General features: G+C 65.3%; 212 protein-coding genes (1 of these 212 only partly in view). 102 read left to right on the top strand and 110 right to left on the bottom strand.

What is annotated here, in order from left to right:
• Positions 1 to 112 precede the first annotated feature (112 nt).
• From ACV7JP_RS15255 to gltB, 3 genes are all read right to left on the bottom strand, one after another.
• Positions 113 to 322 (bottom strand): hypothetical protein, encoded by a 210-nt coding sequence (locus ACV7JP_RS15255; RefSeq protein ID WP_457796510.1) that lies wholly within the window; start codon positions 320 to 322, stop codon positions 113 to 115.
• Positions 323 to 327: 5 nt separating this feature from the next.
• Positions 328 to 1,749, bottom strand: coding sequence for a glutamate synthase subunit beta (locus ACV7JP_RS15250; protein WP_457796509.1), 1,422 nt, complete (start codon positions 1,747 to 1,749; stop codon positions 328 to 330).
• Positions 1,750 to 2,090: 341 nt separating this feature from the next.
• A complete protein-coding gene (gltB, locus tag ACV7JP_RS15245; protein ID WP_457796508.1) occupies positions 2,091 to 6,794 on the bottom strand; it encodes a glutamate synthase large subunit in 4,704 nt (1,567 codons plus the stop codon).
• 767 nt (positions 6,795 to 7,561) lie between these two features.
• Between gltB and ACV7JP_RS15240 the strand changes: the two genes are divergently transcribed.
• A complete protein-coding gene (locus tag ACV7JP_RS15240; RefSeq protein WP_457796507.1) occupies positions 7,562 to 8,779 on the top strand; it encodes a hypothetical protein in 1,218 nt (405 codons plus the stop codon).
• 64 nt (positions 8,780 to 8,843) lie between these two features.
• On the opposite strand, the gene ACV7JP_RS15235 is transcribed toward ACV7JP_RS15240, so the two are convergent.
• Positions 8,844 to 9,308: an Hsp20 family protein gene (locus tag ACV7JP_RS15235; protein WP_457796506.1), complete on the bottom strand. Its 465-nt coding sequence runs from the start codon at positions 9,306 to 9,308 to the stop codon at positions 8,844 to 8,846.
• Positions 9,309 to 9,552: 244 nt separating this feature from the next.
• Here ACV7JP_RS15235 and ACV7JP_RS15230 point away from each other — a divergent pair, with 244 nt between their 5' ends.
• The 4 genes from ACV7JP_RS15230 to ACV7JP_RS15215 all read left to right on the top strand — a co-directional run bounded on the left by ACV7JP_RS15230 (position 9,553) and on the right by ACV7JP_RS15215 (position 14,126).
• Complete coding sequence (locus tag ACV7JP_RS15230; protein ID WP_457796505.1) at positions 9,553 to 9,960, top strand: hypothetical protein; 408 nt, start codon at positions 9,553 to 9,555, stop codon at positions 9,958 to 9,960.
• 66 nt (positions 9,961 to 10,026) lie between these two features.
• On the top strand, positions 10,027 to 12,429 hold the full coding sequence (locus ACV7JP_RS15225; protein ID WP_457796504.1) for a TonB-dependent receptor: 2,403 nt from the start codon (positions 10,027 to 10,029) through the stop codon (positions 12,427 to 12,429).
• 57 nt (positions 12,430 to 12,486) lie between these two features.
• Positions 12,487 to 13,053, top strand: coding sequence for a TlpA family protein disulfide reductase (locus ACV7JP_RS15220; RefSeq protein WP_457796503.1), 567 nt, complete (start codon positions 12,487 to 12,489; stop codon positions 13,051 to 13,053).
• Positions 13,054 to 13,181: 128 nt separating this feature from the next.
• The gene (locus ACV7JP_RS15215; RefSeq protein ID WP_457796502.1) at positions 13,182 to 14,126 is read left to right on the top strand and encodes an alpha/beta fold hydrolase; all 945 of its coding nucleotides are present in this window, start codon (positions 13,182 to 13,184) and stop codon (positions 14,124 to 14,126) included.
• A 224-nt stretch (positions 14,127 to 14,350) separates the two neighbouring features.
• Here the strand turns inward: ACV7JP_RS15215 and hisN are convergent, their stop codons facing one another.
• Entirely contained in the window at positions 14,351 to 15,172 is an 822-nt protein-coding gene (gene hisN, locus ACV7JP_RS15210; RefSeq protein ID WP_457796501.1) for a histidinol-phosphatase, read from the bottom strand.
• 82 nt (positions 15,173 to 15,254) lie between these two features.
• Positions 15,255 to 16,211 (bottom strand): N-formylglutamate amidohydrolase, encoded by a 957-nt coding sequence (locus ACV7JP_RS15205; RefSeq protein ID WP_457796500.1) that lies wholly within the window; start codon positions 16,209 to 16,211, stop codon positions 15,255 to 15,257.
• 194 nt (positions 16,212 to 16,405) lie between these two features.
• On the opposite strand from ACV7JP_RS15205, the gene cpdR reads away from it, so the two are divergent.
• Positions 16,406 to 16,768, top strand: a complete 363-nt coding sequence (gene cpdR, locus ACV7JP_RS15200) for a cell cycle two-component system response regulator CpdR (protein WP_341108785.1) — start codon at positions 16,406 to 16,408, stop codon at positions 16,766 to 16,768.
• A 35-nt stretch (positions 16,769 to 16,803) separates the two neighbouring features.
• Here cpdR and ACV7JP_RS15195 read toward each other — a convergent pair whose 3' ends face one another.
• Positions 16,804 to 17,853 (bottom strand): hypothetical protein, encoded by a 1,050-nt coding sequence (locus ACV7JP_RS15195; RefSeq protein ID WP_457796499.1) that lies wholly within the window; start codon positions 17,851 to 17,853, stop codon positions 16,804 to 16,806.
• Between the two features lie 262 nt (positions 17,854 to 18,115).
• Here ACV7JP_RS15195 and ACV7JP_RS15190 point away from each other — a divergent pair, with 262 nt between their 5' ends.
• Positions 18,116 to 19,186 (top strand): hypothetical protein, encoded by a 1,071-nt coding sequence (locus ACV7JP_RS15190; protein WP_457796498.1) that lies wholly within the window; start codon positions 18,116 to 18,118, stop codon positions 19,184 to 19,186.
• Positions 19,187 to 19,338: 152 nt separating this feature from the next.
• Positions 19,339 to 19,569: a 50S ribosomal protein L31 gene (gene rpmE, locus ACV7JP_RS15185; RefSeq protein WP_363348127.1), complete on the top strand. Its 231-nt coding sequence runs from the start codon at positions 19,339 to 19,341 to the stop codon at positions 19,567 to 19,569.
• Positions 19,570 to 19,947: 378 nt separating this feature from the next.
• On the opposite strand, the gene rcdA is transcribed toward rpmE, so the two are convergent.
• Positions 19,948 to 20,484: a protease adaptor protein RcdA gene (rcdA, locus tag ACV7JP_RS15180; RefSeq protein WP_457796497.1), complete on the bottom strand. Its 537-nt coding sequence runs from the start codon at positions 20,482 to 20,484 to the stop codon at positions 19,948 to 19,950.
• Between the two features lie 794 nt (positions 20,485 to 21,278).
• Between rcdA and ACV7JP_RS15175 the strand changes: the two genes are divergently transcribed.
• From ACV7JP_RS15175 to ACV7JP_RS15165, 3 genes are all read left to right on the top strand, one after another.
• Positions 21,279 to 22,070: an inositol monophosphatase family protein gene (locus ACV7JP_RS15175; protein ID WP_457796496.1), complete on the top strand. Its 792-nt coding sequence runs from the start codon at positions 21,279 to 21,281 to the stop codon at positions 22,068 to 22,070.
• A gap of 29 nt (positions 22,071 to 22,099) precedes the next feature.
• Complete coding sequence (locus tag ACV7JP_RS15170) at positions 22,100 to 22,567, top strand: GNAT family N-acetyltransferase (RefSeq protein WP_457796495.1); 468 nt, start codon at positions 22,100 to 22,102, stop codon at positions 22,565 to 22,567.
• A gap of 176 nt (positions 22,568 to 22,743) precedes the next feature.
• The gene (locus ACV7JP_RS15165) at positions 22,744 to 22,956 is read left to right on the top strand and encodes a cold-shock protein (protein ID WP_457796494.1); all 213 of its coding nucleotides are present in this window, start codon (positions 22,744 to 22,746) and stop codon (positions 22,954 to 22,956) included.
• A 33-nt stretch (positions 22,957 to 22,989) separates the two neighbouring features.
• Here the strand turns inward: ACV7JP_RS15165 and pyk are convergent, their stop codons facing one another.
• Entirely contained in the window at positions 22,990 to 24,438 is a 1,449-nt protein-coding gene (gene pyk, locus ACV7JP_RS15160; RefSeq protein ID WP_457796493.1) for a pyruvate kinase, read from the bottom strand.
• Positions 24,439 to 24,541: 103 nt separating this feature from the next.
• Complete coding sequence (locus ACV7JP_RS15155; protein WP_457796492.1) at positions 24,542 to 24,964, bottom strand: DUF1036 domain-containing protein; 423 nt, start codon at positions 24,962 to 24,964, stop codon at positions 24,542 to 24,544.
• A 222-nt stretch (positions 24,965 to 25,186) separates the two neighbouring features.
• Here ACV7JP_RS15155 and ACV7JP_RS15150 point away from each other — a divergent pair, with 222 nt between their 5' ends.
• The 3 genes from ACV7JP_RS15150 to ACV7JP_RS15140 all read left to right on the top strand — a co-directional run bounded on the left by ACV7JP_RS15150 (position 25,187) and on the right by ACV7JP_RS15140 (position 28,941).
• Positions 25,187 to 27,691: a hypothetical protein gene (locus ACV7JP_RS15150; RefSeq protein ID WP_457796491.1), complete on the top strand. Its 2,505-nt coding sequence runs from the start codon at positions 25,187 to 25,189 to the stop codon at positions 27,689 to 27,691.
• A 130-nt stretch (positions 27,692 to 27,821) separates the two neighbouring features.
• Entirely contained in the window at positions 27,822 to 28,406 is a 585-nt protein-coding gene (locus ACV7JP_RS15145; protein ID WP_457796490.1) for an NAD(P)H-dependent oxidoreductase, read from the top strand.
• 91 nt (positions 28,407 to 28,497) lie between these two features.
• Positions 28,498 to 28,941 carry a PA2169 family four-helix-bundle protein gene (locus ACV7JP_RS15140; RefSeq protein WP_457796489.1) on the top strand — a complete coding sequence of 148 codons (444 nt, stop codon included), beginning with the start codon at positions 28,498 to 28,500 and terminating at the stop codon, positions 28,939 to 28,941.
• A 43-nt stretch (positions 28,942 to 28,984) separates the two neighbouring features.
• Here ACV7JP_RS15140 and hemB read toward each other — a convergent pair whose 3' ends face one another.
• The 4 genes from hemB to gatB form a co-directional block, all read right to left on the bottom strand.
• Positions 28,985 to 30,001, bottom strand: coding sequence for a porphobilinogen synthase (hemB, locus tag ACV7JP_RS15135; RefSeq protein WP_457796488.1), 1,017 nt, complete (start codon positions 29,999 to 30,001; stop codon positions 28,985 to 28,987).
• A 68-nt stretch (positions 30,002 to 30,069) separates the two neighbouring features.
• A complete protein-coding gene (locus tag ACV7JP_RS15130) occupies positions 30,070 to 30,489 on the bottom strand; it encodes a hypothetical protein (protein WP_457796487.1) in 420 nt (139 codons plus the stop codon).
• 229 nt (positions 30,490 to 30,718) lie between these two features.
• Positions 30,719 to 31,042 carry a hypothetical protein gene (locus tag ACV7JP_RS15125; RefSeq protein WP_457796486.1) on the bottom strand — a complete coding sequence of 108 codons (324 nt, stop codon included), beginning with the start codon at positions 31,040 to 31,042 and terminating at the stop codon, positions 30,719 to 30,721.
• 635 nt (positions 31,043 to 31,677) lie between these two features.
• A complete protein-coding gene (gene gatB, locus ACV7JP_RS15120; RefSeq protein ID WP_457796485.1) occupies positions 31,678 to 33,147 on the bottom strand; it encodes an Asp-tRNA(Asn)/Glu-tRNA(Gln) amidotransferase subunit GatB in 1,470 nt (489 codons plus the stop codon).
• Positions 33,148 to 33,235: 88 nt separating this feature from the next.
• On the opposite strand from gatB, the gene ACV7JP_RS15115 reads away from it, so the two are divergent.
• Entirely contained in the window at positions 33,236 to 33,541 is a 306-nt protein-coding gene (locus ACV7JP_RS15115; protein ID WP_457796484.1) for a PGPGW domain-containing protein, read from the top strand.
• Positions 33,542 to 33,551: 10 nt separating this feature from the next.
• On the opposite strand, the gene ACV7JP_RS15110 is transcribed toward ACV7JP_RS15115, so the two are convergent.
• Genes ACV7JP_RS15110 through gatC form a run of 5 tightly spaced genes read right to left on the bottom strand, consistent with a single transcriptional unit; the run spans position 33,552 to position 36,558 of the window.
• Positions 33,552 to 33,971 (bottom strand): PIN domain-containing protein, encoded by a 420-nt coding sequence (locus ACV7JP_RS15110; protein ID WP_457796483.1) that lies wholly within the window; start codon positions 33,969 to 33,971, stop codon positions 33,552 to 33,554.
• Entirely contained in the window at positions 33,968 to 34,351 is a 384-nt protein-coding gene (locus ACV7JP_RS15105; RefSeq protein ID WP_457796482.1) for a FitA-like ribbon-helix-helix domain-containing protein, read from the bottom strand. The genes ACV7JP_RS15110 and ACV7JP_RS15105 overlap by 4 nt, the downstream gene beginning before the upstream one ends.
• Positions 34,352 to 34,407: 56 nt before the next feature.
• A complete protein-coding gene (locus ACV7JP_RS15100; protein ID WP_457796481.1) occupies positions 34,408 to 34,740 on the bottom strand; it encodes a chorismate mutase in 333 nt (110 codons plus the stop codon).
• Complete coding sequence (gatA, locus tag ACV7JP_RS15095) at positions 34,740 to 36,224, bottom strand: Asp-tRNA(Asn)/Glu-tRNA(Gln) amidotransferase subunit GatA (RefSeq protein ID WP_457796480.1); 1,485 nt, start codon at positions 36,222 to 36,224, stop codon at positions 34,740 to 34,742. The genes ACV7JP_RS15100 and gatA overlap by 1 nt, the downstream gene beginning before the upstream one ends.
• A gap of 46 nt (positions 36,225 to 36,270) precedes the next feature.
• Positions 36,271 to 36,558 carry an Asp-tRNA(Asn)/Glu-tRNA(Gln) amidotransferase subunit GatC gene (gene gatC / locus ACV7JP_RS15090; RefSeq protein ID WP_457796479.1) on the bottom strand — a complete coding sequence of 96 codons (288 nt, stop codon included), beginning with the start codon at positions 36,556 to 36,558 and terminating at the stop codon, positions 36,271 to 36,273.
• 475 nt (positions 36,559 to 37,033) lie between these two features.
• On the opposite strand from gatC, the gene ruvX reads away from it, so the two are divergent.
• Positions 37,034 to 37,507: a Holliday junction resolvase RuvX gene (gene ruvX / locus ACV7JP_RS15085; RefSeq protein WP_457796478.1), complete on the top strand. Its 474-nt coding sequence runs from the start codon at positions 37,034 to 37,036 to the stop codon at positions 37,505 to 37,507.
• A 289-nt stretch (positions 37,508 to 37,796) separates the two neighbouring features.
• Positions 37,797 to 37,952 carry a hypothetical protein gene (locus ACV7JP_RS15080; RefSeq protein WP_457796477.1) on the top strand — a complete coding sequence of 52 codons (156 nt, stop codon included), beginning with the start codon at positions 37,797 to 37,799 and terminating at the stop codon, positions 37,950 to 37,952.
• Positions 37,953 to 37,957: 5 nt separating this feature from the next.
• On the opposite strand, the gene dprA is transcribed toward ACV7JP_RS15080, so the two are convergent.
• Complete coding sequence (dprA, locus tag ACV7JP_RS15075; RefSeq protein ID WP_457799104.1) at positions 37,958 to 39,139, bottom strand: DNA-processing protein DprA; 1,182 nt, start codon at positions 39,137 to 39,139, stop codon at positions 37,958 to 37,960.
• A 154-nt stretch (positions 39,140 to 39,293) separates the two neighbouring features.
• Here dprA and ACV7JP_RS15070 point away from each other — a divergent pair, with 154 nt between their 5' ends.
• Both ACV7JP_RS15070 and ACV7JP_RS15065 read left to right on the top strand, forming a co-directional pair.
• Entirely contained in the window at positions 39,294 to 39,632 is a 339-nt protein-coding gene (locus tag ACV7JP_RS15070) for a hypothetical protein (protein ID WP_457796476.1), read from the top strand.
• Between the two features lie 256 nt (positions 39,633 to 39,888).
• Positions 39,889 to 40,062, top strand: coding sequence for a YegP family protein (locus tag ACV7JP_RS15065; RefSeq protein ID WP_457796475.1), 174 nt, complete (start codon positions 39,889 to 39,891; stop codon positions 40,060 to 40,062).
• Between the two features lie 119 nt (positions 40,063 to 40,181).
• Here the strand turns inward: ACV7JP_RS15065 and ACV7JP_RS15060 are convergent, their stop codons facing one another.
• Entirely contained in the window at positions 40,182 to 41,192 is a 1,011-nt protein-coding gene (locus ACV7JP_RS15060; protein WP_457796474.1) for an IS1595 family transposase, read from the bottom strand.
• Between the two features lie 71 nt (positions 41,193 to 41,263).
• Between ACV7JP_RS15060 and ACV7JP_RS15055 the strand changes: the two genes are divergently transcribed.
• Positions 41,264 to 41,509 (top strand): DUF6471 domain-containing protein, encoded by a 246-nt coding sequence (locus ACV7JP_RS15055; protein WP_457796473.1) that lies wholly within the window; start codon positions 41,264 to 41,266, stop codon positions 41,507 to 41,509.
• A gap of 537 nt (positions 41,510 to 42,046) precedes the next feature.
• Positions 42,047 to 42,559, top strand: a complete 513-nt coding sequence (locus ACV7JP_RS15050; RefSeq protein WP_457796472.1) for an ImmA/IrrE family metallo-endopeptidase — start codon at positions 42,047 to 42,049, stop codon at positions 42,557 to 42,559.
• Here ACV7JP_RS15050 and ACV7JP_RS15045 read toward each other — a convergent pair.
• Both ACV7JP_RS15045 and plsY read right to left on the bottom strand, forming a co-directional pair.
• Positions 42,541 to 42,675, bottom strand: coding sequence for a hypothetical protein (locus ACV7JP_RS15045; RefSeq protein WP_457796471.1), 135 nt, complete (start codon positions 42,673 to 42,675; stop codon positions 42,541 to 42,543). The two genes, ACV7JP_RS15050 and ACV7JP_RS15045, sit on opposite strands and share 19 nt — an antisense overlap.
• Complete coding sequence (gene plsY / locus ACV7JP_RS15040; RefSeq protein WP_457799103.1) at positions 42,672 to 43,262, bottom strand: glycerol-3-phosphate 1-O-acyltransferase PlsY; 591 nt, start codon at positions 43,260 to 43,262, stop codon at positions 42,672 to 42,674. The genes ACV7JP_RS15045 and plsY overlap by 4 nt, the downstream gene beginning before the upstream one ends.
• Before the next feature lie 434 nt (positions 43,263 to 43,696).
• On the opposite strand from plsY, the gene ACV7JP_RS15035 reads away from it, so the two are divergent.
• The 3 genes from ACV7JP_RS15035 to ACV7JP_RS15025 are packed head-to-tail and all read left to right on the top strand — an operon-like array spanning position 43,697 to position 46,506.
• The gene (locus tag ACV7JP_RS15035) at positions 43,697 to 44,746 is read left to right on the top strand and encodes a YcjF family protein (protein WP_457796470.1); all 1,050 of its coding nucleotides are present in this window, start codon (positions 43,697 to 43,699) and stop codon (positions 44,744 to 44,746) included.
• 1 nt (position 44,747) lies between these two features.
• Entirely contained in the window at positions 44,748 to 45,545 is a 798-nt protein-coding gene (xth, locus tag ACV7JP_RS15030; protein ID WP_457796469.1) for an exodeoxyribonuclease III, read from the top strand.
• Between the two features lie 22 nt (positions 45,546 to 45,567).
• Positions 45,568 to 46,506, top strand: a complete 939-nt coding sequence (locus tag ACV7JP_RS15025) for a CBS domain-containing protein (RefSeq protein ID WP_457796468.1) — start codon at positions 45,568 to 45,570, stop codon at positions 46,504 to 46,506.
• Here ACV7JP_RS15025 and ACV7JP_RS15020 read toward each other — a convergent pair.
• Positions 46,497 to 47,021, bottom strand: coding sequence for a hypothetical protein (locus tag ACV7JP_RS15020; protein ID WP_457796467.1), 525 nt, complete (start codon positions 47,019 to 47,021; stop codon positions 46,497 to 46,499). The two genes, ACV7JP_RS15025 and ACV7JP_RS15020, sit on opposite strands and share 10 nt — an antisense overlap.
• A 402-nt stretch (positions 47,022 to 47,423) precedes the next feature.
• On the opposite strand from ACV7JP_RS15020, the gene ACV7JP_RS15015 reads away from it, so the two are divergent.
• Both ACV7JP_RS15015 and ACV7JP_RS15010 read left to right on the top strand, forming a co-directional pair.
• Positions 47,424 to 48,041: a hypothetical protein gene (locus ACV7JP_RS15015; RefSeq protein WP_457796466.1), complete on the top strand. Its 618-nt coding sequence runs from the start codon at positions 47,424 to 47,426 to the stop codon at positions 48,039 to 48,041.
• 150 nt (positions 48,042 to 48,191) lie between these two features.
• Positions 48,192 to 48,788, top strand: coding sequence for a superoxide dismutase (locus ACV7JP_RS15010; RefSeq protein ID WP_457796465.1), 597 nt, complete (start codon positions 48,192 to 48,194; stop codon positions 48,786 to 48,788).
• Between the two features lie 64 nt (positions 48,789 to 48,852).
• Here the strand turns inward: ACV7JP_RS15010 and ACV7JP_RS15005 are convergent, their stop codons facing one another.
• The 3 genes from ACV7JP_RS15005 to ACV7JP_RS14995 form a co-directional block, all read right to left on the bottom strand.
• Positions 48,853 to 49,074 (bottom strand): hypothetical protein, encoded by a 222-nt coding sequence (locus tag ACV7JP_RS15005; protein WP_457796464.1) that lies wholly within the window; start codon positions 49,072 to 49,074, stop codon positions 48,853 to 48,855.
• Between the two features lie 212 nt (positions 49,075 to 49,286).
• The gene (locus tag ACV7JP_RS15000; RefSeq protein WP_457796463.1) at positions 49,287 to 49,826 is read right to left on the bottom strand and encodes an SRPBCC family protein; all 540 of its coding nucleotides are present in this window, start codon (positions 49,824 to 49,826) and stop codon (positions 49,287 to 49,289) included.
• Between the two features lie 195 nt (positions 49,827 to 50,021).
• Entirely contained in the window at positions 50,022 to 51,224 is a 1,203-nt protein-coding gene (locus ACV7JP_RS14995; protein ID WP_457796462.1) for a pyridoxal phosphate-dependent aminotransferase, read from the bottom strand.
• Positions 51,225 to 51,385: 161 nt separating this feature from the next.
• Between ACV7JP_RS14995 and ACV7JP_RS14990 the strand changes: the two genes are divergently transcribed.
• Positions 51,386 to 52,639: a glycosyltransferase family 87 protein gene (locus tag ACV7JP_RS14990; RefSeq protein WP_457796461.1), complete on the top strand. Its 1,254-nt coding sequence runs from the start codon at positions 51,386 to 51,388 to the stop codon at positions 52,637 to 52,639.
• A 207-nt stretch (positions 52,640 to 52,846) separates the two neighbouring features.
• Positions 52,847 to 53,077, top strand: coding sequence for a hypothetical protein (locus ACV7JP_RS14985; protein WP_457796460.1), 231 nt, complete (start codon positions 52,847 to 52,849; stop codon positions 53,075 to 53,077).
• 183 nt (positions 53,078 to 53,260) lie between these two features.
• Here ACV7JP_RS14985 and ACV7JP_RS14980 read toward each other — a convergent pair whose 3' ends face one another.
• From ACV7JP_RS14980 to ACV7JP_RS14945, 8 genes are all read right to left on the bottom strand, one after another.
• Positions 53,261 to 53,869 (bottom strand): copper chaperone PCu(A)C, encoded by a 609-nt coding sequence (locus ACV7JP_RS14980; protein WP_457796459.1) that lies wholly within the window; start codon positions 53,867 to 53,869, stop codon positions 53,261 to 53,263.
• Between the two features lie 72 nt (positions 53,870 to 53,941).
• Entirely contained in the window at positions 53,942 to 55,798 is a 1,857-nt protein-coding gene (locus ACV7JP_RS14975) for a CopD family protein (protein ID WP_457796458.1), read from the bottom strand.
• A gap of 200 nt (positions 55,799 to 55,998) precedes the next feature.
• A complete protein-coding gene (locus ACV7JP_RS14970) occupies positions 55,999 to 56,385 on the bottom strand; it encodes a copper resistance CopC family protein (RefSeq protein WP_457796457.1) in 387 nt (128 codons plus the stop codon).
• A gap of 78 nt (positions 56,386 to 56,463) precedes the next feature.
• Positions 56,464 to 57,081 (bottom strand): hypothetical protein, encoded by a 618-nt coding sequence (locus ACV7JP_RS14965; RefSeq protein ID WP_457796456.1) that lies wholly within the window; start codon positions 57,079 to 57,081, stop codon positions 56,464 to 56,466.
• A gap of 479 nt (positions 57,082 to 57,560) precedes the next feature.
• Positions 57,561 to 58,820: a bacterial ammonia monooxygenase, subunit AmoB gene (gene amoB, locus ACV7JP_RS14960; protein WP_457795483.1), complete on the bottom strand. Its 1,260-nt coding sequence runs from the start codon at positions 58,818 to 58,820 to the stop codon at positions 57,561 to 57,563.
• A 158-nt stretch (positions 58,821 to 58,978) separates the two neighbouring features.
• Positions 58,979 to 59,737 (bottom strand): bacterial ammonia monooxygenase, subunit AmoA, encoded by a 759-nt coding sequence (amoA, locus tag ACV7JP_RS14955; protein ID WP_457795482.1) that lies wholly within the window; start codon positions 59,735 to 59,737, stop codon positions 58,979 to 58,981.
• A gap of 322 nt (positions 59,738 to 60,059) precedes the next feature.
• A complete protein-coding gene (amoC, locus tag ACV7JP_RS14950; protein WP_457796455.1) occupies positions 60,060 to 60,830 on the bottom strand; it encodes a bacterial ammonia monooxygenase, subunit AmoC in 771 nt (256 codons plus the stop codon).
• A 706-nt stretch (positions 60,831 to 61,536) separates the two neighbouring features.
• Positions 61,537 to 62,574, bottom strand: coding sequence for a cytochrome-c peroxidase (locus ACV7JP_RS14945; protein WP_457796454.1), 1,038 nt, complete (start codon positions 62,572 to 62,574; stop codon positions 61,537 to 61,539).
• A gap of 325 nt (positions 62,575 to 62,899) precedes the next feature.
• On the opposite strand from ACV7JP_RS14945, the gene ACV7JP_RS14940 reads away from it, so the two are divergent.
• From ACV7JP_RS14940 to rplI, 5 genes are all read left to right on the top strand, one after another.
• Positions 62,900 to 64,033, top strand: a complete 1,134-nt coding sequence (locus ACV7JP_RS14940; protein ID WP_457796453.1) for a cytochrome-c peroxidase — start codon at positions 62,900 to 62,902, stop codon at positions 64,031 to 64,033.
• Positions 64,034 to 64,061: 28 nt separating this feature from the next.
• Positions 64,062 to 65,141, top strand: a complete 1,080-nt coding sequence (locus ACV7JP_RS14935) for a metallophosphoesterase family protein (RefSeq protein ID WP_457796452.1) — start codon at positions 64,062 to 64,064, stop codon at positions 65,139 to 65,141.
• A 36-nt stretch (positions 65,142 to 65,177) separates the two neighbouring features.
• Entirely contained in the window at positions 65,178 to 65,564 is a 387-nt protein-coding gene (locus tag ACV7JP_RS14930) for a c-type cytochrome (protein WP_457796451.1), read from the top strand.
• A 179-nt stretch (positions 65,565 to 65,743) separates the two neighbouring features.
• Positions 65,744 to 66,739, top strand: a complete 996-nt coding sequence (locus ACV7JP_RS14925) for a DUF2232 domain-containing protein (RefSeq protein ID WP_457796450.1) — start codon at positions 65,744 to 65,746, stop codon at positions 66,737 to 66,739.
• A 50-nt stretch (positions 66,740 to 66,789) separates the two neighbouring features.
• Entirely contained in the window at positions 66,790 to 67,353 is a 564-nt protein-coding gene (gene rplI, locus ACV7JP_RS14920; RefSeq protein ID WP_457796449.1) for a 50S ribosomal protein L9, read from the top strand.
• Positions 67,354 to 67,709: 356 nt separating this feature from the next.
• Here rplI and ACV7JP_RS14915 read toward each other — a convergent pair whose 3' ends face one another.
• Positions 67,710 to 68,567: a ChbG/HpnK family deacetylase gene (locus tag ACV7JP_RS14915; protein ID WP_457796448.1), complete on the bottom strand. Its 858-nt coding sequence runs from the start codon at positions 68,565 to 68,567 to the stop codon at positions 67,710 to 67,712.
• 56 nt (positions 68,568 to 68,623) lie between these two features.
• On the opposite strand from ACV7JP_RS14915, the gene ACV7JP_RS14910 reads away from it, so the two are divergent.
• Together ACV7JP_RS14910 and murJ are read left to right on the top strand one after the other, a co-directional pair.
• A complete protein-coding gene (locus tag ACV7JP_RS14910; protein ID WP_457796447.1) occupies positions 68,624 to 69,589 on the top strand; it encodes a glycosyltransferase family 2 protein in 966 nt (321 codons plus the stop codon).
• Between the two features lie 341 nt (positions 69,590 to 69,930).
• Positions 69,931 to 71,469, top strand: a complete 1,539-nt coding sequence (gene murJ, locus ACV7JP_RS14905) for a murein biosynthesis integral membrane protein MurJ (RefSeq protein WP_457796446.1) — start codon at positions 69,931 to 69,933, stop codon at positions 71,467 to 71,469.
• 276 nt (positions 71,470 to 71,745) lie between these two features.
• Here murJ and ACV7JP_RS14900 read toward each other — a convergent pair whose 3' ends face one another.
• The 3 genes from ACV7JP_RS14900 to ACV7JP_RS14890 all read right to left on the bottom strand — a co-directional run bounded on the left by ACV7JP_RS14900 (position 71,746) and on the right by ACV7JP_RS14890 (position 74,084).
• Entirely contained in the window at positions 71,746 to 72,129 is a 384-nt protein-coding gene (locus tag ACV7JP_RS14900; RefSeq protein ID WP_457796445.1) for a DUF2267 domain-containing protein, read from the bottom strand.
• Positions 72,130 to 72,308: 179 nt separating this feature from the next.
• Positions 72,309 to 72,761, bottom strand: a complete 453-nt coding sequence (locus ACV7JP_RS14895) for a hypothetical protein (RefSeq protein ID WP_457796444.1) — start codon at positions 72,759 to 72,761, stop codon at positions 72,309 to 72,311.
• A 90-nt stretch (positions 72,762 to 72,851) separates the two neighbouring features.
• A complete protein-coding gene (locus ACV7JP_RS14890) occupies positions 72,852 to 74,084 on the bottom strand; it encodes an aspartate kinase (protein WP_457796443.1) in 1,233 nt (410 codons plus the stop codon).
• 200 nt (positions 74,085 to 74,284) lie between these two features.
• Between ACV7JP_RS14890 and ubiG the strand changes: the two genes are divergently transcribed.
• The 5 genes from ubiG to ACV7JP_RS14865 all read left to right on the top strand — a co-directional run bounded on the left by ubiG (position 74,285) and on the right by ACV7JP_RS14865 (position 78,522).
• Positions 74,285 to 75,055, top strand: coding sequence for a bifunctional 2-polyprenyl-6-hydroxyphenol methylase/3-demethylubiquinol 3-O-methyltransferase UbiG (ubiG, locus tag ACV7JP_RS14885; protein WP_457796442.1), 771 nt, complete (start codon positions 74,285 to 74,287; stop codon positions 75,053 to 75,055).
• A 177-nt stretch (positions 75,056 to 75,232) separates the two neighbouring features.
• On the top strand, positions 75,233 to 75,916 hold the full coding sequence (locus tag ACV7JP_RS14880) for an invasion associated locus B family protein (RefSeq protein WP_457796441.1): 684 nt from the start codon (positions 75,233 to 75,235) through the stop codon (positions 75,914 to 75,916).
• Between the two features lie 44 nt (positions 75,917 to 75,960).
• Entirely contained in the window at positions 75,961 to 76,404 is a 444-nt protein-coding gene (locus ACV7JP_RS14875) for a DUF1772 domain-containing protein (protein ID WP_457796440.1), read from the top strand.
• Positions 76,405 to 76,545: 141 nt separating this feature from the next.
• A complete protein-coding gene (locus tag ACV7JP_RS14870; RefSeq protein ID WP_457796439.1) occupies positions 76,546 to 77,283 on the top strand; it encodes a DUF2076 domain-containing protein in 738 nt (245 codons plus the stop codon).
• Positions 77,284 to 77,574: 291 nt separating this feature from the next.
• The gene (locus ACV7JP_RS14865) at positions 77,575 to 78,522 is read left to right on the top strand and encodes a phosphatase PAP2 family protein (protein WP_457796438.1); all 948 of its coding nucleotides are present in this window, start codon (positions 77,575 to 77,577) and stop codon (positions 78,520 to 78,522) included.
• Positions 78,523 to 78,689: 167 nt separating this feature from the next.
• On the opposite strand, the gene ACV7JP_RS14860 is transcribed toward ACV7JP_RS14865, so the two are convergent.
• Positions 78,690 to 79,241, bottom strand: a complete 552-nt coding sequence (locus tag ACV7JP_RS14860) for a hypothetical protein (RefSeq protein ID WP_457796437.1) — start codon at positions 79,239 to 79,241, stop codon at positions 78,690 to 78,692.
• Between the two features lie 355 nt (positions 79,242 to 79,596).
• Between ACV7JP_RS14860 and ACV7JP_RS14855 the strand changes: the two genes are divergently transcribed.
• Complete coding sequence (locus ACV7JP_RS14855) at positions 79,597 to 79,788, top strand: hypothetical protein (protein WP_457796436.1); 192 nt, start codon at positions 79,597 to 79,599, stop codon at positions 79,786 to 79,788.
• Positions 79,789 to 79,995: 207 nt separating this feature from the next.
• Entirely contained in the window at positions 79,996 to 80,352 is a 357-nt protein-coding gene (locus ACV7JP_RS14850) for a hypothetical protein (protein ID WP_457796435.1), read from the top strand.
• A gap of 12 nt (positions 80,353 to 80,364) precedes the next feature.
• Here ACV7JP_RS14850 and ACV7JP_RS14845 read toward each other — a convergent pair whose 3' ends face one another.
• Entirely contained in the window at positions 80,365 to 81,816 is a 1,452-nt protein-coding gene (locus ACV7JP_RS14845; protein WP_457796434.1) for an NAD-dependent succinate-semialdehyde dehydrogenase, read from the bottom strand.
• A 206-nt stretch (positions 81,817 to 82,022) separates the two neighbouring features.
• Here ACV7JP_RS14845 and ACV7JP_RS14840 point away from each other — a divergent pair, with 206 nt between their 5' ends.
• Positions 82,023 to 83,138 (top strand): glycosyltransferase family 4 protein, encoded by a 1,116-nt coding sequence (locus ACV7JP_RS14840; RefSeq protein WP_457796433.1) that lies wholly within the window; start codon positions 82,023 to 82,025, stop codon positions 83,136 to 83,138.
• The gene (locus ACV7JP_RS14835; protein WP_457796432.1) at positions 83,135 to 84,661 is read left to right on the top strand and encodes a glucosamine inositolphosphorylceramide transferase family protein; all 1,527 of its coding nucleotides are present in this window, start codon (positions 83,135 to 83,137) and stop codon (positions 84,659 to 84,661) included. Before ACV7JP_RS14840 ends, ACV7JP_RS14835 begins: the two co-directional genes overlap by 4 nt.
• Positions 84,662 to 84,687: 26 nt before the next feature.
• Here the strand turns inward: ACV7JP_RS14835 and ACV7JP_RS14830 are convergent, their stop codons facing one another.
• Positions 84,688 to 86,151, bottom strand: a complete 1,464-nt coding sequence (locus tag ACV7JP_RS14830) for a lipopolysaccharide biosynthesis protein (RefSeq protein WP_457796431.1) — start codon at positions 86,149 to 86,151, stop codon at positions 84,688 to 84,690.
• Positions 86,148 to 87,116 carry a glycosyltransferase family 2 protein gene (locus ACV7JP_RS14825; protein WP_457796430.1) on the bottom strand — a complete coding sequence of 323 codons (969 nt, stop codon included), beginning with the start codon at positions 87,114 to 87,116 and terminating at the stop codon, positions 86,148 to 86,150. The genes ACV7JP_RS14830 and ACV7JP_RS14825 overlap by 4 nt, the downstream gene beginning before the upstream one ends.
• A 258-nt stretch (positions 87,117 to 87,374) precedes the next feature.
• Between ACV7JP_RS14825 and ACV7JP_RS14820 the strand changes: the two genes are divergently transcribed.
• Positions 87,375 to 88,994, top strand: a complete 1,620-nt coding sequence (locus ACV7JP_RS14820) for a hypothetical protein (protein ID WP_457796429.1) — start codon at positions 87,375 to 87,377, stop codon at positions 88,992 to 88,994.
• On the opposite strand, the gene ACV7JP_RS14815 is transcribed toward ACV7JP_RS14820, so the two are convergent.
• Positions 88,916 to 89,998, bottom strand: a complete 1,083-nt coding sequence (locus ACV7JP_RS14815; RefSeq protein WP_457796428.1) for a glycoside hydrolase family 5 protein — start codon at positions 89,996 to 89,998, stop codon at positions 88,916 to 88,918. The genes ACV7JP_RS14820 and ACV7JP_RS14815 overlap by 79 nt on opposite strands.
• A 125-nt stretch (positions 89,999 to 90,123) precedes the next feature.
• Between ACV7JP_RS14815 and ACV7JP_RS14810 the strand changes: the two genes are divergently transcribed.
• The 6 genes from ACV7JP_RS14810 to ACV7JP_RS14785 all read left to right on the top strand — a co-directional run bounded on the left by ACV7JP_RS14810 (position 90,124) and on the right by ACV7JP_RS14785 (position 99,581).
• On the top strand, positions 90,124 to 92,262 hold the full coding sequence (locus tag ACV7JP_RS14810; protein WP_457796427.1) for a GumC family protein: 2,139 nt from the start codon (positions 90,124 to 90,126) through the stop codon (positions 92,260 to 92,262).
• A 197-nt stretch (positions 92,263 to 92,459) separates the two neighbouring features.
• Positions 92,460 to 94,361: an extracellular solute-binding protein gene (locus ACV7JP_RS14805; protein ID WP_457796426.1), complete on the top strand. Its 1,902-nt coding sequence runs from the start codon at positions 92,460 to 92,462 to the stop codon at positions 94,359 to 94,361.
• A gap of 221 nt (positions 94,362 to 94,582) precedes the next feature.
• The gene (locus ACV7JP_RS14800; RefSeq protein ID WP_457796425.1) at positions 94,583 to 95,695 is read left to right on the top strand and encodes a microcin C ABC transporter permease YejB; all 1,113 of its coding nucleotides are present in this window, start codon (positions 94,583 to 94,585) and stop codon (positions 95,693 to 95,695) included.
• A gap of 1 nt (position 95,696) precedes the next feature.
• Positions 95,697 to 96,863 carry an ABC transporter permease gene (locus ACV7JP_RS14795; RefSeq protein WP_457796424.1) on the top strand — a complete coding sequence of 389 codons (1,167 nt, stop codon included), beginning with the start codon at positions 95,697 to 95,699 and terminating at the stop codon, positions 96,861 to 96,863.
• A 184-nt stretch (positions 96,864 to 97,047) separates the two neighbouring features.
• Complete coding sequence (locus ACV7JP_RS14790) at positions 97,048 to 98,688, top strand: ABC transporter ATP-binding protein (protein WP_457796423.1); 1,641 nt, start codon at positions 97,048 to 97,050, stop codon at positions 98,686 to 98,688.
• 83 nt (positions 98,689 to 98,771) lie between these two features.
• Positions 98,772 to 99,581 carry a purine-nucleoside phosphorylase gene (locus tag ACV7JP_RS14785; protein ID WP_457796422.1) on the top strand — a complete coding sequence of 270 codons (810 nt, stop codon included), beginning with the start codon at positions 98,772 to 98,774 and terminating at the stop codon, positions 99,579 to 99,581.
• Between the two features lie 6 nt (positions 99,582 to 99,587).
• On the opposite strand, the gene ACV7JP_RS14780 is transcribed toward ACV7JP_RS14785, so the two are convergent.
• From ACV7JP_RS14780 to ACV7JP_RS14770, 3 genes are all read right to left on the bottom strand, one after another.
• Entirely contained in the window at positions 99,588 to 100,061 is a 474-nt protein-coding gene (locus tag ACV7JP_RS14780; RefSeq protein WP_457796421.1) for a MaoC family dehydratase, read from the bottom strand.
• Positions 100,062 to 100,255: 194 nt separating this feature from the next.
• The gene (locus ACV7JP_RS14775) at positions 100,256 to 101,107 is read right to left on the bottom strand and encodes a C40 family peptidase (protein ID WP_457796420.1); all 852 of its coding nucleotides are present in this window, start codon (positions 101,105 to 101,107) and stop codon (positions 100,256 to 100,258) included.
• 3 nt (positions 101,108 to 101,110) lie between these two features.
• Positions 101,111 to 102,493, bottom strand: coding sequence for a leucyl aminopeptidase family protein (locus tag ACV7JP_RS14770; RefSeq protein WP_457799102.1), 1,383 nt, complete (start codon positions 102,491 to 102,493; stop codon positions 101,111 to 101,113).
• A 194-nt stretch (positions 102,494 to 102,687) separates the two neighbouring features.
• On the opposite strand from ACV7JP_RS14770, the gene ACV7JP_RS14765 reads away from it, so the two are divergent.
• The gene (locus ACV7JP_RS14765) at positions 102,688 to 103,419 is read left to right on the top strand and encodes a tetratricopeptide repeat protein (protein WP_457796419.1); all 732 of its coding nucleotides are present in this window, start codon (positions 102,688 to 102,690) and stop codon (positions 103,417 to 103,419) included.
• A 299-nt stretch (positions 103,420 to 103,718) separates the two neighbouring features.
• Here ACV7JP_RS14765 and ACV7JP_RS14760 read toward each other — a convergent pair whose 3' ends face one another.
• Entirely contained in the window at positions 103,719 to 106,358 is a 2,640-nt protein-coding gene (locus ACV7JP_RS14760; RefSeq protein ID WP_457796418.1) for a caspase family protein, read from the bottom strand.
• 287 nt (positions 106,359 to 106,645) lie between these two features.
• Between ACV7JP_RS14760 and ACV7JP_RS14755 the strand changes: the two genes are divergently transcribed.
• The 3 genes from ACV7JP_RS14755 to ACV7JP_RS14745 all read left to right on the top strand — a co-directional run bounded on the left by ACV7JP_RS14755 (position 106,646) and on the right by ACV7JP_RS14745 (position 109,092).
• Positions 106,646 to 106,984 (top strand): P-II family nitrogen regulator, encoded by a 339-nt coding sequence (locus ACV7JP_RS14755; RefSeq protein ID WP_457796417.1) that lies wholly within the window; start codon positions 106,646 to 106,648, stop codon positions 106,982 to 106,984.
• 145 nt (positions 106,985 to 107,129) lie between these two features.
• Positions 107,130 to 108,422 (top strand): ammonium transporter, encoded by a 1,293-nt coding sequence (locus ACV7JP_RS14750; protein ID WP_457799101.1) that lies wholly within the window; start codon positions 107,130 to 107,132, stop codon positions 108,420 to 108,422.
• Positions 108,423 to 108,564: 142 nt separating this feature from the next.
• Positions 108,565 to 109,092: a hypothetical protein gene (locus ACV7JP_RS14745; protein ID WP_457796416.1), complete on the top strand. Its 528-nt coding sequence runs from the start codon at positions 108,565 to 108,567 to the stop codon at positions 109,090 to 109,092.
• A 50-nt stretch (positions 109,093 to 109,142) separates the two neighbouring features.
• Here the strand turns inward: ACV7JP_RS14745 and ACV7JP_RS14740 are convergent, their stop codons facing one another.
• Both ACV7JP_RS14740 and ACV7JP_RS14735 read right to left on the bottom strand, forming a co-directional pair.
• A complete protein-coding gene (locus tag ACV7JP_RS14740) occupies positions 109,143 to 109,541 on the bottom strand; it encodes a type II toxin-antitoxin system VapC family toxin (RefSeq protein ID WP_457796415.1) in 399 nt (132 codons plus the stop codon).
• Complete coding sequence (locus ACV7JP_RS14735; RefSeq protein ID WP_457796414.1) at positions 109,528 to 109,803, bottom strand: AbrB/MazE/SpoVT family DNA-binding domain-containing protein; 276 nt, start codon at positions 109,801 to 109,803, stop codon at positions 109,528 to 109,530. The genes ACV7JP_RS14740 and ACV7JP_RS14735 overlap by 14 nt, the downstream gene beginning before the upstream one ends.
• Positions 109,804 to 110,134: 331 nt before the next feature.
• Here ACV7JP_RS14735 and rplM point away from each other — a divergent pair, with 331 nt between their 5' ends.
• The 3 genes from rplM (at position 110,135) to ACV7JP_RS14720 (ending at position 111,487) form a co-directional block, all read left to right on the top strand.
• Positions 110,135 to 110,605, top strand: coding sequence for a 50S ribosomal protein L13 (gene rplM / locus ACV7JP_RS14730; protein WP_457796413.1), 471 nt, complete (start codon positions 110,135 to 110,137; stop codon positions 110,603 to 110,605).
• A 2-nt stretch (positions 110,606 to 110,607) separates the two neighbouring features.
• Entirely contained in the window at positions 110,608 to 111,090 is a 483-nt protein-coding gene (gene rpsI, locus ACV7JP_RS14725; RefSeq protein ID WP_457796412.1) for a 30S ribosomal protein S9, read from the top strand.
• A 184-nt stretch (positions 111,091 to 111,274) separates the two neighbouring features.
• Entirely contained in the window at positions 111,275 to 111,487 is a 213-nt protein-coding gene (locus ACV7JP_RS14720) for a hypothetical protein (RefSeq protein ID WP_457796411.1), read from the top strand.
• Between the two features lie 3 nt (positions 111,488 to 111,490).
• On the opposite strand, the gene ACV7JP_RS14715 is transcribed toward ACV7JP_RS14720, so the two are convergent.
• Positions 111,491 to 112,774, bottom strand: a complete 1,284-nt coding sequence (locus ACV7JP_RS14715; RefSeq protein ID WP_457796410.1) for an MFS transporter — start codon at positions 112,772 to 112,774, stop codon at positions 111,491 to 111,493.
• A gap of 141 nt (positions 112,775 to 112,915) precedes the next feature.
• Here ACV7JP_RS14715 and ACV7JP_RS14710 point away from each other — a divergent pair, with 141 nt between their 5' ends.
• On the top strand, positions 112,916 to 113,368 hold the full coding sequence (locus ACV7JP_RS14710) for a cupin domain-containing protein (RefSeq protein WP_457796409.1): 453 nt from the start codon (positions 112,916 to 112,918) through the stop codon (positions 113,366 to 113,368).
• A gap of 378 nt (positions 113,369 to 113,746) precedes the next feature.
• The gene (locus ACV7JP_RS14705) at positions 113,747 to 114,154 is read left to right on the top strand and encodes a GFA family protein (protein WP_457799100.1); all 408 of its coding nucleotides are present in this window, start codon (positions 113,747 to 113,749) and stop codon (positions 114,152 to 114,154) included.
• Positions 114,155 to 114,179: 25 nt separating this feature from the next.
• On the opposite strand, the gene ACV7JP_RS14700 is transcribed toward ACV7JP_RS14705, so the two are convergent.
• From ACV7JP_RS14700 to ACV7JP_RS14690, 3 genes are all read right to left on the bottom strand, one after another.
• A complete protein-coding gene (locus tag ACV7JP_RS14700; RefSeq protein WP_457796408.1) occupies positions 114,180 to 115,532 on the bottom strand; it encodes a peptide MFS transporter in 1,353 nt (450 codons plus the stop codon).
• Between the two features lie 119 nt (positions 115,533 to 115,651).
• The gene (locus ACV7JP_RS14695) at positions 115,652 to 116,116 is read right to left on the bottom strand and encodes a flavodoxin family protein (RefSeq protein WP_457796407.1); all 465 of its coding nucleotides are present in this window, start codon (positions 116,114 to 116,116) and stop codon (positions 115,652 to 115,654) included.
• Positions 116,113 to 116,286 carry a hypothetical protein gene (locus ACV7JP_RS14690; RefSeq protein ID WP_457796406.1) on the bottom strand — a complete coding sequence of 58 codons (174 nt, stop codon included), beginning with the start codon at positions 116,284 to 116,286 and terminating at the stop codon, positions 116,113 to 116,115. Before ACV7JP_RS14690 ends, ACV7JP_RS14695 begins: the two co-directional genes overlap by 4 nt.
• A gap of 159 nt (positions 116,287 to 116,445) precedes the next feature.
• On the opposite strand from ACV7JP_RS14690, the gene ACV7JP_RS14685 reads away from it, so the two are divergent.
• Positions 116,446 to 118,257 (top strand): glycosyltransferase family 61 protein, encoded by a 1,812-nt coding sequence (locus ACV7JP_RS14685; protein WP_457796405.1) that lies wholly within the window; start codon positions 116,446 to 116,448, stop codon positions 118,255 to 118,257.
• An 80-nt stretch (positions 118,258 to 118,337) separates the two neighbouring features.
• Positions 118,338 to 119,252, top strand: coding sequence for an N-acetyl-gamma-glutamyl-phosphate reductase (gene argC / locus ACV7JP_RS14680; RefSeq protein WP_457796404.1), 915 nt, complete (start codon positions 118,338 to 118,340; stop codon positions 119,250 to 119,252).
• Positions 119,253 to 119,402: 150 nt separating this feature from the next.
• Here the strand turns inward: argC and ACV7JP_RS14675 are convergent, their stop codons facing one another.
• Together ACV7JP_RS14675 and ACV7JP_RS14670 are read right to left on the bottom strand one after the other, a co-directional pair.
• Positions 119,403 to 120,434 carry a transglycosylase SLT domain-containing protein gene (locus ACV7JP_RS14675; RefSeq protein ID WP_457796403.1) on the bottom strand — a complete coding sequence of 344 codons (1,032 nt, stop codon included), beginning with the start codon at positions 120,432 to 120,434 and terminating at the stop codon, positions 119,403 to 119,405.
• A gap of 218 nt (positions 120,435 to 120,652) precedes the next feature.
• A complete protein-coding gene (locus ACV7JP_RS14670; RefSeq protein WP_457796402.1) occupies positions 120,653 to 121,123 on the bottom strand; it encodes an outer membrane protein assembly factor BamE in 471 nt (156 codons plus the stop codon).
• Between the two features lie 209 nt (positions 121,124 to 121,332).
• Between ACV7JP_RS14670 and ACV7JP_RS14665 the strand changes: the two genes are divergently transcribed.
• The 10 genes from ACV7JP_RS14665 (at position 121,333) to ACV7JP_RS14620 (ending at position 130,214) form a co-directional block, all read left to right on the top strand.
• Positions 121,333 to 121,917, top strand: coding sequence for a YceD family protein (locus tag ACV7JP_RS14665; RefSeq protein WP_457796401.1), 585 nt, complete (start codon positions 121,333 to 121,335; stop codon positions 121,915 to 121,917).
• 239 nt (positions 121,918 to 122,156) lie between these two features.
• Entirely contained in the window at positions 122,157 to 123,230 is a 1,074-nt protein-coding gene (gene plsX / locus ACV7JP_RS14660) for a phosphate acyltransferase PlsX (RefSeq protein WP_457796400.1), read from the top strand.
• Between the two features lie 2 nt (positions 123,231 to 123,232).
• Entirely contained in the window at positions 123,233 to 124,216 is a 984-nt protein-coding gene (locus ACV7JP_RS14655) for a beta-ketoacyl-ACP synthase III (RefSeq protein ID WP_457799099.1), read from the top strand.
• A 272-nt stretch (positions 124,217 to 124,488) separates the two neighbouring features.
• Complete coding sequence (locus ACV7JP_RS14650) at positions 124,489 to 124,926, top strand: integration host factor subunit alpha (protein ID WP_457796399.1); 438 nt, start codon at positions 124,489 to 124,491, stop codon at positions 124,924 to 124,926.
• 69 nt (positions 124,927 to 124,995) lie between these two features.
• Positions 124,996 to 126,384, top strand: a complete 1,389-nt coding sequence (radA, locus tag ACV7JP_RS14645; RefSeq protein ID WP_457796398.1) for a DNA repair protein RadA — start codon at positions 124,996 to 124,998, stop codon at positions 126,382 to 126,384.
• A 222-nt stretch (positions 126,385 to 126,606) separates the two neighbouring features.
• On the top strand, positions 126,607 to 127,203 hold the full coding sequence (locus ACV7JP_RS14640; protein WP_457796397.1) for a CvpA family protein: 597 nt from the start codon (positions 126,607 to 126,609) through the stop codon (positions 127,201 to 127,203).
• Positions 127,204 to 127,398: 195 nt separating this feature from the next.
• Entirely contained in the window at positions 127,399 to 128,892 is a 1,494-nt protein-coding gene (gene purF / locus ACV7JP_RS14635; protein WP_457796396.1) for an amidophosphoribosyltransferase, read from the top strand.
• 26 nt (positions 128,893 to 128,918) lie between these two features.
• A complete protein-coding gene (locus ACV7JP_RS14630) occupies positions 128,919 to 129,158 on the top strand; it encodes a hypothetical protein (protein ID WP_457796395.1) in 240 nt (79 codons plus the stop codon).
• Between the two features lie 113 nt (positions 129,159 to 129,271).
• The gene (locus ACV7JP_RS14625; protein WP_457796394.1) at positions 129,272 to 129,469 is read left to right on the top strand and encodes a hypothetical protein; all 198 of its coding nucleotides are present in this window, start codon (positions 129,272 to 129,274) and stop codon (positions 129,467 to 129,469) included.
• A 10-nt stretch (positions 129,470 to 129,479) separates the two neighbouring features.
• The gene (locus tag ACV7JP_RS14620) at positions 129,480 to 130,214 is read left to right on the top strand and encodes an SDR family NAD(P)-dependent oxidoreductase (protein WP_457796393.1); all 735 of its coding nucleotides are present in this window, start codon (positions 129,480 to 129,482) and stop codon (positions 130,212 to 130,214) included.
• A gap of 33 nt (positions 130,215 to 130,247) precedes the next feature.
• On the opposite strand, the gene ACV7JP_RS14615 is transcribed toward ACV7JP_RS14620, so the two are convergent.
• Positions 130,248 to 130,784, bottom strand: a complete 537-nt coding sequence (locus tag ACV7JP_RS14615) for a DUF992 domain-containing protein (RefSeq protein ID WP_457796392.1) — start codon at positions 130,782 to 130,784, stop codon at positions 130,248 to 130,250.
• Positions 130,785 to 131,079: 295 nt separating this feature from the next.
• Between ACV7JP_RS14615 and ACV7JP_RS14610 the strand changes: the two genes are divergently transcribed.
• Positions 131,080 to 131,922, top strand: coding sequence for an EcsC family protein (locus tag ACV7JP_RS14610; protein ID WP_457796391.1), 843 nt, complete (start codon positions 131,080 to 131,082; stop codon positions 131,920 to 131,922).
• On the opposite strand, the gene ACV7JP_RS14605 is transcribed toward ACV7JP_RS14610, so the two are convergent.
• Together ACV7JP_RS14605 and ACV7JP_RS14600 are read right to left on the bottom strand one after the other, a co-directional pair.
• Positions 131,923 to 133,131 (bottom strand): alginate O-acetyltransferase AlgX-related protein, encoded by a 1,209-nt coding sequence (locus ACV7JP_RS14605; RefSeq protein WP_457796390.1) that lies wholly within the window; start codon positions 133,129 to 133,131, stop codon positions 131,923 to 131,925.
• A gap of 145 nt (positions 133,132 to 133,276) precedes the next feature.
• Complete coding sequence (locus ACV7JP_RS14600) at positions 133,277 to 134,782, bottom strand: MBOAT family O-acyltransferase (RefSeq protein ID WP_457796389.1); 1,506 nt, start codon at positions 134,780 to 134,782, stop codon at positions 133,277 to 133,279.
• Between the two features lie 439 nt (positions 134,783 to 135,221).
• Between ACV7JP_RS14600 and ACV7JP_RS14595 the strand changes: the two genes are divergently transcribed.
• Positions 135,222 to 136,220, top strand: a complete 999-nt coding sequence (locus ACV7JP_RS14595) for a phosphotransferase enzyme family protein (protein ID WP_457796388.1) — start codon at positions 135,222 to 135,224, stop codon at positions 136,218 to 136,220.
• Between the two features lie 410 nt (positions 136,221 to 136,630).
• On the opposite strand, the gene ACV7JP_RS14590 is transcribed toward ACV7JP_RS14595, so the two are convergent.
• A complete protein-coding gene (locus ACV7JP_RS14590) occupies positions 136,631 to 137,608 on the bottom strand; it encodes a GlxA family transcriptional regulator (RefSeq protein ID WP_457796387.1) in 978 nt (325 codons plus the stop codon).
• A 90-nt stretch (positions 137,609 to 137,698) separates the two neighbouring features.
• A complete protein-coding gene (locus tag ACV7JP_RS14585; protein WP_457796386.1) occupies positions 137,699 to 138,298 on the bottom strand; it encodes a putative quinol monooxygenase in 600 nt (199 codons plus the stop codon).
• A 386-nt stretch (positions 138,299 to 138,684) separates the two neighbouring features.
• Between ACV7JP_RS14585 and tyrS the strand changes: the two genes are divergently transcribed.
• Complete coding sequence (tyrS, locus tag ACV7JP_RS14580) at positions 138,685 to 139,953, top strand: tyrosine--tRNA ligase (protein ID WP_457796385.1); 1,269 nt, start codon at positions 138,685 to 138,687, stop codon at positions 139,951 to 139,953.
• Between the two features lie 94 nt (positions 139,954 to 140,047).
• Here the strand turns inward: tyrS and ACV7JP_RS14575 are convergent, their stop codons facing one another.
• Positions 140,048 to 143,527 carry an AsmA-like C-terminal region-containing protein gene (locus tag ACV7JP_RS14575; protein WP_457796384.1) on the bottom strand — a complete coding sequence of 1,160 codons (3,480 nt, stop codon included), beginning with the start codon at positions 143,525 to 143,527 and terminating at the stop codon, positions 140,048 to 140,050.
• 261 nt (positions 143,528 to 143,788) lie between these two features.
• Here ACV7JP_RS14575 and ACV7JP_RS14570 point away from each other — a divergent pair, with 261 nt between their 5' ends.
• Positions 143,789 to 144,274 (top strand): peroxiredoxin, encoded by a 486-nt coding sequence (locus ACV7JP_RS14570; RefSeq protein ID WP_457799098.1) that lies wholly within the window; start codon positions 143,789 to 143,791, stop codon positions 144,272 to 144,274.
• A gap of 132 nt (positions 144,275 to 144,406) precedes the next feature.
• Here the strand turns inward: ACV7JP_RS14570 and ACV7JP_RS14565 are convergent, their stop codons facing one another.
• A complete protein-coding gene (locus tag ACV7JP_RS14565; protein ID WP_457796383.1) occupies positions 144,407 to 145,327 on the bottom strand; it encodes a tetratricopeptide repeat protein in 921 nt (306 codons plus the stop codon).
• A 145-nt stretch (positions 145,328 to 145,472) separates the two neighbouring features.
• Here ACV7JP_RS14565 and ACV7JP_RS14560 point away from each other — a divergent pair, with 145 nt between their 5' ends.
• The 3 genes from ACV7JP_RS14560 (at position 145,473) to ACV7JP_RS14550 (ending at position 147,920) form a co-directional block, all read left to right on the top strand.
• Positions 145,473 to 145,793 carry a YbjQ family protein gene (locus tag ACV7JP_RS14560; RefSeq protein ID WP_457796382.1) on the top strand — a complete coding sequence of 107 codons (321 nt, stop codon included), beginning with the start codon at positions 145,473 to 145,475 and terminating at the stop codon, positions 145,791 to 145,793.
• 46 nt (positions 145,794 to 145,839) lie between these two features.
• The gene (gene rnd, locus ACV7JP_RS14555; RefSeq protein ID WP_457796381.1) at positions 145,840 to 147,084 is read left to right on the top strand and encodes a ribonuclease D; all 1,245 of its coding nucleotides are present in this window, start codon (positions 145,840 to 145,842) and stop codon (positions 147,082 to 147,084) included.
• A 464-nt stretch (positions 147,085 to 147,548) separates the two neighbouring features.
• Positions 147,549 to 147,920, top strand: coding sequence for a hypothetical protein (locus ACV7JP_RS14550; RefSeq protein ID WP_457796380.1), 372 nt, complete (start codon positions 147,549 to 147,551; stop codon positions 147,918 to 147,920).
• Positions 147,921 to 147,952: 32 nt separating this feature from the next.
• On the opposite strand, the gene ACV7JP_RS14545 is transcribed toward ACV7JP_RS14550, so the two are convergent.
• Positions 147,953 to 148,405 (bottom strand): RrF2 family transcriptional regulator, encoded by a 453-nt coding sequence (locus ACV7JP_RS14545; RefSeq protein ID WP_457796379.1) that lies wholly within the window; start codon positions 148,403 to 148,405, stop codon positions 147,953 to 147,955.
• 76 nt (positions 148,406 to 148,481) lie between these two features.
• Here ACV7JP_RS14545 and ACV7JP_RS14540 point away from each other — a divergent pair, with 76 nt between their 5' ends.
• The 3 genes from ACV7JP_RS14540 to ACV7JP_RS14530 all read left to right on the top strand — a co-directional run bounded on the left by ACV7JP_RS14540 (position 148,482) and on the right by ACV7JP_RS14530 (position 151,325).
• Positions 148,482 to 148,847, top strand: coding sequence for a group I truncated hemoglobin (locus ACV7JP_RS14540; RefSeq protein ID WP_457796378.1), 366 nt, complete (start codon positions 148,482 to 148,484; stop codon positions 148,845 to 148,847).
• Complete coding sequence (locus ACV7JP_RS14535) at positions 148,844 to 149,791, top strand: 2Fe-2S iron-sulfur cluster-binding protein (RefSeq protein ID WP_457796377.1); 948 nt, start codon at positions 148,844 to 148,846, stop codon at positions 149,789 to 149,791. Before ACV7JP_RS14540 ends, ACV7JP_RS14535 begins: the two co-directional genes overlap by 4 nt.
• A gap of 226 nt (positions 149,792 to 150,017) precedes the next feature.
• Positions 150,018 to 151,325 carry an IS4 family transposase gene (locus ACV7JP_RS14530; protein WP_457796376.1) on the top strand — a complete coding sequence of 436 codons (1,308 nt, stop codon included), beginning with the start codon at positions 150,018 to 150,020 and terminating at the stop codon, positions 151,323 to 151,325.
• 154 nt (positions 151,326 to 151,479) lie between these two features.
• Here ACV7JP_RS14530 and ACV7JP_RS14525 read toward each other — a convergent pair whose 3' ends face one another.
• Positions 151,480 to 153,366 carry an ABCB family ABC transporter ATP-binding protein/permease gene (locus ACV7JP_RS14525; protein WP_457796375.1) on the bottom strand — a complete coding sequence of 629 codons (1,887 nt, stop codon included), beginning with the start codon at positions 153,364 to 153,366 and terminating at the stop codon, positions 151,480 to 151,482.
• Between the two features lie 127 nt (positions 153,367 to 153,493).
• Between ACV7JP_RS14525 and ACV7JP_RS14520 the strand changes: the two genes are divergently transcribed.
• Positions 153,494 to 154,090 (top strand): LOG family protein, encoded by a 597-nt coding sequence (locus tag ACV7JP_RS14520; protein WP_457796374.1) that lies wholly within the window; start codon positions 153,494 to 153,496, stop codon positions 154,088 to 154,090.
• A gap of 130 nt (positions 154,091 to 154,220) precedes the next feature.
• Here the strand turns inward: ACV7JP_RS14520 and cimA are convergent, their stop codons facing one another.
• The 5 genes from cimA to cysS all read right to left on the bottom strand — a co-directional run bounded on the left by cimA (position 154,221) and on the right by cysS (position 158,659).
• Positions 154,221 to 155,813 (bottom strand): citramalate synthase, encoded by a 1,593-nt coding sequence (cimA, locus tag ACV7JP_RS14515; protein ID WP_457796373.1) that lies wholly within the window; start codon positions 155,811 to 155,813, stop codon positions 154,221 to 154,223.
• Complete coding sequence (locus tag ACV7JP_RS14510; protein ID WP_457796372.1) at positions 155,813 to 156,322, bottom strand: GNAT family N-acetyltransferase; 510 nt, start codon at positions 156,320 to 156,322, stop codon at positions 155,813 to 155,815. Before ACV7JP_RS14510 ends, cimA begins: the two co-directional genes overlap by 1 nt.
• Positions 156,322 to 156,456, bottom strand: coding sequence for a hypothetical protein (locus tag ACV7JP_RS14505; protein WP_457796371.1), 135 nt, complete (start codon positions 156,454 to 156,456; stop codon positions 156,322 to 156,324). The genes ACV7JP_RS14510 and ACV7JP_RS14505 overlap by 1 nt, the downstream gene beginning before the upstream one ends.
• A gap of 221 nt (positions 156,457 to 156,677) precedes the next feature.
• Positions 156,678 to 157,031 (bottom strand): endonuclease domain-containing protein, encoded by a 354-nt coding sequence (locus ACV7JP_RS14500; RefSeq protein ID WP_457796370.1) that lies wholly within the window; start codon positions 157,029 to 157,031, stop codon positions 156,678 to 156,680.
• 200 nt (positions 157,032 to 157,231) lie between these two features.
• The gene (gene cysS / locus ACV7JP_RS14495) at positions 157,232 to 158,659 is read right to left on the bottom strand and encodes a cysteine--tRNA ligase (RefSeq protein WP_457796369.1); all 1,428 of its coding nucleotides are present in this window, start codon (positions 158,657 to 158,659) and stop codon (positions 157,232 to 157,234) included.
• Between the two features lie 278 nt (positions 158,660 to 158,937).
• Between cysS and ACV7JP_RS14490 the strand changes: the two genes are divergently transcribed.
• Positions 158,938 to 159,279: a hypothetical protein gene (locus tag ACV7JP_RS14490; protein WP_457796368.1), complete on the top strand. Its 342-nt coding sequence runs from the start codon at positions 158,938 to 158,940 to the stop codon at positions 159,277 to 159,279.
• 3 nt (positions 159,280 to 159,282) lie between these two features.
• Here the strand turns inward: ACV7JP_RS14490 and ACV7JP_RS14485 are convergent, their stop codons facing one another.
• Entirely contained in the window at positions 159,283 to 159,816 is a 534-nt protein-coding gene (locus ACV7JP_RS14485; protein ID WP_457796367.1) for a CreA family protein, read from the bottom strand.
• Between the two features lie 585 nt (positions 159,817 to 160,401).
• On the opposite strand from ACV7JP_RS14485, the gene ACV7JP_RS14480 reads away from it, so the two are divergent.
• Positions 160,402 to 161,520, top strand: a complete 1,119-nt coding sequence (locus ACV7JP_RS14480; protein WP_457796366.1) for a DUF2865 domain-containing protein — start codon at positions 160,402 to 160,404, stop codon at positions 161,518 to 161,520.
• Between the two features lie 195 nt (positions 161,521 to 161,715).
• Here the strand turns inward: ACV7JP_RS14480 and cckA are convergent, their stop codons facing one another.
• Positions 161,716 to 164,238, bottom strand: a complete 2,523-nt coding sequence (gene cckA / locus ACV7JP_RS14475) for a cell cycle histidine kinase CckA (protein WP_457796365.1) — start codon at positions 164,236 to 164,238, stop codon at positions 161,716 to 161,718.
• Positions 164,239 to 164,587: 349 nt separating this feature from the next.
• On the opposite strand from cckA, the gene ACV7JP_RS14470 reads away from it, so the two are divergent.
• On the top strand, positions 164,588 to 165,472 hold the full coding sequence (locus ACV7JP_RS14470; protein WP_457796364.1) for a hypothetical protein: 885 nt from the start codon (positions 164,588 to 164,590) through the stop codon (positions 165,470 to 165,472).
• 75 nt (positions 165,473 to 165,547) lie between these two features.
• On the opposite strand, the gene dksA is transcribed toward ACV7JP_RS14470, so the two are convergent.
• Together dksA and ACV7JP_RS14460 are read right to left on the bottom strand one after the other, a co-directional pair.
• Entirely contained in the window at positions 165,548 to 165,964 is a 417-nt protein-coding gene (dksA, locus tag ACV7JP_RS14465) for an RNA polymerase-binding protein DksA (RefSeq protein ID WP_457796363.1), read from the bottom strand.
• Between the two features lie 330 nt (positions 165,965 to 166,294).
• The gene (locus ACV7JP_RS14460) at positions 166,295 to 167,515 is read right to left on the bottom strand and encodes an NADP-dependent isocitrate dehydrogenase (RefSeq protein ID WP_457796362.1); all 1,221 of its coding nucleotides are present in this window, start codon (positions 167,513 to 167,515) and stop codon (positions 166,295 to 166,297) included.
• Between the two features lie 621 nt (positions 167,516 to 168,136).
• On the opposite strand from ACV7JP_RS14460, the gene ACV7JP_RS14455 reads away from it, so the two are divergent.
• Together ACV7JP_RS14455 and ACV7JP_RS14450 are read left to right on the top strand one after the other, a co-directional pair.
• Entirely contained in the window at positions 168,137 to 168,652 is a 516-nt protein-coding gene (locus ACV7JP_RS14455; RefSeq protein WP_457796361.1) for a hypothetical protein, read from the top strand.
• Positions 168,653 to 168,819: 167 nt separating this feature from the next.
• Positions 168,820 to 169,653 carry an RNA methyltransferase gene (locus ACV7JP_RS14450; protein WP_457796360.1) on the top strand — a complete coding sequence of 278 codons (834 nt, stop codon included), beginning with the start codon at positions 168,820 to 168,822 and terminating at the stop codon, positions 169,651 to 169,653.
• A gap of 209 nt (positions 169,654 to 169,862) precedes the next feature.
• Here ACV7JP_RS14450 and ACV7JP_RS14445 read toward each other — a convergent pair whose 3' ends face one another.
• Positions 169,863 to 170,639, bottom strand: coding sequence for a DUF2155 domain-containing protein (locus ACV7JP_RS14445; protein WP_457796359.1), 777 nt, complete (start codon positions 170,637 to 170,639; stop codon positions 169,863 to 169,865).
• Between the two features lie 89 nt (positions 170,640 to 170,728).
• Positions 170,729 to 171,136 carry an NADH:ubiquinone oxidoreductase subunit NDUFA12 gene (locus tag ACV7JP_RS14440; RefSeq protein ID WP_457796358.1) on the bottom strand — a complete coding sequence of 136 codons (408 nt, stop codon included), beginning with the start codon at positions 171,134 to 171,136 and terminating at the stop codon, positions 170,729 to 170,731.
• Between the two features lie 134 nt (positions 171,137 to 171,270).
• On the opposite strand from ACV7JP_RS14440, the gene ACV7JP_RS14435 reads away from it, so the two are divergent.
• The gene (locus ACV7JP_RS14435) at positions 171,271 to 172,485 is read left to right on the top strand and encodes an FAD-dependent oxidoreductase (RefSeq protein WP_457796357.1); all 1,215 of its coding nucleotides are present in this window, start codon (positions 171,271 to 171,273) and stop codon (positions 172,483 to 172,485) included.
• A gap of 21 nt (positions 172,486 to 172,506) precedes the next feature.
• On the opposite strand, the gene ACV7JP_RS14430 is transcribed toward ACV7JP_RS14435, so the two are convergent.
• The 3 genes from ACV7JP_RS14430 to ACV7JP_RS14420 all read right to left on the bottom strand — a co-directional run bounded on the left by ACV7JP_RS14430 (position 172,507) and on the right by ACV7JP_RS14420 (position 174,983).
• Positions 172,507 to 173,409, bottom strand: coding sequence for a YVTN family beta-propeller repeat protein (locus tag ACV7JP_RS14430; RefSeq protein ID WP_457796356.1), 903 nt, complete (start codon positions 173,407 to 173,409; stop codon positions 172,507 to 172,509).
• Between the two features lie 396 nt (positions 173,410 to 173,805).
• Positions 173,806 to 174,396 (bottom strand): SRPBCC family protein, encoded by a 591-nt coding sequence (locus ACV7JP_RS14425; RefSeq protein WP_457796355.1) that lies wholly within the window; start codon positions 174,394 to 174,396, stop codon positions 173,806 to 173,808.
• A gap of 35 nt (positions 174,397 to 174,431) precedes the next feature.
• Positions 174,432 to 174,983 carry an SRPBCC family protein gene (locus tag ACV7JP_RS14420; protein WP_457796354.1) on the bottom strand — a complete coding sequence of 184 codons (552 nt, stop codon included), beginning with the start codon at positions 174,981 to 174,983 and terminating at the stop codon, positions 174,432 to 174,434.
• On the opposite strand from ACV7JP_RS14420, the gene ACV7JP_RS14415 reads away from it, so the two are divergent.
• Positions 174,982 to 175,881, top strand: coding sequence for a lysophospholipid acyltransferase family protein (locus tag ACV7JP_RS14415; protein WP_457796353.1), 900 nt, complete (start codon positions 174,982 to 174,984; stop codon positions 175,879 to 175,881). The two genes, ACV7JP_RS14420 and ACV7JP_RS14415, sit on opposite strands and share 2 nt — an antisense overlap.
• A 285-nt stretch (positions 175,882 to 176,166) precedes the next feature.
• Here ACV7JP_RS14415 and olsB read toward each other — a convergent pair whose 3' ends face one another.
• On the bottom strand, positions 176,167 to 177,057 hold the full coding sequence (olsB, locus tag ACV7JP_RS14410) for a l-ornithine N(alpha)-acyltransferase (RefSeq protein WP_457796352.1): 891 nt from the start codon (positions 177,055 to 177,057) through the stop codon (positions 176,167 to 176,169).
• A 127-nt stretch (positions 177,058 to 177,184) separates the two neighbouring features.
• Here olsB and ACV7JP_RS14405 point away from each other — a divergent pair, with 127 nt between their 5' ends.
• From ACV7JP_RS14405 to ACV7JP_RS14395, 3 genes are all read left to right on the top strand, one after another.
• A complete protein-coding gene (locus tag ACV7JP_RS14405) occupies positions 177,185 to 177,745 on the top strand; it encodes a hypothetical protein (RefSeq protein ID WP_457796351.1) in 561 nt (186 codons plus the stop codon).
• Positions 177,746 to 178,156: 411 nt separating this feature from the next.
• Positions 178,157 to 181,915, top strand: coding sequence for an adenosylcobalamin-dependent ribonucleoside-diphosphate reductase (locus ACV7JP_RS14400; RefSeq protein ID WP_457796350.1), 3,759 nt, complete (start codon positions 178,157 to 178,159; stop codon positions 181,913 to 181,915).
• A 19-nt stretch (positions 181,916 to 181,934) separates the two neighbouring features.
• Positions 181,935 to 182,597 (top strand): ImmA/IrrE family metallo-endopeptidase, encoded by a 663-nt coding sequence (locus tag ACV7JP_RS14395; protein ID WP_457796349.1) that lies wholly within the window; start codon positions 181,935 to 181,937, stop codon positions 182,595 to 182,597.
• Between the two features lie 462 nt (positions 182,598 to 183,059).
• Here the strand turns inward: ACV7JP_RS14395 and ACV7JP_RS14390 are convergent, their stop codons facing one another.
• Both ACV7JP_RS14390 and ACV7JP_RS14385 read right to left on the bottom strand, forming a co-directional pair.
• Positions 183,060 to 183,377 (bottom strand): GIY-YIG nuclease family protein, encoded by a 318-nt coding sequence (locus ACV7JP_RS14390; protein WP_457796348.1) that lies wholly within the window; start codon positions 183,375 to 183,377, stop codon positions 183,060 to 183,062.
• Between the two features lie 171 nt (positions 183,378 to 183,548).
• Positions 183,549 to 184,721 carry an AAA family ATPase gene (locus tag ACV7JP_RS14385; RefSeq protein WP_457796347.1) on the bottom strand — a complete coding sequence of 391 codons (1,173 nt, stop codon included), beginning with the start codon at positions 184,719 to 184,721 and terminating at the stop codon, positions 183,549 to 183,551.
• A gap of 230 nt (positions 184,722 to 184,951) precedes the next feature.
• Here ACV7JP_RS14385 and ACV7JP_RS14380 point away from each other — a divergent pair, with 230 nt between their 5' ends.
• The gene (locus ACV7JP_RS14380; protein WP_457796346.1) at positions 184,952 to 185,527 is read left to right on the top strand and encodes a hypothetical protein; all 576 of its coding nucleotides are present in this window, start codon (positions 184,952 to 184,954) and stop codon (positions 185,525 to 185,527) included.
• Between the two features lie 42 nt (positions 185,528 to 185,569).
• Here the strand turns inward: ACV7JP_RS14380 and ACV7JP_RS14375 are convergent, their stop codons facing one another.
• A complete protein-coding gene (locus ACV7JP_RS14375) occupies positions 185,570 to 186,361 on the bottom strand; it encodes a hypothetical protein (RefSeq protein WP_457796345.1) in 792 nt (263 codons plus the stop codon).
• Positions 186,362 to 186,803: 442 nt separating this feature from the next.
• Between ACV7JP_RS14375 and ACV7JP_RS14370 the strand changes: the two genes are divergently transcribed.
• Positions 186,804 to 187,160 carry a septal ring lytic transglycosylase RlpA family protein gene (locus ACV7JP_RS14370; RefSeq protein ID WP_457796344.1) on the top strand — a complete coding sequence of 119 codons (357 nt, stop codon included), beginning with the start codon at positions 186,804 to 186,806 and terminating at the stop codon, positions 187,158 to 187,160.
• On the opposite strand, the gene ACV7JP_RS14365 is transcribed toward ACV7JP_RS14370, so the two are convergent.
• The 3 genes from ACV7JP_RS14365 to ACV7JP_RS14355 form a co-directional block, all read right to left on the bottom strand.
• On the bottom strand, positions 187,154 to 188,002 hold the full coding sequence (locus ACV7JP_RS14365) for a hypothetical protein (RefSeq protein WP_457796343.1): 849 nt from the start codon (positions 188,000 to 188,002) through the stop codon (positions 187,154 to 187,156). The genes ACV7JP_RS14370 and ACV7JP_RS14365 overlap by 7 nt on opposite strands.
• A 131-nt stretch (positions 188,003 to 188,133) precedes the next feature.
• Complete coding sequence (locus ACV7JP_RS14360; RefSeq protein WP_457796342.1) at positions 188,134 to 188,370, bottom strand: hypothetical protein; 237 nt, start codon at positions 188,368 to 188,370, stop codon at positions 188,134 to 188,136.
• Between the two features lie 491 nt (positions 188,371 to 188,861).
• Entirely contained in the window at positions 188,862 to 194,324 is a 5,463-nt protein-coding gene (locus tag ACV7JP_RS14355; protein ID WP_457796341.1) for a GH36-type glycosyl hydrolase domain-containing protein, read from the bottom strand.
• 205 nt (positions 194,325 to 194,529) lie between these two features.
• On the opposite strand from ACV7JP_RS14355, the gene ACV7JP_RS14350 reads away from it, so the two are divergent.
• Positions 194,530 to 195,264, top strand: a complete 735-nt coding sequence (locus ACV7JP_RS14350; RefSeq protein WP_457799097.1) for a hypothetical protein — start codon at positions 194,530 to 194,532, stop codon at positions 195,262 to 195,264.
• On the opposite strand, the gene ACV7JP_RS14345 is transcribed toward ACV7JP_RS14350, so the two are convergent.
• Positions 195,249 to 196,145 carry a metallophosphoesterase family protein gene (locus ACV7JP_RS14345; RefSeq protein WP_457796340.1) on the bottom strand — a complete coding sequence of 299 codons (897 nt, stop codon included), beginning with the start codon at positions 196,143 to 196,145 and terminating at the stop codon, positions 195,249 to 195,251. The genes ACV7JP_RS14350 and ACV7JP_RS14345 overlap by 16 nt on opposite strands.
• Positions 196,146 to 196,343: 198 nt before the next feature.
• Between ACV7JP_RS14345 and ACV7JP_RS14340 the strand changes: the two genes are divergently transcribed.
• Together ACV7JP_RS14340 and ACV7JP_RS14335 are read left to right on the top strand one after the other, a co-directional pair.
• Complete coding sequence (locus ACV7JP_RS14340; protein WP_457796339.1) at positions 196,344 to 196,859, top strand: NUDIX domain-containing protein; 516 nt, start codon at positions 196,344 to 196,346, stop codon at positions 196,857 to 196,859.
• Positions 196,860 to 196,888: 29 nt separating this feature from the next.
• Positions 196,889 to 197,368, top strand: a complete 480-nt coding sequence (locus tag ACV7JP_RS14335) for a hypothetical protein (protein WP_457796338.1) — start codon at positions 196,889 to 196,891, stop codon at positions 197,366 to 197,368.
• On the opposite strand, the gene ACV7JP_RS14330 is transcribed toward ACV7JP_RS14335, so the two are convergent.
• The gene (locus ACV7JP_RS14330; protein ID WP_457796337.1) at positions 197,369 to 197,605 is read right to left on the bottom strand and encodes a hypothetical protein; all 237 of its coding nucleotides are present in this window, start codon (positions 197,603 to 197,605) and stop codon (positions 197,369 to 197,371) included. It lies immediately after the preceding gene.
• 73 nt (positions 197,606 to 197,678) lie between these two features.
• Complete coding sequence (locus ACV7JP_RS14325) at positions 197,679 to 198,227, bottom strand: N-acetyltransferase family protein (RefSeq protein WP_457796336.1); 549 nt, start codon at positions 198,225 to 198,227, stop codon at positions 197,679 to 197,681.
• 82 nt (positions 198,228 to 198,309) lie between these two features.
• Here ACV7JP_RS14325 and ACV7JP_RS14320 point away from each other — a divergent pair, with 82 nt between their 5' ends.
• Both ACV7JP_RS14320 and zapE read left to right on the top strand, forming a co-directional pair.
• Positions 198,310 to 198,807, top strand: coding sequence for a GNAT family N-acetyltransferase (locus ACV7JP_RS14320; RefSeq protein ID WP_457796335.1), 498 nt, complete (start codon positions 198,310 to 198,312; stop codon positions 198,805 to 198,807).
• Entirely contained in the window at positions 198,807 to 199,949 is a 1,143-nt protein-coding gene (gene zapE, locus ACV7JP_RS14315) for a cell division protein ZapE (RefSeq protein WP_457796334.1), read from the top strand. Before ACV7JP_RS14320 ends, zapE begins: the two co-directional genes overlap by 1 nt.
• Before the next feature lie 28 nt (positions 199,950 to 199,977).
• Here zapE and ACV7JP_RS14310 read toward each other — a convergent pair whose 3' ends face one another.
• The 15 genes from ACV7JP_RS14310 to ACV7JP_RS14240 form a co-directional block, all read right to left on the bottom strand.
• Entirely contained in the window at positions 199,978 to 200,289 is a 312-nt protein-coding gene (locus ACV7JP_RS14310) for a hypothetical protein (protein ID WP_457796333.1), read from the bottom strand.
• A 157-nt stretch (positions 200,290 to 200,446) separates the two neighbouring features.
• Positions 200,447 to 200,830, bottom strand: coding sequence for a hypothetical protein (locus ACV7JP_RS14305; protein WP_457796332.1), 384 nt, complete (start codon positions 200,828 to 200,830; stop codon positions 200,447 to 200,449).
• 119 nt (positions 200,831 to 200,949) lie between these two features.
• On the bottom strand, positions 200,950 to 203,142 hold the full coding sequence (locus ACV7JP_RS14300) for a sodium-translocating pyrophosphatase (RefSeq protein ID WP_457796331.1): 2,193 nt from the start codon (positions 203,140 to 203,142) through the stop codon (positions 200,950 to 200,952).
• Positions 203,143 to 203,467: 325 nt separating this feature from the next.
• Complete coding sequence (gene thiL / locus ACV7JP_RS14295) at positions 203,468 to 204,418, bottom strand: thiamine-phosphate kinase (RefSeq protein WP_457796330.1); 951 nt, start codon at positions 204,416 to 204,418, stop codon at positions 203,468 to 203,470.
• Between the two features lie 116 nt (positions 204,419 to 204,534).
• Positions 204,535 to 204,987, bottom strand: a complete 453-nt coding sequence (gene nusB / locus ACV7JP_RS14290; RefSeq protein WP_457796329.1) for a transcription antitermination factor NusB — start codon at positions 204,985 to 204,987, stop codon at positions 204,535 to 204,537.
• The gene (gene ribH, locus ACV7JP_RS14285; RefSeq protein ID WP_457796328.1) at positions 204,984 to 205,466 is read right to left on the bottom strand and encodes a 6,7-dimethyl-8-ribityllumazine synthase; all 483 of its coding nucleotides are present in this window, start codon (positions 205,464 to 205,466) and stop codon (positions 204,984 to 204,986) included. Before ribH ends, nusB begins: the two co-directional genes overlap by 4 nt.
• A gap of 382 nt (positions 205,467 to 205,848) precedes the next feature.
• Positions 205,849 to 206,451, bottom strand: coding sequence for a riboflavin synthase (locus ACV7JP_RS14280; protein ID WP_457796327.1), 603 nt, complete (start codon positions 206,449 to 206,451; stop codon positions 205,849 to 205,851).
• 154 nt (positions 206,452 to 206,605) lie between these two features.
• A complete protein-coding gene (gene ribD / locus ACV7JP_RS14275) occupies positions 206,606 to 207,736 on the bottom strand; it encodes a bifunctional diaminohydroxyphosphoribosylaminopyrimidine deaminase/5-amino-6-(5-phosphoribosylamino)uracil reductase RibD (RefSeq protein ID WP_457796326.1) in 1,131 nt (376 codons plus the stop codon).
• Positions 207,737 to 208,213, bottom strand: coding sequence for a transcriptional regulator NrdR (gene nrdR, locus ACV7JP_RS14270; RefSeq protein ID WP_457796325.1), 477 nt, complete (start codon positions 208,211 to 208,213; stop codon positions 207,737 to 207,739). It lies immediately after the preceding gene.
• Between the two features lie 81 nt (positions 208,214 to 208,294).
• Positions 208,295 to 209,572, bottom strand: a complete 1,278-nt coding sequence (glyA, locus tag ACV7JP_RS14265) for a serine hydroxymethyltransferase (RefSeq protein WP_457796324.1) — start codon at positions 209,570 to 209,572, stop codon at positions 208,295 to 208,297.
• 287 nt (positions 209,573 to 209,859) lie between these two features.
• Positions 209,860 to 211,446, bottom strand: a complete 1,587-nt coding sequence (locus ACV7JP_RS14260; RefSeq protein ID WP_457796323.1) for a peptide chain release factor 3 — start codon at positions 211,444 to 211,446, stop codon at positions 209,860 to 209,862.
• Positions 211,447 to 211,858: 412 nt separating this feature from the next.
• Positions 211,859 to 212,449, bottom strand: coding sequence for a DUF3501 family protein (locus tag ACV7JP_RS14255; RefSeq protein ID WP_457796322.1), 591 nt, complete (start codon positions 212,447 to 212,449; stop codon positions 211,859 to 211,861).
• A gap of 348 nt (positions 212,450 to 212,797) precedes the next feature.
• Positions 212,798 to 214,141, bottom strand: a complete 1,344-nt coding sequence (locus ACV7JP_RS14250; RefSeq protein WP_457796321.1) for a heterodisulfide reductase-related iron-sulfur binding cluster — start codon at positions 214,139 to 214,141, stop codon at positions 212,798 to 212,800.
• 207 nt (positions 214,142 to 214,348) lie between these two features.
• Positions 214,349 to 214,768 carry a rubrerythrin family protein gene (locus tag ACV7JP_RS14245; protein ID WP_457796320.1) on the bottom strand — a complete coding sequence of 140 codons (420 nt, stop codon included), beginning with the start codon at positions 214,766 to 214,768 and terminating at the stop codon, positions 214,349 to 214,351.
• 229 nt (positions 214,769 to 214,997) lie between these two features.
• Positions 214,998 to 216,008, bottom strand: coding sequence for a methyltransferase (locus ACV7JP_RS14240; RefSeq protein ID WP_457796319.1), 1,011 nt, complete (start codon positions 216,006 to 216,008; stop codon positions 214,998 to 215,000).
• A 349-nt stretch (positions 216,009 to 216,357) separates the two neighbouring features.
• Here ACV7JP_RS14240 and ACV7JP_RS14235 point away from each other — a divergent pair, with 349 nt between their 5' ends.
• Positions 216,358 to 216,996, top strand: coding sequence for a poly-gamma-glutamate hydrolase family protein (locus ACV7JP_RS14235; RefSeq protein ID WP_457796318.1), 639 nt, complete (start codon positions 216,358 to 216,360; stop codon positions 216,994 to 216,996).
• A 14-nt stretch (positions 216,997 to 217,010) separates the two neighbouring features.
• Here the strand turns inward: ACV7JP_RS14235 and ACV7JP_RS14230 are convergent, their stop codons facing one another.
• The 3 genes from ACV7JP_RS14230 to ACV7JP_RS14220 form a co-directional block, all read right to left on the bottom strand.
• The gene (locus ACV7JP_RS14230; protein ID WP_457799096.1) at positions 217,011 to 217,454 is read right to left on the bottom strand and encodes an SRPBCC family protein; all 444 of its coding nucleotides are present in this window, start codon (positions 217,452 to 217,454) and stop codon (positions 217,011 to 217,013) included.
• Between the two features lie 135 nt (positions 217,455 to 217,589).
• Positions 217,590 to 218,987: a ribosome biogenesis GTPase Der gene (gene der / locus ACV7JP_RS14225; RefSeq protein ID WP_457796317.1), complete on the bottom strand. Its 1,398-nt coding sequence runs from the start codon at positions 218,985 to 218,987 to the stop codon at positions 217,590 to 217,592.
• A 215-nt stretch (positions 218,988 to 219,202) separates the two neighbouring features.
• The gene (locus ACV7JP_RS14220) at positions 219,203 to 219,979 is read right to left on the bottom strand and encodes a tetratricopeptide repeat protein (RefSeq protein WP_457796316.1); all 777 of its coding nucleotides are present in this window, start codon (positions 219,977 to 219,979) and stop codon (positions 219,203 to 219,205) included.
• A gap of 249 nt (positions 219,980 to 220,228) precedes the next feature.
• Between ACV7JP_RS14220 and ACV7JP_RS14215 the strand changes: the two genes are divergently transcribed.
• Positions 220,229 to 220,579, top strand: a complete 351-nt coding sequence (locus ACV7JP_RS14215) for a DUF3147 family protein (protein ID WP_457796315.1) — start codon at positions 220,229 to 220,231, stop codon at positions 220,577 to 220,579.
• Here ACV7JP_RS14215 and ACV7JP_RS14210 read toward each other — a convergent pair.
• The 3 genes from ACV7JP_RS14210 to ACV7JP_RS14200 form a co-directional block, all read right to left on the bottom strand.
• Positions 220,569 to 221,630, bottom strand: a complete 1,062-nt coding sequence (locus ACV7JP_RS14210; protein ID WP_457796314.1) for a hypothetical protein — start codon at positions 221,628 to 221,630, stop codon at positions 220,569 to 220,571. The genes ACV7JP_RS14215 and ACV7JP_RS14210 overlap by 11 nt on opposite strands.
• 51 nt (positions 221,631 to 221,681) lie before the next feature.
• Entirely contained in the window at positions 221,682 to 222,140 is a 459-nt protein-coding gene (locus ACV7JP_RS14205) for a YbhB/YbcL family Raf kinase inhibitor-like protein (protein WP_457796313.1), read from the bottom strand.
• Positions 222,141 to 222,420: 280 nt separating this feature from the next.
• Positions 222,421 to 223,057, bottom strand: the 3' portion of a protein-coding gene (locus ACV7JP_RS14200) for a glutathionylspermidine synthase family protein (RefSeq protein ID WP_457796312.1). Its footprint extends 521 nt past the window's final position; the window shows 637 of its 1,158 coding nt (coding positions 522-1,158); its start codon lies beyond the right edge, outside the window; the stop codon is at positions 222,421 to 222,423.

The raw sequence follows: 223,057 nt of genomic DNA, 5'->3' as shown, positions 1-223,057 counted from the left end.
CCGCGGCCGTCATTGCGAGGAGGCGCAGCCGACGAAGCAATCCAGAGCGGCGATCGCGGCGCTGGATTGCTTCGCTTCGCTCGCAATGACGGGGAAGCGAGCCGGCGGATGTCTATTCGAGATTGCAGTTGAAGACGAAATTAGTCAGCGCCGAGAAGGTCACCTGAATGAAGACCCAGATCCCGATCAGCGTCCAGCCGAGTTTTTTCTGCTCGCGGCCATAGAGGAAGGCGCCGGCCAGCGGCAGCAGCAGAAAGAAGAACTGCCACGGCTGACTGACGAAAGTGTCGCAATACCACAGGTTCAATTTGTCGCTGACCATGTTCCTCACCTTGGCAGGTTTGTTTCGCCCATCAGGTGAAGGTCGACCGCATGGGCGCATTGGCGTCCCTCGCGAATGGCCCACACCACGAGCGATTGTCCGCGCCGCATGTCTCCGCACGCGAATACTTTTTCGCGCGACGACCTGTAGGCGCGCGTATCCGCCGCGACATTGCCGCGATTGTCGAGATCGACGCCCAATTGCTCGAGAAGCCCTTCCTTGACGGGCGAGACGAAGCCCATGGCGAGCAGAACGAGATCGGCCCTCAGAATGAAGCTGCTGTCCGGGATCTCCTGCATCTTGCCGTCGACCTTGACGCAGCGCAGGCCCGTCACGACGCCGTCCTTGCCGATGAACTCCTTCGTCAGCACGGAGAAATGGCGGGGCGCGCCCGCTTCGTCATGCGACGACGAGGTGCGCAGCTTCAGCGGCCAGTCCGGCCAGGTGAGCAGCTTGTTTTCCCTGACCGGCGGCTCCGGCATGATCTCGAGCTGCGTCACGGAGAGCGCGCCATGGCGCACCGAGGTGCCGATACAGTCCGAGCCCGTGTCGCCGCCCCCGATGACGACCACATGCTTGCCGGTCGCGAAGATCGGCTCATTGGTGTTGAGCGGCTCGCCGGAGACGCGGCGATTCTGCTGCGGCAGGAAATCCATGGCGAAATAGACGCCGCGCAGCTCGCGGCCGGGGATCGGCAGGTCGCGCGGCTGCTCGGCGCCGCCGGCGAGGATCACCGCGTCATGGCTCGCCACGAGATCGCGCACATTCATGTCGACCCCGACATTGACGTTGTAGTGGAAGACGACGCCCTCGGCCTCCATCTGCGCGACGCGGCGGTCGATCAGATGCTTCTCCATCTTGAAATCGGGGATGCCGTAACGCAGCAGGCCGCCGGCCTTGGCGTTCTTCTCGAAGAGATGCACGTCATGGCCCGCGCGGGCGAGCTGCTGCGCGGCGGCGAGACCCGCCGGGCCGGAGCCGACGACGGCGACGCGGCGGCCGGTCTTGCGCTTCGGCGGCTCGGGGACAACCCAGCCCTCGGCGAAGCCGCGATCGACGATCGCGCACTCGATCGTCTTGATGGTGACCGGCTGGTCCTGGAGATTCAACGTGCAGGAGGCCTCGCAGGGCGCGGGGCAGATGCGGCCGGTAAATTCCGGGAAGTTGTTGGTGGAATGGAGATTGGCGAGCGCGCGCCTCCACTCGCCATGATAGACGAGGTCGTTCCAGTCCGGGATCTGGTTATTGACCGGGCAGCCATTGTGGCAGAACGGGATGCCGCAATCCATGCAGCGCGACGCCTGACTTTTCGTCGCTTCCTCCGAGAGCGGGATCACGAACTCGTCGTAATGACGAATGCGATCCGCCGCCGGCTTGTATTTGCGGTCCTGACGGTCGATTTCGAGAAAGCCCGTGACCTTGCCCATATTGCTTCCCAACCTTTTCGCACCGGGCCCCCAGCCGGGAGCGAGCCCGCCGACAATGCCGCCTGCGCGACTTTGCAAAAGTTCTAAACGCTTTCGTCCGAGCCCCGTCAAGCGCGTCCCGCCCGGCGCAGGGCGATCGGGCGAACAACGATCTCGCGCGGTTAGCCGCCCAATACCTCCCCTTTACGGGGAGGTCGGCGGTCGAAGACCGCCGGGTGGGGTTCGCGCCGCCATAACGTTGGTGGGGCTTTACCCCACCCGGCCCTGCTTTGCAGGGCCACCCTCCCCGTAAAGGGGAGGGGTGTGCTCGCGCCCGGCATTCGCCCGATGACTCGCCGAGCTTACTCCCCCGCCGCCTTCAGCCGCCCGGGCTGCGCCTTCTTCTGCATTTCGGTCAGCGCGCGGCGATATTCGATCGGCATGACCTTGCGGAATCTGGCGCGATAGCCTTCCCAATCGTCGAGAATCTCTCGCGCGCGGGTCGAGCCCGTAAAGCGCAGATGCTTCTCGATGAGCTGGCGCAGGCGCTCGGCGTCGAAGCGCGTCATGTCCGACATGACGTCGACCTTGCCATGCGTCTCGAGATCGCCGGACTGGTGGTATTTCTCGGTCATCGCCGTTTCTTCGGCGCCGACCGGTTCGAGATCGACCATTGCGAGGTTGCAGCGCGTCGAGAACGTGTCGTCCTCATCCAGCACATAGGCGATGCCGCCCGACATACCGGCCGCGAAATTGCGGCCCGTCTGGCCAAGCACGACCACCACGCCGCCCGTCATATATTCGCAGCCATGGTCGCCGACGCCCTCGACCACCGCCACGGCGCCCGAATTGCGCACCGCGAAGCGCTCGCCCGCGACGCCGCGGAAATAGCACTCGCCCGCGATCGCGCCGTAAAGCACCGTATTGCCGATGATGATTGAATTGGACGGGTCGATCTTCTTCGCGTTGCGCGAAGGATAGACGATCAGCTTGCCGCCCGAGAGGCCCTTGCCGACATAGTCGTTCGCCTCGCCCTCGAGCTGAAGCGTGACGCCGCGCGCCAAGAACGCGCCGAAGCTCTGGCCCGCCGTGCCGACGGCGCGAATATTGATCGTATCCTCCGGCAGGCCCGCGTGACCATAGATTCGGGCGACTTCGCCCGAGAGCATCGCGCCCGTCGTGCGATCCACATTCTTGATCGGCGTCTCGATCGAGACCTTGGCGCCCCGGTCGAGCGCCGGCCGCGCCTCGGCGATGAGCTTGTTATCGAGCACCTTTTCGAGGCCGTGATCCTGCGACTTGCTGTGGCGGATCGCATCGCCCTCGCCCGCCGGCTTGTAGAAGAGCTTCGAGAAGTCGAGACCCTGCGCCTTCCAATGCGCGATGGCCTTGGTCTTGTCGAGCATCTGGATCTGGCCGACGAGCTCGTCGAAGCTGCGATAGCCCATCTGCGCCATCAGCTCGCGCACTTCCTCGGCGACGAAGAAGAAGAAGTTGATGACATGCTCGGGCTGGCCGCCGAAGCGCTTGCGCAGCACAGGGTCCTGCGTCGCGACGCCGACGGGGCAAGTGTTGAGATGGCACTTGCGCATCATGATGCAGCCCGCGGCGATGAGCGGCGCCGTGGAAAAGCCGAACTCGTCGGCGCCGAGCAGCGCGCCGACGACCACGTCGCGGCCGGTGCGCAGGCCGCCGTCGACCTGCACGGCGATGCGCGAGCGCAGGCCGTTCAACACCAAGGTCTGATGCGTCTCGGCGAGGCCGATTTCCCACGGCGAACCGGCGTGCTTGATGGAAGTCAGCGGCGACGCGCCCGTGCCGCCGTCATAGCCGGAGATGGTGACGTGATCGGCGCGGCCCTTCGAGACGCCGGCGGCGACCGTGCCGACGCCGACCTCGGAGACAAGCTTCACGGAGACGCCCGCCTTGGGATTCACGTTCTTCAGGTCGAAGATGAGCTGCGCGAGATCTTCAATCGAATAGATGTCATGATGCGGCGGCGGCGAGATGAGGCCGACGCCCGGCGTCGAGTGGCGCACCTTGGCGATCACCGCGTCGACCTTGTCGCCGGGCAACTGCCCGCCTTCGCCGGGCTTCGCGCCCTGCGCCATCTTGATCTGGATCATGTCGGCATTGACGAGATATTCCGTCGTCACGCCGAAGCGGCCGGACGCCACCTGCTTGATCGCGCTGCGCATCGTGTCGCCATTGGGCAGCGGCTTGAAGCGATCCGGCTCCTCGCCGCCCTCGCCCGTATTGGACTTGCCGCCGATGCGGTTCATCGCGATGGCGAGCGTGGTATGCGCCTCGCGCGAGATCGAGCCGAAGGACATGGCGCCGGTCGAGAAGCGCTTGACGATCTCGCTCGCCGGCTCGACCTCGTCGAGCGGAACCGGCTTGCGGCCGTCTTCCTCGGCGCCTTTGATGCGGAACAGGCCGCGCAGATTGAGCAGGCGTTCGTCCTGCTCGTTCAGCGTCCTCGCATAGGCGCGATACTGGTCGCGGGCGTTGCCGCGCACGGCGTGCTGAAGCAGCGAGACGGTCTGCGGCGTCCAGCTATGCGCCTCGCCGCGGATGCGGAAGGCGTAGTCGCCGCCGACATCGAGCGCGTCGCGATAGACCGGCGCGTCCCCGAAGGCGAGGCGATGGCGGCGCACCGTCTCCTTGGCGATCTCGTCGAGGCCGACGCCCTCGACGCGCGTCGTCGTGCCGGTGAAGAACTCGTCCACGAAGCCCTGCGCGAGGCCGACGGCGTCGAAGATCTGCGCGCCGCAATAGGACTGATAGGTCGAGATGCCCATCTTGGACATGACCTTCAGCAGGCCCTTGCCGACCGCCTTGATGTAACGCTTGACCGCCGTCTCGGCGTCGACGTCCTTCGGGAACTCCGAGACGGACGCTTCCAGCGTGTCGAAGGCGAGATAGGGATTGATCGCCTCGGCGCCGTAACCCGCGAGACAGGCGAAGTGATGCACTTCACGCGCTTCCGCCGTCTCGACGACGAGGCCGACCGACGTGCGCAAACCCTTGCGGATCAAATGGTGATGCACCGCCGCCGTCGCGAGCAGCGCCGGGATCGGGATGCGGTCCGGCCCCACCATGCGGTCGGAGAGGATGATGATGTTGTATCGGCCGTTGACCGCGTCCTCGGCGCGCTGGCACAGGCGCTCGATCGCGCCGCGCATGCCGGCGGCGCCCTTGCTTGAATCGTAGGAGATTTCGAGCGTCTTCGTGTCGAAGCTGTCCTCGACCATGCCGATCCAACGAATCTTTTCGAGGTCCTCATTGGTGAGGATCGGCTGGCGCACTTCAAGCCGCTTATTGTTGGCCGAACCCTCATGGTCGAGGATGTTCGGGCGCGGGCCGATGAAGGACACGAGGCTCATGACCAGCTCTTCGCGGATCGGGTCGATCGGCGGATTGGTCACCTGCGCGAAGTTCTGCTTGAAATAAGTATAGAGCAGCTTCTCCTTGTCGGAGAGCGGCGAGACGGGCGTGTCCGTGCCCATGGAGCCGACGGCCTCCTGGCCGGTGACGGCCATGGGGAACATCAGCGTATAAAGGTCTTCCTCGGTGTAGCCGAAGGCCTGCTGGCGATCGAGCAGCGTCACGTCGGCGCGCGCTGGGCGCGCCTCGACGGGCTTCAGCTCTTCGAGCTGAATCTGCGTGCGGGCCAGCCATTCCTTATAGGGATGGGAGAGCGCCAGCTCCTTTTTGATCTCGTCATCCGAGATGATGCCGCCCTGCTCCAGATCGACGAGCAGCATCTTGCCCGGCTGGAGACGCCACTTCTGGACGATCTTCTCTTCCGGAATGGGCAGCACGCCCATCTCTGACGCCATCACCACGAGCCCATCCTCGGTGACGAGATAGCGCGCCGGGCGCAGGCCGTTGCGGTCAAGCGTCGCGCCGATCTGGCGGCCGTCGGTGAAGGCCATGGCGGCGGGGCCGTCCCACGGCTCCATGAGCGCGGCGTGATGCTCGTAGAAGGCGCGGCGATCCTCGTCCATCAGCGGATTGCCGGCCCAGGCCTCGGGAATGAGCATCATTACGGCGTGCGCCAGCGAATAGCCGCCGCGCACCAGGAATTCGAGCGCATTGTCGAAGCAGGCCGTGTCCGACTGGCCCTCATAGGAGATCGGCCAGAGCTTGCTGATATTGTCGCCGAAGAGCGGCGAGGACACGGACGCCTGCCGCGCCGCCATCCAGTTGAGATTGCCGCGCAGCGTGTTGATCTCGCCATTATGCGCGACGAAGCGATAGGGATGCGCGAGGCGCCAGGACGGAAAAGTGTTGGTCGCGAATCGCTGATGCACCAGCGCGATCGCCGATACGAAGCGCTCGTCCTTGAGGTCGAGGAAATATTCGCCGAGCTGGGAGACGAGCACCATGCCCTTATAGACGATGGTGCGCGTCGAGACGGAGACCGCGTAGAATTCACGGCCGCCATTTCCGATCGCGTAAATTTCGTTCGAGGCGGACTTGCGCGCGAGATAGACGCGGCGCTCGAAATCGCTTTCGTCCTTCACGTCCGGGCCGCGGCCGACGAAAAGCTGCATGTGATGCGGCTCGACCGCCTTCACCGCTTCGCCGAGATCGCTCGAATCCACGGGCAAGTCGCGCCAGCCGAGAACGACGACGCCCTCGTCCTTCATCTGCGCTTCGAGAATCTCGCGCGCCTTGGCGCGGACTTCCGGGTCGCGCGGCATGAAGAACTGGCCGATGCCATATTCGCCCGGCGCCGGCAGATCGAAGCCGAGCTTCTTGCACTCCGCCTGGAAGAAGTCGCGCGGGATCTGGACGAGAATGCCGCAGCCGTCGCCGAGCTTGGGGTCCGCGCCCACCGCGCCGCGATGGTCGAGATTGAGAAGGATCCGCAGGCCCATCTCGACGATGGCGTGAGACTTCTCGTTATGCATGTTGGCGACGAAGCCGACGCCGCAGGAATCGTGCTCTTTCGACGGATCGTAAGACCCTTGCGCGGCCGGAAGGGCGGGATCGCGGCCGATGGCGATCTCCCGGCCCAAAGCCTCCTGCATGGCCTCGTTATCAACGACCTTCGTCATGGCGGCGTCTCCCCGACGTGGCGCGGCGCAGATTTCACGGCCGTCGTCCCGTCACATCCTCGATTTAAAAAACTGCATAGAGCAAGATCGACGCGGATAGAAGCGCGCTGCGCCTCGTCCCGCTCCGGCTTGCGATCGGCCGACGGATCGGCCATCCGTCCGCGCCCGTCCCGGGTCGGGCCGCCGCGCCGTGAGGCAAGAGGCGCGCCAGACCCGTTCAATCCTCACTCATTCGGCCCGAGACCCCGCATCGGACGGCGACACTTTGGAAAAAGGCGGCTTGCTCGGGCAAGCGGCGCCAAAAGGTCAGCAGCACTGACATATCGACGCCCATGATAGTTGCCAGATTTATGCTCCGGTGACAAGCAACCGCCCAAGAAGAAGGCGGTTCCATCGCGCTCGGGCCAATCGCGCAGGACGGCGCCCCATGCCGAGGAGGCCGCGCGGAGCCGCCGCAAGGCAGTGTTGGCGCCCCTCGCGCTTCGAGACGCCTGCTGCGCAGGCTCCTCAGCATGAGGGGCTTCTGCATCTGCGCCAAGCGGATAGGCCTCATCCTGAGGGGCGAGCGAAGCTCGCGTCTCGAAGGACGGGGCCGCCCTCGGAAATTGTCGACACGCCGAGGCTCCGCAGGAGCTCTCTCAAAGCGCGCGCCCCAGGATTGCGAGGAAGCTTCGTCCGATCGCCCCGCCATCGCTCCGTCCAACGCTCGCCGCAATCGGCATGAAGATGGTAAAGTGATTGGGGCCACGGCTTAAGGATAATCGATCATGTCTTCTGCATGGCGGAAATTGCGGACCCCGCTGGCGCTGGGACTGGCGCTCGCCTGCGTTGCGGGCGAGGCGGCGATGGCGCAATTCTACTTCCGGCCCTTCGCCTATAGCTATCGTTACGAGCCGCCGCCGGACGACGACGACGATTTCGACGGCCCCCGTTTCGCCTCGCGACGCGCCGTCGCGCGCATTCTGGCGCGGGAAGGGTTCCAGCTCGTCGGCCCGCTCGGACGCCGCGGCGACCAGATCGTCGCGACCGGCGTGAGCCGCCGCGACGGCGAGACGCGCTTCATCATCGATCCCTTCGAAGGGGTGATCCTCCACGCCGTTAGCCTCGGCGGGCCGCCGCCGGACGACCGGCCGGCGCGCCGCGACGACGGCTTCGTGCCGCAGCTCGGCGGCTCGCATCCCGTGGTGAAGGAGATCGGCCGCGACCGCGCGCCTCCCGAGGAAGCGCGCGACAATGACCGCATCCGCCGCCTCGCCCGGCCGGCCCCCGAGACGCCCGCCATCGATTCGCCGCGCCCGGTCCGCCGGGAGGCCGCCCGCCCGTCGCCGCGATCGGACGCGCCCGCGCCCGGCCCGCAATCGCCTTCAGCGCCGATCGCCGCGCCCGCCCCCAAGGCGGGGCCAAAGCCGGCCGGCGCGAAGCCGGTCGAGACGGCGAAGCCGGCCGAGCCGCCAAAGCCCATCGAATGGGCGAAGCCCGCCGAAATCTCGAAGCCCGTCGAGCCGCCGAGGCCGGCGGAGACGACGAAGCCGGCGGAACAGCCAAAGGCCGCGCAAGCGCCGAAGCCGGCCGAGGCGCCGAAGCCCGTCGTGGCCGCCAAGCCGCAAGAGCCGGCCAAATCGCAAGAGCCGGCCAAGCCTCTTGTCGCGAAGCCGGCCGAACCGGCTAAGCCGGTCGAGGCCGTAAAGGCGCCCGCGAAGCCGGCGGAGCCGAAAAGGCCCGTCGAAGCCAGGGTCGAGCCGCCCGCCAAGCCGGCCGCCGCGCCCGTCACGGAGATCGCCAAATCGCCCGCGCCGGCCGCCAAGGCCCCTGCCCCGCGCGCGACGGCCGCGCGCTCGACCAGCCCGTCGCATCGCGCCATCGTGCCGCCCAGGGCGGCGGAAGGCGTGACGGTCGTCACGCCCTCGACGCCCGCGACCGCGACGACGCATTCGACTCCAGGCGCGAGGACGCCGCAAAGCGTCGCCATGCCGAAAGAGCAATAAGCGTGAGGAACAAAAAGAGGCGCCCGAACGGGCGCCTCCTTCATTTTCAGACCTTGGAAAAGCCTTAGGCGGCCTTGGATTCCACGACCTTCGGGGTCGATGCGCCGCCGCCGATCTCGATGCGGCGGGGCTTCTGGGCCTCCGGGATCTCGCGGACGAGATCGACATGCAGCAGGCCGTTCACGAGGCTCGCGCCCGTCACGACGACATGGTCGGCGAGCTGGAAGCGGCGCTCGAAGGCGCGGGCGGCGATGCCTTGGTGCAGCATCTCGCGGCCTTCAGCCGGCTGGGCCTGCTCCTTGGAGCCCTTGATGGAAAGCGCGTTCTCCTTCGTCTCGATGGTCAGCTCCTCGCGCGAGAAGCCCGCGACGGCCAGCGTGACGCGATAGGCGTTCTCGCCCGTCCGCTCGATATTGTAGGGCGGATAGGTCGAGGCGCCGTCGACGCCGCTCGCCTGGTCGAGGAGGTTGAAGAGACGATCGAAGCCCACGGTCTGACGATAGAGGGGCGAAAGATCGAAGTGACGCATGACATATCCTCCGTATGAAGCGACATGCGGCGCGCTGCGTAACGCGCCGCGCCTTTCCGCGCGTCCAGCGTGGCCCGCGCTAATCCCGATTTGGGAAGCCGTTGGGAGGAGTTCAAGAGGGTCGCTTGCAGCAAAGCTTGCTTAAAGTCAATTCAAGTGGCTCAAAAGCCACACTCGCGCCAAATCATTGGTTTCGGAGACTTTGTCGCATGCTGAACGGCGCTCTCACCGGCTAGCTTGGCGCATGCGGATTCGAGGGGGCCATATTTTGCGCGCAAAGGCGCGCGTCGGACTCGCCGGCCTGGCGCGGAGCGCCCTTGCGCTGGCGATGGCCGTATTCTTCGTCGCGCAGAGCGCCGCTTTGCCCGCGCAAGGCGCGCGCGCCGGCCACGGCGCCTTCGGCCAGAAATGCGAAAGGTCGGGCGCCTCATCGTCCAGCGGCGACTCCCGCGCGCCGTCGACCCGTGCGACGCATGAATGCGAGGCTTGTCTCGCTTGCGTCTTCTCGTCTTTCGACGACACGCGCCTCGGCTTCCACGTCGTTCCGATCGTCGCGAGCCGGATCGCCGTTTCCTGCTCCCGAAGCTTTACCGCGCTTCTCGCCCGCTGGCGCGCGGCGCATCCGGCGCGCGCGCCGCCATCCCTCTCCTGATCGACTGAACGTTCCAACTCGTCACGATCTAACCGCCGTCTTTCGGCGGATGGGAGAATATTGTCCATGTCTCGTCATGTCTTGACGCGCGGCGCTTCCGCCGGCGCGATCGCCCTTGTTTTACTCGGCTATGCTCACGCGCAAACGCCCTTGCCGCAGATCAATATCGGCGCCGCGCGGCGCGGCGCCGCAACCCCGGCGGCGCGCCCTGCGGCCGCGCCGGTCGCCGCACAGCCTGCGCAGGCCGACGACGCGACGATCATCGATCAGCGCCAGATCGCCGACCAGCGGCCGGAGGCGGCCGACGCCGTCAAGCTCCTTCAAAACGCGCCCGGCGTGAGCTGGTACGAAAACGGCGGCGTGTCGCGCCTGCCCGCGATCCACGGCATGGCGGACGACCGGCTGAAGATCCTGGTCGGCGGCGTCGAGGCCACCTCGGCCTGCTCCAACCATATGAATCCGCCGCTCTCCTATATCGACCCGAACAATGTCCAGAATATCGAGGTCCTTTCCGGCGTCATGCCGGTGAGCAAGGGCGGCGACTCCATCGGCGGCTCCATCCTCGTCACGCCGCGCCAGCCGGCCTTCGCGCCGAAGGCCGGCGCGGCGCCCGCGGTCGCCGAGCCCGCAGGCCCCTTCCTGCTCGGCTCGCCCTATCCGCCCTTCCTGCCCTTCAACGGCTCCGGGATACGCTTCGGCGACAAGAACCAGGTCCTCGCCACGGGCGCGATCTCGGCCTTCTTCCGCACCAACAATAACGGGATCACGGTCTCCGGCACGGCCAATGTCGCGACCGAGCATTGGAGCGTGCTCTATAACGGCGCCTGGTCGCGCGCGACGGACTATCATGCGGGCGGCGGCCAGAAGGTGCTCTCGACCAATTTCATCTCGGAGCAGCACTCGCTCACCGCGGCGTACCAGAATGACGGCCACCTCTTCTCGATCCGCGGCGCGGTCGAGCATATCCCCTATCAGGCCTATCCCAATGTCCGCATGGATATGACGGGCAATCGCGGCTACACGATCGAGGGAAAATATCAGGGCGCGTATGACTGGGGCTCGGTCGACGCGCGCGCCTTCTGGCATCACGTCACCCATACGATGGGCTTCCTGCAGGACAAGCAGCCATCGAACATGCCGATGAACACGATCGGCCACGATTTCGGCTATTCGATCAAGACCGAAATCCCCTTCACGCAGCTTTCGGGCCATGACCTGCTGCGCCTGGGGAGCGAATATCACGGCTTCCGGCTGAAGGACTGGTGGGAGCCCATCTCCAACTCGATGATGATGGGACCGTTCACCTTCTGGAACATCAACAATGGCGACCGCAATCGCGTGGGCCATTACGCGGAGTGGGAAGGCGATTGGTCGCCGAAATGGTCCACGCTGCTCGGCGTGCGCAACGACGTCGTCTGGATGGATACGGGCGCCGTCACGCCTTACGATCCGCGCGTCCGCATTCCCATGGGCATGATGATGGGCATGCCCATGTTCATGAACAATCCGGACGCGCTTGCCGCCGCCATCTTCGACAATCGCAACCGCTCCCGCACCGACGTCAATTTCGACATGGTGGCGAAGGCCCGCTACCGGCATGACGAGGCGAGCGTCTACGAATTCGGCTATTCGCGCAAGACGCGGTCGCCCAACCTCTATGAGCGCTACGCCTGGGGCGTCGGCATGATGGCCAGCGCCATGAACAATTGGTTCGGCGACCTCAACGGATATATCGGCAATCTCGATCTGAAGCCCGAAGTCGCGCATACGGTCGGCTTCACCGCCGAGTGGAAGGACCCGCGCGGCAATTGGGAGGCGCGGGCCAATCCCTATTACACTTATATCGAAAACTTCATCAACGCCGAGCGTGTGAGCAACATTACCGGGCCCGCGGGCCTCGTCTTCCCGGTGCTGCAGTTCCGCAATCACAAGGCCCAGATTTACGGATTCGACGTCTCCGGCCGCGTGAAGCTCTGGGAAACGCCGCAATATGGCCAGTTCTTCGCGACGGGCAGCGCGAGCTACGTCTTCGGCCGCGACTTCGAGATGCCGGACTACGCGCCTTGCGGCCTCTCCGGCTTCAACTGCTATCTGCTCGCAAGAAACGCCAGAACGGGCGACGGCCTCTATCACATCATGCCGCTCACGGCGCGCGGGGCGATCGAGCATCGTTACGGAAGCTGGACAAGCGCCGTCGAGCTGCAACTGGTCGACAGCAAGACGCATGTCTCCGTGGCGCGCAACGAGCTGAAGACCGGCGGCTACGGGCTGCTCAATCTGCGCACCGCCTATGAATGGGGCAATGTCCGCTTCGACCTGGCGCTCGAAAACGTCTTCGACCAGAAATACTATCCGCCGCTCGGCGGACATTATTTCACGCTGGCCAAGGTCACGAACAACCCGCTCAATTACGGCCCCGTGCCGGGCATCGGCCGCAATTTCGTGGCCGGCGTGACGGTGAAGTTCTGATCGGATAGAGAAGGGCGGCGCGGATGCGTCGCCCTTCTCCTTTTAAGGAAGCCGCAAATGACTCGCCGTTTCGCTCTCTTTTTCCTGCTTTTCTTCTCCCCCGCTTTCGCCCACGCTGAAATTCTCGGCATGCAGGTCGAGCGCGCCGTGACCGAGCAGGAAATGAAGGATTCGCTGCGCGCGATCGATCTCGTCGACGAGAAAGGCGCCGCTTTCGACCTTCGCGCGACGCTCGCCAACGGCAAGCCGACGCTCGTGTCCATCTGGGCGCATTGGTGTCCCAATTGTCTTGCGGAAGCGCCTGGCTACAAGGCGCTCGCCAAGGCCTGTCCGCAGCGCTGGAACGTCGTCTTCGTCTCCGCCATGCCGAAGGATTTTCCAAAGGACCTCGCCAAGTTCAAGACCTTCGGCCTGCCCTGGAAATTCTACCGCATCGCCGACACGGCGAAGGCCGATGTCGCGAAAGCCAAGGCCGCGCGCGCCTTTTACGGCCTGACGAAGGAAGGCGGCGTGGTGACGCCCACCCACTATTTCCTCAACGCTTCCGGCGCGGTCGAGGCCATTGTCAGCGGCAGGATGAATTTCGCCGAGCCGGACCGGCTTGCGGCTTTCTGTGGAAGCTGACGCCCGGCTGAAGCCGGGCATGAGCGAACCCTCGCCTTTACGGGGAGGGCGTCTCGCTTTTCGACAGCGGCGCCAAAATGCACTATGTCGCCCGAGAGATTCGGCCGCGCTAGCGCCACGGAGAAGACATGCTCGAACTGGTCGCGACGCCAGACAATCCCATTCCCGACGGCGCCGTCGTCCATCAGTTGCGCAGCTATGACGGGAGGCGGCTGCGCGCCGCGTCCTTCCTGGCCGATGGAGCCGCGCGCGGGACGATCGCGCTGTTTCAGGGCCATAACGAATTCATCGAGAAATATTTCGAGACGATCGAGGATTTGCGCAGGCGCGGCTTCGACGTGGTCGCGCTCGACTGGCGCGGCCAGGCCGGCTCGGAGCGCGAATTGGACGATCCGCGCAAGGGCCATGTCGACGATTTCTCGCAGTATCAGCGCGATCTAGAGGTCTTCGTCGCGCAGGCGCTGAGCCCGCGCCCGCAGCCTTGGTTCGCGCTCGCGCATTCGATGGGCGGCGCCATCATGCTGGACATGGCGCATTCGGGCCGCCCGCCCTTCGAGCGCATGGTCCTCATCGCGCCGATGATCGACCTCGCAAATTTGGCGTTTCCGCGCGGCGCGCGCTGGCTCGCGGATTCGCTCGACATGCTCGGCCTCGGCGGCCAGTTCATCCCCTTCGGCGGCGGGCGCAATTATCTCGAATTGCCATTCGAGGGAAACAAGCTCACGACCGATCCCGTCCGCTTCGCCCGCAACGCCGGCATCGTCCGGGCGGCGCCGAGCCTCGTCATCGGCGACCCGACGATCGGCTGGGTCAACGCCGCCTTCCGGCAAATGAGCCGCTTCGAGGCGCCGGAATATGCGCGGCAGATCCGCACGCCGATCCTGGCTTTTTCGGCGGGCCTCGAAAATGTGGTGTCGAACCCGGCCATCGAGCGCTTCGTGCAAAACCTCAACAATGGCGCGCTCGTGCCGATCGCGGGCGCGAAGCACGAAATCCTGATGGAGCGCGACGAGCTGCGCGAGCAGTTCTGGCGGGCCTTCGACGCTTTTATTCCGGGGACGGGCGCCAGTTAATCTTCGTAAGGCGCCGCGGCGAAATAACCGAATCGATCGAGCGCGCGCGCCCTCTCCCCGCAAGCGGGGAGAGGGTTGGGGTGAAGGGCGAGGCAGCGGCGCCGATCTCTCGTGAACGCCAGGAATTTGCTGGCGCTATCGATAGGTTCGCGGCGATCCCCCGCCCCTCGCCCCGCCCTCTCCCCGCAAGCGGGGAGAGGGCAATGACGCCGCCATTGGCGCGCTTATTTCGCCGCGTCGCCTACCCCCCCCAGCAACCGCACCGCCGCCTCGTGCAAGGCCGGGTCCCCCGACGCGACGATGGCGCCGCCTCGCGACGGATCGCCGCCGTCCCAGGTCGTCACCACGCCGCCCGCCCCTTCGACGATCGGGATCAGGGCGACGATGTCATAGGCGTTGAGGCCCGCCTCGATGACGAGATCGACATGGCCGGCGGCCAGCGCGCAATAGGCGTAGCAGTCGCCGCCATAGCGCGACAGACGCACCTCCGCCTCGACGCGGTGGAAGCGCTCGCGCAGCGCGGGCTCGATCAGCAAGGGCGAGGTCGTCATCAGCGTCGCCTGCGCGAGCTTCGGGCACGGCCGCGCGACGAGCTTGCGCCGCTCCTCCGGCGCCCTGCCATGGCGCGAGGGGCCGCGCCAATAGGCGGCCTCGCCGTCGCCATGGAAGCGCTCGCGCGTGAAAGGCTGATGCATCAGCCCGTAGCAGGGCCGGCCGCGATGCTGGAGGCCGATCAGCGTGCCCCAGGTCGGAAAGCCGGAGATGAAGCTCTTGGTGCCGTCGATCGGATCGAGCACCCAGACATATTCGGCCTCGGCGGCCTTCTCCCCGAACTCCTCGCCGATGATCCCATGGCTCGGAAAGGTGCGCCCGATCAGCCGGCGCATGGCGAGCTCGGCGGCGCGGTCGGCCTCCGTCACCGGATCGAAGGCCCCGCCATGCGCCTTGTCGTCGGCGGCGATGGCGGTGCGGAAGAACGGCATGATCGCCTCGCCCGAAACGTCGGCGAGTTCCTCAACGAAGCGTTCGAAATCGACGACGGTCATTGCCTCTCCAGCGACGCGGGAATGTGGCGCCTTGTGCGCGCGCGGACGATGCGGGCGACGAGAAATCGCCGCAACAAGAGACTTATTCGGCGGCTATCCGGCGCGGGCCGCCAAGCGACTCGTCCTGCTCGACATCCTGCGCGAGGCCGGCGACCACGCCCGAGAGATCGGCGACGACCGACGCAAAGCGCGCATTCTTCTCCAGCGTCGCCTCGTCCATATAAAGGCCGCGCGAGACCTCGATCTGCAAGGCGTGCCATCCGGCCAGGGGACGGCCGAAATGCTCGGTGATGAAGCCGCCCGCATAGGGTCGGTTGCGTTGCACGAAATAGCCGCGCGCGCGCAGCCGCTCCTCGACGCCGTCGACGACGCCGGGCGACGCGCTCGCCCCATAGCGGTCGCCGATGACGAAATCGATCCGCTTCTTTTCGCCTTTGGCCGCCGGCGCCGGCTCGCGCGCGCTGGTCGAGGGCATGGAATGGCAATCGACCAGCACGGCGACGCCGAAGCGCCGTTGCGCGCGCGCCATCAGCTCGCGCAACGCGGCGTGATAGGGCTTGTAGAGGGCCTCGATCCGGCGCAGCGCCTCGCCCACCGCGATCCGGCCGGCATAGATTTCGCGGGCGTCGGCGACGACGCGGGGGATGGTGCCGAGGCCCGCCGCGACGCGCAGCGACCTCGTATTGGCGAAGGACGGCAGCGGGCCGTCTATGAGCTTCGGATCGAGCTCATAGGGCTCGCGATTGAGGTCGAGATAGGCGCGCGGAAAGAGCGCGCGCAGCATCGGCGCTCCCACGGCCCGCGACGCGGCGAAAAGCTCGTCGACATAGGCGTCCTCCGAGCGGCGAAGCGAGGCGGCGTCGAGCCGGGCGGATGCGAGGAAACGCGCCGGATAGATGCGCCCGGAATGCGGGGAGGAGAAAACCAGCGGCGACAGCAGCTCCTGCGGCTCGAGAATCTCGAAGGCCGGCGAGAACTCGGGCTCATACGGCCCCTCCGCCGCGCCCCCTTCGCCCTGTGCTGATTCCAAGTCCGTCATAAGATCGTCCCGCCTTGGCCTCGCGCCGCGGACGCCCATCATAACATTGGCGAGCGTCCCCCGGCTGGTCATGCTCCACGAAATTCAGATATGTAGCCGCCTAAGTTAACGTGACGCGGCCCGAGTTTCACCTGATATTTACGAAGCTGAGGCTGTATGGGAAAAAACGCGCGAGGACTGCGATGAATGAGAGGATGACGGCCAAGATCCTGCTTGCGGAAGATGACAACGACATGCGTCGCTTTCTGGTCAAAGCCTTGCAGCAGGCCGGTTTTTCCGTGACCTCCTTCGACAACGGCCTTTCCGCCTATGACCAGCTCCGCGTCGAGCCCTTCGAGCTTCTGCTGACCGACATCGTCATGCCGGAGATGGACGGAATCGAGCTGGCGCGCCGCGCCACCGAGCTCGATCCCGACATCAAGGTGATGTTCATCACCGGCTTCGCCGCCGTGGCCCTGAATCCCGACAACCAGGCCCCGCGCCAGGCCAAGATTCTCTCCAAGCCCTTTCATCTGCGCGACCTCGTGAGCGAGGTTCAGCGCATGCTCGCCGCCTGATTGCGGCAAAGCGCCGGCGGGCGGGGCCGCCGCCGTCAGCGAGCGGCGAAGCGCTCAATCGCCTTGTCGAGCCAGTTGCGCCGACGGTAGACCATGATCCCGGCGATCTCCAGAGTCTGGTCGCCGAAGGGGACATGCGGCGGCCCGTCCATCAGGGTCAGGTCGTAAGGCCGGGCCATCAGAGCTTCTTCGTTCCCGGTCATCTCGATCGATATGCGCGGCGCCGGCGGCAGTTCCGTCGTCACATAGTGAAGAGCCACGAGATTGGGGACATTCTCGCGCGCCAGGGACTGGGCGTTCTTGCGGATCGCCCGGCCGCCCGCCTTTATGACGTAGCTGCCGCTGCGTTCCGTCGAGCGCAGCAGCAAGGCCGTCATCCGGCCGTCGGCGTCGAAATCGCATCGCGCGCCGCGGCGGAGTTCGACATAGGGTCCCTCGAACACGCTCGACCTGATCGTGACGCGCGCGCCCTCGCCCAGGATGCGCCCCCGCCTCGCGTCGAGATAGTCGAAGCTCAGCGCGCGCCGGGCGCCGCCGGGGACCGGAATCGGCTCGCGCAGGCGCGCGGCCACGGCTTGCGCCACCGCCATCGAGGGCTCGGGGCCGATATGCGCCGAATCGACATACTGGCTCTGCGCGATCTTGCCGAGAATGTCGGCCTGCAGCAGGCAATCCGCCGCCCCTCGGGCGAGCGCCGCGTTCCGGTAGAGACGATCCATGATCTGCGACAGCTCGGCCTCGCCCTCCGCCTCCGGCGGCCGCAGGCAGAGGCACAGAAACAGGAGCCGGACGCCCTCGCGCGCGCAGAGCGTGAGGACGTCGTGCAGCGTGTCCTCGACGAGCTTCAGCGTGATGTTGCCGCCGAGCAGCCAGAGGGAATCGTTCAGCGCATATTCGAAGACGACGACGTCGGGCTTCTCGCCCTTCTCCTGGCGCAGCTTGAGAAGCCGCAGGAGGCCGAAGAGCGAGCCGACGGCGCCCAGGAACCGGTTGTCGATCCGGTGCTCCGGGGCGATCTCTTCCAGCATGGCCGCCCAGCCGTTTTTGGGGCCGGAATTCGAGCCGCCGAGAATCATGATGTGCAAGCGAGGTCTCTCCCGGCGGGGCGATCGGAGCGCGCTTTCGTTAGGGCCGTCGGCCTCATGCGCCCGATCGCCAGCCCTTGATCGGCGCGAATCGCTTTACCTCTCATCGCCGCGCGGCGCCAGCCTTGAGTCGCAAGGGCTTATCAGGTACTAAGGGCGCCATCCTCTGCGGATCTCGCGGCTGTCGCAACTCGTGTCCTCAGGCCAGCCTTGATCGAACTGCACGAAGAGAATCTCCTCTCCCGCAAGACCCCCGGCACGGATGCATTTCATCATCGATATTGACAGCGGCGACACGATTTCCGGCTGGCTCGCGCCTGACAATCCGTCGAGCGTGCCGCATTTCGTCGTGTCGATTCCCGGCCGCGACGAGATCGAGATCCGCGCCAATGTGCTGCGCGAGGGCATTCGGGATCTCGGGCTTCACGCCACCGGCGAATGCGGCTTCGTCATTTCGACGGAGATCGTTCCCGACCTGCCCCAGATCATGGACATCGAGATCATGGAGGCGGAGACGCGCCTTCCGATCTATCGCCGCTTCCAGGCGAATCTCGACGTTCCGCGCAAGATCTTCCTGTTCGACTGCTCGATCATCCCACAGCGGCGCATTCTCAGCGAAATCAAGAACCGCTTCTCCCTCAACTACTTCAACTCGGAGCGCAATGGGCTCGAGACCACCATCGCCATCATCGCCAATCCAATGAACCAGTCGATCTTCATCTCCGGCCGCTCGGTGCTGATGCGTTATAACGACCTTCTCAAAGAGAAGGGCTATCTGCGCGTCGCCCTGCTGCGCGAGCCGCATGAGGAGCTGGCCGAGCGGCTGTATTTCTTCAACTTCCTGGTCAGGGAAAGCGACGCGGCGACCTTCTCGACCTATACGCATGGCGCGCGCAGCCTTCTCGAGTTCGCCCGCGACCTGCCCTTCAATGATTTGAAGGCGCTGACCAGCGCCTTCCGGGCATCGAGCGAGCAACAGCGCCGCGAGCTCATGAGCCCGATGACCAGGGTCTTCGGCTGCGACGTGGACGAGGCCCCAAAGCACGCCAACGTCTCCAAAGCCCTCGACAGCCTCGCCGATTTCGACGTGGTCGGCACGCGCGAGCGCTTCCCCCTGTTCAAGGATCTGCTCGCCGGCGCGGCGGGCGCGAATATTTTCGGGGACGAGGAGCCGGTCGTCTTCCAGAGCGTCAAGACGCTCGCCGCCAATCTGGCCAAGATCGGAATCGTCAACGACCTGCTGGCCGACGACCTTGCGCTCTATTCCTATGTCGAGGATGCGATCAATGAGGGATTGACGAATCCGGAAGGGGCGCTGCAGCGCCAGATTTAGCGCAAGGACGCAATCGGGACGCGGCCGACGGCTTGCCGAAGCGGGCGCATTGCGCTAAGAGCGCTGCCAAATCGTCAGCTTGAACCGGCCGCCCCGCGCCGAAAGGCGTAACGGGGCCGCGGCCGTTTAGCATCGCAGGAAGGACGCGTTCGATGAAAAAGGACATCCACCCCGACTATCATACGATCAAGGTCGTGATGACGGACGGCTCCGAATATCTGACGCGCTCGACCTGGGGCAAGGAAGGGGACACGATGAATCTCGACATCGACCCCAAGACCCATCCGGCCTGGACCGGCGGCTCGACCCAGCTCCTCGACCGCGGCGGCCGCCTCTCCCGCTTCAATTCGCGCTTCGGCGGACTGAGCTTCGGAAAGAAGTAAGGCCGTCCCCGAGCCAGCGACCGCCACGAACGCCGAGGCCCCCGCCCCGGCGTTTTTTCTTGCGACGCGCGACTGCTGATAAGGCCGTGATGACGCCCTTCATGCTTCGAGGGGCTTCGCCTCGTCATTGCGAGCCGAAGGCGAAGCAATCCATGGGCAGCTATTGCGGCTCTGGATTGCTTCGGAGCTTACACTCCTCGCAATGACGGCCGCACGGCGAAGCGATCAATGGGACTCATATTTTATACGGCTGCCGCCCGATCGCCTCGCGACAATGCTCCCGGCGTCATTGCGAGCCGAAGGCGAAGCAATCCAGAACGCCTGAGAAACAGCCCCGGATTGCTTCGTCGCATTTTTCGAAGTCGGGACGCCCGATCTCTATTGCGCGAAGGCGTCGCGCAGCTTTGCGAGCTGATCCAACACCGGACTCGCGGCGGGAGCCGTGCGGGCGTGGGGCGCTTCCGGCGCGGCGTAGATGAGTTGATCCAGGTGGATGATGCGGGCTTGGAGCCGCAGAGAATGCAGGGCCAGATCGCGCAGGCGCTGGGGCAGACGCTGGAAGATGTCCGGCGCGGAAGCAAGCTCCTGCTGATGCAGCTTGACGCGGTGGCGGTCGCTCGCCGCCTGGCTGCGCGTGAGCTCCCCCTGATTGACCGCGCGCTGCAGCAGAAGCCAGGAGGCGATCTGCATCAACCGGGTGGTGAGGCGCATGCTCTCGGCCGCATAGGCCAGCGCTTCGGCGCGGGGCAATTCCTTCGCCTCGTCGCGACCCTGCCCGTCGAGATAGGCGGCCGCCTCCTCCACGAGGCCCATGCCCTCTTTGAACATCACGCCGAACGCTTCGGAACCCGCGAGCTTTTCGACGAAGGAAACGGGCTGGCTCGCCTCGCCCCGATTGTCACTTAAACGCCCCATGCCACGCTCACGCCTCTGGCCGGTCTGGTTGACGCCGGCGAACTCTTTACACGGAGACCATAGCGCAATTGAATTGGGCGCGCTCGCTTAGCCGTTTTTTAACCTTAACGTCGGCAACGGTTTTTTAGGGACGTTCGGATCAAAGACGCCAGATGCGCTCGAAGACTGATCGGGTCCCGGCCCTTAACGGCAAAAAGAGAGCCGCAAAAGCGGCTCGCAAGGCTCATGACAGGGAGGCGTCAAGGACGAGTGGAGAAGAGATTGGCCACTCGCGTCCGGATGGCGGACCAGACAAGGCTGGGCGAGATTTGTTAAAATACCGCTAATAAGCGCAATTTTTTCAAACCGGGATCATGAGGCGCTTTGTTTCGGATCCGCGCGGCGGCTAAAGGCCCCTCGCCGCCGCGGCGTCAGCGCTTCCGTCCTCCGCGCTTTTCTCCGTGTGAGAGAGTTGGACGACGCCGAGACACAGGACGACGAGGATCAAGGCGCGGATCAGTTGACCGGCGTTGACGCGGCAGAATTTCGGGCGGGGCGCGGGCCGCGAGGGAGCCGGCTGATCTTCCCCGGCCTTTGACCGGCGAGCGTCGACGATCGCGTGAGGGCGCGCGCGGAGCGGGGCTCTGAACCCGGCGTCAATATTGGCCATGGAAGACTCCGTTAAATTCTTTCGTAGAATTTAGCGGGAAATCTTACGATTTGGTAAAGCTTCAGCTAAGTCCGCGTTACTGCTTGACGCATTCGCGGGCGGGAGGCATTTGAACGGTCCCCCCTGCTCCCCGAGGCTTCCCCGAATGATTCGTTCCGCGTTGATGAATGTGATGACCGCCGCCGCGATCAAGGCCGGGCGCGGGCTGAAACGTGACTTCGGCGAGGTCGAAAACCTCCAGGTTTCCGTGAAGGGACCGGGCGACTTCGTCACCGCCGCCGACAAGCGGGCGGAGAAGACGCTGTTCGAGGAGCTTTCCAAGGCCCGTCCCGGCTATGGTTTCGTCCTGGAGGAAGGCGGAACGATCGAAGGGTCCGACAAGAGCCACACCTGGCATATCGACCCGCTGGACGGCACCTCGAATTTCCTTCACGGCGTGCCCGTCTTCGCCGTTTCGGTGGCGCTCGAGCGCGACGGCCAGCTCGTCGCCGGCCTTGTCTATAATCCGGCGACCGATGAGATGTTCGTCGCCGAGAAGGGCCAGGGCGCCTATTTCAACAACCGGCGCATGCGCGTCGCCGCGCGCCGTTCGCTCGCGGACTCTATGGTCGCCTGCGGAATCCCGCCCCTCGCCCGCTCCCGCGACCACGAATCGTTCAAGCGCGAGCTTTCCGCCGGAATGGCGAAGATCGGCAATATTCGCCGCATGGGCGCCGCCGCCATGGATCTCGCCAATGTCGCCTGCGGCCGTTTCGACGGCTATTGGGAGCGCGGCATCAACTCCTGGGACGTCGCGGCCGGGGTCGTGCTCGTTCGCGAGGCCGGCGGTTTCGTGACCGATCTTTCGGGCGGCGGCGACATGCTGACCAAGGGCGAGATATGCTGCGGAAACGAGGCGATCCATCGCCAGCTTCTCGACGTGATGAGGAAGGCGTGAACGCTTTTAGCGGCGCGAGCCGGGAAATTATGCCTCTGCCCGACCCGGCGGCGCGGCTGCGCCGGCGCTTGGACGCCGATCTTCCCGAAATGCTCGATCTCTGGGTCGCTTCCTGGCGCGCCGCTTATCCCGAGATCGACTTCGACGCGCGGCGCCCCTGGCTGATCAACCAGATCGCGACGCTGGAGCGGGACGGCGCCGTCACGCTCTGTATTTTTCACGACGGCGCGCTTGCGGGCTTTGTCGTCATCCACCCGGAAACGGGCTGGCTGGACCAGATTTGCGTAGGCGAAGCCTATAAGGGAAACGGTTGCGCGGAATCGCTGATGGCGGCCGCCCGCACGGCGTCGCCGGGCGTGGTGCGCCTCGACGTCAACGCCGACAATATTCGCGCGCGCCGCTTCTATGAACGCAACGGCTTCGCTCAGGTCGGCCGTGGCGAAAACACCCTTTCCGGCCGCTCCACGATACAAATGGAGTGGCGCGCGATAAAATAGCGGGCCGCCACGCTTCCAATATTGGCGGCGACGCTCCATATTGAGCGTGTCGAGTTTCGGCCGAACGATCTTGCTCTCTCGTCTCAAGACGCGCGGCGATGACTTTCTCCCAAAACTTCGATTTGAAAGACGCCGCATTCTCGCGGCCGTCTCTTCGCGTCTTGAAAGGATACGCCATGCAGACTGGCGCCGTTAAATGGTTCAACGCCCAAAAGGGCTTCGGCTTCATTCAGCCGGATAGCGGCGGCGGCGACGTCTTCGTTCACATCAGCGCCGTCGAGCGCGCGGGCCTGAGCCATCTCTCCGAGGGCCAGAAAGTCAGCTATGAGATCGTCGTCGACAAGCGCAGCGGGCGCTCCTCGGCCGATAATCTCAAGATCTCCCAGTAATTGGGAAAGGGGGCCGGCGACGGCCCCTTTTCTTTAGGGCGCGTCGCCCGTGAGGCTCGCCGCCTCGCCGACATGGGCGATGCGGATCATATTCGTCGCGCCCGGCGAACCGAAAGGCATGCCCGCGACGATGATCACGCGGTCGCCGTCATCGCCGAAGCCCTCGCTTTTCGAATATTCGCAGGCGCGCTTCACCATATCCTCGATATCGACGGCGTCGCGCGTCTCCAGCGCGTGAACGCCCCAGACCAGCGCGAGACGGCGCGCGGTGTCGCGCTTTGGCGTCAAGGCCAGGATCGGCGATTGCGGACGCTCGCGCGCAATGCGCAGCGCCGTCGTGCCAGAAGAGGTCCAGGCGCAGATCGCCTTGGAATGCAGCGTCTGCGCCACGTCGCGCGCCGCCACGGCGATGGCGTCGGCGGAGGTCGGATTCGGCAATTCGCCGCGCTGGGCGTTGATGATCGAACGGAACACCGCGTCGGTCTCGACCTCCTCCGCGATGCGGCTCATCGTCGCCACGGCGTCCTGCGGATATTGGCCGGCGGCGCTCTCCGCCGAAAGCATCACGGCGTCGGCGCCCTCGAAGACGGCGGTCGCCACGTCCGACACCTCGGCGCGCGTCGGCAGCGGCGAGAGGATCATCGATTCGAGCATCTGCGTCGCGATCACCACCGGCTTGCCGAGACGGCGCGCCGAACGGTTGATGCGCTTCTGCAGGCCCGGAACGCGCTCCAGCGGCACCTCGACGCCGAGATCGCCGCGCGCCACCATCAGCGCGTCGGAAACCTCGATCACCTCTTCGAGGCGGTGGATGGCCTGCGGCTTCTCGATCTTGGCCATCACCAGAGCGCGGCCTTTGGTGATCTGCTTCACTTCGATCACGTCCTCGGGCCGCTGCACGAAGGAGATCGCCACCCAATCGACGCCCTCCTTCAGCGCCGCGTCGAGATCGGCGCGGTCCTTGGAGGTCATCGACGTGATCGGGATTTCCGTGTCCGGCAGGCTCACGCCCTTGCGGTTCGACAGCCGCCCGGCGACGTCGACCACCGCATGGGCGCGCTCGGGCGTCGTCTCAACCACATGCAGCCGCACGCGGCCGTCATCGATGAGGATCGTGTCGCCGACCTTGAGCGCGGCGAGAATTTCCGGATGCGGCAGGCGCACGCGGGTCACGTCGCCCGGCGTCGGGTCCGAATCGAAGACGAAGACGTCGCCCTTGCGCAGATGGATCGAGCCTTCCTCGAAGGCGCCGATGCGCAGCTTCGGTCCCTGCAGATCGCAGAGAATGCCGATCGCGCGTTCCATCTCCGCCTCGATCTCGCGGATGATGCGCACATAATTGGCGAGCGCCGCGTGATCGGTGTGGCTCATATTGATGCGGAACACGTCGGCGCCCGCGCGCACGAGGCCGGCGATGATCGCCTTGTCGACTGTCGCCGGTCCGAGCGTGGCGATGATCTTGGTCCGCCTCAGCCTTCTCATGTTCGTTCCCAAATCCTCGTCTAGATCGCGCGCGCTTCTCGCGAAAAACCGGCTTCCGCTTTTTCGCCGCGCGCTTCAACGGCCGCTATAGCGCGGCTCTATGTCATTGCGCCGGCGCCGCGTTCGGATCCGTGAGCTGAACCGTCCAGCTCTTGGCGTCGCGCCCGGTGTCGATCTCGAAAAACCCCGTCCGTTCGTAGCCCCGCGCGAAGCAGTCCTCGCGTCCGTCGATTCGGAATTCGCGGTCGCGCGTGCACATGAAGGCCTTGCCCTTCCATTCCCCGCCGCGCTCGTCCATCGCGTAGACATAATAATATTGCGCCGCGAGCGGGCCGCGCAGCAGCGTCTCGCAGGCCGCGGGACGCAGATTCCACCAGCCCTCGGAAAGCCAGTTCCTTCCGTCCGTATAGGCGATGGCGACGCTGACCCGCGTATTCGTGTTGTTGCACAGGCGGAAATCGGCGCGCGCCGGCGCCGTCAGGGCCAGCCCCGTCAGAATGGCGGGAAGGATAAGGCGTCGCGTCATCGTGAGGGCAAGGCGTCGGAGGACCGGTCGGACGGCGCCGCCGAAGCGCCGCCGCGGGGGAAAGGCAAACCACGTGAAGGCGGGTTTGGCAACCCCGCGCGTCGAGGGCGGGAAATCGCGCCGCATCCGGCCTTGCGGACCTCCGGCGACGAAAATATGCTTTTCCCGCCAAGCGCTAACGCGCAAGGCTCCGCCCTTTTCACGAGATTGTTGGAGATTGCGATGCTTTCCTGGACAAGCTGGCTGCTGCGCATCCTCGTGGCCTGCCGCGTGAGCGTCATCAGCGCCGCGACGGGCTTTCTTCTCTTCGACTTCGTCCTGCCGGCGCGCGATCTCTTCGCCGACATATCCTTCGGCGCCCTGCCCTATAGTTTCGAGGCGTGGCTCCGCTGGCTCGCCTTCTTCTTCTCCGTGTTCTTCTTCTGGGCCTTCCCCGTGCATTACGCGGCGCGCCGGATGCTCGACGAGAAAGACTGGGTCGCGCCGGCGCGGCTGAAGGAGATCAACGAAGCTTACGTCGAGGAGATCGACACGGTCGGCGCGCAGCGTCACGCGCTGCTGACGAAGCTCGTTCCGCGTCTGCTGGGCATGACCCCTTTCGTCGCCATCGCTTTCGGGTTGCTCAGGGCCTATCGCGTGGTCAGCGAAGTGGACGGGCTCGAAACCGCCGCCGAGGCGAGCCTGCAAATCTTCATATTGACGGGCCTCGACCTCATCGCCGGCATCCTGTTCTACCGTTTCATCCGCGCCCGCAAAAACATCCTGGACGCCGTCGTATCGCGGGTGGAAGACCGCCGGGGCAAGCAGTTTTCCAGGGAGTTCGTCAACAGGTTCTTTCTCTTCCTCGCGAATTTCTGCCTCCTGATCACCGGCGCGCTCTATCTCGCCGCATATTCCCAGCCCGCCCTCCTCGCGCAAATCGCGCCGCGGGCGATGGTCGTGCCCTTCCTCTTCGGCAGCCTCGTTCTCGTCGCCGGCTGGCTGGCGCGCATGGCCGAAAAAACGGGCGTCCCTTTTCTGGGCCTCGCCATCGCCGCCGCGCTCGGCGTGACGGCGCTGAACAAGCACTATAACGACATGCGCGTTCTGCCCGCGGACCCCGGCAAGCTCGACGCGCGGCAGATCGACATCGACCTCGCGATCGACCGCTGGATGGCGGCCAATCACTGCGACGGCGACAAATGCCCGCCGGCGCTGATCGTCTCGGCGGAAGGCGGCGCAAGCCGCGCGGCTTTCGCGCTCGCGACCGCCGTCGGCTATCTGCTGGACCGCGCCGACGAGCTTCCCGATGCGAAGGAGCCGGGCGCCTCGCCCGCGCGACGCATCTTCGCCATTTCGGGCGTGTCCGGCGGCTCCTTCGGCGCGGCGACCGTGCGCACGGCCCTGTGGGAGGCGGCGCGCCAGGGTCTCGCGTCGCCGCCATGCAAGGAGCCGCCCAAAAACTGGTTTCACGCCGACAAGGCTGAGGTGAAGACGAGCTGGCGGGCCTGCCTCGAGGCGCTCGTCGTCGGCGATTATCTCACGCCGGCCTTTATCGGGCTGGGCTTCAGGGACAATGTCGCTCCGCCGCTGCCTTTCATCAAGGACGACCGCGCCGTTCTCGTGGAGAAGGCCTGGGAGACGCATTTCGCCCAGGTTCTGGACCTTGATCCAAGCGACGACGAGGCCGGTCTGCGCCGTCGCTTCGGCTATGTCGGAGACATGCTGACGGAGGGACATTGGCTGCCGCTGCTGCTGCTCAACGGGACTTCTGTGAACACGGGCACGCGCATCGTCGCCTCGGACGTGATCTCGACGCGCAAAAGCGATGGCCCGGAGCCCGGTCGCGCGCCGCTCTACCCTGCCGCCTTCGATCTCTTTGAAATGCTGTCCTCGCCCTGCGGCGGCGCCGGAGACGTCATCTGCCGGGCGGCGGAATCCGGCTCCAGCGACGTGCCCGGGATCCGCAACGGCGCCGATGTGCGCCTCTCCACGGCGGCGATGGATTCCGCCCGCTTCCCGATCGTCTCGCCGGCCGGAATCATCCGCGCCGCGCCGGGCAAGGACAATCCGCCGGAAGAAGACCTCGGCGACCGCGTCGTCGATGGCGGCTATTTCGAGAATGCCGGCCTGACGACGTCGATGGATATCGCCCGCGCGCTCTATGCGAGAGGGATCACGCCGGTTGTTCTCTGGGTTCAAAACGACCCGACGCGCGGCAAATGCGACGCTGTCGACAAGAACGGTTCGGACGGACTACCGCCGCGCGCCGCCGGCACGCCGCATCTGAAGGTCGCGGATCCGCAGGGGCTGGAGACGATTTTCGGCACGCTCGCCACGCCGTTCAACGCCTTGATCGCGACGCGGGCCGGCCATGCGGACGAGGCGGCCGAAACGGCCCAGCGCGTGCTTGAGGACATGAGCGAGAGCCTCAACAAGGAGGTGGACGGCATTCGCTCGAGCTACTTCACCTACAAGCTCTATCGCGCGCCCAATTTCGACCGCGGCCAATGTGAAAAGGACGAGGCGCCCGCAATCGAGGATGAAGAGCTCGCGCGCGCATGCGCGCCGTTGAAGGGGCTGAAGCCCAAAATGGCGGAGGTCTCCATGAGCTGGTGGCTGTCTCAGCCGGTCCAGGCTTCGGTCGACTCGCAGATCTGCGACTGGCGAAACCGGAAGGACCTCGGCAATTTGCGCCGGCGCCTCTCGCAAATGCTGTCGACCAAGGCGGCCGGCGCGGCGAGATAGGCGCGCGCCTTCGCCCTTTCCGCGCGCGCCGAGCCGCGCGGGCGGATTCGCCATGTCTGGATGACAAACTCACAGAAGCTTCGCCCGGCCTTTGCTAATTGACGCGGACTCGGGCGCGCGGAGAAGCGAATTGTCCAAGAAGATCGTCATCGTCCAGGGTCACCCCGATCCCGCGCCGGAGCGCTTGTGCCGCGCGCTGGCCGACGCCTATGCGCGCGGGGCGGCGCAGGCGGGGCATGAGATCAGGCGCATCGACGTCGCCGACCTCGATTTTCCCATGCTGCGCAGCCAGGCGGCTTTCGAGAGCGGCGCTTTGCCTCCTGCGATCGCCGAGGCGCAGGAGACGCTGCGATGGGCGGAGCATTGGGCGATCGTCTATCCGCTCTGGCTCGGCGACGCGCCCGCGCTCTTCAAGGGCTTTATCGAGCAGATATTCCGGCCGGGCTTCGCGCTCCGCTACAGGCCAGGCAAGCTTCCCGAGGGGCTTCTCAAGGGGAAATCCGCGCGCGTCATCGTAACGATGGGCATGCCGAGCTTCGTCTACCGCTTCTTTTTCCTTGCCCATGGCCTGCGCAATCTGAAGCGCAACGTGCTCAATTACGCCGGCGTCTCGCCCGTGCGCGCGACCTTGATCGGCTCCGCGAAGGGAATGACGCGCGAAACGGCGGAAAAATGGCTGGCGCGGGCCGAAGCGCTCGGGCGCGACGGGCGCTGAAAGGCCGACTCAGGCAACACCGCGCGGAACAAACGAAGCCTCTCCTTGTTTCGAACGGACGCAGCGGCGTCCGTTCCGCAGGGAGGCGCATATGGAAAATGTCGAGGTCATCAAGACGCTGAGCAATCTCGCGGAGATCAGCCGCGACGGCGAGAAGGGCTTCCGCACGGCGGCGCAGGAAGCGCGAGACCCTCACCTCAAGACCGTCTTCGAAAACGCCGCGGACCGCTGCGCCAGCGGCGCCCACGAGCTGGAGTCGCAGATCGCCGCCATGGGCGGATCGCCGTCGCATTCGGGCTCGGTCTCGGGCGCGTGGCACAGGGTCTGGACCAGCCTCAAAGCCATCGTGACCGGTCATAGCGACAAGGCGATCCTCGAGGAGATCGAACGCGGCGAAGATATCGCCAAAGCGGCGTATGAAACGGCGATCGCCAAGCCTCTGCCGCCGAACGTACACGAGATCGTCGATCGCCAATATCGCGGCGTGAAGGAAAATCACGATCGCGTGCGCGACCTGCGCGATCGCGCGGCGTGACGCGCGTTCCGCGCCGGGCGCGGAACGCCAACCGTCGGCGGCTTTAGCTTGCGTCCTGCAAGATGCGCGCGGCGCGCGGCGCGAAATAGGTCAGCACGCCCGAAGCGCCCGCGCGCTTGAAGGCGAGCAGGCTCTCCATCATGGCGCGCTCTTCATCGAGCCAGCCATTCTGCGCCGCGGCCATGATCATCGCATACTCTCCGGAGACCTGATAAGCGAAGGTCGGCGCGTGGAAGGTCTCCGCGACGCGATGGACAATGTCGAGATAGGGCATGCCGGGCTTGACCATCACCATGTCGGCGCCCTGCTCGAGATCGAGCGACACCTCGCGCAGCGCCTCGTCCGTATTCGCCGGGTCCATCTGATAGGCGCGCTTGTCGCCCCGCAGCGTCTTATTGGTGCCGATCGCGTCGCGGAACGGGCCGTAAAAGGCCGAAGCGTATTTCACGGCGTAGCTCATGATCTGCACGTTCTGGAAGCCTTCCGCGTCGAGCGCGGCGCGGATGGCGCCAACGCGTCCGTCCATCATGTCGGAGGGCGCGATGATGTCGGAACCGGCGCGCGCCTGCGTCACGGCCTGCCGCGCCAGAACCGAAACCGTCTCGTCATTGAGGATCTCCTCGCCCGCCAGAAGGCCGTCGTGACCGTGGCTCGTATAGGGATCGAGCGCGACGTCGGTGATCACGCCGATATCCGGCGCCGCTTCCTTGATCGCGCGGCAGGCGCGGCAGACGAGATTGTCGGGATCGAGCGCGATGCTCGCCTTCTCGTCCCTGAGCTTTGGATCGGTATTGGGAAAGAGCGCAACCGCCGGCACGCCGAACGCCGCCGCCTCCGAGATCGCCGCCGCGGCGAGGTCGATCGACTGGCGGAACACGCCAGGCATTGAAGCGATCGGTTCGCGGCGTCCTTCGCCCTCGATCAGAAAGACGGGCCAGATGAGATCGGAAACGTCGAGCGAGGTCTCTCGCACAAGGCGCCGCGACCAATCGCTCTTGCGGTTGCGCCGGGGCCGCTGCACCAGCGGAAGCCGCGTCGAAGAAATCTCCCTGTCGGACATCGTCGCCTCCCTTGTCGCGGACGCTTAACACGCGCGCCTGCGCCTTTCGACTCCGGCGCGCGGGAACGTTATAGACATATGGCGCGCCCGTTGCGCTCGCGCAGGAAAGAGAAGATGGCCGCCGCGGGCAAAGCCTCGTCGTCATTCGCCGCAATCGCAGCCGCCTGCTTCGCTGGAGCCTGCGGCGTCGCGGCCGCGCCGCTTCCGGCGCCGCAGACGCCAGCCCCCACGGCGCGCGAAACGGCGGCGCGGAACGCGAAGGCGCAAACGAACGGCGCATTCCAAAGGCCGGCCGGCAAACCGGCGTCGGGCGCGTCGCCCGCCGCGAAGCCGAAAGCGGGCGCGCCGCCATCCCGTCCGCCGGCTCCGCAAGCCGCGCCCAGAGCGGCGCCCGTCGCTCCGCCGGCCCAAACAAAGCTCGCGCCGCTGCCGCCGGTCGATACGTCGTCGCCGCCGCCGACGCTGCCGCGCGCGTCGCGGGAGCGCATGCGGGCCTGCGCCGAAGAGTGGGAAAACAAGAAGCGCGCCGCCAATGCCGGCATACCGATGTGGCGAGATTTCGCGACCGGCTGCCTCACGCGTTCATAGGGATCGACGACCCGGAAAAATATTTCGCCCGAGGCGCGCGGTCGAAGCGCGATCCCGGGCGATGCTTCTCGCGCGAAAGCGCGTTCACGACGCGCGATCCGGGGATCGCGCATGGCGAAAACGCCTTGATCAGGCGCCCTCGGTCGGCGTTTCCGGCGGGGCCACCTTCACCTTGCGCGGCGCGCGCTTCTTGGCCGGCGCCTTCTTCACGGCCTTCTTCGTCGCGCGCTTCTTCGTGGCCGCCTTCTTCGTCGCGCCACGCTTCTTGGTCGCTACCTTGCGGACAGCCTTGCGAGCGGTCTTCTTGGCGGCGGCTTTGCGCACGCCTTTCTTGGCGGCCGTTTTCTTCGTTGCGCGCTTCTTCGTCGCCGCCTTCTTGGTAGCGGTCTTACGCGTACCCTTTTTCGCCGCCGCCTTCTTGGCCGGCTTACGCTTCGTTGTAGCTCTCGCCATAATAAGTCCCCTTGATCCGAATTGCCGGAACTATGGTCGACCGACAATACGCGCAAATAGCGTAACGTGGTTAATCAGCGGTTCAAGTGGCGACGCGCGTGAAGTAACCGCGTCAACGCTTCGCGCATGCTCTCAAAGCATCGTGGACAACGAAGAAGAGCGCGACGAATGTCCTGTCTCGGCGTCGCGCGAATGCTTTCGCGGAGCGGTCGCCGCGTGAGATTTCCGTTCGCCGATCGCATGCGCGCATATGCGTAAAACCGCCGCGCGCAAAGCGGGGCAAACAGGGCGGACGATACACGCGCCGCATTTCAATTGTTTGTTTTTCTTTATGATCGCATTCCGCGCGCCTCCCGTTCCAAAAGCCGCGCACAAGTCGCGGGCGCGCGGGCGCTTCGCGGATCAATTCGCGTCGTCGACGATTTCGCTTACGATCAGGAGAAGAAAACTCGCGCGTTCCAACGGCGCTCGAAGACGAGGATGGAGGATGCGCCTCCGCCAGAACGGCGTCCCACAAAAAAATTGTGCGCAGCGTCCCGAAAAGCAAAAAAAATATCGGCCGCGTCGCGCGCGAAACAAAAAATCGCACAGGACCGCGGCCGACTCTGATTCGTTTTCGTGAATTCGGACGCCGGTCAGACGCCCAATTTCTGCTTCAGCAATTCGTTCACCGCCTGAGGATTCGCCTTGCCGCCGGTCTGCTTCATGACCTGTCCGACGAACCATCCGAGCATGGTCGGCTTCGCCTTCGCCTGCTCCGCCTTGTCGGGATTGGCGGCGATGACGGCGTCGATGGCGGCTTCGATCGCGCCCGTATCCGTCACCTGCTTCATGCCGCGCTTCTCGACGATCTCCTTGGGATCGCCGCCCTCGGTCCAGACGATCTCGAAGAGGTCCTTGGCGATCTTGCCCGAGATGACGTTGGTGGAGATGAGGTCGACGATCGCGCCGAGCGCCCGCGCCGACACGGGCGAGCGCGTGACGTCGAGGCCTTCCTTGTTGAGGCGGCCGAACAGCTCGTTGATCACCCAGTTGGCGACGGCCTTGGCGTCGCGGCCCTTCGCCGCTTCCTCGAAGAAGTCGGCGCTCGCGCGCTCCATCACGAGCACGCCGGCGTCATAGGGCGGCAGGCCGTATTCGTCGATGAAGCGCTGACGCTTGGCGTCCGGCAGCTCGGGCAATTCCGCTTTCAGCGCATCGACATAAGCAGCGTCGAACTCGAGCGGCAGCAGGTCCGGATCGGGAAAATAGCGATAATCATGCGCTTCTTCCTTGGAGCGCATCGAGCGCGTCTCGCCCTTGCCGGGATCGAAGAGCCGCGTCTCCTGATCGATCTTGCCGCCGTCCTCGAGAATGCCGATCTGGCGGCGCGCCTCAACCTCGATCGCCTGGCCGATGAAGCGGATCGAGTTGACGTTCTTGATCTCGCAGCGCGTGCCGAGCGGCTCGCCCGGCCGGCGCACCGAGACGTTGACGTCGGCGCGCAGCGAGCCCTGCTCCATATTGCCGTCGCAGGAGCCGATATAGCGCAAGAGCGCGCGCAGCTTCGTCACATAGGCGCGCGCCTCCTCGGCCGAGCGCATGTCGGGCTTGGAGACGATCTCCATCAGCGCGACGCCGCTGCGGTTGAGGTCGACATGGCTTTCGCCGGGCGAGAGATCGTGCAGCGACTTGCCGGCGTCCTGCTCCAGATGCAGGCGCTCGACGCCCACCGTGATGCGCTCGGTCGGCGACACGTCGACGATGACCTGGCCCTCGCCGACGATCGGGTGCTTGTACTGGGAGATCTGATAGCCCTGCGGCAGGTCCGGGTAGAAGTAGTTCTTGCGGTCGAAGATGGAGCGCTGATTGATCTGCGCCTCGAGGCCGAGCCCGGTGCGGATCGCCTGCTTGACGCACTCCTCGTTGATGACGGGCAGCATGCCGGGCATGGCGGCGTCGACCAGAGAGACGTGATCATTGGGCGCGCCGCCATACTCGGCGGAGGCGCCGGAGAAGAGCTTGGCGTTCGACGTCACCTGGGCATGAATTTCCATGCCGATGACGACTTCCCAATCGCCGGTCGCGCCTTTTATGAGCTTGGATGGAGCCGCCTGTGTCGCCATATTTTCCTCGCTGAACCTACGCCTTCCATATAGACCACGCTGCGCGCAAGCGGAACGGGGCGACGCCGAGCGACGGAGATCGAGTGCGATGGAAGAGAAAAACGACGTCAGGAGCCGTATCACCCGCCTCGTCGAGCGCATGCGCGGCGCGCCCTCTTACGTCGCTGTTCCCACCGGACTCGGCTTTGTCCTCGGGGGCACGATCCTCGCCCCGCTCCCGGTTTTCGGCGTCTGGATGGTGCCGCTCGGCCTCGCGATCCTCGCGCCGCACTGGCCGGGCGCCGAGCGGCTGTCGCGGCGCCTGCATTGGCAGCATCTGAAATTTCTGCGCTGGTCGATCCGCCACGGCTTCGTGCGCGTGAAGCGGGTCGAGCGGAAGGGGGACGAGCGCTGAAGGGGCGCGATCAGTCGGAAAAGGGATCAACGAGGGGAACGCCGAGGTCCTGAAAGTGCTTCGTGTTGCCGGTAGCCAATGTCATGGAATGCGCAGCGGCGATCGATGCGATGACGCCATCCATGACAGGGAGGGGCTCGCCAGCAACTTTGCGAATGGCGCGCAAGCGGGCGAAATGCCGCGCCGACATTTGATCGAAGGACAGAATGCGGCCGGCAAATTTCTCCATTTCGATCAATTCGCACGCGCGCAGCAACGCGTCCCGCTTTCTGCCCGAGGGCAGGATTTCCGCACCGTACCAAAGTTCCGCGAGAACCGGCGCGCAAAGATACAGGTCGGATTTGAGCTTGGAGCTCAACCAGGAGCGGACGGCTGAATTCCCGTCGGGCTTCATGGCTTGAGAAATGACATTCGTGTCGAGAAGGATCACTCGAAATCCGGCCCCGGCCGCTCGGTATTGTCGCGAGGCTGTATGAAGTCGTCCGTCCAAAGTTCCGGCGGCACGAGCATTCCCAGCTCTTCGCCCAATCCATACTCTGAAGACCGGGGTCCAGCCAAAGCTCGTTTCAGCAGCGCCTCTATCTCCCGCGATAGGCTGCGCTTGTTCGCGCGGGCGCGCTCTTCGATCTGCCGTTTTAGATCATCTGGGATATCTCGGACCAGTATATCAGACATGCGCACACTCCAGTTGATATCAATGATATCACGCGCATCGATCGAAGCAATGACATTAGGCGAAGGCGCTGCGGGCAGGCGTTCCTGAAATATAATTGGAGAACTGAAGGGCGTCGATGACGCGGCGAAGCGCACGAATGCGCTTCTCTTCAACAACGGCGCCGACCAAATTGCGGCGCTTCAACACTCCCTCACTCCCCCTTCGGCGCCCGATCTCCCATCAGGCGTTCCTCATATTGGATCGACCATTCGACGATGGCCGTCCACAAATTCATCGCGACCTCGACGGAGAGCCCCTCGCGGCGCGCGGCGCCCAGCACGCGGGCGAGCACTTCGTCGACGCGATCGGGCACGCGCGCGGGAATGCCGAGCGCCGGCTTCACATTCGCCGCGCGCTCGATCTGGCGCTGGCGCCTGGCGAGCAGCGCGACAAGCTCGTCGTCGAGTTCGTCGATGACGCGGCGCACGTCGGACATTTCGTCCTGCATCGCCTTGAGGTCGGGCTTGGCTGCGGCCTTGCTCATCAGCGCCACCACGCTTCCGGGAAATCGAATTTCGGCGCCGCCCGCTCGATCGCGGCGGCGAGCGAGAACAGCGTCTCTTCGTCGAAGGGACGGCCAATGAGCTGCAGGCCGAGCGGCAAGCCGTTGGCGGCGAGGCCGCCCGGAACCGATACGCCCGGCAGGCCGGCCATGTTCACCGTCACCGTGAAGACGTCGTTGAGATACATCTCGACGGGATCGGTTGACCCCTGCTCGCCCTGCGCAAAGGCGGTCGAGGGCGTCGCGGGCGTCAGCACCGCGTCGACGCCGGCCGCGAAAGCCTGATCGAAATCGCGCTTGATGAGGCTGCGCACCTTCTGCGCGCGCACGTAATAGGCGTCGTAATAGCCGGCCGAGAGGACGTAAGTGCCGATCATGACGCGGCGGCGCACTTCGGCGCCGAAGCCCTTGGCGCGCGTCTTCTCATACATGTCGATAATGTCGCGGCCCGGCTCGCGCAGGCCGTAGCGCACGCCGTCATAGCGCGCGAGATTCGACGAAGCCTCCGCCGGCGCGATGATGTAATAGGTCGGCAGGGCGTATTTGGTGTGCGGCAGGGAAATCTCGACGATCTCCGCGCCGGCGTCCTTCAGCCATTGCGCGCCCTGATCCCAAAGCGCGGCGATTTCCGCCGACAGGCCGTCGAGACGATATTCCTTCGGCACGCCGATGCGACGGCCTTTCACCGAGGCGCCGACGGCCTTCTCATAATCCGGAACGGGCGCGTCGACGCTCGTCGTGTCCTTCGGATCATGCCCCGCCATGGAGCGCAGCATGATCGCGGCGTCGCGCACGGTGCGCGCGATCGGCCCCGCCTGATCGAGCGAGGACGCGAAGGCGACGATGCCCCAGCGCGAGCAGCGGCCGTAAGTCGGCTTGACGCCCACCGTGCCCGTGAACGCGGCCGGCTGGCGGATCGAGCCGCCCGTATCGGTCGCCGTGGCGCCGAGGCAGAGATGCGCGGCGACCGCCGCCGAGGAGCCGCCCGACGAACCGCCGGGAACGATCCTGGCGTCCGGATCGCCCTTGCGCTTCCAGGGCGAAACCACGGGGCCGAAGGCGCTCGTCTCATTCGACGAGCCCATGGCGAATTCGTCCAGATTGAGCTTGCCGAGCGTCACCGCGCCGTCGCGGATGAGATTGCCAGACACGGTCGATTCATAAGTGGGCGTGAAGTCGTCCAGTATCCGGCTCGCCGCCGTCGTGCGCACGCCCTTGGTGCAGTAAAGATCCTTGACGCCGAGCGGCAGGCCCTCAAGCGGACCGTCCTGTCCGCTCGCGAGCTTCGCGTCGCTCGCCTCGGCCTGCGCGAGCGCCAGTTCCGGCGTCTCCGTAATGAAGCAGTTGAGGAGGCGCGCGTCCTCCATCGCGGCGATATGCGCCTTGGTCAGTTCGACGGCCGAGATTTTCTTCGACTTCAGCGCGTCGCGCGCCTCGGCAAGGGAGAGATGCGTCAGATCGGACATCGAGTCTCTTTATATATCGGAAGCGGGACGGCGTGTCGCGGCGAGCCTACTCGATCACCTTGGGCACGACGAAGTAATGGTCTTCCTTGACCGGCGCGTTGGCGAGCACGTCGTCGGCGACGCCGCCGTCCGTCACCACGTCGGCGCGCTTCTTCATCTGCATGGGCAGCACGGAGGCGATGGGCTCGACTCCTTCGACATCGACCTCGGACAGCGTCTCCACGAAGGAGAGAATGGCGTTGAGCTCGCCGCGCAGACGCTCGACCTCGTTCTCATCGACGGCGATGCGCGCGAGATGGGCGATGCGGCGAACCACCGCGGAATCGACAGACATTGGGAAGCTCCGCCGGATGAACCTGCCACGGCGCTATAGCGCCTGGGGGGACCGGGCGCAATGCAGCGGGCCTAGAGAGGCGCAGATTGAGGCCGCAGGGCGACCGGGTGAAAGATCATCTTGGACGGCAGGCGCCCGATACGTCCCGCGAAGGGGAGGGATTCGCTCACGCCGGCGTTCACCTGATCGAGTCCAGGGCGACCGGGTGAAGGTTTCCTCATCCCGAGGAGCGAGCGAAGCTCGCGTCTCGAAGGACGAGGAAACCTTCATTTTTCGTAATCCGGAGCTCGCTCTCATGCTTCGAGACGGCTCCTGCGCATGCTTCGAGACGCCGCCTTCGGCGGCTCCTCATGCTTCGAGACGGCTCCTGCGGAGCCTCCTCAGCATGAGGGCGAGGATTGTCGTCCTTCACCTGATCGCCCTGTCGAGTCCCGGGATATGTTTGTCGTCGCGGCGAGTCATGCTAGCGCGGAGCATGACCGCCAACGCCTCGACGCTTGAAGAAATCGCTCGGACCCTCCCCCCGAGGGGCCGACTCATGGGCCTCGATCTCGGCACGAAGACCATCGGCCTCGCTTTGTCCGACGTCGAGCGGCGCCTCGCCTCGCCGCTCGATACGATCAGGCGCGTCAAATTCTCGACCGACGCCGGGGCGCTCCTCAAGCGCGCCGCCGATTTCGAGGTTCAGGCGCTTGTCTTCGGTCTCCCGCTCAATATGGACGGGACCGAGGGGCCGCGCGCGCAGGCGACGCGCGCCTTCATGCGCAATCTGCGCAAGCTCACGCCCCTGCCCTTCGCCTTCTGGGACGAGCGCCTCTCCACGGCGGCCGTCACCCGCGAGCTCATCGCGCAGGACGCCTCGCGCGCGAAGCGGGCGGAGGTCGTCGACCGCATGGCGGCGGCCTATATACTTCAGGGCGCGCTCGACCGTCTTTCGCGCCTCGTGTGACGATTAATCACGTAAGTTGGTTCCAGCAAAGAAAAAATCAGAAGTGTCGCCAGTCGTTTCCTATGTATACAACCGCAGCGTGCAAAATCTAACTTGACATCCCTTGGCTGAGCATTAAGAAAATGACACGTTAAGGTCGTGTTTTAACCTCTTTTTGCAGAGGCTCCGCGACACGGAGGCTGAACTTATGGGTCGCTCCACCATGTCTTCGTCGATACTGTCGAAAGCGGCGTCAAAAAACGCGGAGGCCGCCAAAGACAAGCGCCGCTCGGACGAGGACGCGGCCGCCATGGCGAGTTATATCGCTGATATGGCTTCGGAACTCTCCCTGCTCGCCGGGCGGGCGGAAATGCCCATGGTCGCCTATTTCCTGAGTCTGGCCCGCGTCGAGGCGGAGATGCGCTCCCGGGAGCTTGGCGGCGTCGAGATCAAGCGCGACGAGTAGAGCGCCTACTCCCGGTTGCAAATCAAGGACACGGAATTGACGCCGTGCCGCGCCAGGCGGCCGTCGAGATCGAGCTCCACGAGAACGCCCTGAACCTCCCGCGCGGTCAGGCCGGCGACTCTGATCAGCTCGTCCACCGCCACGGGCGCCGGCCCCAGCAAGGAAATCACGAGCTCCCTCGCGTCCGCTTGCAAGGGCGCGGGCGCGATCATGGGCGCGGGCTCGCGCGGCGGCGGCTCGGGAAACGCCGCGAGACGCGGCGCGCTTTCCTCGAAGGCGAAAGCGTCCCGCGCCGGGAAAAAATCCAGCTCGTCGAAGAGCGGCTCCTCATCATGCGCGCGGTCCGCCTCGTCGAACAGCGCGCCCGGGGGCCTGGGCCCGCCCGCGGCGAGCGCGTCGATCACGTCCTCCGGCCGGGCGCAGAGCGTCGCGCCCTGGCGCAGCAGGTCGTTCGTTCCCTCGGCGCGCGGATCGAGCGGCGAGCCCGGCACGGCGAAGACCTCCCGGCCCTGCTCATTGGCGAATCGCGCCGTGATCAACGAACCCGAGCGCCGCGCCGCCTCGACCACGACGGTCGCCCGGCTGACGCCGGAGATGATGCGGTTCCGGCGGGGAAAGTCGCGTCCCCGCGGCTCCCATTCGAGCGGCATTTCCGAGACGAGCAGCCCCTGCTCCGCAATCTCGGCGACGAGCCGTTCATGCTCGGCCGGATAAGGCCGCGCCTGCCCGCCCGCGAGCACGGCGATGGTGCCTGTTTCGAGCGTCGCCCGATGCGCGCTGGCGTCGACGCCGCGCGCGAGGCCAGACACGACGACGTAATCCGCGCGCGCGAGACCGCGCGCCAGTCGTTCCGCGAAAGCGAGGCCGACGGCCGAGGCGTTGCGCGACCCGACAAGCGCGACGCCGTCGCGCCGCGCCGTCCGCGCGACGCCGCGGACGGAAAGAACCGGCGGCGCATCGGGGATTTCCCGCAAGAGCGGCGGATAGTCCGGATCGCCGGTCGCGACGAAGCGGACGCCCATCGCCGAGGCGCGGTCGATCTCGCGGAGGATTTCGTCGCGCGGGGCGAGGCGGATCGCGCGGCCGCGCAGAGCCTTGGCCGCGAGCTCCGGAAGCGCCTCCAGCGCGGCGCGCGCGCCGCCGTAACGATTGACGAGCTCCCGGAAGGTGCGCGGCCCCGGTATTATGGCGCAAACGCCACAAGCATTCCAGGCGGCCTAGCCCTACCTTGTTGGCATGGAACCGAACCACCCCACGCTCTCCGCTCTGCGGACCCTTCACGCCGATCTAGCCGGCCAGCTCCAAGTCAATGAAGAGCAAGCCGACAAGCTCAGAGAGAACATGAAGCATGTCGAGGCGGTGATAAAGCTCATTGCCCCAGACTACAGCTTGCGGCCGATCGCCGTCCGGCGTCGCAAGCCCAATCCCTACTTCAAGCGCGGGACGATCTTCCGCAGCGTCCTGGAGCTTCTCAGGACGGCTACAGACCCCATGACGGCCTCTGAGATCACCTCCCGCCTTCTGACCGCCAAAGGCGCGCCAGCGGGCGACAGGGAGGTTTTCAGGAACCTGTTCGGGGGCGTCCAATCGTCGCTGCGGAACAATGACGGCGTGACCGTGCGGGCGGTTGGCGAGGGGCGGCCAGCGAGGTGGATAATCCACAAATCGGTTATAGACTAAATCTATAGCCCTATCCGAATCGGCAAAATTGGAGTATGGAGCGAACGCAACCTGTAACTCCCAGTATCAGGTTGCTACTTGGAATGGATACCTTCGCTTTGATTTCACCCTGATATCTAGCCCAGGTAAGGGACTTTAGTCGTTCGCGCGCATCCGCTGGCGATGACGCGACGATTTCAATCCCCCATTCCGAGCCTTCGTGGCGATACTCGAAAAGGTATCGCTTGAACTCAACTCCCATAGGGATATGCCCATCATGTTCTACTACGTCTACGTCGACGCAGCGTTCCAGTGGCGTTGGACTCTTTACGCCGCCAATCACAAGAAGATCGCCAACTCAGGTGAAGGCTACGTTAACAAAGCCGACTGCCTGCATGCGATTGCCCTTGTGAAGAGCTCGGCGTCAGCTCCGATCCATTATCAGAGCTAACCCGCCTATATATGCGTCGATGACTTGGCCCCGCCTTAACCGGCGGGGCTTTTTTTGTACCCTCTCTTCTGGCACTTAAATCTGGCGCAGTCAATAGATATAAACATGTACTTATATGATTATTTTGCTGCGTGACGCTGCCAGTAACCGGTGAAATCGACCGACGCCTTACGCTTCATCGCAAGGCCAGCAATGCGCTGGAATTGATCGCCGTTCGACATACGGCGATGATCCTCGCGCCAAGAGGCTTCCTGAGCGTAGCGCAGGAGGTATTGGCCTGCGACGGAATGATAGATGCCGATCTCAGCGCGACGCAGGCGCGAGAAGTAGGACTCCGCGTCGTTCGTGCAGGCACCGTCCGCGCTGTAGCTCTCTTGGTGATTGATGCGCTTCATTTCGAAATGAGCGTGAAGCGCGTCCCAAGAAGCCGCTTCGTCCGCATGAACGACTGAGCCCTTGGCAACGCGGTTGCGAACGAAGTTGAGCGCAGCGCCTTCCGTGCGGAAGACAGCCGGAACCGAACGGCCGTCGCGAGCACGGACGATGACAACGCACTGGCGCTTGCCATTCTGGTTGATCGCAAGGCGACGGTCGCGACGGTTTTCCTTGTTGTTGGCGGGCTTGATGTAGCCGCCGAAATAGCCGCCGTCGATTTCAACCTCTTCTCCGTCGCCGCCGACAACGCGGCCCTTCATCTCTTCGGCCATGGCCTCGCGGAGCTTATGCAGCAACACGAAAGCGGCCTTGTAGGACGTGCCCAGCTCGCGAGACATGGCGAGAGCGTTCTTGCCCTTCACTTCGTTGCAGTAGAGGGCGATCGCGGCGAGATAAACGCGCAGCGGGAGCTTGTGAGACGCAAAGAGCGTCCCGCTCGTAACAGAGAAGTCCTTCTGGCAGGCGCGGCAACGGAAGCGCGGAGCGCCGTTGGGACGGCGGCAGTCGTAGGCTTCAACGCCCCCACAATGCGGGCAAACCGGCTTGCCGTTGGTCTCAGGCCAACGGACCTTGCAGAAAGTGGCCTCCGCGTCCGCGTCCGACATGCGGAAGATCGCCCCAAGAGAGAGGGTCTTAGCGGCGCGGGAGAGGAGGAAATGCTGTGCCATGTATCCATATCCGATGATGTTGTGCATCGGATGTAGCGGTATACGTAATCACATGCAACGGCTAATATCATCGAATCTGGTGATACTCGGAGTCTAGCATGGCCGCGAAGGCTGATCCCGCAACGCAAGCATATGAAGCGAAAGCCAAAAACCTCCTGAAAGGCGAGTTGAAGCGCCGAGGCGTGACATATGCCCAGCTGGCGGAAAAGCTGGCAGAGATCGGCGTGAAGGAGACAGATCGGAATCTGAATAACAAAATCAGCCGTGGCGGTTTTACAACGGCATTCTTTTTGCAATGCCTAGAAGTCATTGGCTGCAAGACAATTTACCTATCTGATGAATAGCGTATTTTTCTGTTGAGTTTCAAAAAAGCTGGAACGATCATGCGCGCCGGTGAACCTGATTCTTTCGTTTAAGCGTTTGTGTATTCTGGGGCGTGCGTAAGTGTCGAAAATTCCAGTAGATGCGTGCTTAAAGCTTATCGAATCTGTCTCGGCGGCTTGTAAGACGGCACCCCCTGTGCCGCCGGCGCCGGCGGACCCGCCCGCAGCAGCGTCGCCAAATTGGGACGCAATGGCTAACTCCTTCGCGGCGCTTTCGGCTGCGTTCTCTTGGGGTTCGCTATTGCTCGCGGCTTTCGCGTTATTATCTGCAATAGCATGGGGTTACATTGTAACCAAGCAGGCAGAGGCGGAGGCTCGTGCAATATCAAAGGCTTGCGCGCACGACTCCGCGCAGAAAATAGCTGACGAAAAGATTTCCGCGTGGCTTCGCGATGAAGCTCCGGCAATCATCAGGAAGCATGTAGATAATCTCCAAAATGCCTCGCTTGGAGATGACGGAGACGGAGAGGCGGCAGACGAGATGGGGGAGGCGGCGGGATGACTGATCCATTGATACTGGTCGAGCAGCACCTCGCCTGCGGTATCCCTGTTCCGATTTTTGAAATCCTCGGTCACATCGGCCTTGGGCCGGAATATCGTATGCTGGACGACAATATTTCTGGCTGGATCGAGCGAAGGAACGGCGGCAGCGGATACTGGGTCGTAATCAATGCCGACCATCCGCGCGTGCGACAGCGCTTCACCGCCGCCCATGAATTAGGCCACTATATCTATCATCGTGATTTGTTGGCCAGCGGCGTTGGGGATACGCGAGCGTATAGGTCGGTTGGGACTCCGCTGCCAAACGCAGCGATAACGCAGCAACATGAGCGTCAGGCAAACAGCTTCGCCGCAAACACTCTCATGCCTCAGAACGAAGTCCTGCGCTTGCGCAGGACTGGTGTCACTGACCCGCGCGAATTGGCGCGGCGGTTTGATGTGTCGGAGGACGCGATGCGTATCCGGCTCGGCTTGCCGAGACAAAGCGCAGCTCAAACCTTCAATTTCTGAGCCTGTGGCGTTTGCGCCATAATACCGCGCGGCCCGATATTCTCGCTGCGGATCAGGCGCAGCCAATCGACGAGCTGCTCGTCGGAAAGACGCGCGCCCGACCCCGCGCCGCTCATGCCTTTTGCCCGATGCGGCTTTCGGTTCCCGCGCGCAGGCGCGCAATGTTCTCGGCGTGCTTGCGCCACAGCAGCGCCGCCATGGCGCCGACGACGAAGGCCTCGCCGCCATGGCCGAGCGCGAAAAGCAGCGCCGGCGACGCGGCGCTCGCGACAAGCGCGGAGAGCGACGAGTAGCGGGTGACGGCGGCGACCGTGAGCCATATGCCGCAAAAGGCGAGACCCACCGGCCAATGCAGGGCGAAGAGGCAGCCGAGGAAGGTGGCGACGCCCTTGCCGCCTTTGAACTTCAGCCAGACCGGCGCGATATGGCCGGCAAAGGCCGCGAAGCCGGCGATCATCCCGCCCTCGGGGGAGAGCGCCGCGCCGACGAGAACGGCGATCGACCCTTTGAGCGCGTCAAGCAGGAGCGTCGCCGCCGCAAGGTCCTTTCGTCCCGTGCGCAGCACATTGGTCGCGCCGATATTGCCCGAGCCGATGGCGCGCAGATCGATCGTGCCGGCGCCGCGCGTCAGCAGCAGTCCGAAGGGGATCGAGCCGAGGAGATAGCCGATGATGAGCGCGAGCGCGTCGGGCAGGAAGGACATTGGAAACGCGACACCCATTCTGAGAATGCGCCGGCGAAGATGCGGCGAATGCTAACGGAGGCTTGGCCGAGCCGCAACCAAGGGCGCTCAAAAAGCGTCCTCCCGGTTTCTCCCGGCATGGAAAAGACGTAGCAATGTCGCGCGCGCCTCGTCTACCGGGAAGGGGCTCGTCGGGCGGCGTTCGGAGCCGGCGACGCCGAGCCCGGGCCTTACGCCGTCTCTTCTTCGGCCTTGCGCGCAGAAGCCGTATTGAACCCGAACGTGTATTTTTTTGAGTCGCTCGACAAGGCGAGCAAGGACCTCGGACCCGGCGGATGCGCCGAAGGAAGGCGGATCGCGACCGAAAAACGACTTCAAGGCGGATCGCCTCATCATGACGCTCCCGTTTTCGCGCCGAAAGCGCTAAAGGGAGGGGCAGAAACCGGGAAGCACCAATGAGCAATTCCGAGCGCAGACCGCGCCCGCGCGCCTTCCGCCTCAATGGCGATGAAACCGTGACGTCGAAGCCCGCGCCGGAGGTCGAGCCGGAGATCGATATCTTCGCGGAAGCCGCCGAGCTCGTCGACGGCGCGCAGGGCGGCGAAGAGGCGGCGGAGGCCGCGCGCGCCAAGGGAATTCTCGACCGTTACGTCTTCTCCTCCGGCGGCGTGTTTCTTTCGGCCCTCACCGGCCTGATCACGCTCGCCCTCGGCGTTTGGGTCTGGAACTTCGTCGAGGATCTTTTCACCCGCTCTCCCATTCTCGGCGCCGTCGGGCTGGCGCTCGCGGCGGCCGCCGGCCTCGCGGCGCTGCTGTTCGTCGCGCGCGAAATCCGCTCCATCATGCTTCAGAACCGCATCGCGAAGCTTCACGCCGCCCTCGCCGAGGCGCGCACGGCCGATGACGGCGCCGCCGCCAAGACGCGCGTGCTCGAGCTCTGCAAGATCTACGAAGGACGCGCCGATCTCGCCCGGCCGCGCGCGCGCATCGCGGATTACGCCAAGCAGATCATGGACGGCAGAGATCTCATCGACCTCGCCGAGCGCAGCCTCGTCGCGCCGCTGGACGAACAGGCGCGGCGCGAAATCGCGGGCGCGGCCAAGCGCGTCTCCGTCGTCACGGCGGTGAGCCCGCGCGCGATCCTCGACGTCATCTTCGTCGCCGGCCAGGCCATCGTGCTGATGCGCCGCATTTCGGAAATTTATGGCGGCCGGCCGGGCCTGCTCGGCTTCTTCAAGCTCGCGCGCTCCGTCGGCGCGCATCTCGCCATCACGGGCACGGTCGCCGTCGGCGACACGCTGCTTCAGCAGGTGCTGGGCCACGGCGTCGCCGCGCGCATTTCGGCGAAGCTCGGCGAAGGCGTCCTCAACGGCCTGCTCACCGCGCGCGTCGGACTTTCCGCCATGGCGGTGTGCCGCCCCACCCCCTTCGTCACCGAGAGACAGCCCGGCGTGAAGGACGTCGCGCCTTTCCTCTTCGGCGGCGACAAGACCAAGGCAAACTGATTTGAAGATCGCGACCTGGAACATCAATTCGGTGCGTCTGCGCATGCCGCTCGTGGCGCATTTTCTCAAAACCAAGGCGCCGGACGTTCTCTGCCTGCAGGAAACGAAATGCCGAGACGCCGAATTCCCCATGAAGGATTTCACGGCGCTCGGCTACAAGCATATCGAGATCAACGGACAGAAAGGCTATCACGGCGTCGCGATCGTCTCGCGGAAGCCGCTGCGCCTCGTCGAGAAACGCGACTTCTGCGAAAAGGGCGACGCGCGCCACATCGCGGTCGAGATCGAGGATAAAGGCGGCCCGATCACGCTGCATAATTTCTACGTGCCCGCGGGCGGCGACGAGCCCGATGTCGAGATCAATCCCAAATTCGCGCATAAGCTCAGCTTTCTCGACGAGATGAAGGCATGGGGCGAGAATGGCGCGTCGAAGGGGCGCGTCGCGATGGTGGGCGATCTCAACATCGCGCCGCTCGAACACGACGTCTGGAGCCACAAGCAGCTCCTGAAGGTGGTGAGCCATACGCCAGTCGAGGTGGAAAAGCTCGCCGGCGTCTTTCAAGCCGGCAAATGGATCGACGCCATGCGCCATTTCGTGCCGGCGGACGAGAAGCTCTATACGTGGTGGAGCTATCGCGCCGCCGATTGGGCTGCGTCGAATCGGGGTCGGCGCCTCGATCACGTCCTCGTCAGCGAGGCGCTCGGCGGCGCGCTGACGAAGCTCGACGTGGTCACCGAGGCGCGCGGCTGGGAGCGGCCCTCGGATCACGTTCCGGTGACGATCGAATTGACGGAGTGATTTCGCAGCGACAGGAGACGATATGATCGCTCGCGAATTGATGACGCGGCATTTCCCTTACGTAATGGAGGATGCGGATCTCGATTACGTCGCCAAGCTGCTTTCCGAGTGCGACATCGGGATCGTGCCGGTCGTCGACGAGCAGCTTGCGCCCGTCGGCATCGTGACGCGAAGCAATCTCGAACGCGCGCGCGCGCCGATCCGGGCGGATCTCGGCGACGTTCCGCCTTTTCTTTTGCGCAAGGGGACGCGGCCGCCCTTTCGCCCGGGTCTGCACGGGCTGCGCGACGTGATGACGACTCCCGCAATCTCGGTCTCCTCCGGCGCGGCGCTGTCCGACATCGCAAAGGTGATGGAAAGCCACCATCTCAAACGCGCGCCGGTCGTCGACGGACACAAGCTCGTCGGCTTCGTGCTGCGCAAGGAAGTGATGCAGGCGATCGCGGCCGGCGGCGCGGCGGCGCCGGATCGCAAGCCGACTTTGCTTTCCATCGGCGCGCGCGAGCCGGATTACTGCGACATTGCGACGGCCGCGGAGTTTCGGGCGCTCGTCGCCGCGCATGACCGCCAGCTCGAGGCCGAGCGCGTCGAGCGGCGCCGCGCCATGGTGGAGATGCGCGAGCAAAGGATTCGGGAACTCGCCGCCCAGCGCCTCACCGACGGCCAATGGCGCGAAATGCTCGCCAATGCGCGCCGGGCCGCCGCGTCAGGCGTCACCGAACATATGCTGATCCGCTTCCCCTCGCAGCTTTGCACGGATGGCGGCCGCGCCATCAACGCGCCGGATCCGCATTGGCCCCAAACGCTGCGCGGCGAGCCCGCGGACGTCTTCCGGCGCTGGCGCAATGAGCTTCATCCGCGCGGCTTCAAGATCGCGGCGCAGATCGTCGATTTTCCAGAAGGGCTTCCAGGCGACGCCGCGCTGCTTCTCTTTTGGGGAGGAAGCGTGAATCAGCGCTGACGCGACTCGGCCTCCGCGCGCAGCGCGGCGAGCGAGGGGTAACGCTGCGTTCCGGCGGAGCTGCGCACCTCCACCGATCCATCCGACATCATGACATAGGTCGCGTCGCCGGCCGTATATTGGTCGACCTCGGTCGGGACCTCGGCGAGCGGCTCTCCCCCGAGGATCGCCGTGAAATCGAGGCGCTCCGCGGCCTGGTCGGGCTTCGGGGAATTATCGGGCTTCGCAAGCGGGATTTCGGGCCTGGGCGCCGCCGGCGCGGCGGCCGGCAAGGACTTCGCCCCGGCTTCAGCGGCGATGGTCGTCCCGGGGGCGATCCGCGCCAGGTGGGCGACGACGCGGCCGAGCGCCGTCGTCACAGCGCCGCCCGACAGGAAAACCGAACCCGCGATGAAGAGACTCCAGCCGCGCTCGAGCAGGATCATGTCCCAGCCCGTCCACATGGCGTAGACGCCGGCGGCGGCGAGCGACAGACCCAGCGCCGTCAGGCCCAAACTCGTAAAGCTGCGTTTCATCCGGCTCCCGTCTCTATCGAGGCCCCCTTTTAGCATATTGCGCGCGTTGCGGCGCAAGCGCGCGCCGACGGCCCTGCGAGCGCGGCGGATCTATACTATCAATACTTCCATCTTCCCCCACCGCGCGCGCAGCGGAGACGAGACAGTTTTTCTACTAATATGGTCATTGATACATACTCATTCAACATGTAGGCATGCAAAGCCCAGAAGGGCATCCGCCTGCAACAGGCAAAATCAAATAATTTCAGCATATTGTATGATTTCATCGTGCTGCGTCTCGATGACGCATAGTAAAATATCCTTCCAACACAAAGCTCTTGTCAATCGGCCGATAGAGCGGCGGGCGACGGCGAGCGCCGTCGGACATGCGGCCCGATGTCATATCCTTGTGAGGAGACGAGCATGAGGGGTTTGTTCAAGCGCGGCGTCTTCGCCGCGGCGTTGGGTCTGGTCGCGATTTTGGGCCTTGCGCCATCGGGCGCATGGGCGCATGGCGGCGTCAAGCTCGAGCAGGACGAATGCGTGCTGCGCATCGGCCAGAGCACAATGCATTTCATCGGCTATCAGCGCAGCGGGGAAGAGCAGGAGTTCTGCGAGGACATCGCCCGGACGGGGCCGACCGTCATCGCGCTGGAGGCCGTCTCCGACGACGTCCGCGACATGGCGATCGGCATCCGCATCATCAAGGATGTGGGCGGCGAGGCCAATGAGAAAGGCGATCTGACGGCGGCGACCGTCTTCAAGCTGGAGCCGAAAGTCTATCGCAACGGCATCATGACCTTCGAGCACGACTTCAAGGACGCCGGCCATTATGTCGGAATCGTCACGGTGCGAGACGATGTCGGCAATGAATGGGTGTCGCGCTTCCCCTTCACGGTGGGGCTCTACACCTTCTGGGGGATGATCGAATACATCCTCTATGGCGTGGGCTTCTTCTCGCTCATCGGCGTCATGTGGCTGGCTTTGCGGGCGAAGTCCAATAAGAGCAAAGCCGATCAGGCGGCCGCGCCCGCGGCCTGATCTCCGGATGGCGAACGGCCCGGCGACGCCGGGCCGCTTTTTTATTCCGCCGAACTCGATTTAGAATTATTCTTAGTTATTGCCGCGTCGCGGCGCGGGGTCTAGTTAAACGCGGGACCCCGGAGTCCCGACCTGTTCAGGAGAGCATTTATGTCCTTCACGCTTGAAGACCTCCCCTACGCTTACGACGCCTTGCAGCCCTATCTGTCGCGCGAGTCCTTCGAATACCATCATGACAAGCATCACGCGACCTATGTCACGAACGCCAATAATCTCATCAAGGGCACGGAGTTCGAAGGCAAGCCGATCGAGGAGGTGATCGTCGGCTCCTTCGGCAAGAACGCGCCGATCTTCAACAATGTCGCGCAGCACTACAACCACCACCATTATTGGAAGTGGATGAAGCCCAATGGCGGCGGCGCGATCCCCGCCAAGATCGAGAAGCTCCTCGTCGACTCTTTCGGCTCGGTCGACAAGTTCAAGGAAGACTTCCAGAAGGAAGGCCTCGCGCAGTTCGGCTCGGGCTGGGTGTGGCTGGAGCTCAAGGACGGCAAGGCCGCCATCCGCAAGACGCCGAACGCGGAGAATCCGCTGGTGCACGGCGCTCAGCCGCTGCTCGTCGCCGATGTGTGGGAGCACTCCTATTACATCGACTACCGCAACCGCCGCGCCGACTATCTCAAGACCTTCCTCGAGCATCTCGCGAACTGGGAGCATGTCGAGGAAATGTTCGACGCCGCCAAGTAATCCGACGCCTCTCAGAACAATCGCGCGCGGCAAGCTTCCCTTGCCGCGCGCCTATCCCTTCAGATCAGTAGCAGACCGTGCGGCGCACGCGGCCGCGCCAAACCGTGCGGCAGACCCGCGCCGGCGCCGCCACCGGCCGGCGCACCACGGCGCCGCCGCGATAACCAACGCATCCGGCGCGATAGACGCCGCGAGCGCAGACGACGGCGTTCGCCTCTTGCGGCTCGAAGGTCATCGTCGCGGCGAAGGTCATGAGCCCAAGCCCGGCCATCAGCAAATATCTCATCGCGATCGCTCCCTTGTCGTCCGGATCGAGCCGAACCCGTCCAATATGAGAACCGCGCCCGGCGGCGGCAATCGTCGCAGCGACACGCCGACCCACTCGTCTGCGGCCGTCATTGCGAGGAGGCAAAGCCGACGAAGCAATCCAGGGGCGGCGGTAACGGCTCCGGATTGCTTCGCTGCGCTCGCAATGACGGTAGCGGGTTGCGGCGTCGGTTAGGCGCCAGGCGCCGCCTCGACGACGGATTTGAGATTGGCGAGTCCCTGCTCGAACTGCCCGCCGACCATCTTGTCCATGTTCATGAAGGCGTGCATCGCCTTGCCCATGAATTCGTTGCGGCCGGACATGGTCCAGACGACTTCCGTCCTGGCCTCGCCGGTCGGCTTCAGGTCGAACTGCACGTCGTTGACCGCCTGCATCGGCTTGAAGAACTCGATCTTGATGCGGATACGCTCGTTCTGGCTGCTTTCCTTGATCGTCATCTTGCCGGCGCCGACCTTGTTGTTGCCGGACCATTCCAGGCTCGACCCCGCGCCGAGCGGAGAGCCGTCATAGCTCGTCTTCTGCTCCGGATCGAGCTTGGCCCAGGGCGACCATTTCTCCCAATTATGGAAGTCGTTGATCTCCGGATAAATGCGCTCCGGCGGCGCCTCGACGACGGCCGAGCGGGCGATTTTGAAGGTATTCGGCTGCAAGGAAATATAGGCGATAAGCCCGCTTACGGCCGCGAGCACGATCAAAAGAAAAAGCGTCATGACGGCGTTCCTCCAGCGCGCGCGGCCGGCGCCGGCGCTTTTCGCCCATTCTAAAGCGCGGGGCGGAGCAGCGTAAAGTTGCGGTGGAGACGCGCGCGTTCTCCGCCGTCATTGCGAGCCGAAGGCGAAACAATCCAAGGCGGCAATTGCGGCTCTGGATTGCTTCGCCGGCTTCGCCTCCTCGCAATGACGGCGTTATGTCAGGCTCGCGCAGAAGGACTGGATCTTCGCGCAGGCCGACTCCAGCGTCAGCGCCGAGGCCGCATAGGAGATGCGGAAATTCGGGCCCGTGCCGAAGGCCGAGCCCTGCACCACGGCGACGCCCTCCGCCTCCAGCAGCCCGGTGACGAAATCCTCGTCGGTCTCGATCACCTTGCCCGCGGGCGTCTTGCGGCCGATCGCCTCGGCGCAGGAGGGGAAGACGTAGAAGGCGCCCTCCGGGGTCGGGCATCGCAGATATTTCGCCTGGTTGAGCATCGACACGACGAGGTCGCGGCGCTCCTGAAAGGCCTTGCGGAAGGTCGCGAGATGTTCCTGCGGCCCCTCCAACGCCTCGACCGCCGCCCATTGCGCGATGGAGCAGGCGCCCGAGGTCTGCTGGCCCTGCAAAAGATCCATGGCCTTGATGAGCTGGCTCGGCCCGGCGGCGTAGCCGATGCGCCAGCCGGTCATCGCATAGGCCTTGGAGACGCCGTTCATCGTCAGCGTGCGGTCGATCAGCTCCGGCTCGACCTGCGCCGGCGTCACGAATTTAAAGTCGCCATAGACGAGATGCTCGTAAATGTCGTCGGTGAGCACATGCACTTGCGGATGGCGGACGAGCACGTCCGTCACCTTTTTCATCTCGTCATGGCTGTAGGCGGCGCCCGAAGGGTTCGAGGGCGAGTTCAGCACCAGCCATTTGGTCTTGGGCGTGATCGCGGCCTCGAGCGCCTCCGGCTGAAGCTTGAAGCCGTCCTCCATCCTTGTGTCGACGAAGACCGTCTTGCCGCCGCAGATCGCGACCATCTCGGGATAGCTGACCCAGTACGGCGCGGTGACGATGACCTCGTCGCCTTGATTGATGGTCGCCAGAAAGGCGTTGAACAGGATGTGCTTGCCGCCGGTCGCGACGATCGTGTCCGAGGCCTTGTAGTCGAGCCCGTTCTCGCGCTTGAACTTGCGGGCGACGGCCTCGCGCAGCTGCGGGATGCCGAGCACGGGCGTGTAGCGGGTCTCGCCGCGGTCGATCGCCGCCTTGGCGGCGGCGCGGATATGCTCCGGCGTATCGAAGTCCGGCTCGCCGACCGAGAGGCTGATCACCTCCCGGCCCTGCGCTTTCAGATCGCGCGCCTTCTGCGTCACGGCGATCGTGGCGGAAGGCTTTACGCGCGAGAGAGCGTGGGCGAGGAAGGTCATTGCCGTCATTGTCCGGTAGGGGAAGTGTGCGTCGCACCATAATTTGCGGCGCGGCGACCGGCAACGAAAATCCGCAGGCCAAGCTCCCCGCGCCGATTCCGCGCCCATTAACCTGGGGCGGGTATCGTCTCTCCCTCTGGCGACGGCGAACGGGAGGAACGATGCTGGCGACGATCAGAAGCGGCGACTGGATGACGCCCGCGCGTCTGCGCGTCTATCCGCTCATCCTGCTCGCCTTCTTCTCGCTCGCCGCCATCGGCGCGGTCGCGACCTCGCAGGACCGCATGGGACCGAATGATCTGCCGCTCGGCTCCGACTTCAGTCAGGTATGGGTCGCGGGCAAGGAAGTCCTCGCCGGACATCCGGAAGCGCCTTTCGACATCCTGCGCCACGCCGAGGCGCAGCGCGCCGAGTTCGGCCCCCGGACGGGCGTCTTCGGCTGGCACTACCCGCCCTATCTTCTGGCGCCGGCGGCGCTGCTCGCGCGGCTGCCCTATCTGCCCGCGCTGGCGCTATGGCAATTCGGGACGCTGGCGCTCTACGTCCTTTCCATCCTCGCGATCCTGCGCCGGTCAAGCCTTGGACGACGGGACATGCTGGTCGCGGCGCTCGCCTTTCCGGCGGTCATCGTGAATCTCGGCCACGGTCAGAACGGCTTCTTCACCGCCGCGCTACTCGGCGGCGGCTTCATCCTGCTGGATCGGCGGCCCTTGATCGCCGGCGCGCTCTTCGCGCTGCTCGCCTATAAGCCGCAATTCACGCTCGCGCTTCCCCTTGCCTTGCTGATGGGCCGTCACTGGCGGGCGCTGGCGGGCGCCGCCGCGACCTTCCTGACCATGACCGCCGCAAGCGTCCTGGCCTTCGGGATCGAGAGCTGGCGCGCCTTTTTCCAAAGCCTCGGCTTCACGCGCCGCATCGTCGAAGAGGGCGCGACAGGGTTTGAGAAAATCCAGAGCGTCTTCGCCGCCGTGCGGCTCCTGGGCGGCGACGCGTCCATCGCCTGGTTCTGCCAGGGGCTGTCGACCGTCATCGCGCTCGCGGCGCTCGTCTGGCTGCTGCGCTCCGCCGCCGACGCGCGGGTGAAGGCGGCGGCGACAATCGGCGCCATGCTTCTGTCGACGCCCTATTCGCTCGACTACGACATGATGGCGCTCGCGCCAGCGATGGCGCTGCTCCTCTCGCATGGACTTGAGAAAGGCTTCCTGCCCTATGAGAAAACGGCGCTGGGCTTCGCCTATGCCGCCCCGCTGATCGCCCGGCCGGCCGCAATGGCGCTGCATCTGCCAATCGGCGTCCTCGCCATCGCCGTCTTCTATGCGGCGGCTGTCCGGCATGCGCTAGAAAAACAAGAGAAGTTCGAAACTTGGCGGCGATTTGGCGGCCGCGGCCGGGTCGCGGAGCCCCCGAGTTTCTGACATCCGATTTGCCGACCATTAACCCCGATGCGGAAACATCTTAAAATTTTATGAATATTTCGAAGCGGGGATGCAACTTTTCGCGCTCATCGTCGTTTCTACTCCGAGCTCACGAGCGCGGAGACGCAAGGAGATCACCCCGGGCGGCAGAGGGAGAGGCCGCTTCAGGGGCAAAGCAAGGGCGAAGACCCGAGAGGAACAGGAACGATGTCGCTCGTTGATAAATTCGACGATCAGATTGAGCCGGCCTTCACGCGCAGCTTCGATCGCGAGTCGGCTCGCCGTCAATTTCGCGTTTCTATTTTGCTGGTAGCGGCCATGGCGTCCGCCGCGTTCGTTCTCGGCTTCGCGCTGCCGATCAATTCGGCTCAGAACGCTTCGGCTCCGTTTACCGACAATATGGAATTCTCGGGCCGCTTGGTCAGCGTCGACCGCTGACAAGCCGAACCCAAAAGAGCGACGCGCGCCTTGCGGCGCGCGTTTGCTTTTGGGCGCGTGGGCGAACGGCAATCATGAATGGTTGGCGCCTCCCCTTTTCGGCGGGTAAAGACCGCCGGGCGGGGTTCGCGCCGACACGATAAGGGTCGGGCTTAAGCCCGCCCGACCCTATCGCGGCGCGAACTAATGCGCGCCTTCCGGCTTCTTTTCCTCGTGATGGTGGTGGTCGTGCCCGGCATGGCCCTCATGGCCTGCGTCCTTGGGGCCGGAAGCATCCTTGTTGTGCGCTTTTTCCCAGCGTTCCATCGCCTCGGCGTCATGGGCGTGAGTGGCGTCGGGCGCGTCGATCGCCGCGTCGATCACGACTTCGCCGGCCTTCTCGAAAACGAGCGTCATTTCGAGACCCCAGCCGACCTCCAGATGCTTCTTGGCGCCGATCAGCGTGACATACACGCCGCCCGGCGCGGCCGTGACCTTGCTCTTCGGCGGAATGACGATCGGCGTCTCCAGCTCGAGATTCTTGGGGTCGCCATGGATCGCGGTCTTCTCGAACTTCTCGACCTTGACGGCGACGAGCTTGTCCGGCGTGTCGCCGCTATTGTGCAGGAAGGCGTAGAAGGACGCATTCTTCTGGCCGTCCGCTGGGGCGCGCAGCCAGGGATGCTCGACCTTCAGCTTGCCGACGTCATATTCATGCGCCTTGGCGGCGCGAAGGGGAACGAAAACGCCTGTGAGCGCGCCCGCCAGCAAGGAGCCGCCGGTCGCCAGAAGATCACGCCGCTTGATGATCATATTTCTCTCCCTAATGCGGCCGGCTTGTCCGCCGGCACGAAAAAGACCGCCCCCATGCATGTTGCCCGCGCCTCAATGCGAGTGCAGGTTGATCTCCACGAGCGGCTCCTGCGCCAGCACGGCCGCCTGAGCCGCGAACTGCGCGGCGGCGCCGTCCTCCGCGCCGAACTGCTTGAAGCGGGCGCGCACATAGCCGGAACGGTCCACGAGGAAATGCGCCTGCTCGATCTCGCTCGTGTAAGGGACGTTGGGATGGCGGTTGATGATCGAATAGGCCTTCTCGACGGCGGCCGGATGCAGCGCCTCCCTGCCCTTCGCCTCCGCCGGACAATCGCCGCTAAACACCGTGACGTGATTGACGCCGGCCGATCTCGCCGTATCGGCGGCCTTCAACAGGCTCGCATCAAGTTCCTTCTTCTCGTCGCCCGTCGCCGCGCAGCGCGCGAAAGACAAGAGCGTCGGCTTGCCGCGCAGCTTGAAGAAGGTCGTGATCTCCTCCTTCGAATCGATCAGCGCGAAATCCGGCGCGATGAGCCACTGGATCATCGCCTGGGGACCGATGAAGCGCGAGCGGTTGGTGCTCGACAGGATCAGCAGATAGTTGATCATGTCCCAGCGGTCGTCGACGTCGAGCACATGGGCGAAGCTCGGCATGACGCCGCTCTGGCCGCCAAATGTCAGCCAATGGAAGATGTCGCCGATCGTATGCGTGCCGACATGCGGCGCCGTGAGATCGGCGGGCTCGATCTTCAGCCCCTGAGCGTTTTTCAGATCCTTGCCCATGGGACCGTTGCCCTCGCCCATCGGTCCGTGACAGCCGACGCAATTCTCCTGGAACGCCGTCATGCCGCGCGTGATCGATTCCGCGGTGAAATCCTGAGTCGGGTCGTTATAGGTGTCGGTATAGGCCTCGGTCGAGAAGGAGACCGCCAGGCAGAACAACGCCCCGATCGTCGCCGCGGGCGTCGCATAGAGCCGCTTCTCGCGCGTCGCCGGCGTCCACCAGACCAGCGCCGCGACGATGGCGAGGACGCCGGAAGCGATGGCCCACCACCAGATCGGCGACGGGAAGACCGGCTTCTGGCCCCAGGTCGCGATATAAGAGAGGCGGAAGGGCAGCGGCCAATAGATATCCGTCTCATGCGAGGCGGGCGTGATCACGGCGATATAGCCGGCGACTCCCAGGAGCCCGAGACCGAAGACCGCCTCGAGGGCGCCGACCTTGCCGACCCAATCCACATTGAACGGGCCGCCGGCCGGACGCGCATGCATGTAGCGCACGATGGCGAGCGCGCAGAGCAGCACGGCGCACAGCATGGCGAGCTTGAGCGTCAGCAGCCGCCCATAGGGCGTCGCGAGCATGTTCGGAACGCTGCCGACATTCTCGTAAGCCATGGCGACGCCGGTCACCGCGACGAGGCCGATGGCGACCTTCGCCACCATGGACCAGCGTTCGGCGAGCTGCGCCGCGACTTCCGGCGGCTTGCTCCGCGCGGTGAACATCCACCAGACGAGCCCGAGCAGGCCGCCGAGCCAGACCAGGCCCGCCGCCGTATGCAGAAGGAAGCTGAGCTGCGTCCAGAGCGGCAGGCCGTCGTCGATCGCGTGGCCGGTCACCGACACGACGGCAAGGACGGCGACGCCGGCAAGGAGCGTCGCTTTGTCAAGCAGGTCGGACGGGACATATAAGCGCGCGACGGCCAGCCCGGCGAAGGCGAAGGCGAGAAGCTGCGTCGCAAGCCAGGCCTTGCCGACGCTCGTGCCGAAGGTGAACTCCGCCAGCAGGCTCAAATCCAGCGGACGCTCGGCGGGAATGATGTTGCGCGCAATGAGATAAAGCAGCGGAAAGCCGAGCAGCGCCCGGAGAACCGCCGCCGCGGCAACCGGAATCTTGAAGCGCCCGGAATTCTCGCCGATGAGCCGCGGCATGAGGAGCAATCCGACCGCGAGCGCCGACGGCAGACTTTCAAGGAAGCGTATGAATGCGAGAGAAAGATACATCGTCGATTCTCGCCTTTTGCCGTTCCGCTCTTTTCGATGGAGAAAGCCGCGCCGGACGGCGCGGGGCCGGAAACCGCCGGCCTGTCGCGCCGGCGCTCCCTTCTGTCCTCAGCCGGTCCCGCCGCGCCTTATTTCGGGTCGACCGTAAATTCGTAATTGCCCTCGACGATATGGCCGTCCGTCGAGAGGACGCGATAGCGGACGACATATTTGCCCGGCGCGAGCTCGGGCGACTCCATCGACAGTTCCCGCGGCTTGTCGGGCGCGCCGATCGAGCCTTCGCCGAGAACCTTGCCGCCGGCGTCCTCCACCGTGATCTTCGAATATTTCGGCTCCACCCCGCCGCCGAAACGCAGTTTCACCGTCTTTGGCGAAGATGCGACGTGGTCCTTCGACGAGGGCGTCGCCTCGACGAGGAAGGAATGCGCGAAAGCCGGCGTCGCCGCGCAAGCCGCGATCGCGCCCGCACAGGCGAGGCCGAGAATGCGGCGCGAAGAAATGATCAGTCCCTTCATGGCGTTTCCCCTGAGGCGCAAACTGGCCCCTTTTGGTCTTTTTTCTCTCTTTTCAAATACTCACGCGCCGTCGCGCCTTCAAGACGCCACGGTCTCGTCCGCCTCTTTCTTCTTCTTGGGCGTCGGATGAGTGTGCTTCCAATAGACGAACACCATGCCCGCGATCAGGATCGTGCCGGCGATCTGCGGAACCCAGGCCCAGAGCGTTTCGCCGACCATGAATTTGAACTGCTCGGTCTGCTGCTCGCCATTTTCCTTCGTCAGCGTCACCAGGCCAATATAGTGGCCGTTATTCGCAAAGTTGTGCTCGATGCTGAATGTGCCCTTCGTGTATTTCTTCGCAGGCAGATGCAGCTCCGTGATCGCCTCGAGGTCCGCGCCCGTCGGCAGAACCGGCGTCAAGGGATCGCGGATGACGCGCAATTCCAGCGGCAAATCGCGGAAGGACGGCGTCTCCAGGTCGAAGACCATGATAGTGCGGCCGACCGCCGGAATCTCGCTGCAATATTCGCTGCGCGACTTGTCGGGCTGGAAGACCGTGATGTGGATCATGTCATAGCCGAACATGACCATGCACATATTGCCCATGGACATGGCCTCCGGCCCCGCGCCGCCCTCCGCGCGCGCCTGCGGCGCGAGACCGAACGAAAGCGCGGCGCCAAGGAGGGCCGCTGCAAGGCTACGCCATTTCATCATTTCTTCCCTCGATTTTCGAGCGCGCCTTGCGCGCCGCTCTTTTCTTGTTTTACCGGCTGCAAAGGCCGCGGCGCCCGCTCGCGACTCGTTCCCGTCTCCAGCCGGCGCTCCAGTTTCTTAAGCTCACGGCCAAGTCACGGCAATGACCGCGAATGGCGCAAACACGCCCTCAAGCGCTACTTTGCATCCAAAATGGGCCGAGGCGCGAGCAAAAAGCCTTGAAACGATTTGCGTCTAAAGGACGCACCAATTGATCTTCAGCAAACAAAGACGGTCGAAAAGCTGGAACGTGGCGGAAAGCGCTTTCCCCGGAAGCGCACGCCTGATCCGGGAGCCGGTCGTGTTCCGCGAGCGATTCCGCTCCATGGCGGCGCGATCTCGCCAATATGGCGGCGAGAAGCGCGGATCCCTTCCCCCCTCAAAAAGCGACCGGCCGGACTTTCGTCCGGCCGGCGCGTTATTTAGCGATTTCGGTTCGCTTAGGGCATGTCGCCGGCGACGAACTTCGGAATCACCGGGCCGCCGATCTCAGCCGCGAAGCGCTTGCCGTCCGGCGAGAAGAAGAACAGCAGGCCGCCGATCTGGCTGTCCGTGTCGTAGGCCAGGTCCGACAGACGCTCAATGTCCCAACGCGCGTCCTGGATCTTCACCACGATCTCCTTCGACTCGCCCGGCGCGATCGTGTCGTCGTTCGACAGGCCGCGGTCGGCAAGCAGGTAATCCGGGAAGTCAGGCTTCGTCGTGAACACCGCCGGGTTCAGGAAGCGCAGGCCAGCCGCCGTATATTCGCCGAGGCGAACCGGCTGCGACGTGCCGTTCTTGACCTTCACGTTGATCGTCAGCTCGCGGCCCGGAACCTTGTAGACGCCGCCGTTCAGCTCGGTCGTCACCTGCTCCTTGCCCACGCCCGCCGTGCCTTCCGTCTCGATCGGCGTCAGCGGCTTCTGCAAGCCGGCCTGAAGCGGGATCGTGCGCGGGAAGGTCGAGTTCGTCACCGCGTAGCCGACAATCGTCGCCAGGATCGTCAGAGCCAGGACAATCGCGCCAATGCGGCGGTCGTCGTCGCCAATGACGTCATCCGGACGGCCTTCCGCCACCCGCAGATACGACGCGATGATGCCCTTCCGGATGAACCAGAACAGGATCCACGCCGCGCCAACCGCCAGCCACGGCAGATGCCACGCATAAACGCGGCTGATGCCGTAATGCTCAAGGTCGACCGTCGAGCCGTCAAGGAGCGTCACCGGGTCGGTGAAGTCCTTCATGTCGCCCTTGATCTCAATCCACTGGCCGGGGCCGATGATCGGACCGCCGCCCTCGACGTTGACCTGGGCGTGGACGTGCCAGCGGCCCGCGCGACGGCCGCGCAGATTGATCGAGAAGGCGTAGTCCTTGCCGATCTCAAGCGACACCGAGCGAGGAGCGAACTGCTCGCCAATGAACTGAGCCGTGCGGACCAGAACCGGGCCGGGCTCGCCGGCGTTCAGGAACGAAACGCGCGGATTGGCGACCGCCTGCGGCCACGCCGAGAAGACGTGAACCTTGCCGGACAGGACCATGTCCTCGTTGACGTTCACCGAGGTCTTCGACCACTGCACGTCATACCAGTTCAGCGTGCGCATGCGAAGGAACGCCTGCTGCGACTTCTCGCCGTGCGCCGAGGCCGGAGCAACCGCTCCCAGCGTCGCCGCCACAGCAGCCGCCGCGCCAATGGCGGCGAGCTTGACTAGCTTTTTCATGAACAAACCTCCCAGGTTCCTCTTCCGGCCGGCGCCTCGCGCGCCAGCCGATTTTTTCATCCGCGGAACGGCAGGCCAAATCGGCGATCCAACCCGCGCCCGTCCGCGTTGCTCTTTCTTCGAGTTCCGGCCACGGCCAAGCCGCGGCCAGGCCCGCATCAGATGGTGTCGATGACCTTGGTCGTGGAATACCAGCGACCCATGAACCACCACAGGAAATACACCATCATCGAGACGAAGCCCGAGAAGAACGCCGCAACCGGCACAACGTCCTTACCGAAGGTGCGCAGCGTGCCGCGCTCGACCATGCGGATGTATTCCGGCATCGACGTGCGGACGAAGTGGAAGCCGATCAGATCCGCAAGCGTCATCAGCTGGCCATGCTGCTCGGTCGCCTGGTGGAACGCCGCAATCGCCGGCCAGTTGTTCGGGTAGAACAAAAGACCCCAGCCCAGCGAGCCCACAACCGCCGTGATCACATAGGAGCCCGACAGAAGAAGGATCACGTCAAGCCAAAGCGCCGGAACGATCAGAGCCGACGGGAACACCAGGCTGATCGGGAAATAGGTCCAGCCCCAGAAGTTCACGTAGCGGTTGATCCACTCGCCAATCAGAAGGCCCAGAGCCGCGAAAACGGCGCCGAACGGAAGGCGGAAGTTCACCCACCAGAAAGCCTGCGACGCCGCGCAGAAGGTCACGCCCAGAATCGGCACGACCGTCGGCCACATACGACGATCCTTCCAGTCAATCCAGAAGTCCCAGTCGCCCGCCGTCAGCATGAAGTGGACGTGATAGCCGCCCAGAACGGCAAAGAACAGCAGAACCAGAAGCATCCAGTCCGTCGTCGCGACGCAACCCGCCGCCTCGGCGACGGAGTTGAACGGACCGACCGCCCCCCCGCTTTTCGATTGTGACATCACTCTTCTCCTTGGTGTTTCTCGGAAACCCTCCAGGCCCCGAGCTTTCTTATCGCCGCCGGCCCGAGGCGCTTCGACCCCGGACCCGCGCCCAAACGACCGGCAAACAACCGACCGCCCGGCTTTCTCTCGCACGGCGCCGTTGCGCGCCGCGCCGCGACCTTCCCTCCAAACGACCCCGGGTTCGCCCCGGTTTTCAACACAGACCCAGACTACCCGGTCGCCTCACGCGGCCAGAACCCGTCCGATCCCATGTCCGTTTGGAAAAAATCCCGCGCCCAGACCGCCGCCCGCGCCCTTGGGCGCGAGCGGCTGTTCCGTCTTACTCGGTCAGGAGGGCGACGCCGTCCTTGCCGATCAGCGCATGGATGCGCATCAGGATCTGCAGAACCACGCCGAACACGCCAAGCGCCATCCAGCCGAAGAACACGAAGCCCCAATGCAGCGGAGCCACGAACAGCTCTTCCATGAACCAGAAGGTGTGGCCCCACTCATTCAGGCCAACGTTCGGGATGATCATGAACGGGCCAATCGCCACGATCAGGAACGCCAGCGAGTAGCCATGAGCAAAATACGGAATGCGCGTCTTCGCATAGAAGAAAGCGCCGACCGCGATCACCGAATAGATCGGGTAGCTCATGTAGAACTCGATGATGTGCGACGGCGTGAAGTCCGTGTCACGGATAACCGTCATGTGCCACGTGCCGTCCTGCTCCGTGAAGAACGAAGCGCCCCAGTAAATGGCGATGCCGTAAACCACCAGCCACTGAACCAGGACAACCAGGCGGCGCATCTCCTCGCGCGGCGAAACCGCGTCGACGTTGCGGTCGCGCGTCTTCCACAGATAGCCCGCAAGGCCAAGGCCCGAAACCAGCTCCAGCGGAATCTCGGTCCAAAGGATCGACATCCAGTAGGTCTGGAACTCCGGCGCAAACGAATCCAGGCCGGCGCGCCAGCCATAGATCTGCTCGTAAATGCGCACGATCAGATAAAATACGTTCAGCAGAGCCAAGCCAATCCACATGCCACGCAGATCGACTACGGACTCTACCTCAGCAGCTGCGCCAGCAGCAGCGCTAGTCGTCGAGCTCATATTTAACTCCTCCTATGTGCTCCCAGGGATATGCGCGTGACCGGTAAAAGCTCCGCCTCCCAGAACAGAGCCGCTTCGTCCTCGTTTGATTAAACGTTAGGCGGGAAACGTTCCAAAACGTCGACCCACGCCTTACCGCCCTTTCTTGACGCAGCCCTCAATGCCCAAATCCCCAGAAACCCCCAAGAGATCCAAACATCCAAGCAAGCCGCTTGTTGTTATCGGACGAACACCGACGTCGCCGCCTAAACAAAGCCTAACCGCATCGCCTCCCAGGCCATGCCTTCAGACCCCGTCTAGCGTGAACCAACCATTCCCCCTCACCAACATAATATCAATATCCCTTGGTATAGCTGAAAACTGTCTATCGAATAGTAATAACAACCCCAGTAGATGGGTAATAAACTACCTAAATGGGTAGTTTGACGCGATCGGCGCGGCAGTGGCTGCTTGCGTATAATCGATTGTTTTTTCGCTGCTTAGTCAGAGATCAGCCCAGAGCGTCGGCGGATATGGCAAAACAATGGCGCCACCTGGAGACGCCCCGCCAACAGGACTGCGGCGTTCTGTCCAAAATCCCGCAAGGCGACGTTCTGGCCCCGCGCAAAACGCTTTGCCGCAATCAAAAAAGAGGATGAATTTCAATTCGCAAAAGATCGGGGCGCGCTTTGGGCGCGCCCCTCTCGCCATTCGCCGCCGGACGCTTCTATTGCGGACGCGGCGTCTCTTTCGTGCGCGCGGGCAGAATCGGATAGGAGACCTTCGGCTGGTCGCCGGTCAACGTTCCCAGGAAGGCCACGATGGCGGCGTTCTCGTCCGGCGCAAGCGGCGCGCCGAGCTGGGATTTGGCCATCACGTCGACGGCTTCCTCGAGCGTCCAGACCGACCCGGTGTGGAAATAGGGCGCGCGCAGGGCGACGTTGCGCAGCGGAGCCGAGCGGAACACGAAGGCGTCGGCGTCGCTATTGGTGACCTTGGCGCGACCGCGATCGGCGACCGGCAGAATCGCCGCGTCCGGCTTCTGAGCGACGCCGAAGGGGAAGTAGCCGTTGCCGCCGACATTCACGCCGGAATGGCAGCCGGAGCAGCCCTTGTCCATGAACAGGCGCAGGCCCTTCTTCTCCGTGTCGTTCAGCGCGCCGGCGTCGCCGGCGAGGAACTTGTCGAATTTCGAATTCGGCGTCGTCAGCGTCGCCTCGAAGGCCTCGATGGCGTTGGCCATGTTGTCGAAGCTGACCGGATTGGCGTCGTTCGGGAAGGCCGCCCGGAAATCGGCGACATAGCCCGGCATGCTCTTCAGCGTCGCCTCGACCGCGGCCGGCGTGTTGTTCATCTCCACATCCGCCTGCACCGGGCCTTTGGCCTGGGCCTTGAGGTCGACGGCGCGGCCGTCCCAGAACTGGGCGACGTTGAACACGGCGTTGAGAACGGTCGGCGCGCGGCGCGGGCCCTTCGCCCAGCCATGGCCGATCGAGGTCGGGCCGGAGTCCTCGCCGCCCGTGCCGAGATTATGGCAGCTATTGCAGCTGATGATCTGGCTCTTCGACAGGCGCGGATCGAAGAAGAGCTTCTTGCCGAGCTCGACCTTGGCCGGCGTGATCGCGTTGTTCTTGACGACCGAATTCACGCTTCCGGCGTCGATCGGCTTGAAGACCGCATTGGCGTCGGCGCGCAGATCGCCGGCATGGGCCATAACTGGAAAAAGCAGCGTCGCGCCGAGCGCGGCGATCCGAAATCCGGACATTCGTTCCTCTCCCCTTGCAGCTTTGAGCGTTGAAAGCTGACCGCCCCGCCGCACGGCGCGCGCGAAGCTTGCGCTCCCGGCTACCACAACCCCAGACATGGCGGAAGCCCTCGGCGGCCCGGACGGACGGCCATGCGCGTCAGAGCGCAAATTTGCGAAGGCGCGACGACAGGCGTCGCGCCTTCGCCCGCTACTGCGCCGTAGCGCGATGCGCCAAGACATAGTAATTTCGCAGGTGAGACTTGTCCGGCGAAAGCAGCGCCCCACCCTGAAATCAAAAAGCGCGCGGCCCAAGGCAGGTCGTTCGCGAGGGGAGGGAGCTTCCATGCGCAGCTTGTGTGGGAACAGAGGCGCCGTAAAGGCGCTCGCCTTGGCTTTCGGCTTGGGGATCGGCGTCGCCGCGGCCGACCCGCTCGGTCTGCCGCCCTTGCCCGTCCCGGCCGACAATCCTCAAACTCCCGAGAAGATCGCGCTTGGCGACAAGCTCTTTCACGATCCGCGCTTCTCGATCGACGGAACGGTGAGCTGCGCGACCTGCCACAATGACAAGAAGGCTTTCACCGACAGTCCGCTGAAGACGTCCGAGGGGCATCACAAGCTGACCGGCACGCGCAACGCGCCGACGGTGCTGAACGCCGCCTATTTCACGACGATGTTCTGGGACGGACGCTCCGCCTCGCTGGAGGACCAGTCGCAATTCCCGATGGTGAATCCGGTCGAGATGGGCCTCCAGGATCACGCGCCCGTGCTGAAGATCGTGCGCGAGGACCCCGCCTATGTCGACGGTTTCAAGAAGGCCTTCGGCAAGAGCGGCACGGACGTCACGATGGAGGAAGTGAAGAAGGCCATCGCCGCCTTCGAGCGCACCGTCGTCTCCGGCGACTCGCCTTTCGACAGATGGTATTTCGGCGGCGACGCCAATGCGATCAGCGATCAGGCCAAGCGCGGCTTCGAGGTCTTCGTCGGCCAGGGCCGCTGCGTGTCCTGCCATGTCGTCGAGCAGACGCAGGCGCTTTTCACGGACAACAGGTTCCACAATATCGGGATCGGCCTCAATCGCATTCAGGACGACGTGCCGCGGCTGGCGGGCGAGTTCCTGAAGGCGAAGGCCGCCGGCGCCGATGTCGACAAGGCCGTGCTCGCCGATCCGAAAACCTCCGATCTGGGGCGCTTTGCGGTGACCAACGCCTTTGACGAGATCGGCGGCTTCAAGACCTCGACCCTGCGCAACATCGCGCTCACCGCGCCCTACATGCATGACGGGTCGCTGAAGACGCTGAAGGACGTGGTGAAACACTATAATGAGGGCGGCAAGAGCCCGGGCGACCCCAATCCCGTCAATCCCTATCTGTCCGGCGGCATCCGGCCTCTCGATCTCTCGGATCGGCAAATAGACGACCTCGTCGCCTTTCTGGAGACCCTGACGAGTCCGTCGGTCGCCCGCGCACAAGCGAAATGACGCGGCCTCGAATCGCTGGGAGAGCAAGATGACCAAACTCGTTACGAGGCGCAGCGTGATGGCTGCGGGAGCCGCGGGAATCGCCGGCGCGCTCACAACCCCGCCGATCAGCATGGTGAGACTCGCTTTCGCCGGCGCGCGCGACGACGTGTCCTTCACCTATATCTCGGATTCGCATATCCAGCAGATCAAGGGCGCGAAGTTCGTGCGCAACTGGGACATGGGGCTCAAGCGCGCGGTCGCCGAAGCCAATCTCATCCAGCCGGAGGTTGATTTCGTGATGTTCGGCGGCGACCTCGCGCAGCTCGGCAAGCGCGAGGAGCTCGATCACGGCGCGGAGATGCTCGCCGCGGTGAAGGGCAAGCTGCGCTGCGTCATGGGCGAGCACGACTACTATCTGGACCTTGGCGAATATTGGTCGAAGCTCTACGGGCCGCAATGGTACAGCTTCGACGTCAAGGGCGTGCATTTCATCGTGCTGAACTCCATCCTCACCACGGATGAATGGACCTTCCACCGCTGGCCGACCGCCGAGCGGCGGATGCTGGAAATGGCGGGGCTCGACAACCCGAACGGCTCGCCCTTCATGGTCGGCGAGAAGCAGCGCAAATGGCTCGCGGACGATCTTTCGAAGATCTCGAAGGACACGCCCATCGTGGTCTTCTCGCATTCGCCTCTGCAGAAAATCTACAAGGGCTGGAACTTCTGGACCGACGACGCCGAGGAGGTGCAGGCCCTGCTCGCGCCGTTCAAGAGCGTGAACGTCATCTACGGCCACGTCCACCAGATCCAATACAACCAGATCGGCAACATCGCCTTCAATTCGGTGATGGCGACGGCCTGGCCCTGGCCTTACCCCGAGACCTATGCGCAGGCGGAGAGCCATCTGCCCGTGCTCACCGTGCCGATGAACCGCGCCGACCCCTTCTTCGAGCGCGACGCCACCGGGTGGCAGCTTGTCGACATGCATTCGGGGCGCGTCACGGCGCGCTATCAGCTCTGGGACAATGATTCGCGCGTCGTCGGCTTCGATCCGGCGCAGGGCCATCCCGTCGACAAGACCCACCAGGACCCCAAGCGCCGCAAGACCGCCCAGGCACATTACTGATCGGGAGCAATATGGAGCAATATTATGCGCCGCCACATGACCGTTCTTTCCCTTGCGATCGGGCTTTCCGCCGCCCCCGCGTTCGCCGACGAGTTCAAGCAGGCGGATATTGATCGCTGGCAGGCCGAATATGAGTCGGTCGCCAAGAAAGGCCGCACGCTCTGGACGAGCGGCGAGGTGGGAACCAATGGCGTCGCCTGCGGCCAATGCCATCCCAACGCCGCCAATACGCATCCCGAGACCTATCCGAAATTCCAGAAGCAGCTCGGCAAGGTCGCGCAGCTCTGGGAGATGGTGAACTGGTGCATCCGCAACCCGCTGCAGGGGCAGCCGCTGGCCGCCGACGATCCCAAAATGACCGCCCTCCTCTCCTACATCCATTATGAGCGGCGCGGCGTGAAGCTCGAGCCGGGCAGGCACTGAACGAGGCGGGCGCGACCGACTTCGGCCGATCGCCCCGGCCGCCTTTCTCTTGCCCTTCCGCACGCCGCGGATTAAAAGGCCCCGTCGCGCCGCCGGCCGGAAGGTCGTTTCGGCGCTTTTTGGCTTGATCGCGCATCTTTGTGGATCGGGCCGCGAATCTCGACCGGAAGCGACGCGCCGTGCCCGACAAGAGCGTATTATCGCCGCAGAATATTGGCGTCTCGATCCTCGGCGGCGTCGCGGCCGCCGCGATCGCCGCCGTCGTCGCGCGGGGCGGGTTCGGCGGGCTCATCTTCGCCCATCTCGCGCCGCTGCCGCTCGCCATCGTCGCGCTCGGCTTCGGCGTCATCCATGGCGCAACGGCCGCGATCGCCGCGACGCTGCTGCTTTCGGTTCTGTCGGGAGCCGGACTCGGCATGGCCTACGCCCTGCTCGTCGCGATTCCCGCTTGGCTCGCGGCCTACGCCGCGTCCGGCGCGCCGCGCGACCGCCGCGACCTGATCGGCGCTAATTATTCGAGCTGGGCCTGCCTCGCCGCCGCCGGGGCGCTGGCTTTCGCGGTCATTCTCTGGCTCGTCGTCGCCACTTTCAGCTACGGATCGCTGGACGAGGCGCTGAATCCGATCCGCGCCCGAGCCTTCCTGATGCTCGACTCCATGCATCGGAACAAGGAAATCCCCGAGGCGATGAGTCCGACCGAGCTGTCCGGCCAGGTCGCGCGGGCCGTTCCCGCCTTTTTAGCCGGCTACGGCCTCCTCATCCACGTCGCCAATAGCTGGGTAGGCGGCTCCATCGCCCGCGCCTCGGGGCTGCTCGGGCGCCCCTGGCCGGATATCGCCATGGATTTTCGCCTGCCGCGCGCCGTGGCGGGTCTGTTCCTGTCCGGCCTCGCCCTGACTTTCTTTCAGGGCCCTTCCGGCGCGATCGGCCTCGTGCTCGTCACGACCATGGGCGCGCTGTTGATGCTGCAGGGCCTCGCCGTCGTGCACGCCTTTGTGCGCGGATCGAAATCCAGCGCGCTCGTGCTCTCGATTCTCTATTTCATGCTCGGCTTCCTCATCTGGCCGATCATACCCCTCGCCGTGCTCGGCGCGGCCGACGCCCTGTTCAACTATCGCGACCGGAAACTGGCCGCGGCGCCCAGTCAGACCCAGAAATCCCCGGAATCGGATTGACACCGGCCGGATTTTCCTGACAAAGGCGCCAACTCTCGGAGAAGAAGAAAATGGAAGTCATTCTGCTCGAACGCGTGGCCAAGCTCGGCCAGATGGGCGACACGGTCAAGGTCCGCGACGGCTACGCCCGCAATTTCCTCCTTGCCCGCGGCAAGGCGCTGCGCGCGACGGAGGGCAACAAGAAGCATTTCGAGACCCAGCGCGCCCAGATCGAGGCCCGCAATCTCGAGGCCAAGAAAGAGGCTGAGGCCGTCGCCGAGAAGCTCGACGGCCAGACCTTCGTCATCATCCGCCAGGCGGGCGAGAGCGGCCATCTCTACGGCTCGGTCGCGACGCGCGACGTCGCCGACGCCGCGACGGCCGGCGGCTTCTCGCTCAACCGCAACCAGATCGTTCTGACGCATCCGATCAAGGCGCTGGGCCTCCACGCCGTGCCGGTGCATCTGCACCCCGAGGTGGACGTCAAGATTACGGTCAACGTCGCCCGTTCGGAGGAAGAGGCCGAGCGCCAGGCCCGCGGCGAATCGGTCACCACCCGCGAGGAAACCTCGATCGACGATCTCGGCCTCGAAGTCGGCGCCGCGCTGGCCGAAGCCGGCGACGTGGAGCTGTAAGAAGCCCTCCCCCGCCGTCATTGCGAACGGAGCAATCCAGCGCTGCGACGACGCGATAAGCGTCGCCGTCGCCGCCGCAACGCCCGCCCGTCATTGCGAGCCGAAGGCGAAGCAATCCAGAGCCCACGTCACGGCGCTGGATTGCTTCGTCGGCTATGCCTCCTCGCAATGACGGCGGATGCGTCATTGCGAACGGGGCCATCCGGCGCTGCGGCGACGCGATGAACGGCGCCCGCCGACGCCGCAACTCGCGCCCCGTCATTGCGAGCCGAAGGCGAAGCAATCCAGAACCACGTCGCCGCCCTGGATTGCGTCGTCGGCTACACCTCCTCGCAATGACGGCGGCACGGCGAGGCTCACTTGTTCAGGGCCGCACTCAGCCGCGTCAGCTTCAGGCCGCCCTTCTCCAGCATCTCGGGCAAGCGCGGCGAGAGAAGAAAGGCGAGCTCCTGCTCGCGCGTGATCGTCACCGGGTCCTGCGCCGTCAACTCGTCGTCGACATGGCCCGGATGGCACATCACGAGATGCGCGCGGCCGGGCGCGCGCAGATAGGTCTCGAAGGACCTCGCATAATCCTTCCCCGGATCGAAATCGGAAAAGCCGGCAAAGCCGTCATTGACGGCGAAGCCCCGCCAATGCGCCGCGCGGTGAAACCCCGAGGCCAGCGCCCGCACCGTGAGCGCCTTGCGCGCATGCGCGCGGCGCGCGGCGATGCGATGCAGGCTGTCCGCGGCGTTGCGCAGCCAGGCGCGGCCATTGAGCTTGCGCGCAAGCATCGCGTCCAGCAGCGCCTCGCGAACGCCCGGCAGAACATGCACATGCTGGTGCCCGTCCACGAAATCGGGGCGGCGCTCCATCACCGCCTCGAAACGGTCCAATTGCCGGTCGATCTCGGCGCGGATTTCCGCCATCGGGAGCTTGCCGCGCATGGCCATGCGAATGACTTTCGAGACGGGCGGGAACGTCCCGCCCGGCGCGAATTCCGGCATGCGCCCGAGCGGCCGCCCCAGCGTCAGGTTGAAATGCAGGCCGACATCGGCGTTCCGGGAATGGCGCAGCAATTCGCGGCCCATGGCCGGCCAGCGCGGTCCCGTGACGAGCGCCGAGACCGCCGTCAGCCTGCCCGCGTCGAGCGCTTTCAGAATGCCGACGCTCACGCCATAGGAGAGGCCGTAATCGTCCGCGCAAAGCGCGATGATGCGGTCTTTCGCCATCGTCGCCGATCCCCCACTATCTATGCCGCGCCCGAATTTTCTGATTGAAACGACGCATGAGCGACAGCATCGAGCCCCCCGATATATCGGTCGTCATCCCCGTATACAATGAGCGCGCCAATCTCCGCCCGCTCGCCGCGCGGCTGACGCCGGCCCTTGCGGCCGCCAATGCGACCTTCGAGGCGATCTTCGTCGACGACGGCTCCCATGATGAGAGTCTCGAGGAGCTGCGCGCGCTTTGCGCCGAGGAGCCGCGCTTCCGCGCCCTCTCCTTCTCCCGCAATTTCGGCAAGGAGGTCGCCATCGCCGCCGGGCTGGACGAGGCCCGCGGCCGGGCCGTGGTCATCATGGATTCCGACCTGCAGCATCCGCCGGAGGTGATCTCGCTATTCGTCGAGAAATGGCGCGCCGGCTACAAGAATGTCTACGGCCAGCGCACCGACCGCGCGACCGACCCCAAAATGCGGACGGTCCTCACGGAGCTCTTCTACAGCCTGCTGGAGAAATTTGGCGACGTCGCGCTGCCGCCGGGCGCCGGCGATTTTCGGCTGCTCGACCGGCAGGCGGTGAACGCCCTGCTCTCGATGCGCGAGCGCGCGCGCTTCAATAAGGGCCTTTATGCGTGGATCGGATTCAAATCCGTCGGCGTGCCCTTCGAAGTCGACGCCCGCGCCAGCGGCGCCTCGAAATTCAATTTCACCCGTCTCGTTCGCTTCGCGCTGGACGGGCTGATGTCCTTCTCGTCGATCCCGCTCAAGGTCTGGACCTATGTCGGACTGGCCATCTCCTGCTTCGCGCTCGGCATGGCCGCCTATTACTGGATCCGCACCATGCTGTTCGGCGTCGATACGCCGGGCTTCCCGACCCTCGTCGTGTCGATCGCCTTCTTCTCCGGCGTGCAGCTCATCTCGCTCGGCGTGCTCGGCGAATATGTCGCCCGCATCTTCAACGAGGTGAAAGGCCGGCCGCTTTATCTGGTGGCGGAGCGGGTGGAGACGAAGAAGACGGAGGAGAAGGAATAGGCTTTGGGTGAACGCTGGCGTGAGCAAATCCCTCCCCTTTACGGGGAGTGATTAGGAGCCGACCGCCCAAGACTGCTATTCGCCCTTGGCGCCTCGCTCCGCAGGGCGCCTCAAATAAGAGGATTTTGAAAATATTGCTGCTAGTGGTCTGTGTCACTCGAATTGACGGGCTTTTTGGAGAACCTTCATTCTCCACCGTCATTGCGAGGCGGCATAGCCGCCGAAGCAATCCAGAGCCGTGATAACGCCTCTGGATTGCTTCGCTTCGCTCGCAATGACGGTGGAAAACGTGGGCAAAAAGACCGACAATTCGAGTAACGGAAACCATTAGAAGCCATGGCATGATTCGCAGTCTTCTCTCCGTCGGCGGCTTCACCCTGCTCTCGCGCGTGACGGGCTTCCTGTCGCTCGCGATGCAATCCGCGATCATGGGGGCAGGCGCCGTCTCGGACGCCTTCTTCATCGCCCAGCGCCTGCCGAACAGCTTCCGCGCCATCTTCGGCGAAGGGGCCTTCAACGCCGCCTTCATCCCCTGCTACGCCAAGGCGCTGGAGCAGGAAGGCGACGAGCCGGCCGAGGAATTCGCGGGCGAGGTCTACACGCTGCTCCTCGCCTCGCAGATCGCGCTGCTGCTGCTCGTCTGGCTGCTCACGCCGCAATTCGTGTCGCTGCTTGCGCCGGGCCTCGGCGATCGGCCCGAGAAATTCGCGCTGGCCGTGAACCTCACGCGCATCACCTTCCCCTATCTGCTGTTCATGACGCTTTTCGCGCTGCATATGGGCGCGCTCAACGCCCATGGCCGCTTCGCGCTGCCGGCCTTCGCGCCGAACCTCATGAATCTCACCGTCATGGCGGCGCTGGCCGTGGCCTTCCTTTTCCCCAACGCCGGCTATGCGGCGAGTTGGGGCGTCACCGTCTCGGGCGCGCTGGAGCTGGGGCTGTTGATGTGGGGCGCGCGCAAGATCGGCGTGCTGCGGGGCTTGCGCAAGCCGCATTGGCCGCGCGTGCGCGAATTCTTCCTGATGCTCGGTCCCGCCGTCATCGGCTCGGCGAGCCCGCAGATCGCCGTCTTCGCCGACACGATCCTCTCCTCCATGCTCGCCGATGGCGGCGTCTCCGCCATTTCCTACGCAGAGCGTCTCTATCAGCTTCCCGTCGGCGTCATCGGCATTGCGGCGGGCACGGTGCTGCTTCCCGAAATGAGCCGCCGCATCGCCGCGGGCGACGTCGCCGGCGCGCATCGGGCGCAGAGCCGCACCATGGCGCTCACCCTTGCGCTCGCGGCGCCCTTTTTCGTCGCCTTCGACACGATTCCCGAATTGATCGTCGCGGGCCTTTTCATGCGCGGCAAGTTCACCGCCGCCGACGCCGTCGCCGCGGGCGACGTGCTTGCCGCCTATGGCGCGGGGTTGATGGCGCTGGTGCTGATCGCCTCGGCGCGCGCGAGCTTCCAGTCGCGCGGCGACACATCGACGCCGATGAAGATCGCGCTCGCCGCGCTCGCCGTGAATGTCGCCTTGAAGGTCGTTCTCTTCCGCCCGCTCGGCGCCGTCGGCCTCGCGACGGCGACCTCGGTCGGCATGTGGATCAATCTCGGCGCGCTCGTGGCTCTGGCGATCGATCGCGGATTGATCGACTTCGACGGCGTCTTCGCCAAGACGGCGGGCGCGACGCTCATCGCCTGCATGCTCCTCACAATGGCCGCCGTCTTCGGCCGCGCGCCGGCGCTGTCCTTCGGCCTGCATTTCGGCTCGCAGGCCAATCTCGTCGCGCTGATCGCGCTCGGGGCGGCGGGGGCGATCGTCTACGGCGCGACGCTCGCGGGCGCGCTGCATCTCGCGGGCGTGCGAATGGGCAATTTAAGGCGCGGAAAGCGTTGATCCATTGCGGCGCTGGATTGCTTCGTCGCTTCGCTCCTCGCAGTGACCGGGAGGCCGGTCCATACGCGTGGTCGGAAGCGGACGAGAATCGTCTTTATGACAAGCCATTCCGCCGTCATTGCGAGCGGAGCGAAGCAATCCAGAGCCAAAATGACGCTCTGGATTGCTTCGTCGCTTCGCTCCTCGCAATGACGGGGAGGCGGCGCATATGTCGGGTCGGAGGCGGCGGAGAATCGCCTTCACGACCATCGCTCGCAGTGAGCGGAAAGCGCGCCCTTACAGGAACTGCGACAGCCCGGGGATCGAATTGGCGATCAGCTTGACCTTTTCCTCGCCGATGACGCCCCTGGCGTAGCCGAAGATTTCGTGACCGAGTTTCTGGATCTGGCCCATGTCGAGGCCCAGCGCGTTGAGCTTGGTCGCGACGCCCATCAGGCCGCCGCCGAGCAGCCCGCCGAGCAAGCCGCCCGCGCCGCTATCCGCCCCCGCCGAGGCTTCGTCCGCCGCCTCGCGGGCGCCCACCACCTTATCGAAAAATTCCGCCACGGGACCGTCGGGAAGCTCTTTTTGAAGGAAAGCGAGCACATGGCCGATCGCGGTCCTGGCGACGCCCGCATCCACGCCGATCGCCGCTGAAACGCGCTCAATCAATTCATCCATCTCAATCCTCCCCTTGGCCATGTGGCGCGCGACTGTCGCCGCGCTTTGTGACAATTGCAAGCCGCAAGGCGGGCGCGTCGGCTCGGGGAGGACAGTGGGATATGGCGACGGCAAGCGGACGAAGAAAGGCCGATCGGGCGAGGGAGTGACGCGCATCCGCGCCACTCCCGCTCGCATGCTCACAGGCCCTGCCGCATCTCGCCGGTCGTTCCCGTCTGAGGCGGCGTCGCGCCGGAGCGCTCGGCGAGCGCCGGCAGCATGGCCCTGATCTTCGCGACGCCTTCCGCGCCGATGAGCGACTCGGCGCGCATGAGCGTCTCCTCGATCAAACGTTCGCTTTGCGCCTGGGTGAGGCCGAGATTGGCGAGCTTGCCGACAAGGATGTTCAGGTCCGCGCGGCCATGGCCCATGAAGCTCGTCATGCCCTCGATGGCCTGCGTCACGCCGCCGTCGCTCTTCGCGCCCGCCGCGGCGACCGCTTCACGCCCGCCCGGCATTTTGTCGATGAACTCGGCGACATGCCCTTCCGGAACCTCGTCGCGCAGGAACCGCAGCACATGCCCGATCGCGGCCTTGGCGATCGACGGTTCGAGCGAGGTCGCTTCGACGACGCGTCTTGACAGCTCTTCCATGTCACACCCTCCTTCAGGGATCTACCTGAAGTCGAGATGTCGCGCTGTCGCCGAGCGTCAAGCCAAGTTTGGAGAATATCTCAGCTATCGTCAGGCCGCGTCCAAGCCGTAGAGCGAATGCAGCGTGCGCACCGCAAGCTCCGTATAGGCTTCGTCGATCAGCACCGAGAATTTGATCTCCGAGGTAGTGATCGCGCGGATGTTCACGCCCTTATCCGCGAGCGCCCGGAACGCGCGGGCGGCGACGCCGGCATGGCTGCGCATGCCGATGCCGATGGCCGAGATCTTCGCCACTTCCTTCTCGCCCGCCATGGAATTGAAGCCGATATCGGCCTTGATCTTCTCGAGAATGGAAAAGGCGCGCTCGTAATCCGCCGAGCCGACGGTGAAGGTCATGTCCGTCGTGCCTTCCTCGGAGACGACCTGCACGATCATGTCGACATTGATGCCGGCCTCGGCGAGCGGCATGAAGACCGCCGCGGCGACGCCCGGCTTGTCGGCGACATTGCGGAGCGTGATCTGCGCTTCGTCGCGCGAGAAGGCGATGCCTGTGACGACCTGGGCTTCCACAATATCCTCCTCATTGCAGATGAGCGTCCCCTCGCCCGGATTGTCGGGGTCGTCGAAGGAGGAGCGCACATAGGTCGGCACCCCGTGCACCATGGCCGCCTCGACCGAGCGAACCTGCAAAACCTTGGCGCCGAGCGACGCCATCTCCAGCATTTCCTCGAAGGCGACGCGATCCATGCGCCTGGCCTTCGGCACGACGCGCGGATCGGTCGTATAGACGCCGTCGACATCCGTATAGATGTCGCAGCGATCGGCCCGGATCGCCGCCGCCAGAGCCACGGCGCTGGTGTCGGAGCCGCCGCGGCCGAGCGTGGTGATGCGGTTCGTCTCCGCGTGAACGCCCTGGAAGCCCGCCACCACGGCGACCTCGCCGCGCTTGAAGCCCTCGACGATCCCCTGGCCATCGATCGACTTGATGCGCGCCGAGCCATGCGCGTCGCTGGTGCGGACCGGCGCCTGCCAGCCGAGCCAGGAGCGCGCGGGAATGCCGATCTGCTGCAATGCGATCGCGAGAAGGCCCGCGGTCACCTGCTCGCCCGAGGCGACGACCGCGTCATATTCGCGCTGGTCGTAGAGCGGCGCTACCTCCTTGCACCAGGAGACGAGCTCGTTCGTCTTGCCGGCCATGGCGGAAACGACCACCGCGACCTCGCGGCCGGCGTCGACCTCGCGCTTCACATGGCGCGCCACATTGCGGATGCGCTCGACATTGGCGACGGACGTGCCGCCGAATTTCATGACCAGGCGTGACATGAGGACCGGTGTTCGGGGAATAGGCGTCCGCGTCGGCGGGCCGCCCACTCGCATCCCGCCAAAAGCGCGCGTATATGTGACCGCCTCCGCCCCCCTGTCAACGGCGGGCGGGCCGCCCCAAATGAGGGGCGGGCGAGAATATCGTCGCGTCGTCCCGCGGGCCGGCGGGACGATCCTGCAAGACGATTTGTGAGGCCTCCTTGTCCGAACCCGCCGCCCCTCATTCCGCAAGCGTCAATCCCGAGGATGTCGCGCGCTTCAACCGCCTCGGCGACCTGTGGTGGGACAAGAAAGGCAAGATGGGGATCCTCCACGACATCAACCCCATCCGCGTCACTTACGTCCGCGATCATATTCGCCGCTTCCTCAAGGGCGACATGAGCGCGCTCAACGAGTCGCCGGAACGGCCGCTCGAAGGGGTGCGCATCGCCGACATTGGCTGCGGAGGCGGCATTTTGGCCGAATCCCTCGCCGAGCTCGGCGCCGTCGTGACGGGCGTCGATCCCGCGCCGAACAACATCGCCGTGGCGAGCCGCCACGCCGGGAAGATGGGGCTCACGATCGACTACCGGAACATCACCGCCGAAGCGCTGGCCGAGTCGGGCGAGCAGTTCGACGCCGTCACGGCGCTCGAGGTGATCGAGCATGTCGAGGGGCCGGCCGACTTCGTGAAAATGCTCTCTCGGCTCGTGCGGCCCGGCGGCCTGCTGTTCCTGGCCACGATCGACCGCACCATGAAAAGCTACCTGCTCGCGATCGTCGGGGCCGAATATGTGCTGGGCTGGGTGCCAAAGGGCACGCATGACCACGACAAATTCATTCGGCCGCAAGAGCTCTCCGGCTGGCTGCGCAAGGCCGGCATGCGGGAGATCGACCGCGCCGGCATGAGCTTCCAGCCCCTCACCCGCTCCTGGCGCAAAAGCCACGACACGGATGTGAACTACCTGATGGCCGCCAAGAAAGAAGGCTGAGGGGCAGAGCCGTCATTGCGAGAAGCGGTAGCGACGAAGCAATCCAGAGCCATAATGACGCTCTGGACCGCTCGCTCCGCTCGCAATGAGGGGCGGGGGCGTCTCCAAAATGACGCCGCGAGGCAAAGCGCGAGAAACTCTTGTTCGCATCACAAGCGGTCATTAGACTTTCCCGCGATGATGAACGAATCGCCGCTCCTATCCGCCGCTGCGCGCGCGTCCGCGCTTCTCGGCCTGTCGCTTGCGCTCGCCCTTCCCGTTGCATTCGCCGGCGCGCCCGCGCTCGCCAAGGAGAAGCCCGCGGCCGCCAAGGACAAGAAGGACGCGAAGCCCGCCGCCGAGGAACCGGCCGCGCCGGACGATTCCGCCGATAAAAAGGGCAAGAAAAACAGCAAGAGCGACAAGAGCGCGGGCGCCGGCAAGCCCGAGCAGCTCGCGACCTTTGGCGACTGGGGCGCCTATCTGGCGCAATCCGGCAAGGACAAGACCTGCTACGCTCTCGGACAGCCCAAGGATCGGCAGCCCAAGGCGAAACTGAAAGACACTTCCGCCTATATCTTCATTTCCTCCCGTCCCGGCGACGGCGTGCGCAACGAGGTGGCGGTCAATCTCGGCTATCCGACCAAGGACGGCTCCGCCGCGGCCGCCGAGATCGACGGCGACGGCTGGGAGCTGATCACCAAGGGGCAGAACGCCTGGGTGAAGGATCAGTCGAAGGAGCGGGAATTCGTCGGCGCCCTGCGCGGCGGCTCCAAGCTCGTGGTGAAGGCGGCCTCGTCCAAGGGCACCTCCACGACCGACACCTACACGCTCAAGGGCCTGTCCGACGCCCTCGCCCGCGTCGCGCAGGAATGTAAATAAGGGAAGAGCGCGGGGAGGCCTTCTCCGGCGACGGAGCAGGAAAAATGTGGGGACTGCTGGCTCTGGCGACAGCGGCGGTTTTTTTCGGAGCCGCCTTCTACATAAGCGTTGCGGAGCAACCGGCGAGGCTTGGCCTTGACGACAGGGCCGCTCTGGCGCAGTGGGGCCCGGCGTACAAGCGCGGTTTCGCCATGCAAGCCTCGCTCGCAGTGATTTCCGGACTCTTCGGACTCGTCGCGTGGCGGACGACCGGCTCTATCGCCTGGGCGGGCGGCGCGGTCGCGATCCTCGCAAACTGGCCTTATACGCTGCTCGCGATCATGCCGGTCAACGCCCGCCTCGAGACAGCTCTTTCGGAAGGCGCGTCCGGCGACGTCAGGGGCCTTCTCATTCGCTGGGGCCGCCTCCACGCGGGTAGAGCCGTTCTCGGCGCGATCGCGACGTCGGTCTATATGTTCGCGGCCTGGCGGGGAGGCGGCGCCGATTGACGCGCCGCCGGTCCAAACCTTGCCGCCAGCTCACGAAACTTTAACCCGCCCCAGCTTCCGCCCGCTCTTGGCGCCTATCGGGCGCTCCCCCATATGTCCAGACGCCGCGCCTTCACGGCCGGTTCCTATGGGGAGAGACTGATGTCACCGGAAGAACGCCAACTGCTCGTCGGGCTGTTCGAGCGCACGAAGAGCGCCGCCGCAGGTCCGCGCGACCAGGAGGCGGAAACTTTCATCAATGAGCAGGTCAAGCAGCAGCCGGCCGCGCCTTATCTTCTGGCGCAGACCGTCATCGTGCAGGACCAAGCCTTGCAGGGCGCCAACGCCCGCATCGAAGAGCTCGAAAGGCAGGTGAAGGAACTGCAGTCGAAACCCGCTGGCGGTTTTCTCGGAGGGCTTTTCGGCGGCGGCCAGCGCCAGGCCCCGCCCCCGCCGCGTCCCGCGCCACAGGGCGGTCCTTGGGGGGCGCCTCAGGCCGGCCGGAACCCGGTCGCGGGCGGCTATGCGCCTCAGGGCTGGGGGCAGCAGCAGGCGCCGGATAGCGGCGGCTTCCTGAAGGGCGCGCTCGGCACGGCCGCGGGCGTCGCGGGCGGCGTGCTGCTCGCCGACGGCATCCGCAGCCTCTTCAGCCACGGCGCCGGCTATGGCGGGATGGCCAATCTCGGCATCGGCTCGGGCTTCACGCCGACGAGCGAGACGACCGTCGTCAACAACTACTATGGCGAGGAGCCGGGTGGCCAATGGGGCGGGCAGGACGCCGGCTATGACCAGGGCTACGACGATTCGGGCGATCTGCGCGACGCCGGCTACAGCAACGACCCCGGCTATGACGACGGGGGCGGCTTCGATGATGGCGGCGACGGCGGATTCGACGTCTGACCGGCTGTCAATCATAGAAACGCGCCCGCCGGGGAGACCCGGCGGGCGGGGCCGCCCAAAAAAATTTCTTTGAAAAAAGTTCCGCCGCCCGCTGTGGATTTCCCGGTCAGAATTTCGTCAACAAATACTGGCGCTTGATTTGATCTGCGTTTCTCTTGCGATTTTCACTTAGCGAAAATGACGCATAACCGGCGGCCGGTCGTTTACAGCCGGTTAGTTTGGCTACGCCAATTTTGTCCCATGAATATTCTTACGCGGCCTTTGCCATTCGAGATCGTTTTCACTATGGCTATGGTGACGATCTTGCTCACCCTTTCCGTAATTCTCGATCTGCCGGTCAATCTGCCGGCGGGCGATCCTGCTTCATTTGTGAAGATCCACTATCTCTACCCGCTGATCGGCGTGGCGGGATGGTCGGGGGCCGCCTTTCTCGGCCAGCGGCGGCGACTGGCGTCGACCTTTCTCATCGCCCTGCCCTGCTATGCCGTGATGCTGATCGTCCACTTCAACCTGAAGCTCTGGATCTGCCATATCAACCCCGGCCAGTTCGACGATCTTTATCGGCAAATCGACCAGCTCTTCGACCCGGTTGTGAAGTTCTGCGACCTCGCCTATGCGATGATGTCGACCGCCATTCCCGACGAGTACAATTTCTACACGACCGGCTTTATCGCCATGTTCTACGCGAGCTTCTGCGTGCATGCGCTGATGACCCCCGACAAATTCCGCACCGTGTTTATCGCCGCTCTCCTCTTCCAGGGATTGGGCGCGCTGGCCTATTTGATCGCGCCCGCGCTCGGACCTTTCATCTATGAATCAAGCCCTAATCCGCTCGTCCGGGAGGCGCAGGCGCATATGCTCGCGATCTACCAGCAGAACGCCGCGGAAGGCGCGCCCTGGATCGCAGAAAATGGGAGCCTGAATCTGCTTGCCGGTTTGGGGGCCATGCCCTCGCTCCATGCCGGCGGATCGGTCCTCTTCCTGATTTTCGCCTGGCGCTACGCGCGGGTCCTGCTTCCGGCCTATGTGCCGATCGTCGTCTATATTCTCGTCGGGGCGGTGGCGACGCGCTGGCACTACCTCATCGACTTGCCGGTCGGAATCGCCTTGGCCGGGGCCTGCGTCTCCATTGCCGAATATGTGACGCGCGGCGAGCGCCGCCACGCCGCTCCGGCCCATAGGGGCGGTCCATGGGGGGCGCCTCAGGGCGCTGCGGAGCAAACAGCCGGCGCCGGATAGCGGCGGCTCCTGAAGCGCCGCTAGCGCGGCCGATCGGCGCGACGCCGGCCGCGTGATCGGGCGTGAAAATAGAATGAGCCCGTCGGGGACCGACGGGCTGAGGATCGCCAGATCGCCCGCCACGAAAGTCTTTGGCAAGGCGAATGCGATCAGCTTATTGATTCCAGCTAGTGGGCGTTGCCGCCATAGCCGCCCCAATTACCGCCGCTGCCGCCCCAATGGCCGCTCGGCCGGGCTCCGCCATAGCCGCCGCCACCGCCGCTGCCCCAATGGCCGCCGCCGCCCCAATGACCGCCGCTCGGCCGGCCGCCGCCATAGCCGCCCCAACCGCCGCCGCCACTGCCCCAATGACCGCCGCCGCCCCAATGGCCGCCGCTCGGCCGGCCGCCGCCATAACCGCCCCAACCGCCGCCGCCGCCCCAGTGGCCGCCGCTGCCGCCCCAATGGCCACCGCTCGGCCGACCGCCGCCATAGCCGCCCCAACCGCCGCCGCCGCCGCCATTACTGCCCCACTGGCCGCCGCCCGTCGAACATTTGCCATAGCCTTTACAGTGGCCGCCGCTTTGTCCGCCGCCATAACCACCGCCCGAGCCGCCGCCCGAGCCGCCGGACTGAGACGCTGGCGACTCGCCCCAATGTCCGCTGCCCCAGGCGAAAGACGAAGCAGGATAAAGAAGAATCGCCGCCGCAGCGGCAGTAACTGCATATTTGCGAAGCATGATCGCCACTCCACTCACAAGAACGACTCGCGCTCAGTTCACGCCCCATGCGCGAGCAATTTGACGTTAAGCATCCTTCAAGATTTTTCTGTGCGCCGGCGCACGCCAATATTCGGCGAGCGTCCCGACCATTTCGGGAAACGCCTCGCGATTGTCCCCAGTTCCAGCCCGGCGTAAAACATTCGCCGGGCCGTGAGGAATTCGAAACGCGCGGCGCGCCGGCCCGGTTTTCCGGCGGCTATCCTTTTTGTCGACCAGACCCGAAAGAAAATCGCTGCGCCGCTCTCGGCGAGGCGCCCGCGAGCTCTATCTCTTCGACGGGCGATCAAAAGCTCTGTTTGAAGGAGTTCTTTTCATGCTCAGGATTCTGGCTTTCTCCATCGCCATCGGCGCGCTGCTGTCTCCCGCGTCGACGCGCGCGGACTGGTGGACCGAGGGACAAGCCGAATGGGCGCGACATGGCTTCAAGCACGGGCGGTGGGATTGCTACGGGAAATGTCCGCCCGAATTCCAGCGCCACCGCCGTCATCGTCACGACCGGCGCTGAGCGCGGCGGATCATCGTCGCGATCGCGGCCAGTGAGGATGCGCGGAATAGTCCAGCGCAATGCGGGGTCTGACCCCACCCGGCGCTGCTTTCCTTCACGCCGGCGTTCATTCGATCGCCTTGTGCGCCGGCGCACCAACTTCCAGCCTCCCGCGTCCTAAACCTCTTCTCGTTCGCAAGACGAACGCAACGAAGAAGGGTCCGGGACATGAACCGCATCGCCGCCGCCCACGCCGCCGCCTGCCGCAAATTCGCTTCGCGCCCCGTGCGCGCCGCGGTCGCCATCAAGATCGCCTTCGCGATCATGGCCGCCAATGTGAGCTTCGCCGCCGCCAAGGCGGTCTTCCACAAGACGGACGCCGCGCCCGCCGCCGCCGCGAGCATGTCGACCGTGAAGCCTTTCATCCTCCCGGTCGAAGACAAGTCCGAGACCGCTCCGGAGATCGCGACGCAGGCGGTCGAGGTCGCGAGCCTCCCGGGCTGCCGCGAGGTCGTCACCCAGACGGATGAAGGCTATGGCGTGCGCGGCTCGGTCATCCGCACGGTCTGCCGCAGGGCGCTGTGACGTCGCCGCGCCCTACATGCCGCCCAGACAGACATATTTCAGCTCGAGATAATCGTCGATTCCATAGCGGGAGCCCTCGCGACCGAGGCCGGAATGCTTCACGCCGCCAAAGGGCGCGGCCTCGGAGGTGATGATGCTTTCGTTGACGCCGACCATGCCGAATTCCAGCTTCTCCGCGACGCGGAAGATGCGCGCCACGTCGGCTGCGTAGAAATAGGCCGCGAGCCCATAAGGCGTCGCATTGGCGAGTCGAATCGCTTCTTCCTCCGTTTCGAAGGAGATCACCGGCGCCACCGGGCCGAACGTCTCCTCATGGAAGATGAGCGCGTCGGCCGGCACATTGGCGAGCACGGTCGGCTCGAAGAACAGCCCGCCCAGCGCATGGCGCGCGCCGCCGGTCAGCACTTTGGCCCCATGCGCGACGGCGTCGGAGATGTGGCGCTCGACCTTTTCGACCGCCGCCGCCTCGATCAGCGGCCCGACAGCGACGCCCTCCTCCGAGCCCGCGCCGACCTTCAGCGCTTGCGCGGCTTCCGCAAGCCGCTGCGAGAAGGCGTCGGCAATGCGCCTCTGCACGAGAAAGCGATTGGCGGAAATACAGGTCTGGCCGCCGTTCCGGTATTTCGTCGCGACGGCGCCCTTCACCGCCCGGTCGAGATCGGCGTCCTCGAAAACGATCAGCGGCGCGTTGCCGCCAAGCTCCATCGAGCATTTCTGCACATTGTCGGCCGCCTGGCGCAGCAAAATCCTGCCGACCTCGGTCGAGCCGGTGAAGGTGAGCTTGCGCACGGCCGGATTGCGCGTGAATTCCTGCCCGACCGGCGCGGGATCTTGCGCCGTCACGACATTCACGACGCCCGCCGGCACGCCCGCGCGTTCGGCCAGCTCCGCGAGCGCAAGCGCCGAAAAAGGCGTGAGCTCCGCCGGCTTTACGACCATTGTGCAGCCTGCGCCGAGCGCGGCGGCGACCTTGCGCGCCAGCATGGCCGAGGGGAAATTCCAGGGCGTGATCGCCACCGTGACGCCGATCGCCTGCTTGAGCACGAGAATGCGGCGGTCCATCGCCGGTCCCGGCACGATGTCGCCATAGACGCGGCGGCCTTCCTCCGCGAACCAGTCGATATAGGAAGCGCCATAGGCGATCTCGCCCCGGGCCTCGAAGAGCGGCTTGCCCTGCTCGGCCGTGATGATGCGCGCAAGGCGCTCCTGCTCGGCCATGATCAGTTCGTACCAGCGGCGCATGATCTGCGCGCGCTCTTTCGCCGGACGGTCGCGCCAGACGGGCAGAGCCTTCTCCGCCGCTTCGATCGCGCGGCGCGTCTCGGCGGCGCCCATATCGGGCGCATGGCCGAGAATCTCGCCGGTCGCAGGATTGGCGACGGCAAAAGTCGCGCCGCTGTCGGCGCCGACCCAGGCGCCGCCGATGAAGGCGCGTTCGACGAGAGAGAGATCGTTCACATTCATAAGGCGAAGCCTTTGTCTTCGCGCCCGCAGCGGCGCCAACCAGAGATACAGGAAAGCCGCGTCGCTATTTCAAGCAAAAATACATCTTCGTGAATTATCGATATTGCTTAACCCTGCCGCGCGCTGGCGCTGGCGCGAATGGGGCGCCTGCGTTTAATTCGCATTCGATTAAAACCAGATAGGCCAAAACTTTGCCGAGCGCCCCCTTGAGCTCTATCCGACAAAAAACCGTCGCCATCGTTCAGACCCAGGCGGAAAACGCCGGCGCGCAGGAGATTGCGCGCCTGTTGGCCCAAGGCTTCGAGAAGCGCGGCTGGCGCACGCGGCAGGTCTTCTTCTACCGGCGCACGGACAGCTTCGACAACGACCCCAACGCGTTTTTCTGCGCCAAGCGGCGGCCTTCCATCCCGTTCGGGGTCGTCAAGATGCTCGGGGCGCTTTTCGGGGAGTTTCGCCGGGAGAAGCCGGACGCCGTGGTGACGCTTCAGCATTACGGCAATGTCATTGCCGCGCCCGTGGCGCGCGCCGCCGGCAAGTCCATCCTCATCGCCAACCAGTTGACCCCGGCGCAACTGATCCCCGGCCCCGTGGCGTTTGCCGACAAGATCATGGGCGCGCTCGGATTTTACGACCATATCGTCGTCAACTCCGCGCAGACCGAGATCGAATATCGCGGCTATCCGCCCTCCTACGCCCGGCGCCTCACCCGCATCGACCACGGCTTTTTCGACAAATCGGCGCCGATGAGCAAATCGGAAGCGCGCGCCAGGCTGGGCCTGCCTGACGGGGTCCCCCTGCTCGGCTGCGCGGCCCGGCTTCATCAGACGAAGCAAGTGGATCTCGCAATTCGCCTCCTCGCGGAAAATCGCGACCAGCATCTCGCGCTCGCCGGCCAGGGCAAGGAGCGCGACGCGCTCGAAGCGCTCGCCGTCTCGCTCGGCGTGCGGGACCGTGTTCATTTCCTCGGCGAACTGGGCGCGGAGAGCATGGGCGCCTTCCTTGCGGCGCTCGACTGCTTCGTCTTCCCGAGCGCGATGGAGACGTTCGGCCTCGCGCCCGTGGAAGCCGCGCAAGCGGGCGTTCCCGTCGTCGCCAATGACATAGAGGTGCTGCGCGAGGTCCTCGCCGTGAATGGCGAGCCCTGCGCGCTTTTCGTCGACGCCGGCGACACGGCGTCCTTCGCCAGCGCGGTCAACCGCGTGCTGAACGATCCCGCGCTTCATGCCAAGCTCACGGGCGTCGGCCGTCGCCTCGCGGAGCGCTATCCGCTCGACGCCATGGTCGAAGATTATCTGCGCCTGATGGAAAGACCCCCGGCATGACGTATCAGCGCATTGTCATCGCCGCCTCTTCGGCGCGTTTCCTGCGCTGGCAGGATCGTCTGCGCGACTCGCTGGCGCGCCGCTGGCCCGGCGCCGAGGTCGTTTTTCGCTTCGAGCCGGGAGACGACCCGCAGCCCGGCGCCGTGACGCAGTTGCTGGCGCTGGAGCGCATGCTGCTGCGGCGGGGCAAGCCGACGCTCAGCGACCGCATCGAGAAACTGTCGGCGAAGGCGACTCTGGAGCCCGGCGCCGACGTCGTGATCGACCTCGTCGGCGACGCCTCGCCAGCGAGCGGCGCGCGCGTGCTGCGTCCCCTTTACGACGGACACGAAACCGACCAGGCGGCCGTCGCCGCGATCCTCTCGGGCGCCGCGCCGACGCTCGCCGTCGAAGACGCCGCAACCGGCGCCGTCATCGTCGAAGGCCTTCCCTCCTTCGAGGCGGCGGACGGTCTCACCGGCGGCCTAGAGGCCGTATATTCGCGCATCTGCGTCCTGATCGAGAAGGCGCTCGCCGATCCGGACGCCGTGGTTGGCGCGCCGGCGCCGCCCGCCGATCGGAACCCGCGCCGGCCCGCCGCCTATTTCGCGCGCAACCTCGCCTTTCAGTGCGCGCGATGGCTCTATCATCTCTGCTGCCACTCCCCGCATTGGCGCATCGGCTGGCGCTATATTGACGGGCCCGGCGTGATCGAGAACGGCGCGCTGTCGGGACCCGAATGGCGCGTCATGCCGGATCAGGGCGCCGCCTTCTCGGCGGACCCCTTCCCGATCGACTGGCGCGGACAGACAGGCGTCTTCTACGAACTATTCGACTACGGCTCCGGCATCGGCGAAATCTTCTTTCAGCCCTTCGACGCCTCGGGGCCCGTCGGCGCTCCGTTATGTGCGCTCAAAGAGCGCTGGCATCTCTCCTATCCGTTTCTCATCGAGGAAGCGGGGGAACTCTATATGGTCCCCGAGGCTTCGAATTTCGGCGCGATCACGCTCTATCGCTGCGTCGAGTTCCCCGCGAAGTGGGAGCCTGTCGCGAAGCTCGTCGAGAGTGTCGAAGCGGCCGATGCGACGATCTTTCGCCACGGCGGGCGCTACTGGATGACCTCGGTCGTTCGCGACGGCTATGGCGGCTATTCGGATACGCTGGCGATCCATCACGCCCCGAGCCTCTTCGGGCCATGGGAGCCGCACGCGCGATCGCCCGTCCTCGTCGACTCCCGTTACGCGCGGCCGGCGGGCGCGGTCGTCTCCCATAACGGCGCCCTGCTGCGGCCCGTGCAGGATTGCGCGCGGGGCTATGGCAAGGATCTCGCGATCATGCGCATCGACGCGCTTGATCCCGAGACGTTCCGGCAGTCGATGGTCAGCCGTCTCTCGCCCGGCGGCCGCTGGCCCGGCAACCGCCTGCATACGCTGAACCGCTTCGGCCGCCTCGAATGCATCGACGGCGCGGCGTTCACGCCGAAATACATGCCGCTGCGTCGCGCCCTGCATGAGCGGATCGACCGGCGTCTCTCGAACGCCTAACCTTTCGTTGGCAGACCCGGCCGCCTTTACGCGGCCCGGCTGCGCAGCATCTCGCGCGCCTCGCGCCAGCGCTGCGCCACTTCCCGGGGGAAGCCGAGGAGCAAGGCCGCGGCGTAGATCGCGCCGCCCAGCGCGATCAGCGCCGTGAGCAGCGGCCAGCTCGTCAGCGGCGCAAGCGCGTCGGACTGAAGGAGCCAGGCGACGGCGACGCCCATGCCTCCCGCGGCAAGAAGCGCCGGACGCATGGCGTTCCACGTCGTCGCATAGGAAACGCCGACGCTTTCCCGCATCATCCACAGGCTCACGCCGGTCATGACGGAGGCGCGCACGACCTGCGCCCAGGCCACGGCCATCACGCCGAAGGGACTCATCGCCGCCGTGAGAAGCACGCTCGCCGCAACATGGATCAGTCCTTGCGTGGTCAGGCGGCGCGTGTGGCCCGTCGCGGTCATCATCGGCACGAAGAACGGGTTGGGGGCGCCCGCGATCGCGATGAGGCTCAGCGCCTGGATCAGCGGCGCGGACGGCTCCCATTGCGGGCCGAAAACGAGCGGCATGGCGAGCGGCGCGACCGCCGACAGGCCGAAGAAGATCGGGAAGATGCTGAGCGCGGCGATCTCGACCATCCGCGCATAGGCGGCGACGAGGCGCGCATGATCGTCGCGCACCCGGCTGAACGTCACCAGCGAAACGTTCGACAGCGGGCTGACGCAGACATGCAGGACGAGCTCGAAGCAGCGCCACGCCGTGCGCAGATAGCCGAGCATTGTCGGCCCGAGAAAAAGCCCGACCAGAAGGTCCATGAGCTTGGTGTTGAGCATCAGGACGAGATTGGCGCTCGTCACCTGCATGCCCATGCGCAGCAAATCGCGCAGCTCGTGAATCGATGCGAATGTCGGCGCGCCAGGCCGCCAGCGCTCCGCGCGCCACATGAGCGCGCATTGCGCGAGGACCGACGCCAGCTTCTGCAGGACGAGGCTCAGCACGCCATATCCCGCGACCGCGGCGGCGACGCCGACGGCGCCGCCGAGCGAAACGCCCCAAAGCGTGCTGCGGGCGATCGCCCCGTGACCGAACTCGCGCTGCAACCGGGCTTCCGGCACGGCCGAGGCGTTGAGCAGCCAGCAGACGGGCGAAAGCCAACGGATGGCGTCCGCGAGCTCCGGATGGCCGAACGCCGCCGCCAGCGGGAAGGCGCCGAAATAGAGCGCCAGCGACGCCGCGAGGCCGACCAGTTGCAGGAACCAGAAGACCTGGTTCTGCAGGCCGTCGTCGAGCTTCTCCTTCTGGATCGTCGCTTCGACGAGTCCGCCCCGCCCGAGAACGCCGAAAGCGTCCACGAAGACCATGGCGAGCGCCATGAGGCCGAAGGCCGCTGGATCGAGGAGCCGCGCCGTATAGACGAAAAAGAGGAAATTGAGGACTTGCTGTCCGAGGTTGGACAGCAGGCCCCAAAGGCTGCTCCTGGCGGTCAGGCGCGCAATGCTCACGGCGTTGAATACCTCTGGTCTGGGAACATGGCCCGCAGCCGCCAGCGAAGGCCGCGCAAGATCATCACCAGGACGAACGGGTGGCGGACGAGCGACTCGACCATCCCTCCGACATCCTTGCCGCGTCGGCGGCGCTTGAATTCGAGCGCGTGATTATATTGCTCGATGTAATAAGCGCGCTTGACGATCACGGCTTTTTCGGACGCCGACAGGCGGTCGGCATATTCCCGAAGCACGAAGAGATTGCCGTCCATAAGGTGATTGTTGTTCACCTGCGTTCGGGAGGCGGCGGATTTGCTGCCGTCGATCTCGCTCGTCGTGATCGTGTAGATGTAGCAGGGCTCGGGGATGCGCCACACGCGGGCGCCTTTCGCGAGCAGCTCGGCCATGAGGACGAAATCCTCTCCGTAGCGGAATGGCCTGTATCGAACGCCCTCGCGCCGGAGAAACTCGGTCCGGAAGATCGGCTTGAGCGTGCCGTAGTCGAAGCCGCTCGCCGACAGGCTCTTTAGGTAAAGCGTCGTGAGATCGAGCGGCCTCGGCCCGCCGCTTCTGGGCAGGCCGGACCTGACGATCGCGCCATGCGCGGGGTCTCGGAGCCACTGATTATCGGCGAGAACGTCGGCGCCGAGCCGATGCGCGGCGGCGACCATGGTCTCCAGCCGTTCGGGGAGATAAAGATCGTCGGCGTCGAGAACCGCGATCCATTCCCCGCGCGCGGCCGCGAAGCCGACATTGCGCGCCGCGCTCGGGCCGCCATTCCGCTCCAGGCGCATCACCTGGATTCGGTCGTCGGCGGCGGCGAGCGCGTTCGCGACGTCGACCGTCTCGTCCGTCGAGGCGTCGTCGACGATGATCGCTTCCCAATCGCGGAGCGTCTGAGCCTGCAGCGACGCCACGGCGTTCCCAAGGAATCCGGCGGCGTTGTAGGCCGGGATCACTACGCTCACGATAACGGACGACACGTCGCGCTCCTCGAAAGTAAGCGGCATTTGCGCCAAATGCCGGATAACCGATGGACGCCCGCTTCGCCAGCGAGACTGGCCATGATGGTTATTGGCGGGCCGAATGATGCGCGGGAGAATGTCCCAAAGCCTATTAGAGACCGTTAAAGCGATCGTCCGCGCCGCCCGTTTCGTCGGCGGTCTTCGTTCGTTTACGGGTTGTTAGGCATGATGCGCGAGGATCGCGACTGGATTTACGTTCGAAGAACGGAACTCGAATTGCGCCGATCGGCAGCGGCTGAAGCGCCAAGGACCAGCGGCCTGGAGGACTGGCCGCGCCTCCTCGCGGCTTTCTTCGTCGCGACGCTCATCACCGTAGCGCCGATTGCGCTGCATGTCCTCGTTTCCCAGCCGATCGCTATTCTTTTCTGTCTGTTCGGCGCGTTCTGCGCCGCGCGCTTCATGGAGCGCGACATCCCGATCGTCGTGCTGCTGCCAAACATCTTCCAGAACACCGTCGCCGCCATGCTTTCCTGGCATGTGCAGGAATATGCGGAGATCGAGGTTCTCAAGAGCTACAGCTTTCTGACGGCGGTGGTCTGTTGGCTCGCCCTCGCCGTCCCCTTCGTGCAGAAGCCTTCGGCCTATTCGCCTTTCGTTCGCAAATTCATCTTCGTCTCCACGGGCGTGATGTGCGTGGTCGGCGTCTATTTCGTGCTCGGCTTGGCTGTCAATCCACGCAACGCCACGGTGTATCTGCGTAATATCGGCCTGCCGATCCTGCTGTTTCAGATGTTCATGCTGGTCGGCGCGCGGCATGAGGTGCAACTGCCCAAGATTCTGACGCTGCTCCTCGTTTCCAACGCCGTCTCCGGCTATATCGAGATCTTCGCGCTGGACGCATGGCTCGAAATGATAAATGGGATGCGCTACCTCCAGCTCTTTAGCGCCAAGCGCCTCACCAATCCCGACGACATTCGATCGCTTGCCTCACGAGGCATGGTCGCGGCGAGCGTTCTCGACTATTCGAGGGCGTCGCTGTTCAATACGGGCCTGCTCGCCGGCCTCGATATCCAGGTGCAGCGTCTACTCGGCCCCGCCTTCAACACGATCAGCTTCGCCTATCTGCTCGCGAGTCTGATTTCTCTTCTGGCGATACATAAGCGCGGCGTTCTCGCTCTATTGGCGCTGCCGCTGCTTATCGCCACAAGCGCCAAAGGTCCGCTGTTCCTTTGCCTCGCCTGCATCTTTTTTTATTGGGGCGCCAAGAGCGCGAGGAACAGCCTTCCCGTCAAGGCGCTGGGCGTGATCCTCGTCTTCTACGCGGTCGCAGTTTTCCAGGTCGGCTACAGCAGCGGCGATTACCATGTGATCGGCCTTGTCGGCGGCATGAACGGCTTTTTAAAAAATCCGATCGGCCATACGCTCGGCGACGGCGGCAATCTGTCGATTCCGGATTTCTCCCAGTTGAAATGGGACGACTTCCAGCATGCCGGGGCGACCGACGTCGCGGTGGAGAGTTCCGTCGGGGTGCTGTTCTTTCAGATGGGCGTCGCGGCCCTGGCCTGGTTCGCGTTCTATTTCTGGGTCGCCGCCGTCGCGTGGCGGCTCTATCTGGAAACGCGCGCCCCGGCGCTCACATTCGTCACATCCGCCATTCTGGTCTCCCTGGCGAACGGCCTGTTTCAGGAAGAGGCCTATTTCGCGCCCTTCTCGCTCGCTTTCGTCATGGGATTTTGCGGCCTCATTCTCGGCGCGACGGATCGCGCGGTCGTCGCCCGGATCGTTCGGTCGAAGCTTGGCGCCGAACTATGGGGCGATCAGTCTCCGAGCAACGACTGGACGACGCCCCGATCCAGGCTACGGTCTTCGTTCACGAGGCCGAACGCGCCCGAATAGTCCCAATGCGCCCAGCCGAAGCCGCATTGCTCCGCGGCGGCGCACACCGCCGCGAGCCAAGCAAGACGGTCCGGGCGCTTCGCCTTCCAGCGCAGCACGCCAAATTCATTGACGATGACCGGCGCGCCATGCGTCTCGCTCCAGGCCGCGACGCCCTCAAATTGCGTCTTGATGGCCGCGGCGCTCCAGGCGACGCCGGCCGTCTCCTTCAAGATGCGCTCGACTTCCTGATCGCCTCTCCGGCCTGCCTCCGCCGCAAGGTGCCGCAGCGTCGGGTCGCCTGGCTCGGTCGGAAAGGGAACGCCCGAAATGCGCGCCCACGCGCTGCCTTTGTCCCAGACGGCATATTGGTGGGTGAAGGCCATCGGGTCATAATAATGGAAGGCGTAGACGACGTTAGGATCGGCAAAGGGCTTCCATGAGGCCAGATTTTCGTGCCGCTGATACGGCGCCGGGCCGACGATGACGATATTCTTCGGCAATTGGGCGCGCACGGCCATCGCCAGCTTTTCGGAGAGAGGGCGCCAGACATCGTCCGTTGTCGGCGGCTCGTTCAAAAGCTCGACGCAGATGCGATCGGCCGGCCAGCGCGACAAATGCTTCGCGAGAATCGGCCAGTCGGCGAGCAAGGCGCCCTGGGCCGCGCGAACATCCCTGCGATAAAGATTCTGGAAATCCGCGTCGGGGTGCATGTCGACGCTGATGGAGTAGCCGATCCCCAGGAGCATATCGAGAGCGCGCGACAAATCGTCCGTCGCGCTGGAAATTGTCGCCGGCCCCGAGAAGGATGCGAGAAGATATTCCGCGCCCACAGGCAGACGGATATGGGTCATGCCCATTCGATGCAGCGTCTTCAGCGTCGAGACGTCCGGCTGCTGGTCGGCGCGGAGCGGGACCTGATCGGGGAGGTTGAAGCCCCGGCGCAAGGCCTGCGGGATCACGCCCTTGCGCGGAGCCGGCTCGGCGCGCACGGGCGTCAGGCTCGCGACCGATAATCCGAGCAATGCTTCACGCCTCGTAAACTTTGGCGCCATTTGGGTTACTTAAGGTTAATGCTTTGCATGTCTTATTCTAGCCGTCCGCGCGACGGGAATCCAAGGCCCGCGCGTCTTCGTCGTTCGAAAGCGCCATGAAAAAGCACGGCAACAAGTCTTCCACAAGCTACATGGAGCCGCGCCGCTCGAAAGAACTCGGGCCGATCGATCTTTGGCGAGACACGCCGGTGAATTTCAGCCTCGGCGGCGTCGGGCTCTTCTTCCGCCGCAACTGGCTGGCGATCCTCGCCACCTCGCTCGGCGTCGCCGCCGTTCTCTTCGGCGCCTCGCTGTTCCTCTTCAAGAAATATACGGCGACGGCGGTGGTGCTCGTCGATCCTCGCGCCGCAAAGGTCACCCGCCAGGGCGGCGTGATCTCCAATATCGGCAGCGACGCCATCGCCATTGAAAGCCTCGTGCAGGCGACGCGCACGGACGGCTTTCTCGGCGCTTTGGTTGACGAGCTCGATCTGACCAAGGATCCCTATTTTGCGGGCAAGGGCGACACGGAGGAGAAGCTCCGCCTCTCCACCATCGAGAAGCTTGCCTCCAAGCTCAACATTGCGCGCCGCGGCACCACCTATGTCATCGACGTGACGGCGACGACGACCAGCGCCAATGAGAGCGCGCGCATCGCCAACGCGGCCGCGAAGAAGATTCTCAGCGAGCAGACCTCTCTACGGAGCGGGACGAGCGCCAGGACCGCGCAGGAGATCGAGAGCCGCCTCGCCGAGCTGCGCGGTCGCGTGAACCGCGCCGAGGAAGCCGCCGCGGAGATGAAGGCGCGGCTGAAAGTGACCGCCGCCGGCGAAGGCACGACGCTCCTCGAGCGCCGCGTGCAAGAGCTCAACCAGCAGCTCGTCGCCGCCAACGCCCACACCGCCGAAGCGCGGGCGCGCTATGAGCAACTGCGCAAAGCCGGCGCGAGCGCAGGCGAAAGCCTGCCCCCTTCGGCGCAAACGAGCGTCTTTAGCGTATTGCGCGCCGACTATGCGCGGCTCTCGCGCCAATCGGCCGATCAATCCACCGTGCTCGGTCCTCGCCACCCCGAGGTCGTGAGCCTCAATGCTCAAATTGCCGACATTCGCCGGCAGATCAAGGTCGAGATGGGCCGAATGCTCACCTCCGCGCGCACCCAGCTTCTCGAAGCCGAACAGCGTGAAGAGGATTTGGGCCGTCAGCTCAAGGCCGTCCAGACGGAAAGCGGCGAGCTTGGCCCGCAGCTCGTGAAGCTTGCAGAACTCGAGCGGGAGGCGAAGGCGGAGCGCGACGTGTATGAAGAGCTGCTCAACCGCGAGCGCGAGCTGTCGCAGGTCAAAGACCTGGAGCCCAGCGACATCCGCATCGTCTCGCCCGCCACACCGCCATCGAAGCCCTCGCCGCCCCGTATGATTCTCGCCGTCGGCAGCGCGGCCCTCGGCCTCCTCTCGGGGCTTGTCTTCGCCATTGTACGTGAGTGGCGGCGGAAAACTCTGCGCACGGCGTCACAAGCCGAGCGTCTCGGAGGCGTCGAGGTTTATGGATTTCTGCCCATGCTGCCCCTCGCCGCCCGCCAAGGCGACGATCCGGCTGTCGTCCCCGACCTCACTCCCTGGCTCGCGGAGCTCTGCGCCGAGATCGCGCCCGACGCCGGCGACCATGACGGCGTCGTCATCCTTGTCTCCTCGACACGCCGCGGCGAAGGTCGCTCGACCGTCGCCGTCAATCTCGCCGCCTATCTCTCGCAGGGCGGCGACCGCGTCCTGCTCATCGAGGCGGATCGCGCGGCGCATGTAAAGAAGCCGCTCTTCGGCCTGCTCGACGTTCTGGAGACCGGAGAGGACCTCAAGGGCGCGCTCGTCGACCAGGCGGCGGACGGCTATACGCTGCTGCCCTATGGCGGTCGCACGCTCGCCCGCCATAGCTCGATCGGCGGGCTGATGAGCGGCCTGACGCTGCGCGCGACGCTGAAACTCGCCCGCAACTGGTTCGACGTGATCGTGATCGACGGGCCGCCCGCGCTCGAGGCCCCCCATGCCCGCTTCCTCGCGGCTCAGGCCGATCGCACCGTGTTCCTCGTCGAGTGGGACAAGACGAGCGCGGACGACGCCGACGCCGCGCTCGATCGTCTCGATCTCGGCGAGACGGCGGTGCTCTACAATAAGACCGACGCGGCGCGCCTCAGCCTTTACGATCCGGAACAATCGCGCCAGATGTCGCTCTATTATGGCGAGGACATGGCCGAGGCCGCCTAGTCGAAGCTCGAAGCGCGATGGCGCCGGACGTCCGAGGCGCGCCTTCGGCGGCTCCTCGGCGCGCGGGCGAGGTTTGCCGTCCGTCGGCCGATCGCCCCGCGCCGATAGACACTGGCGAGCCCGCCAAAAACCGACATAATCTAGGTAGAATCATCGGCCCGCGCGACGCGCCGCTCCCCTTCCCTCCCGAGGTCGTTTTGGCTGACTTTCCTTTCGCCTATCCGCTCTCCCGCCGCCGGCTGATCCGCGCCGGCGCCCTCGGGGCCGCCGTGGCGCTCGCGCCGCGCGCCGTGGCCAAAGGGGGCGCGAGGACGGCGGCGGCGGCGTCGGCGCCCGCCCCAGGCGAAACGGAGAGCCACGGCCTCTCCACCTTCGGAGACCTCGCGGAGCCGGCGGATTTCAAGCATTTCGGCTATGTGAATCCGGATGCGCCGAAGGGCGGCCAGTTGACTCTGACGACGCAGGCGTCGACCTTCGACTCGCTCAACGGCTACATACTGCGCGGCACGCCGGCGCAAGGCGTGTCGCTCATTTTCGACAGCCTGCTGGCCCAAAGCTATGACGAGCGCGACGCCTATTACGGGCTCGTCGCGCGGGCCGTGCGGATCTCCGCCGACAAGCTCACCTACCGCTTCCTGCTGCGGCGCGAGGCGCGGTTCCATGACGGGTCGAAGCTCACCGCGGAAGACTGCGCCTTCTCGCTCGGCATCCTCAAGAGCAAGGGTCATCCCATCATCGCGCAGATGCTGCGCGATCTGGTCTCCGCCGAGGCGGAGGCGGACGACGTGCTGGTCGTGCGGCTCGCGCCCGGCCGAACCCGGGATTTGCCGCTGATCGTCGCCGGCCAGCCGATCTTCTCGAAGGCCTATTACGCCAGCCGCGCCTTCGACGAAACCACGCTGGAGCCGCCCCTGGGCTCGGGCGCCTATAAGATCGGCGCGTTCGAACAGGGGCGCTTCAACGCGTTCGACCGCGTCGCCGATTATTGGGCCAAGGACCTGCCCGTCAATGTCGGACAGAACAATTTTGGCCAGATCAAATTCGAATATTTCGGCGACAGCAACGTCGCCTTCGAGGGCTTCAAGGCGGGGGCCTACACGCTTCGGCTCGAGGACACCGCGCGCATCTGGGCGACCGGCTACGACTTTCCGGCGATACGAGACAAGCGCGTCATAAAAGAGACCTTCCCGAGCCGCCGCATCCCGGGCATTCAGGGCTGGTGCTTCAACACGCGCCGCCCGATGTTCAAGGATGCGCGCATTCGCGAGGCGCTCGGTTACGCCTTCGACTTCGAGTGGTCCAGCCACAATCTGATGTACGACGCCTATAAGCGCGTCACCTCCTATTTCGAGAATTCCGAGCTCGCCGCGACGGAAGAACCCGACGCCTCCGAGCTTGCGCTGCTCGAACCATTCCGCGCGGAGCTGCCGGCCGCGGTTTTCGGCCCGGTCCCCCTGCCGCCCGTTTCCGACGGCTCGGGCCAGGACCGCAATCTTCTGCGCAAGGCCAATGATCTCCTGCTCGCCGCCGGATGCACGCGCAAGGGCGACGTGCTGCTGCTGCCCGACGGCAAGCCGCTCGAATTCGAATTTATCGACCGCTACAATCTCTTCGAGCGGCTCACCCTTCCTTTCATCAAGAATCTCCGGCTGCTCGGCGTGAAGGCGAGCTTTCGCGTGATCGACAGCGCGCAATACAAGCAGCGGCTGGAGACGTTCGACTTCGACGTGACGGTCGACAATCTGGTCGTCAGCCATTCGCCGGGCGAGGAGCTACGGAACTATTTCGGCTCCGAGGCCGCGAGGTTTCACGGTTCCCACAATCTGCCGGGCACGGCCGACAAGGCGGTCGACGCGCTGATCGACAAGGCGCTCAAGGCCGAATCCCGCGCCGAGCTCGTCACCGTCTGCCGCGCGCTCGACCGCGTGCTGCGCGTCGGACACTATCGGATCTTCCATTATTATACGCCTGTCGACCGCATCGCGCATTGGGACCTGTTCGGCCGGCCCGAGCGACCGCCGAAATATGAGGTCGGCTACGTCTCGACCTGGTGGTGGGACGAAGACCGCGCGCGCAAGATCAACTTCACGGGACGCTGAGCGTGGCCATCTCGCAGCGGCTCCGCCACCGGACTCCCGATCGACGCCGCGCCCCGTCATTACGAGGAGCGAGGCGACGAAGCAATCCAGGAGCAAATTCTTGAACGTGTTCCGGATTGCTTCGCCTTCGGCTCGCAACGCCGCCGCAAGCGTCGTCGCGAAGCCATCAGGCGGAAGCCGTATGACATGCCGGTCCGTTCGGAAAAACACGGGACGTTAGAATGGGCGCCTATATCGCACGCCGCGTATTGCTGATGATCCCGACGATCCTCGGCATCATGCTCATTTCCTTCGCCATCGTGCAATTCGCGCCTGGCGGGCCGGTCGAGCGCGTCATCGCGCAGCTCCAGGGCTTCGATGTCGGCGCGACCTCGCGCTTTTCCGGCGGCGGCGGCGATGTCGGACAGGCCGCCGGCGCGCAAACGGTTGGCGGCGCCGCGGACACCACGTCGAAATATCGCGGCGCGCAGGGCCTCGATCCGAAATTCATCGCGGAGCTCGAGAAGCAGTTCGGCTTCGACAAGCCGGCATGGCAGCGCTTCCTGCTGATGGTCAGGAATTACGCGATGTTCGATTTCGGCCGGAGCTATTTCCGCGACGAAAGCGTCATCAAGCTCATCGGCGAGAAGCTGCCCGTCTCCATGTCGCTCGGCCTTTGGATGACGCTGCTCTCTTATTCGATCTCCATTCCGCTCGGCGTCGCCAAGGCCGTGCGCGACGGGACGCGTTTCGACATGTGGACGTCGAACCTCATCATCGTCGGCTACGCCATTCCGAGCTTCCTCTTCGCCATGCTGCTGATCGTGCTCTTCGCTGGCGGCTCCTTCTGGCAGATTTTCCCGCTGCGGGGGCTGACATCCGACGATTTCGACGAGCTGACCCTATTCGGCAAGGCGAAGGACTATCTCTGGCATATCATCCTGCCGGTGAGCGCCATGACGCTCGGCGCCTTCGCGACGCAGACCTTTCTCACGAAGAACTCCTTTCTCGACGAGATCCGCAAGCAATATGTGCAGACCGCGCGCATGAAGGGCCTGACCGAGAACCGCGTCCTCTACGGCCATGTCTTCCGCAACGCCATGCTCATCGTCATCGCCGGCTTCCCCGGCGCCTTCGTCCACGCCTTCCTGACGGGCTCCGTGCTGATCGAAACGATCTTCTCGCTGGACGGGCTCGGCTATCTGTCCTTCGAGAGCATCGTGAACCGCGACTATCCGGTGGTCTTCGCCAATCTCTATATTTTCGCCTTGGTCGGCCTGGTGGTGAACCTCATCTCCGACCTCACTTATACCTGGATTGATCCTCGGATCGATTTCGAGACGCGCGAGGTCTGACATGAGCGCGACTGCCGACCCCGTCGCACGCCTCGCCCCGCCCATCATGCGCGATGGATTTCTGCGGCTCTCGCCGCTCGACCAAAGGCGTCTCGCCAATTTCAAGGCGAACAAGCGCGGCTATTGGTCCTTCTGGGTCTTCATGACGCTCTTCGTCATGTCGCTCCTCTCCAATGTTCTGGCGAATGACAGGCCGATCCTGGCTTGGTACAAGGGCGAGCTGCTTTTCCCCGCCTTGGTCGCCTATCCGGAGGAGAAGTTCGGCGGCTTCCTGGCGCGCACGGACTATCGCGATCCCGTGATCGCCAATGAGATCAAGGCCCATGGCTGGATGCTCTGGCCGCCGGTCCGCTATTCCTACGACACGCACAATCTCGAGCTGCCGACGCCCGCGCCCTCGCCGCCGACCTGGATGCTGACGCAGAAGCAATGCGAGACCGCCGCCGCCAAGGGACTTCGGCCCGGCGAGCCCAATCGCGGCTGCGCGGCGCTGGAATATAACTGGCTCGGGACGGACGATCAGGGCCGCGACGTCGTCGCGCGCCTCCTTTACGGCTTCCGCATCTCCGTGCTTTTCGGCCTCATCCTCGCGACGATCTCCTCCATCATCGGCGTCGCGGCGGGCGCGATACAGGGCTATTTCGGCGGGCGGGTCGATCTCGTCTTCCAGCGCTTCATCGAGGTCTGGTCGTCGCTGCCGCAGCTTTACCTGCTCATCATCATCTCCTCCTTCCTGACGCCCGGTTTCTTCGTGCTGCTCGGCATCCTGCTGCTCTTCTCCTGGGTGTCGCTCGTTCATGTCGTGCGCGCGGAGTTCCTGCGGGCGCGAAACTTCGAATATGTGAACGCCGCCCGCGCGCTGGGGCTCACCAGCTTCCGCATCATCTGGAAGCATCTCCTGCCCAACGCCACGGTGGCGACGCTGACCTTCCTGCCCTTCATCCTCAATTCGTCGATCACGACCCTGACGGCGCTGGACTTCCTCGGCTTCGGCCTGCCGCCCGGCTCGCCCTCGCTCGGCGAATTGCTGCTGCAGGGCAAATCCAACCTCCAGGCGCCCTGGCTCGGCCTCACCGGCTTCGCCATCATCGCGCTCATGCTGTCGCTCCTCGTCTTCATCGGCGAGGCCGTGCGCGACGCCTTCGATCCGAGAAAGAATTTCCGGTGAAGAACGCGCGAACTAGACGCATCGTTTACAAGCGCTATCCGGCGGCGAGGCTGCCGGAAGATTTACGCGAAGGCATCCCCTTGAACTCATTGGTTACGATCGAGTGGGAGGAAGACGCTTCCGCGATGACGCCGGAAAGGCCAGACTCTACCCCTGCCACGAAATCGAACGATCGAGACGGATAATGACCGCTCCCCCCCTCCTCGACGTCCGCGATCTCTCCGTCTCCTTCCTGCAAGGCGGGCGCGAGACGGTCGCCGTCGACCGCGTCTCCTTCTCGCTCGAACGCGGCAGGACGCTCGCGCTCGTCGGCGAGTCGGGCTCCGGCAAATCGATCAGCGCGCTTTCCATCGTGCGGCTTCTGCCGCCGGGCGCCATCGCGACGGGCGAGGCGCTGTTCGCCGGCCAGGACATGCTGAAGATCGGCGAGGGCGCGCTGCGCGCCATTCGCGGCGCGCGCATCACCATGGTCTTTCAGGAGCCCATGACCTCGCTTAATCCGCTGCACACGATCGAGCGGCAGATCGCGGAGATTCTCGAGCTTCACGGCATGCGCGACGGCGACGCCATGCGCCAGCGCGTGATCGAGCTTCTCGCCGAGGTCGGCATTCCGAATCCGGAGGCGCGGCTCGGCGCCTATCCGCATCAGCTCTCGGGCGGCCAGCGCCAGCGCGTCATGATCGCCATGGCGCTCGCCAACAAGCCGGACCTGCTCATCGCCGACGAGCCGACGACCGCGCTCGACGTCACCGTGCAGGCGCAGATCATCGCGCTGCTCGAGCGCCTCCAGCAGACCTACGGCATGGCGATCCTGTTCATTACGCACGATCTCAATCTCGTGCGCCGCTTCGCCGATACGGTCTGCGTCATGCAGAAAGGCCGCGTGGTGGAGAGCGGCGACGTCGAGACCGTGTTCGCCGCGCCGAGCCATCCCTATACGCAGGCGCTTCTCACCGCCGAACCCAAGGGCGAGCCGATCAAGGAAGACCCGGAAGCGCCCGTCGTCATTTCCGCCGACGATCTGCGCGTCTGGTTCCCCATCAAGCGCGGCTTCATGCGCAAGACGGTCGATTACATCAAGGCCGTCGACGGCGTGACGCTGCAAGTGCGCGCCGGGGGAACGGTCGGCGTCGTCGGCGAATCCGGCTCCGGCAAGACGACGCTGGCGCTCGCCATGCTGCGCCTCATACGCTCCGAGGGGCCGATCGTCTTTTTAAGCTCGCGCATCGACGGCAAGAGCGTCGCGGAAATGCGCCCGCTCCGCCGCGACATGCAGATCGTTTTCCAGGACCCCTACGGCTCGCTCTCGCCCCGCATGTCGGTCGCGGAAATCGTCGCCGAGGGGCTTACGGTGCAGCGCCCCGAGCTTTCGCTCGACGAAGGCCGCGAAATCGTCGCCCGCGCCCTGAAGGAGACGGGACTCGATCCCGCGACGATGGACCGCTATCCGCACGAATTCTCGGGCGGCCAGCGCCAGCGCATCGCGATCGCCCGCGCCATGGTGCTCGAGCCCAAATTCGTGGTGCTGGACGAACCGACATCCGCGCTCGACATGTCGGTTCAGGCGCAGATCATCGACCTGCTGCGCGATCTCCAGCGCCGCCGCTCGCTGGCTTATCTATTCATTAGCCACGACCTGCGGGTGGTGAAGGCTTTGGCGGGTCAGCTCATTGTCATGCGGCACGGAAAAGTCGTAGAATCCGGACCTGCTGAAAAAGTCTTCTCCCGGCCGGAAAACGACTATACGAAAACGCTGTTCGCCGCCGCCTTCCGCAATCAATCGGAATTGATCGACATTAATTGCTCAAGGAAAGACCAGACTTAGCGCTTTCAAATGCTTGATCGCAGCCGTCGGGGCTGCGAAATTTAGACAAATTTTTCCGCCGATTCGCCCGCGCGCCAGAGGATATGATGCCGACCCCCGCCGAGGAAGCCGCCGCCATAATCGCATCGCGCTGCGACGTTGGCGCGATGGATACGGCGCTTGTTCTCGGACGCCTGTTCTTCGGCGTCGCCGATCTCGGCGAGCGCATCGCGGCGTTCCCCTATTCGGAGCTGCCCGGTTTTCCGGTCGGTCCCGGCGTCGAAGACGGCGAGCTGGTTATCTCGCTGATCGACGGACTGCCCACCGCGATCCTCAAGGGCCGCTCGACCTTCCACGAAACTGGCGATCCGAGCCTCATGGCCTCGGCGCTCGAGACGCTGTCGCTGCTCGGCGTGCGCTATGTCCTTTGCACGGGACTGGTTCTGTCGGTGCAGGCGGACCTCGTGCCGAGCAGCATCGTCCTGGTGACGGACCATATCAACTTCACCGGCCTCAACCCGTTGATCGGCGCGCCGGCGGGCGGCAAGGCCAAGATCAACATGAACGACGTCTATGACAAGCGGCTGCTTCGGCGCATCAAGACCGCCGCCGCGACGGCTGGCGTCGCCGTGCATGAGGGCGTCCTGATGTGGTTCTCGGGGCCGAGCTTCGAGACGCCGGCGGAAGCGAAGGTCGCGCGTCAACTCGGCGCCGACATTCTCGGCTGGACGATCGTGCCGGAAGCAATTCTCGCGCGGCGCTACGGATTATACTTCGGCGGCGTCTCCGTCGTGACGGATTTCGGCGCGGGCTTCTCCAACGGCAACCCCAACGCCGACCCCACGCGCGGCCCCGCCGTGGCGGGCGTCGTCGCCACGAAGCGGCTTCTCCGGTCGCTCGTCAAAATCCGCTGAACGGGCTCAAAGCGCGCCGGTTCCGCGTCGCGCGGGATCGCGAAAGGCGAGCATCGTCGCCTCGATCGTCTGAACCGTCTCGCCGGCGCCGTTCAGCGTCGTCGCCTTGAAGGTGACGAAGCCGCGATCCGGCTGCGACCGCGAGGTCCGCAGCATTGTGATCTCGCCCTCAATATGCAGACGGTCGCCCGGCCGCACGGGACGCTTCCAGGAAATATGCGCGTCCAAGCCGACGACGCCGCCCGCGAATGTCATTCCGCAGCTTTCCAGCAGCAGGCGCAAAGTGAGCGCGCCCGTCTGCCAGCCGCTTCCGACAAGGCCGCCGAAAATGCTCTCCTTCGCCGCCTCGGGATCGACATGAAAGAATTGCGGATCGTTCTCGCGCGAGAAGCGGATCATCTGCTCCTGCGTCATTTCGACCGGCGGCGACTCGAAACGCTGGCCCACGACAAGGTCTTCGAAATAGACAGTTTTCGACATCGGCCCGCCTAGTTGTTTCCGTCACTCGAATTGCCGGCCTTTTTGCCGATGTTTTCCGCCGTCATTGCGAGGCGGCGCAGCCGCCGAAGCAATCCAGAGCCGTGATGAGGCTCTGGATTGCTTCGCTTCGCTCGCAATGACGGCCGCGAATGAACGTCCTCCAAAAAGCCGGTCAATTCGAGTGACACGGGCTACTAACCCTCCAACCGCTTCACGGCCGTAATGTCGCCCGCGCCCGCGCGCAAGTTCCGCTCGCGCACCAGATCGAGCGGCTCGCTGGAGACGAGCATATGCGCGCCATTGGCGTGCAGGAGCGTCGCCGCGTCGCGCATGATTCCCACATGGCCTTTCCAGAAAACGAGGTCGCCCCGCCGCAGCGGCGCGCCGGGCTCGACGGGCCTGCCGAGCTTCGCCTCCTGCATGTCGCTGTCGCGCGGCGCCTGCTTGCCGCAAGCCGCGAGCGAAATCTGCACGAGCCCCGAGCAGTCGACGCCAATCCAGGATTTGCCGCCCCAAAGATAGGGCGCGCCGGTCAGCGTCTCCGCGACGGCGACGTAATCATCCGCGGGCTGGTCGAGCGGCGCGAGATGCGGACGCCAGACGAAGCCGAGATCGCGCGTCGCCAGGAAATTGTCGCGCTCCTCCACGATCTCGACTTCGGCGCCCAGCGGCAAGGCGAGCAGCGGCGGGCGCTTGATGCTCGCCGCCGGGTAGACGAAAGTGCGCGGCACGCGGACGCGATGCGTCGGCGAACGCAATTCGCTCCACAATATATTGGCGGCGATCCAGCCCACATAGCCGTCGCACGCAAGCTGCGCCCAGGCCCAGCCCTCGACCTCGTCATAGACGGTCACGCGCTCGCCATAGAGAACCTGCGTATCGATCGGACAATCGGGCCGCGGCTCGCGGCGCATGTCGACCACGCCGTCCTTCACCTCCATCACGGCGCCTTCGACGTAACGATCGGCCGTGACGCGGCCTTTCAAATAGGCGGCCGCGATGTCGGGCCGCGCGGGCGTCAGCCGTCGGTCGAATGTCTCGCTCAATCTTCAAGCCTTTCCGCGCAGCGTGCGATCTTCGATGAGTTGATGCAGGAGCCGCGCGCTCTGAACCTCGCCGCCTTCCGGACGGCCCGGCCTGGTCGAGGGGTTCCAGCAATAGGCGTCGAAATGCGCCCAGCGCGTCGGATCGCTCACGAAGCGGCGCAGGAACAGCGCCGCGACGATGGAGCCGGAAAAGCCGCCGCTCGTCACGCTGACGAGGTCCGAAATCTTGCCGTCCAGGCCGCTGTCATAATTGTCCCAGAGCGGCAGGCGCCAGACGGGATCATTGGCGGCGCGGCCATGCGCGGCGATCTCCTCGGCCAGCGCGTCGTCGCCCGTATAGAAAGGCGGCAGCTCCGGTCCCAGCGCCACGCGCGCGGCGCCGGTCAATGTCGCGAAATCGAAGAGAAGGTCCGGCTGGTCCTCGCTGGCGTAAGTCAGCGCGTCAGCGAGAATCAGGCGCCCCTCCGCGTCGGTATTGCCGATCTCGACCGTAAGCCCCTTGCGGCTGCGATAAATGTCGCCGGTACGGAAGGCGTTCGACGAGATCGAATTCTCGACGATCGGCAGCAGCACGCGCAGCCGCACGGGGACGGCCCCGTCCATGAGCATGGAGGCCAAGGCGAGCGCCGTCGCCGCGCCGCCCATATCTTTCTTCATGAGCGCCATGGCGGAAGACGGCTTGATGTCGAGCCCGCCCGTATCGTAGCAGACGCCCTTGCCCACGAGCGTCACCTTCAGCCCGTCTTCCGGCCCATGCGTGAACTCCACCAGCCGCGGCGCCTGCGCGGAGGCGCGGCCGACGGCGTGTATCAGCGGAAAGTTCTCGGCGAGCAGCGCGTCGCCGACAATGGCGCGAGACTGCGCGCCATGTTTCGCGGCGAGCGCCAGGGCGGCTTCGGCCAAGGCCTCGGGCCCCATGTCGTTGGCCGGCGTGTTGACGAGGTCGCGTCCGAGCGCGACGGCGGAGGCGATGCGTTCGATGCGGACGCGGTCGACTCCCTGAGGCGCGCAGAGGCGCGGCTTCTCGCCTTTCGGCGCGACGTAACGCGAGAAGGAATAGCTCGCGAGAAGAAAGGCGAGCGCCGCCGTCTGCGGATCGGCGACGCGGTCTCCCAAGCGATATAGCCCGGCCGGCAAGGCGGTCAGCTTACCGGCGAGGAAGGGATCGCGCTTCCCGGCGTCCGGTTCCTCCACGCCGAAGAAGACGCGCGCAGGCGCGCCGTCGAGCGCCGGGACGATGAGCTGACTTCCCGGCTTGCCTTCGAATCCAGTCGCGGCGGCGACCGCGGATATGACCGCCGGCAGGCCTTCCCTCACTTGCGGCCAGCGGCCCTTGTCCACGAAATCGATCGCGGCCGCCTCGGCGGACCAGTCCTCAAGCTTCATCGTCATCGCCGCTTTCAACCTTTGTTAAGCATCCATTAGGGTTAACGCTTTATTGCTCAGGCTCGAAGTCCATCCATTCAGATCGGAACAGATTCGCCGTGACACAGGCGCTTCCCTCTTCGTCAAGACCGCTTCCGCTTTGCGCTTTCGCGCTTGCCGCGCTGGTCGGCCTCTCAGGCTGCAACAAGACGTCCATGAGCGCCGTGAGCGACATCACCGGCTCGATCGGCCGGTCCTCCACGACCCTGCCGAAAGACGAAGGCGAGCTCCGCCGCTTCGCCGAGGATTGGGGACAGCGCTACGACCGCAACCCGAAAGACAGGACGACCGCCCTCACCTACGCCAAGGCCTTGCAGGCGCTCGACCAGAATGCGCAGGCGGTCGCGGTGCTGCAAGGGCTCGCGATCACCTATCCGGAGGATATGAAGGTCCTCGGCGCCTATGGCAAGGCGCTCGCCGACGCCGGCAACGTCCAGCAGGCGGCCGAAGTTCTGCGAAAGGCGCATACGCCGGAACGGCCCGATTGGTCGGTGCTGTCCACGCAGGGCTCGCTCGCCGACCGGCTCGGCGATCACGACGCCGCGCGCGGCTATTACGAGGCGGCTCTGAGGATCCGTCCGAACGAGCCGACCGTCCTGTCCAATCTCGGCCTCTCCTACGCGCTTGCGAAGAATCTGCCGCGCGCGGAGGACACGTTGCGCCTCGCCGCCAGCCAGCCCACGGCCGATATGCGCGTGCGCCAGAATCTCGCTTTGGTGCTCGCTCTGCAGGGCAAGTTCCCGGAAGCCGAGGAATTGTCGCGGCGCGACCTCTCGCCGATCGACGCCGCGCAGAATGTCGCCTCGATCCGCCAGATGATCTCGCAGTCCGACACGTGGCGCGACATCCAGACGGGCGGCGCATCCAAGCGCAGCGCATCCAGATAGCGGGGATTTCCCAAAAACGGCTGCGGCCGTCAGGCTGCTGATAAAGTTGGCGTGGCGCCCCTCGCGCTTCGAGACGCCTGCCGCGATCCGGGGCTTGCCCGAGATCGATTCTTAAATGCGCAAGTCGGGCAAGCCCGACTTGCGCAGGCTCCTCAGCATGAGGAGCTTCTGCATCTGCGCCAAGCGCTTGGGCCTCATGCTGAGGAGCGAGCGAAGCTCGCGTCTCGAAGGACGAGGCCGCCTTTGGAGGTTTGTCGGCAGCCTGACGGCCGCGAAGGCCGCGGCCGTTTTTCCTTGTGCTAGCGCGGCCCGCCGAATCCCGGCGGCCCTCCCGGGCCGCCATGGCCGCCGCCCTCGGGGCGGGACGGGCGCGGCGCCGGCGCGGGCGGACGCATCATGGCGGGAGCGGCCTGCGGCGGCGGCTGCCGCATCGTCCCGCCGGGCGGACCGCGATCCGGCGGCGGACGCATGGCCGGCAGGGCGGCGCCGCGCATTTGCGGCGCCATGCCCGGCGCCGGCGCCTCGCGCTGCCGGGGCGGCTGCAAAGCGCCGCTGGGATCCGCCGGGGCGCGCGGGGGCGAAGAATCGCGCATGCGAGCGGACGCCGGCGTCTCGCGCATTTGCGGCGAAACAAGCGGGGCCGGCGTCGGCCGTTCGATCGCCCTATGCGGCGCGGCGCCGCTCGCGCCGCTGTCGAAGCCTTGGGTCGGCGCGGGTCGCGGACGAATTGCGCCGTTCCGGTCCGGCCCCGCCTCGCGAGGAGCCCCCGCTTCGGCCGGGGCGCGCCTGGCGCCGGTTGCGCCGCCAAGCGGCGAAGCCGGAACGGACGGCGCCCCCTCGGCCGCGGGCGAGGCGCGATCGCCCCTTCCCGTCCCGACCGGCGACGCCGCCTTCCCGATCGGCGCATTCGGGGCGAGCGTCGCGGCCGGCGGCGGATGGCTCGCGCCGCCCGCCGCGGGCCGGGACGGCGTCGGCGCGGCTCCTTCCCCTGGCGGCGCGGACACGCCCCGCATGGCGTCGGGGACGCCGCCGGCCCTGCCCGCCCGCGCCGGACGAGCGGGAAGCGGCTGTCCGTCTGGCGGCGGCGCGACTCCTTCATCCGCGCGCGGCGCCGGAAGCGCATGTCCGTCCCGCGCCCCGATCGGCGGCCTCGGCGGCCGAGGACCCTGGAGCGGCGGCGTCCCAGGCTGGGCCTGCGGCGGCGGCGCAACCCCGATCGGCGCCCTTGCCGCTCCCGCCTTTTCCGGCGTCGCGGGCGCCATGGCCGGCGGCGGCGGCGGGTTCTGGAGGCTGGTCGCCGGCGTCAGCGGCGGCTGGCCGAGCCGCGCCGGGTCGAGAGCGCCAGCCGGCGCGCCCATTGGCGGCGGCGCATTGGCGGGCGCGGCCGCATTGCGCTTGGCGATGAAGTTCGGCAGCGCGGCGCCCACCGCGACCGCCGCCGCGCCCACCCCCGCCGCCGTCAGCGCGCCTGTCGAAACCACGCCGCCCGCCGGATCGCGCGCCACGACATTATTGGCGCGCGGATCGATCACGACGGCGTTGTGCGCATTCGCGTAGATGAAGTTATCCGGGGGCGGCGCGACATGGTCGGGCGTGCGCTGCCAGGCCGGGATCGGCACATAATGCGGCGCCGGCAGCACATAAGGCTGCGCGATGACGACCGGCGGCGGCAAAACGACGAAATCCGGCGGCGGCGGCGGCAGGAAATAGGCGGGCGGCGGCGGAGGCGGCGCGAAGCCCCATGACGGATCGTCGAAATAGACCGCCGGCCGCTCGACGAAGACAAGCTCCTCCGGCGGCGGCGGGGGATAGTCGTAATCGATCATCTCGAAGCGCGGCGGCGGCTCGGGCTCGTAACGCAATTCGGCGAGACGCCGGCGGGCGTCCCAGGCGTGAGGCCCCTTGGGATAGCGGCGCAGATACGTCCAATAGGCGTTGGGCGTATCGACGACGCGCGAACGGCGCCAGATGAGCGCCTCGCGCCGGGCGGCGAGAAATGCGCGCGCCCGCCTGGCGTGCGGAGCGGCCGGATAGGTCGCGACATAATCCTGATAGCCGTCAAGCGTGTCGCGGCGGATCGCGGCGGAGAAGCCCGCCTCCGGCCCCAGCGCCTTGATCGGCTGCGCCAGAAGCGACGCGTCGGCGACGCGCGCCGGGGCGTTGGCGTCGCGCTGGAAGAACAGGAAATCCGTCTGGACCTCCTGAGAATTCCACGGGATTTGCGCGCCCTTCGTCATCTCCGAGACGCGCAGGCGCGTATTCTCGAAGACGTCGGTCAGCGGCGCGCCGCCGTCGCGGATCATCTCCGCGAGCGCATGCGCGTAAGGGCCGTAATCCCCTGTCGCTTCCGGGGCGACGGCGCCCGGCGCGGCGTTATAGGCGAGCAGCGTCCGCCCGCCGGGCTCGTAAAGGGCGAGACCGCCGGCGAGGGGCTGTCCCGCGAGTCGGTACGGATTGGCGCGGGCGACGTCGAGCACGACGACGCCGAGCTTCGCCCCCGAGGCCGCGAGCGGCTTCAGATAATCCGAGACGCGCAGCGTGCGCAGGGGAATGTCGGCGTCGCGCGCCAGCCGCGCATCGACCGGAACGAGATAGTTCTCGCCCTCGAGTTGCAGCCCGTAGCCCGAAAAATAGACGAAGACGACCGCGTCCGGCCCGGCCTCGCCGGCCTTGTCCAGAAAATCGCGGAACGTCTGCTTGAGCGCCGTCTCTTCGAGATCGCGCGCGCCCGTCACGTCGAAGCCCGCCGCTTGCAAGGTCTGCGCGACGAGGCCGGCGTCGTTCGCCGCCGTCGGCAGCGGCTTCGCGCCATAGGCGGACTCGCCGACGACCAAAGCGAGGCGCCGCTCGGCGGCGAGCGCGCCGGAGGCGGCTCCCGCTCCCGCGGCGAAGGCGATCAAGGCCGCGGCGGCGGCCAGGAACGTCCGAAATAGCTGCATCCACTTGCTCCCCGTGGACGCCAGCCCCCAAAGCGTCTGTCAATCCAACAGCTTCACTGCTGAATGCCGCCTGAACCATGCCGGGCGGCGCATGGCGGGAAGACGCAGATTCGGCGCCGTTTCCTTGAACAGTTTGTGAATTTTTTAGGCGGCTGGCGCCCGCATGACGGCCAACCACGCGGTGGCGCCCCGATAGAGGCTCCGTTTAGTATAGTTATTGCGCAGCCTGGCACAGCGATTGCTGATGAAACAGCCATCTTGCCGCTCAGGAAAGCACTGCTGCTTACATGAAGATCATCACCGCCATCATCAAACCCTTCAAGCTCGACGCCGTGCGCGACGCGCTCATGGCCATCGACGTCCATGGGATGACCGCCACCGAGGTGAAAGGCTACGGGCGACAGAAGGGCCACACCGAGATCTATCGCGGAGCCGAATACATCGTCGCTTTCCTGCCCAAGGTGAAAGTCGAGATCGCCGTGTCGGACGAGGTCGCCGACGGCGCCGTGGAGTCGATCCGCAAGGCCGCGCATACAGGCCATATCGGCGACGGCAAGATCTTCGTCACGCCGCTCGAGCGCGCCATCCGCATCCGCACGGGCGAGACGGACGACGACGCACTGTAGCGCGCCTCGTCATCGCGAGCGAAACGAAGCGATCCAGAGTCGCGACCCGTCGCTGGATTGCTTCGTCGCTACGCTCCTCGGCGCGCTGGAAGCCGCCAAAAATAGACGTCGCTCATAAAATATGGAAACGCCGATAATGCGAAAGATGTTCGCGGCGCTCGCTTGCGCTCTCCCCGCCACCCCCGCCCTCGCGCAGGATTCGCCCAGGATCGACGGCGCGGACACGGCCTTCATGATCGTCGCCACGGCGCTCGTGCTGATGATGACGCTGCCGGGCCTCGCGCTTTTCTATAGCGGCATGGTGCGCAAGAAGAACGTGCTCGCGACCATGGCGCAGAGCCTCATCGCGACGGCCGTCGTCTCGCTGCTCTGGATCGGAATCGGCTACAGCCTCGCCTTTTCGGGCGACGGCGCCTATATCGGCGACACGGCGCGGGCGCTGCTCTCGGGCGTCGGCGTCGACACGGTGAGCCCGCTCGCCCGGACGATCCCCGAAATCCTCTTCATGGCCTATCAGATGACCTTCGCGGCGATCACCTGCGCGCTGGTCGGCGGCTCGGTGGCCGAGCGCATGAAGTTCTCGGCCTTCATCCTCTTCTGCGTGGTCTGGCTCCTCATCGTCTATGCGCCGTCGGCGCATTGGGTGTGGGGCGGCGGCTTCCTCCAAAAGATGGGCCTGCTCGATTTCGCGGGCGGCACGGTGGTGCATATCAACGCCGGAGTCGCGGGTCTCGTCTGCGCGCTCGTCATGGGCAATCGCGTCGGCTTCGGCCGCGAGAACCTCTCGCCCTTCGACCTGTCGCTCGCGGTCGTCGGCACGGGCCTGCTCTGGGTCGGCTGGTTCGGCTTCAATGGCGGTTCGGCGCTCGGCGCCAATTCGCGCGCCGTCTTCGCCATCGTCGCGACGCATCTCGCCGCCTGCTCGGGCGCCGTCGTCTGGAGCGGGCTGGAATGGCTCGAGCGCGGCAAGCCCTCCGTGCTCGGCGTGATCTCCGGCGCGGTCGCAGGTCTCGGCACGATCACACCGGCCTCAGGCTATGTTCTGCCCTGGCACGGCGTCGTCATCGGCCTCGTCGCCGGCGCGGTCTGCTACTGGTTCTGCACCGTCGCCAAGCACAAATTCCAATATGACGACACGCTCGACGTCTTCGGCGTCCACGGCGTAGGCGGCATGATGGGCACGCTGATGGCGGGCGTCTTCGCGACACGCGTCGTCACGGCCTCGGAAGGCGATCCCGGCGTCGCGGGGCTGCTCGAAGGCGATGTTCATCAATTCGTCGTGCAAGCGGTCGGCGTCGGCGTGACGATCGTATGGTGCGTGATCGGCACGCTGATCTCGCTGAAGGCCGTCTCGTTTTTCACCAGCCTGCGCGTGACGAGCGACGACGAGCGCGAGGGGCTCGACATCGCGCTGCATGGCGAAGCGCTGCATCAGTAACCACCCGCTCCATCTTCCGGCGGCGCCCGCAGTGCGCCGCCGGCCAGGCCTGTTCTTCAAGAGCCGTTCGAGCAAGCATGTCCGGACAGCTTCAACCAAGCAAAGGGACGTGCGCCCGTTCACGCCTTTTTAGGCAGCGGCGTTGCAAGATTACGCCATCCAAAATGGCGGTCGTCGCATGTTTTCAAAAGTTTTCAGTCGCGCTATTGGCAAATTGGCGACGCTCGGCGGCGTCATTTTGTTTATCTTCGTATTCTTCGTCATTCCCGACGAATGGGACAAGCATCGCAATTACGCGCCTGCGCGCGCCTCTATCGTGAGCGCGGCGACTTCTTGCCGGCTCGACGCCCGGCATGCGCCTTCGCGTTACATGTCGTGCGACAGAGCGATCCAGGCGCGAAAGACCGATCCTGCTCTTGCAAATTATACGCTCGCCCAGTTCACGAAATTGTCGGTGCGGTTCGTGTCGCCCGTCGACGGCAAACCGCACATTGCTCCATTGACGTTGCAGGCCGACGAGAGCGACATGAAAACTTTGCGCGTCGGCGACGTCATCGACATCATAGCTTCGAAAACACAAGCGGAAAAAGTCCGCGACCCCGTCTTTGGACATATAGACGTGACCGACCCCAGACCGTTCACCGCCCTCGCGGCGCGTTCAGGACCTTGAGGCCCGGCCGGACGTCGCGCTGCATGGTGGAGGCGCTGCACCAGCCGGGTCTATCGGGCGTCAGGCTCCCAAATTTCCGCGGCCTGGACCTGTTTCGCGATCTTCACCAACCGAACGTCGAACGTCGCAAATGCTTCGCTCGCCCCCATCTGCGCGAGATGCAAGGCGTCGGCGAAATCCATGCCCGCGTCCATCCATTCGAGGGCCTTGGCGAGAGCGCTCGGGTCCTGCACCACAATGTTTGGAAGGCCCGCGAAAGCGCGGAAAGCGGTAACGAGCGCTGTCGGGGAGAACCCATAGTCGCTGCGCAAAACCCATTCGGCTTCGAGCAGCACGGTCAGCGTGACAAAGATCCTGTTCTGCTCGATGAGCGCGCGCGCCTTGCTCGCTTGCTGATAATGGTCATTGGCCAGGAAGCGGACGACGACGTTCGTATCAATCGCGATCATGCTGGCGCCTTGCTTCGGCGAGTACGCTCGCATCCATCTCCTCGATCGTCTTCGGCGCGCCCGCATAATGAAGCATGCCGAAAACGTCCTCGATCCGGGTCGGTTCGAAGAGCGGCGCTTCCTTCAGAAGAACGCCCTCGGGCGTCTCCTCGATGGTGAACGCCGCGCCGGGCTCCCAATTTCTGCTCTTCCTGATCTCGCTGGGAAGGACGACCTGCCCTTTGGTGGACAGCCTCACAACCCGCTTCTGGACCGACGTCACGCATCGCCTCCAAGGTAAGACGAAAGTAAGATAGTCTAGACAGGCGACAGCGGCAAGACCAAGCCGTAAGAAGGGGGGTATGTTATACCGCTTCAGGAGCGCGCCCCATGAAAGCAGAAACCGTCCATATCGTGCCGGGCCGTAGCGCCGCCGGAACCGTGCGCGAGACCCTCAGAACGCTTGGCTTTTCGGTATTATAATACCAGCACCGTGTTCTGCCTGATTTTCCTGACGATTAAGCACGTCGTTCTTCATGAAACCGCTTGACGCCCCCTCCCGCATCCCCTATCCACCCGCATCCGAACAGTTCGTTCGTTCAAACGGAATACCCATGTACGGCAAGACCTATTCGGCGAAGCCCGCCGACATTGAAAAGAAATGGGTGCTGATCGACGCCTCCGGGCTCGTCGTCGGGCGCCTCGCCACCATCATCGCGCTGCGCCTGCGCGGCAAGCACAAGGCGACCTTCACGCCTCATATGGACGATGGCGACAACATCATCGTCATCAACGCCGACAAGGTGGTGCTGACCGGCCGCAAGCGCGACCAGAAGGTCTATCACTATCACACCGGCTTTCCGGGCGGCATCAAGGAGCGCTCGGCCAAGTTCATCCTCGACGGCCGCTTCCCGGAGCGCGTTCTCGAGAAGGCCGTGCAGCGCATGCTGCCGCGCGGTCCGCTCGGCCGCAAGCAGCTCGGCAATCTGCGCGTCTATAAGGGCGCCGAGCACCCGCACGAAGCGCAGAGCCCGGTGACCCTCAACGTCGCCGCCATGAACGCCAAGAACGTCCGGAGCGCCTGATCATGGCCGAGACCACCCTTTCCTCGCTCGCCGATCTCAACCAGGCGGCCGTCGCCGCCGCGGCCGAAGCGCCGAGATATGAGCAGAAGCTCGACAAATACGGCCGCGCCTACGCCACCGGCAAGCGCAAGAACGCCGTCGCCCGCGTCTGGATCAAGCCCGGCTCCGGCAAGATCACCGTCAACGGCCGCGACATCGAGGTCTATTTCGCGCGCCCAGTGCTGCGCATGATCCTTCAGCAGCCGCTGGGCGTCGCCAAGCGCGTCGGCCAGTACGACGTCATGGTGTCGGTCGCCGGCGGCGGCCTCTCCGGCCAGGCCGGCGCGGTGCGCCACGGCCTCGCCAAGGCGCTGACCCATTACGAGCCGGAGCTGCGCTCTCCGCTCAAGAAGGAAGGCTTCCTCACCCGCGACTCCCGCGTGGTCGAGCGCAAGAAATACGGCAAGCGCAAAGCGCGGCGCAGCTTCCAGTTCTCGAAGCGCTAAGCGCGGCGCTTCGCCGTTCGAAAACCGAAGCCGGGCCATGCGCCCGGCTTTCTTGTTTCGGCCAAGCGCATATAATTTCGGCGATCGCCGGGGCAAATCCGGCCGCTCCGCTTCGTCCGTCCGGCGTTTGGCGAAAGCGCGCTCATCTCGTAGATTGACGATCGAAGCGCAAAGGGGGCCGGCAGTGTCCAGACAGCTTGCAACCATCCTCTACTGGGTCGGCATTCTGATCGCGCTGCCCTTCCTCCTGCTCGTCGGCGTTTCGATCATGCGGATGTTCTCCGAGGGCGTCGAGGCGAAATATGTCAGCTCGACTTTCCTCGGAATTGTCGGCGCGGCGTTTTCCTATGCCGTCGGCTATCTGCTGAGACATATGCTGACGCAGGGCGATCCGTGACCTTCAATCCAGGCCGCCGCCGTCGCCCTCCTTCAGGAAGGCGACCGCGAGCAGTCCCGCCAGAGCCCCGAACATCAGATAAAAGGCGGGCGCGACCGGCGTTTCCAGAACTCTGATGAGCCAGGTCACGAGGAAGGGCGCGAAGCCGCCAAAAATCATCACGGCGATATTATAGGCCACGGCGAGTCCCGTGGAGCGGAAGCGCGTCGGAAACTGCTCCGCCAGAATGGTGGAGAACACGCCCAGCACGCCTGAAAGAATGACGCAGAACGCGGTCTGAACGAAAGCAAGCGCCATCTCGGTCCGCTCCGCTTGCAGCCAGGCGAAAAGCGGGAAGGCGCAGATCAGGAACAGAAGATTCGACGCCCAGAGCATCGGCCGGCGGCCGATCCTGTCGGACAGCGCGCCGATGAGGGGCGTCAGAAGGATCAGCAAGACAAGCCCCGGCGCCTGCGCGACGAAAGCCTGCTCGAGGCTCAAGCCCATCTCTTTCTTGCCGTAGGTCGGCATGTAGACCAGCACGATGTAAAAATAGATCGTCGCGCCGACGGTCGTCGCGAAGGCGGCGAGGAGCTGCGCGCGGCTCCGCGCGAGGAGCATAAGAAAGGCGTCTGTCGCCGGGCCTTCACGCCGCGAGACCTGGAAAGCCGGCGTCTCGTCGAGGCGCCTCCTCACATAGAGGCCGACGGGACCGATCAGCAGGCCGAGGACGAAGGGGATGCGCCAGGCGAAGGCGTGCAGCTCCTCCGCCGAGAAAAGCCTGGCGACGGCGATCCCCGCCAGCGTTCCGATCAGCACCGAGAACCCCTGCCCGACCATTTGCAAGGAGCCGTAGAGCCCGCGCCGCAAGGGCGGCGCAATCTCGATGAGAAAGGAGGTGGCGCTGGCGAATTCCCCGCCTGTCGCGAAGCCCTGCAGCAATCGCGCCGCGACGACGAGCATCGGCGCGAAGACGCCGATCGTCACGTAGGATGGAGCGAAGGCGATCACGGCGACCGCGACCGTCATCGCCGCCATGATCAATTGCAGCGCCGCCTTGCGTCCATGCCGGTCCGCATAGACGCCGAAGAAAAGTCCGCCGAGCGGCCGCGTGAAGAACCCCGCGCCGAATGTCGCGAGCGTCAAAAGCAAGGCCGCCCTGTCGTCCTCCGCCGGGAAGAAGACCGTCGACAAGACCGTCGCGAAATAGCCGAAGATAACGAAATCGTACCATTCAAGCGCATTGCCGAGGACGGCCGCCGCGATCTGAGTGACGCGGGGACTCCCGGCGCGCGTCGCCACGGTCATTGCGCAGCGCTCCAGATTGCGGCCGGCCGCCCGTCGCCCAAGCTGGCGGGCGGCCAAGTCTCTTCCTATCATAGCCAAATCATTTCCCACCATCCTCGCGATGGATAAGGCGGAGGTCAATCGATGCGCGGATCAATCTTTATGCTTGCCTGTCTCCATCTCGCTTCCCCCGCATTCGCCGGCGAGCCGCAGATCATCGGCGCCAGGGACGGCAAGGACGTCGTCACCGTCCGCGTCGGCGAAGCGGCGACCTCCAAGCAGGCTCTGCCCTTCTTCCCCGGAATCTCGAACAAGAACGCCGGCGCGAAGAATCTCTCGCTGCTGAAGGTCGTCATTCCGCCTGGCGGGTCGGCGCAGGCGCATGTGCATAAGGGTTACGAGTCGGCGATCTATCTGTTGCAAGGCTCGGTCGAGACGAAATATGGCGAGCGTCTCGAAAAGAGCGTCGTCAATGTCGCGGGCGACTTCATCTACATCCCCGCCGACGTGCCGCATCAACCCGTCAATCTGAGCAAGACGGAGCCCGCCATCGCCATCGTCGCGCGCAATGACGGCGACGAGCAGGAGCACGTGATCCTGCTGCCCGCGAAATAGCTTCGCCGTCTCATGGCGAACGTCCCGCGACGCCAGACGGACGCCTGACAGCCTTTGCCCCGCCTCGCCAAGGATTTCGAAGCGACGACCGCCGGCGACGTCGCATGGGCGCGGAAAGCAAGAGCTTTTGCGTAGCGCTATACGCTACCGATCGGATAGCGTGAGCGCGCGAAGACGACGAGCAGGGCGATCGGGTGAACGATCATCTTTGGGAAGGTTGGCGCCCAATACCTCCCCTTTACGGGGAGATCGGCGGTCGAAGACCGCCGGGTGGGGTCCCACCATGATATTGCTCGGGCATTACCCAACCCGACCCGTAAAGGGTTTGCTCACGCCAGCGTTCACCCGATCGCCTGGCTCGACAAGCGGGAGGCGTCAATGAAAGGAAAGCGAAAGGGCGGATGCGAATGTGGAGCCGTTCGCTATCAGGTAGAGGGAGAGCCCAAGGCGGTCGTCGTCTGTCATTGCCGAAACTGCCAGCGCCAATCGGGCGGCGCCTTCGGGATGTCGATGGTGTTCGCCGCCGACCAATTCATGTGCGAGTCCGGCGAACTTGCCTCGTTCGAACGGCCGACAAAGTCCGGCGCGACGATGCAGGGGCGCTTCTGCCCGAAGTGCGGAACGCGCATTTACAATCAAAAGGCGGGCGCGCCGGTGATCATTCTCAAGCCGGGAACCCTCGACGACACCTCGGAAGTTCGCCCGACCCTGCAATTATGGACAAGTCGGAAACAGAGCTGGTTCGATCTTCCCCAATTGCAAGGCTTTGAGGAGCAGCCTTCTTAGGCGTAGCCTCATCGCCGTCGGCGCTTCACCCTTCGGTCGAAGTGGCGACGCCGAGCGGGCCCCGCGCCGCTTCGACGATCGCCGCGCCGGCAAGGCCGAGACCCGCCATCATCAGGAAGAAAGCCGGCCGCGTCATGCTGGACCAGAAACCGCCCATCCATCCGGCGGCGAGATTGCCGAGAAACATCGAGGCGAACCAGGCGCCCATCAGCGCCGACCGCGACCCTTCCGGCGCGAGGCGTGAGACGAGGGACAGCGTGATCGGCGAGAAGTGCAGCTCCGAGAGCGTGATCACGACGAAATAGACGAGGAGCCAGAGCCAGCTCGCCTTGGCGCCCGCGTTTTCATAGGCCGCGAGCGCCATCACGCCGTAGCTCAGCGCGACGCCGAGGCAGCCGAGCGACAATTTCCGCAAGGTCGAGGGCTCCCGGCCCTGCCGCGCGAGCCGCCTCCAAAGAGCGACGAGCGGCGGCGTGAAGAGAAAGATCATCAGCGGATTGAACGCCTGGAACCAGGTCACCGGGATTTCCGCGCGCCATTCGAAGAGGCCGACGCTACGATCGGTGAACTGCGCCGCCCATAGCGCGATCGTATTGCCCTGCTGCTCGAACGCGGCCCAGAAAAGCGTCGAGGGCAGGAAGAGCAGCGCAATGGAAAAGAGCGCGCGCCGGAATTGCCGGCGATCCATGTCCGGCGGCGGCGCGCCGCTTCGCGCCCATGAGTCCGGCGGCAAATCCGGGCCTCCGGCAAGATAGGTCGCGAGGCCGACCGCCATCCCGACGCCCGCGCTGGCGAAGCCGTAATGCCAGCCCAGCCTCTCGCCGAGCGAGCCGCAGACGAGCGGCGCGAAAAAGGCGCCGATATTGATGCCGACATAGAAAATCGAATAAGCGCGGTCCCGCCGCGCGTCTCCCGGCGCATAAAGCTCGCCCACCTGCGTGGAAATGTTCGGCTTGAAGGCGCCGCAGCCGAAGGCGATCAGCAGGAGCGCGACCAGGAAGAGACGCTCGTCCGCCATCATGAAATGTCCGGCGACCATCATCGCCGCCCCGATGGCGATCGTTCGCGTGCGGCCGAGAAGGCGATCCGCCGCAAGCCCGCCGAGGATCGGCGTGAGATAGACGAGGCCGGTATAGAGCCCGTAGATCTGCGACGCGAAAGGCTGCGCCTCCAACGGGCCGGAGAGGGCCTCCAGGCCGCGCTTCAATTCCGCGAGGCCAAGGGCCGCGTTCATCCGCTCGGGCGTCAATAGATATTCGACCATGTAAAGCACGAGGAGCGCGCGCATCCCGTAATAGGAGAAGCGCTCCCATAATTCCGAGCCGAAAAGAAAAGCGAGCCCGCGCGGATGGCCGAGAAAGCCGTTGGGCTTGAGCATTTGGCTTGAGGCGTCCCAGTTGGATGCAAGGCGTGGCCGCAAGGTAGGCGGCTTCGAGGACAGCGGCAAGGCTGGAGCCGATCGACGCCGGGCCTCGTCGCGCCTCCAAGGCTCGGCGCTCAGAAGACGCCCGCGCCGAGCCCCGCCGCCATCAGCATGCCCAATTCTCGGCAGGCTCCGACGAATTCCTCGCGCCACTCGCCGCGGCAGATCAGCGGGTCCCGGATCGCGCGCCAGCGCAAGCCCGTGGCGATCGTCTCGACGCCGCGCCGCGTCCCGGTCCCGTCGCTCCCGGCGCGGACGCAAAGGGCGTAGGGCGTCCCTTCCATGCGTTCGAGGCACGGATAATAGCAGCGGTCGAAAAAATCCTTCAGCGCGCCGCTCATATAGCCGAGATTTTCGGGCGTCAGCAGAAGGACGCCATGCGCGCCGAGAAGGTCTGGGGGCTGCGTCTCGAATGCGGAGAGCGCCCGCGCCGCGACGCCTTCGATCTCAAGCGATCGCGCGCCATCGAGAATCGCGTCGCGCATGCGCTGCGTATTGGGAGACGGCGCATGCGCGACGATGAGAAGGCGCTTCGTCACCTTGGATGAAACTCCGGCACGTCGACGGCGCCCGTCGCCACGGCGGCGCCGACGGCGACGAGCATGGCCAGCGATCCGTTAAAGGCGAGAATCGAGACCACCGAAGCCTGGTAGAGCGAGTCTGTCAGTTTGACGCCATAATATTTCGCCTTGTCCGTGAATGCGGTCATGACCGCCTCCCATGTGCAAGAATCAGCCGCGTCGCGCGCGGCGCTCCCTGATGAGGTATCGCGGTTCAAGGACGGCGCCAGTCCGGAGCCCGGCTTCCGGAAACGCCGCGGCCTGCCCTATGCTCCGGCGCCCGGCGCGCGCCGGGATGCGGAGATAAAATGCGCGGTGCGATTTTTCGGGCGCTGTTCGGAAGGCGCGGGCGGGCGGCGCCGGCGGTCATGGAGGCGGAAAGTCTCGTCCGGCGCATAGACGCGCTCGTCCGCGCGCCCACGCCTTTCCCGCTCGAAGAAGAGGCGGCCGGCGCATCCGACGCCGTCGTCCATTCCCGCGCGGCTCTCGCGCTCAACCTTCTTCGCCTGCGGGCGATGCGCGACCCCGCCGCGCCGCCCGCGCTCTTCGGCTATATGCGCCTCGTCTTTGGCTCGGAGGATTATGCGCATGTCGCGGCCGCGCTCGACGGCGCGATCCGGGAGAAGGAGCAAATGGTGGCGCGAGCCGGCGGCGCCGACCTTGCGCGGCGGGTCCACGCGGCCATCGACGCGGCGGGGCTCTTCAGCGGCGTCGAGAATATGCTGGACGACGCGCTCGGCGTGACCGAGACGCCGACGGAAGCGACCTTCGACGAAGACGCCTATCTCGCCGCCAATCCGGATGTCGCCGCCGCCGTCGCGCGCGGGGAAGCCGCGTCGGGGCTCGCGCATTGGCGCAAGCACGGCGCGGCGGAAGGACGGGCCCAGCGCCGGCTCCGCGCCCGCAATTCGCGCGCGCTGGTTTTTCCGTTGCGGTTCGCTCGCGACGAGGCGTCCAATTCCGACGTCGGCGATCTCCTTCCGGCCACGCGCAGGCGCCTCGCCGAAATAGCGACGCCGCCGATCGACGCGCGCTACGCCATCGCGCCGCTGTCGCAGGCGGAAGAACATGACGCGACGCCGTCCTTCGCCGAGGAAGCCTCGCTCGGTTGCGACTGCGCGGCGTTCAAGGAGCTTTTGGATCGGCGCCAATGGACCGCGCCACCCCTCTATGTCGCCGCCTTCGAGAACGCCTGGGCCGATCTGCGCAACGGCGTGGCGCTCTTCGATGAGGATCGGGTCTGGGGCGATTCGTCATACGCGACCTTTCTCTCGCCCGGCGGCCATGTCCGCGCGCCCGACATCTTCCCGATCGGCGGACGCTACGCCTGGATGCGAAGCGACGACGCCGTGGAAGCGATATCGTCCGACACGCCCCTGATGCTCTGCACGACATGGGCGAGCCGCATCAATTACGGCCATTGGCTGATGAACACGCTGTTCTCGGCCTATCTCGTTCTCGACGAGCTGAAGGCGGGACGAATCAAGCTGCTCTGCCCGCCGCTCGACGACCGGCAACGCCGGGAGCTCTTAACGCTCGGCGCGCCGCCGGAGGCGATCGTCGAAACCAGCGCGAGATATGTGCGCGTCGCGCGGTTGCTCTATCCGTCGCCCTTGAGCACCTACGCCAATATGAAGCCGCCCGCGCGCGTGGTCGACTTCCTCGATTTCGTGAGCCGGCGCTTCGCGCCGCCCGCGCCCGGGACGGCGCCGGATCATGTCTTCTTGAGCCGTGCGGGCTTCCCCTCGGCTCGGCGCATGACCAATGAACAGACGCTCTGCGACGCGCTGCGCCATATCGGATTTCATGTCGCGCACACGCATGAGCTGACGCTCGGCGAACAGATCGCGCTGATGTCCAATGCGAGGCTCGCGGTGGGGCAATTCGGCGCGGCGCTGTGGAACACGCCCTTCATGCCGCGCGGCGCACGGGTCGTGGAGATCGCCACGAGCAATTACGTCTCGAACGAATATCTCTACATTTCGCATCTCGCCGGGCATCGGCTGCACCGGGCGATGATCGAAGCCTCGACCGCGCAGGGCCGCGCGGATCACGGCGACCATTTCGAATTCGAGGCGCCTGTCGAGGAAATCGTCGCTTTGGCGCGTTCGCTGATGTGACGGCCGGATGTTGACAAGGCGTCATGCAGCCATCATCCAAGCCGCGCTAAAGAGCGCCACGCCTTCAGGACCTTCGGATCATGGCCAGCAAAATCTTCATCGACGGCGAGGCCGGCACGACCGGTCTCGAAATCCGCGAGCGGCTCGCCGGCCGCGCCGGCGTCGAAATCGTCGCCATCCCTTCCGAGAAGCGCAAGGACGTGGACGCCAAGCGCGCGATTCTGGCCTCGGTCGACGTCGCGATCCTCTGCCTCCCCGACGACGCCGCCAGGGAGACGGTCGCGCTTTGCGACGCGCTCGGCGACAAGGCCCCGCGCTTCCTCGACGCCTCCACCGCGCATCGCGTCGCGCCCGGCTGGGTTTACGGCTTTCCCGAGCTCTGCGCCGGACAGGCCGAGGCGATCGCCAAGGCGGCGCGCGTCGCCAATGTCGGCTGCTACGCGACGGGCTCCATCGCCCTGCTGCGCCCGCTCGTCGACGCCGGGCTCATCGAGCCCGACCAGCCCCTGACGATCAACGCCGTCTCCGGCTATTCGGGCGGCGGACGGCAGATGATCGAATCGTACGAGAAGGGCGAGGCGCCGGCCTTCGAGCTTTATGGGCTCGGCCTCGAGCACAAGCATCTGCCCGAGATCATGGCCTATTCGAAGCTGACCGCGCGCCCGCTTTTCGTGCCGTCGGTCGGCAATTTCCGGCAGGGCATGCTGGTCTCGATCCCGCTCGCGCTCGACGCCCTACCCGGCAGGCCGAAGGCGGTCGATTTCGAGGCCGCCTATCGGCGCCATTATGCGGGCGCCCACCATGTGCGCCTGACGCAGGCGCCCAAAAGCGGCCGCCTCGACGCGCTCGCGCTCAACGGCACGGACGATATGGAGATATTCGTCTTCGCCAACGAGGCCCGCCGTCAGGCCGTGCTCGTCGCGCGGCTCGACAATCTCGGCAAAGGCGCCTCGGGCGCGGCGGTGCAGAATCTGGATCTGATGATGGGGGTCTAACCGTGCGGCCTCGCCCCTCACCCTGGCCCTCTCCCCGCAGGCGGGGAGAGGGAGCAGCGGGCGCTCTGGTCCCCTCTCCCCGTGAAAACGGGGAGAGGGCTACGGTGAGGGGCGAAGCCGCGCTCACAAACATCAGAAATTAGCCGCAGCCTATTCCGTATACGCCATCGCCCCGGCCGGCAGCTTTTGCGCCACGTCCTCGTAGCGGGTCGTGCGCTTTTCCATCATCGACTCGAAGGCCTCGTGGACCTGGGCGACGGTCTTGTCGCGCATCTTGCGGCCCGCCTGCTCATAGAAGATCGGCCGGTTGGCGCGGGCAGGCTTGGGCAGCAGCGCGGCGGCCGATATATTGGGCGTCGAGACCAGCGCCGTCATGAAGCGCTCGGTGTCATCCGGCCCCAGGAAGTGGATGAGGTAGGTCTCGCCCGGCGTCAGCGGTCGCCCGATCTTCTCGGCGATCTTGGCGCTGTCCTTCTTGAGCATCTCGGCGGCGAGCGCGGCCGAGAGATAGGGGTCGTTGCGCAGATTGAGAATCTGCGCCTTCTTCTGCGGGGCGACGGCGCCGATGGCTTCCGAGGCGTCGGCGATGGCGTTCGCCTCTTCCTTGCGGCCATAGAGATGGCCGAAATTCTTGACCGCCTGAAGCCAGGTCTTCTCGACGAACTGGAAGAGGCCGCTCGCCGAGGAGGTGCGCGCCTTGGCGGTCGTCGAGAAGTTGGATTCCTTGTCGGCGATGGCCATGAGCAGCGCCGGGTCCATCTCCGTCTTGTTCGCGGCCTGAACCACGCGCTCGACGATCGACTGGCGAACCTTCACGGAACCGAAACGCATCACGCCCGGGGCGTCGGCGGCGTCCTCGTCGCTGGCCAGACGATGCGACCAGGTCAGCGCCGCCTGCTCGAGCGAGAAATCGCTGTCGAGCGCCGATTCGTCGTCCGTATGCGTAAGCTGCATGAAGGGCGACGCCGGCGTGCGGACCTTCGCGATCCGGCTGAGCCTCTCATGCGGAATCTCGTCGCGTTTGACCGCGAGGCTCAGGGCCGCGAGCGTCGACAGAACCGCGCCAACGCAGAAGGTCCGGAGCAGGATGTAGAAGGAGCGGTCCGCGCAAACGAGCGCCAGACGGTCTCCCCAACTCGATCGATGCGCGGACTCGGTGTTGGACAGCGTGAAATCCGTCATGCTCCCCCTGGAACTCCCTTATCGCCGCACGTGGCGGCCCAAAGGGAAAGCTAACGGCGATCGACGGCGAAAGAGCGACGGAAGCCGTCACGCGCGCGCCATATTCCGGCGCCCGCGAAACCTCTGAAAAGCTATGGAAAATCAGCCATCCGAGGCGCCGCGCGACCGGGCGGCGGCCGCCCGGCCATATTTACGCCACGGCCGTGGCGGCGGTTCGCTTACAGGGAAACCTTGGCGAGAAGGCTCTGGATGAGGTGATAGTCCGGGCCGGCGACCGGGGTCGTGCGCGACAGGAAGTCGACCGGCTTGCCGTCCTCCATGCCGTAATCCGCGAGGCGGACCACTTTCCGCGACTTGTCGAAATAGACGGCGAGGACACGCTGGTCGACGATGTTCTGGGGCAGGAACGCCGCCGAGCGCTCGAGGCGCTGGCTGACATAGTACCAAGCGTCGCCGCCGATGGTGGAGGTCGTGGACGGCGTGCCGAGCGCCTGCATGACCTGCGGCGCCGCCATGCCGGCCTTGACCTGCGCGACCTTGCGCGCGTCGATCACCGCCCCGCGATTAATGACGCCGTCATAGCCGAGGCAGCCGGAAAGCGACAATGCGACGCCGAAAGCGACCGCGACCTTTATCGTCGCAGCGCCGAAGAAGCCTTTAGAAACACTGCGATAGGCCAGCCCCGACATATTGATCTCCAAGCCCCGATCTATCCGAACGCGCGGAGGCGGGCGCCCCCGTCCCGTCATTTCGTATGGCAACGCGGCTTGGCTATCCTTCAATTGCAGCGAAAGCAAGCCGATCCTCGCGCCCCGCCAGGGGCGCCCGGCTGAGGAGGTGGCGCGGAAGGCTCGCGCCGCATATTTAGGGGCGAACAGCAGCGGGAAAGGGAGGAAGCATGACCGACGAAACGCTCGGCCGCATATCGACGCCGACCGGCGAGACTCCCTTGTCGCGCCCGCTGGCCCTGGCGGAAGTCCCGCCGGAGGGCCTCGACATCGAAATCGTCGCCACGGAAGCCGAGCGCGCCGCGCTCGCCGAGCTGAACGACCTTCCGGCCGTCCTGTCGCTGACCGCCGCCTTGCGCGCGCGGCGCTGGCGCGGCGACGGGCTCGAGGTGACCGGCGAACTCCGCGCGCGGCTGCGCCAGATCTGCGTGCTGACGCTCGAGGAGTTCGAATCGGACGTCGCCGGGCCCATCGAATTACGCTTCGCGCCGCCGCGGGAGGCGCCCCGCCTTCGCTCCCGCCGCCGGGACGCCGAGCCCGAGCCGGTCGAGGCGGATGTGGGCGGTGACGATCCGCCCGATCCGCTCGTCGGCGGCGCCGTGGATCTCGGCGGGATCGTCTCGGAATTCCTCACCCTCGCGCTCGATCCCTACCCCCGGAAGCCGGGGGCGGAATTCGTCGCGCCGGAGCCTGAAACGGCCGAGGAGGCCGTCTCGCCTTTCGCCCGGCTTCGCCCCGCCGGGGACAAGATCTAGATCGCGCCGCCATTGGGCGGAATTGTCCGCGCCCTCCGCGAGGCGAAACCCGCGGGGCCGCCTGCGCCGACGTGGCACTTGCGCGGGCGCGCGGCAAATGGCAATCAGCCGCGCAGAACGCGCCGCCTCGGCGAAAGCGCGGCCGGTTTTGCGTGAGCGCAGGGGGTCATAATCCCGCATCCGCTTGCTGGTAGAAAGGTCGGCCGGCAACGGCCGGCGTTCGGGGGAAGCAGAGGGATATGGCGCAGATTGTTCGGATCGCGGTCGACGCGATGGGCGGCGATTTTGGCCCGTCGGTGACCATACCCGGCTGCGCCATCGCGCTCGAGCGCCAGCCGGAGACCCATTTCCTTCTCGTCGGCGACGAAAAGGCGATTCGCGCCGAGCTCGACACGCTTCCGCGCCTCGCGGCGCGCAGCGAGGTGCGTCACTCCGACGTCGCCATACGCATGGACGACAAACCCAGCCAGGCGCTGCGTCAAGGCCGGCGCGTCTCGTCGATGTGGATGGCGATCGAGGCCGTGAAGAAGGGCGAGGCCGACGCCGCCGTCTCGGCCGGCAACACCGGCGCGCTGATGGCCATGGCGAAGATCTGCCTGCGCACCATGGCGCGCGTGGATCGCCCGGCGCTCGCCGGCCTCTGGCCGACGCTGCGCGGCCAGTCGGTCGTGCTGGACGTGGGGGCGTCCATCGGCGCCAACGCCAGCCATCTCGTCGATCTCGCCATTATGGGATCGGCGATGGCGCGCATCGTTCTGAACATCGAATGTCCGACTGTCGGCCTGCTCAATGTCGGCAAGGAGGAGATCAAAGGCGTCGAGGAGGTGAAAGCCGCCGCCGCCATTCTTCGCGACTCAAATCTGCCGGGGCTCGAATATGCGGGCTTCGTCGAGGGCGACGGAATCGGGATGGGCGCCGTGGACGTCGTCGTCACGGAAGGCTTCACCGGCAACATCGTGCTGAAGACGGCCGAAGGCACCGCCCTGCAGATCGCCGCCTATCTGAAGGCGGCGATGAGCGGCTCGCTTCTCGCCAAGCTGGGCTATCTGCTCGCCCGCGGGGCCTTCTCGGAGCTGAAAGCCAAAATGGACACGCGGTCCATCAATGGCGGCGTGTTCCTCGGCCTCGAGGGCGTCGTGATCAAAAGCCACGGCGGCGCCGATTCGGTCGGTTTCGCGCGCGCCGTCGAAACCGGCTACGAGATGGCCAAGAGCGATCTTCTCAACCGCATCCGGGACACCGTCGCCCTCGCCCATCAATTCGAAAGCGGCTCCACAGACCCGAACGCCCCGCCGCAGGAAGCCGCTCAGTGACGATTCCGACTCCCCTTTTTCGCGCCGTCGTTCTCGGCGTGGGCTCCTATCTCCCTGCCAGAACGGTCACGAATGACGATCTCGCCAAGATCGTCGACACCAGCGACGAGTGGATCTTCCAGCGCACGGGCATCAAGGAGCGCCATATCGCCGCCGAGGGCGAGACGACCTCCATGCTCGGCGAAAAGGCCGCCCGGAGGGCGCTGGAGGCGGCGGGCCTCGTCCCGGACGATATCGACCTGATCGTCGTGGGCACCTCCACGCCCGACTGGACGTTCCCCTCGACCGCCACGCAGATTCAGGCGGCGCTCGGCGTCACGCATGGCGCGGCCTTCGATCTCCAGGCGGTGTGCTCCGGCTTCGTCTACGCCGTCGCCACGGCCGAAAAGTTCCTGCGCTCGGGCTCGCACAAGCGAGCGCTGGTGATCGGCGCGGAGACCTTCTCGCGGATCATTGACTGGGAGGACCGCACGACCTGCGTGCTCTTCGGGGATGGCGCCGGCGCCATGGTGCTGGAAGCGCGCCCTTCGACCGGCGCGATGGAGGAACGCGGAATCCTGACCACGCATCTGCGTTCGGATGGACGCCATCGGGCGAAGCTGCATGTCGACGGCGGCCCGTCCGCCACGCAGACCGTCGGCCATCTGCGCATGGAGGGCAAGGAAGTCTTCAAATTCGCGGTCGGCAAGGTCACGGACGTCGTCGACGACGCCTTCAAGGCGACCGGGATCACGGCGGACCGGCTCGACTGGTTCGTTCCTCACCAGGCGAACCGCCGCATCATCGACATGTCTGCGCAAAAGCTCGGCATCGCGCCGGAGAAGGTCGTCGCGACCGTCCATCTTCACGGCAACACCTCCGCGGCGAGCGTCCCGCTCGCCCTCTCCGTCGCCGTGGCGGACGGCCGCATCAAGGAGGGCGACCTTGTAATGCTCGAGGCCGTCGGCGGCGGCTTTACCTGGGGCTCGGCCTTGATACGCTGGTAACTTGAAGAAGTAATTAGAGAATTCCGTTTTTAGCAAATATATCGGCGGCGATTTCTTTGAGCCGCTTGATTTTCGGCCGCAATTCTGAAAAATTCCGACAAAGTTTAGACATGCGCTTCCTCGAGGCTAGGCGGGGAAGCCGGCTAAAATCGCGGCGGATCGATGTTCATGGCGGCTAATGATTGCGCTCGCAGAGGAGCCCTCGTCGGGTTCGCTGCGGATCCTCATCGATTTGCTGCAATGGTTCTGAAAATACATATGCAAGGTCTGAAATGGCGCAGGAGGAATTCTTTTCATTAGCAAGCGGCGCGCTAAACGACGCCGATGACCCCAGCCAGACGACGATAACGCGCGCGGACCTCGCCGAGGCCGTTCATCAGCGGACGGGACTCGGTCGCACCGAGTCGGCCAAATATGTCGAGATGGTGCTCGACGAGATTTTCCGGTCGATCGCCGCCCGCGAGGATGTGAAGCTTTCCTCCTTCGGCTCGTTTCTCATTCGAGCGAAGAAAGAGCGCCAGGGGCGGAATCCAAAGACCGGCGAGGGTGCGAAAATCTGTGCGCGCCTCGTCGTGACTTTCAAGCCGTCGAACGTCCTGCGCGCCAAGATCAATGTCGCGAGCGACGACTTGGGCGAGCCGCCAAAGCCCCGCAGCCGCGCCAAGGCGACCGGGTCGGGCAAGCCGCATGGAACCGGCAAGCCGCGCTGACCGCGATCGAACGCCGCCATGACGCTCGCCTCTTGACAAGAGTCGACGCCGCTGCGCCAACAACCGCGCATGGTCAAATCCCGCTCTTCTTTCGTCTGCCAGAACTGCGGCGCCGTCGCCTCGCGCTGGCAGGGGCGCTGCGAATCCTGCGGCGAATGGAACACGATCGTCGAGGAAGCCGGTTCGGGGCCGACGGCCGCGCGCGCGGCCCGCGGCAGGCCTTTCGAGCTCGAAGGCCTCGCCGGCTCGGACAAGGCCGCGGCCCGCATCGTCACCGGCATCAATGAATTCGACCGCGTCACCGGCGGCGGCTTTGTCCCGGGCTCGGCGCTGCTGCTGGGCGGCGAGCCGGGCATCGGCAAATCCACCCTTCTGATCCAGGCCTGCGCGGCGCTGGCGCGGCGCGGCGCGCGGGTCATCTATATTTCCGGCGAGGAGGCGGTGGCGCAGGTGCGCTTGCGCGCCGGCCGCCTCAACCTCGCCGACGCGCCCGTCGAGCTCGCCTCCGCCACGCAGGTGGAAGACATTCTTGCGACCTGCGCGACGGGCGAGCGCGCCGCGCTGATCGTCATCGACTCGATCCAGACCATGCATACGGACGTCGCGCCCGCCGCGCCCGGAACGGTGACGCAGGTGCGGGCGAGCGCGCAGGCGCTTCTGCGCCACGCCAAGACCAGCGGCTCGACGATCATGCTCATCGGCCATGTGACCAAGGATGGACAGGTCGCGGGCCCGCGCGTGGTCGAGCACATGGTCGACGCGGTGCTTTCCTTCGAAGGCGACGCGGCGCATCATTTCCGCATGCTGCGCGCCTCCAAGAACAGATTCGGCGCGACGGGCGAAATCGGCGTCTTCGAGATGACGGGCCTCGGGCTCGCCGAGGTCGCCAATCCCTCCGCCATCTTCCTCGCCGGCAGAGACGCCTCCGCGCCCGGCGCGGCGGTCTTCGCCGGCATGGAAGGCCAGCGCCCCATGCTGATCGAGATTCAGGCGCTCGTCGCGCCCACCTCGCTCGGCACGCCGCGCCGCGCGGTGGTCGGATTCGATCAGAATCGGCTTTCGATGATTCTCGCCGTGCTGGAGGCCCATGGCGGGCTCAAGCTCGGAATGCACGACGTCTATCTCAACGTCGCTGGCGGCATGCGCGCGGACGAGCCTGCGGGCGACCTCGCGGCGGCGGCGGCCCTCGTCTCCTCGCTGACCGGCGCGGCGCTTCCCGCCGATCAGGCCTTTTTCGGCGAAATCGGCCTCTCGGGCGCCGTGCGCCCGGTCATCCATGCCGGCATGCGGCTACGCGAGGCGCAGAAGCTCGGATTCCATCAGGCCGTGCTGGCGCAGGGCCAGCAGATCAATGCGGACGACAGGCGGGCGGGACTGGCGCTGCGGCCCTGCGCCGACGTCGCCCAGCTCGTCGCGACCATCGCCCAGAGCGCGCCGCGGGCGAAAGGGCGCAATTGAATTTAACCTTCCTACTTTCCGCGGACGGCGAAGTTGCGCTAGAAGCAAAGCCGTCGCAAATCGCTGGGGCGACAGCCCTGCCGCTATTTCAAGGTCCGGGAGCGACGGCGCGCTTTCGAACGGGAAGGATGCGACCGGCGCGCGCCGAGGAAACGCTTCGGCGCCGGCTGTAAGGCGTTCTTTGAGATTTCCGGGCGTCAGGGCGAAAGGAAGAGGACTGCAATGCCGTCATATCTTGATCTGGCAGTGATTACGATCGTTCTGGTCTCCGGCATGCTCGCCCTCCTGCGCGGTTTCACGCGCGAAGTGCTGGCGATCCTCTCCTGGGTGGCGGCGGCTCTTGCGGCCTATTACCTCTATCCCATGGCGCTGCCTTACGTGAAACCCTACATACCCAAGGACGAATTCGCCTTGGCGGCGGCGGTGGCGGCCGTCTTCTTCATCGCGCTGGTGCTGGTGTCGCTGATCACCGTGAAGCTCTCGGACGTCATTCTCGATTCCAAGATCGGCGCCCTGGACCGCTCGCTCGGCTTCGTCTTCGGCGCCGTGCGCGGCGCCCTGCTCGCCGTCGTCGCTTTCGTCTTCTACGGCTGGCTGGTGCCGGACCCCAATCAGCCCGAATGGGTCCGCAACGCGCGCGCCAAGCCGCTTTTGCAGGCGGGAGGCGAGAAGCTTCGCGAGCTGCTGCCGGACGACATTGACAGCATCGTGGCGAAGATCAAGGCGAAGAAGGCCGGCGCGCCCGTCGAGGAGACGCCGCCCGCCGAGGCCGTGCCGGAGAAGCCGGAAGCGCCCGCGGACGGCGCGGAAAAGCAGTAGCCGCGCCAAATCGGCGCAGGCGGGAGCGCAGGGGATCCGGGTGAGGAAAAATCTCGAAGAGCTGGCGGCGCTCCATACCTCCCCCTTACGGGGAGGTCGGTCGAAGACCGCCGGGTGGGGTTCGCGCCCCCGCCGGTTGGCGGAGTCGAAGTTCTGGCGCAGGCCTAGCGCGCCTTGGGTACGGGAGACGATGGAATGACCGAGTCGACGCTCAACGACGAATCCATCGCCGACCGGATCGAGACGACGGACGATCTCGACGGCGACCGCCTGCGCGAATATTGCGGCGTCTTCGGCGTCTTCGACCTTCCCGACGCCGCGGCGATCACGGCGCTCGGCCTCCACGCGCTCCAGCATCGCGGCCAGGAGGCCGCCGGCATCGTGTCCTACGACGCCGGACGCTTCCATGGCGAACGGCGCCTCGGCCTCGTCGGCGATCATTTCTCCAAGGAGAGCACGATCAAGCGCCTGCCGGGCCCGGCGGCCATCGGCCATGTGCGCTACGCCACCACCGGCGAAACCATGCTGCGCAACGTGCAGCCGCTCTTCGCCGAGCTCAACACCGGCGGCTTCGCCGTCGCGCATAACGGCAATCTCACAAACGCTCAGGCGCTGCGCCGCGAATTGATCATGGAAGGCTCGATCTTCCAGTCGACCTCGGACACGGAGGTGCTGCTGCATCTCGTCGCCCGCAGCCGCCGCGCCCGCCTCGTGGACCGCTTCATCGAGGCGCTGCGCCGGCTCGAAGGCGCCTATTCGCTCGTCGTCCTCTCCGACGAGCTACTCATCGGCGCGCGCGACCCGCTCGGCATCCGGCCGCTCGTCCTCGGCGAGCTCGACGGCCGCTACATCCTCGCCTCCGAGACCTGCGCGCTCGACATTATCGGCGCGCGCTTCGTGCGCGACGTCGAGAATGGCGAGATCGTGGTCATCTCGAAGGAAGGGCTTGAGAGCATCATGCCCTTCACGCCTCAGGCGCCGCGCCCCTGCATCTTCGAGTATATTTATTTCGCCCGCCCGGACTCCATCGTGCACGGCCGTCCCGTCTATCAGGTGCGCAAAGCCATGGGCCGCGAGCTCGCGCGCGAGCAGATCATCGCCGCCGACGTCGTCGTGCCGGTGCCGGATTCCGGCGTTCCCGCGGCGCTGGGCTATTCGCAGCAATCGGGCGTTCCCTTCGAGCTCGGGATCATTCGCAACCATTATATCGGCCGCACCTTCATCCAGCCGACGCAATCGGTGCGCGAGATCGGCGTGCGCATGAAGCACAGCGCCAATCGCTGCGTCGTCGAGGGCAAGCGCGTCATCCTGATCGACGACTCCATCGTGCGCGGCACGACGTCGGTGAAGATCGTGCAGATGATGCGCGACGCCGGCGCGACGGAAGTGCACTTCCTCATCTCCTCGCCGCCGATCACGCATCCCGACTATTACGGCATCGACACGCCGCAGAAGGAAAAGCTCCTCGCCGCGACGCATTCGCTCGAGGAGATGCGCGCTTATGTCGGCTGCGACTCCCTCGCCTTCCTCTCCGTGGACGGCATCTATCGCGCGATGGGCTATGCGGGCCGCGACAACGCCCGCCCGCAATTCACCGACCACTGCTTCACGGGCGACTATCCGACCTCGCTGACGGACCTCGTGGGAGAGAACCGCGCGCAGCTCTCGCTGCTGGCGGAGGCGAGCTGAGCGGGAGCCAAGCCGGAGGGAGAGGGATGACCGAGCCGACGCGCATTTTGGAGCTATGGGCGTCTCTCACCGAGACGCAGCGGATTACCCTGCTCAGCATCGCTGAAGATGCGGCGCGGGCGCAGAGTCCTCTCCCCCTCACGAACGAGGAAGCCAAGGCGCTGGATCGATCAAAGGAGGACTTCGCATCGGGCCGCGTCTTGTCCTTCGATGACGCGGAAACGGCGACGGACGGCTTCCTGAAGGGCCTCCGCGCCCGCGCATGAGAAAAATCACTGTTTCGCGGAGCTACCTTTCAGCGCTCCACGAGCAAGTGGCTTTCGGGGAGCTGCGCTTTGGCGCCCGTGTCGTCGATGAAAAGAGACGCCGCATATCCTCCGTGATCCGGGAGGTTCTCGCCGTTTATCCGGCCGTCGGCGCCTTCGACGAAGCGTTGGGCGTATTCCACTATCCCGTCGCCGGCACGCCTTTCATTCTCCTCTATGATTTCGATCATGAGGAGTTGCGCGTCCATTTGATCGTCCATCGCCGCGCCGACCGCTCGAAAGTCGATATCGACAGTGTCGATTGGCGCTGAGGTTCGCAGAATGTCAGTCAACCCCCGCATCGCCCTCGTCACCGGCGCCTCGCGCGGCATCGGCCGCGCCCTTGCGCTTGAGCTCGCGCGCGACGGCGCGCATGTGGTCGCGCTGGCGCGCACGCAGGGCGCGCTCGAGGAGCTCGACGACGAGATTCGCGCCCTCGGCGGACAGGCGACCCTCGTCCCTTGCGACGTCACCGATTTCGACGCGCTCGACCGGCTGGGCGCGGCGCTGTTCCAGCGCTGGGGGAAGCTCGACGTCTTCGTCGGCAATGCGGGCGTCCTCGGGGCTCTGTCGCCGCTGGCCCATGTCGACGTGAAGGACTGGAACCGCGTCCTGGCGGTGAACGTCACCGCCAATTGGCGGCTCATCCGCTCGCTCGATCCCTTGCTGCGCGCCTCCGGCGCGGGCCGGGTCGCCTTCGTCACGTCGGGCGCGGCGTCCAAGGCCAAGCCCTATTGGGGTCCCTACGCCGTTTCAAAAGCCGCGCTCGATTCCCTGGCGCGGACATATGCGGCGGAAGTCAAAAACGACGGCGTCACGGTGATGATCGCCAATCCGGGCCCGATGCGGACGCGCATGCGCGCCGAGGCCATGCCGGGGGAAGACCCGACGACGCTACCCGCGCCGGAGGATTTCGCAAAAAAATGCCTTCCGCTGCTCAAGCCCGAATGGCGCGAGAGCGGAAGGCTCTATGATTTCCCCACGGACCGGCTGATGGATTTTCATCCGCCGTCGTGAGCGGCGCGGGGCCTATCCCCGCGCCTGACGCCGTTAGCGATGATGGCGATGCTTCTTGTGCGGAGCCGGCGGCGGCGGGGGCGGCGGCGGAACATAGGCCAGCGTCAGGCTTTCGACGCCCGCATTCCAGCCAAGGCCCGAGCCCGCCTCGATCTGGAAGGGCTGCAGCGAGAAAGTGTTGTCCGAGCCGCCGACGAGAACCGCGCCGCCGCCGCCGACGCCGATCTTGGCCGAAACGTTCGGGCCGACATAATTGCCGGCGAGCGCGCCCGGGCCGACCTTGCCAGTCGCCGCGATGACGCCCCAAGCGAGTTCGCCCTTGCCGTTGATGGTGACGTTCGGGCCGACCTTGGTCAGCGTGCCGGTGTAGTGGACCGGAAGCGCGCCTTCGGCGTCGTCATTGTAGATGCAGTCGATCTGCTGATTCTCGACGATGATGCTGAGGTCGTTGCCGAGCAGCTTGCACTGCAGGGTGCCGACGCGGTCGCCGGCGAAAGCGGCGGCCGGAGCCATAAGCGCCAGAATGGCGGCGCCGCCCAGCATCTGTCCCATTTTGAAACGGATGGACATTCGGAAACTCCTCCTCTTTTTCCCATCGGGCCTTCCAGACCCTTATCCGCGATCGCAAACCCATATAGTTGCTACGCATAAGGCGCACTATAGGACATCCAACGAGATCGCTACAGTGGCTACACGAAATGCGCCAACAACCGCGTGCGTTGCAACACTTTTCAACGCGCCGGCGCCGGCCCCGTCGGCCTCCGCCAAATCCCTTGCAAACAGCGGATAATGGAACGATCTTGAGGTAAGCTCCGCATGCGGCGCGCCCGCGCGGCGCAGGGAGGCGGCGGCGGAGACCCAGGCAATGAGCAACCATTTCCCCGTTCTATACGAGCCTCAGCTTTCGGGCTCGGATTTCGATGCGCTCCGGAAAGCTGTCGCGGCGCTGGAGCGCCAGAGCTTTGCCGGACGCGTCAGCCGGCTCGCCGGCCGGCAAATGGGGATCGCCAGCAGCCCCCTGCCTCCGCAGGTGAAGGAGATGGCCACGGCCGCCGCGCGAAAGGCGCTCGCGACCGCGTTGAACGTCGCCTTGTCCAGCCTGGAAGGCTCCCCGCAAGGCGACAGCACGCGCCTGCACAGGCGTCTGGCGGCTTTCGCCGGGGGGATCGGCGGCGCCGTGGGACTCGCCAGCCTCCCCATCGAGCTTCCGCTCTCGACGACGATCATGCTGCGCTCGATCGCCGATATCGCCCGCAATGAGGGGGAAAGCCTTCGCGAGCCGGAAACGGGTCTCGCCTGCCTCGAGGTCTTCGCCCTCGGCGGTCATACGGACGACAATGTGTTCGAAGGCGGCTATCTCGCCGTGCGCGGCCTGCTCGCGAAATCCGTAAGCGACGCGGCGCGCCATGTCGCCGCCCGGGGCGTGGCGCAGGAGAGCGCGCCGGCGCTGGTGCGTCTCATCAGCCAGCTCTCTTCCCGCTTCGGCGTCGTCGTTTCCCAGAAAATAGCGGCGCAAGCGGTGCCGATCATCGGCGCGGTGAGCGGCGCGGCGATCAATCTCGCCTTCACCGAGCATTTCCAGACGCTGGCGCGCGGACATTTCGCGATGCGGCGGCTGGAGCGCGTCTACGATCCCGTGATGGTGCGCGCGCATTATGCGAGAATCGCGCGGGAGGAAGGTTATTGGGACGCGCCGGCCGGCGCGTGATCATCCAGAAGCGGCGGCGAGCAGGTCGGAGACCTGCGCCATATCCGCGATGACCGATTCATTTTCCTCCAGCAGAACGACCTGCGCATTCGCGAAAGCTTTCGCGAAGTCTTCCGGCGTCGCCGAAGGCTGCGCGCGGAACTGCGCGCCGCCGCCGCCCTGCTTATCCACGAGGAAGCGGGCGAATGGCTCCGCCGCCTTGTGCACATAGTGCCAATAATCCACCGCCGCGCCGCAAGGCGCCTCGGCGAGATTGGCGACGATCTCGACCAGAAAGCTGCCGCCGACGGCGAGGAGCTTCGGCGCGCCCGCGCAATCGCCGCCGCCTTTGCCGGCAACGGCGGCGGTCGGATATTTGGCGTCGGGCCAGATCAGGTTGAGCAGGTTCAGCAGATCCCGATCGGCGCCTCGCGCCTCTTCCCGCAGGCTCCAATCGAAGTCATAGGGCGGCAAAGGCGAGGCCTTGCCATTTCTGTTGAGCGCATGCGTCAGCGCGCGCGCGGCGACCGCCGAGCCGAGATCGTTCCAATGCGTGCCGCCGCGCGGAAAAAGATCGATCGGATATTGCGGCGCGGCCGCGGCGACGAGCGATGCGCCGTCGACATAATTCACGCCGCGGGCGTCGAGGGCCGCGCGATACGGCGCGAGCTTCTCCGACGTTCCCTTATCAACCGACGCGCAATAAAGGCCGGCGGGAAGATAGCGGCTATGGCGCGCGGCCTTTGACGGCGAAACGAGATAGACGAAGCCTTTGCCCTTCGCCTCGACGGCGGACTGAACGTCTCGAATGCGATCGGCCCACGCGCCAATCGTCTTCAGGTCGGGCGCGCCGCCTCGGTCGCAAAATTCCCGCACATAGAAAGTCTCGAAGAGCTGCTTCTCCTTGCCGACGACAAGGTTCGGCGCGCCGGAGGCGTCGAAGACGGAATAAAGAAACTGGTTCTTCGCCCGCACGGCGAGGGGAAAGACCGGCATGGTCTGGCCGATGGCCGTCGACAAAGCCTTCTGCGCCTCTCCGTCGAGAAAGGCGTCGAGCGTCCAGGGAACGGGCTTCGGCCCCGGCACGCCCCAAAGCGGCTCCGAGCTGCGGATGCGCAGCTTCGGCCAATCGCGCCCGACAGCGAAGTTCCAGAGGTTCACGAGGAAAAGCGTGAGAACGAGGCCCGCGCAAGCGAAAATGGGAAGACGGGCGAGAGTGAGATTTTTCATAGATTCGCCCTCCCGCAGTCATTGCGAGGAGCGTGGCGACGAAGCAATCCAGAGGCCGCTTCATGGCTCTGGATGGCTTCGCTTCGCTCGCAATGACGGTTCGGCAAGCGGACGCTCCGCGCAATGAAGGTTGCCGCAAGCATGTTCAAAACCGGAAGTAGATGAAGGGCTTGAAGGGATCGGCGAGGCCCTTCGCCAGCGCCGCCACGAACAACAGCGCCAGACCGCCATTCGCCGCGAAGGCGTGACGCCGCGCGAGGGCGATCCAGTCCACGCCGTAGCTCGCGCCGATCCGCTGCGCGACGCAGACCGCCGCCGCGACCATGGCGACGGCGGCGAATTCCATCGGCACGGCGACAGGCGCGCTCGCCTGCGCCCAGGGCCGCGCCATCAGGGAAATGAGCGCGCCGGCCTGATCGAGCGAGGCCGCGCGAAACAGCGTCCAGCCGACCATCACGATCAGCATGGTCGCGGCGTTCGCGGCCCAGACCGGCAGGCGGTTCAATCGCTCGACCAGAAACAGCCTATCGAGCACGAGGAAGACGCCGTTATAGGCGCCCCAGAAAATATAAGTCCAGGCGGCGCCGTGCCAGACGCCGGAGGCGAGGAAGCAGATCCAGAGATTGAAATAAGTGCGCGCCTCGCCGAGGCGGTTCCCGCCGAGCGGAAAATAGAGATATTCGCGAATCCAGCTCGTCAGCGACATATGCCAGCGCCGCCAGAACTCGGTGACGCTCACGGCGATGTAGGGCATGTTGAAATTCTCGAGCAGGCGGAAGCCGAACATGCGCGCAAGGCCGATCGCCATGTCGGAATAGCCCGAGAAATCGAAATAGATTTGCAGCGTGAAGAAGATCGTTCCCGCCCAGGCGTCGGCGAAGCCGAGCGTCGCGGGATCGCGCGCGAAGATCATGTCGGCGCCGCTCGCCATCACGTCGGCGACGAGGAGCTTCTTCACGACGCCGAGCATGAAGCGCGAGAAGCCATCGACGAAATCGTCGAGATGCGCATGCGGACATGTCTCGAACTGGCCGGCGATGTCGTGATATTTGATGATCGGCCCCGCGAGGAGCTTGGGAAAGAAGAAGACGTAGAGCGCATAGAGCAGCGGTCCCCGCGCCGGCGCCGTGACGCCGCGGTGAACGTCGACGAGATAGGTGATCTTCTCGAAGACGACGAAGCTCACGCCGATGGGGAGCGCGATTTCGGGGATGCGAAGGCCGGGCAAAGTGAGCGCGCGCAGAAGCGCGTCGAGATTGAGCGCCAGGAAGCCCGTATATTTGTAATAGACGAGGATGGCGAGATTGGCGGCGACGCCGAGCGCCAGCCAGCGGCGCGCTTCCGCCGCGCGGGGCGGCGTGGCGACACGAACGCCGGCGCGAACGAGCGTTTCGCCGTCCGCGCGCGCCGATTCGAAGACGGAAGCGGAAAGGTCGCAAGACAGCGAGGCGATCCGCTGCGCCACGTGAAGATCGAGCACGATGGAGGCGAAGACGACGAGGATGAAGGCCGGCTCGCTCCAGCCGTAAAAAACGACGCTGGCCAGCAGCAGGACGATCGCCCGCCGCCGACGATCGGCGCCGAAAAAGAGATAAAGCAGATAGACCGCCGGCGCGAACAGGAACAGGAACAGCGGTTCGTAAAAAAGCATTCCAGCCCTTGAGCTTATGGTGAAGGGACACCGCCCCTGGCGAGGGGCTTCTAGCAAACCGGGAACGGAAGAGAAACCCTAGGCAGGACAATCGGACGAGCGACAATCTCGGACGGCTGGACGCGCAATGCCTCCGCCCGTTACCGGGAGGCTGGCGGTCGAAGGCCGGGTGGGGTTCGCGTCTTGCCACGGTAGCGGCGCGGCGGCCGTCCTTCCCCCCATCATCCTTGCCCTTGGCCGACGATTTCTCCCCCAAATCCGCCTTTCTGCGCGTGCTCATGGAGCGCGGCTTCGTGCGTCAGCGCTCGCGATGCGGGGACGCGGGAACGGTGATGCGAGCGGACGCGCGCGTCATAGCGGCGCTTGTTGCGTGGGGGAGGGAATTTCTGCAATTGATGTCATGTCGCCGCCCACAATCCGTATTCCGAAAATTTCACTCATGAAAAATGATCTGCCAACGGGCATGACCAATGCCCAATTCTCAATGCTCCTAAGCTTATTCGATATCGACGCAAATTCCGCGGCATTTGTGGGCGCCTCGCAGAATTTCGTGTATCGCGTCAACCATCGCGGCGCCCATCGGATTGCAAGAATTTCCGTCATGCGGCGCCGAACGCGCGCCGAAATCCAGGGTGAACTCGAATGGATCGAGTTTTTATATGCGAAAGGGCTTCCAGTGTGCGTGCCCCAATCGACGGCGTTCGGAGCTAAATTTGCGGAGATGGCCATCGACGGCAGATTCTATCTACTGGCCGTTTTCGAGGAGGCGGCAGGGCGGAAAGCGGCGCGCGGCGATCTTTCGGTCGAATTCTGTGATTGTGTTGGCGAACTTATCGGTCGGATGCACGCTGCTGCGATCGAGGCCACTGCCACGGGATACAAAGTCTGCCGAGGCGATTGGAGTTCATCCCGGTTGCTGACAAAGGATATGATCGAGACGAAGGCGCCAATAGGAGACAAATTCAGGGGCAGCGTCTCGAAATTGATGCAGGAAATATCAGCTATTCCCCCAACGAGCAGCAACCACGGCCTTCTTCACGGCGATGTAAACATGGGAAATATACATATCCATGACGGTCGAATACAGATATTCGATTTCGATAACGCCGAATATGGTTACTTCTTACAAGATCTTGTGGTTATGCTATATGATTCCATTTACAGCAAGGTAGTCACTCAGGCGGCGCCCGACGCTCTCACCTCCGCGATAAAGCCTCTCTGGGGCGCGATGCTCAAAAGTTATCACAAATTCAATCCCGCACTCACTTTTTCGGCAAGTGAACTATCAGATTTCTTCCTGCTTCGAGAAGCTGTGATCTACGTGCATTATCATCGTATAATCCCGCCCGATCGCTGGTCTGACCCGTTTATACTGGGAATGCGCAGGCACGTAGAAGAAATAGATCACCCGCTTAACTTTAAAATACTATTAGAGTAAAATCAGACGTTGGAATTACGGAATTCGGAATTAAGGTGACAGACGCCAGTTAACGAAATTATCTGGCCGTCACTTTCGGTTTCGGCCCGCGTGGCGGGCCTGACCGTGCGTCCGAGCGCGCACTCCACGGCGGCGAGGAGATCGCGATAGAGCGCGTCGTCCTCGGGCTGACGAAACCTTCCTCCAGCTAACGGTCGTTTACAGCTTTCTTGTTTGACAATAATGATACCGGCCTTGCCAGCGAGTTTGCCAAACTGGATACAAATTCCGTCAATCAGGAGGCTGGCGGATTACTTTTGGTATGCTGAGAAGTACAGCGAACGGACTTTCGCCATGCAAAGATCGGCGCGCCGCGACCCGTTGCGGCCGGCGCGCCTGCGCCTCGCCCGCCGCTATGGACTCAGCTTTGGCTAAGGCTGCCGAGCGCGGGTCCGGCTGCGATAAGCGGCGGGCGTCATGCCGGAGTATCGATAAAAGGCTCGGCGAAAGCTCGCCGCATCCGAGTATCCGGAATTCGCGGCCAGTTGCTTTACCGAGCAGCTCGTCGTCTCGAGCAGCATTCGCGCCGTTTCGAAGCGGACGCGATCGATGAATTGCTTCGGCGTCTCGCCGGTCGCCTCCTTCAGGCGCCGACTCAATGTTCGATCCGACGTGCCGAGGGCGCGCGCAAGGTCTTGCCCTGTTACAGGATCCTCTCCCGCCCTGCGAACCACATGCTCCGCTTCCAGCACAAAAGAGTTTGCGACAGCCAAATGACTAAGCGGGACATAAGCCGAGCCGGCTGACGGCGTCGTATCGACAACCGCGAAATCCGCCGCGATTTTTGCGGCTTCGGCGCCGCAAAGCGAACGAACGACATGGAGACATAAATCAATCCACGATAGAGGCCCGCCCGAAGTTACGATCCGGCGATCCTCGATCAACGGGGCGCCCCATATGGCCTCCGCTCGCGGATAGCGGCTTCGCAACTCATCGTGCCGCCACCAGGTCGTCGTGCAACGTCGACCATCGAGCAGCCCGGCTTCGCCGAGAATAAACACGCCGCTGCATGAGGCGCATGTCACCGCGCCGCATGCATGTTCGCGCCTTAGCCACGACGATAATGCGCCTATCTGCGGCGATGAGAGAAAATCCGCGTTGCTTTCGCAAAGATAGCCGGGAACGACGATCGCGCTCGAACCCGCGACCGCCGCTATGCTCTTGTCGACATTCAGGCGGCGCCCGCCGCTATCGTCAAACGGCTTTCCGTCGAAAGTCGCCGTCAAAACCTGGAATGGCTGGCGTTTGCCGTCCTTGCTGATCATGTCCGAGCTGAGCCTCAGCATGTCCACTGAACCGACAAATGCGGCGCCGAGACAGCCGTCGAAGCCGAGGACGACAATTTCCATAGTCGAGCCCGCCTGGATCAGAGATGCGTCGCGCCAACGCCAATATCCGCTTGGCTTGCTGGCGCAGCGTAGAATAGCGTTCACTGGCCGTCATTGACCGTTGGGAAGCTTGTCCGCCAAGACACTAATCTTTTCAATTGATGGAGGCCCGACCAACAGATCAGCGGCGTTCGCCATCAGAGCTTTCGCGACTTCTCCCGACAGATGAGCCTCCCGGCCGTTCTCATCCGGAAAAGCGTCGAAAATGCCAAACTTCGACGCGCTCATCTGGATCGCGAACCAGGCCGTCGTATTCGGCTCTGCGTCAACGAGCGGTAGCGCGTCTTTCAGAAAACTAGCCAATTCCTTCTCTTTTCCAGCTTTGGCGTCAAGCGTGACAAGCAGCCCTACCTTAGTCATTCCCGTTTCCCTCCTCACTCGATCCGAACCGCACGCGTCGACGAAGCGATTTGCCGTCATCGACTTATAGGCCCCGAGGAACTCTCTAGCCGAGAAGACCGTGACGACTCCCGCCGTCGCCAAGGAACAGCCAAGCAGGAAGCTGTTCCCGCCAACGCCCGCGCTGTCGTCGGCTACGGCGGCGCTTGCAACGTAAAATGCGGTGACCCAAATCGCGACGATCCAGATCAGGACTGCGGCGGCGTATAGGGCGTCTCCGTTAAGCCGCTTGCCCCTGGCGCTTGTTTCCATGGCGGATTACTCACACGCTCCATCCAGAAGGAGCCTCGGACGCCAAGGTTTAATCGAGACTCCGCCGGACACAGGGCGCCAACCTTGCCGAAATTGGCTTCAAATGCGCCATGCGCAGGAAATCGGGTGAAGGACTTCCTCATACTGAAGAGCCGCCGAAGGCGGCGTCTCGAAGGACGAGGAAGTCCGCTCGAGACGCGTTTTCCTCTCCTTCGTGCTTCGAGACGGCCTCTTCGAGGCCTCCTCAGCATGAAGGAGAGGAAAGCGATCCCTTCACCCTATGTCGGTTTTCTCGCGGCGACAGGGCGCCAATTCCCGCTTTTTCGTAATGGCCGCCCTGGCCGCCGTCTTGCGCGGCGGCCCCCTTGCCCCTATCACCCTGCCCCATGACCTCCGCCAGCGACTTCACGCCAAAATCCGAGTTTCTCCGCACGCTGATCGCGCGCGGCTTCGTGCATCAGTGCTCCGATTTTGCGGGGCTCGACGAAAAGGCCGCCGCCGGGGGACTCGCGGCCTATATCGGTTTCGATTGCACGGCGCCCTCGCTGCATGTCGGCTCGCTGCTGCCGATCATGATGCTCGCCTGGCTCCAGCGCACGGGCGGCAAGCCGCTGCCGCTGATGGGCGGCGGCACGACGCGCGTCGGCGATCCTTCCGGCAAGGACGAAAGCCGCAAGCTGCTCACCGTCGAGCAGATCGACTCGAACAAGGCCTCGATCAAGCGCGTCTTCGAGCGCTTCCTCGCTTTCGGCGACGGCCCGACCGACGCGAAGATGCTCGACAACGCCGAATGGCTCGCGCCGCTCAATTACATCGAGTTCCTGCGCGACGTCGGCCGGCACTTTTCCGTCAACCGCATGCTGACCATGGATTCGGTGAAGCTCCGGCTCGAGCGCGAGCATGAGCTCTCCTTCATCGAGTTCAACTATATGTGCCTGCAAGCCTATGATTTCGTCGAGATCAACCGCCGCCATGGCGCGCTGTTGCAGATGGGCGGCTCCGACCAGTGGGGCAATATCGTCACGGGGCTCGATCTCGGCCGCCGCATGGGAACGCCGCAGCTCTATGCGCTGACCTCGCCGCTGCTGACCACGGCGTCGGGCGCCAAGATGGGCAAGACCGCCGCCGGCGCCGTCTGGCTCAACGCCGACATGCTGTCGCCCTATGACTACTGGCAATATTGGCGCAATACGGAAGACGCCGACGTCGCGCGCTTCCTGAAGCTCTTCACCTTCTTGGCGCTGGACGAGGTCGCCCGCCTCGCGGCGCTCGAAGGGGCGGAGATCAATGAGGCCAAGAAGACCCTCGCCACAGAGGCGACCGCGCTCGTCCATGGCCGCGAGGCGGCGGAGGAAGCAGCCGAGACGGCCCGGCGCACCTTCGAGGAAGGCGCGCTGGCGCTGTCCCTGCCGAAGGCGCCGGTGCCGGCCGAGGAGATCGTCGCCGGGCTCGGCGTGCTCTCGGCCTTCGTGAAGGCCGGCCTCGTCGCGTCAACGGGCGAAGCGCGCCGCCAGATCAAGGCGGGCGGACTAAAGGTGAACGACGTGGTGGTGACGGATGAGCGCGGAACGCTCACCGAAAAGGATTTCGAGAAGGACGGCGTGGCGAAGCTCTCGCTCGGCAAGAAAAAGCACGTGCTGCTGGAACGGAGTTGAGTTTACGCTCCGGCGCGCCGTCGCGGCGGGCGTCAGCGACGAAGCCGCCTATGCTTCTTTTCTGCGCAAAAACTCAGTCGCCGAATGACCGTTCTCACCGCCCGTCCGGCATCCGCGCCGTCCCGTCCAGCACGCCCATGATCTTGCGCATGAGCCCCGGCGCGATCGCCGAGAGCGGGTTGACGTTGACGACCGGCGCGGAGAGCGAGCCGGTCACGCGGTAGTTCAGCGCGAAAATCCCCTCATGCTGTCCGCCGGTGATGACGAGGCCGACGAGGGGAATATTGGAAAGCAGGCTGTTCAGCGCATAGGCCGGCACATAGGAGCCGGAGAGATCCAGCCGGTCGCGCGGGAAGTCGATATAGCCGTCGAAGGTCAGGCCGATCTCGGGACCCGACATCACGCCTTCGCGCACGGAAAGGCGTCCGCCGGCCCAGGTGAAGTTCGATTGCAGCCGCCCGACGCGCACCGAGTCGGGGTCGAAGCGCATGACGCCGCGATCGTCCGCGCGCGACGATCCTCCCTGCGCCATGAGCTGGCGCATGGTCGGCTCGCCCTTCACATAGAAGTCGCGAATGCCGATCGCCCCGTCGGCGCGCCCCTGCCCGAGCAGCACATTGGCGTTCAGCACGCCGTTCTCCATCTTCCGGTAGAGATCGAGAAAGGCCAGAAACGACCCGGCGTCGTTTGTGGAGACGCCGAGCTGCTGCCCGCCGCCCTGCCCGCGCGTCATGGCCACGGCGAGCTGTTCGCGGCCGAAATTGCCGGTAAGCGACACGGCGCGCGGACGGCCGCCCCGGCTCTCGAACTTGAAATCGACATTGGAGAGGATCTGCTTGCCGTGGCCGGTGACGATCGGCGCCTTGAAATCCACATCCACGTCGTCGCCCGCGCTTTTCCCGCCTCCCCCCCTTTCGCCGTCCCCCGAGCGGATCAGCGAGCCGAGCATGGGCCGAGCGTCGAAATTGGCGCCGCGCACGACGATCTTCAGCGCTTCGCCGGAGCGTGAGACGTCCAGGCGCATATCGTCGCCCGGCGAAAGCCGCACGGGCGCCAGCCTGGCCGACCGGAAGGCGCCCTCCTTGCCGAATTCGATGACGCCCTGCGCTTGCGTCGGACCCGCGTCGAAACTGAACTGCTCGAGCGCGATCCCCTCGCCCCGCTTGTTGAGGACGAAGGAAGCCTTTGCAGGCCTCCCCGCCGGCTTGGAGACGCCCGGGATCGGATTGTCGAAGCCCGTTCGCGTCAGGTCGAGCTCGATATGGGTGTTGAGGTCTTCGACCGGCAGCGGGGTTCGGATGATCGCCGCCACCGGCCCGCTGACGCCCGAGATCGCATAGCCCGCGCGCTGGCGCGCCGCCTCATCGAAAGTGAGGGTCATCTGCGCCTGGGCCGGTCCCTTCTCGCCGAAGCCGCGCTTCACGTCGAGCGTGGCGGGCGCGCCGTAGATGCGGCCCGCGCCATAGACCCGCAGGCCGCTGCGATCGGCGATGACGCGCAGCGTCGCGCCCTCCAGCCTTTCCTTGCCGATGAGCTTCTCGATGACGAGATTGCTCGCCGTGGCGTCGATCGCAAAGGTCGTATGCTCGTCACGGGCGTTGTCGCCGATTTCGAAATCGACCCTGAGCCTGCCGTCGACCTGCCCCTTTATCGCGCCGGGCTCCACGGGGATCGTCGCATGCGACGAGATCGCGGGCAGCGAAAGCAGATCGGCGACCGCCTCGACGCTGCCGGCGACCCTGAGGTCGAGCGCCGCCGGCGTCGGGCGCGGGGCATTGTCGGCGACGGCGAAGCGGCCTTCCGAAATGGTCAGGCGCCGCCCTGGGGCCGTTTCCAGCGCGCCGGCGTTCGCGTCGAAGGACACCGTGCGGCCCGTGACGCGAAACCGGCCCGAGACGCCCGTCAGGGGTCCCATGCCGTCGAGCACGCCGACGACCGTCCCATTGGCGATTTCGCCGGCGGCTTCGAGCGACTCGTCGGCCGGAGGGCGCCCGTAGCGCATCGCCGTGAGCGCCGCTTCGTCAAACGCCCCCGCGTAATGGGCGTGTTTGAGAACGCCCGCCGGAACATGATCGACGAACCATGCGCGCACCGGCGCGATCACATGAGTCGGCCAGAGGCGGGCGAGCGCCCGGATTTGCGTATCCTCGACATCGAGCGCGTAGGAGACGCCCAGCGTGTCGCGATAGGTCAGCGCGCCGCTCGAGGCGATCCGCACGTCCGGCCCGGAAAAGGCCAGTCGGTCGAAAATGACGCGGCCTTGCCCGTGCATCGCCCGGGCCTCCAGCACGCCCTCGTCGATCGAGACGACCTTTTCGCTCCCGCGCTCCGGCGCGACCTGCGTCGGCTTTACGAGCCGCAGCGCGACCGTCCAGGCGTCGGCGCCGGGGTCCGCGCCCGCGGGCGGATCGGCGGGCGCCGCCGCCTCCCCGGCGATCGCCATGTCGAAGCCGCCCGCCTTGAACCGAACGGGCGCGATGACGAGCTTGCGCGCGCGCCGGTCCCAGACCGCCTGGGCGGCGATGCGGTCGATCATCACCGGCTCGTGATCGGGATCCTCGAGGCGGAAGAAGCCCTTGCCGATCTCGAACCCGCCCTTCGCCTCGATCACGTTGTCGTCGGGCGCGAGGGAAAAGTTCAGATCGAAGCCGAGAGGCGAATCCGTGTCGAACTGAGTCGTGCGAAAGCCGCCGAGCAGCGAGATTTCGTCGATCGTCAGGTCGCGCACATGCGCGACGAATTGCCGTTCGCGACCCGGCGCGCCCTTGGCGGCCGCCGTCGCCCGCCAGCGGCGCGACGGCCCCGCCGCCGAGAAGCTGAAGCGCATCGCGCCGTCGCCCTTGGTCAGGCTCAGCGCGACGTCCCTGTATTTGATCGTCCGGTCGATGGTGCGATCGTCGATGGTGAGCCGGCCATGCTGCAAGCCCAGCTTGTCGAGAGCGCCGACGGGACTGTCCGGACTCGTCGCGAAATCCATCAAGGCGCGCAGCGCGCCCGCCGCTGTTTTCAGCACCGCCGCGCGCTCGACCGGCGCCGCGGCGGGGCCGGCGGCGGGCGGTGCGATTTTCGGGGCGGCCAACGGATCGGCGCCGGCGGAAAAGGCGACGGTCCCGTCCCTCTGCAGCGAGAGGCGCAGGTCGAGATCGAGCACTTCGAGCCGGCGCGGCTGCACATGCCCGACAAGCAGAGACGGAAGGTCGAGCGAGACTTCCGCGCGCGGCGCGGCGAGCACGGCGCGCCCGCCATTCTTGACGACAAGATGGTCGACCGTCAGCGTCGGACCGTGGTCCGTGCTCGCGAGCGAAGCGCCGCCGAGCTGGAAATCGAAGCGCCCGGCGAAACGATCGTCCAGGGCCGCGACGATGCGAGGCGTCAGCCAGGCGAGGTCGAGAGGTCCCTGCGACAGCAGCAGAAAAAAGGCCCCGATCGCGAGGCTGGCCAGCGCCAGCGCCCCGAGACCGCAGAACGCGACGGCGCGGATCATGCGCCGGGAACGCGCGCGGCGGCGGCGCGGCGGCCGCAAACAAGCCGCCGGCCGGTCGTCGCGATGGTCGCGCGCACTCTGGTCGGTCAAAAACCCTCGCTTCCAGCCTTCGACGTCGGGCGCCGAAAATTAGCGCAATCCGCCATCCGGCGCCCTTGCCCCGCGGCGCCGACTCTGCATTGTTTGACGGGATTCTAAAAGCGGGTACGACGAAAGGAAGGCGCAATGGCGACGAAAGCGTCGACAAAGGAGCCCTCGACCTCCAAATCCACAGCGAAACAGCCTGCGGCCAAGGCGACGGCCGAGAAGCCGGCCAAGAGCGCGGCCCGGGCCGAAAAGCCCGCGCCCGCAATCGCTTCGGCGCCCGCCGTCCCCGGGCTCCGGGAAGGCGATCCGGCTCCCCCCTTCGCGCTTCCCGGCGCCGGCGGCGAGGCGCTCTCCCTTGCGGCGCTCAAAGGCAGGAAGGTCGTTCTCTATTTCTACCCCAAGGACGACACGTCGGGCTGCACCAAGGAAGCGATCGAGTTCAACGCGCTGCGCGACAAATTCGCTAAGGCGAAGACCGTCATTGTCGGCATGTCGCCAGATTCGGTGAAGAGTCACGACAAATTCCGCGATAAATACGAGCTCGCCTTCCCGCTGGCCTCCGACGAAACGAAGGAAACGCTCTCGGCCTATGGCGTCTGGGTCGAGAAGAGCATGTACGGCCGCAAATATATGGGCGTCGAGCGCTCGACCTTCCTGATCGGCGCGGACGGGAAGATCGCGAAGATCTGGCGCAAGGTGAAGCCCGCCGGCCACGCGGAGGAAGCGCTCAAGGCCGCCGAGGAGATTTAAGGGCCCGGACGCCCCCTCTCCACGCACGCGGGGAGAGGGCTGGACTGAGGGGCGGGCCAAATCCGGGCCGATGCGGCTTCGCCCCTCACCCTGATCCTCTCCCCGCTTGCGCGGGGAGAGGGAATATGCGCGTCAATTATGCTCATGCTCGCCGCTCGCCGGCGCGGCGTCGGCGGGCGCGGCGCTCTTGGCGATGATCTTCGCCATGTCGTCGGCGCCCTTCTTCGCCGCGGCGAGATCGGGCTTCAGGGCGAGCGCGGCGTCGTAATCGGCCTTGGCGCGCTCGAAATCCTTCTTGCCGCGCCACGCGTTGGCGCGGTCGAGCAGCGCCGTGACATTCTTGGGGTCGGCCTTGGCGGCGGCGTCGAAATCGGCGAGCGCCTTGTCGAAATCCCCCTTGGCGTAGGCGCAGCCGCCCCTGCCGATCAGGGCCGCGACGAGCTTGGGGTCGCGCTTCAGCGCCTCGGAATAATCGGCGATGGCGCGGTCATGGTCGCCCTTGGCGTGATAGTAATTGGCGCGCGCCGCGAGCGGCGCGGGCGATTTCTTGTCGAGCTTCAGCGCCTCCTCAATGTCGGCGAGGGCCTTCTCCGCCTCGCCCTTTACCCGCCAGGCGGAAGCGCGGGCCATGAAGGCGGCGGCGCTTTTCTTGTCCTTCTCGATGGCCTGGCCATAATCCGCGATGGCCGCGTCGAGGTCGCCCTTGGCGTGCCGCGCCGCGCCGCGCGCGAGCAGCACGACGGCCGAGGACGGATCGACCTCGAGGGCCCTGCCATAATCCTCGATGGCGTGAACATAGTCCCCCTTGGCCTGATAGGCGCCGGCGCGATTCACATAGGCCGCGAGCCGGTTGTGCTTTGATTCCTTGGCGATCTCGGCGATGACTTGCGTGCATCCCGAGATCCGCTCGTCGGAATTGGCCGAACGGCAGAGCTTCCAGCCCGGGCTGACGCCCTCGCGGGGCGCGGCCATGGCCGGAACGCAGGAGGAAAGACCGGCGAAAAGCGCGAACGCCGCCGCCGCGCGGACTGCGCCGAGGGAATGAGCGGACATGAGTGGAATTGGCTCCGTGTCGAAAGAGTGGCGGATTAATCCTACGCGCTTGGTCGACTTTCGCAACGCCAATTATCCGCTGTTTGCGCGGCCCGCCTTGAGCGATACGCTGCGGGCGGGTCACGATTCGCTATGGAGAAGGCCGATGATCGTTTCCACGACAAATGACATTGCCGGCTATCGCGTCGTCAAGCATCTGGGACTGGTGCGCGGCGTCACGGTCCGTTCTCGCTCCGTGGTGGGCAATTTCTTCGGCGGCATCCAGACGATCTTCGGCGGCAAGCTCTCGGTCTACGTCAATCTCGCCGAGGCCACGCGGCAGGAGGCGTTCGACCATATGTGCGAGCACGCCGCGGAGGCCGGCGCCAACGCCATTGTCGGCATGCGCTACGACGCCAACGAAATCATGGACGGCGTGACCGAGGTGCTGGCCTACGGCACCGCTGTGATTGTCGAGCGCGCGTAAGCGAAAGGGCTTCTGCGCGCGGGGGAATCTGGGTAGACTGGCGGCGATGACCCTTCTGACCACAACCGACGAACTGGCCGCCATTTGCGAGCGCTTCTCGCATCACCCCTTTGTGACCGTCGATACGGAATTTCTTCGCGAGACGACCTTCTGGCCGAAGGTCTGCGTGATCCAGATCGCGTCCCCCGACGAGGCGGTGGCGATCGACGCCCTCGCCAACGACATCGATCTGACGCCGTTTTTCGAGCTGATGGCCAATCCGGCGGTCGTCAAGGTGTTCCACGCCGCCCGGCAGGACCTCGAAATCATCTGGCGACTGGCGCGGCTCATTCCCGCCCCGCTATTCGACACGCAGGTAGCCGCCATGGTCTGCGGCTTCGGCGAGCAGGCTTCCTATCTGGAGCTCGTCAAGGCGATCACCCGGGCGAGTCTCGACAAATCCTCGCGCTTCACGGACTGGTCGCGCCGCCCCCTCTCCGCCGCGCAGATCGACTACGCCATCGCCGACGTCACTCATCTGCGCGACATCTACACGACGCTGCGCGCCCGGCTCGAGCGCTCCAACCGGCTCGATTGGCTGGTCGACGAGATGGAGACGCTCACTTCTCCCGCCACCTATGAGCAGCACCCGGAGAACGCCTGGGAGCGGCTGCGCCACCGCGCCCGCAAGCCGCGCGACCTCGCGGTGCTGATGGAGCTCGCCGCCTGGCGCGAGGCCGAGGCGCAGAGCCGCGACGTGCCACGCTCCCGCGTGCTCAAGGACGACGTGCTCATCGAGATCGCCCAGTCGGCGCCGCGCAGTCCCGAGGCGCTGGCGAATCTGCGCTCCTTCCCCAAAGGAATGGAGCGGTCGCGCGCGGCGGCGGACATTATCGTGGCGGTCGAGCGCGGCCTCGCGCGCGACCCGGCCGGCGTTCCGCGCATCGAGCGCGAGCGGCGCGGCTCCAATGGCGCGACCGTCGAATTGCTCAAGGTGCTCCTCCGCCAGGTGACGGAGCAGACCGGCGTCGCGGCCAAGATGATCGCCACGGTCGAGGATCTCGAAGCCATCGCCAATGACGACCGCGCCGACGTGCCGGCGCTCAAGGGCTGGCGTCGGACGATCTTCGGCGAAAAGGCGCTCGAGCTGAAGCGGGGGCGTTTGGCGCTCGCCGTCGAGAATGGCAAGGTCGTCACCTTCGACTGGCATGACGCCGGGTCGGGCGAGGCCCCCGGGACAGCGGACGAAGCCGAGCCCCTGCGCGCCCAGGCTTCCGCCGATTCCGCCGCCGAGACGTCCGCCTCCGGCTGACAATCCGAAATCAGGCCCCAGATAGACATTCGCGCCCACGACTTTCCCGCGCGCGCAAAGGCGGAGGCGCGTGCGACAATCCAGCGCAGTCGCAGGCAACGGCTTCTCGCGAGGCGCGCGGGGCTGAGATTTCCCCGATCAATCATTAGGCAGTCAATAGAATATTTCTATTATATTTCGACACAGCCCCTTGTTCATGCGAGGCTTTTCCACTTCTTGAGCATAAGACGGATTTGATCAGGAGCGAGGCGCCCAAGCTGGGCGCCGTTTTGGGAACATCCCCTTTATAGCTTTATAGATCAAAGCAATAGTCAATTTTTTTGCACCGCGTCATTGAAATGCTGCAGCGCGATGCTACCTTTGTCTCAACGACGGAGGCCGCCGGTCCGACTGGCGAAGGACTGCGCGCGGAGCGGCTTGCAGAGCGCTTTCTTCTCCTCGTTCATAGAAGAAAGGAATAGATCATGAAAACACGGTATATCGCAACGGCGCTCGGCGGCGCTCTGGCCCTCGCGGCTGCGACGCCCGTGTCGGCCGCGGACGCCTGGTCGGAGACGACGATGAAGCCGCTGGCGGCGACAAGTCTGGACGCCGGGGCGGCGCATGTCGTGAGCTATTTCCAGCCGGTCAACGGCGCCTGCCGCCTCACCATGATGATCGCCGACCAAGAGATGGAGACGAAAGGCGGCTCTCCGACCCGCGTGCAGATGACGGTCGAGCCCGGGCGCGCCGCCTTTGTCGACGACGCGGACGGCAAGTCGTCGCGCTTCACCTGCCTCTACGGCGCGGAGGCGATGAGCGTCGTGCGCGTCAACCGCATGGCCCTTGCGCGATAAATGGCTCAGACGGCCGCCTGGCGGCCGTCCGATCAATCAGGCGGCGGCGCGGCCGCGAGTCCGAGTTTGGCCGCGACGCCCTGCGACGAATCCAGAACATCCGCGAGCGTGTAGCGGTCCAGCACCGCGAATAGCGCGCCCAGCGATTCGTTGAAGACGCGCTGCAGGCCGCACGCGCCGAAGATCACGCAGCCATTCTGACCCGCGCCCAGGCATTCCGACCGAGCGAATTCCGGCTCGAAAAGGCGCAACAGTCCCCCGATCGTAACCTCCGCCGGCGACACTGCGAGCCGCAGGCCTCCGCTTCGTCCACGAGTCGCGCTGATGAGTTTCAGCCGCGCCATTTCCTGCACGACCTTCCGCAAATGGTGCTCCGAAGCGCCGAAAGCGGTGGAAATTTGCGGGATCGTGGCGCCATCCTCTCCGGCAACCCCCAAGAAAATCAACGTCCGGAAGGAGAGATCGGCATGTGTCGTCAAGCGCATCTGTGGCTCTATACAAAGGTTGCGGGCGTCGGCTATAAAGAGGTATCAAAAATACTTCTTTAGGGAGAAGAACGCCATGTCCAGCCTTTATGAACGTATTGGGGGCGAGGCCGCCGTCAACGCCGCAGTCGATCTGTTCTATCGCTACGTCCTTTCCGACGGCCGCATTGCGCGCTTCTTCGAGGGCGTGGATATGGACCAGCAGATCGCCAAGCAGAAGTCGTTCCTTACCATGGCTTTCGGCGGTCCCAACAAATATACGGGCCTCGACATGCGCAATGCGCATAAGAGCCTCGTCGCCAAGGGCCTGAACGACTCCCATGTCGACGCCGTGCTCGAAAATCTCGGCCGCACGCTGCGGCAGCTCGGCGTCGGCGATCCGGAGGTCAAGGAAGTCCTCGCGCTCGCCAATTCCGTGCGCGACGACGTTCTGAGCCGTTGACCCTTCTTGCCTATAAGGATCGCCCGGTCGATATCGCGCCGGGCGAAACCGTCCTCGACGCCCTGCTGCGCGCGGGCGTCGAGGCGCCCTATTCCTGCCGCGCCGGCAATTGCCAGACCTGCCTGCATCGCGCGGTCGAGGGAACGCCGCCGACGGAGTCGCAAAAGGGCCTGACCGAGGCGCAAAAGGCGCTCGGCTACTTCCTGCCCTGCGTCTGTCAGCCGACGTCTCCGCTCGTCGTCGCGCCCGTGGACGACGCCGGCGCCGCGCTCGAGGCGACGGTGCGCGAGATCGCGCCGCTTTCCCACGATGTCGTGCGGCTTCGGATCGAAACCGAGAATTTCGCCTATCGGCCCGGCCAGTTTCTGGAGTTGATCGCGGCCGGCGACCTCAAGCGCCATTATTCGCTCGCGAGCCATCCGGAGGAAGACCCCTTCCTGGAAATGCATATCCGTCTGCATCCCAACGGCCGCATGAGCCGGCATCTGACGGAGACGCTTGACGCGGGCCATAAGCTCCATGTCGCCGGGCCGCGCGGAACCTGCTTCTACGCGGGCGTCGACAAGGATCAGCCGCTGACGCTGATCGGCGCCGGCACTGGACTGGCCCCGCTCTACGGAGTGCTGCGCGACGCGCTGCGGCAGGGCCATAGCGGGCCGATCCGGCTCTATCACGGCGCGCGCGAACGCAAGGGCCTCTATCTGTCGGAAGAGCTGGAGGCGCTGGCGAAGGCGCGGGACAATGTCGAATATATCCCGGCCACGCTCGACGCCGGCGCCGACGTGGCCGCGCTGGCCCTCGAAGCGGAAGCGTCGCGCGCCGCGCATTCCGCCTTTTTCCTCTGCGGGGGCGACGCCCTCGTCAAGCGCCTGAAGCGCGACCTCTTCATGAGCGGCGCGAGCCTGAAGGCGATCCGGTCGGACGCGTTTACGCCGGCGGCGTAAACAAAGGTTGCGAGCGCGGCAATCCGGAACCACGATGGCGCTTCTGGATTGCTTCGTCGCTAGCGCTCCTCGCAATGACGACGGACACAGGTCGCGAACCACTTCCCCTCTCCCCGTGCAAACGGCTACCGCATTCACACATCTTGGTTGCATGTGGCCTGGGCGTCTGATTCCATTTGAAGGAATTCGGAGGGACGGACGATGGACGGACGGACGCTGGGTCGCTTTGGCGACGCGCGACTGGAAAAAGGGGGCCTTTCTGCTTTCCCGGCTGGTGGCGGAGGGCGGCGGGGGCATACGCATTCGTCGGCTCGGCGGCGACCGGGCCGGTGAGATCAGGATCACGCGCTTTCTTCGCAATCGGGCGGTGACCGGCGCGGAGATGTTCGCCACGGCGGCCGCGCGCGCGTCGGCGCGTTGCGCCGGGCGCGCGGTCCTGGCGATACAGGACACGACGGTCGTCAAGTCCGGGGGCGGCGGCGGGCTCTATCTGCATCCGACCCTCGTCGTCGACGCCGAGGACGGTTCGATCGTGGGTCTGGCGCACGCGCAGTTCCTTGAACGCGCGACGGGACGCAAGGCGGATCGGCGTCAGCGGCCGATCGAGGACAAGGAAAGCCGGCGCTGGCTGGAGGGCGCGGCGGCGGCGAAAGTTTGCGCTTCGGCGCGCGAGGTCACGGTCGTGGCCGATCGCGAGAGCGATATTTATTCCGCCTTCGCGCGGCGCCCGCCGGGAGTTCACCTCCTCGTGCGCGCCGCGCAGGACCGCGCGCTGGAGGATGGCGAGCGGCTGTTTGCGCGCCTGGATGCGCTGGAGGAGGCCGGGCGGGCGACGCTGTCGCTTCCGGCGAGGCCCGGACGGCCGGCGCGCGAAGCGACACTGGCCGTCCGGCATGGGCGCTTTGATCTCGCGCGGCCCCGGAACGGCGCGGCCCAGAACGACCCCTCGACGATCGCGGTCCATCTCGTCGACGTGCGCGAGATCGACCCGCCCCCAGGCGAAAACGTCCATTGGCGTCTGATCACGACGCGCCCCGTCGACCGCCTCGCGCAAGCGCTCGAGGTCGTCGATCTGTATCGACGCCGTTGGGCGATCGAGCAGTTGTTCCGCACGATGAAGACCGGCGGCTTCGACATCGAGGCCGTGCGGATGGAAGACGACGCGCCGCGCCAGACCCTGGCGGCCGCGACGTTGATCGCGGCCGTGACGATCCAACAACTCGTCCACGCCCGGGACGGCGGCGATCCGCAACGTCTGCGCCCGCTCCTCGACGCCTTCGAGCCCAAGGACCAACCGCTGCTGGAAGCCTATTGCGCCACCCTCGAAGGCAAGACGCAGCGTCAGAAGAACCCACATCCGCGAGGGTCCCTGGCCTATGCGTCCTGGGTGCTCGCCCGCCTCGGCGGCTGGACCGGCTATTACGGAAAACCCGGTCCCGTCGTCATGCTCGCCGGATGGCTCAAATTCCAGCACGGAAAATACGCCATCGCCGTCACCCAACCAACGCCGCCGCTAACCAACACAGATGTGTGAATCTGCTAGGTGCAAACGGGGAGAGGGTTAGGGTGAGGGGCAAAGCCGTATCGAGGCGCTGGCCCACATCGCGAAACATCCACTATTCCGTCTGCCCCTCACCCCAGCCCTCTCCCCGCAGGCGGGGAGAGGGAGCGTCGCTCGCGGATCGACATTACTCCGCCTCCGCTTCCTCCCGCTCCGCCTCCATAAGCTTCGCCCGCGCCTCCGCCGCCTCGCGCTGGCGGTTCCACATGCCGGCGTAATGGCCATTGAGCGCCAGCAGCTCCGCATGGCGGCCGCGCTCGACGATGCGGCCATGGTCGAGGAAGAGGATTTCGTCGGCGTCCACCACCGTCGAGAGGCGATGCGCGATCACGAGCGTCGTGCGGCCTCTGGCGACGCGGCGCAGCGCCTCCTGGATCTCGTGCTCGGTGAAGCTGTCGAGCGCCGAGGTGGCTTCGTCCAGGATCAGGATCGGCGGGCCTTTCAGGATCGTGCGGGCGATGGCGACGCGCTGCTTCTCGCCGCCCGAAAGCTTCAGCCCGCGCTCGCCGACCTGCGCCTCGTAGCCGCCCGGAACGCTGCGGATGAAGCCGTCGATCTGCGCGAGACGCGCGGCCTCGCGCACTTCCTCGTCCGTCGCGTCCCACCGGCCGTAGCGGATATTGTAGCCGATGGTGTCGTTGAACAGCACCGTGTCCTGCGGCACCATGCCGATCGCCGCGCGCAGGCTCGTCTGCGTGACGTCGAGAATGTCCTGCCCGTCGATCGAGATGCGCCCGCCCTGCGGCTCGTAGAAGCGGAACATCAGGCGCGAGATGGTGGATTTGCCGGCGCCCGACGGTCCGACGATGGCGATGGTCTGGCCGGGCTCCGCCGTGAAGCTCACGCCCTTCAGGATCGGCCGGCTCGCTTCGTAGTGGAACTGGACATTGTCGAAAACAATGCGCCCTTCCCTCACGACAAGCGGCTTCGCGCCCGGCTTGTCGGAAATCTCGGGATTCTGCGAGAGAATGCCGAACATCGTCTCAATGTCGATGATCGCCTGACGCACCTCGCGATAGAAGGTGCCCATGAAATTCAGGGGCTGCGCGAGCTGGATCATCATGGCGTTGATGAGCACGAAATCGCCGATCGTGTTGCGTCCGTCGCGAACGCCGTAGACGCACATGACCATCATGATCGTGACGCCAATGATGTAGATCACCGTCTGGCCGGCGTTGAGAACGGCGAGCGACACATAGGAATGCGTCGACGCCTTCTCGTAAAACGCCATCGACTTGTCGTAGCGCGCCGACTCGCGCGCTTCCGCCGAGAAATATTTCACCGTCTCGTAATTCAGCAGGCTGTCGATCGCCTTCTGGTTCGCGTCCGTGTCGCTCTCATTCATCTTGCGCCGGATCGCGATGCGCCAATTGGTGGCGAGCGTCGTATAGGCGAAATACGCGCCGAGGGTGAGGATGAGCACGGCGCCGTAGCGCCAGTCGAACTGGTAGAGAAAGACGCCGAGAACGAGAACCATCTCGATCGCCGTCGGCGCGCCGGTGGACATGACGAGCCGCGCCAGCGTCTCGATGGCGTTGCGGCCGCGCTCCAGAACGCGCGTCAGGCCGCCCGTCTTGCGGCTAATGTGAAAGCGCAGCGACAATTCGTGCATATGCACGAAAAGGTCGGTCGCCAGCCGCCGCACGGCGTGCATCGCCACGGCCGCGAAAATGCCGTCTCGAGTCTGCATGAGAATGACGGAGACGATGCGGACCGCGCCCATCAGCAGCGTGAAACCCACGGCGCCGAGGCCAATGGCGGTCGCCGCGCCCGCTCCGCTTTCCGCCAGCGCGTCGGTCGCCCATTTGAAGGCGTAGGGCGTCATGGCGTTGAAGAGCTTGCTCACGAAAAGAAGCACGAAAACGACCGCGACGCGCCGCTCGAGATCGGCACGCCCGCGCGGCCAGATATAGGGCCACAAATGGCGGATCGTCTTGAGAAGCGAGGCTTCGGAAAGGGAAGCGTCTTGCGGTCCGAGCGGAGAGCTCGGAGCGCGTTGGCCAATTCTGAGCATTCGGGGTCCGACGGTGACTGAAAGGGCGCCTCGGCGAAGGAGGCCTGAGCGTCATATAAGACCTTTAGCCTTCTTGCGCACCCCGCTTGACAGGAGGCCCGCAGGCGCCAGTTGACGGATGAGAGTTATGCAGAAAATCAAGGACATTTGCGTCTACTGCGGCTCCGCCAAGGGAGACGACCCGCGCTACGCCATAGCCGCGGAAACTTTCGGACGGACGCTGGCGAAGGCCGGCGTCGGGCTCGTCTTCGGCGGCGGCTCCTGCGGCCTCATGGGGGTCGCGGCGCGCGCGACGCTCAACGCCGGAGGCCGGGTGACGGGCGTCATTCCCGCCTTTCTCGACAAGCGCGAGATCGCGCTGCAGGGAATTACCGACCTCATCGTCGTCGAGGACATGCATACGCGAAAGCGCCTCATGTTCGAGAAGTCGGACGCCTTCGTCGCGCTGCCGGGCGGCGTCGGCACGCTGGAGGAGCTGACCGAGCAGCTCACCTGGATCCAGCTCGGGCGCCACACCAAGCCGCTCGTCATCGTCGACATTGGCGGCTTCTGGCGCCCGCTGCTCACGCTCTTCGCGCATATGCACAATTCGGGATTCATCCGCGAGGGGTACGACGTGCGCTACATGGTGGCGGAGCGCGTGGAGGACATTCTGCCGATGATCATGACCACCGCGCGCCGAACCCCGGAGATCGCGGAGACGGAGGTGACGGAAAGGATGTGACGCCGCTTCACGGGAAGCCGCACCGTCATTGCGAGCGCAGCGAAGCAATCCAGGGCCCCGATGCGACTCTGGATTGCTTCGCTCCGCTCGCAATGACGACAAAGCGACATGGCGACGGGTGGGGCCCGCCCTACTTCGCTCCCGACACAAGCAGCTTGTAATTGATCGCGTCGACGATCGCCTCGAACGAGGCGTCGATCACATTCGCCGACACGCCCACCGTCGACCAGCGATCGCCCTCGCCGTCCGCGCATTCGACGAGCACGCGCGTCACGGCGTCCGTGCCGCCCTGGAAGACGCGGACGCGATAATCCACGAGCCGCACGTCATCAATATATTTTTGGTAGGCGCCGAGATCCTTGCGAAGCGCCAGATCGAGCGCATTGATCGGGCCATTGCCTTCCGCCGCCGAGATTCGCGTCTCGCCATGCACGGCGATCTTCACGATCGCCTCGGCGCCGCGATCCTCGAAGCCGTTGCGCGCGAAGCGGCGATCCACCGCGACGCTGTAGCGCTCAATGTCGAAATAATGCGGCGCCTCGCCCAGCACGCGCTTGGCGAGCAGGAAGAAAGAGGCGTCGGCGCCTTCATAGGCGTAGCCCTGCGCCTCCTTCTCCTTCACCTCGTCGAGAAGGCGCGAAAGGCGCGGATCGTCCTTGTCGAGATGGACGCCCAGGCGCGTCAGCTCCGAAAGGATGTTGGAGCGCCCCGCTTGATCGGAAACCAGCACGCGGCGCCGATTGCCGACGCTCTCCGGCGTCACATGCTCATATGTGCGCGGATCGATCATCACGGCGGATGCGTGAATGCCCGCCTTGGTCGCGAAGGCGCTGGCGCCGACATAGGGCGCGTGACGGTTCGGCGCGCGGTTGAGCAGCTCGTCCAGCGCATGGCTGATGCGCGTGAGATAAGTGAGCTTCTCGCGCGTCACGCCGATCTCGAAGCGCGCGGCGAACTCGTCCTTCAAGAGCAGGGTCGGGATGATCGTCGTGAGATTGGCGTTGCCGCAGCGCTCGCCAAGCCCGTTGAGCGTGCCCTGAATCTGCCGCGCCCCCGCGCGCAGCGCCGCAAGCGAATTCGCGACCGCCTGCCCGGTGTCGTCATGGCAATGCACGCCGACATTGGCTCCCGGAATGACCTTCACGACCTCCGCGACGATGCGCTCGACCTCGTGCGGCAGCGTTCCGCCATTGGTGTCGCAGAGCACGACCCAGCGCGCGCCCGAGTCGAACGCGGCTTTCGCGCAGGCGAGCGCATAGTCGGGATTCGCCTTGAAGCCGTCGAAGAAATGCTCGCAATCGACGGCGACTTCCTTCTTCCTCGCGACGGCGAGGCTTACGGATTGCGTAATGCCTTCGAGATTGTCCTCTTCCGTGGAGCGTAAGGCGACCTTGACCTGATAATCCCAGCTCTTGGCGACGAAGGTCACCGCATCCGCCGCGCTGTCGAGCAGCGCCGCGACGCCGGGATCGTTCTCGACCGAACGGCCCGGACGCCGCGTCATGCCGAAGGCGGAAAAGCGCGCTGCGATCTTCGGCCGGCGCGCGAAGAATTCCGTGTCCGTCGCATTGGCGCCGGGATAGCCGCCCTCGACATAGTCGATCCCGAGCTCGTCGAGCATGGCGGCGATCTGCCGCTTGTCGTCGAGCGAGAAATCGACGCCCGTCGTCTGCGCCCCGTCGCGCAGCGTCGTGTCGTAAAGCGTGACGCGTTCCTTGGTCATCAATGCGGTCCCGAGGCGGGCGGCGCCGCCAGATCCTTGGTCATTGTCGTATTGCCGAGCCATTCGCCGCCGATGGTCACGGTGTTGCGGCTTTGCGCGGCATAGCCCCGCGCGGCGAAAAAGTCGCGTGCGGCGTCGGAGGCTTCCACGGTGAGCTTCTTCGCGCCGCGCGCGCCCGCGAGCTTTTCGATGGCGTCGGCGAGCGACGACCCCACGCCCTGCCCCGCGAGATCGGGGCGCACATAGAGCATGTCGAAAAGCGTATTGTCCTTCAGGGAAGCAAAGCCGGCGATCTCGCGGCCGACAAGCGCAACGATGGTCAGCGCGCTCGCAAGCTTCGCGGCGAAGGCCCTTTCGTCATCGGCCGCCGACGCCCAGGCCTCGCGCTGGTCGTCGCTGTAATCCTCGGCCGTCAGCTCCTCGACGCTCGCGCGAAACAGCGCGGCGAGCGTGGCCGCGTCGCTTGGCAGAAAAGGCCGAAGCCCCGGCGAACCCCCGCGCGGCGCCATCAGACGACCTCGAAGGCGCGCAGCAAATGCCAGGCGATGAAGGCCGCGCCCGCGAGCACGGCCACCTTGAAGATGAGATAGACCGCCCAATGGCGCTTGAACGGCAGCGTATTTTTCCAGTCGTCGTTGGACATGGCTTGCTCCCTCTATTCCGCGTCTCGGATACTCCCCACCCGGCCCGCTTTGCGGGCCACCCTCCCCGTAAAGGGGAGGGATTTGAGCGCCGAGATCGCGGTTCGAACTGAACGGCTGATGCGGCTTCGGGTCTGCGTTGTGATCGACAATGCTGATGCAGTCCAATCCCTCCCCCTTGCGGGGAGGGTGGCGCGCGAAGCGCGACGGGTGGGGGCCGGCATCACGCCTCCTCCCGAATATTCTCACGCGCCCGCGCTAAGATTGTCTCCACGACGCCGTGCAGGTTCGAATCCACTTCCGGGTTCCAGAACCTCAGCGTACGAAACCCGTTCTCAGCGAAATGCGCGTCGCGCCGCCCGTCGTGGCGCAGGCCTTCTTCATCCGCATGCTGCGAGCCGTCGATCTCCACGATCATCCTGTGCTTAAAGCAGACGAAGTCGAGAATGTAGCCGTCGACCGGCGCCTGACGACGGAAATGGAAGCCTTCCGGCCGCAGCTTGCGTAGCTGCGCCCAGAGCTTCACCTCCTGCGGCGTCATGGTCTTGCGCAGAGCGCGGGCGCGAGCGACGGACATGGCTTAGAACCCCACCCGGCCCGCTTCGCGGGCCACCCTCCCCATAAAGGGGAGGGATGGGACTGCATCGGCGTCGTCATCAACATTACAGTCGCACAACTGCATCAACATCGCAGAAAAGGCGCCACTGAGCGGGCTCCAATCCCTCCCCCTTGCGGGGAGGGTGGCCCGCGAAGCGGGCCGGGTGGGGTCCGCCGCGCTCACCGCTTCACCTCCCACGTCGTCGTGCCGTCCTTATTGTCCTTGAGCGCAACGCCCATGGCGGCGAGTTCGTCGCGAATCCGGTCGGACTCGGCCCAGTTCTTGGCGGCGCGGGCGGCGAGGCGAGCTTCAATAAGGGTTTGCACCTTTTTCGACTCGTCCTCGTCTAGAGTCACTTTGTTCCATGTCGGATCATAGATGCCGACCAACCCAAGAACGCCAAGGCAGAAACGTAGCTTTGCAGCCGACCGGCTAATTTCTTCCGCTGTGGCCAATTTGCCCTCGCCAAGACGCGAGTAGCCCGCGATCACACCCACGTGTGTAAGGGTATGCATCTGGGCTACTGCATCGGGGGTATTCAAATCGTCGCTCATTGCTTCGAGAAAGCTGGTATGTTCGACTGACTCCGTAGCGCGAAGCGCGTAGCCACGCCATCGCAGGAGCGTCTTCTCCGCCTCCTCCAGCGCCTTCACCGTCCAATCGATCGGCTGCCGGTAATGCGTTCGCAACATCGCGAGCCGCAGCACCTCGCCCGGCCATTTCCGTCCGCCGAATTTCTCCGTATGCAGCAGCTCGTGGATCGTCACGAAATTCCCCAGGCTCTTGGACATCTTCTCGCCCTCGACCTGCAGAAATCCGTTATGCATCCAGTAATTCGCCATCACGTCGCGGCCGAAGGCGCAGCAGCTTTGGGCGATCTCGTTTTCGTGATGCGGAAATGCCAGATCGATGCCGCCGCCGTGAATGTCGAAGGTTTCGCCGAGATGCGCCCAGGACATGGCCGAGCATTCGATATGCCAGCCCGGGCGTCCCCTGCCCCAGGGCGAGTCCCAGCCGGGCTCGTTCTCCCTTGACGGCTTCCATAGGACGAAATCCATGTCGCCGCGCTTATAGGGCGCGACGTCGACGCGCGCGCCGGCGAGCATTTCGTCGAGCGAGCGGCGCGACAGGCGGCCATAGGCCGGCATGGACGGCACGTCGAAGAGCACATGGCCGTCGGCCGCATAAGCATGGCCCGTCGCGATCAGCTTCTCGATGATGGCGACCATCTGCGCAATATGCTCGGTCGCGCGCGGCTGCACATCCGGCGCCAGGCAGCCCAGCGCCGTCACGTCCTCCTGGAAGACCCTGTTGGTCTCTTCCGTCAGCTCGCGAATGGTAATGCCGCGCTCGGCGGCGCGGGCGTTGATCTTGTCGTCGACATCCGTGATGTTGCGGACATATTTCACATGCCCGGCGCCGTAGAGATGACGCAGCAGCCGATAAAGCACGTCGAAGACGATGAGCGGCCGGGCGTTGCCGATATGGGCGAAGTCATAGACCGTCGGCCCGCAGACATACATGCGCACATTGGCGGGATCGATGGGGCGGAACGGCTCCTTCGTTCGCGTCAGCGTGTTGTAGATTTTGAGCGCGGGCGTCGACATGAAAACCTCGGTAGGCCAGCCTGGCCGGCGCGTTTCATGTCGTTTGCGTTGACGTGACGGCTCCGGCCAGCATTGGTCGCTAGCTGATGATGATCCAGCCGCGAATTCGGCAGTTGAGCGTCATGAGAGCGACCATGCGCCCGAAAGCGCCGTTCCGTCAAGCGCGCTGTTGCGCCGCCGCATTGAGGCGGGATCGTGGCGACTTAACGCATATTTTACTGCGCCGGGCTACCTCTTCGAGACGCCGCCCGCCGGGACGGCGCCTCACGGGCGGGGCCATGTTCATCATCTCGTCGAAATACGAAAAATCATCCCTTTGGCCGCGCGTCGCCGCGCCGCTCGTCGCCGGCCTGCTGGTCTCCGCCGCCTATCATTCCAATGTCCAGGCCGCGCCGATGGCGACCTATGTGGTCTCCGACCAGGACGGCTACGGCGTCATGGAGTGCCTGACCCAGAAGTCCGCCTGCGGCAAGATCGTCGCCGACGCCTGGTGCGAATCCCACGGCCACGGACCGTCCCTGGCCTATGGCCGCGCCGAGGACATTACCGCCTCCATCACCGCCGACGCGCCGCGCCAGCCGGCTCAGCCCGGCGCGGCGGTCGTCTCCTGCTCGGAATAAGGGCTATCTCACCCAGTCGGCGCATTTGGCGGGCTCCGCCCCGCCCCAGGGCTGGATCGCCACGGTGGCGGTGGAGTTCTCGGGCGAGCCCTCGACCAGCTTGTCTGAATAGACCATGTAAACAAGCATGTTGCGCTTGACGTCGCAGCCGCGCGCAATGTGCATCTGCTTGAAGAGCAGCGACCGGCGCTCGCTGATGACGAGATCGCCCTGGCTGAACTTTTCCTTCTCCTTGCCCGCCCGCAGCCTGATCGGCCCATATTGGCTGCAGGCGAGCGAGACTTCCGAGGTCTGCTCCGCGACGCCGAACATGCCGGCGACGCCGCCCTTCTCATGCGCCGTATAGGTGCAGGCGACGCCGTCGATCAGCGGGTCGTCGACGACATAGGTCGCCAGCTTGTCGTTGGGCGTCAGCAGCTTGAAGTCGGTCGACTTGCGGAAGATGAGGTCCGGTCCCTCCTGCGCGGAGGCCGCCCCCGCGGCGAGGAGCGCGGCGAAGGCAACCGGAACAATCGCGAAAAATCTGCAAGTCTTCATAAGGCGACCCTCCAATGGCGTCGGGGCGGATATGGGCGAAGACCGCGCTCAATGGAAGGGGCGCCGCTGCGACGCAGCAAAAAATTGAGCCGCGGCGTCCCGGATCGCGCGGAGGCGCCCGATTGCGAAAAGGCGCCGATTCCCGAGTTTGGAGCGCGCATCCCGCAAGAGGCCGGCTCCCGCTTCTTCGCCGCGCGTTCTAAGGGCTTTCCGCAGTTTCGAGCGCCCGCCTTGTTGCCGACATGATGCGGGGGAGAATCGGGGGTCATCGGGTGAAGGGTCGTTTTCCTCTTCTTCATCTGAGGACGCCCCTGCAAGTCAGGCTTGTCCGACTTGAGAAACGAAGGAGAGGAAATACGTCCCAGGTGAACGTCCTTCGAGACGCCGCCTGCGGCGGCTCAGCAAGTTCCTCGCCCAGTCGCCCTGGGCAAACGCCCATGGATTGATCGGCGGCGCAATTCAGCGAATATGGCCAAGAACGCGCGCCGCGATTCCTGGACTTGGACCCGTCGCGCGGAGAGGCTCGAAGATCGCCCCGCGCCGGGCCGGCAGCCGGAGCACGAGATGAGGCCGACCTTGGGGCCAATGATTTTCCGCAGATTCCTCGTTTCCGCGCTGGGCGCGGCGCTTCTGCTCGGCCTTGCCGCTCCCCGGGCGGCGCAGGCCGAAAGCGCCTATTGCACGGATCTGCGCGCCCAGATCGCGAAGGCGGGGGCGGAGGGCCTGCAGGCCCGCTATCGCGCCGCCGCCGTCAGGCAGCGCGCCGAATATGGCAAGCTCGCCGCCCGCGCCCGCGCCATGGGCTGCGACCGCGAGCAGTTTCTGTTCTTCGGCGATCCGCCGCCGCCCCAATGCGGCGCGGTCAACGCCCGGCTCGGCGCTCTCCAGGGCAGCATCGCCGCCTATGACCAGGGCGCCGCCGACGACAGCCAGAGACAGGCGCTCATGGCCCGCTACGAGGTGGATTGCCGCAATCAGCGCGTAATCTCCGCCCGCGAGCCGCAGCCCAAGAGCTTCTTCGAGGAGCTGTTCGGCGTCGGCGCGCCGGATCAGACCACGGGTCTGCGCGAAGTGCCGGTCGGCCCGAGCGACGAGACGCTCGACCCCAATTATGACGGCGAGGGCGAACAGATCGACCAGCGCCCCCAGGGCGGACCCATGGCGATCTGCGTGCGCGCCTGCGACGGCGGCTTCTTCCCGATCACCTATTCCGCCAAGAGCTCTCAGCTCGACGATCTCAACGCCTTCTGCAAGGCCATGTGCCCGGGCGCGGAAGCGAAGCTCTACACGCAATCGCAGTGGAAGGGCCTCGATTCCGCGGTCTCCATCGACGGCGAGCCCTATTCGGACCATCCCAACGCCCGGAAATTCGAGAAGCGCTACGATCCTTCCTGCGGCTGCAAGCCGGCGGGCCAGAGCTGGACGGAGGCGCTCGCGGAGGCGGAGCGCATGCTCGCCGAGCGCAACAAGAAGGACCAGATGGTCACCGCCGAGCAGGCGGAGCAGATGTCGCGGCCGATCGCGCCCGGCGATCCGCGCTGGAAAAAGCCGGACGCATCGGCCGCGGCGTCGCCCCCGATCATGGGAGAGAGCCTGCGCGGCGCGCAAGGGAGCGTGACGACCGGCGGTCCGGAAGTCTACCGCGAGGTTGTCGGGCCGGACGGCGTGAGACGCCGCGTGCGCGTCGTGGCGCCGACCTTGTAAAGAGCGCGCCAACGGATCGTCCCCCTCTCCCCGCTTGCGGGGAGAGGGGCAAAGCGGCACAACGAACTTTATCGATTACTCTAGCAATTCCCGGCGTTCACGAAAGATTGCGTCTCTGCCTCGCCCCAACCCTCTCCCCCGTAAACGGGGAGAGGGAGCGCGCGCGATCGATTTCAGTCGCTTCTCCGCGTCGCTTTACCCCTCGCCGCCCATATGCGACTTCACCGTCTCGATAAGCTGCTTGATCGAGAAAGGCTTGGGCAGGAAGCCGAAATCGCCCTCGGGCAGGTTCTTGGCGAAGGCTTCCTCGGCATAGCCCGAGACGAAGATCACCTTCGCCTTCACCCCGCGCTTACGCAGCTCCGCGAACATTGCGGGACCGTCCATCTCCGGCATGACGACGTCGGAGACGATCAGGTCGATCTTGCCGCCGACCTCCTCCACGACCTCCAGCGCCTCTAGCCCGGTCGTCGCCTCGAGCACGGTGAAGCCGCGCGATTTGAGCGAGCGGGCGCCGATGGAGCGCACGGCGTCCTCGTCCTCGACCAGCAGAATGACGCCCTGGCCCGTATAATCCGCGGCGGCTTTCGGCGCGTCGGTCTCCTTCTGCGGCGTTTCCTTCGCTTCCGGGACGTAGCGCGGCAGGAAGATGCGGAAGACCGCGCCCTTGCCGACGTCGCTCGACGCGAAGATGAAGCCGCCGGACTGTTTCACAATGCCGAATACGGTCGACAGGCCGAGGCCCGTGCCCTTGCCGACTTCCTTTGTGGTGAAGAAGGGCTCGAAGATCTTCTCCATCACGTCCGGCGGAATGCCGGCGCCGTTGTCCTCGACCTCGACGAGCACATAGTCGGCCGCGACGAGATGGGGCTCGCCGAAGCTCGCGCAGTCTTCCTTCGTGACATTGCGCGTGCGGATCTGCACGCGGCCTCCCGACTCCGGCATGGCGTCGCGGGCGTTGACGACGAGATTGATGATGACCTGCTCGAATTGCGTGATGTCGGCCTTCACGTACCAAAGGTCGCGGCCGTGGCGCAGATCGAGCTCGTTCTTCTCGCCCACCACGCGCCGCAGCAGGATTTGCAGCTCCGACAGCGCGTCGCCGAGCTGGAGCACCTGCGGACGCAGGGTCTGCCGACGCGAAAAGGCGAGAAGCTGGCGCGTCAGCCCGGCGGCGCGATTCGCCGTCTCCTTGATCTGACGGATGTCCCGGAAAGCCGGGTCCGTCGGGCGATGGCTCGACAGCAGCAGGTCGGAATAGCCGATGATCGCCGTGAGCATATTGTTGAAGTCATGCGCGATGCCGCCCGCGAGCTGGCCGACGGCGTTCATCTTCTGCGACTGGGCGAATTCCTCCTGCAGCTTGCGCTGCTCGGTGGTGTCGAGCGCATAGATCGTCGCGCCCTTCTGGCCCGAATCCTCGGCCGGCGAAACGAAGAAGCGGGCGGAGCGCGGTCCGGCGCCCTCCTCGAAGGAGACGTTGACCGGCTTGACGTCGCTCCTGCCCTCCACGGCGTCCTGAACGGCTTTGCGCAGCGCCTCCGCGTCGCGTTCGGACAGGCCGGCGAGCAACAGCCAGTTCTCCTTCGCATGCCCCGCCTTCAGCGCCTTGGGCAGAAGCTTGGCGAAGGCGGCGTTCGAATCCTGCACGCGGCCTTCGGCGTCCAGAGTCGCGATCGCCATGGGCGTCGAGTTGAAAAAGCGCGCGAAGCGCACCTCCGCCGCGCGCAGATCCTCCTCCGGCTTCTCGCCGGCGGCGCGGTTGAGCACCAGGGTGCGCGACGGTCCGGCGGCGCCGTCCTGGCCGAAGGCCACCTGATGCAGGAGGCGCACCGGCAGCGAGCGCCCGTTGCGGCAACGCAGATCGAGATCGATCTGCTCGGTGCGCACCTCGCCCGGCGAGCCGGAAATCGCCGCGAGAAGCGCGGCGCCGTTATTGGCGACGATCGAGGCGAGCGTCGCGCCGCCCGACCCGACCTGGGTGAGGTCGTAGCCGAGCCAGCCGGCGAGCGTCTTGTTCATATAGGAGACGGCGCCGTCCGGCGCGGCCGAGAAGAAGCCCGCCGGCGCGTGATCCAGGAAATCGATCGCATGCTGCAGCTCCTGGAAGACGCCTTCCTGCCGCTGCCGCTCCTTGGTGACGTCGGCGACGCGCCAGAGCGTGGCGCGCGGCCCCGCCTGGAGAAGCGGGCGCACCTTGATGCGATACCATCCGACCGCGCCGGCTCCGGTGAGCGGCGGGGAAAGGCGCAGATCCTCGACATGAGCCGTTCCCGAGCGCGCGGCCTGCGCGAGCCGATAGATCGCCTCGGAGACCTCCGGCGGACCCGAAAACAGCCGCTCGACGACCTGCAGGCCGGAAGGGTCGCGCGCGCCGCACAGCGCCATATAGGCGTCGTTGGCGTAGGCGATCTGCATGTCGCCCCGCGTGACGAGCAGGCCCTCGGTGGTCGAATCCGCGATCAGCTTGGTGATGTCGTTGCGCGCGACGCGCGAGGAGAGCTGAATGAGCCCGACCGCGTAGGCGAAAAGGGAGAAGACGCCCGCGACGCCGAACAACGCCAGCGCCAGCATGACGAAGCGCGGCGCCATGGCCGCCGGCGCCAGGAAAAAGACGCCGAGCACGACGACGACGGCGACGGCGAGCGCCAGGACGAGCCCGGCGCTGCCGGACCGCTCGCTTCGATCAAATGCGGACGACGCCGTCCTGTCGGTCATCCTGAACGCCCCGCGTGTCGCGCCCCGACGCCGCGCGCGCCAGGCGATTCGCTCTGCATGCCAGAATAGGGTTAAGGAAGCCGCGCGTCGAACGCGCGCTTCGCCTCGATTCGCCGAACCGCGAAATTCGCCAGAATCGCAAGGGAGAATGGCCGTCCCCGGCTCCGTTGGCAACGGCGCCGGAAGCAATTTCGCGCCGACTCCAACCTTGCGTTAACCATTGATTAACCTTTTCCGGCCTCTTGCCTGAAAAGCTGATAATTTGGCAAGGTTCAGGCGGCGTTCGAAGAGAGACCTGCGGTTCATGCAAGAAAAATTCTCACAGCTGCTCCCGGTTCTCGGAGCTATCGTGGCGTTCCTCATCGCCGCGCTCCTCGTCCTTTACATCTTCCGACTTCTTTTCGGTCGGCGAATACGCTCCACCGGAGCCAGGAAGGGCCCGCGTCGTCTTGACGTGGTGGATGTTTTCGACCTCGACCGCGAGCGCCAACTCGTGATCGTGCGCCGCGACAATACGGAACATCTCCTACTGATCGGCGGCCCGAACGACCTTCTCGTCGAAGGGTCGATCGCGCGTCCGGAGGGCGCGACCCGTCCCGCGACCGAAGGGCGCGCCGCGCCGGCGGGCGCCTGGCCGCCCGGCCCCGCGGAAGCGCCCCTCCCGCCGCCCGCGCCCGGCCCCGTTCCGAAACCCGCCGCGCCGGCGCCGCTCAACCTGCCGCCCGATCTCTTCGCTCCGGCGCCGACGAAGCCCGCCGAGCCCCCGCCGGCGCCCGCCGCGCCGCCGGCTCCGCCGCCATCCGCGCCGCCGCCCGCGCGCCCTGCTCCGCCCGCCCCGCCGCCGCGTCCCGCCGCGCCGCGTCCCGCCACGCCGCCTTTCCTGGCGCGCACCCAGCGGCTGATCCAGCCGAAGGGCGAAGCCGGCCCCGCCGCCGCGCCGCCTCCCGCGGCCAAGCCCGCGGCCCCGCCGCCAACCCCCGCCGCCGCCCCGCCGGCGCCTCCCGCTCCGCCGCCGCCCGCGCCGCCCCCGGCCGCGCCTCCAGCTCCGCCACCCGCGCCCGCCGCGCCGCCTGCGCCGCCGCCGGCCCAGACGCGTCCCCCGGCTCCGCCGCCGGCGCCGCCTCCTGCTCCGCCGGCCCCGCCCGCGCCGCCGCCAGCCGCGCCCGACGTGGATCCGCTGGAATCGCTCGAAGCGGAAATGGCCCGCCTGCTGGGCCGGCCAGAAAAGGAATAAAGAAAAGGGCGTCGCCGAGCCGGCGACGCCCTTCCATCATTTTTCAGCCGGGTCGCCCCGCGTCGGACGGCGCGCTCAGTCGTCGCGATAGACCTTCTCGCGCCTCTCATGGCGCTCCTGCGCTTCGATAGAGAGCGTCGCGATCGGCCGCGCATCGAGGCGCTTCAAGGAAATCGGCTCGCCCGTTTCCTCGCAATAGCCATACGTGCCGTCGTCCAGCCGCCCAAGCGCGGCGTCGATCTTGGCGATCAGCTTGCGCTGGCGGTCGCGCGCGCGAAGCTCGATGGCCCTGTCGGTCTCTGACGAAGCGCGGTCAGCGAGATCGGGATGGTTCTCGTTCTCGTTTTGAAGCGCCGCGAGCGTCTCGCGGCTTTCATGGAGAATGTCGTCTTTCCACGCCAGAAGCTTCCGGCGAAAATATTCGCGCTGCCGGTCGCACATGAAAGGCTCGTCTTCCGACGGCTTATAGGCTTCGTCCAGATCCACCGTCATTGCCGCGAATCCCGTGTTGGACCATAGGCGCGGCCTATATAAACGGGCGCAGAAGCTGACACAATCACATTTCGGCGCGCGGCGGCGAATGATTCCGCATGTGAAAAAACCTCGTAAATATGTTTTTCAATTCGACATTTCGCGCTTCTTCGAAGGAAGGAGGCCTTCAGAAAAGCGCATCGAATTGCTCGGTTGAAGCCTGCCGGCGAGAACGCGCCGCCCTCCGCTGAAGCCGTGCGCATAAAAGCGCGCGACGTCGTCGCGCGCAACGAAAAGCGTTTTCTCGCCGCGCGCCCAATGCTTGAATTGTTCATTCGATCGCAGCGTGATCTACGCGTCCCCGCCCATCGCCTTGCGCAAATTGTCGTCGACCTTGTCCAGGAACCCCGTCGTCGACAGCCAGTTTTGATGATGGCCGACGAGAAGCGCGAGATCCTTGGTCATATAGCCGGATTCGACCGTCTTCACGCACACCTCCTCGAGAGTCTTCGAGAAGCGCGCCAATTCCGCGTTGCCGTCGAGCTTGGCGCGATGGGCGAGGCCGCGCGTCCAGGCGAAAATCGAGGCGATCGAATTCGTCGACGTTTCGTGTCCCTTCTGGTGCTCGCGATAATGGCGCGTCACCGTGCCGTGGGCGGCTTCGGCCTCCACCGTCTTTCCATCCGGCGTCATCAGCACGCTGGTCATGAGGCCGAGCGAGCCGAAGCCCTGCGCCACGATGTCGGACTGCACGTCGCCGTCATAGTTCTTGCAGGCCCAGATATAGCCGCCCGACCATTTCAGCGCGGAGGCCACCATGTCGTCGATGAGGCGATGCTCGTACCAAAGCCCCAGCGCCTCGAATTGCGACTTGAACTCCTTGTCGTAGACTTCCTGGAAGATGTCTTTGAAGCGGCCGTCATAGGCCTTGAGGATCGTGTTCTTGGTCGAGAGATAGACGGGAAATTTGCGCTGCACGCCGTAATTGAACGAGGCGCGCGCAAATTCATAGATCGAGTCGTCGAGATTGTACATCGCCATGGCGACGCCGGCGCCGGGGAACTTGAAGACTTCCTTCTCGATCGTCTGGCCGTCTTCGCCTTCGAACCTGATCGTCAAACGGCCCTTGCCGGGCGCCTTGAAGTCCGTGGCCTTGTACTGATCGCCGAAAGCGTGGCGCCCGACGACGATGGGCTGCGTCCAGTGCGGCACGAGGCGCGGCACGTTGGAGCAGATGATCGGCTCGCGGAAGATCACGCCTCCGAGAATGTTGCGGATCGTGCCGTTCGGCGACTTCCACATTTCCTTGAGGCTGAACTCCTTCACGCGCGCTTCGTCGGGCGTGATGGTGGCGCATTTCACGCCGACGCCGTGCCGCTTGATGGCGTTCGCCGCGTCGACCGTCACCTGGTCGTTGGTGGCGTCGCGATTCTGAATGGAGAGATCGTAATAGAGGAGATCGATGTCGAGATAGGGCCGTATCAGCTTGTCCTTGATGAAGGCCCAGATGATGCGGGTCATTTCATCGCCGTCGAGTTCGACGACAGGATTGGCCACCTTGATCTTCTGCATGTCTCAACGATCCTCAAGCTGCGCGCGGCCTTATAGCCCTGGCCCGGCGCAAGGGAAAGCGGCGCCGGCGGCCACGATTTCAGCAACGAAACGAAGAGCAAAGGAGCGCCGCCGCAAAAGTCCGGCCCCTTTCAATTTCTTGGGCCGCCGCAAAACTCCGCCCTTTCGCGCCTCTTTCCGCAAGCATCAACGGCGCCATTGGCGCGAGACGACAAGGGCGGGCCGTTCGATGTTATGGCAAAACGCCTCAAGCAGCCTCTTAAGCGATGCTGCATAAATTGCTTGGTTATTGGAAGACGAGTAGCATTTGCTACTCGCGCACTGTTCCTGATTTCAGTTCTTTGAAAATGGGGGTTCGCATATGGCGAGTTGGGGTCCATGGGACTGGATTGGCTATACCTCAATGGGGGTGACCGCGGTTTTGCTTGCTATAATTGCGGCGACGAAAGAATCTACCCTCATCAAAGAACGCATACCAAAGATTGCTCTATGGCCGGCAGGCCCGCTTTTATTTCTTATTATTGGAACTTTAGCTCTCGGGTATGGATATTTATCCTTGACAAAAGTGGCTGAAGATTCCAGAGCCAAACCTGAGAAAAAATAGATGTATTCTATAAATTCGTGAGCGCTTACGAAAGATATAAATCTGCATTAGGCAAACCTAACTCTCCTGCTATACATTCCCCACGCACAACACAGATATGGTCCGATCACGCGATTATATTTTGGGTGCAAAATCCCGGTCGTCTTTGCGCTTTAGCTACGGAAGATAGGCCCGCCGGCAACAATATATGTAAAAACGACCCAGGAGAGGCACGTTTTCATGATATAGATTTGACAAGAAAAGAATTTAATGTAAAAAAAGACGAATATCCACCTTTTGGTGGAATATATACCGCCATTAAGAGTGATCAAAAACATTGGAAATGGGTTTTGCCGTTAAGGGCGGTTTGTGAGATAGAGAATGATTCAGTTTATTTTCAATCATTTGAAGAGGGCGAGATTTACGGCCCATTCCCGGAAACACGAAAATCTAATAACTCCTCATTTTTCTTGATATTTACACAGGCAGGCGGCATTAATTTTGTATATACTAATATGACGCCTCCACAAATAAAAGGTTGTCGGCTACCTTAGATTAATCTTCAGATTAATCTTCTACTCGCACGACGCTGTCACCCGCGCCGGCTCGAATGGCTGCCGCGGGTCGCCTAGCCCGTGCCCGAAAAGCGAGCGCGCCTGACCCCTTCCCCCGCGCGCCGCTTTTCGCCTAATTAGCAACTTCTTCGCCAGAGGACGCGCAATTGGTCGGAGCGGGAACGGATCATACGAAGCAGGCGCTCACGGGCGGGCCGGCGATTATTCTGGTGCGACCGCAACTCGCCGTGAATATCGGCATGTGCGCGCGCGCCATGGCCAATTTCGGCCTGTCGGACCTGCGGCTCGTCTCCCCGCGCGAGGGCTGGCCGCGCACGGGCGCCTATCGCAAGGGCGCCTATGCCGCGGCCGCCGGAGCGACGCATCTGCTCGAGGGCGCGAAGCTCTATGACAGCGTGCGCGATGCGATCGCCGATCTCAATTTCGTTTACGCCGCCACGGCGCGCGGGCGCGGGCAGATGAAGGCGGTCTTTCCGCCCGCCAAGGCGCTGGCCGATACGGCCGCCTGCGTCGCGGCCGGTGAGAAACGCGGCTTTCTGTTCGGCCCCGAGCGCACCGGCCTCGACAATGACGACGTGGCGCTCGCCGACGCGATCCTGACCTTCCCGGTCAATCCCGCCTACGCCTCGCTCAATCTCGCCCAATCGGTGCTGCTCGTCGGCTATGAATGGTTCCGCGCCGCCCATGGCGACGTCCTGCCCTATGAGACCGAGGAGCGCTCGCCGCCCGCGACGCGCGAGATGACCATGGCCTTCTTCGACTTTCTGGAGGAGGAGCTCGACAAGCGCGGTTTCTTCCGCCCGCTCGACAAGAAGCCCGTCATGTCGCGCAACCTGCGCAACATGTTCCACCGCATGAGCCTGACGCAGCAGGACGTGCGCACGCTCTGGGGCATGGTGGTGCGGCTGGTGGAAGGGCCGCGGCGCGATCCGAAGAAAGTATGGCGCAGAAAGAAGCTGACCGAGGATGCGGAGGGGTAGACGAGCGTCGCGATCGACAGAAACGCGTCATTGCGAGCGGAGCGAAGCAATCCAGGGCCGCGATGACGCTCAGCATTACTTCGCCTTCGGCTCGCAATTGCGAGGAGCGCAGCCAACGAAGCAATCCAATGCGTCAATGCAGTCCTGGATTGCTTCGCTTCGCTCGCAATGACGAGGCGCGCGGAAAGAATGGTCTCGGTTCGCTCCGATCAGAAGGGCAGCAGGCCGCCGCCGGGAGGCGGCTCGACGGGCGTCGCCGCCGGCGCGTTCGCCGCGGGCTTCCTTTTCTTTTTCTTCGGCGGCGCGGGCTGCGCCGGAGCTTCGCCCACGGCCCCTCCGTCGGCCGCCGGGGCGGCGTCCAGCGCGGGTTGCGGCGGCGCGGCGTCGGCGGGGCCGATCGGGGCGTTCTCGACCGGCGTCGGAGCCTTGGGCTCAACCTTGCGGGATTTCTTCTTCTTGCCCGGCTCCGGCGCGGGCGCGGCGGATGCGTCGGCCGGGGCCGCAGGGGTTTCGGCGGCGGCGACGGGCGGCGGCGCATTCTCCTTGCCGCCCTTGCAGTCCACGAGCCAAACGTCATAGACCGGGTGCTCCACGCCGTGGAGGCCCGGGCTCGCGGCGAACATCCAGCCGGAGAAGATGCGCTTCGCCTCCTGCTTGAGGTCCGGCTTGGCGTCGGCCTTGGCTTCCTTCAGCTCGAGCCTGGCCTGGCGCTCCTGCTTCACCACGATCTCGTCGACCTCGACGAAGCTTGTCGTCTGCGGAGCCTCGGTCTGCGGGCGGGTGTTGCAGACGCGCGGCGTCACGTTCAGCGAGCCGAACTGCACGGTCTCGTCGATCGCCACGTCGAAATTAATGATGCGGCCGGTCGTCTTGTCGAGCCCGGCGAAGATCGCCGTCGGATGGCGGATCGGCTCGGCGGCGGCCACGCCGTAGAGAGCGGCCGCGAAAGCGCCGAGCGCCATTCCGTAACGAAGGAATAAGGTCATCGAGTCACCGCGCCGCGCCAGGGCGGCCAGAGGAAAACGCTGAAGCAACATAAACAGGCAAGAAAGGCGTTTCCGTGGAAAGAGCCGGATCAGCCCTCCGGCCGCCACGCCACATAATCGCCGCCCGCCGGCGTGCGTTCGCCGGTCGAAAGCTGCGATCCCGGCGGGCGATAGGCGAGCGGCGTGCCGGTCATGTTCGGCTGGTGCGGCAGCTCCCATTCCCTGCGCGTGTAATTTTCCTTGGTCGGCGGCGTGTCGACCGTGTGGTGAAGCCAGCCGTACCAGCCTTGCGGGATCGCCGAGCCCTCGCAATAGCCGTTGAAGATCACCCAGCGGCGTTCGAATCCCAGCGCCTTGTCCTTCTTGCCGCCGCGACGGCGGTAATAGACATTGCCGAACTCGTCCGTCCCCACGCGTTCGCCATAGAGAGTCGTCCACAGGCTCGTGGAGAGGGTCGCCTTGTTCCACCAGGTGAAGAATCGGATGATGATGGACATGCCGGCTCCAGCGTCTCGTCAGATTGCGCCTCTTATGGCGTTGGCGGGAGCCCGTGTCCAGCGTTTCCGAGGCCGTTTCCCGACCCCTCCATCCGATCGACCGAGAAAAGCGCGCCACAATGAAAGGGCTGGCCATGGCTGAAACCTCCCGCATCCAACGCCAATGCTGCGTCGTCGGCGGCGGTCCGGCCGGCCTGATGGCGGGCTTCCTGCTCGCGCGCGCGGGCGTAAAGGTCGTCGTGCTGGAAAAACACGCCGATTTCCTGCGCGATTTTCGGGGCGACACGATCCATCCCTCGACCCTTCGGATCATGCGGGAGCTTGGGCTTCTCGACGAGTTCCTGCGCCTCCCGCACCAGAAGGCCTATGAAATCGGGGCGTGGATCGGCGACCGCAAATACGCCTTCGCGGATTTCAGGAGCCTGCCCGAGCCCTGCAATTTCATCGCGCTCATGCCGCAATGGGATTTTCTCAACTTCATCGCCGGCCACGCCGGCAAGCTGCCGAACTTCCGCCTGATGATGACGACCGCCGGCGATCGGCTCCTTTGGGAGGGAGAGCGCGTCGCCGGCGTCGCGGCAAGGTCCCCCGAGGGTTTGATCGAGATCGGCGCCGATCTCGTGATCGCCGCGGACGGGCGCGGATCGACATTGCGCGCCGAAGCCCGGCTCGAGGTCGCGGACTATGGCGCGCCCATGGACGTGTTCTGGTTCAAAATGCCGCGCAAGGCGGAGGATCCGGACCAAAGCTTCGGACGCGTCGCGTCGGGGCGCATGATCGTGATGATCGATCGCGGCGATTATTGGCAATGCGGCTGGCTCATTCCCAAGGGCGGCGCGGACGCCATGCGCGGCAAGGGTCTCGATGCCTTTCAAGCCGATCTGGCGGACGCCCTCCCCTTTCTGGCCGACCGCGTCGGGGCGATCGACGAGTGGAGCAAGGTCAATCTGCTGAGCGTGCAGGTCAATCGGCTGAAAAAATGGAGCCGGCCCGGATTGCTCTGCATCGGCGACGCGGCCCACGCCATGTCGCCCGTCGGCGGCGTCGGCGTGAACCTCGCGGTGCAGGACGCCGTCGCGACCGCCAATCTGCTCGGGGCGAAACTGCGCGCCGGAACGCTGCAAGACGCGGATCTCGCGGCCCTTCAACGGCGCCGGGAGTTCCCCGCCAAGGTCACGCAGCGCCTTCAGCTCGCCGTGCAAAAGCAAATCATCACCAACGCGCTTGATCCCGACAAGCCGTTCGAGCCGCCGCTGGCGTTGCGGCTCTTCGACGCCATCCCGTTCCTGCGGCGCCTCCCGGCGCGGCTGCTAGGCGTTGGCGTCCGCCCGGAACATATCGCGCAATAATCTCGGCCTGCTCCGCGCGCGCTACTCTGCGGACCGCAGGAAGGCGCCGAAGGCCCGCGGTCCGTCGCCTGTCTCGGCTTTGCCGACGACTTGCAGCGTGCCGGCGTCGATCGCCCAAAGCTCGTTGGAGAACCAATTGGCGACGTAAACCCGCCTTCCGTCGCGGCTCGCCGCGATCCCTTCCGGATATTCGCCGACCTTGACCGCCCCGACGGGCGCGAGCGTCGCGGCGTCGAAGACGCTGACGCTGTCGGCGTGCTGATTGGCGACGAAAATCCGGCCGGCCGCGAGCGCGACGGCGTAGGGCCGGCTTTCCGTCTTGAGCGTCGCCACGACCTTGCGGGCGGCGATGTCGATGACGCTGACCTCGTCCGATTCGACGTCGGCCGCATAGGCGCGGGCGCCGGCGGCGTCGATCGCGATGCCGAAAGGGTGCCGGCCGACGGGAATCGTCGCGACGCGCTCGAATGTGGCGGCGTCGATGACGGACAGGGCGTTGTCGTCGCGATCGGCGACGAGAATGGTTTTGCCGTCCGGCGCCGCCGCGACGCCCGAAGCCATCGCCCCGACGGCGACGCTGCGAGTCTCGCCCTTTTCGGGGTCAATCTCCACGAGCCGGCGCCCGTAGAGGTCGGCCACATAGACGCGGCTGCCGTCCGGCGACGCGGCGACGCCGAGCGGCCCGCCCCGAATGTCGATCCGCCGCGCGACCTTGCGCGCTTTGGCGTCGATGACGGTGAGGAACCCGCCCTCCGGGCTCGTCACATAGGCCCGCCCGCCATCGGGGCTCACCGCGACGCCCGCCGGCTTTCCGCCGATGGGGAGACGCGCGAGCGGCGCCATGGTCGTTACATCGATAATGTCGAGCGCGTCGGCGCCCTGGGCGGTGACGAAGGCTTCGTCGGCGAGAGCGGGCGTGATCATGACGGCAAGGAGAACGCCGACAAGACGCGCAAGCCCCCTCTCCCCGCTTGCGGGGAGAGGGTTGGGGTGAGGGGCGAGGCTACTATCCGGAAGCAGGAAATATCCTCCATCGAGAAAGTCCGCAGCGGCGCGCGGACGCTTCGCCCCTCACCCTGACCCTCTCCCCGCAAGCGGGAAGAGGGAATTAATTCCCTTTCAGCGCCCGAGACCGCAACCCCGAGACGATCCAGAAACCCGCGCGCAAGCCCCCTCTCCCCGCTTGCGGGGAGAGGGCTGGGGTGAGGGGCGAGGCCGTTATCCGGAAGCAGGAAATATCTTCCGTCGCCAAAATCCGCGGCGGCGCGCGGACGCTTCGCCCCTCACCCTGACCCTCTTCCCGCTTGCGGGGAGAGGGAATTATTTCTTCTCTGCGCGCGCCTTCAGCGCCGCGAGATTGGCGCGATGCAGCGTCGTCACCGCGGCGAGCGCCGTGTCGTCGTCGAGGCCCGGCGGCGGGTTGTTGAAGGGGTGGCCGCGATAGAAGCGGCCCTTCCATTCGGCCAGCGTCTTGCCGTCGCCGGCGGGCTTCGCCGTCACATGCGTCATGTAATTGATGGCCGGCAGGCGCGTCACGTCGTCATGGTCGCGATGAAAGGCGAGCGTCATGCGCTGGGCGTCCCATTTGACGAGCGTCTCCTCTATGACGCCGCCATCGGCCATCACCAGCCGGCGCCTGCCCTGACCCGGCGCGTCGCCACCCGCCGCCTCGACGCGCGACACGCCGGGCAGCCAGTCATAATGGGCGAAGTCGCCGACCACGCCCCACACTTTCTCGGGCGGCGCGTCGATCAGGATCGTCTCGACGGATTTGAGCGGGGCCGCGCCATGCGCGGCCCAGGAATTCGGGCCCGGAACAGGAACCCCGGCGTCGGCGGCGACAGCCGCCGGCGCCAGAGGGGCGAGCGCCGCCAGCGCGAAGAGCGCGGCGCGGCGCGACAGGCTGGGCATTTGAATATCCTCCCCGCGCCCCTCTTGCGCCGAGATTACTTGCCTTCGAGCTTCGCCTTCAGCGCGGCGAGGCCGGTCTTGTAGATGTCGGCGACGGCCTTGACGGCGGCTTCGTCGGAGAGTTCCGGCGGCGGGTCGTTGTTCATGAAGCCGCGATAGAAGGCGCCCTTCCATTCGACCTCGCTCTTGCCGCCGACGTCCTTGACCGTGATCGAGGAGGTGTAGTTGTTCACCGGCAGAACCTTCACGTCGACATTGTCGATCTTGTATTTGATCGACTTGCCGGCGGCGTCGTAGGCGTCCACCGATTCCTCGATGGTTCCGCCGTTCTTGAGCGTCAATTTGCGCTTGGCGCCCTTGTCGCTGCCGCCTGTTCCTTCCGTCTTGGCGATGGCCGGATGCCAGCTCATGTCCTGAAAATTGCCGACGACTTCCCACACCTTGTCGGCCGGCGCGTTGATCTCGATCTTCTCGGCGACCTTCTGGCGCGAGGGGCCGTGCGCGATGGCCGGAGCCGTGGCGAGCCCGGCGGAAACGAGCGACAGGGCGGCGACGACAACAGCGCGGCGCGCAATCACAAAGGACATGGGAATTTCTCCTGGGGAACCTCTCCTTGGCCGCTTCTCGGGCGGCCCCGCACATAAGGGCGCCGGAAGCGGCGGCGTCAAGGGCGGCGTGGCTCCGGCGCAGGCGACCGCGCGAAGCTGTCACACGCCCGTCTCATGGCGGCGTCATTTGCCCGTCATGCCTTATCTCCGCGCCGTCGCCTTCGTCGCCGCCATGACGGCCGCCTTTGTTCTTCTCGTCCCCGTTCAGGCCGTCGCGCGGCGGCGCGGCTGGGCTGTCCAGCACAAGATACAGACGGGCTTCTGCCGCGCAATATGCGCGACGATCGGCATTAAGGTGACGCCCCTCGGCGCCCTGCCCGCCGCGGCGCCGCGCTTCGTCGTCTCCAATCACGTGTCCTGGACGGACATCATCGCGCTGGCGAGCCTCTATCCGCTCGTCTTCCTCGCGAAAAGCGAGGTCGCGAGCTGGCCGGCGCTGGGCTTTCTCGCGCGCCTGCAAGGCACGGTCTTCGTGCCGCGCGGCTCGCGCAAGGATATTCCGGCGGTCAACGCCGCGCTTTGCGGCGTGCTGCGCGAGGGCCGCGATCTCGTGGTCTTTCCCGAGGGCACGTCGAGCGACGGCGCGGACGTGCTCGCCTTCAAGCCCGCCCATTTCGACGCCATTCTCGACTATGACGGCGAAGCGGCTGTCACGCCCGTCGCCATCGCCTATACGGACGGCGCGCGGCCGGTCGATGTGGGCTGGTATGGCGACATGACCTTCCTGCCGCATCTGTGGAGCCTGATGAAGCGGAACGGCGTGCAATGTCATGTCGCGTTCGGAGAGGCGATCGACAGAGAAGGCAAGAATCGCAAGCTGCTCGCGGCGGAGACCGAGAGTCGCGTGCGGGCGAAGCTGCGGGAGTTGCGGGGGTAAGGAGGGCGCAGAGGCGCGCGCTCCACGCCGTCCCGCCATTGCGAGCGAGGCGCTGCTCTCAGGCCGTCATTGCGAGAAGGCGAAGCCGACGAAGCAATCCAGGGGCGTCGACGCGGCTCTGGATTGCTTCGCTGCGCTCGCAATGACGGCGGGCGGCCGGCTTCGGTAAGAACGCTGCTCAGGCCGTCATTGCGAGGAGCGAAGCGACGAAGCAATCCAGAGCCGCTATGGCCGCCTCTCGATTGCTTCGCTCCGCCCAATGACCGCGCTGGCTGTTTCCGGCCCTTACGCCGCGTGGCGCTCGACGCCGCTGAAATAATCGATATAGCGCTGGCCGATTTCGGCGACGGGCATCACGACGAAGACGTCCGTGGTGTTGAACTTGATGTCCACCACGGCGCCGTCGCCGAAGCGCGCGCCGAGCCGCAGATAGCCCTTGATGAGCGGCGAAAGCGCCTCCTTCGCCTGCTTGGCGTCGAGCGCTTCCTTGGAGATCATCGCCATGGGCAGGTAAAGGTCGCTCTTCGCCTTCACCTTCCACTCGCCCTGCGCGCCGGCGTAATGCGCGAGATAGCTCAGCGCCTGCGCATGGGCGAGCGGGCTCACGCCGGGGAAGCTCGCGCAGCCGATCATCACGTCGATCCTGTGCGCGCGGATATAGGCGAGCAGCCCGCGCCAGAGGAGCTCGATCGTGCGCTTGCTGCGATGCGACTCCAGAACGCAGGAGCGGCCGAGCTCGAGAATGCGCTTGCCGGAATGGCGGGCGAGCAGCGGGGCGATGTCATATTCGCCCGCGGAATAGAAGCCGCCCGCCTTTTGCGCCATGTCGCCGCGCAGCAGGCGATAGGCGCCGACGATCTTCGGCTTCGTCTTGCCGAGCTTGTTCTTCCAGGCGTGGTCGATGACGATCAGATGATCGCAATATTTGTCGAATTTGTCGGCGTCGCGGCGCGTGAAGGCGGTCTTGGCGTCCGGGATCGCGCCGCCTTCCTTGTAGAAGACCTCGTAGCGCAGGCGTTGCGCCTTGCGGATCTCGCCCTTGCCGCGCGCCAGGCGCGCTTCGAGCGAACCCATGCGGCCGAGCGTCTCCTCGACCATTGTTTTCCGGGGCGACGGCGGCTGGAGGTTGGTCAAGGCGGCGATCGTTCGGCCAATATCCGCGTGGCTTGTCCACATCCGCGTGAGTTCTCCGGCGTCAACTGGATTGTCTCATCATGATTCCACAAAGTTTTTGTGACGACTCAGCCGGTGACATCCGCAGGCGCGAGCTCTAGTTTTGCGCGCGATTCTCAAGGGGGCGTCGATGGTCTTCGCGCGTATTGGTTTGTTGGCGGCGGCCGGTCTTGCGCATTTTGCCCCGCCGGCGCAGGCGGAGGAAATTGTCCCCCTTTCCGGCTGTTACGAGCGCATCTACGCCGCCGCTTGGTTGAAGGCGCATCCGGGCCAGATCGTGCGCCGCGTGACGCTTTCGGTGACCAAGACCTCCGCGCCGCAGACTCCGGGCGAGAAGCAGCCGATCCTCGCCGACGCCATGCTCGCGACATGGTCGGGGAAAACGACGTTCAGCACGATCGGCGCCTGCTATTGGGAGCGTCTGGGCCTCGTCTGCAACGCCGCGCTTTCGGCCGAGGAGACGCGCCTGTGCCGGACCAAGGCGGACGGCGTGCGCGACTGCCGGCTCTCCATGACCGACTCCGGCTCCTTCGAGCTCGCGCAAAAGCCGGAAGGGCTGCTGCTCACCGTGCGGGAGCGGCTGGAGCTTCCCGGCCCGACGGATCGCGGCTCCTTTCTGTATCTCAGCCCGGAAAACGCGGAGAATCGCGCCTTCCTCCTCCAGCCCGTCCCGGAGGCGAACTGCAAATAGGCGCCCGCCCGAAAAGCCCCCTTGTCAAATCCCGCCTTTTGGTCGAGCCTTTCCGGGCTTCGCTGCTGGATTTGTCCCCGGAATCCACTATTTTCTCCACATATTGTCTGACTGTTAATTTCTAACACAATATCTTGACGATCTCTTCAGACTCGCGCAGTGTGGAGGCACAAGATCATGACGCGGCGGCGGACATTCTCTCCAATGTCGGCCTGTCTCCGGCGCCAGCCGGCCAGAGGCGTCATTTTGCTTGGGCGTAATCCTCGTATCCGGCGTTCCGACCCGGCGGCCGATTCGGCCGGGGGTGGCGGGCGCGCCTCTTTCGAGTCCAGATTGGCGAACATCTGCGTCGTTTGGCCGGCGAACGGCCGCGCGCGAGCCCTTGCTCGCGCCTAAAGGAGATTGACGGGCATGAAAATCGAGCGGCGACACACCCAGGCGGGCGAGTCTCCTTACGCGTCGATCGAGTTTCGCACGGCCAGGAGCGAGATCCGCAATCCCGACGGATCCGTCGTGTTCTCGCTCGACAATATCGAGGTCCCGGCCCAATGGAGCCAGGTCGCCTGTGACGTTCTGGCGCAGAAATATTTCCGCAAGGCCGGCGTCCCCGCGCGGCTGAAAAAGGTGGAGGAGAATTCGATCCCCTCCTTCCTGTGGCGTTCGGTCGCGGATTCGGAAGCGCTTTCGGCCCTGCCGAAGGATCAGCGCTATGGCTCCGAAATCTCCGCCAGGCAGGTCTTCGACCGCCTCGCCGGCGCCTGGGCCTATTGGGGCTGGAAGGGCGGCTATTTCGACACGGAGGAGGACGCCCAGGCCTTCAGCGACGAATTGCGCTACATGCTCGCCATGCAGATGGCGGCGCCCAATTCGCCGCAATGGTTCAACACCGGCCTGCACTGGGCCTATGGAATCGACGGGCCGAGCCAGGGGCATTTCTATGTCGACTTCGCCAATGGCAAGATGGTGAAGTCCAAGTCCTCCTACGAGCATCCGCAGCCGCACGCCTGCTTCATCCAGTCGATCGAGGACGACCTCGTCAATGACGGCGGCATCATGGATCTGTGGGTGCGTGAGGCGCGCCTGTTCAAATACGGCTCCGGCACCGGCACCAACTTCTCGAAGCTGCGCGGCGAGAAGGAGAAGCTCTCGGGCGGCGGCTCGTCCTCGGGCCTGATGTCCTTCCTCAAGATCGGCGACCGCGCGGCGGGCGCGATCAAGTCGGGCGGCACCACGCGCCGCGCGGCCAAGATGGTCGTGGTCGACATCGACCATCCCGATATCGAGGCCTTCATCGGCTGGAAGGTGAAGGAGGAGGAGAAGGTCGCCTCGCTCGTCGCCGGCTCGAAGATCGTCAAGAAGCATTTGAAGGCGATCCTGCGCGCCTGCGTAAACTGCGAGGGCTCGGGCGACGATTGCTTCAACCCCGAAAAGAACCCGGCTCTGAAGCGCGAAATCAAGCTCGCGCGCAGGGACGAGGTCTCCGACAATCTCATCAAGCGCGTCGTCCAGTTCGCCCGGCAGGGATACAAAGACATCGAGTTCGACACTTACGACACGGATTGGGACAGCGAGGCCTATCTCACCGTCTCGGGCCAGAACTCGAACAATTCCGTGCGCGTGACCGACGACTTCCTGAACGCTGTCGAGAATGACGGCGAATGGAATCTCACCAGGCGCCTCGACGGCAAGGTCTCGAAGACGGTCAAGGCCCGTGATCTCTGGGACAAGATCGGTTACGCCGCCTGGGCGTCGGCCGATCCAGGCATCCAGTTCCACACGACGATCAACGACTGGCATACTTGCCCGGCGGGCGGCGAAATCCGCGCCTCCAATCCGTGCTCGGAATATATGTTCCTGGACGACACGGCCTGTAACCTTGCCTCGCTGAACCTGCTGCAGTTCAAGACCCCCTCCCTCTCCCTTGCAGGGAGGACCCCCACCCCAGCCCTCCCCCTTGCAGGGGGAGGGAGCAAGGGCGCCGCCAGTTCCCTCCCCCTGCAAGGGGGAGGGTCAGGGTGGGGGTTCGACGTCGATTCCTACGAGCACGCCGTGCGGCTATGGACCGTCGTGCTCGAAATCTCGGTGCTGATGGCGCAGTTCCCCTCGAAGGAGATCGCGCAGCTTTCCTATGACTACCGCACGCTGGGACTGGGCTTCGCCAATGTCGGCGGCCTGCTGATGTCGTCCGGCGTCGCCTATGACAGCGAGGCGGGCCGCGCCATCGCCGGCGCCCTCTCCGCCATCATGACGGGCGTGTGCTACGCGACCTCCGCCGAGATGGCGAAGGAACGCGGCCCCTTCGCGCGCTTCATGGAGAACCGCGAAGCGATGCTGCGCGTCATCCGCAACCATCGCCGCGCCGCGCATGGCGAGCGCGCGGGTTATGAGAATCTGCACACGACGCCCGTGCCGCTCGATTATGTCGCCTGCCCCGATGCGAACCTCATGGAGCGCGCCGCGCTGGCCTGGGATAAGGCGCTGGCGCAGGGCGAGCTTTACGGCTATCGCAACGCGCAGGTCACGGTCGTCGCGCCCACGGGCACGATCGGCCTCGTGATGGATTGCGACACGACCGGCATCGAGCCCGACTTCGCGCTCGTCAAGTTCAAGAAGCTCGCGGGCGGCGGCTATCTCAAGATCGTCAACCGCGCCGTGCCGGAGGGCCTGCGCGCGCTCGGCTATCGCGAGAGCGAGATCGCCGAGATGGAGGCCTATGCCGTCGGCCACGCCTCGCTCGCCAATGCGCCGGCGATCAACACCGCGTCGCTGCGCGCGAAGGGCTTCACTGACGATAAGCTCGCGGCGGTGGAAGCCGCGCTGCCTTCCGCCTTCGATATCAAATTCGTCTTCAACAAATGGACGCTGGGCGCGGATTTCCTGACCGGCGCGCTGAAGGTCAGCCCCGAGCAGCTCGAGGACAAGAACTTTGACCTGCTGACGCATCTCGGCTTCTCCAGGCAGGAGATCGAGGCGGCGAATGTTCACGCCTGCGGCGCGATGACGCTGGAAGGCGCGCCCTTCCTCAAGGGCGAGCACTACGCAGTCTTCGACTGCGCCAATCCCTGCGGCCGCACGGGCAAGCGCTATCTTTCGGTCGAGTCGCATATCCGCATGATGGCGGCGGCGCAGCCCTTCATCTCGGGCGCGATCTCCAAGACCATCAACATGCCGAATGACGCCACGGTCGAGGATTGCGAGCAGGCCTATCTGCTGTCCTGGCGCCTCGGTCTCAAAGCGAATGCGCTCTATCGCGACGGCTCCAAGCTCTCGCAGCCGCTGTCGGCGCAGCTCATCCAGGGCGATGACGACATCGACGCCGCGGAAGCGGTGGAGGAAGTCGTCGCGCAAAACATGCCGGCCCGCGCCGCGCATGTCGCCGAGCGCATCGTCGAGCGCGTCATTCATCAGCTGGTGCGCGAGCGCGAGAAGCTTCCCGATCGCCGCAAGGGCTATACGCAAAAAGCGGCCGTCGGCGGCCATAAGGTCTATCTGCGCACCGGCGAATACGCCGACGGTCGGCTGGGCGAGATCTTCATCGACATGCACAAGGAAGGCGCGGCCTTCCGCTCATTGATGAACAATTTCGCCATCGCCATCTCGCTCGGCCTGCAATATGGCGTGCCGCTCGAGGAATATGTCGACGCCTTCACCTTCACCCGCTTCGAGCCCGCGGGCCCGGTGCAGGGCAATGACGCGATCAAGAACGCGACGTCGATCCTCGATTATGTGTTCCGCGAGCTCGCCGTCTCCTATCTCGGCCGCAACGACCTCGCCCATGTCTCGCCCGACGACATCGGCCATGACGTGCTCGGCAAGGGCGAGCATGAAGGCAAATCGCCCGGAGCCAACGCCATCGTCTCGCGCGGCCTCTTACGTTCCAAGACCGACAAGCTGATGGTCGTGCATGGCGGCGCCGTCGCTTTGCGCGAGACGCCGGAAGTGGTGGAGGAGACGCCTGCTGGGTCCGATGACGATGACCCGACAACTGGCGGCTTAGCTTTTTCGAAAGGGATCGAATGGAGCAAGCCCTCGTTGAGCGCCCGGAGAGATCAAGCTCGGATGAAAGGGTATGTCGGAGAGGCTTGCCCAGAATGCGGTAACTTCACGCTCGTGAGAAACGGCACGTGCCTCAAGTGCGACACTTGTGGAGGAACCACTGGGTGTTCTTGATTAGGAGGCGCCTAGCTCCATGGCTGCCAACCCGTCAGACTACCACGTTGATGAACGCAATTCGTCACAGCTTGCTGCCGACGCCGAGCGCGTGCGTCGTCTAGTTGGAGCGGATCATGCAGTAGAGTTCGATCCACTCCTCGCGATTAAATTTTTTGAACAAACCGAACTGCCGCGCAAAGGGCTGTTGAAAGTAGTTCCATTCAATGCATCGGGAGTTCCGCCGGCACGCGTGAAATTCAAACCGTCTTTGCGACTATTTGTGCATGAGGAGGTTCTAGAGGCCGCAACAAAATACGGCGACCCGCGGGCGCGCTTTATTCTTGCGCATGAAATCGGCCACATGGTCGAGCATGATCATAACGCCAAGGCATTTTCTGAAGCGGATGCAAAACGGCTAACCGGTTGGCCCAAAGAAGAGCGAGCGGAGTGGCAAGCCGATACCTTTGCAGACCATTTGCTCCTGCCGATAAAATTTCTTTTTGGCTACCGATTTGACGTCTGCGCCATAGCGCTCGCTTGCAACGTCGAACATCAAGTCGTTGTAAGGCAGATTGGCGCTCTTAAATCCGAAAAGCGTTATGTCTGTAAAGCGTGTCCGGAGTGTGGCTGTTTCACACTCGCGCGCAGCGGAACAGTTCTGAAGTGCGAGACTTGTAGCACCATTACCGAAAGCAACTAACCACAGAGGCCCATGATGGCAAAAAACACTGGAGATGATTTCCGCCGAGGCGCAGTGACCGGCCGGACGCAATTCGAACGCCCCGACGGTCATTGGCAGAAGCGCAATGAGCACGATGGACGGCTTATGGAAGTAAAACAGACCTCCGGGCCCTTCAAAGGTATCGCAAAGGAGCCGGACGGGCGCGATACGACAAAGTCACCTGAAAACTGGGACAAGTGAATTCCGTTGCGTGGATGGCCGGACGCCCCCCGGCCATTCCGACGCGCGGCGCTACATCGGACAAACGCCGACGCAATCCTCGTCCTTCGAGACGCGCCCTATGGCCGCTCCTCAGGATGAGGATTGCTTGTTGTTTCTGCAAAGCGCTGGCGCCTTGAGAGTAGCGGCAATGGCAATCTAGGCCCCTCATCCTGAGGAGCGCGCGCAGCGCGCATCTCGAAGGACGAGGGGCCGGGATCATTAGCCGGAAGGCGCGCCGTTCTTCTTGTTCCGACGCGCGGCGAGCGTTGGCAACGCGCCGTGGTCTCCGCTAATCAACGCGGCCTTTTTCGCACGGCTCCAACCCTTGAGTTGGCGCTCCATCGCAATTGCATCCGTCAGGCGCTCGAAATGTTCAGACCAGACGAGTATGACTGGACGACGGTTCGATGTGTAGTTTGCGTTGATCCCGAGATTATGCTCGCTGACGCGGGTCTCCACCTCATTGCGCGTCAGCCCGGTATAGTAACTGCCATCGGCGCAAAGCAGGATGTAAACGCTTGCGCCATCCACCAGCATCGCAATCCTCGTCCTTCGAGACGCGCCCTTGGGCGCTCCTCAGGATGAGGATTGCTTGCGGACGCCGCAAGAGGCTTCTGCATAAATACGCCCGCGCACGTAAGGCCCCTCACCCTGAGGAGCCTGCGAAGCGGGCGTCTCGAAGGGCGAGGGGCCGACTCCAGTGATGACTCACGCCACCTCCCGCACCCGCCCCACAACCTTCCGGCCCAACTCCGCCTCCGCCTCCTCCGCGCTCACCGTCGAAAACATCCGCTGCAACTCCGCCCCCGTGCGCGGCGTGTAGGCCCCAATCCCCTCGCGCCCATAAAACGCCCGGAACATCGCCCGCGCGCTCTCCAGCGACAGCGGCCCCACCTCGATCACTTCGTCTATCCGCCCCGGCCGCACGATAGCCGGGTCCAGCCGGTCGAGATGGTTCGTCGTCACGATGAATTTCAGACCGTCCGGCGTCTGCATGCCGTCCATGGAGTTCAGGATTTCATGCAGGGGCGAGCCGCGCAGCGCGCCGCCGTCGATGGCGACCTCCCGCGTCCCGTCGCGGTTCAGGCCGGCGGCGATCGTGTCGATGTCCTCGATCACGAAGAGGTCGTTCTTCCTCCCCGACTTGAACGCCGCGCCGAGGCCGTGCAGCGACTTGATATATTTGATGTTGAAGTCGAAGTCCGAGGCGAGCGCATGGATGAGGCTCGTCTTGCCGGAGCCGGGCGGGCCGTGGAGCACGATGCCGAGCTTCCACGGAATGCCGCGCGAGGCGTGCCACTCCTCCGCCCCGAGAAACCACCGCAAGCGCGAAACGAGGCGATCCTTGATCGCCCGGTCGACGAACACCGTCTCGAGCCCGCGCTTGCGCCGGCGCATGCCGCCGTCGCTTCCGCCCGCGCCATAGATGGAAATATGGATGGAGTTCCTGTGCTCCTCGGGCTTGCAGTCGCGCATGAAGCGCTCGACCACGCGGCGATCGCGCGTGAGGAAGGAAATCGTGATCGTCTCGAAATGGGTAAGCTGCTGCGCCGATTTCGTCTTCGAATATTTGAACAGCGTTCCGTCATAGACGCCCCAGCCGCCGCCAAAGCCCGTCTTGAGGCTTCCGTCCTTCGCCTCCAGCGAGCGGCTGAAGAAGTCGAGCCGCCTGCCTTCGATGAAGGCGTCGATGTCGGGATATTCGTTGGACATGCTCTCGACGAAGACCTTCGTCCAGACGGTCTTCTCCACGAGCTCGAGCGCCTTCTCGGGCGCGGCCCGAAGGAGATACATCGCCGATCCGAACGCCAGCGTGCCGACGCCGCCGGCGAGGATCTGGTTTGAGGCGAGCGCGGAAATGACGGCGTCGAACGGAGTCATGAGCAGCCTTCATCCTGTCGCGGACCGCTTCGCGGCCCCGCTGAGCGAACCTTGCCCCTGCTCGCAGGCTCCTCACATGTGGACGGCCGAGCGGCGCCGCAAGGCTCGGACGTTCGTCAAATTCCGCCGCCCCAGCCTTGCCGCCCCTCCCCTTCCGCTCCCTTTAACAAAGCGAGAGCGCGATAGGCTCAAGCGGCTTTGGCCGCGCCGCGCTCGTGGGAGCACGAATCATGGAAACGCAAAATCCCCTTACCGCCGAACAACGCGGGCGGATGCGCGAAGTCGTCGGCGTCTTTGACAATCTGGATAAGATGCAGTCGGCCATAGACGATCTCCTCACCGACGGTTTCGACCAGACGACCATCAGCGTGCTCGCGCCCCAGGCCGTCATGCGGGAAGCGCTGGGCGACGAGAGCCTTTCCGCAAAGGAGCTGGGCGGCAATCCGAGCGCGCCGCACGGAAGCTATATCGACCCCGAGGCCCGCAACGAGGCCAAGGCCGGGCTAATTGGAGCGCTGTTCTATATCGGCGCGGTGGGCGGCGCCGGCATGGCGCTGGCGGCGGGCGGCGCGCTCGGCGCGGCGATTGCGGCGGCGCTGGTGCTGGGCGGCGGCGGGGGACTCATCGGCGCCACGCTCGCCCAGCTCATCGGCTCCGCCGAGGCCACCTGGGTCAGGGCGCAGATGGAGCATGGCGGCATGCTGCTCTGGGCGCGCGCCTGGGACGAGGCCAGGGAACGCACCGCTATCGAAGTGATGAAGAGAAATGGCGGGCACGACGTGCACGCCCACGCCGCGACCGCCTGACGAAACGACGCCCTCCCTCGATCGAGAGAGGGCGCCCGCGGCTCACCACCAGCCGCCGCCCCAGCCGCCGCCCCAGCCGGAGCCGAACCCGACGCCGAGCAGGCCGCCGGGCGCGCCCCAGCCTCCCCAGCCCCAACTGGGATAACCCCAAGGTCCGCAAACATTGACCCAGCGGCGCCGCCAGCCCCAATAGGTGCGGATCACGCGCGGCCGCCAGCAAGTTCCGTAGCCGTAGCCATAATAGGGCCAGGCGGCGCCGTAGAGCAGGCCGGCGCCATAGGGCCAGCCGCCCCAGCCCCAATAGCGGCGCCAGGGTCGATGCCATCCCCAGCCGCCCCAGCCGATGCGGCGATAACCCCAGCCGCCCCAAGGACGATGCCAGCCCCAGCCGCCGCCCCAGCCCATGCGGCGATAGCCCCAGCCGCCCCACGGACGACGCCAGCCCCAACCGCCGCCCCAAGCCAGGGGGCGATGAGCCCAGCCGCCGCCCCATGGCCGGCCACCCCAGCCGCCCCATGGCCGGCCGCCCCAGCCGCCCCAGGCCGTGCGGAAGCCGCCCATCGGCGCAATGCCGCCGCGGAAGCCGCCAAAGCCGCCCGCGCCCAGGCCGCCGCCTCGAAAGCCGCCGCCAAAGCCGCCCCCGCTAAATCCCCCGCCAAAGCCGCCGCCGCCAAAGCCGCCGCCCCCGCCGAAACCGCCGCCGCGGAAGCCGCCGCCCCCGCCGATCGCCGCGCCACCCGCGCTGGTTTGCGCTCCCGCCACGCCCGGCTCCGCCACCAGCGCCGCCGCCAGCGCGGTCGCCGCGACGACGGCCTTCAATTTTTGAACTGTCATCTGCGCCTCCTTGGCTCAAAGGGCGGCAGGGAGAGGCGCGCAAGGCGCGCATCTCACGCCGCCACTTCGCCAGAAGCGGCTAGATGCGGCCGACCGCAGGCAAATCAAGGGCATGCGGGGCCTGTCGCGAACCGCTTGGAGGCGCCTCGAGAACTCCCGAGGCGGACCGATAAAATATTCCTCTTCATGTGACTGTCATGCAACAGTCGTTCGCCGCTGAATGCGACGCACAACACGTATTCCTATTGAATTATGAAACCTTATCGGACGCCACATACAGCGCGCAATTACGCGTGACCAATGGGGACAAACGCTTTGCTGAGCGAATAACCTAATTTGACGGCCTTTATTTCGCCTCGCCCCGACATTACTCACCCCGCCACGCCATCGCTCGAAGCGCGGCGCGAAACGCGCGCAAGCCCGCGTGCGAAAGTGGAGAGATATGTTGAAGCGAATTTTGGTCGGAGCCGTCGTCGCGCTTGTCGCGCTCGCCAGCGGCGCCGAGGCGGCCTGGGTGGGGAAGGCCTCCTATTACAAGCTCGGCGGGCGCACGGCGAGCGGCGGCCATGTCGGCGCCTTCACGGCGGCCCATCGCACCCTGCCCTTCGGCTCCCAGGTGCGCGTCACTAATCTCAAGAACAACCGTTCGGTCGTCGTGACGATCAACGATCGCGGGCCGTTCACGGGCGGCCGCGTGATCGACGTCTCCGCCCATGCCGCCGACGCGCTCGGCTTCCGCTCGGCCGGCGTCGCCCATGTGAAGGTCGAGGCGCTCTCGACGATCGCCGAGGCTCAGTAGCGCCACCATATGGCGCTCACGACGCCGCGCTCGGCCGGCGAATTCACGCCGCTGAGCGCGGTAACGCCGCCAATCTGCAAAGAGATCGACGGCGTCAGCTCATAGACGGCCGAAAGCTGGAATTTCTGCGCGGCGACGAAGGTCGCCATGCCGCCGCGCGGCGCGATCGCCGAAAAGCTCTGCGCCATCAGCATCCAACCCTTCCACGGCCGAATGCCGGCGGCGAGGTCCATGCGGATTTCGTCTCCGTTCTGGCCGCGCATGCGCAAGCCGAGTTGCGTCTCGGCGAAGCCGGTCACGCCCAAAAGCTCGAAAGAGCGTCCCACGAGAAGGCGGGCGTCGATCTGCGTGGCGCAGCGCATGTCGAGGAATCGGCGCGCCTCCGCGGAAGCGGCGCGAAGGCCGCTCTCCACGGAAAGGACATAAGGGCCATAAGCGAGGAGCTGCGCCCGCGCCCCGACGGCGCCGAGCCCGATCCCCTCATATTTCACGCCCGGCGGGGGCTGAGCCGTGAGCGGCAAGCCGGCCTTGGCTTCCGCGACGAGCAGATTGATATGATCCGACGGCGCGGGCGCGCCCCGGAAGCTCATCGCGCCGCCTTCCGCAACGAAGGTCAGCCAATCTGTGACGCCGTGCTCCAGATAGGCGCGCGCCTCGAACTTTCGGTACGAGGGCGTTCTGACCAGTCGCCCGCCCGCGTCATAGGCGTTTTGCGCGTCGGCGAAGGTCGTCGTGAGAATGAGCTGGCCCTCCCCCGCCGGATAGAGCCATGCGCCCGCATGCGCCGGATCGGCGGCTCCAATCCATGCGAAGGGGAAAAAGAACAAGACCGAGGCACGCATGACGCAACGCCGGGCACAGAATGACGCACCCCGTCATGGTATGAACGAGACTTGAACTTGACAATAAATTTGAATGCAAACAGCGTTCCCGGAACGTTCCGGGACCGCCACGCCATTATCTGGACGCGGCGTTATTCGGCTGATTTGAGCTCGCGCTCGCCATTCGCCTCCAATATGGCGATAAGGTGCCTTATGGGGCCGACACTGAACATATTTGCGTTGGAAGTGCGGCGGCGCTCGAGCAAATCGTAGAGCCGATGGCAAAGCTCTTCCCGCTTCAGTCGCTCATCCTTGATTAGAAGCTCGCAAATGACGGCGATCGCGGCCGTTTGACCTGCGAAGATTGCAGCAATATCTTCATCCATCATAATTCTAGCCGGACAAATGCGAGAAGGTGAGCATAACCTATCATTTTGCATTACCGAAATCAATTAATTGCGACAATAACGCACATACAGAAAAAAGTTAAATACAACAATGCTTAAGCCAAATGGCGAAGCTTTGCTCGGTCAATCTACTCAACGGCGACGCCGCTCATCGAGGCGCAAGCTCGTCTGCATAGAAAATGCGCCGCGAATACCTTTCCAACCTATGGATATAGCACGCGAATTCGTTCCACAACCTAAAGCGCTCCGCCAAAAAGCGGGAACCGGTCCTTTGTAAAAGGCGCGCTCTAAACCTTTAGAATCGATCATGTTATTTTCGTTTAGACGATCCGCCTGAACGCGGCTTGATCTGGGCCGCGCGGCGAAGCGCGCGCTCGATCGCGCCGCAATTCCGCCGAAAGCCGCCGGTCACACAAAAACTAATCGGTTTCATAGTTTAGCGAGCGCGTCCCGCGAAAAGCCGGCTTCCGCCTCTATCCGCGGTCGGCGGCCGTGAAGGTCCTGCCCTTATAAGTCACGCTTTCGAGCCGCAGCCCGCCTTTCGAATCGAAAGCGTCCGCTCGCGGCCGCAGTTCGCCCTCCTCGAATTCGAGCCCGAGCATGGCGTAGGCGGCGGAGATCATGCGCGCGGCGGCGCCCGTGTACCAGCCCCAGCCGCCGCGGCCCTCATAGCCCTCGCCCTCATAGACGTCGGCCGGCTGCTGGTGCGGCGGCAGGCCATAGATGTCGGCCTCGGCGGGCGTTCCCAGTTTCGAGATCGGCGAGATCGCGATCCAGCTTTCAAAGGCGCGAGCGAAGAGCTCCTGCGCCGCCCTCTCGTCGCCCTCGGCCTTCGCCTGCGCGCCGAGCTTCGCGAGCGCGTCCACGAACCAGGACACGCCGTGCGAATATTGCCCGCCATTCTCGCGCACGCCGGGCGGATATTCCGCGCTGCGGCCCGGATAGGGATCGGAATGCTCGTCAAAGGGCGGCGTGACGAGCAGAATGCGATTGGAGCGGCCGAGAACGGCGAGCGCCTTCTCGATCGCCTCGCGCCCGCGCGCCGCGTCGACGGCGTGGGTCAGCGTCGGCCAATGCGCCGTCATGGCGCTCATCGGCGAAATCTCCCGGCCGTCATCCGCGAAGTCGCGCACATAGCGATCGCCGCGCCAGCATTCGGCGAGCGCGGCGCGCAGCTCCCCGGCGCGCTCCAGATAACGCGCGGCGCGCGCGCCGTCGCCCTTCTTCTCGAAGAACGGCGCGATATCGACGAGAACGCCATGCAGGAAGAAACCGAGCCACACGCTCTCGCCCCGGCCCTCGACGCCCACGAGATGCATGCCGTCGTCCCAGTCGCCCGAGCCAACGAGCGGCAGCCCATGCGCGCCGAAGCGATCGAGCGTGTAGTCGATGGCGCGGGCGCAATGGCCGAGCAGCGTGTCCTTGTCGCGCGAATTGAGCGGAACGGTCGCCTCGCCCTCCTGGTCCTTCGGAACCGGATTGGCCTCCAGGAACGTCTCCACGGCGTCGAGAACGGCCCAGTCGCCTGTGCCCTTCACATAGCGGATCGTGACATAGGGCAGCCACAGATGCGGATCGGAGGAATGCGTGCGGTCGGCGAGGCCCGTGCCGCCATTGGGCGCGCGATGCCACCACTTGCAGGCGTCGCCTTCGAGATATTGGTGCTTGGCGTGCAGCAATATCTGCGCGCGGGCGCGCTCCGGCGCGAGATGGATGAGCGGGATGACGTCCTGCAACTGGTCGCGATAGCCCGTGGCCCCGGAGCGCTGGGAGGGGCCGGTGCGGCCCCAGAGGCGCGAAGCCAGCAATTGATAGGGCAGCCAGTCATTGACGAGGCGATCCACCTCCGGCCGGTTCGTCTTGATGCGCAGCACGGAGAGCTGCTCGTTCCAGGCCTCGGCGCTCGCCTCGCATTGCTTCTTCGCAAAAGCGGGGTCGCGCGCGAGCTGAGCGAGACGCTTCGCCTCCTCCATCGTCGTCGTCTGACCGAGCGCGACGACGACGACCGCCTCCTCTCCCGCCGGCACGTCGATCGCGCCGCTGAAGGCCGCCACCTTGCGCTCATGCTCCGGCGCGCCGGCGTCGGGATGGCCGTGCTCGACCATGTAGGGCAGATAGGGATTGCGGCTCTCATGGCCGAGGAAGCGGCGGCGCGACGTCTCCGCGAACTCCGCCGGGATGGACGTCGTGACGAAGGCCCAGCCTTTCACGAAATTATTCGCCGGGTTGCGGAAGTATATCGAATGCAGGTCGTCGTCGATGACCGATTGCACGCTGCCGAGGCTCTCGATCGGCGTCTCGGCAAGGATCACCTCCATCGCCGGGACGATCTGCAGCAGCCGCTCATGGACCGTCTTGTTGCGGATCTTGAGAAGGCGGAACTCGATCGGCTCCGTCGGGCTCACAAAGACCTGCATCTCCAGTTCGAGATGGTCGCGTTCGGCGCGGAAGATCGCGGAGCCCGGCGCGAAGGTCGCCTCATAGCGGGCGTCGCGCCGGCGAAGCGGCACGAAAGTCGGGCTGTGCGCGTCGGCGCGGGCGATGTCGTAAATATAGATCATCTGCCCCGCCGGGGCCATGCGGCCCTCGCCCATGCGGAAAGGCGTGAAGCTGTTGAGGCGCGAATTGCTGGAGAAGGAGAAGATGTCGCCGTCATTCGTCAATACGCAGCCGGTCCCCAAAGGATTGGCGATCACATGCGCGAAGGGGCGCGGCGTGCCCGGTTGAAGCGCGAGGCTGCGGCCGTCCTCCGAGAAGTCATAGCGATGCTTGGTCGGCGCGGGCGGCATGACGAGCCGGCGCCGGCGCGAGAGCGCGCGATCGAGAATCTCCGGCGCGACGGACACGGCGCCCAGATGGCGCGCGACGGAGGCGGTCGCGAGCCCCATATTCTTCGCCCAGCCGTCGACGATGACGAGCTCCGCCGCGCCGGCTGGCCCGATCTCGATCTCCAGATGCAGGCTCGCGCAGGGCTCGAAGCCGTAAAGCAGGCCCTCGGCGTCGGGACTGCGCGGCGCCTCGCCGAGGCCGGTCAGACTGTCGGGCGCATTGGTCGGGCCCATGCCGTAGAAACGCGATTTGACGTCCTCATATCCGACCACAACCATCTTGGTGTCCGGCCCGGCGCCGATGGCGTGGAAGCCGATCTCGGGCGAGAGGCGCCGATCGGCCTGGCGCCGCGCGCCGCCCTTCAACAGACGGTTCTGCGCGAAGATGGCGTTGAGCGACCGGACGTACCACGTGCCGACGTGAATGGCGTTATAGGCCGCGTCGCGCAATTCGACATTGGTCTCGTTGAGCACCCATTCGCGCAGCGAGGCGAGCGTCAGCTTCCGCGCGCGCGGTTCGAGATTCACGATCTTCAGGCGCTGGATTTCCACCGCCTCGTCCGGCGCCAGCGACACGCTCGCCTCGACGGCGAAACCGTTCTGCTCCGCCATGAAGAAGAGGCAGTTCTCTCCGGCTTCCGAAAGCGTTCCGCAGGCGCCGGGGCAGCGCGTCGGCGCCTCGCCCACGGACCAGAGCTCCCCGCCGGCCTCGCGCAGGAACAGGAAGCGCCCGCGCGGATGGGCGTGATCGTCGGGCCGGCGCGTGAGGTCGATCGGCGGGCCGCCGCGCGCGACGCCCTCAATGCGGATCGCGCCCTGCCCGTCCTGGAACCATTCGCTGGTCATCAGGCCGTTGGTGAGCTTCAAAGGCCGCGAACCCGGCGCGCCGCCGGCGCCCGTCACGCCTTCGAGCGGAATCTTCTGCGCCTGCGCCAGACGTCCGAGCAGGAAGAGCACGAGCCCCAGCGCCACGAGGCCCGCATAAGCGAGGTAGCCGCCGACGAGATAGGTGTAGGACGGCGGCCGCGTATTCGCCATCTGCTCGGCGGCGCTCCACGCCTTGTCCCAATCCGGACCGCGCGGAATGTAGAAAGGCAGGAGCAGCGGCGCCCATGTGCCGAAGCGGCGAATGCCTTCGGGGATGGCGCGGCTCACCTGCTCCTTGCCGACGAAGCGCGCGGCCCGCTCGTCCAGAGCGTCGCCGCCGACGAAGGAGAAGTTCACCAGCGTCGCGACGCGCAGACCCATATGGTCGAACCAGATCAGCACCCGCAGCACGTCATAGGCGAGGAGCGCCGTGAAGATGTCCAGGCTCCAGGCCCGGAATTCGTTGTCCGGCAGGATATAGCTCATCCATGTCGCGACGCCGGTGCGGATCAGGCCGTCCTGATTGTACCAGCTCGGATCCGGCGCGGCCTTGAGGAAGGAGTAGATGACGGGCGCCATCCACAGGCCCCAGCGCAGCACGCGCACGGCGTTCTCGACGAGCATGTCGAGGCCTTCCCAGCTCGCGAGCTGCCTCAAGGGCTGCAGGCTGCGCTTGATGAGCGCCGTCAGGAAGAAGAGGTTGATCGAGAAGAGCGGCGCCGCGAAGACCCATTGGATCACGCCCGAGAGCGACTCGTCGTAGAGAAGCCGCACGCCGCCGTCGACGAGGCCGAGATCCGTCGTCCCCCATTTCGAGAAAAGCGGCCGGACGACATAAGGGTTCACGCCGCGCCCGTCTGCCGCATAGTCGAGCGAGACATAGGCGAAGAATTTCCTGACCACGGCGCCGAGCTGATCCGCATCGAAATACCAGAAAACGCCGCCCGCGACGAAAGCGCCGAGAAGCGCGCCGAGCGTATAGACGCGCCAGCTGCGGAAATGCTGGCGGCGCACCCGCATCAGCTCGTAGAAGTCGAATGCGAGATCGACGCCGGCATAGGCGAGCGCGCCCGCGAGCGCGCCGAAGAGGAAGCGGTCGGGCCCGCTCGCCGCCGGCAGGTCGATCATCAGCGCGACGCTCACGGCGACGCCCGCGACGGCGCCGCGCGCATAATTCGCCGGACGCAGATAGGCTTCCTCGACGCGCGCGAAGAAGGGCGGCGTCGAGTCGGTGCTCTCCATAATGGCGCGCGCCAGCGGGTAGAGGCCGCCGCCGATCAGCGCCCCGCCGAGCGGACCGGAAAGCGTGATGAGCGTGACCGCCGGCGGGAAGGAGACGACGAGCCCCGCGGTCAGCACGATCGCCATATAGACGAAGCCGTAGACGGCGCCCTTCTCGGCGCCCGTCTTCCAGTCATGGAAAACGACGATGGAGAGCGAAGGCGTCGCGCGCAACAGGCCGGCGACGGCCTGGGTGACGAGATAGGTCTCGCCCCAGAGCCCCGCCTGCGCCAGCGCGGCGGCGATGGTCGCCGCAAGGGCGGCAAGGGGTCCGGGCGCATAGGGCGCCACGAAGACCGAGACCGCCGTCGCGATAAACGGCGTCAGCGCGGCGATGAAGGCGGAGAAGGCGAGAATGCCGTGCGGACGCCATTGCCGCGGCAGAAAGCGCCCGAGCGCCAGCGGCACGCCGACGACCACCGCCTCGTTCAGCAGGAACAGGACGAGCGTCCGCCCCACGATTTTCTTGACGGCCTCGGGAACGTCGAGACCGGGGAAGAAGACGCCGCCGATCTGAGTGACCGGCGGCGAGCCCAGCGCGATCACCAGGCTGAACAGGAAGGGCAACAGGAAAAGCGCGACGCGCAGCGGCATGCGCGAGCGCGCGGTGAGCGAGACGACGCCGGCGATATAGACGATCGTCGCGGCGCCGGCGCCCACGGGAGACATACGGAAGAGCTGGTCGAGCGCATCGGGCGCGCGCCACAGGAGGCCGGATCGGTCGCACAGCGCCGCGAAGGCCGCGACGGCCAGGAAGTCGACGGCGAAGTTGACGGCCTGGCGGCCGCCTTCGCTCGACGGCCGCAGCAGATAGAGCGCGGCCCCGGCGAAGAAGCCCGCGACCAGAAGATGGTCCCATCCGCCGGAGGCCTCCAGCGCCGCCACGGCCGCGAAGACCACGCCGAAAAGGATTCGCTCGAACAGCGCGCCGCCGATGTCCGATTCGCCATGGGTCGCCATTGGTCCCTCCGGGCGTCCGTTGGCCGGCGCCGTTTGTCTGGGAATGCCTGAATCACCGGCAGACTAGCCGATTCCCTAGCCGGAGGCCGGGGGAAAAGTCTATTCCCCGCGCGCGCCGCGCCGCCGCGCTTCGCATATCCCGCCTGAGACGCTATAGTAAAGAAAGCGTTAATCCCGCGCGCCGAGGGCGAAGCGAGTGAGCGACATGGAAGACCCTTTGCCCGCGCAGCCCGACAATGGCCGCCGGAGCTTGCTGCGAAGACCCTCCCCCGCCGCCGGAAGCGACAAAATCTCGTCCATCGTCGCCGCCGAAAGCGGGCGGGAGAAGCCCGCGGAGCTTCCGGCCAGGACCCCGCCCGACCAGCGCATGGCGAGCCTCGCGGCGGCGCTCCGCAAGGCGCGCGTCGAAAACGCCGAACATTCGGCCGCGCTTGCGGATCTGCGCGCCGCCGAGATCGTGCGCCTGGAAATGCTCGCCGACGCGCTTTCGCCCGTGCTCGCCCAGGTGCCGCAGGACTGCGATATTTTCGACGTCGGCGTGTCGCCGGGCGAAAGGCCTCGGCTCTTCATCGACCAGATCGGCTTCGTGGAAATGGACCGCGACCGGCGAACCTATCGCTTCCTGCAGGACACCCGCCACGGCCGCATCACGCTGCGCGAGAGCGCCGACATCGACGAGATCGTCGACGCCGCCACGACCTATATCGCGCATCGGCTGATCGAGCGCGAGAAGGCGCTGGCCGTGGATTACGCCAGCGGCGGCGCGGCGCGGCTCCTGCGCGAGACGGCGGCGCCGGAGAACGCCGGGAAGCCGGGCGCCCTCAATGGGAAGGCGTTCCAGATCTTCCTTTTCTTCATCGAGTTCCTGGGCTCCGCCGCCTTCTTCGGCCTTCTCGCGATCATCGCGATCTGGGCCTACAAGACCTATCTCGCGGGCTGAACCAGCTCCTCGGCCCCGAGCTCGACCACCTCGCCGGAGCCGGTCAGCTCGCGCCGCCGCAGGCCGATGCACAACGCGTCTCCCGCCCGCTCGATCTCATAAAGATGATAGGCCGCTGCGGGATAATGGCCGCCGGGCCGGGCCGAGGCCGAGGCGACGCCCACGACGGGCGTCCTCCCCTGCGGCGCGGCGATATAGGCGACGCTCGGCTTGTGGTTGTGGCCATGCAGCACCAGCTCGGCGCCGCGCCGGGCGATGACCGCCTCGAACGCCGCCGCGTCGTCGAGCCCGCGCAGCGCGCGCGCGCCGCCCACATGCGGCGGATGATGCAGGAAGACGATGCGCGCGAGCCCCTCCGCCTTCGTCTGATCCAGCAGCGCGCCGAGGGCGGCGAGCTGCGCGTCCCCCAGCCTGCCGGAGGCGACGAAAGGGGCCGTCGGCACGCCGGAATCGAGCCCGATCAGCGCGACGCCTTCGCGCCGGCGCAGATAGGGAAAACCGGGCGCGCCGGCTTCGCTCGTCGTCCAGGGCTCGAAGACCTCATGCACGAGCCTGGTCGCGTCGGCCACATAGGCGTCGTGATTGCCGGGGGTGAAGCTCACCTCCTGCGCGCCGCCCAGCGTCGCGAGCCAGTCCTTCGCGAGCGCGATCTCGGCCGGCAGGCCGATATTCACGATGTCGCCGGTCATCACGACATGGTCGGGCCTGTGCGCCCGCATGTCCGCGACAAGCCGCCCCAACACGCCCATATCGTGCTGGCCGGCGCGCTTGTAGAGCCAGTTCACATAGCCGGTGACCCGCTTGCCGAGCAGCTCCGCAAGGTTTGGTCTGGGAATCGGCCCGATATGGGCGTCGGAGAGATGGGCGAGAAGAAAGCTCACATTCGACCCTGTTTTTCGTGGCGATAGTCCTAGTGGTTTCCGTCACTCGAATTGCCAGCCTTTTTGTTGATGTTTTCTACCGTCATTGCGAGCGAAGCGAAGCAATGACGGCCGCGAATGAACGTCCTCCAAAAATCCCGTCAATTCGAGTGACACAGGCTACTAGAGCCTTTGCGCGCCATTTGCCATAGTCGCGTCATGAAACAGGAAACGCCGGAGACGGCGACGCTGCGAAAGCCGCGCCCGCAGCTTTCCTTGCGGGCGCGGATATTTTCGCGGATCATCACCTTCGGCGCGCTGTTCCAGAGGCCGATGACGCTCGGCGTGCGCGGCCTCGTGCTCGATTCCGAAGACCGCGTGCTGCTCGTGCGGCATACTTACGTGCCGGGCTTCTATCTGCCAGGCGGCGGCGTCGAGAGCGGCGAGACCATGCTGCAGGCGCTCGCCCGCGAGCTTCAGGAGGAAGGCGGCGTGCATCTTCTGAGCGCGCCGACGCTCCATGGCGTCTATCTCAACCGCCGGGTCTCGCCGCGCGACCATGTGGCGCTCTATGTGGTGCGCCATTTCCGCCATGAGGGGCAGCGCGAGCCGGACCATGAAATCGCCGAGGCGGCCTTCTTCCCGCTCACCCAATTGCCGGACGGGATCACCCCCGCCACCCGCGCCCGCCTCGCCGAGGTCTTGGACGGGGAGCCGCTCTCTCCCTATTGGTGACGGGAAACCGCTTTTCAGGAATTCGGGACATGAAGCTCCAGCTATCCGCCGCGCTCGCGGCCTTGCTCGCTTTCGGCTCCGCGCCGGTCCGCGCGCAAGGCGACGCGCATCACATGCTCGACGCCATCTTCCAGTCCTTCGACCAGAACCGCGACGGCTTCATCAGCGCCGACGAAGCCAATCATTTCATCGACAAGACCTTCGCCGAGATGGATGTGAGGCATGAGGGCGCGATCACCCGCGAGGCCTGGATCCGGTTCAGCTTCGGCCTCGCGGACCTCGCGGCCGACCAGGGGCGCGCGAGCGCCTATGACCGGGCCAAATCCAGGATCTTCAAGCGCTGGGCCCGCGGCAAATCCGGCGGCCTGTCGCTCGAGGACTATCGCGCCGGCGTCCTCGGCGACGCGCGCAAAGCCGTCGGCTCCAAAGCGGGTCCGGAGCTGAAGGTCGATTTCGCCGCCTTCCAGCGCGCGCCTTTCGTGCGCCAGCTCATGTCCGCTCTGCGCTGATCAGCGGCGCGGCCTGCCGGATTTGGGGCTCGTGAACTGCCGGCGGCAGGCGGGCGACAGCGCCTTCGCATTGGCCCGCAGGCAATTCTCCACGGCGATGACGTCGGGAATGGCGGACGAGCAGAGCCGCTCCGCGTCCCGCTCGCAGGCGGCGCGCTGGGCGTCGGTTCCTTGCGCGCCCGCCGGCGAGACCGCGAAAAGGGCGAAAATGAACGGGACTGAAAGGAAAATGCGCATATCCACCTCGCTGGCTGAGGCGCCCTGATCTTGGGAGCGCCTTGCGAGAAGGTCGGGCCGTCGCCGCATAAGGTCAAGTCTGCGGCGCGAGCCGGCGCAGGTCGCAAAAGCCGTAAGCCATATCCGGCAGGACCATCCCGTATATCTCCCACACGCCCGCGACGCCGGTCGGCTCGGCGCCCAGCGCCTCGTAGAAGGCGCGCGCATGGGCGGCCTCTCGAAAGACCCAGACGGCGGCGCTGTCGCAGCCGCGGCCGATAAGATGCCCCGCGAGCGCCGCGAGCAGCCGGCGCCCCGCCCCGCGGCGCTGAATGCGGCGCAGGAGATAGAGCGACGTAATCTCCCCCGAGAAGCCGAGCGGCAGGAGCTTCTCCGAACGCTGGCGGCGACAGAGCCCGAATCCCGCCGGCCGTCCTTCGTCCAGAACCAGGAAAGTCGCGGCGGCGGGATCGTCGTCGGCCAGATTGCGCCGCCATTTCGGCGTCCATTCCTCAATATCGAGCCCCGCGAGGATCGGCGCGGGCATCATCCCGGCATAGGTCTCGCGCCAGCTCTCAATATGGATTTCGGCGATCCGGCGGGCGTCCTCGGGGCCGGCACGGCGCAACGTGAGTTCGTTCATGGCGGAATGTCGCACGGCGCTTCTCACGGGCGCAACGCGTTTTGCCCGGAGCGCCGCGCGTGTTATGGGCTCGGCCCGGCTCATGATCGACCTTGTCATTCAATTTCTCCCCATGACGGCGGCGGACGAAGCGCAGATCGAGAAACTCGACGAGCGCGCCTTCGGCCCCGGCCGCTATGCGCGCACGGCCTATCGCCTGCGCGAGGGCGTCGCGCCCGATCTGTCGCTGTCCTTCGTCGCGCGCGTCGGGACGCTGCTCGTCGGCGCGAACCGCATGACGGGCATTCTCGTGAGCACGACGCCGGCCTTGCTGCTTGGACCGCTCACGGTCGAGCCCGCCTTCCGTTCGCAGGGCGTGGGCGAGAAGCTCGTCAAGCATTCCCTCGACGCCGCGCGCGAAGCGGGCCACGGACTCGTGCTGCTCGTGGGCGATCTGGATTATTATTCCCGCCTCGGCTTCGCGCGGGCGCCGCGCGGCAAGATTTCCATGCCGGGTCCCGTCGATCCGGACCGCCTGCTCTATTGCGAATTGCGGCCGGGAGCCTTCGAGGCCGTGAGCGGCCAGATGCGGCGCGCCTGATGACGCGGCAGGCTCTCGTCGCGCGCTACGACGCGCTCGTGGTCGAGCGGGACCTTCACCCCGACGCCTATCAGCGCGAGGCGGTCAAGAAGCTCCAGGCGCTCGTCGACGCGCTCGCCAAGGGCCGCGCGCCAACCGCGCCTCTCCCCAATGTCCTGCGCGCCTTCTTCTGGCAGGAGGAGCGGCCGCGCGGCCTCTATCTCTGGGGTCCGGTCGGCCGCGGCAAGACCATGCTGATGAATCTCTTCTTCGAGATGGCGCATGTGGAGAAGAAGCGGCGGACGCATTTCCACGGCTTCATGGCCGATATTCACGAGCGCCTTCACCGTCTGCGGCGCGACGCCGCGAAAGGGGTCGTCGATCCGGTGACGCGCGTGGCGCAGGAAATCGCCGCCGAGACGCGTCTTCTGTGCTTCGACGAATTCGCCGTGACCGACATCGCCGACGCCACCATTCTCGCGCGGCTGTTCGCGGTCTTCTTCGCGGAGGGCGTCGTCGTCGTCGCGACCTCCAATGTCGAGCCGTCGAAACTCTATGACGGCGGCCGCAACCGGGATCTCTTCCTGCCCTTCATCGCACTGCTGAAAGAACGCATGGACGTCATGCGCCTCGCCGCGCCGGTCGATTACCGGGCGCGGCGGGACTGCGCGGGCGAAGTCTTCTTCGCGCCCGCCGACGCGCGCGCTTACGCCGGCATGGACGCCCTGTTCTTCGCGCTCACAGGCGCCAAGCGCGGCGCGCCGGCGACGGTCGCGATGAAGCAGCGCGCGATTTTCATCCCGCAAACGGTCGGCCGCGTCGCGCGCATGAGCTTCGCGGAACTCTGCGGCGGCCCGCTTTCCGCGGCGGATTACCTCGCCATCGCCCAGCGCTTCGACGCCGTGCTCCTCGACGACGCGCCGGCCCTCGCGCCGGAGCAGCGGAACGAGGCGCGCCGGCTCATCATGCTGGTCGACGTGCTCTACGAGGCTCACGCGCTGCTCGCGGTCTCGGCCGCCGCCGAGCCGGAACGGCTCTATCAGGCTCCGCATGGCGAGGAGGCGCGCGAATTTCAGCGCGCCGTCTCCCGCCTCGCCGAAATGCGGTCCCGCCCCTATCTCGAAGCCTGCGTCGCCGGGAAGGCGCTGACGGGCGCGCCCTGACGATGCGGCGCCGTCGCCGCGATATGGTCTAAGGCTGCGGCGTCGCTTGCGGCTGCGACATGCACTCCTTGATGTCGCTCGCCTTCTTCATCTGCTCGAACGTGTCGTTGCAATAGCGGACGAGATCCGCCCGCTTCGTCGGGTCGTTCGAGGCGGCGCGCATGCCCATGGCGGCGTCCAGCAGTTCCTTCTGCGCGGCGTGAACCTGCCTGGGCTTCAACTGGCCGGAGCAAGCCTCGTAGCGATGCAGCAGCGCGTCGCATTCCGGAACGCCGGTCGGATCGACGGCGAATGCGGGCGTGACGGCCAGGGTAAAGAGGCAGGCAAGACGGTATTTCACGGGCGTTCCTCTGGATGGGTTTCGGACGTCGCTATAGCGCATTTTCGAGCGCGCCGGCGCCCCGGCGGGGCCACAAGCCGCCGGACACAAGCGGCGCGGCCGCTCCAACCAGCGCCGCATAGCCGTAAAAAGGAGAGGGGACGATTTCCGGCCCTTCCTATTTTTGCGTCTCCAAAATCTTACGCGCGTCGAAGACGGGATTGGAGCCCTGTTCGCCATAGCGGAACATCACGACTGTGACGGCGAAATTGGCGACGGCCGGCTGGCCGGGCGTCTGAACCTGAACCTCCCCAGCGCTCCAGTCGATGAAGCGAAAGAGGTCGTATTCGTGCGCAAGCGTTTCCTTGGAGGCCAGAACCAGCGCCTCCTTCAACGCCTGCTCATCGGTCGGCGCGTCGGCGCCTTGCAGGGTGACGCGGACCATATTGGGAGCGAGCGAGGAGACTTTGTTGGAGAGGCATGAGGAGAGGGAAAAGGCGATGGCGAGAAAGACTACATATGTCCGCCATCTTACCAGGGATTTCGCTTGAGCTTTCGACATCCCCGACAGTTCCCGTAAATCCTGGCGCCTCGTGGTCGGTTGGAGCGTTCTCGCAATGACCTAAAAGTCAAAAAGGGCGAGGTCTCCCCCGCCCTTTCTGTTTCAAACCGTAGGCCCGCTCAGCCCCAATGGGCGAAGACGGCGAGCATCAGCAGCGCGACGATGTTGGTGATCTTGATGGCCGGATTCACGGCCGGCCCGGCGGTGTCCTTATAGGGGTCGCCCACCGTGTCGCCCGTGACCGAGGCCTTGTGCGCGTCCGAGCCCTTGAGGTGCTTCACGCCGTCCTTGTCGACGAAGCCGTCCTCGAAGGACTTCTTGGCGTTGTCCCAGGCGCCGCCGCCCGAGGTCATCGAGATGGCGACGAAGACGCCGTTGACGATCACGCCCAGAAGCAGGGCGCCGACCGCCGCCAGCGAATTGGCGACGCCGCCGCCGAGGATGCGGACGACCAGATAGATCGCGATCGGCGCGAAGACCGGCAGCAGCGAGGGAATGATCATTTCCTTGATCGCCGCCTGCGTCAGCATGTCGACCGCACGGCCGTAATCCGGACGGTCGGAGCCGTCCATGATGCCGGGCTTCTCGCGGAACTGGCGGCGCACTTCCTCGACGACGGAGCCGGCAGCCTTGCCGACGGCCGTCATGGCGATGCCGCCGAAGAGATAGGGGATGAGGCCGCCGAAGATCAGACCCGCCACCACAAAGGGGTTGGACAGGCTGAAGTCGATATTCTCGAGCCCCTTGAAGGACGGCACGCCGGCCGCCGCGAAGTGCTTGATGTCGTTCGTATAGGCGGCGAAAAGCACCAGCGCGCCGAGGCCCGCGGAGCCGATGGCGTAGCCCTTGGTCACCGCCTTGGTCGTGTTGCCCACCGCGTCGAGCGCGTCGGTCGACTGGCGCACTTCCTTCGGCAGGCCCGACATTTCGGCGATGCCGCCGGCATTGTCGGTCACCGGGCCGAAAGCGTCGAGCGCGACGATCATGCCGGCGAGGCCGAGCATGGTCGTGACCGCGATCGCCGTGCCGTAGAGGCCGCCGAACTGATAGGTCAGAATGATGCCGAGCACGATCGCCACCGCGGGAGCCGCCGTCGCCTCGAGCGACACCGCCAGGCCCTGAATGACGTTCGTGCCATGGCCCGTCACCGACGCCTGCGCGATCGACACCACCGGGCGCTTGCCCGTGCCGGTGTAATATTCGGTGATATAAACGATGGCGCCCGTGACGATCAGGCCGATGAGGCCGCAGATGAAGAGGGCGAAACCATTGATCGACTCGCCGTTCACCTTGCCGACCTCGCCGAGGCCCACGGTGAAGAGCGTGGCGAGGAAGAGGCCGGGGATCGAGAGAACGCCCGTCGCGATGAGGCCCTTATAGAGGGCGTCCATGATCTGGTCGTCCTTGAGGCCGATCTTCTCGAAGTAAGGCGCCGCGAACTGGCCCCACGGCGTCTCGTCCTTGCCGAGCTTCACGAAATAGGTGCCGGCGATCGAGGTGAGGATCGAGAGGCCGCCAATGGCGAGCGGATAAGTCACCGCGCCATAGAGGCCCGGCTGGCCGGCGAAGAAGATCGACGCCAGCACCATCGTCGCGACGACGGTCACCGCATAGGTCTCGAAGAGGTCGGCGGCCATGCCCGCGCAATCGCCGACATTGTCGCCGACATTGTCGGCGATGGTCGCCGGATTGCGCGGATCGTCCTCCGGAATGCCGGCTTCGACCTTGCCGACTAGGTCCGCGCCGACATCGGCGCCCTTGGTGAAGATGCCGCCGCCCAGACGCGCGAAGATCGAGATGAGCGAGGCGCCGAAGCCGAGCGCCACGAGCGCGTCGACGACGACGCGGCTCTCCGCCGTAAAGCCGACGAACCAGGTGAGAACCACGAAATAGACCGTGACGCCGAGCAGGGCGAGGCCCGCCACGAGAAGGCCCGTCACCGCGCCCGCCTTGAAGGCGATGTCGAGACCGCCGGCGAGCGATTGCGTCGCCGCCTGGGCGGTGCGGACATTGGCGCGCACCGAGACGTTCATGCCGATATAGCCGGCCGCGCCGGACAGCGCCGCGCCGATTGCGAAGCCGATCGCCACCCACCAGCCGAGCAGAATGACGAGCAGCACGAAGATCGCCGCGCCGACATAGCCGATGGTCCTGTACTGGCGGTTGAGATAGGCCTGCGCGCCCTCGGCGACGGCGCCCGAAATTTCCTGCATGCGCTGCGAGCCGGGATCCGCCGCGAGCAGCTCTTGCGACGTTTTCACGCCGTATACGACGGACATGAGTCCGAAGACGATGGTGAGAAAAAGGACCATATGGGTTCGCCTTTTCGTTCTGCGGCCGGGGGGCGGCCGAGCGGGTCACGCTACAAAGGGGCTGTCGCGCAACGGAAAAAAGGAGCGCATCCCTGCCTCGAATCGGGGCAGGGCGCGAGGATTTTCCGCGCGCTTTCTGCCAGAAACAGGGCATCCCGGCAATCCGGCTAAAGTCTCCGCGCGGCGGCGCCGGCGCGCCCCTAACCTGAAACCCGGCGGCGCAAATTGGCGCGCTTCCCACCGAGGGAGCCGGGGACGCTCCCGGCCGCTGTCGCCATTGGCGCCTCCGATGGCCAAGCTTTTGATTTAGCTCTTTCCACGCTCGTCAGAAATGACTGAAAGAGAGTCGGCCGAAGACCGCTGGCTTTCCGTCCGCTTCCAGGAAGAGCGGCGCCGCCGCTCCGGCGACGACGTCGCCGATGCGGGTCAGGCTTTCGGGGAGCGCGGCGCCGCCGTCCGCCGTGAACAGAATTTCGTAATCGTCGCCGCCGGTCAGGGCCGTTTCGAGAAGGTTCGGCTCCAAACCGACGGCTTCCCGCGCCGCATGGGAGAGCGGAACCCGCGCCGTCTCAACCACCGCGCTCACGCCGGAAGCGCGGCAAAGCTTTGCGAGATCGCCCACGAGACCGTCCGAGACGTCCATCGCGGCGCCGGCATGGGCGCGCAGCATGGGGACGAGGTCCAGGCGCGGATGCGGGAGCAGATAGCGGTCCAGAAGATAATCGCGCGACGCCGGCGACAGCCGATCCGCCAGCGCCGGGTCGCGCCGCAAGGCGAGGCCGATGGCGGCGTCGCCGATCGTCCCCGAGACATATAGGGCTTCGCCGGGCCTTGCGCCCGTGCGCGGCACGAAGCGCGGCGTGCGGCCGAGCGCCGTGATGGAAATGGCCAGCGGCCCCGGCGTCGCCGTCGTGTCGCCGCCGATGAGCGGGACGGCATAGGCCTCGGCGTCCGCCGCGAGGCCCGAGGCGAAAGCGGCGAGCCAGTCATTCGTCCAATCGGCCGGCAATGCGAGCGAGAGGAGAAAACCGACAGGCTCCGCCCCCTTCGCCGCGAGATCGGAAAGATTGACGCGCAGCGCCTTCCGGGCGATCCGCGCCGGCGGATCGTCCGGGAAGAAATGCACGCCCGCGACGAGCATGTCGACAGTGGCCACCGTCGGCTCGCTGGACGCCGCAAGCAGCGCCGCATCGTCCTTCAGCCCCAGCGCCGCCGGTCCGGCGATGGGCGCGAAGACGCGGGCGATGAGTTCGTCTTCAGTGTAACGCTTGGGCATCTCCTCGCCCTCGTGCTTCGAGACGCTCGCGTCGCTCGCTCCTCAGCAAGAGGGCGAGGAGGCTTCCTCATCCTGAGGAGCCGCCGCAGGCGGCGTCTCGAAGGTCGGGGAAGCCGCTACCCCATTTCCCCCGGCCGCTCCTCGCGCGCGATCTTGTCGAGCACGGCGTTGACCATGCCCGACTCCGTCGGGCCGAAAAAGGCGCCGGCGACGTCGACATATTCCTTGATCGCGGCGCGGGCGGGCACGTCCTTGCGGGCGCGCAGCTCATAGGCGCCGGCGCGCAGGGCGGCGCGCATCACCGCCTCAACGCGCGCGAGCGGCCATCCGCCGGAGAGCACGCGGTCGATCTGCCGGTCGATCGCCACCTGGTCCGTGAGCACGCCCTGCAGCACGTCGCGGAAGAAGGTGAGCTCCGCGGGCTTGTATTGCACGCCCTCGATCTCGCGGCCGATCCAATGCGACTCGAACTCGGCGAAGATTTCATTGAGGCCCTTGCCGGCGACCTCCATCTGGTAAAGCGCCTGCACGATGGCGAGCCGCGCGGCCGAGCGCTGGTCGAGACTCATGCGAGGCTCCGCTTCAGGCGCACGAGCGAGAGCGCCGCCAGCGCCGCGTCGGCGCCCTTGTCGCCCTGTTTCGGATCGGCGCGCATGATCGCCTGTTCGTCATTTTCCACGGTGAGGATTCCATTGCCGAAGGGAAGGCGCCGCGAAACGGAGAGATCCATCAGCGCGCGCGAGCTTTCATTGGCGACAATCTCGAAGTGATAGGTCTCGCCGCGAATGACGCAGCCGAGCGCGACGAGCCCGTCATAGGGCGCGCCCGCCTTCTCCGCCGCGTCGAGCGCGAGCGCGGCGGCGGTCGCAATCTCCAGCGCGCCGGGAACTTCGATCACGCTGGCGCTTGCGCCGAGCCGCGCGATCGCCGCAAGCGCGCCGTCGCGCAACAAGCCGACAATGTCGGCGTTGAACTTCGCCGCGACGACCAGTATCCGCGCGCCGGGAACGGGCGTCGGATCAAGGTCGCCGGGTGCAAAACCTGCCATGGGCCGTTACTCCTTGGGCGGCGATGCATACACATTTTTTCGCGCCCCGCCTATGTTCGGCGCGTTTTATTTTTCTTGTCGCGGACCGGCGGTCGCGAGCGCTTTTCAAGTCGGACATGCCTGTAGAAGCGCGCCGCCCGTTGCTTCGCTGCGCTCGCAATGACGACGGGCGGGCGTCAGGTTCGTCCCTGCCCCTCGTCCAGGGGTTTCCCCATGCACCCTCCGTCATTGCGAGCGAAGCGAAGCAATCCAGGAGCGGCGGCCGCTGGATTGCTTCGTCGCATTCGCTTCTCGCAATGATGGCAAACGTCGGGTTCGTCCCTGCCCCTCGCCCAGCGGTTTCCCATGCGCTCGCGATGACGGGCTTTCTACGGCGTAGCGGTCACCGCGCCTCGCTCAGCCGCGCCGCATAGCGCGCCATCAGATCGACTTCGATATTGAGCGCGTCCCCCGCCCTGCATGCGCCGAAGGTCGTCGCGGCCAGGGTGTGCGGAATGAGAAGGATGGAGAAACGGTCGCCTTCCACCTCGTTCACCGTCAGCGACGCGCCATCCAGCGCGACCGAGCCCTTCTGCGCGACGAAGCGCGAAAGCGCGTGCGGCGTCTCGATCCAGAAGCGGCTCATACCGTCAAAATCATCCCGCGACGCGATGCGCGCGACGCCGTCGACATGGCCGGTGACGATATGGCCGCCGAGCTCGTCGCCGATCTTCAGCGCGCGTTCGAGATTGACGCGCGTCCCCGGCGTCCAGGCCCCCACCGTCGTCTTCGCCAGCGTCTCGGCGGCGGCGTCGACGTCAAAGATCGTGCGGCCGCCCTCGCGCGCGACGGCGACGACGGTGAGGCAGACGCCGGAATTGGCGATGGAGGCGCCGAGCGCGATGCTCTCGGCGTCATAGGCGCAGGCGATGCGCAAGCGCTTCAGATCGCCGCGCGGCTCGACGGAAAAAATCTCGCCAATGTCGGTGACAATGCCGGTGAACACGATTCCCTCTCCCCGCCTGCGGGGAGAGGGTCAGGGTGAGGGGCGAGGCCGCGACGACGCGCATTCGTCGCGCCGTCATGAAAGACCTTCGTCCGCCTCTCTTGCCTTGCCCCTCACCCCAACCCTCTCCCCGTTGCACGGGGAGAGGGAGCTATTAATCCATCCGCGCATAGCGCGTCATCTGGTCGGAACCGAGCATTCGGCTTTCGATCATGCGGTAGCGCGAGACGTTTTCCAGCGCCGCGCGCGCGGCGGGCGTGAGCGCGAGGCGACCGGGGCGGCCGAGCGGCTTCATGCCCGTGTGAAGAATCACCTCGTCGGCGAGGCCCGCCGACAGCAGGCTTTCCGCCACGCGCGGGCCACCCTCGCTGAAGACTCGCGTGACTCCGCGATCCGCGAGCAGGCGCATCGCCGCGAGCAGATCGAGACGGCCGTCGATCGTCGCAATTCGCGCCACCTCGGCGCCCGTCGCGTCCGCGAAGCCGCGCGCCGCGACCTTTGAGACATCCGGCCCTGTAAGGACGAGCAGCGGCGTCTCGCGCGCGGTGAAGGCGAGGCGCGAGCGCGGCGAAAGCGTCAGATTGCGGTCGAGCACGACGCGCAGCCGCTTGGCCTCGTCGAGGCCCGGCAGGCGTACGGTCATCAGCGGATCGTCCTCGCGCGCCGTGCCGGAGCCGACCATGATGGCGTCATGCAGCGCGCGCTGCACATGGGTGTAGGCGTCGGCGATCGCGCCGGTGATGCGCAGCCGCGGATCATGCGCGGCGCCGGCCGCGTAGCCGTCCGCCGTCCGGGCGAGCTTCAGCGTCACCATCGGCCGATGCTTGGTGACGCGCAGAATATGGCCGAGATGGTCGCAGCGCGCGGCGGCCGCTTCGGGGCCGACGGCGACCTCGATCCCCGCCTCGCGCAGAGCCGCATGGCCCCTGCCGGCGACGCGCGGATCGGGGTCCTCCATCGCGGTCACGACGCGGGCGACGCCCGCCGCGACGATGGCGTCGACGCAGGGGGGCGTCGCCCCGTGATGCGAACAGGGCTCGAGCGTGACGTAAAGCGTCGCGCCCCGCGCCGCCGCGCCCGCCGCGGCGAGCGCGATCGACTCGGCGTGCGGCCGTCCTCCCTCCGCCGTATAGCCGCGCGCGACGACGGCGCCGTCCCTCACGACCAGCGCGCCGACCGCCGGATTGGGCGCCGTGCGGCCCATATTGCGCCGGCCGAGCGCCAGCGCCGCCGCCATATAGGCGTCGTCGGTCGCGGCGAGGGGGATGGTTTCGTGAAGGCTCATCTAGTCTTCGGCGTCGGGCGGGTCGCCGCCGCTCTCCAATTCGTCGATGAGGACGTTGAAGTCGCGCGCTTCGCGGAAGTCGCGATAAACGGAGGCGAAGCGGACATAGGCCACGGCGTCGAGCGAACGCAAGCCCTCGATGATGAGCTCGCCGATGCGCTGGCTCTCGATCTCCGCCTCCCCCAGGCTTTCGAGCTGGCGGACGACGCCCGAAATCATCCGCTCGACGCGCTCGGGCTCCACCGGGCGCTTGCGCAGGGCGATCTCGACCGAGCGGGTGAGCTTGTCGCGGTCGAAAGGCGCGCGCTTGCCGGATTTCTTGACGACGATGATCTCACGCAACTGCACGCGCTCGAAGGTCGTGAAGCGTCCGCCGCAGGTCGGGCAGACGCGCCGGCGCCGGATGCAGGCGGAATCCTCGGCGGGGCGCGAGTCCTTCACCTGCGTGTCGAAGGAGCCGCAATAGGGACAGCGCATTTATTCGCCCTTTGGGCGAATGGCGAATAGCGAGTGGCGAATAGTTTTCACCATTCGCTACTCGCTAATCTCTATTCGCTTTTATGAATAGATCGGGAACCTGGCGGTCAACGCGTGAACCTTTTCCTTCACCGCCGCTTCGGTCGCCGCATTGCCCTCTTCGCCCTTCGACGACAGGCCGTCCAGCACCTCGACGATCAGGCCGCCGATTTCCTTGAACTCCTCCGCGCCGAAGCCGCGCGAGGTCGCGGCCGGCGAGCCGAGACGGATGCCGGAGGTGACGAAGGGCTTCTCCGGATCGAAGGGGATGCCGTTCTTGTTGCAGGTGATGTGGGCGCGGCCGAGCGCGGCTTCCGCCGCCTTGCCGGTGATCTTCTTGGGACGCAGATCGACGAGCATCAGGTGATTGTCCGTGCCGCCCGAGACGATGGCGAGGCCCGCGTCGACGAGGGTCTTGGCCAGAATCTGGGCGTTGTCCTTCACCTGCTGCTGATACGCCTTGAATTCGGGCGTCAGCGCCTCGCCGAAGGCGACGGCCTTGCCGGCGATGACATGCATCAGCGGGCCGCCCTGCAGGCCGGGGAAGACCGCCGAATTGATCTTCTTGGCGATGTCCTCGTCATTGGTCAGCACCATGCCGCCGCGCGGGCCGCGCAGCGTCTTGTGCGTCGTGGTGGTGACGACATGGGCGTGCGGGAAGGGCGACGGATGCAGGCCGGCGGCGACGAGGCCGGCGAAATGCGCCATATCCACCATGAAATAGGCGCCGACTTCATCGGCGATCTTGCGGAACGCCTCGAAGTCCCAGATGCGCGAATAGCCCGAGCCGCCGGCGATGATGAGCTTGGGCTTGTGCTCGCGGGCAAGCGCGGCGACCTGCTCCATGTCGATGCGATGATCGTCCTTGCGGACGGTGTAGGGAATCGGCTTGAACCACTTGCCCGAGAGATTCACGGGCGAGCCATGGGTGAGATGGCCGCCGGCCGCGAGATCGAGGCCCATGAACACGTCGCCCGGCTGGGCGAGCGCGAGGAACACCGACTGGTTGGCCTGCGAGCCGGAGTTCGGCTGAACGTTGGCGAAGCCGCAGCCGAAGAGCTTCTTGGCGCGGTCGATGGCGAGATTTTCGGCGATGTCGACATACTGGCAGCCGCCGTAATAGCGCTTGCCCGGATAGCCTTCCGCATATTTGTTGGTCAGAACCGAGCCCTGAGCCTCCAGCACCGCCTTGGAAACAATGTTTTCCGAAGCGATCAGCTCAATCTCGTGCCGTTGACGGCCGAGCTCGAGCTCGATCGCCTTGGCGAGCTCCGGATCGGACTGCGCAAGGGAGGTGGTGAAGAAACCGGACTGGCTCATGGAATTTCCTCTAGCCTAAGGGCGCGAAAGATAAGCGAAAAAGGCGGCTTCCCCGGTGCAAGCGGCGAACCCGGCTCTCCATGTCGCGCTTTGTTGAGGGGTTCGCCTTATCACGGCCCGGGCGGGACGGGAAGAGTGGCGGATTGAAGCGGTGGGCGCCGCCCGCAGAAAGCAAAGGCGGTCGTCACACCCGTCATTGCGAGCGAAGCGAAGCAATCCAGAGGCCGCGACGTGGCACTGGATTGCTTCGTCGGCTTCGCCTCCTCGCAATGACGGCGTGGTGCGTCTCACGCCGCGCTTTTCTGATAATCCTTCACATCCGAAAATTTGATAGCTGGATTGCGCTCCGCGTCATAATTGAGCTGAAACGCGGACGAACTCATGAACACCGGCGCGCCGTCGAGATCGTCGGCGATGCTGGAGCCGTTCGAATCGATGAAGCTTTTCAGCTTCGCGGGCTCGTCCGACGTGATCCAACGGCAGACCGTGAAACGCGAGGTTTCGTAGCGCGTTTGCAAGTTATATTCCGCTTCTAACCGCGTCGCCAGCACGTCGAGCTGCAGCGCGCCGACGACGCCGACGATGGAGCCGGAGCCGTCATGCGGCGTGAAGACCTGCACGACGCCCTCCTCTGCGAGTTGCTGGAGCGCCTCGCGCAGCTTCTTGGCCTTCATGGCGTCGCTGATGAGAATGCGCCGCAGTATTTCCGGCGCGAAGCTCGGCACGCCGCGAAACCGCAAGTCCTCGCCCTCCGTGAGCGTGTCGCCGATGCGCAATTGCCCATGGTTCGGCAGACCCACCACGTCGCCCGCATAAGCCTCGTCGGCGATCGAGCGGTCGCGGGCGAAGAAGAATTGCGGGGCGTTGACGGGGATGTTCTTGCCCGTGCGGATGAGCTTCGCCTTCATGCCGCGCGTGAGCTTGCCGGAGCAGACGCGCATGAAGGCGATGCGGTCGCGATGATTCGGGTCCATATTCGCCTGGATCTTGAAGACGAAGCCGGTCATCTTCGGCTCGCTCGCCTCGACGACGCGCTTGTCGGCCTCCTGCGCGCGCGGGCTCGGCGCATATTCGGCCATGGCGTCGATCAGGTCGCGCACGCCGAAATTCCTGAGCGCGCTGCCGAAGAAGACGGGCGTGAGATGCCCCTCGCGGAAGGCGGCGAGATCGAAGGGCTTGCTTCCCTCCTCCGCCAGCATCGCCTCCTCGCGCCAATTGTCGGCGCCGTTGGGCAGAAGCGTGTCGAAGAGCGGATCGAACAAGCCCTCCGTCTTCAGCTCCTCGCCGTCCTTATCGATCTGGCGCACCGTCTTCGTCGCGAAGCGGTAGGTGCCCGCGAAATTCCTGCCGCCGCCGATCGGCCAGGTGATGGGCGTCGTGTCGAGCGCCAGCGTCTTCTCGATCTCGTCCAGCAGCTCGAACGGGTCGCGGCCTTCGCGGTCGAGCTTGTTGACGAAAGTGACGATCGGAATGTCGCGCAGGCGGCAGACCTCGAAGAGCTTTCGGGTGCGCGCCTCGATGCCCTTGGCCGCGTCGATCACCATCACCGCCGCGTCGACGGCGGAAAGCGTGCGATAGGTGTCTTCCGAGAAGTCCTCATGGCCCGGCGTGTCGAGCAGGTTGAAGACGCAATCGGCATATTCGAAGGTCATCACCGAGGTGACGACCGAAATGCCGCGCTCCCGCTCGATGCTCATCCAGTCCGAGCGCGTCTGCTGCGCGTTGCGCTTGGCCTTCACCGCGCCGGCGAGCTGGATCGCGCCGCCGAAGAGCAGCAGCTTTTCGGTGAGCGTCGTCTTGCCGGCGTCGGGGTGCGAGATGATCGCGAAAGTGCGTCGCCGCGAGACGGGGTCTCGGCTAGTCTGTATGGTCAAGGCAGGCTCGTTTCAGCGGGATTGTCCGGCGCCCGGATTAAAGGCAAGCGCGCCCCTTCGCAATCCCGAGAGGATAGCGCCTGCCGGCTGCTTACGAGAGCAGGCGGCGCTATGTCTTAGTCGATAGGAGATGGAGATGTCCAAGATTGCCCTGGCGGCCGCCGCCCTGTTATCCGCGCTTGCTTCCGGTTGCATCCAGCCCGCGTCGGCCTGGCACCTCACAAGCGGGCGCGCGTGCTTGCGGCACGCATTCGTGCCCGATTGCGGCCCCTCGAAAGTCGCCGTCTGCCTATCCAGAAGGCCCTGCGCGCTGGAGCCGCACAAGACGGCGCAGGTCTGCGCCGGCTGGCGCTGCGAGCCCCGGAATCAGCGTTAGACGCTGCGCGATTATCCGCGGGGCGCTCTCGGGGATTTATGCGAAATCCCCCGCGAGCGCCGCCCGCGTCGCCTCCGCCACGACCGCCATATGGCTGTAATTCGTATGAGAGAAGCCTAGGATCACCCGGGCGCTCGGCTGCCTGAAGGCCGCGACCTGCGCGTCGGTGAAGGGGAAATGCACGAATTGCACGCTGCTCGCCTTGCCTTCGGCGGTGGTGCGGTCCTGGTCGGTCTCGGCCTTGCCCGCGATGCGCTCCCCGCCGACCTCGATGAAGGCGGTCTCCTCGATCCCGCCAAGGCCCGCGAGCACGCGCGCGCGGCGCAACGGGTCGTCGATCTCGATCATGAAGGTCGCGACGAGCTCCCGTCCCTTCGGGATGAGCGGATTATAGGCCGCGATCTCTTCCGGCGCCTGCGCGTCGCCGCCGCGCTCGATATGCAGCATCTCCTGCACCTGCAGCCACATGGTGTCGAAGCTCTCGAAATAGAAGGTCACGAAGAGGCCCACTTCGACGCGGCGGTTGCGCTTGATCGCCGAGATGCGCTTGCGGTGCTCGGCGCGGTCCCTGGCGTATTCCGCCCAGGGGAGAATGTCGGCTCGGGTGATCTCGGTTTTGATGGACATGACTACTCCCTCGAACCCGCCCTCCTCCCGAGGGCAATCCGGTGAACAGCTCTCTCGGTCGCTCGCTCCAAATACCTCGTCGGCGGCCAAAGGGCCGCCCGGTTGGGTTCGCGCCGCGACGGCAGCGACGGGGTTTTACCCCACCCGATCCCGCTTGCGCGGGGCCACCCTCCCCGTAAAGGGGAGGGATAGCTCACGCCCGGCTTTGCCCAAGCCCGCCCCTAAGGGACGCGGAACGCCCCCTCTCCCCGTTTACGGGGAGAGGGCTGGGGTGAGGGGCAAAGCCCCCGGCGCGGGAATTTGCCCGCCCCCTAACCCTCTCCCCGCAGGCGAGGAGAGGGAAGAGCTTTACTCGCTCGCGACGCCGTAAGCCCGCGCCATTAGCACGATCGGATGGCCGACGCGCTCCGGCTTGGGCGCGTCGCCGCCCAGCGCCTCGATCCCCTGCTCCAAATGGATTCCCGCGAGCGGACATTCCGACACCACATGCCTCTTGCCGGCCGTGTTGAGCTGACGCATGGCCGGCTTGCCAACCTTCATCGCCGTCTCGAAATTGCCCTTCTTATAGCCCCAGGCGCCGCCATGGCCCGAGCAGCGCTCGACCACCGCGACATCGGCCTCCGGGATGAGCTTCAGAAGCTCGGCGCCCTTCTGGCCGAAATTCTGCGCGCGCGAATGGCAGGACATATGGAAGGCGACGCCGCCCTCGATCGGCTCCATGCCTTCGGCCAGCCCCTCTTTCTTGGCGATGTCGACGACATATTCGGAGAGATCGAAGGTCGCCTTGGCCAGCCGCTTCACGCTCTCGTCATTGGGCAGGATGAGCGGCCATTCGAATTTCAGCATCAGCGCGCAGGAGGGAACCGGCGCCACAATATCGTAGCCTTCGTCGATATAAGGCGCGAAGGCCGCGGCGACCTTGCGGGCGGCGTCGGCGACTTCGCCGATCAGCCCCTGCTCCAGCTTCGGCATGCCGCAGCAATGCGGATGCAGGACCTTGGTCTCGACGCCGTTCCTGGCCAGCACGGCGAGCGCGGCCATGCCGATCGACGTGTCGTTATAATCGCCATAGCAGGTGGCGTAGAGCACGACCTTGCGCGCCTTAGCGGGGCCGGCCGCATTGCGCGCGGGCGGATGGGCCTCGGCCCGCGCTTCCAGCGTCCGTGCGGCGTAGGTCGGCAGTTCGGCGTCCTTGTCGACGCCGGCGAATCTTTCCTCGAGGCCGCGCACAGGGCTGCCGCGGCGCGTCGCCCAATTGACGGCGCCCGAGATCAGCGTCGCCCATTTGCCGTTGCGGTCGGTCTCGGTCAGCGCGCGGTCGACGGCGCCGATCCCCTGTTTCTTCGCCTCGGCGGCGCGATAGCGCAGCATCAGATGCGGGAAGTCGAGATTGAATTCATGCGGCGGGACGTAAGGGCACTTCGTCAGGAAGCACATGTCGCAGAGCGTGCAGGCGTCCACAACCTTCTTGAAGTCGGCGCTCGCGACCGAATCGAGCTCGCCCGTGGCCGATTCGTCGACGAGATCGAAGAGCCGCGGGAAGCTGTCGCAGAGATTGAAGCAGCGGCGGCAGCCATGGCAAATGTCGAGCACGCGGCGCATCTCGGCATCGAGCTTCGCCTCGTCGTAGAAATCGGGATTCTCCCAATCCAGCGGATGCCGGGTTGGCGCCTCGAGACTGCCTTCTCTCATGATCCAATTCCGCGAGCGCCCGCAGGGCCGTCATGGCCCGAGCCTCCCGCCCTCGCCGGGAAGCCGCGCAGGGCGACGAATGTCGTTGAAGGAGATCGCCGCCAATCCCCCGACGGCGGCGATGCTATTGCCGGGCGGACCCGGCCGCGTCGCGGAAAGAGGGAGCGGCGCGCCATGCCAGGGACGGCGCTCCCTTCTTCCGGATTCTTATTTCAGGTCGTCGAGCGCCTTCTGGAAGCGGCCGGCGTGCGAACGCTCGGCCTTGGCGAGCGTCTCGAACCAATCGGCGATTTCCTCGAAGCCCTCTTCGCGGGCCGAGCGCGCCATGCCCGGATACATGTCCGTGTATTCGTGGGTCTCGCCCGCGACGGCGGCTTTCAGGTTGTCGGGCGTCTTGCCGATCGGGAGGCCGGTGGCCGGATCCCCGACCGATTCGAGGAACTCGAGATGGCCGTGGGCGTGGCCGGTCTCGCCTTCCGCGGTGGAGCGGAACACGGCGGCGACGTCATTATAGCCTTCCACATCGGCCTTCTGAGCGAAATAGAGATAGCGGCGGTTCGCCTGCGATTCGCCGGCGAAGGCGGCTTTCAGGTTCTCTTCGGTCTTGCTGCCCTTGAGCGATGCCATTATTTGCCTCCAAGGAGAAATTGACGGAGCGCGGAACCCGAATGACGGGCTCCGGCTACGCCTGATTAGAATAATTCAAAACTGGGCCGCGTCCAACTGAAATCGGCCAATATGCGTCGAGTTTCCGTCAAAGTCCGGTTTTCGCAACCGCTTCGCCCGGCTCAGGCGCTGGCGCCTCCCGGAAAAGCTCATGCCGGACTGGCGTCGGCCAGGCGCGGGGCGCTCGCCTCTATTTGATTCCGATCACCATGGAATCGGGGCCGACCAGATGCTCGACCCGAGTCTGCGAAAAGCCCGCGTCTATCATCCAGCCCTGACAGTCCGCGCCCGTATAGTCGAAGCCGCCCGCCGTCTCAATGAGCATATTCAGGCTCATCAGCAGCCCGAAGGCGTTCTCGCGCCGGTCGTCGTCGATCAGCGCCTCATAGACGATGAGCGCGCCGCCGGACGGCAGCGCGCCATGGGCCTTCTTCAGCAGCAGGCGCTTCTGGTCCAAATCCCAGTCATGCAGGATATGGCCCATGATGACGACCTCGGTCTGCGGCAGCGCGTCGGCGAAGAAGTCGCCGGCGTGGAAATGCAGGCGATCGGATAGGCCGTTGGCCGCGACGAAGGCGTCGAAGATCGGCCGCACCTGCGGCAGGTCGAAGCCGCCGCCCGTCAAATGCGGATGCGCGCGCGCGAGCGTGACGGGGACCATCCCCTGCGCCGCGCCCACATCGATAAAGCTCGTATAGTCGCTCCACGGGAACTTCGCGGCGATGGCGTTGGCGGCGCCGGCGCTCACGCCGCTCATCGCGGCGAGGAAACCGCGCAGCCGCTCGGGATCGGCATAGAGGGCGGCGAAGAGATCGCCCTCCTCCTTGTTTTCGCTCTGCCGCCTGCCGGTCTTCAGCGCCTCGGTGAGACGGCCCCAGCTTTCATAGAGGCGGGCGTTGGCCATCTCCAGCAGGCCGCCGACATAGCTGGGCCTCGCGCGAACGAGGAAGAAGTCGGTCTCCGGCGTATTGCGGTAAATCCCGTCCTCGCGCTTCAGAAGCTTCAGCGCGACGAGCGCATCGAAAAAATCGCGCGAGGAGCGCGGGTGGAGGCCAAGCTTCCTTCTCAGCGTTTCCTCATCCGCAGGGGCTTCCGCGACCGCATCGAACAAACCGAGCTCCACGGCAGAGAGCAGCGCCTTGGCGTTCCAGAAGGACATGCCGAGCGAGAGGATGTTTTCGGGGGACGGTTTCAGGGTCATCTGGCCAAATCCTCTTGCTGCTGCGCCCTTCCCCAATCCTCCCCCACCTTAGGGCGTCCGCCAAGGCGCCCGTCTCTCGAGGGCGCCGCAAACAGGGCGATGGGGTGAACAACAATTCGGGCGTTAGCCGCCAAATACCTCCCTTTTACGGGGAGGTCGGCGGTCGAAGACCGCCGGGTGGGGTTCGCGCCGCTATATTGTTAGGGCTTTACCCCACCCGGCCCTGCTTCGCAGGGCCGCCCTCCCCGTAAAAGGGAGGGATTCGCTCCCGCCCGGCGTTCACCCGATCGCCCTGGCGCCGCAAATGCTGTCTCTTTCGAGCCTACAAGACCTACGCTATCTTCACCCTATGCCTGATCAATACGACAGTTTCGCAGCGCTCGCCGCGCGCGAGATCGAGGGCGTACATTACCGCATCCACCTCGCCGCGCGCCCCTCTCCTTTCGCGATCATCGCGCCGCATGGCGGATGGATCGAGCCCGGCACGTCGCATGTCGCGACCGCGATCGCCGGCGCCGATCATTCGCTCTACCGCTTCGACAGCCTGGCCCGCCGCACGCGCGAGACCACCATGCATATCACGTCGACCCGCTTCGACGAGCCGCGCGCGCTGGCGCTGGTCGCGGCGAGCGAAGTCGCGCTCTCCATTCACGGCCGCAAGAACGGCGACGACAAAACGGCCATCTGGGTCGGCGGTCTGCATGAAACACTGCGCGACGAGATTTGCGCCGCCCTGACGCAAAGCGGCTTTACGGCAAAGGCCGTGGGCGAAGGCCACCCCCTCGCCGGGCGCGATCCGGCGAATATCTGCAATCGCGGACGGCGCGGCGCGGGCGTGCAGATCGAGCTCCCCAAGGCGCTGAGGCTGGAATTGCTTTTCGAGCGGCCACGGCTGGCGCTGCTCGCGAAAGCCGTACGGACGGCGATCTCCGCCGTCGCGACGAAGCAATCCAGGGGCGGCGCAGCGGCTTCGCTGCGCTCGCGCTAACGGCCCATAGACTGCTACCCTTGGATTTCCGGCTCGACGAGCTTGGCGAGCTTGGCCAAGGATTCCTGCCAACCCAGATAGCAGGCCTCCGGCGGAATGACGTCCGGCACGCCCTCTTGCACGATAAGGACATCCGTTCCTGTCGAGACCGCTCTCAACTCGACCGTCACATTCATTTGTCCGGGCAAGTTCGGATCGTCGAACCTGTCCGTGTATCGAATGCGCTCATGCGGGATCAGTTCGACATATTCGCCACCGAATGAATGGCTTTCCCCGGTCGTGAAATTGCGAAACGACATGCGCCGCTCGCCGCCCGCTCTCGCATCCATCTTGTGGACCGTGCAGGTAAAGCCATTGGGCGGCAGCCACTGCGCGACTGCGTCGGGCTCAAGGAAGGCTCGATAAACCTTTTCCGGTTTCGTCGCGAGCACGCGATGAAGGGTTATCGTGTTCGGCATGGTCATCCCTCCTCTGCACCTTGAACAGGGGCGATCGCGTGAAGCTTTCCTCATCCCGAGGAGCCGCCGAAGGCGGCGTCTCGAAGGACGAGGAAAGCTTCACGCGATCGCCCCGCCTCGAACCCTTCCCGATCGTTACCTCTTCTTCCCGGCGTAAGGATTGTCCCCCGCCTTCTTCGAAATGCGGATCGGCACGCCCGGCAAATCGAAGGTCTTGCGCAGCCCGTTGATCAGGAAGCGCTCGTAGCTTGCCGGCAATTCCTCGAGCTGATTGCCGAAGAGCACGAAATGCGGCGGGCGCGATTTCGCCTGCGTCATATAGCGGATCTTGATGCGGCGCCCCGAAATGGCTGGCGGCGGGGATTGTTCGACGGCGGAGAGCAGCCAGCGGTTCAGCCGCGCGGTGGCGATGCGCTTGTTCCAGACGGCATGGGTCGAGACGATCGCCTCCATCAGCCTGTCGAGCCCCTGCCCCGTCGCGCCCGAGACCGGGACCGCCGGACAGCCGCGCACCTGCGGCAGCAGGCGCTCGGCGTCTTCGCGCAGTTTCGTCAACGCCGCGCCCTTATCCTCGATCAGGTCCCATTTGCCCAAGCCGATGACGAAGGCGCGGCCTTCGCGCGCGGCGAGATCGGCGATGGTCAAATCCTGCTTCTCGAAGGGAATGGTCGAGTCGATGAGCAGCACGACCACTTCCGAGAATCGCACGGCGCGCAGCGCGTCGGCGACGGAGAGCTTTTCGAGCTTGTCCACCACCTTGGCGCGCTTGCGCAGCCCGGCCGTGTCGAAAAGCTTCATCTTGCGGTCGCGCCAGACAAAGTCGACGCCAATGGAGTCGCGCGTGATGCCGGCTTCGGGGCCGGTGAGCAGACGGTCCTCGCCAAGGATGCGGTTGATGAGGGTCGATTTGCCGGCGTTGGGGCGGCCCACGACCGCGATGCGCAGCGGCTTGGTGACGTCGAGGTCGCTGCCGTCCTCCTCGTCGTCGTAAAGATTCTCTTCCTGCCGCTCTTCTTCCTCGGCGGGCTCGGCCGTCTCTTCGGGCAGCGCCTCGCGCAAAGCCTCGTAAAGCGCGCCCAGGCCCTCGCCATGCTCGGCCGAGAACGGCACCGGATCGCCGAGGCCGAGCGAGAAGGCGTCATAGGCCCCGGCCTCGCCCGCCTTCCCTTCGGCCTTGTTGGCGATGAGGATCACGGGCTTGCCGGCGCGGCGGACAAGATCGGCGAAATATTTGTCCTCCGGCGTCACGCCGACGCGCGCGTCGATGACGAAAAGGACGCCGTCGGCGGAGAGGATCGCGCTCTCGGTCTGGGCGCGCATGCGCCCTTCGAGCGTCGCGCTCGCGCCTTCCTCCAGCCCCGCCGTGTCGATGATGGTGAAGCGCAGATCGGCGAGCTTGGCCTCGCCCTCGCGACGGTCGCGCGTCACGCCCGGCCGGTCGTCGACAAGCGCCAGCTTCTTGCCGGTGAGCCGGTTGAAGAGCGTCGACTTGCCGACATTGGGGCGGCCGATGATGGCGAGGGAGAAGGACATTTCCTGTGACCCTGGGCTTTGTAGCCCCTCAATAACGCGAAACCCTCTCCCGGCGGGAGAGGGCGTGTCGGATGCGTCGTGCTCTCCCCCTCTCCCCGCCTGCGGGGAGAGGGGCGGGGTGAGGGGCGAAGCGGGCGCGTGAATGCGCCCCGAATTTGCGAAGCGGCCTTGCCCCTCACCCTGACCCTCTCCCCGTTTCACGGGGAGAGGGGATTTCACTTCGTCGGCGACGTCTCGAACGGCGCGGAGCCCGCGGGCGGCGCGCCGCCGGATTCCGGCTCGATCACCGGCACGACGTCGATCTTGCCGCCGTCCGTTCCGCCGCCGGCGGCGGCCGGAGCCGGCTTCGGGCCGCGCTTGGCGTGCAGCAGGCCCTTATAGGCCGAGGCGCGCTGGCGCATGGATTGCGGCGCGTCGCCATTGTTGAGCACCTGCTCGAAGACGCGCTCCGCCTCGTCGAGATCATCGTTGAACAGCGCGTCGAGCCCGTTCCATTCCTGCGCGGAGAAGCGGAAGGGTCCGTCCGAAATCATCAGCGGACCAAGCGCGCGTTCGAGCTTCTGGCGGTCGTCGCCCTCGAGCACGATCAGCGCGGCGCGGAGCATCGCAATGTGCTGGGTGAGCTTGTCGACATTCGTGTCCTCGCCGATGGCGTTGAGTTCGGCGAGCGCCTTCTCGCGGTCGGGATTGACCTCGGCGGCGCGGATGCGGGCGAGCGCGGCGTAGCCCTTCGGGCCATCCTTCGCGATCGCCTCGAAAGCGGCGGCGGCCTCGGCGTTCTTGCCTTCCTCGGCGAGCTTAACGGCCGCGACGTAGCGGTCATTGGCCGCCTCCGCCGCCTTCAGCCGCTTCTCCTGATAATAGCTCCACGCGCCGGTCGCGGCCACGATCAGGAAGGCGATGACGAAAATCGGCGTCTGATAGCGGCGCCAGAACTCGGCGGCCCTGTCCCGGCGGACGTCCTCGTCAACCTCGTGGAAAATATCCGACATTTCGCGCGACCCTCGCCTTTCCTGCCCCGTTCTTCTTGTCCCTCTCAGGGGGAGGCGAAGGGGTTAGCACAGGCGGGCGCGAAAGGCGAGCGAGGGACGCCGGGACAAGCCCGGCCATGACGGCGTGGCGACTTTCGAGATGCGCGCATGCGGCAGCCGCGAAGGAAAGGGATTCGCTCATGCCCGGCGTTCACCCGATTGCCCTGGACATTGCCCCCGCAGCCCCGGCCCGGCTAAAGTCCCGCCGCCATGCTCTATTACGCCATCAAGGTCATCGCCTCCGCCCTCGTCATCCTCGCCGTCTCGGAAATCGCCAAGCGATCGACGGGCTTCGCGGCCTTTGTCGCGTCGCTGCCGCTCACCTCGCTTCTTGCCTTCGTCTGGCTGCGGCTGGAGGGGACCGAGGCGGAGAAGATCGGCGAATTGTCAGGCCAGATCTTCTGGCTCATCATTCCGTCGCTGCTGCTCTTCCCGCTCCTGCCCTTGCTGATCCGCTACGGCCTCGGCTTCTGGACCGCGCTTGCGGCCTCAGTCGCGGGAACGGCCGGCGCCTATCTCTTGATGCTGCCCCTGCTGCGCCGGATGGGCGTCAGCCTGTGAGGCCCCGATAGGCGTCGTCCACCGCCTCGCGCAGCGCGCGCCAGACGGGATTGATCCGCGCCTCCGGCCCCCAATTGTAGAGGGCCTTGGCTGTCTCGGCGACGGTCTCGTTGATCGGCTCGCTGCCGCCTTCCGCAAGTTCGTCCGAGAAGAGGCGCGGGAGCGCCGCGCCTTTCCATGCGTCCCAATGCTCGTTCGAATAGTTCGACACGCCGCGCTGCGCGGCCAGCAGCTCGGGCGTGAAGCTCTCGAAGCGGCGATGCAGCGGGCCGCCTCGCGGCTCGGCGCTGTAGGCGTCGCGCACGGCGAAATAGCGCAAATGCTGGAGCTCGTGCGCGAGGCAGCAGCCGAGCCGCGCGTCGCTCATCCGGGGATCGTAATAGATCGTCACGCGCCCGTCGGGCGTCGCCTCGCCTTCCGAGGCGAAGCTCTGGCCGAGGAAATCGAAGACCTTCGTTTCGGGACTAAGCGTCACCCGCGCCGGGTCGCAGCCGAATTCGCGCGCAAGCGCGCAAAGCTTTTCCTGCTTGCGCAGAAAGTCGGGCGTCCGCGTTACGTCGTCCGTCACGCGGACCGGCGCCGTCCAATGCGTCTCGTCCGGATCATGGGTGATGCGCCAATCGAAATCGGCGTGGCGCGCGGCGATATGCTCCCACCACCGCCGCCCGTCCTTCCGGACCGGCGAGAGGTCGTTTACCTTCACCTGCGCCAACGCGCCCGGCCGCGTTCGCGCCCCGTCCATGACGGCGCCGACCATGCGACTCCCGAGGCCGGGCGCAACCGAGTTGATCTGCTCGAAAACCAGCGCGGGCGGATCGAATTTGCCGGCGAGAAGCAGCGCGACGCCGGACGCGCCCGCGTCGCCCGGCGTCGTCACCAATCGTCTGGAGGTCGAGGCCCGGATCTCGACAAAGCCCGTCCTGTAGGGCCTGGCCTCGACGAACAGGCCGAGCCCGCGCAAATTGCGCCGGATCGCCGCCGCAATGTCGGCGATCGCCGCGTCGGTCCTGGAGCCGCGCCGTCCGAAGCCAAGAAAATCCGAAATTCCCATGGAACCCGCCGGCCCTCCCCCGCGACCATTACCGCAAGCCGGACCGGCGAGTCACCGATGATAGACTCCCGTGAGCCGCGCCTCCGCCTCGACATGCTTCTGCGCCTCCGCCTCGACCTCCGCGCAGCTCGGATGCGTGCGGACCGGCAGTTCCGCGCAATTCAGCGCCAGCAGCCGGAAACGGTAGCGATGGCGCCCATGCCCGCGCGGCGGGCACGGGCCGTTATAGCCGAGCTCGTGGAAATCATTCACGCCGTGCCGAAAATCCTCGAACCCCTCGGGCCGGCCCGCTCCTTCGACGAGCGCGGCGTAATGGGCGGGGATGTCGTAACAGGCCCAATGACGGAAAAGGCCGCCCGGCGCGTCGGGGTCGTCCACGAGCAGAACGAAGCTTTTCGCGTCCCTCGGCGCGCCGGTCCATTGCAGCAGCGGCGAACGGTCGTCGCCGTCGCAAGTATATTCGCGCGGAATGGGGCCGCCGTCGACGAATGCTTCCGACGTCAGTCGCATGATGATCGCCTCCTTCGCCGATTTGCTCGGCGACGCTTGCGCGTAGCCTGCGTCACTCGAACTAACGGGCTTTTTGGAGGACGTTCCGCCGTCATTGCGAGGCGGCGCAGCCGCCGAAGCAATCCTGGATTGCTTCGCTTCGCTCGCAATGACGCCGAAAACGCGAGCGAAAAGGCCGGCAATTCGAGTGACGGAACTGTTAGATAGCGCCGGACCGGCGCGAAGGGAGGCGCGGGAGCTTCGCCTCCGCGATGCTTTCGCGTGAAGCTTTCCGCGCGGATCAGCCGATGATGGCGTGCGGAACGAAGCGCGAGCGGTTCGAGGTCACGGGCGACGCGTCCTCGCGAATGCCCATGCCGGCGGGCTCGCCGCCGACGATCCACGAGCCGATGACGGGATAGCGTCCGTCGAAATTCGGCAGCATATGCAAAGCCTGCCGCACATGCCCCTCGGCGCCATACCCGCCCGGCGCGCTGGCGACGGCGCGGCCGTCCTCGATCAGCACGACATTCGCGCCTTCACGGGAATAGATCGGCTTCCTCGCGTAGCTCTCGCCGAGCGACGCCGCGCGCGGGTCGTCCGTGAAATAGCATTCGAGCAGATTGGGGTGGCCCGGCGCCAGCTCCCAAAGCTGCGCGAGCATGCCCTTGTTGGAGAGGAGCGCCTTCCATGGCGGCTCGACGAAGCGCGTGGCGCGCATCGCCGGCGCATGGGAGAATTCGTCGGCGAACATCCACTCCCAGGGATAGAGCTTGAAGAGCGTTTCGATCCCGCGCCCGTCCCGGTCGCAGAATTGCGCGCCTTTCAGCCCGATATCCTGCATGTCCAGAAGCGCCGCGGCGCAGCCGGCCTGCGTCGCGCAATCGGCGAGATAGGCGGCCGTGCCGAAATCCTCGACGCTCTCGCTCATCGCCGCG

The organism is Methylocystis sp. S23 (assembly GCF_054106005.1).
The sequence above is the reverse complement of the archived record's forward strand: the minus strand, read 5'-3'. Positions and strand labels throughout refer to the sequence as shown.

Bases quoted from the DNA above. Each gene is read 5' to 3' on its own strand.
- ACV7JP_RS15255 (WP_457796510.1), bottom strand. From the start codon at position 322: ATGGTCAGCGACAAATTGAACCTGTGGTATTGCGACACTTTCGTCAGT.
- ACV7JP_RS15250 (WP_457796509.1), bottom strand. From the start codon at position 1,749: ATGGGCAAGGTCACGGGCTTTCTCGAAATCGACCGTCAGGACCGCAAA.
- gltB (WP_457796508.1), bottom strand. From the start codon at position 6,794: ATGACGAAGGTCGTTGATAACGAGGCCATGCAGGAGGCTTTGGGCCGG.
- ACV7JP_RS15240 (WP_457796507.1), top strand. From the start codon at position 7,562: ATGTCTTCTGCATGGCGGAAATTGCGGACCCCGCTGGCGCTGGGACTG.
- ACV7JP_RS15235 (WP_457796506.1), bottom strand. From the start codon at position 9,308: ATGCGTCACTTCGATCTTTCGCCCCTCTATCGTCAGACCGTGGGCTTC.
- ACV7JP_RS15230 (WP_457796505.1), top strand. From the start codon at position 9,553: ATGCGGATTCGAGGGGGCCATATTTTGCGCGCAAAGGCGCGCGTCGGA.
- ACV7JP_RS15225 (WP_457796504.1), top strand. From the start codon at position 10,027: ATGTCTCGTCATGTCTTGACGCGCGGCGCTTCCGCCGGCGCGATCGCC.
- ACV7JP_RS15220 (WP_457796503.1), top strand. From the start codon at position 12,487: ATGACTCGCCGTTTCGCTCTCTTTTTCCTGCTTTTCTTCTCCCCCGCT.
- ACV7JP_RS15215 (WP_457796502.1), top strand. From the start codon at position 13,182: ATGCTCGAACTGGTCGCGACGCCAGACAATCCCATTCCCGACGGCGCC.
- hisN (WP_457796501.1), bottom strand. From the start codon at position 15,172: ATGACCGTCGTCGATTTCGAACGCTTCGTTGAGGAACTCGCCGACGTT.
- ACV7JP_RS15205 (WP_457796500.1), bottom strand. From the start codon at position 16,211: ATGACGGACTTGGAATCAGCACAGGGCGAAGGGGGCGCGGCGGAGGGG.
- cpdR (WP_341108785.1), top strand. From the start codon at position 16,406: ATGACGGCCAAGATCCTGCTTGCGGAAGATGACAACGACATGCGTCGC.
- ACV7JP_RS15190 (WP_457796498.1), top strand. From the start codon at position 18,116: ATGCATTTCATCATCGATATTGACAGCGGCGACACGATTTCCGGCTGG.
- rpmE (WP_363348127.1), top strand. From the start codon at position 19,339: ATGAAAAAGGACATCCACCCCGACTATCATACGATCAAGGTCGTGATG.
- rcdA (WP_457796497.1), bottom strand. From the start codon at position 20,484: ATGGGGCGTTTAAGTGACAATCGGGGCGAGGCGAGCCAGCCCGTTTCC.
- ACV7JP_RS15175 (WP_457796496.1), top strand. From the start codon at position 21,279: ATGATTCGTTCCGCGTTGATGAATGTGATGACCGCCGCCGCGATCAAG.
- ACV7JP_RS15170 (WP_457796495.1), top strand. From the start codon at position 22,100: ATGCCTCTGCCCGACCCGGCGGCGCGGCTGCGCCGGCGCTTGGACGCC.
- ACV7JP_RS15165 (WP_457796494.1), top strand. From the start codon at position 22,744: ATGCAGACTGGCGCCGTTAAATGGTTCAACGCCCAAAAGGGCTTCGGC.
- pyk (WP_457796493.1), bottom strand. From the start codon at position 24,438: ATGAGAAGGCTGAGGCGGACCAAGATCATCGCCACGCTCGGACCGGCG.
- ACV7JP_RS15155 (WP_457796492.1), bottom strand. From the start codon at position 24,964: ATGACGCGACGCCTTATCCTTCCCGCCATTCTGACGGGGCTGGCCCTG.
- ACV7JP_RS15150 (WP_457796491.1), top strand. From the start codon at position 25,187: ATGCTTTCCTGGACAAGCTGGCTGCTGCGCATCCTCGTGGCCTGCCGC.
- ACV7JP_RS15140 (WP_457796489.1), top strand. From the start codon at position 28,498: ATGGAAAATGTCGAGGTCATCAAGACGCTGAGCAATCTCGCGGAGATC.
- hemB (WP_457796488.1), bottom strand. From the start codon at position 30,001: ATGTCCGACAGGGAGATTTCTTCGACGCGGCTTCCGCTGGTGCAGCGG.
- ACV7JP_RS15130 (WP_457796487.1), bottom strand. From the start codon at position 30,489: ATGCGCTCCCGCGACGCGCGCGGCAGCGTCGGCGGCGGCGACGACGTA.
- ACV7JP_RS15125 (WP_457796486.1), bottom strand. From the start codon at position 31,042: ATGGCGAGAGCTACAACGAAGCGTAAGCCGGCCAAGAAGGCGGCGGCG.
- gatB (WP_457796485.1), bottom strand. From the start codon at position 33,147: ATGGCGACACAGGCGGCTCCATCCAAGCTCATAAAAGGCGCGACCGGC.
- ACV7JP_RS15115 (WP_457796484.1), top strand. From the start codon at position 33,236: ATGGAAGAGAAAAACGACGTCAGGAGCCGTATCACCCGCCTCGTCGAG.
- ACV7JP_RS15100 (WP_457796481.1), bottom strand. From the start codon at position 34,740: ATGAGCAAGGCCGCAGCCAAGCCCGACCTCAAGGCGATGCAGGACGAA.
- gatA (WP_457796480.1), bottom strand. From the start codon at position 36,224: ATGTCCGATCTGACGCATCTCTCCCTTGCCGAGGCGCGCGACGCGCTG.
- gatC (WP_457796479.1), bottom strand. From the start codon at position 36,558: ATGTCTGTCGATTCCGCGGTGGTTCGCCGCATCGCCCATCTCGCGCGC.
- ruvX (WP_457796478.1), top strand. From the start codon at position 37,034: ATGACCGCCAACGCCTCGACGCTTGAAGAAATCGCTCGGACCCTCCCC.
- ACV7JP_RS15080 (WP_457796477.1), top strand. From the start codon at position 37,797: ATGGCGAGTTATATCGCTGATATGGCTTCGGAACTCTCCCTGCTCGCC.
- ACV7JP_RS15070 (WP_457796476.1), top strand. From the start codon at position 39,294: ATGAAGCATGTCGAGGCGGTGATAAAGCTCATTGCCCCAGACTACAGC.
- ACV7JP_RS15065 (WP_457796475.1), top strand. From the start codon at position 39,889: ATGTTCTACTACGTCTACGTCGACGCAGCGTTCCAGTGGCGTTGGACT.
- ACV7JP_RS15060 (WP_457796474.1), bottom strand. From the start codon at position 41,192: ATGCACAACATCATCGGATATGGATACATGGCACAGCATTTCCTCCTC.
- ACV7JP_RS15055 (WP_457796473.1), top strand. From the start codon at position 41,264: ATGGCCGCGAAGGCTGATCCCGCAACGCAAGCATATGAAGCGAAAGCC.
- ACV7JP_RS15050 (WP_457796472.1), top strand. From the start codon at position 42,047: ATGACTGATCCATTGATACTGGTCGAGCAGCACCTCGCCTGCGGTATC.
- ACV7JP_RS15045 (WP_457796471.1), bottom strand. From the start codon at position 42,675: ATGAGCGGCGCGGGGTCGGGCGCGCGTCTTTCCGACGAGCAGCTCGTC.
- plsY (WP_457799103.1), bottom strand. From the start codon at position 43,262: ATGTCCTTCCTGCCCGACGCGCTCGCGCTCATCATCGGCTATCTCCTC.
- ACV7JP_RS15035 (WP_457796470.1), top strand. From the start codon at position 43,697: ATGAGCAATTCCGAGCGCAGACCGCGCCCGCGCGCCTTCCGCCTCAAT.
- ACV7JP_RS15025 (WP_457796468.1), top strand. From the start codon at position 45,568: ATGATCGCTCGCGAATTGATGACGCGGCATTTCCCTTACGTAATGGAG.
- ACV7JP_RS15020 (WP_457796467.1), bottom strand. From the start codon at position 47,021: ATGAAACGCAGCTTTACGAGTTTGGGCCTGACGGCGCTGGGTCTGTCG.
- ACV7JP_RS15015 (WP_457796466.1), top strand. From the start codon at position 47,424: ATGAGGGGTTTGTTCAAGCGCGGCGTCTTCGCCGCGGCGTTGGGTCTG.
- ACV7JP_RS15010 (WP_457796465.1), top strand. From the start codon at position 48,192: ATGTCCTTCACGCTTGAAGACCTCCCCTACGCTTACGACGCCTTGCAG.
- ACV7JP_RS15005 (WP_457796464.1), bottom strand. From the start codon at position 49,074: ATGAGATATTTGCTGATGGCCGGGCTTGGGCTCATGACCTTCGCCGCG.
- ACV7JP_RS15000 (WP_457796463.1), bottom strand. From the start codon at position 49,826: ATGACGCTTTTTCTTTTGATCGTGCTCGCGGCCGTAAGCGGGCTTATC.
- ACV7JP_RS14995 (WP_457796462.1), bottom strand. From the start codon at position 51,224: ATGACCTTCCTCGCCCACGCTCTCTCGCGCGTAAAGCCTTCCGCCACG.
- ACV7JP_RS14990 (WP_457796461.1), top strand. From the start codon at position 51,386: ATGCTGGCGACGATCAGAAGCGGCGACTGGATGACGCCCGCGCGTCTG.
- ACV7JP_RS14985 (WP_457796460.1), top strand. From the start codon at position 52,847: ATGTCGCTCGTTGATAAATTCGACGATCAGATTGAGCCGGCCTTCACG.
- ACV7JP_RS14980 (WP_457796459.1), bottom strand. From the start codon at position 53,869: ATGATCATCAAGCGGCGTGATCTTCTGGCGACCGGCGGCTCCTTGCTG.
- ACV7JP_RS14975 (WP_457796458.1), bottom strand. From the start codon at position 55,798: ATGCCGCGGCTCATCGGCGAGAATTCCGGGCGCTTCAAGATTCCGGTT.
- ACV7JP_RS14970 (WP_457796457.1), bottom strand. From the start codon at position 56,385: ATGAAGGGACTGATCATTTCTTCGCGCCGCATTCTCGGCCTCGCCTGT.
- ACV7JP_RS14965 (WP_457796456.1), bottom strand. From the start codon at position 57,081: ATGATGAAATGGCGTAGCCTTGCAGCGGCCCTCCTTGGCGCCGCGCTT.
- amoB (WP_457795483.1), bottom strand. From the start codon at position 58,820: ATGAAAAAGCTAGTCAAGCTCGCCGCCATTGGCGCGGCGGCTGCTGTG.
- amoA (WP_457795482.1), bottom strand. From the start codon at position 59,737: ATGTCACAATCGAAAAGCGGGGGGGCGGTCGGTCCGTTCAACTCCGTC.
- amoC (WP_457796455.1), bottom strand. From the start codon at position 60,830: ATGAGCTCGACGACTAGCGCTGCTGCTGGCGCAGCTGCTGAGGTAGAG.
- ACV7JP_RS14945 (WP_457796454.1), bottom strand. From the start codon at position 62,574: ATGTCCGGATTTCGGATCGCCGCGCTCGGCGCGACGCTGCTTTTTCCA.
- ACV7JP_RS14940 (WP_457796453.1), top strand. From the start codon at position 62,900: ATGCGCAGCTTGTGTGGGAACAGAGGCGCCGTAAAGGCGCTCGCCTTG.
- ACV7JP_RS14935 (WP_457796452.1), top strand. From the start codon at position 64,062: ATGACCAAACTCGTTACGAGGCGCAGCGTGATGGCTGCGGGAGCCGCG.
- ACV7JP_RS14930 (WP_457796451.1), top strand. From the start codon at position 65,178: ATGACCGTTCTTTCCCTTGCGATCGGGCTTTCCGCCGCCCCCGCGTTC.
- rplI (WP_457796449.1), top strand. From the start codon at position 66,790: ATGGAAGTCATTCTGCTCGAACGCGTGGCCAAGCTCGGCCAGATGGGC.
- ACV7JP_RS14915 (WP_457796448.1), bottom strand. From the start codon at position 68,567: ATGGCGAAAGACCGCATCATCGCGCTTTGCGCGGACGATTACGGCCTC.
- ACV7JP_RS14910 (WP_457796447.1), top strand. From the start codon at position 68,624: ATGAGCGACAGCATCGAGCCCCCCGATATATCGGTCGTCATCCCCGTA.
- murJ (WP_457796446.1), top strand. From the start codon at position 69,931: ATGATTCGCAGTCTTCTCTCCGTCGGCGGCTTCACCCTGCTCTCGCGC.
- ACV7JP_RS14900 (WP_457796445.1), bottom strand. From the start codon at position 72,129: ATGGATGAATTGATTGAGCGCGTTTCAGCGGCGATCGGCGTGGATGCG.
- ACV7JP_RS14895 (WP_457796444.1), bottom strand. From the start codon at position 72,761: ATGGAAGAGCTGTCAAGACGCGTCGTCGAAGCGACCTCGCTCGAACCG.
- ACV7JP_RS14890 (WP_457796443.1), bottom strand. From the start codon at position 74,084: ATGTCACGCCTGGTCATGAAATTCGGCGGCACGTCCGTCGCCAATGTC.
- ACV7JP_RS14880 (WP_457796441.1), top strand. From the start codon at position 75,233: ATGATGAACGAATCGCCGCTCCTATCCGCCGCTGCGCGCGCGTCCGCG.
- ACV7JP_RS14875 (WP_457796440.1), top strand. From the start codon at position 75,961: ATGTGGGGACTGCTGGCTCTGGCGACAGCGGCGGTTTTTTTCGGAGCC.
- ACV7JP_RS14870 (WP_457796439.1), top strand. From the start codon at position 76,546: ATGTCACCGGAAGAACGCCAACTGCTCGTCGGGCTGTTCGAGCGCACG.
- ACV7JP_RS14865 (WP_457796438.1), top strand. From the start codon at position 77,575: ATGGTGACGATCTTGCTCACCCTTTCCGTAATTCTCGATCTGCCGGTC.
- ACV7JP_RS14860 (WP_457796437.1), bottom strand. From the start codon at position 79,241: ATGCTTCGCAAATATGCAGTTACTGCCGCTGCGGCGGCGATTCTTCTT.
- ACV7JP_RS14855 (WP_457796436.1), top strand. From the start codon at position 79,597: ATGCTCAGGATTCTGGCTTTCTCCATCGCCATCGGCGCGCTGCTGTCT.
- ACV7JP_RS14850 (WP_457796435.1), top strand. From the start codon at position 79,996: ATGAACCGCATCGCCGCCGCCCACGCCGCCGCCTGCCGCAAATTCGCT.
- ACV7JP_RS14845 (WP_457796434.1), bottom strand. From the start codon at position 81,816: ATGAATGTGAACGATCTCTCTCTCGTCGAACGCGCCTTCATCGGCGGC.
- ACV7JP_RS14835 (WP_457796432.1), top strand. From the start codon at position 83,135: ATGACGTATCAGCGCATTGTCATCGCCGCCTCTTCGGCGCGTTTCCTG.
- ACV7JP_RS14810 (WP_457796427.1), top strand. From the start codon at position 90,124: ATGAAAAAGCACGGCAACAAGTCTTCCACAAGCTACATGGAGCCGCGC.
- ACV7JP_RS14800 (WP_457796425.1), top strand. From the start codon at position 94,583: ATGGGCGCCTATATCGCACGCCGCGTATTGCTGATGATCCCGACGATC.
- ACV7JP_RS14795 (WP_457796424.1), top strand. From the start codon at position 95,697: ATGAGCGCGACTGCCGACCCCGTCGCACGCCTCGCCCCGCCCATCATG.
- ACV7JP_RS14790 (WP_457796423.1), top strand. From the start codon at position 97,048: ATGACCGCTCCCCCCCTCCTCGACGTCCGCGATCTCTCCGTCTCCTTC.
- ACV7JP_RS14785 (WP_457796422.1), top strand. From the start codon at position 98,772: ATGATGCCGACCCCCGCCGAGGAAGCCGCCGCCATAATCGCATCGCGC.
- ACV7JP_RS14780 (WP_457796421.1), bottom strand. From the start codon at position 100,061: ATGTCGAAAACTGTCTATTTCGAAGACCTTGTCGTGGGCCAGCGTTTC.
- ACV7JP_RS14770 (WP_457799102.1), bottom strand. From the start codon at position 102,493: ATGAAGCTTGAGGACTGGTCCGCCGAGGCGGCCGCGATCGATTTCGTG.
- ACV7JP_RS14765 (WP_457796419.1), top strand. From the start codon at position 102,688: ATGAGCGCCGTGAGCGACATCACCGGCTCGATCGGCCGGTCCTCCACG.
- ACV7JP_RS14760 (WP_457796418.1), bottom strand. From the start codon at position 106,358: ATGCAGCTATTTCGGACGTTCCTGGCCGCCGCCGCGGCCTTGATCGCC.
- ACV7JP_RS14755 (WP_457796417.1), top strand. From the start codon at position 106,646: ATGAAGATCATCACCGCCATCATCAAACCCTTCAAGCTCGACGCCGTG.
- ACV7JP_RS14750 (WP_457799101.1), top strand. From the start codon at position 107,130: ATGTTCGCGGCGCTCGCTTGCGCTCTCCCCGCCACCCCCGCCCTCGCG.
- ACV7JP_RS14740 (WP_457796415.1), bottom strand. From the start codon at position 109,541: ATGATCGCGATTGATACGAACGTCGTCGTCCGCTTCCTGGCCAATGAC.
- rplM (WP_457796413.1), top strand. From the start codon at position 110,135: ATGTACGGCAAGACCTATTCGGCGAAGCCCGCCGACATTGAAAAGAAA.
- rpsI (WP_457796412.1), top strand. From the start codon at position 110,608: ATGGCCGAGACCACCCTTTCCTCGCTCGCCGATCTCAACCAGGCGGCC.
- ACV7JP_RS14715 (WP_457796410.1), bottom strand. From the start codon at position 112,774: ATGACCGTGGCGACGCGCGCCGGGAGTCCCCGCGTCACTCAGATCGCG.
- ACV7JP_RS14710 (WP_457796409.1), top strand. From the start codon at position 112,916: ATGCTTGCCTGTCTCCATCTCGCTTCCCCCGCATTCGCCGGCGAGCCG.
- ACV7JP_RS14705 (WP_457799100.1), top strand. From the start codon at position 113,747: ATGAAAGGAAAGCGAAAGGGCGGATGCGAATGTGGAGCCGTTCGCTAT.
- ACV7JP_RS14700 (WP_457796408.1), bottom strand. From the start codon at position 115,532: ATGCTCAAGCCCAACGGCTTTCTCGGCCATCCGCGCGGGCTCGCTTTT.
- ACV7JP_RS14690 (WP_457796406.1), bottom strand. From the start codon at position 116,286: ATGACCGCATTCACGGACAAGGCGAAATATTATGGCGTCAAACTGACA.
- ACV7JP_RS14685 (WP_457796405.1), top strand. From the start codon at position 116,446: ATGCGCGGTGCGATTTTTCGGGCGCTGTTCGGAAGGCGCGGGCGGGCG.
- argC (WP_457796404.1), top strand. From the start codon at position 118,338: ATGGCCAGCAAAATCTTCATCGACGGCGAGGCCGGCACGACCGGTCTC.
- ACV7JP_RS14675 (WP_457796403.1), bottom strand. From the start codon at position 120,434: ATGACGGATTTCACGCTGTCCAACACCGAGTCCGCGCATCGATCGAGT.
- ACV7JP_RS14670 (WP_457796402.1), bottom strand. From the start codon at position 121,123: ATGTCGGGGCTGGCCTATCGCAGTGTTTCTAAAGGCTTCTTCGGCGCT.
- ACV7JP_RS14665 (WP_457796401.1), top strand. From the start codon at position 121,333: ATGACCGACGAAACGCTCGGCCGCATATCGACGCCGACCGGCGAGACT.
- plsX (WP_457796400.1), top strand. From the start codon at position 122,157: ATGGCGCAGATTGTTCGGATCGCGGTCGACGCGATGGGCGGCGATTTT.
- ACV7JP_RS14650 (WP_457796399.1), top strand. From the start codon at position 124,489: ATGGCGCAGGAGGAATTCTTTTCATTAGCAAGCGGCGCGCTAAACGAC.
- radA (WP_457796398.1), top strand. From the start codon at position 124,996: ATGGTCAAATCCCGCTCTTCTTTCGTCTGCCAGAACTGCGGCGCCGTC.
- ACV7JP_RS14640 (WP_457796397.1), top strand. From the start codon at position 126,607: ATGCCGTCATATCTTGATCTGGCAGTGATTACGATCGTTCTGGTCTCC.
- purF (WP_457796396.1), top strand. From the start codon at position 127,399: ATGACCGAGTCGACGCTCAACGACGAATCCATCGCCGACCGGATCGAG.
- ACV7JP_RS14630 (WP_457796395.1), top strand. From the start codon at position 128,919: ATGACCGAGCCGACGCGCATTTTGGAGCTATGGGCGTCTCTCACCGAG.
- ACV7JP_RS14620 (WP_457796393.1), top strand. From the start codon at position 129,480: ATGTCAGTCAACCCCCGCATCGCCCTCGTCACCGGCGCCTCGCGCGGC.
- ACV7JP_RS14615 (WP_457796392.1), bottom strand. From the start codon at position 130,784: ATGTCCATCCGTTTCAAAATGGGACAGATGCTGGGCGGCGCCGCCATT.
- ACV7JP_RS14610 (WP_457796391.1), top strand. From the start codon at position 131,080: ATGAGCAACCATTTCCCCGTTCTATACGAGCCTCAGCTTTCGGGCTCG.
- ACV7JP_RS14605 (WP_457796390.1), bottom strand. From the start codon at position 133,131: ATGAAAAATCTCACTCTCGCCCGTCTTCCCATTTTCGCTTGCGCGGGC.
- ACV7JP_RS14600 (WP_457796389.1), bottom strand. From the start codon at position 134,782: ATGCTTTTTTACGAACCGCTGTTCCTGTTCCTGTTCGCGCCGGCGGTC.
- ACV7JP_RS14595 (WP_457796388.1), top strand. From the start codon at position 135,222: ATGAAAAATGATCTGCCAACGGGCATGACCAATGCCCAATTCTCAATG.
- ACV7JP_RS14590 (WP_457796387.1), bottom strand. From the start codon at position 137,608: ATGGAAATTGTCGTCCTCGGCTTCGACGGCTGTCTCGGCGCCGCATTT.
- ACV7JP_RS14585 (WP_457796386.1), bottom strand. From the start codon at position 138,298: ATGGAAACAAGCGCCAGGGGCAAGCGGCTTAACGGAGACGCCCTATAC.
- tyrS (WP_457796385.1), top strand. From the start codon at position 138,685: ATGACCTCCGCCAGCGACTTCACGCCAAAATCCGAGTTTCTCCGCACG.
- ACV7JP_RS14565 (WP_457796383.1), bottom strand. From the start codon at position 145,327: ATGTCCGCTCATTCCCTCGGCGCAGTCCGCGCGGCGGCGGCGTTCGCG.
- ACV7JP_RS14560 (WP_457796382.1), top strand. From the start codon at position 145,473: ATGATCGTTTCCACGACAAATGACATTGCCGGCTATCGCGTCGTCAAG.
- rnd (WP_457796381.1), top strand. From the start codon at position 145,840: ATGACCCTTCTGACCACAACCGACGAACTGGCCGCCATTTGCGAGCGC.
- ACV7JP_RS14550 (WP_457796380.1), top strand. From the start codon at position 147,549: ATGAAAACACGGTATATCGCAACGGCGCTCGGCGGCGCTCTGGCCCTC.
- ACV7JP_RS14545 (WP_457796379.1), bottom strand. From the start codon at position 148,405: ATGCGCTTGACGACACATGCCGATCTCTCCTTCCGGACGTTGATTTTC.
- ACV7JP_RS14540 (WP_457796378.1), top strand. From the start codon at position 148,482: ATGTCCAGCCTTTATGAACGTATTGGGGGCGAGGCCGCCGTCAACGCC.
- ACV7JP_RS14525 (WP_457796375.1), bottom strand. From the start codon at position 153,366: ATGCTCAGAATTGGCCAACGCGCTCCGAGCTCTCCGCTCGGACCGCAA.
- ACV7JP_RS14520 (WP_457796374.1), top strand. From the start codon at position 153,494: ATGCAGAAAATCAAGGACATTTGCGTCTACTGCGGCTCCGCCAAGGGA.
- cimA (WP_457796373.1), bottom strand. From the start codon at position 155,813: ATGACCAAGGAACGCGTCACGCTTTACGACACGACGCTGCGCGACGGG.
- ACV7JP_RS14510 (WP_457796372.1), bottom strand. From the start codon at position 156,322: ATGGCGCCGCGCGGGGGTTCGCCGGGGCTTCGGCCTTTTCTGCCAAGC.
- ACV7JP_RS14505 (WP_457796371.1), bottom strand. From the start codon at position 156,456: ATGTCCAACGACGACTGGAAAAATACGCTGCCGTTCAAGCGCCATTGG.
- ACV7JP_RS14500 (WP_457796370.1), bottom strand. From the start codon at position 157,031: ATGTCCGTCGCTCGCGCCCGCGCTCTGCGCAAGACCATGACGCCGCAG.
- cysS (WP_457796369.1), bottom strand. From the start codon at position 158,659: ATGTCGACGCCCGCGCTCAAAATCTACAACACGCTGACGCGAACGAAG.
- ACV7JP_RS14490 (WP_457796368.1), top strand. From the start codon at position 158,938: ATGTTCATCATCTCGTCGAAATACGAAAAATCATCCCTTTGGCCGCGC.
- ACV7JP_RS14485 (WP_457796367.1), bottom strand. From the start codon at position 159,816: ATGAAGACTTGCAGATTTTTCGCGATTGTTCCGGTTGCCTTCGCCGCG.
- ACV7JP_RS14480 (WP_457796366.1), top strand. From the start codon at position 160,402: ATGATTTTCCGCAGATTCCTCGTTTCCGCGCTGGGCGCGGCGCTTCTG.
- cckA (WP_457796365.1), bottom strand. From the start codon at position 164,238: ATGACCGACAGGACGGCGTCGTCCGCATTTGATCGAAGCGAGCGGTCC.
- dksA (WP_457796363.1), bottom strand. From the start codon at position 165,964: ATGACGGTGGATCTGGACGAAGCCTATAAGCCGTCGGAAGACGAGCCT.
- ACV7JP_RS14460 (WP_457796362.1), bottom strand. From the start codon at position 167,515: ATGCAGAAGATCAAGGTGGCCAATCCTGTCGTCGAACTCGACGGCGAT.
- ACV7JP_RS14445 (WP_457796359.1), bottom strand. From the start codon at position 170,639: ATGACCTTATTCCTTCGTTACGGAATGGCGCTCGGCGCTTTCGCGGCC.
- ACV7JP_RS14440 (WP_457796358.1), bottom strand. From the start codon at position 171,136: ATGTCCATCATCATCCGATTCTTCACCTGGTGGAACAAGGCGACCCTC.
- ACV7JP_RS14435 (WP_457796357.1), top strand. From the start codon at position 171,271: ATGGCTGAAACCTCCCGCATCCAACGCCAATGCTGCGTCGTCGGCGGC.
- ACV7JP_RS14430 (WP_457796356.1), bottom strand. From the start codon at position 173,409: ATGATCACGCCCGCTCTCGCCGACGAAGCCTTCGTCACCGCCCAGGGC.
- ACV7JP_RS14425 (WP_457796355.1), bottom strand. From the start codon at position 174,396: ATGCCCAGCCTGTCGCGCCGCGCCGCGCTCTTCGCGCTGGCGGCGCTC.
- ACV7JP_RS14415 (WP_457796353.1), top strand. From the start codon at position 174,982: ATGGGAATTTCTCCTGGGGAACCTCTCCTTGGCCGCTTCTCGGGCGGC.
- ACV7JP_RS14420 (WP_457796354.1), bottom strand. From the start codon at position 174,983: ATGTCCTTTGTGATTGCGCGCCGCGCTGTTGTCGTCGCCGCCCTGTCG.
- olsB (WP_457796352.1), bottom strand. From the start codon at position 177,057: ATGTGGACAAGCCACGCGGATATTGGCCGAACGATCGCCGCCTTGACC.
- ACV7JP_RS14405 (WP_457796351.1), top strand. From the start codon at position 177,185: ATGGTCTTCGCGCGTATTGGTTTGTTGGCGGCGGCCGGTCTTGCGCAT.
- ACV7JP_RS14400 (WP_457796350.1), top strand. From the start codon at position 178,157: ATGAAAATCGAGCGGCGACACACCCAGGCGGGCGAGTCTCCTTACGCG.
- ACV7JP_RS14395 (WP_457796349.1), top strand. From the start codon at position 181,935: ATGGCTGCCAACCCGTCAGACTACCACGTTGATGAACGCAATTCGTCA.
- ACV7JP_RS14390 (WP_457796348.1), bottom strand. From the start codon at position 183,377: ATGCTGGTGGATGGCGCAAGCGTTTACATCCTGCTTTGCGCCGATGGC.
- ACV7JP_RS14385 (WP_457796347.1), bottom strand. From the start codon at position 184,721: ATGACTCCGTTCGACGCCGTCATTTCCGCGCTCGCCTCAAACCAGATC.
- ACV7JP_RS14380 (WP_457796346.1), top strand. From the start codon at position 184,952: ATGGAAACGCAAAATCCCCTTACCGCCGAACAACGCGGGCGGATGCGC.
- ACV7JP_RS14375 (WP_457796345.1), bottom strand. From the start codon at position 186,361: ATGACAGTTCAAAAATTGAAGGCCGTCGTCGCGGCGACCGCGCTGGCG.
- ACV7JP_RS14370 (WP_457796344.1), top strand. From the start codon at position 186,804: ATGTTGAAGCGAATTTTGGTCGGAGCCGTCGTCGCGCTTGTCGCGCTC.
- ACV7JP_RS14365 (WP_457796343.1), bottom strand. From the start codon at position 188,002: ATGCGTGCCTCGGTCTTGTTCTTTTTCCCCTTCGCATGGATTGGAGCC.
- ACV7JP_RS14360 (WP_457796342.1), bottom strand. From the start codon at position 188,370: ATGATGGATGAAGATATTGCTGCAATCTTCGCAGGTCAAACGGCCGCG.
- ACV7JP_RS14355 (WP_457796341.1), bottom strand. From the start codon at position 194,324: ATGGCGACCCATGGCGAATCGGACATCGGCGGCGCGCTGTTCGAGCGA.
- ACV7JP_RS14350 (WP_457799097.1), top strand. From the start codon at position 194,530: ATGGAAGACCCTTTGCCCGCGCAGCCCGACAATGGCCGCCGGAGCTTG.
- ACV7JP_RS14340 (WP_457796339.1), top strand. From the start codon at position 196,344: ATGAAACAGGAAACGCCGGAGACGGCGACGCTGCGAAAGCCGCGCCCG.
- ACV7JP_RS14335 (WP_457796338.1), top strand. From the start codon at position 196,889: ATGAAGCTCCAGCTATCCGCCGCGCTCGCGGCCTTGCTCGCTTTCGGC.
- ACV7JP_RS14330 (WP_457796337.1), bottom strand. From the start codon at position 197,605: ATGCGCATTTTCCTTTCAGTCCCGTTCATTTTCGCCCTTTTCGCGGTC.
- ACV7JP_RS14325 (WP_457796336.1), bottom strand. From the start codon at position 198,227: ATGAACGAACTCACGTTGCGCCGTGCCGGCCCCGAGGACGCCCGCCGG.
- ACV7JP_RS14320 (WP_457796335.1), top strand. From the start codon at position 198,310: ATGATCGACCTTGTCATTCAATTTCTCCCCATGACGGCGGCGGACGAA.
- zapE (WP_457796334.1), top strand. From the start codon at position 198,807: ATGACGCGGCAGGCTCTCGTCGCGCGCTACGACGCGCTCGTGGTCGAG.
- ACV7JP_RS14305 (WP_457796332.1), bottom strand. From the start codon at position 200,830: ATGTCGAAAGCTCAAGCGAAATCCCTGGTAAGATGGCGGACATATGTA.
- ACV7JP_RS14300 (WP_457796331.1), bottom strand. From the start codon at position 203,142: ATGGTCCTTTTTCTCACCATCGTCTTCGGACTCATGTCCGTCGTATAC.
- thiL (WP_457796330.1), bottom strand. From the start codon at position 204,418: ATGCCCAAGCGTTACACTGAAGACGAACTCATCGCCCGCGTCTTCGCG.
- nusB (WP_457796329.1), bottom strand. From the start codon at position 204,987: ATGAGTCTCGACCAGCGCTCGGCCGCGCGGCTCGCCATCGTGCAGGCG.
- ribH (WP_457796328.1), bottom strand. From the start codon at position 205,466: ATGGCAGGTTTTGCACCCGGCGACCTTGATCCGACGCCCGTTCCCGGC.
- ribD (WP_457796326.1), bottom strand. From the start codon at position 207,736: ATGAGCCTTCACGAAACCATCCCCCTCGCCGCGACCGACGACGCCTAT.
- nrdR (WP_457796325.1), bottom strand. From the start codon at position 208,213: ATGCGCTGTCCCTATTGCGGCTCCTTCGACACGCAGGTGAAGGACTCG.
- glyA (WP_457796324.1), bottom strand. From the start codon at position 209,572: ATGAGCCAGTCCGGTTTCTTCACCACCTCCCTTGCGCAGTCCGATCCG.
- ACV7JP_RS14255 (WP_457796322.1), bottom strand. From the start codon at position 212,449: ATGTCCATCAAAACCGAGATCACCCGAGCCGACATTCTCCCCTGGGCG.
- ACV7JP_RS14250 (WP_457796321.1), bottom strand. From the start codon at position 214,141: ATGAGAGAAGGCAGTCTCGAGGCGCCAACCCGGCATCCGCTGGATTGG.
- ACV7JP_RS14245 (WP_457796320.1), bottom strand. From the start codon at position 214,768: ATGGCATCGCTCAAGGGCAGCAAGACCGAAGAGAACCTGAAAGCCGCC.
- ACV7JP_RS14240 (WP_457796319.1), bottom strand. From the start codon at position 216,008: ATGACCCTGAAACCGTCCCCCGAAAACATCCTCTCGCTCGGCATGTCC.
- ACV7JP_RS14235 (WP_457796318.1), top strand. From the start codon at position 216,358: ATGCCTGATCAATACGACAGTTTCGCAGCGCTCGCCGCGCGCGAGATC.
- ACV7JP_RS14230 (WP_457799096.1), bottom strand. From the start codon at position 217,454: ATGCCGAACACGATAACCCTTCATCGCGTGCTCGCGACGAAACCGGAA.
- der (WP_457796317.1), bottom strand. From the start codon at position 218,987: ATGTCCTTCTCCCTCGCCATCATCGGCCGCCCCAATGTCGGCAAGTCG.
- ACV7JP_RS14220 (WP_457796316.1), bottom strand. From the start codon at position 219,979: ATGTCGGATATTTTCCACGAGGTTGACGAGGACGTCCGCCGGGACAGG.
- ACV7JP_RS14215 (WP_457796315.1), top strand. From the start codon at position 220,229: ATGCTCTATTACGCCATCAAGGTCATCGCCTCCGCCCTCGTCATCCTC.
- ACV7JP_RS14210 (WP_457796314.1), bottom strand. From the start codon at position 221,630: ATGGGAATTTCGGATTTTCTTGGCTTCGGACGGCGCGGCTCCAGGACC.
- ACV7JP_RS14205 (WP_457796313.1), bottom strand. From the start codon at position 222,140: ATGCGACTGACGTCGGAAGCATTCGTCGACGGCGGCCCCATTCCGCGC.